174 protein-coding genes, 1 tRNA gene, 1 pseudogene and 1 riboswitch (2 of these 177 running past the window's edge) are annotated in these 230,686 nt (G+C 69.2%); of the genes and pseudogenes, 87 read left to right on the top strand and 89 right to left on the bottom strand.

Translation table 11 applies throughout. The annotated features are described in order from the left end of the window. The 4 genes from POL67_RS21225 to POL67_RS21210 form a co-directional block, all read left to right on the top strand. A protein-coding gene (locus POL67_RS21225) for a response regulator transcription factor (protein ID WP_271919816.1) crosses the window boundary here: on the top strand, positions 1-550 show its 3' portion. It extends 236 nt beyond the left edge of the window; the window shows 550 of its 786 coding nt (coding positions 237-786); its start codon lies beyond the left edge, outside the window; it ends in the stop codon at positions 548-550. Next, the gene (locus POL67_RS53680) at positions 547-1,932 is read left to right on the top strand and encodes a histidine kinase dimerization/phospho-acceptor domain-containing protein (protein ID WP_271919814.1); all 1,386 of its coding nucleotides are present in this window, start codon (positions 547-549) and stop codon (positions 1,930-1,932) included. The genes POL67_RS21225 and POL67_RS53680 overlap by 4 nt, the downstream gene beginning before the upstream one ends. A gap of 133 nt (positions 1,933-2,065) precedes the next feature. Beyond that, positions 2,066-2,806 (top strand): polyprenyl diphosphate synthase, encoded by a 741-nt coding sequence (uppS, locus tag POL67_RS21215; protein ID WP_271919812.1) that lies wholly within the window; start codon positions 2,066-2,068, stop codon positions 2,804-2,806. Between the two features lie 56 nt (positions 2,807-2,862). After that, a tRNA-Arg gene (locus tag POL67_RS21210) sits at positions 2,863-2,936 on the top strand. Between the two features lie 247 nt (positions 2,937-3,183). Here the strand turns inward: POL67_RS21210 and POL67_RS54265 are convergent. Next, positions 3,184-3,756, bottom strand: a pseudogene (locus POL67_RS54265) (tyrosine-type recombinase/integrase); the annotation flags it as partial. Between the two features lie 391 nt (positions 3,757-4,147). Then, positions 4,148-5,155, bottom strand: a complete 1,008-nt coding sequence (locus tag POL67_RS21205; RefSeq protein WP_271919810.1) for an aldo/keto reductase — start codon at positions 5,153-5,155, stop codon at positions 4,148-4,150. Positions 5,156-5,213: 58 nt separating this feature from the next. Here POL67_RS21205 and POL67_RS21200 point away from each other — a divergent pair, with 58 nt between their 5' ends. The 3 genes from POL67_RS21200 (at position 5,214) to POL67_RS21190 (ending at position 9,641) form a co-directional block, all read left to right on the top strand. Beyond that, positions 5,214-6,128 carry a LysR family transcriptional regulator gene (locus tag POL67_RS21200; protein WP_271919809.1) on the top strand — a complete coding sequence of 305 codons (915 nt, stop codon included), beginning with the start codon at positions 5,214-5,216 and terminating at the stop codon, positions 6,126-6,128. A gap of 358 nt (positions 6,129-6,486) precedes the next feature. Then, complete coding sequence (locus POL67_RS21195; RefSeq protein ID WP_271919807.1) at positions 6,487-7,716, top strand: hypothetical protein; 1,230 nt, start codon at positions 6,487-6,489, stop codon at positions 7,714-7,716. A 221-nt stretch (positions 7,717-7,937) separates the two neighbouring features. After that, complete coding sequence (locus tag POL67_RS21190) at positions 7,938-9,641, top strand: GMC family oxidoreductase (RefSeq protein ID WP_271919805.1); 1,704 nt, start codon at positions 7,938-7,940, stop codon at positions 9,639-9,641. Positions 9,642-9,770: 129 nt separating this feature from the next. Here POL67_RS21190 and POL67_RS21185 read toward each other — a convergent pair whose 3' ends face one another. The 6 genes from POL67_RS21185 to POL67_RS21160 form a co-directional block, all read right to left on the bottom strand. Beyond that, on the bottom strand, positions 9,771-10,853 hold the full coding sequence (locus POL67_RS21185) for a hypothetical protein (protein WP_271919803.1): 1,083 nt from the start codon (positions 10,851-10,853) through the stop codon (positions 9,771-9,773). A gap of 104 nt (positions 10,854-10,957) precedes the next feature. Then, positions 10,958-11,317 carry a hypothetical protein gene (locus POL67_RS21180; protein ID WP_271919801.1) on the bottom strand — a complete coding sequence of 120 codons (360 nt, stop codon included), beginning with the start codon at positions 11,315-11,317 and terminating at the stop codon, positions 10,958-10,960. Between the two features lie 91 nt (positions 11,318-11,408). Further along, on the bottom strand, positions 11,409-12,473 hold the full coding sequence (locus POL67_RS21175) for a cupin-like domain-containing protein (protein WP_271919799.1): 1,065 nt from the start codon (positions 12,471-12,473) through the stop codon (positions 11,409-11,411). A gap of 10 nt (positions 12,474-12,483) precedes the next feature. Beyond that, positions 12,484-12,876: a hypothetical protein gene (locus POL67_RS21170; RefSeq protein ID WP_271919797.1), complete on the bottom strand. Its 393-nt coding sequence runs from the start codon at positions 12,874-12,876 to the stop codon at positions 12,484-12,486. Positions 12,877-13,001: 125 nt separating this feature from the next. Continuing rightward, the gene (locus POL67_RS21165) at positions 13,002-13,883 is read right to left on the bottom strand and encodes a hypothetical protein (RefSeq protein WP_271919794.1); all 882 of its coding nucleotides are present in this window, start codon (positions 13,881-13,883) and stop codon (positions 13,002-13,004) included. Between the two features lie 116 nt (positions 13,884-13,999). Next, positions 14,000-14,671 carry a DNA alkylation repair protein gene (locus tag POL67_RS21160; RefSeq protein ID WP_271919791.1) on the bottom strand — a complete coding sequence of 224 codons (672 nt, stop codon included), beginning with the start codon at positions 14,669-14,671 and terminating at the stop codon, positions 14,000-14,002. A gap of 398 nt (positions 14,672-15,069) precedes the next feature. Here POL67_RS21160 and POL67_RS21155 point away from each other — a divergent pair, with 398 nt between their 5' ends. Continuing rightward, the gene (locus tag POL67_RS21155; protein WP_271919789.1) at positions 15,070-17,514 is read left to right on the top strand and encodes a glycosyl hydrolase family 28-related protein; all 2,445 of its coding nucleotides are present in this window, start codon (positions 15,070-15,072) and stop codon (positions 17,512-17,514) included. A gap of 640 nt (positions 17,515-18,154) precedes the next feature. On the opposite strand, the gene POL67_RS21150 is transcribed toward POL67_RS21155, so the two are convergent. Then, complete coding sequence (locus tag POL67_RS21150) at positions 18,155-18,652, bottom strand: hypothetical protein (protein WP_271919788.1); 498 nt, start codon at positions 18,650-18,652, stop codon at positions 18,155-18,157. Positions 18,653-18,733: 81 nt separating this feature from the next. On the opposite strand from POL67_RS21150, the gene POL67_RS21145 reads away from it, so the two are divergent. From POL67_RS21145 to POL67_RS21130, 4 genes are all read left to right on the top strand, one after another. Beyond that, complete coding sequence (locus POL67_RS21145) at positions 18,734-19,372, top strand: hypothetical protein (RefSeq protein ID WP_271919786.1); 639 nt, start codon at positions 18,734-18,736, stop codon at positions 19,370-19,372. A 55-nt stretch (positions 19,373-19,427) separates the two neighbouring features. Beyond that, complete coding sequence (locus POL67_RS53675) at positions 19,428-21,227, top strand: sensor histidine kinase (protein WP_271919783.1); 1,800 nt, start codon at positions 19,428-19,430, stop codon at positions 21,225-21,227. After that, positions 21,224-21,952 carry a response regulator transcription factor gene (locus POL67_RS21135; RefSeq protein ID WP_271919781.1) on the top strand — a complete coding sequence of 243 codons (729 nt, stop codon included), beginning with the start codon at positions 21,224-21,226 and terminating at the stop codon, positions 21,950-21,952. The genes POL67_RS53675 and POL67_RS21135 overlap by 4 nt, the downstream gene beginning before the upstream one ends. A gap of 162 nt (positions 21,953-22,114) precedes the next feature. Then, complete coding sequence (locus tag POL67_RS21130) at positions 22,115-23,359, top strand: AgmX/PglI C-terminal domain-containing protein (protein WP_271919779.1); 1,245 nt, start codon at positions 22,115-22,117, stop codon at positions 23,357-23,359. A gap of 9 nt (positions 23,360-23,368) precedes the next feature. Here the strand turns inward: POL67_RS21130 and POL67_RS21125 are convergent, their stop codons facing one another. Beyond that, complete coding sequence (locus tag POL67_RS21125; RefSeq protein WP_271919777.1) at positions 23,369-24,886, bottom strand: amidase; 1,518 nt, start codon at positions 24,884-24,886, stop codon at positions 23,369-23,371. A 210-nt stretch (positions 24,887-25,096) separates the two neighbouring features. Here POL67_RS21125 and POL67_RS21120 point away from each other — a divergent pair, with 210 nt between their 5' ends. Next, positions 25,097-25,540, top strand: coding sequence for a hypothetical protein (locus tag POL67_RS21120; RefSeq protein ID WP_271919775.1), 444 nt, complete (start codon positions 25,097-25,099; stop codon positions 25,538-25,540). Positions 25,541-25,543: 3 nt separating this feature from the next. Here POL67_RS21120 and POL67_RS21115 read toward each other — a convergent pair whose 3' ends face one another. Continuing rightward, the gene (locus POL67_RS21115) at positions 25,544-26,398 is read right to left on the bottom strand and encodes a hypothetical protein (protein ID WP_271919773.1); all 855 of its coding nucleotides are present in this window, start codon (positions 26,396-26,398) and stop codon (positions 25,544-25,546) included. 39 nt (positions 26,399-26,437) lie between these two features. Then, positions 26,438-27,448: a hypothetical protein gene (locus POL67_RS21110; RefSeq protein WP_271919771.1), complete on the bottom strand. Its 1,011-nt coding sequence runs from the start codon at positions 27,446-27,448 to the stop codon at positions 26,438-26,440. Between the two features lie 100 nt (positions 27,449-27,548). Here POL67_RS21110 and POL67_RS21105 point away from each other — a divergent pair, with 100 nt between their 5' ends. Beyond that, a complete protein-coding gene (locus POL67_RS21105) occupies positions 27,549-29,384 on the top strand; it encodes a DNA methyltransferase (protein ID WP_271919769.1) in 1,836 nt (611 codons plus the stop codon). Here the strand turns inward: POL67_RS21105 and POL67_RS21100 are convergent. Further along, the gene (locus tag POL67_RS21100) at positions 29,362-29,757 is read right to left on the bottom strand and encodes a DUF779 domain-containing protein (RefSeq protein WP_271919768.1); all 396 of its coding nucleotides are present in this window, start codon (positions 29,755-29,757) and stop codon (positions 29,362-29,364) included. The genes POL67_RS21105 and POL67_RS21100 overlap by 23 nt on opposite strands. Further along, a complete protein-coding gene (gene adh, locus POL67_RS21095; protein ID WP_271919765.1) occupies positions 29,757-31,277 on the bottom strand; it encodes an aldehyde dehydrogenase in 1,521 nt (506 codons plus the stop codon). The genes POL67_RS21100 and adh overlap by 1 nt, the downstream gene beginning before the upstream one ends. A gap of 159 nt (positions 31,278-31,436) precedes the next feature. Between adh and POL67_RS21090 the strand changes: the two genes are divergently transcribed. Then, positions 31,437-32,564: a hypothetical protein gene (locus POL67_RS21090; RefSeq protein ID WP_271919763.1), complete on the top strand. Its 1,128-nt coding sequence runs from the start codon at positions 31,437-31,439 to the stop codon at positions 32,562-32,564. Positions 32,565-32,698: 134 nt separating this feature from the next. Next, positions 32,699-32,965, top strand: coding sequence for a hypothetical protein (locus tag POL67_RS21085; protein WP_271919760.1), 267 nt, complete (start codon positions 32,699-32,701; stop codon positions 32,963-32,965). 155 nt (positions 32,966-33,120) lie between these two features. Here the strand turns inward: POL67_RS21085 and POL67_RS21080 are convergent, their stop codons facing one another. Further along, on the bottom strand, positions 33,121-33,462 hold the full coding sequence (locus tag POL67_RS21080) for a DUF3634 family protein (protein ID WP_271919759.1): 342 nt from the start codon (positions 33,460-33,462) through the stop codon (positions 33,121-33,123). Beyond that, the gene (locus tag POL67_RS21075; protein ID WP_271919757.1) at positions 33,414-34,994 is read right to left on the bottom strand and encodes a serine/threonine-protein kinase; all 1,581 of its coding nucleotides are present in this window, start codon (positions 34,992-34,994) and stop codon (positions 33,414-33,416) included. The genes POL67_RS21080 and POL67_RS21075 overlap by 49 nt, the downstream gene beginning before the upstream one ends. A 459-nt stretch (positions 34,995-35,453) precedes the next feature. Between POL67_RS21075 and POL67_RS21070 the strand changes: the two genes are divergently transcribed. Beyond that, complete coding sequence (locus POL67_RS21070; protein ID WP_271919755.1) at positions 35,454-35,840, top strand: hypothetical protein; 387 nt, start codon at positions 35,454-35,456, stop codon at positions 35,838-35,840. Between the two features lie 9 nt (positions 35,841-35,849). Here POL67_RS21070 and POL67_RS21065 read toward each other — a convergent pair whose 3' ends face one another. Next, positions 35,850-37,109 carry an MFS transporter gene (locus POL67_RS21065; RefSeq protein ID WP_271919753.1) on the bottom strand — a complete coding sequence of 420 codons (1,260 nt, stop codon included), beginning with the start codon at positions 37,107-37,109 and terminating at the stop codon, positions 35,850-35,852. Between the two features lie 186 nt (positions 37,110-37,295). Here POL67_RS21065 and POL67_RS21060 point away from each other — a divergent pair, with 186 nt between their 5' ends. Both POL67_RS21060 and POL67_RS21055 read left to right on the top strand, forming a co-directional pair. Then, positions 37,296-37,691 (top strand): c-type cytochrome, encoded by a 396-nt coding sequence (locus POL67_RS21060; RefSeq protein ID WP_271919752.1) that lies wholly within the window; start codon positions 37,296-37,298, stop codon positions 37,689-37,691. Between the two features lie 48 nt (positions 37,692-37,739). Then, a complete protein-coding gene (locus tag POL67_RS21055) occupies positions 37,740-38,774 on the top strand; it encodes an alpha/beta hydrolase family protein (RefSeq protein ID WP_271919750.1) in 1,035 nt (344 codons plus the stop codon). Here the strand turns inward: POL67_RS21055 and POL67_RS21050 are convergent. Continuing rightward, complete coding sequence (locus POL67_RS21050) at positions 38,716-39,702, bottom strand: DUF4846 domain-containing protein (RefSeq protein ID WP_271919748.1); 987 nt, start codon at positions 39,700-39,702, stop codon at positions 38,716-38,718. The two genes, POL67_RS21055 and POL67_RS21050, sit on opposite strands and share 59 nt — an antisense overlap. A 332-nt stretch (positions 39,703-40,034) precedes the next feature. On the opposite strand from POL67_RS21050, the gene POL67_RS21045 reads away from it, so the two are divergent. Then, the gene (locus POL67_RS21045; RefSeq protein WP_271919747.1) at positions 40,035-40,598 is read left to right on the top strand and encodes a GNAT family N-acetyltransferase; all 564 of its coding nucleotides are present in this window, start codon (positions 40,035-40,037) and stop codon (positions 40,596-40,598) included. 129 nt (positions 40,599-40,727) lie between these two features. Here the strand turns inward: POL67_RS21045 and POL67_RS21040 are convergent, their stop codons facing one another. Then, positions 40,728-43,643, bottom strand: coding sequence for a hypothetical protein (locus POL67_RS21040; protein WP_271919745.1), 2,916 nt, complete (start codon positions 43,641-43,643; stop codon positions 40,728-40,730). Between the two features lie 119 nt (positions 43,644-43,762). Continuing rightward, positions 43,763-45,055, bottom strand: a complete 1,293-nt coding sequence (locus tag POL67_RS21035) for a hypothetical protein (protein ID WP_271919743.1) — start codon at positions 45,053-45,055, stop codon at positions 43,763-43,765. Positions 45,056-45,216: 161 nt separating this feature from the next. Between POL67_RS21035 and POL67_RS21030 the strand changes: the two genes are divergently transcribed. Next, complete coding sequence (locus POL67_RS21030) at positions 45,217-47,958, top strand: PAS domain-containing hybrid sensor histidine kinase/response regulator (RefSeq protein WP_271919741.1); 2,742 nt, start codon at positions 45,217-45,219, stop codon at positions 47,956-47,958. 225 nt (positions 47,959-48,183) lie between these two features. On the opposite strand, the gene POL67_RS21025 is transcribed toward POL67_RS21030, so the two are convergent. The 3 genes from POL67_RS21025 to POL67_RS21015 are packed head-to-tail and all read right to left on the bottom strand — an operon-like array spanning position 48,184 to position 50,368. Beyond that, complete coding sequence (locus tag POL67_RS21025; RefSeq protein WP_271919739.1) at positions 48,184-48,894, bottom strand: hypothetical protein; 711 nt, start codon at positions 48,892-48,894, stop codon at positions 48,184-48,186. Further along, positions 48,891-49,790 (bottom strand): multinuclear nonheme iron-dependent oxidase, encoded by a 900-nt coding sequence (locus tag POL67_RS21020; RefSeq protein WP_271919737.1) that lies wholly within the window; start codon positions 49,788-49,790, stop codon positions 48,891-48,893. Before POL67_RS21020 ends, POL67_RS21025 begins: the two co-directional genes overlap by 4 nt. Positions 49,791-49,837: 47 nt before the next feature. Then, a complete protein-coding gene (locus tag POL67_RS21015) occupies positions 49,838-50,368 on the bottom strand; it encodes a hypothetical protein (RefSeq protein WP_271919735.1) in 531 nt (176 codons plus the stop codon). Between the two features lie 194 nt (positions 50,369-50,562). Between POL67_RS21015 and POL67_RS21010 the strand changes: the two genes are divergently transcribed. Continuing rightward, complete coding sequence (locus POL67_RS21010; RefSeq protein WP_271919733.1) at positions 50,563-53,016, top strand: thioredoxin domain-containing protein; 2,454 nt, start codon at positions 50,563-50,565, stop codon at positions 53,014-53,016. Positions 53,017-53,031: 15 nt separating this feature from the next. Here the strand turns inward: POL67_RS21010 and POL67_RS21005 are convergent, their stop codons facing one another. From POL67_RS21005 to POL67_RS20990, 4 genes are all read right to left on the bottom strand, one after another. Then, complete coding sequence (locus POL67_RS21005) at positions 53,032-53,829, bottom strand: hypothetical protein (RefSeq protein ID WP_271919731.1); 798 nt, start codon at positions 53,827-53,829, stop codon at positions 53,032-53,034. Positions 53,830-53,834: 5 nt separating this feature from the next. Beyond that, positions 53,835-55,280 (bottom strand): hypothetical protein, encoded by a 1,446-nt coding sequence (locus tag POL67_RS21000; protein ID WP_271919729.1) that lies wholly within the window; start codon positions 55,278-55,280, stop codon positions 53,835-53,837. A 75-nt stretch (positions 55,281-55,355) separates the two neighbouring features. Next, a complete protein-coding gene (locus POL67_RS20995; RefSeq protein ID WP_271919727.1) occupies positions 55,356-56,072 on the bottom strand; it encodes a hypothetical protein in 717 nt (238 codons plus the stop codon). A gap of 75 nt (positions 56,073-56,147) precedes the next feature. Then, positions 56,148-57,098, bottom strand: coding sequence for a hypothetical protein (locus tag POL67_RS20990; protein WP_271919725.1), 951 nt, complete (start codon positions 57,096-57,098; stop codon positions 56,148-56,150). Positions 57,099-57,217: 119 nt separating this feature from the next. Between POL67_RS20990 and POL67_RS20985 the strand changes: the two genes are divergently transcribed. Next, on the top strand, positions 57,218-58,447 hold the full coding sequence (locus POL67_RS20985; RefSeq protein ID WP_271919723.1) for a zinc-dependent alcohol dehydrogenase: 1,230 nt from the start codon (positions 57,218-57,220) through the stop codon (positions 58,445-58,447). Here POL67_RS20985 and POL67_RS20980 read toward each other — a convergent pair. The 3 genes from POL67_RS20980 to POL67_RS20970 form a co-directional block, all read right to left on the bottom strand. Further along, a complete protein-coding gene (locus POL67_RS20980) occupies positions 58,363-59,370 on the bottom strand; it encodes an HTTM domain-containing protein (RefSeq protein WP_271919721.1) in 1,008 nt (335 codons plus the stop codon). The genes POL67_RS20985 and POL67_RS20980 overlap by 85 nt on opposite strands. A gap of 14 nt (positions 59,371-59,384) precedes the next feature. Beyond that, positions 59,385-59,882 carry a hypothetical protein gene (locus POL67_RS20975; RefSeq protein ID WP_271919719.1) on the bottom strand — a complete coding sequence of 166 codons (498 nt, stop codon included), beginning with the start codon at positions 59,880-59,882 and terminating at the stop codon, positions 59,385-59,387. A gap of 89 nt (positions 59,883-59,971) precedes the next feature. Further along, entirely contained in the window at positions 59,972-60,409 is a 438-nt protein-coding gene (locus tag POL67_RS20970; protein WP_271919717.1) for a hypothetical protein, read from the bottom strand. Between the two features lie 114 nt (positions 60,410-60,523). Between POL67_RS20970 and dhaK the strand changes: the two genes are divergently transcribed. From dhaK to POL67_RS20945, 5 genes are all read left to right on the top strand, one after another. Beyond that, positions 60,524-61,525 carry a dihydroxyacetone kinase subunit DhaK gene (dhaK, locus tag POL67_RS20965; protein WP_271919715.1) on the top strand — a complete coding sequence of 334 codons (1,002 nt, stop codon included), beginning with the start codon at positions 60,524-60,526 and terminating at the stop codon, positions 61,523-61,525. A 1-nt stretch (position 61,526) separates the two neighbouring features. Beyond that, on the top strand, positions 61,527-62,162 hold the full coding sequence (gene dhaL, locus POL67_RS20960; RefSeq protein WP_271919713.1) for a dihydroxyacetone kinase subunit DhaL: 636 nt from the start codon (positions 61,527-61,529) through the stop codon (positions 62,160-62,162). Beyond that, positions 62,159-64,534, top strand: a complete 2,376-nt coding sequence (gene ptsP, locus POL67_RS20955) for a phosphoenolpyruvate--protein phosphotransferase (protein ID WP_271919711.1) — start codon at positions 62,159-62,161, stop codon at positions 64,532-64,534. The genes dhaL and ptsP overlap by 4 nt, the downstream gene beginning before the upstream one ends. A gap of 11 nt (positions 64,535-64,545) precedes the next feature. Further along, positions 64,546-65,640 carry a DUF4241 domain-containing protein gene (locus POL67_RS20950; protein WP_271919709.1) on the top strand — a complete coding sequence of 365 codons (1,095 nt, stop codon included), beginning with the start codon at positions 64,546-64,548 and terminating at the stop codon, positions 65,638-65,640. 261 nt (positions 65,641-65,901) lie between these two features. Beyond that, positions 65,902-66,420, top strand: coding sequence for a hypothetical protein (locus tag POL67_RS20945; protein ID WP_271919707.1), 519 nt, complete (start codon positions 65,902-65,904; stop codon positions 66,418-66,420). A gap of 21 nt (positions 66,421-66,441) precedes the next feature. Here POL67_RS20945 and POL67_RS20940 read toward each other — a convergent pair whose 3' ends face one another. Then, positions 66,442-68,010 carry an alpha/beta hydrolase gene (locus POL67_RS20940; RefSeq protein WP_271919705.1) on the bottom strand — a complete coding sequence of 523 codons (1,569 nt, stop codon included), beginning with the start codon at positions 68,008-68,010 and terminating at the stop codon, positions 66,442-66,444. Between the two features lie 108 nt (positions 68,011-68,118). Then, positions 68,119-68,355, bottom strand: a complete 237-nt coding sequence (locus POL67_RS20935) for a helix-turn-helix domain-containing protein (RefSeq protein WP_271919703.1) — start codon at positions 68,353-68,355, stop codon at positions 68,119-68,121. A gap of 43 nt (positions 68,356-68,398) precedes the next feature. Between POL67_RS20935 and POL67_RS20930 the strand changes: the two genes are divergently transcribed. The 4 genes from POL67_RS20930 to POL67_RS20915 all read left to right on the top strand — a co-directional run bounded on the left by POL67_RS20930 (position 68,399) and on the right by POL67_RS20915 (position 73,283). Continuing rightward, positions 68,399-69,736, top strand: a complete 1,338-nt coding sequence (locus POL67_RS20930) for a hypothetical protein (RefSeq protein ID WP_271919702.1) — start codon at positions 68,399-68,401, stop codon at positions 69,734-69,736. Between the two features lie 126 nt (positions 69,737-69,862). After that, positions 69,863-70,669, top strand: coding sequence for a hypothetical protein (locus POL67_RS20925; RefSeq protein WP_271919700.1), 807 nt, complete (start codon positions 69,863-69,865; stop codon positions 70,667-70,669). A 157-nt stretch (positions 70,670-70,826) separates the two neighbouring features. Continuing rightward, on the top strand, positions 70,827-71,507 hold the full coding sequence (locus POL67_RS20920) for a hypothetical protein (RefSeq protein WP_271919698.1): 681 nt from the start codon (positions 70,827-70,829) through the stop codon (positions 71,505-71,507). A gap of 471 nt (positions 71,508-71,978) precedes the next feature. Then, positions 71,979-73,283, top strand: coding sequence for a M1 family metallopeptidase (locus POL67_RS20915; RefSeq protein WP_271919696.1), 1,305 nt, complete (start codon positions 71,979-71,981; stop codon positions 73,281-73,283). Positions 73,284-73,286: 3 nt separating this feature from the next. On the opposite strand, the gene POL67_RS20910 is transcribed toward POL67_RS20915, so the two are convergent. Together POL67_RS20910 and POL67_RS20905 are read right to left on the bottom strand one after the other, a co-directional pair. After that, positions 73,287-73,793 (bottom strand): hypothetical protein, encoded by a 507-nt coding sequence (locus POL67_RS20910; protein ID WP_271919694.1) that lies wholly within the window; start codon positions 73,791-73,793, stop codon positions 73,287-73,289. A 25-nt stretch (positions 73,794-73,818) separates the two neighbouring features. Beyond that, positions 73,819-75,156 (bottom strand): DUF4403 family protein, encoded by a 1,338-nt coding sequence (locus POL67_RS20905; protein ID WP_271919692.1) that lies wholly within the window; start codon positions 75,154-75,156, stop codon positions 73,819-73,821. A gap of 114 nt (positions 75,157-75,270) precedes the next feature. Between POL67_RS20905 and POL67_RS20900 the strand changes: the two genes are divergently transcribed. The 3 genes from POL67_RS20900 (at position 75,271) to POL67_RS20890 (ending at position 79,000) form a co-directional block, all read left to right on the top strand. Further along, the gene (locus POL67_RS20900) at positions 75,271-75,978 is read left to right on the top strand and encodes an AgmX/PglI C-terminal domain-containing protein (protein WP_271919690.1); all 708 of its coding nucleotides are present in this window, start codon (positions 75,271-75,273) and stop codon (positions 75,976-75,978) included. 68 nt (positions 75,979-76,046) lie between these two features. Further along, positions 76,047-77,432 carry an adenylate/guanylate cyclase domain-containing protein gene (locus POL67_RS20895; protein WP_271919688.1) on the top strand — a complete coding sequence of 462 codons (1,386 nt, stop codon included), beginning with the start codon at positions 76,047-76,049 and terminating at the stop codon, positions 77,430-77,432. After that, positions 77,429-79,000 carry a POT-type proton-dependent oligopeptide transporter gene (locus tag POL67_RS20890; RefSeq protein WP_271919686.1) on the top strand — a complete coding sequence of 524 codons (1,572 nt, stop codon included), beginning with the start codon at positions 77,429-77,431 and terminating at the stop codon, positions 78,998-79,000. Before POL67_RS20895 ends, POL67_RS20890 begins: the two co-directional genes overlap by 4 nt. Here the strand turns inward: POL67_RS20890 and POL67_RS20885 are convergent. From POL67_RS20885 to POL67_RS20875, 3 genes are read right to left on the bottom strand one after another with little or no spacing between them, the layout of a single operon-like run. After that, entirely contained in the window at positions 78,985-79,785 is an 801-nt protein-coding gene (locus POL67_RS20885) for a ribonuclease H-like domain-containing protein (protein WP_271919685.1), read from the bottom strand. The genes POL67_RS20890 and POL67_RS20885 overlap by 16 nt on opposite strands. Then, positions 79,782-80,762, bottom strand: coding sequence for a serine/threonine protein kinase (locus POL67_RS20880; protein WP_271919683.1), 981 nt, complete (start codon positions 80,760-80,762; stop codon positions 79,782-79,784). Before POL67_RS20880 ends, POL67_RS20885 begins: the two co-directional genes overlap by 4 nt. Further along, positions 80,759-82,363 (bottom strand): PAS domain S-box protein, encoded by a 1,605-nt coding sequence (locus POL67_RS20875; protein WP_271919681.1) that lies wholly within the window; start codon positions 82,361-82,363, stop codon positions 80,759-80,761. The genes POL67_RS20880 and POL67_RS20875 overlap by 4 nt, the downstream gene beginning before the upstream one ends. Before the next feature lie 81 nt (positions 82,364-82,444). Between POL67_RS20875 and POL67_RS20870 the strand changes: the two genes are divergently transcribed. Beyond that, a complete protein-coding gene (locus POL67_RS20870; RefSeq protein WP_271919679.1) occupies positions 82,445-83,224 on the top strand; it encodes a chlorite dismutase family protein in 780 nt (259 codons plus the stop codon). A 407-nt stretch (positions 83,225-83,631) separates the two neighbouring features. Here the strand turns inward: POL67_RS20870 and POL67_RS20865 are convergent, their stop codons facing one another. Both POL67_RS20865 and POL67_RS20860 read right to left on the bottom strand, forming a co-directional pair. Then, on the bottom strand, positions 83,632-85,320 hold the full coding sequence (locus POL67_RS20865; protein ID WP_271919678.1) for a serine/threonine-protein kinase: 1,689 nt from the start codon (positions 85,318-85,320) through the stop codon (positions 83,632-83,634). 60 nt (positions 85,321-85,380) lie between these two features. Continuing rightward, a complete protein-coding gene (locus POL67_RS20860) occupies positions 85,381-85,626 on the bottom strand; it encodes a hypothetical protein (protein WP_271919676.1) in 246 nt (81 codons plus the stop codon). Between the two features lie 92 nt (positions 85,627-85,718). Here POL67_RS20860 and POL67_RS20855 point away from each other — a divergent pair, with 92 nt between their 5' ends. After that, entirely contained in the window at positions 85,719-86,687 is a 969-nt protein-coding gene (locus POL67_RS20855) for a hypothetical protein (RefSeq protein ID WP_271919675.1), read from the top strand. On the opposite strand, the gene POL67_RS20850 is transcribed toward POL67_RS20855, so the two are convergent. The 5 genes from POL67_RS20850 to grxD (POL67_RS52865) all read right to left on the bottom strand — a co-directional run bounded on the left by POL67_RS20850 (position 86,684) and on the right by grxD (POL67_RS52865) (position 91,615). Further along, complete coding sequence (locus POL67_RS20850) at positions 86,684-87,952, bottom strand: PAS domain-containing protein (RefSeq protein ID WP_271919673.1); 1,269 nt, start codon at positions 87,950-87,952, stop codon at positions 86,684-86,686. The two genes, POL67_RS20855 and POL67_RS20850, sit on opposite strands and share 4 nt — an antisense overlap. 109 nt (positions 87,953-88,061) lie before the next feature. Then, complete coding sequence (locus POL67_RS20845) at positions 88,062-88,337, bottom strand: N-ATPase subunit AtpR (protein WP_271919671.1); 276 nt, start codon at positions 88,335-88,337, stop codon at positions 88,062-88,064. Further along, a complete protein-coding gene (locus tag POL67_RS20840) occupies positions 88,334-90,034 on the bottom strand; it encodes an amidohydrolase (protein ID WP_271919669.1) in 1,701 nt (566 codons plus the stop codon). The genes POL67_RS20845 and POL67_RS20840 overlap by 4 nt, the downstream gene beginning before the upstream one ends. Before the next feature lie 363 nt (positions 90,035-90,397). Further along, on the bottom strand, positions 90,398-90,658 hold the full coding sequence (locus POL67_RS20835; protein WP_271919667.1) for a BolA/IbaG family iron-sulfur metabolism protein: 261 nt from the start codon (positions 90,656-90,658) through the stop codon (positions 90,398-90,400). A 21-nt stretch (positions 90,659-90,679) separates the two neighbouring features. Continuing rightward, positions 90,680-91,615, bottom strand: coding sequence for a Grx4 family monothiol glutaredoxin (grxD, locus tag POL67_RS52865; protein ID WP_276075846.1), 936 nt, complete (start codon positions 91,613-91,615; stop codon positions 90,680-90,682). Between the two features lie 191 nt (positions 91,616-91,806). Between grxD (POL67_RS52865) and POL67_RS20820 the strand changes: the two genes are divergently transcribed. From POL67_RS20820 to POL67_RS20810, 3 genes are read left to right on the top strand one after another with little or no spacing between them, the layout of a single operon-like run. Beyond that, a complete protein-coding gene (locus tag POL67_RS20820; protein ID WP_271919665.1) occupies positions 91,807-93,240 on the top strand; it encodes a vWA domain-containing protein in 1,434 nt (477 codons plus the stop codon). 30 nt (positions 93,241-93,270) lie between these two features. Next, positions 93,271-94,116 carry a hypothetical protein gene (locus POL67_RS20815; protein WP_271919662.1) on the top strand — a complete coding sequence of 282 codons (846 nt, stop codon included), beginning with the start codon at positions 93,271-93,273 and terminating at the stop codon, positions 94,114-94,116. Between the two features lie 58 nt (positions 94,117-94,174). Then, positions 94,175-96,865: an ion transporter gene (locus tag POL67_RS20810; RefSeq protein WP_271919660.1), complete on the top strand. Its 2,691-nt coding sequence runs from the start codon at positions 94,175-94,177 to the stop codon at positions 96,863-96,865. A gap of 3 nt (positions 96,866-96,868) precedes the next feature. Here POL67_RS20810 and POL67_RS20805 read toward each other — a convergent pair whose 3' ends face one another. From POL67_RS20805 to POL67_RS20780, 6 genes are all read right to left on the bottom strand, one after another. Next, entirely contained in the window at positions 96,869-97,672 is an 804-nt protein-coding gene (locus POL67_RS20805) for a hypothetical protein (protein ID WP_271919657.1), read from the bottom strand. Between the two features lie 23 nt (positions 97,673-97,695). After that, the gene (locus POL67_RS20800; protein WP_271919655.1) at positions 97,696-98,472 is read right to left on the bottom strand and encodes a hypothetical protein; all 777 of its coding nucleotides are present in this window, start codon (positions 98,470-98,472) and stop codon (positions 97,696-97,698) included. Then, positions 98,469-100,898: a TonB-dependent receptor gene (locus POL67_RS20795; protein WP_271919653.1), complete on the bottom strand. Its 2,430-nt coding sequence runs from the start codon at positions 100,896-100,898 to the stop codon at positions 98,469-98,471. Before POL67_RS20795 ends, POL67_RS20800 begins: the two co-directional genes overlap by 4 nt. A gap of 205 nt (positions 100,899-101,103) precedes the next feature. After that, positions 101,104-102,066: a hypothetical protein gene (locus tag POL67_RS20790; protein WP_271919651.1), complete on the bottom strand. Its 963-nt coding sequence runs from the start codon at positions 102,064-102,066 to the stop codon at positions 101,104-101,106. A gap of 171 nt (positions 102,067-102,237) precedes the next feature. Beyond that, positions 102,238-103,641: a sodium:solute symporter family protein gene (locus POL67_RS20785; RefSeq protein ID WP_271919649.1), complete on the bottom strand. Its 1,404-nt coding sequence runs from the start codon at positions 103,639-103,641 to the stop codon at positions 102,238-102,240. 535 nt (positions 103,642-104,176) lie between these two features. Then, on the bottom strand, positions 104,177-105,730 hold the full coding sequence (locus POL67_RS20780) for a serine/threonine protein kinase (RefSeq protein ID WP_271919647.1): 1,554 nt from the start codon (positions 105,728-105,730) through the stop codon (positions 104,177-104,179). Positions 105,731-105,812: 82 nt separating this feature from the next. Here POL67_RS20780 and cyaY point away from each other — a divergent pair, with 82 nt between their 5' ends. Both cyaY and POL67_RS20770 read left to right on the top strand, forming a co-directional pair. Continuing rightward, complete coding sequence (gene cyaY, locus POL67_RS20775) at positions 105,813-106,148, top strand: iron donor protein CyaY (protein WP_271919645.1); 336 nt, start codon at positions 105,813-105,815, stop codon at positions 106,146-106,148. Positions 106,149-106,165: 17 nt separating this feature from the next. Continuing rightward, positions 106,166-107,080 carry a matrixin family metalloprotease gene (locus POL67_RS20770; RefSeq protein WP_271919643.1) on the top strand — a complete coding sequence of 305 codons (915 nt, stop codon included), beginning with the start codon at positions 106,166-106,168 and terminating at the stop codon, positions 107,078-107,080. Here POL67_RS20770 and POL67_RS20765 read toward each other — a convergent pair. Further along, complete coding sequence (locus POL67_RS20765; protein ID WP_271919641.1) at positions 107,049-108,299, bottom strand: hypothetical protein; 1,251 nt, start codon at positions 108,297-108,299, stop codon at positions 107,049-107,051. The genes POL67_RS20770 and POL67_RS20765 overlap by 32 nt on opposite strands. A gap of 450 nt (positions 108,300-108,749) precedes the next feature. On the opposite strand from POL67_RS20765, the gene POL67_RS20760 reads away from it, so the two are divergent. The 7 genes from POL67_RS20760 to POL67_RS20730 all read left to right on the top strand — a co-directional run bounded on the left by POL67_RS20760 (position 108,750) and on the right by POL67_RS20730 (position 117,141). After that, complete coding sequence (locus POL67_RS20760) at positions 108,750-111,044, top strand: pseudouridine synthase (RefSeq protein WP_271919639.1); 2,295 nt, start codon at positions 108,750-108,752, stop codon at positions 111,042-111,044. Between the two features lie 53 nt (positions 111,045-111,097). After that, positions 111,098-112,588 carry an HD domain-containing phosphohydrolase gene (locus POL67_RS20755; RefSeq protein WP_271919637.1) on the top strand — a complete coding sequence of 497 codons (1,491 nt, stop codon included), beginning with the start codon at positions 111,098-111,100 and terminating at the stop codon, positions 112,586-112,588. Further along, the gene (gene lipB / locus POL67_RS20750; RefSeq protein ID WP_271919635.1) at positions 112,588-113,382 is read left to right on the top strand and encodes a lipoyl(octanoyl) transferase LipB; all 795 of its coding nucleotides are present in this window, start codon (positions 112,588-112,590) and stop codon (positions 113,380-113,382) included. Before POL67_RS20755 ends, lipB begins: the two co-directional genes overlap by 1 nt. A 322-nt stretch (positions 113,383-113,704) precedes the next feature. Further along, positions 113,705-114,325, top strand: a complete 621-nt coding sequence (locus tag POL67_RS20745; protein WP_271919633.1) for a hypothetical protein — start codon at positions 113,705-113,707, stop codon at positions 114,323-114,325. 81 nt (positions 114,326-114,406) lie between these two features. Beyond that, positions 114,407-115,147 (top strand): hypothetical protein, encoded by a 741-nt coding sequence (locus tag POL67_RS20740; protein ID WP_271919631.1) that lies wholly within the window; start codon positions 114,407-114,409, stop codon positions 115,145-115,147. Further along, the gene (locus POL67_RS20735) at positions 115,128-116,549 is read left to right on the top strand and encodes a hypothetical protein (protein ID WP_271919628.1); all 1,422 of its coding nucleotides are present in this window, start codon (positions 115,128-115,130) and stop codon (positions 116,547-116,549) included. Before POL67_RS20740 ends, POL67_RS20735 begins: the two co-directional genes overlap by 20 nt. Before the next feature lie 22 nt (positions 116,550-116,571). Beyond that, complete coding sequence (locus tag POL67_RS20730) at positions 116,572-117,141, top strand: hypothetical protein (protein ID WP_271919626.1); 570 nt, start codon at positions 116,572-116,574, stop codon at positions 117,139-117,141. Here POL67_RS20730 and POL67_RS20725 read toward each other — a convergent pair. Together POL67_RS20725 and POL67_RS20720 are read right to left on the bottom strand one after the other, a co-directional pair. After that, positions 117,135-118,967, bottom strand: a complete 1,833-nt coding sequence (locus tag POL67_RS20725; protein WP_271919624.1) for a GAF domain-containing sensor histidine kinase — start codon at positions 118,965-118,967, stop codon at positions 117,135-117,137. The genes POL67_RS20730 and POL67_RS20725 overlap by 7 nt on opposite strands. Positions 118,968-119,067: 100 nt before the next feature. Continuing rightward, positions 119,068-120,168: a hypothetical protein gene (locus POL67_RS20720; protein WP_271919623.1), complete on the bottom strand. Its 1,101-nt coding sequence runs from the start codon at positions 120,166-120,168 to the stop codon at positions 119,068-119,070. A 459-nt stretch (positions 120,169-120,627) separates the two neighbouring features. Here POL67_RS20720 and POL67_RS20715 point away from each other — a divergent pair, with 459 nt between their 5' ends. The 6 genes from POL67_RS20715 (at position 120,628) to POL67_RS20690 (ending at position 130,621) form a co-directional block, all read left to right on the top strand. Then, the gene (locus tag POL67_RS20715; protein WP_271919621.1) at positions 120,628-121,788 is read left to right on the top strand and encodes an ABC transporter ATP-binding protein; all 1,161 of its coding nucleotides are present in this window, start codon (positions 120,628-120,630) and stop codon (positions 121,786-121,788) included. 6 nt (positions 121,789-121,794) lie between these two features. Further along, positions 121,795-122,532 carry an ABC transporter permease gene (locus tag POL67_RS20710; RefSeq protein WP_136932552.1) on the top strand — a complete coding sequence of 246 codons (738 nt, stop codon included), beginning with the start codon at positions 121,795-121,797 and terminating at the stop codon, positions 122,530-122,532. A 10-nt stretch (positions 122,533-122,542) separates the two neighbouring features. Further along, positions 122,543-124,384 (top strand): GldG family protein, encoded by a 1,842-nt coding sequence (locus POL67_RS20705; protein ID WP_271919617.1) that lies wholly within the window; start codon positions 122,543-122,545, stop codon positions 124,382-124,384. Positions 124,385-124,405: 21 nt separating this feature from the next. Then, positions 124,406-125,485 carry a DUF4340 domain-containing protein gene (locus POL67_RS20700; protein ID WP_271919615.1) on the top strand — a complete coding sequence of 360 codons (1,080 nt, stop codon included), beginning with the start codon at positions 124,406-124,408 and terminating at the stop codon, positions 125,483-125,485. 126 nt (positions 125,486-125,611) lie between these two features. After that, complete coding sequence (gene pheT / locus POL67_RS20695) at positions 125,612-128,080, top strand: phenylalanine--tRNA ligase subunit beta (RefSeq protein WP_271919613.1); 2,469 nt, start codon at positions 125,612-125,614, stop codon at positions 128,078-128,080. Positions 128,081-128,338: 258 nt separating this feature from the next. Beyond that, positions 128,339-130,621, top strand: a complete 2,283-nt coding sequence (locus POL67_RS20690) for a CapA family protein (protein ID WP_271919611.1) — start codon at positions 128,339-128,341, stop codon at positions 130,619-130,621. On the opposite strand, the gene POL67_RS20685 is transcribed toward POL67_RS20690, so the two are convergent. The 4 genes from POL67_RS20685 to POL67_RS20670 form a co-directional block, all read right to left on the bottom strand. Continuing rightward, the gene (locus tag POL67_RS20685) at positions 130,618-132,711 is read right to left on the bottom strand and encodes an ATP-dependent DNA helicase (protein ID WP_271919609.1); all 2,094 of its coding nucleotides are present in this window, start codon (positions 132,709-132,711) and stop codon (positions 130,618-130,620) included. The genes POL67_RS20690 and POL67_RS20685 overlap by 4 nt on opposite strands. Continuing rightward, on the bottom strand, positions 132,711-133,136 hold the full coding sequence (locus tag POL67_RS20680; protein ID WP_271919607.1) for a hypothetical protein: 426 nt from the start codon (positions 133,134-133,136) through the stop codon (positions 132,711-132,713). The genes POL67_RS20685 and POL67_RS20680 overlap by 1 nt, the downstream gene beginning before the upstream one ends. A 26-nt stretch (positions 133,137-133,162) precedes the next feature. Next, positions 133,163-133,543 (bottom strand): PilZ domain-containing protein, encoded by a 381-nt coding sequence (locus POL67_RS20675; RefSeq protein ID WP_271919605.1) that lies wholly within the window; start codon positions 133,541-133,543, stop codon positions 133,163-133,165. Between the two features lie 75 nt (positions 133,544-133,618). After that, the gene (locus POL67_RS20670; RefSeq protein ID WP_136968478.1) at positions 133,619-134,125 is read right to left on the bottom strand and encodes a hypothetical protein; all 507 of its coding nucleotides are present in this window, start codon (positions 134,123-134,125) and stop codon (positions 133,619-133,621) included. Between the two features lie 168 nt (positions 134,126-134,293). Between POL67_RS20670 and POL67_RS20665 the strand changes: the two genes are divergently transcribed. The 6 genes from POL67_RS20665 (at position 134,294) to POL67_RS20640 (ending at position 143,033) form a co-directional block, all read left to right on the top strand. After that, entirely contained in the window at positions 134,294-136,075 is a 1,782-nt protein-coding gene (locus POL67_RS20665) for a peptidylprolyl isomerase (RefSeq protein ID WP_271919602.1), read from the top strand. A 35-nt stretch (positions 136,076-136,110) separates the two neighbouring features. After that, positions 136,111-137,394, top strand: a complete 1,284-nt coding sequence (locus POL67_RS20660) for a M16 family metallopeptidase (RefSeq protein ID WP_271919600.1) — start codon at positions 136,111-136,113, stop codon at positions 137,392-137,394. Between the two features lie 124 nt (positions 137,395-137,518). Continuing rightward, the gene (locus POL67_RS20655; RefSeq protein WP_271919598.1) at positions 137,519-138,568 is read left to right on the top strand and encodes a methyltransferase; all 1,050 of its coding nucleotides are present in this window, start codon (positions 137,519-137,521) and stop codon (positions 138,566-138,568) included. Beyond that, positions 138,565-139,875, top strand: a complete 1,311-nt coding sequence (ahcY, locus tag POL67_RS20650; RefSeq protein WP_271919596.1) for an adenosylhomocysteinase — start codon at positions 138,565-138,567, stop codon at positions 139,873-139,875. The genes POL67_RS20655 and ahcY overlap by 4 nt, the downstream gene beginning before the upstream one ends. Positions 139,876-139,994: 119 nt before the next feature. Then, complete coding sequence (locus POL67_RS20645) at positions 139,995-142,064, top strand: bifunctional aldolase/short-chain dehydrogenase (RefSeq protein WP_271919594.1); 2,070 nt, start codon at positions 139,995-139,997, stop codon at positions 142,062-142,064. A 42-nt stretch (positions 142,065-142,106) separates the two neighbouring features. Next, entirely contained in the window at positions 142,107-143,033 is a 927-nt protein-coding gene (locus POL67_RS20640; protein ID WP_271919592.1) for a TRAP transporter TatT component family protein, read from the top strand. A gap of 142 nt (positions 143,034-143,175) precedes the next feature. On the opposite strand, the gene POL67_RS20635 is transcribed toward POL67_RS20640, so the two are convergent. Together POL67_RS20635 and POL67_RS20630 are read right to left on the bottom strand one after the other, a co-directional pair. Beyond that, positions 143,176-144,837: a TRAP transporter large permease gene (locus POL67_RS20635; protein ID WP_271919590.1), complete on the bottom strand. Its 1,662-nt coding sequence runs from the start codon at positions 144,835-144,837 to the stop codon at positions 143,176-143,178. Next, the gene (locus tag POL67_RS20630) at positions 144,834-146,162 is read right to left on the bottom strand and encodes a TRAP transporter small permease (RefSeq protein WP_271919588.1); all 1,329 of its coding nucleotides are present in this window, start codon (positions 146,160-146,162) and stop codon (positions 144,834-144,836) included. The genes POL67_RS20635 and POL67_RS20630 overlap by 4 nt, the downstream gene beginning before the upstream one ends. Before the next feature lie 148 nt (positions 146,163-146,310). Here POL67_RS20630 and POL67_RS20625 point away from each other — a divergent pair, with 148 nt between their 5' ends. The 3 genes from POL67_RS20625 (at position 146,311) to POL67_RS20615 (ending at position 150,467) form a co-directional block, all read left to right on the top strand. Then, complete coding sequence (locus POL67_RS20625; protein ID WP_271919586.1) at positions 146,311-147,858, top strand: phytoene desaturase family protein; 1,548 nt, start codon at positions 146,311-146,313, stop codon at positions 147,856-147,858. Positions 147,859-147,867: 9 nt separating this feature from the next. Then, positions 147,868-148,260 (top strand): DUF3592 domain-containing protein, encoded by a 393-nt coding sequence (locus POL67_RS20620; RefSeq protein ID WP_271919583.1) that lies wholly within the window; start codon positions 147,868-147,870, stop codon positions 148,258-148,260. 74 nt (positions 148,261-148,334) lie between these two features. Then, the gene (locus POL67_RS20615; RefSeq protein ID WP_271919581.1) at positions 148,335-150,467 is read left to right on the top strand and encodes a serine/threonine-protein kinase; all 2,133 of its coding nucleotides are present in this window, start codon (positions 148,335-148,337) and stop codon (positions 150,465-150,467) included. Positions 150,468-150,476: 9 nt separating this feature from the next. Here the strand turns inward: POL67_RS20615 and POL67_RS20610 are convergent, their stop codons facing one another. The 9 genes from POL67_RS20610 to POL67_RS20570 form a co-directional block, all read right to left on the bottom strand. Continuing rightward, on the bottom strand, positions 150,477-151,442 hold the full coding sequence (locus POL67_RS20610; RefSeq protein ID WP_271919579.1) for a hypothetical protein: 966 nt from the start codon (positions 151,440-151,442) through the stop codon (positions 150,477-150,479). Positions 151,443-151,467: 25 nt separating this feature from the next. Further along, positions 151,468-153,018, bottom strand: a complete 1,551-nt coding sequence (locus POL67_RS20605; protein WP_271919577.1) for a serine/threonine-protein kinase — start codon at positions 153,016-153,018, stop codon at positions 151,468-151,470. A gap of 62 nt (positions 153,019-153,080) precedes the next feature. Next, on the bottom strand, positions 153,081-153,461 hold the full coding sequence (gene rbfA / locus POL67_RS20600; RefSeq protein WP_271919575.1) for a 30S ribosome-binding factor RbfA: 381 nt from the start codon (positions 153,459-153,461) through the stop codon (positions 153,081-153,083). Next, on the bottom strand, positions 153,458-153,820 hold the full coding sequence (locus POL67_RS20595; RefSeq protein ID WP_271919573.1) for a DUF503 domain-containing protein: 363 nt from the start codon (positions 153,818-153,820) through the stop codon (positions 153,458-153,460). The genes rbfA and POL67_RS20595 overlap by 4 nt, the downstream gene beginning before the upstream one ends. A gap of 56 nt (positions 153,821-153,876) precedes the next feature. Next, entirely contained in the window at positions 153,877-157,122 is a 3,246-nt protein-coding gene (gene infB, locus POL67_RS20590) for a translation initiation factor IF-2 (protein ID WP_271919571.1), read from the bottom strand. 30 nt (positions 157,123-157,152) lie between these two features. Beyond that, positions 157,153-157,989 (bottom strand): YlxR family protein, encoded by an 837-nt coding sequence (locus POL67_RS20585; RefSeq protein ID WP_271919569.1) that lies wholly within the window; start codon positions 157,987-157,989, stop codon positions 157,153-157,155. Positions 157,990-158,109: 120 nt separating this feature from the next. Next, entirely contained in the window at positions 158,110-159,762 is a 1,653-nt protein-coding gene (gene nusA / locus POL67_RS20580) for a transcription termination factor NusA (protein ID WP_271919567.1), read from the bottom strand. A 23-nt stretch (positions 159,763-159,785) separates the two neighbouring features. Further along, positions 159,786-160,373, bottom strand: coding sequence for a ribosome maturation factor RimP (rimP, locus tag POL67_RS20575; RefSeq protein WP_271919565.1), 588 nt, complete (start codon positions 160,371-160,373; stop codon positions 159,786-159,788). A gap of 265 nt (positions 160,374-160,638) precedes the next feature. Beyond that, a complete protein-coding gene (locus POL67_RS20570) occupies positions 160,639-161,847 on the bottom strand; it encodes a phosphoglycerate dehydrogenase (protein ID WP_271919563.1) in 1,209 nt (402 codons plus the stop codon). Positions 161,848-161,959: 112 nt separating this feature from the next. Here POL67_RS20570 and POL67_RS20565 point away from each other — a divergent pair, with 112 nt between their 5' ends. Beyond that, complete coding sequence (locus POL67_RS20565; protein ID WP_271919561.1) at positions 161,960-162,793, top strand: FG-GAP repeat domain-containing protein; 834 nt, start codon at positions 161,960-161,962, stop codon at positions 162,791-162,793. On the opposite strand, the gene POL67_RS54260 is transcribed toward POL67_RS20565, so the two are convergent. The 3 genes from POL67_RS54260 to POL67_RS20555 are packed head-to-tail and all read right to left on the bottom strand — an operon-like array spanning position 162,790 to position 166,924. Next, the gene (locus POL67_RS54260; protein WP_373372412.1) at positions 162,790-164,550 is read right to left on the bottom strand and encodes a BamA/TamA family outer membrane protein; all 1,761 of its coding nucleotides are present in this window, start codon (positions 164,548-164,550) and stop codon (positions 162,790-162,792) included. The two genes, POL67_RS20565 and POL67_RS54260, sit on opposite strands and share 4 nt — an antisense overlap. 11 nt (positions 164,551-164,561) lie before the next feature. Continuing rightward, the gene (locus tag POL67_RS20560; RefSeq protein WP_271919559.1) at positions 164,562-165,200 is read right to left on the bottom strand and encodes a hypothetical protein; all 639 of its coding nucleotides are present in this window, start codon (positions 165,198-165,200) and stop codon (positions 164,562-164,564) included. A 35-nt stretch (positions 165,201-165,235) separates the two neighbouring features. Beyond that, positions 165,236-166,924, bottom strand: a complete 1,689-nt coding sequence (locus tag POL67_RS20555; RefSeq protein ID WP_271919557.1) for an FHA domain-containing serine/threonine-protein kinase — start codon at positions 166,922-166,924, stop codon at positions 165,236-165,238. A gap of 434 nt (positions 166,925-167,358) precedes the next feature. Then, positions 167,359-167,514, top strand: a riboswitch (cobalamin riboswitch). 168 nt (positions 167,515-167,682) lie between these two features. Between POL67_RS20555 and POL67_RS20550 the strand changes: the two genes are divergently transcribed. The 5 genes from POL67_RS20550 (at position 167,683) to POL67_RS20530 (ending at position 175,638) form a co-directional block, all read left to right on the top strand. Further along, positions 167,683-168,885, top strand: a complete 1,203-nt coding sequence (locus POL67_RS20550) for a hypothetical protein (RefSeq protein WP_271919555.1) — start codon at positions 167,683-167,685, stop codon at positions 168,883-168,885. Positions 168,886-169,037: 152 nt separating this feature from the next. Next, complete coding sequence (locus POL67_RS20545) at positions 169,038-169,658, top strand: hypothetical protein (protein WP_271919553.1); 621 nt, start codon at positions 169,038-169,040, stop codon at positions 169,656-169,658. 128 nt (positions 169,659-169,786) lie between these two features. Then, positions 169,787-171,502, top strand: a complete 1,716-nt coding sequence (locus POL67_RS20540) for a serine/threonine protein kinase (RefSeq protein WP_271919551.1) — start codon at positions 169,787-169,789, stop codon at positions 171,500-171,502. 77 nt (positions 171,503-171,579) lie between these two features. Continuing rightward, on the top strand, positions 171,580-174,225 hold the full coding sequence (locus tag POL67_RS20535) for a TonB-dependent receptor domain-containing protein (protein WP_271919549.1): 2,646 nt from the start codon (positions 171,580-171,582) through the stop codon (positions 174,223-174,225). A 9-nt stretch (positions 174,226-174,234) separates the two neighbouring features. After that, the gene (locus POL67_RS20530) at positions 174,235-175,638 is read left to right on the top strand and encodes an MBL fold metallo-hydrolase (protein WP_271919547.1); all 1,404 of its coding nucleotides are present in this window, start codon (positions 174,235-174,237) and stop codon (positions 175,636-175,638) included. A 3-nt stretch (positions 175,639-175,641) separates the two neighbouring features. Here POL67_RS20530 and selA read toward each other — a convergent pair whose 3' ends face one another. Next, positions 175,642-177,045 (bottom strand): L-seryl-tRNA(Sec) selenium transferase, encoded by a 1,404-nt coding sequence (selA, locus tag POL67_RS20525; protein ID WP_271919545.1) that lies wholly within the window; start codon positions 177,043-177,045, stop codon positions 175,642-175,644. Positions 177,046-177,151: 106 nt separating this feature from the next. On the opposite strand from selA, the gene POL67_RS20520 reads away from it, so the two are divergent. Genes POL67_RS20520 through POL67_RS20510 form a run of 3 tightly spaced genes read left to right on the top strand, consistent with a single transcriptional unit; the run spans position 177,152 to position 182,696 of the window. Then, entirely contained in the window at positions 177,152-180,775 is a 3,624-nt protein-coding gene (locus POL67_RS20520) for a S8 family serine peptidase (protein ID WP_271919543.1), read from the top strand. Between the two features lie 14 nt (positions 180,776-180,789). Continuing rightward, positions 180,790-181,992, top strand: a complete 1,203-nt coding sequence (locus POL67_RS20515; protein ID WP_271919541.1) for an esterase/lipase family protein — start codon at positions 180,790-180,792, stop codon at positions 181,990-181,992. Then, positions 181,989-182,696 carry a uracil-DNA glycosylase gene (locus POL67_RS20510; RefSeq protein ID WP_271919539.1) on the top strand — a complete coding sequence of 236 codons (708 nt, stop codon included), beginning with the start codon at positions 181,989-181,991 and terminating at the stop codon, positions 182,694-182,696. The genes POL67_RS20515 and POL67_RS20510 overlap by 4 nt, the downstream gene beginning before the upstream one ends. A 1-nt stretch (position 182,697) precedes the next feature. On the opposite strand, the gene grxD (POL67_RS20505) is transcribed toward POL67_RS20510, so the two are convergent. Then, positions 182,698-183,012, bottom strand: coding sequence for a Grx4 family monothiol glutaredoxin (grxD, locus tag POL67_RS20505; RefSeq protein ID WP_271919536.1), 315 nt, complete (start codon positions 183,010-183,012; stop codon positions 182,698-182,700). 120 nt (positions 183,013-183,132) lie between these two features. Between grxD (POL67_RS20505) and POL67_RS20500 the strand changes: the two genes are divergently transcribed. Next, positions 183,133-183,423 carry a hypothetical protein gene (locus POL67_RS20500; protein WP_271919534.1) on the top strand — a complete coding sequence of 97 codons (291 nt, stop codon included), beginning with the start codon at positions 183,133-183,135 and terminating at the stop codon, positions 183,421-183,423. 72 nt (positions 183,424-183,495) lie between these two features. Here the strand turns inward: POL67_RS20500 and POL67_RS20495 are convergent, their stop codons facing one another. Together POL67_RS20495 and POL67_RS20490 are read right to left on the bottom strand one after the other, a co-directional pair. Further along, complete coding sequence (locus POL67_RS20495) at positions 183,496-184,140, bottom strand: Lcl C-terminal domain-containing protein (protein WP_271919532.1); 645 nt, start codon at positions 184,138-184,140, stop codon at positions 183,496-183,498. Positions 184,141-184,325: 185 nt separating this feature from the next. Then, on the bottom strand, positions 184,326-184,751 hold the full coding sequence (locus POL67_RS20490) for a toll/interleukin-1 receptor domain-containing protein (RefSeq protein ID WP_271919530.1): 426 nt from the start codon (positions 184,749-184,751) through the stop codon (positions 184,326-184,328). Positions 184,752-185,518: 767 nt separating this feature from the next. Between POL67_RS20490 and POL67_RS20485 the strand changes: the two genes are divergently transcribed. From POL67_RS20485 to POL67_RS20440, 10 genes are all read left to right on the top strand, one after another. After that, the gene (locus POL67_RS20485) at positions 185,519-189,709 is read left to right on the top strand and encodes a protein kinase domain-containing protein (RefSeq protein ID WP_271919528.1); all 4,191 of its coding nucleotides are present in this window, start codon (positions 185,519-185,521) and stop codon (positions 189,707-189,709) included. A 394-nt stretch (positions 189,710-190,103) separates the two neighbouring features. Continuing rightward, positions 190,104-190,703, top strand: a complete 600-nt coding sequence (locus tag POL67_RS20480) for a DUF6892 domain-containing protein (protein ID WP_271919526.1) — start codon at positions 190,104-190,106, stop codon at positions 190,701-190,703. Between the two features lie 26 nt (positions 190,704-190,729). Next, positions 190,730-191,515 carry a CPBP family intramembrane glutamic endopeptidase gene (locus POL67_RS20475; protein ID WP_271919524.1) on the top strand — a complete coding sequence of 262 codons (786 nt, stop codon included), beginning with the start codon at positions 190,730-190,732 and terminating at the stop codon, positions 191,513-191,515. A gap of 223 nt (positions 191,516-191,738) precedes the next feature. After that, on the top strand, positions 191,739-192,812 hold the full coding sequence (locus POL67_RS20470) for a hypothetical protein (protein WP_271919522.1): 1,074 nt from the start codon (positions 191,739-191,741) through the stop codon (positions 192,810-192,812). A 284-nt stretch (positions 192,813-193,096) separates the two neighbouring features. After that, entirely contained in the window at positions 193,097-193,741 is a 645-nt protein-coding gene (locus POL67_RS20465; RefSeq protein ID WP_271919521.1) for a hypothetical protein, read from the top strand. A 197-nt stretch (positions 193,742-193,938) separates the two neighbouring features. Further along, complete coding sequence (locus POL67_RS20460; protein ID WP_271919519.1) at positions 193,939-196,281, top strand: HAD family hydrolase; 2,343 nt, start codon at positions 193,939-193,941, stop codon at positions 196,279-196,281. A gap of 66 nt (positions 196,282-196,347) precedes the next feature. Then, entirely contained in the window at positions 196,348-197,994 is a 1,647-nt protein-coding gene (locus POL67_RS20455; RefSeq protein WP_271919517.1) for a hypothetical protein, read from the top strand. A gap of 56 nt (positions 197,995-198,050) precedes the next feature. Then, a complete protein-coding gene (locus POL67_RS20450) occupies positions 198,051-201,110 on the top strand; it encodes an alpha/beta hydrolase (RefSeq protein ID WP_271919514.1) in 3,060 nt (1,019 codons plus the stop codon). A 38-nt stretch (positions 201,111-201,148) separates the two neighbouring features. Then, entirely contained in the window at positions 201,149-202,054 is a 906-nt protein-coding gene (tsaA, locus tag POL67_RS20445; RefSeq protein WP_271919512.1) for a tRNA (N6-threonylcarbamoyladenosine(37)-N6)-methyltransferase TrmO, read from the top strand. 11 nt (positions 202,055-202,065) lie between these two features. Next, on the top strand, positions 202,066-202,842 hold the full coding sequence (locus POL67_RS20440; RefSeq protein ID WP_271919509.1) for a methyltransferase domain-containing protein: 777 nt from the start codon (positions 202,066-202,068) through the stop codon (positions 202,840-202,842). Here the strand turns inward: POL67_RS20440 and POL67_RS20435 are convergent, their stop codons facing one another. Beyond that, positions 202,843-205,971 carry a hypothetical protein gene (locus POL67_RS20435; RefSeq protein ID WP_271919507.1) on the bottom strand — a complete coding sequence of 1,043 codons (3,129 nt, stop codon included), beginning with the start codon at positions 205,969-205,971 and terminating at the stop codon, positions 202,843-202,845. A gap of 79 nt (positions 205,972-206,050) precedes the next feature. Between POL67_RS20435 and POL67_RS20430 the strand changes: the two genes are divergently transcribed. Both POL67_RS20430 and POL67_RS20425 read left to right on the top strand, forming a co-directional pair. After that, positions 206,051-207,055: an aspartate-semialdehyde dehydrogenase gene (locus POL67_RS20430; RefSeq protein ID WP_271919505.1), complete on the top strand. Its 1,005-nt coding sequence runs from the start codon at positions 206,051-206,053 to the stop codon at positions 207,053-207,055. Between the two features lie 587 nt (positions 207,056-207,642). Then, on the top strand, positions 207,643-211,584 hold the full coding sequence (locus POL67_RS20425) for an ATP-binding protein (RefSeq protein ID WP_271919503.1): 3,942 nt from the start codon (positions 207,643-207,645) through the stop codon (positions 211,582-211,584). 2 nt (positions 211,585-211,586) lie between these two features. Here the strand turns inward: POL67_RS20425 and POL67_RS20420 are convergent, their stop codons facing one another. From POL67_RS20420 to POL67_RS20400, 5 genes are all read right to left on the bottom strand, one after another. Further along, positions 211,587-213,023: a hypothetical protein gene (locus POL67_RS20420; RefSeq protein ID WP_271919501.1), complete on the bottom strand. Its 1,437-nt coding sequence runs from the start codon at positions 213,021-213,023 to the stop codon at positions 211,587-211,589. 143 nt (positions 213,024-213,166) lie between these two features. After that, complete coding sequence (locus POL67_RS20415) at positions 213,167-214,690, bottom strand: hypothetical protein (RefSeq protein WP_271919499.1); 1,524 nt, start codon at positions 214,688-214,690, stop codon at positions 213,167-213,169. 11 nt (positions 214,691-214,701) lie between these two features. Continuing rightward, entirely contained in the window at positions 214,702-215,535 is an 834-nt protein-coding gene (locus POL67_RS20410) for a hypothetical protein (protein WP_271919497.1), read from the bottom strand. A gap of 2 nt (positions 215,536-215,537) precedes the next feature. After that, positions 215,538-216,863 (bottom strand): hypothetical protein, encoded by a 1,326-nt coding sequence (locus tag POL67_RS20405; RefSeq protein WP_271919495.1) that lies wholly within the window; start codon positions 216,861-216,863, stop codon positions 215,538-215,540. After that, positions 216,860-218,089, bottom strand: a complete 1,230-nt coding sequence (locus POL67_RS20400) for a hypothetical protein (RefSeq protein WP_271919493.1) — start codon at positions 218,087-218,089, stop codon at positions 216,860-216,862. The genes POL67_RS20405 and POL67_RS20400 overlap by 4 nt, the downstream gene beginning before the upstream one ends. Before the next feature lie 232 nt (positions 218,090-218,321). Between POL67_RS20400 and POL67_RS20395 the strand changes: the two genes are divergently transcribed. After that, a complete protein-coding gene (locus tag POL67_RS20395; RefSeq protein ID WP_271919491.1) occupies positions 218,322-219,821 on the top strand; it encodes a Kelch repeat-containing protein in 1,500 nt (499 codons plus the stop codon). A 201-nt stretch (positions 219,822-220,022) separates the two neighbouring features. Here the strand turns inward: POL67_RS20395 and POL67_RS20390 are convergent, their stop codons facing one another. From POL67_RS20390 to POL67_RS53670, 8 genes are all read right to left on the bottom strand, one after another. Then, positions 220,023-221,510 (bottom strand): hypothetical protein, encoded by a 1,488-nt coding sequence (locus POL67_RS20390; RefSeq protein ID WP_271919489.1) that lies wholly within the window; start codon positions 221,508-221,510, stop codon positions 220,023-220,025. Continuing rightward, complete coding sequence (locus tag POL67_RS20385) at positions 221,507-222,994, bottom strand: di-heme oxidoredictase family protein (RefSeq protein WP_271919487.1); 1,488 nt, start codon at positions 222,992-222,994, stop codon at positions 221,507-221,509. The genes POL67_RS20390 and POL67_RS20385 overlap by 4 nt, the downstream gene beginning before the upstream one ends. Continuing rightward, positions 222,991-224,469, bottom strand: coding sequence for a di-heme oxidoredictase family protein (locus tag POL67_RS20380; RefSeq protein WP_271919485.1), 1,479 nt, complete (start codon positions 224,467-224,469; stop codon positions 222,991-222,993). Before POL67_RS20380 ends, POL67_RS20385 begins: the two co-directional genes overlap by 4 nt. 16 nt (positions 224,470-224,485) lie before the next feature. Then, positions 224,486-225,517 carry a hypothetical protein gene (locus tag POL67_RS20375; RefSeq protein ID WP_271919483.1) on the bottom strand — a complete coding sequence of 344 codons (1,032 nt, stop codon included), beginning with the start codon at positions 225,515-225,517 and terminating at the stop codon, positions 224,486-224,488. A 310-nt stretch (positions 225,518-225,827) separates the two neighbouring features. Beyond that, a complete protein-coding gene (locus POL67_RS20370) occupies positions 225,828-227,837 on the bottom strand; it encodes a serine/threonine protein kinase (RefSeq protein ID WP_271919481.1) in 2,010 nt (669 codons plus the stop codon). A gap of 96 nt (positions 227,838-227,933) precedes the next feature. Then, a complete protein-coding gene (locus POL67_RS20365) occupies positions 227,934-228,500 on the bottom strand; it encodes a hypothetical protein (RefSeq protein WP_271919479.1) in 567 nt (188 codons plus the stop codon). After that, a complete protein-coding gene (locus POL67_RS20360) occupies positions 228,497-229,060 on the bottom strand; it encodes a hypothetical protein (RefSeq protein WP_271919477.1) in 564 nt (187 codons plus the stop codon). The genes POL67_RS20365 and POL67_RS20360 overlap by 4 nt, the downstream gene beginning before the upstream one ends. After that, a protein-coding gene (locus POL67_RS53670; RefSeq protein ID WP_271919475.1) for a DUF3570 domain-containing protein crosses the window boundary here: on the bottom strand, positions 229,060-230,686 show its 3' portion. The gene runs 479 nt beyond the window's last position; the window shows 1,627 of its 2,106 coding nt (coding positions 480-2,106); the start codon falls outside the window, past its right edge — the gene reads right to left on this strand; it ends in the stop codon at positions 229,060-229,062. Before POL67_RS53670 ends, POL67_RS20360 begins: the two co-directional genes overlap by 1 nt.

The raw sequence follows: 230,686 nt of genomic DNA, 5'->3' as shown, positions 1-230,686 counted from the left end.
CCGCGACGACGAAGCCGACCGCGTCGCCGCCCTCGAAACCGGCGCCGACGACTACGTCACCAAACCCTTCTCCACCCGCGAAATCGTCGCCCGCGTCCGCGCCGTCCTCCGCCGCGTCGCCCCGCCCGCCCCCCTCAGCACCACGCCGCCTCCCGCCGCCGCGCCCACGCCCGCTCCCGCGCCCGTCACCACCAACGCTTCCGCTTCCGCTTCCGCCTCCGCGCCCCAGCCGCTCTCCGTCGACGAGGCCACCCGCAGGGCCTACGTCCACGACCGCGAGGTCGAGCTCACCCGCGTCGAGTTCGACCTCCTCGCTTGCTTGCTCGCGGCGCCCGGCCGTGTCTTCACCCGCGCGCAGCTCATCGACCGCGTGTGGGGCGACGGCTTCGCCATCTCCGACCGCACCATCGACTCGCACGTAAAAGGCCTTCGCCGCAAGGTCGAGTCGGCCGGCGGAAACCCGGCCTTCATCGAGACCGTGCGTGGCGTCGGCTACCGCGTCACCGACAGGCCCGCGGCGCCTCCGCCGGGCCCCCCGGATGCCCCGTGATTCGCCTCCTCGTCGCTTCTGCCTCGGCCGTTGGCCTCATCCTCCTCGTCGCCTACGTCGCCTCGCGCATTGCCCGCGCCCGCACCCGCGGCACGAGCATTCGCCTCCAGGTCTTCCTCGCCCTCGCCGGCATCGTCGGCGCGTTCGCGTTTGGCCTCGGCCTCCTCGTCCTCGATCGCATCGAGGCCCGCGCCACGCTCCTCGCCGAGGACGCCGCGCGTGACGAGGCCGCCGCGATCGCCGCCGTCGTGGGCGGCGAGCTCGATGCCCGCGGCGCTTCCCTCGGCGACGTCGGCGGCCGCATCGCCCGCTCCGCCGATCCCGACGCCCTCCACTTCTCCCTCCTCGATCCCGCGGGCCGCCCCGTCTTCCGCGCCGGCCCGGCCCGGGGCGAGCCCGGCACCGTCTTCGTCACGGCGCCCATCCTCGTGCAGAGCCACGTCGTCGGCCAGGTCGAGGTCGTCAAGCCGACCCTCGTCATCACCCGCACCCTCACCGACTTCGCGCCCACGGTCCTCGCGATCAGCCTCGTGCTCGGAGCCGCCGCCGCGGCGGCCGCCGTGCTCATTGGCCGCGCCATTGCCCGGCCCATCGAGGCCCTCACCGACTTTGCCGTCCGTGTCAGCGAGGGCGAGCGACGCGCGCCGCCGCCCCCGGCGTTCGGCCGCGAGGTGCAGCGCCTCTCGCGCGCCATCGATTCCATGCGCCGCCAGCTCGAAGGCCGCCCCTTCGTCGAGACCTTCGCCGCCGACCTCTCGCACGAGCTCAAGAACCCCGTCGCGGCCATCCGCGCGAGCGCCGAGGTCCTCGCCGACGGCGCGCTCGAGGAGCCGGAGGAGGCCGCGCGTTTCGTCGGCCGCATCCAGCAAGCGACGCAGCGCATCGAGGCCCTGCTCGGCGACCTCTTGAACCTCGCGCGGATCGAAGCACGCGGCGTCGAGGACGCCGCCGTCGTCGATCTCGACAAACTCGCCCGGGACGCCGCGGCGCAGGCCCGCGAGCGTGGCGCGATCGTGCACGTCTCCACCCATGGCGCCGTCACCGTCCGCGGCAGCGCCCTCTGGCTCTCCCGGGCCCTCGAGAACCTGCTCGACAACGCCGCCACGCACGGCGAGCCCAGCGAGGCGATCCACGTTTCGCTCCTACGCGAAGGCGACGAAGTGCGGTTCACCGTCCGGAGCCGCGGCCGCATCCATCCGCACGTCGCCGGCCGCCTGTTCCGCCGTTTCGTCACGACGCGCGTGGAGAACGGCGGCACGGGCCTCGGCCTCGCGATCGTGCGCGCCATCGCCGAGGCCCACAGCGGCTCCGCGGAGTGCGCCGAGAGCGGCCCGCCCGAGGTCTCCTTCCGGATCACGCTGCCCGCTGCGAAGATTCTGTAACACAATCCACACAATCCTCCGTTCGCGCGTGGGAGTTCTCCATGGAGGCTCCACGAATGCACCACGGCGGTTCCGTGGACGTGGGTGGTTGCATGGTGCATCCTCAGGCTGCACGGCTCGAAGGTATCCCCCCATGAACGAACGCTCGCTCCCTCAGCACATCGCGATCATCCTCGACGGCAACGGCCGCTGGGCCACGTCGCGCGGGCTTCCTCGCACGAAGGGACACGAGGCCGGCTCGCACAAGGTCCGCCTCGCGGTGCGCGCCTGCCACGAGCGGAAGATCCCGGTGCTCACGCTCTACGCATTCAGCGCGGCGAACTGGAGCCGCCCGGGCGAGGAGGTGGGGAACCTCATGCGCATCTGCCGCGACTTCGCCGAGGAAGCGCACGACGATCTCGTGGCGCGCGGGGTGCGCGTGGTCGTGGTGGGCGACATCGACGACGAGGTGCCGACGGCGACGCGGAAGGCGACGGAGCGGCTCATCGCGAACACGGCGGGCGGGACGTCGATGACGCTGGCGCTGGCGCTGAACTACGGCGGCCGTCGCGACATGGTGAGCGCGATGCGCGCGGTGGCGGCGCAGGCGCGCGCGGGGTTGCTCCTGCCCGAGGACATCGACGCGCAGTCGCTGCGGCGCTTTCTGAGCACGAGCGAGCTGCCGGACGCGGATCTCGTGATCCGGACGGGCGGCGAGCAACGGCTGAGTGATTTCCTGCCGTTCGAGGCCGCGTTTGCCGAGCTCTTCTTCACGGACACGCTCTGGCCGGACTTCTCGGAGGCGACGCTCGACGACGCGCTCGCGTTCTACACGCGCCGCCAGCGCCGCTTCGGTCGGACCGACGAACAGGTCCGGCGCTCGGCGGAGGTCTGAACGGTCTTTTCAGACGGCCCGCGACCGTTTATGCTCGCGTGCGAACGCGAAAGCGAGCGCCCGTAGCTCAGCTGGATAGAGCGGCGGCCTTCTAAGCCGCGGGTCGCAGGTTCGAGTCCTGCCGGGCGCGCATGCGAAATCCCTGAGGATTTCGTCCCCCCACCTCCAACCTGGTAGCCCACGTGTAGCCCACCGGAAGCTCCGCCGGAGGTGCCTCCCGTCGCCTTCGCCGCCGCCTTGAGAGCAGTCGCGCCGAGGTGGGCGTATCGCTGTGTGAGGGTGATCGAGGAGTGCCCGTGGAGCTCCTTGAGCTCCTCGAGCGTCCAGCGGCGGCCTCCTGGTACGGGCGTCCCGTCCTCCTGGAGGGGGTACCAGCCCGAGACGAGCGACGCGGCGCAGGTGTGCCGGAAGTCGTGCGCCGGCCTCGGCCGCCGGCCGTCGTGGCGCCTCTCGGGAACGATCCCCGCCGCGGCGAGGTAGCTGTCCCAGGGGTTGACCTTGACGGCCTTGCCGCCCTTGTGGGTCGAAAACTGAAACAGCACCCCGACGCCACGCCGAGCCCCTCGCAGACCAGGGAACGACAGCGAGAGCGCGTTCCGGGGGCACCACGAGGGCAGGAGGTCGAGCCACCGGCGCATGGCGGGGAGCGCCATCCCGAAGAGGGGCACGCGCCGGATCTTGCCGCTCTTCGTGGCGCCCTTGCTCGCGCGGCGGATCACGACGTGTGGGTTTTCGTCGTCCAGGTGCACATCGGCGAGTTTTAGCGCGTTGAACTCGCCGAGCCGGAGGCCGGTGCCGCACAGGAGCTGCATCCAGAGCCGGTGTTCTTCCGGGATCTTGGAGCAGGTGAAGAGAGCGTGCTGCTCCTCGGGGAGGAGGTAGGTCCAGGGCTCCTCGGTTTTGGCCTGCTTGCGGATCCTCACATCCACCGCTGGGTTCTGCAGGATCATCCCCTGGGCGACGGCATCCCGCAGGGCGAGCTTGACGAGGGAAAGGACCTTCGTGGCGGTCTCCCTCGAAATGCGGCCGATGCCCCGGCAGGCCATCGGGGACAAACGCGTCACCGTGAGCCAATCGACGAAGGCAATCACGTCCCGGGCCTGGATGTTGACGAGCGGCAAACGTGCGAGGTGGGACTTCGAGACGTGCCGACTCCAGCGGCGCCGCTCGTGCACGATCCAGCGGATCTGCTCGATCACCTCCCGCCGGTTGAGCCGATCCCCCGCCGAAGAGCGCGAAGCTCCCCGGCTTCCGGGCACAACGCGCGGTCGCTGCGGTGAACGAAGCACGGAAAGAAGCGGACCGGCTAGGCCGGGGCGATGGCATGACGCGAGCGACGACCTACTTCTCGCTGTCGAGCGTCGCCATCAAGGGCGCGGGGTAGCGGGTGCCGGCGATCTCCTCCGCGGGGACGGCGGCCTCGAGCTCGGCGATGTCGGAGGGCGCCAGCGCGATCTCGAGGCCGGCGAGGGCATCCTCGAGCTGCTTCCGCGTGCGCGCGCCCATCGTCGGGATCACCGTGACGCCCTGCGCGGCGCCCTTGGCGCGGACCCAGGCGATCGCGAGCTGCGCGGGGGTGACGCCCCGCCTCTGGGCGAGGCGAACGAGGGCGTCGACGAGAGCCTGGTTCTTCCGGGCGTTCTCGCCCGAGAAGCGCGGCATGTGGGCCCGCATGTCGCCCGCGCCGGCCGGCTTGCTCCCGGCCAGCAGGCCGCGCGAGAGCACGCCGTACGCGGTGACCGCGATGCCGAGCTCGGCGAGCGCGGGGAAGATCGTCGCCTCGGGGCCGCGGCTCACGAGCGAGTACTCGATCTGGAGGTCCACGATCGGGTGCACCTTCGCGGCGCGGCGGATCGTCTCCGCACCCACCTCGGAGAGGGCGATGTGGCGGACATGGCCTGCCTTCACCATGTCGGCGATGGCGCCGATCGTGTCCTCGATCGGGACCGCCGGGTCCAGGCGCGCGGGCCGGTAGACGTCGATGTAGTCGACGCCGAGGCGCGACAGGCTGTGGGCGAGGAAGCTCTTCGTCGCCATCGGACGGGTATCGAAACCGAGGAAGGTGCCGTCGGGCGCGCGCAGGCCGCCGTACTTCACGCTGAGCACGACCTTGTCGCGCCGGTCCTTGATCGCCCGGCCGACGAGCATCTCGTTCTTGCCCATGCCGTAGAAGTCGCCGGTGTCGAGGAGGCTCACGCCCCGATCGAGCGCCGCGTGGATGGTCGCGATGCTCTCCGCGTCGTCGCTCGCGCCGTACGGGCTGCCCGCGGCCATGCTCATGCAGCCGAGGGCGAGGGGGAAGACGGAGGGGCCAGTTTTGCCGAGCTTGGTGGAGTTCGTCGTCGTCATGCCCTCAACCCTAGGCACTCGCGTTCCATTGCTCCAATGAATAGTATGTATTCTCGACATGCCTGATGTTTATGGGAGGGACCTCGACCTGAACCTGCTCCGCGTCTTCGCCGTCGTCGCCGAGGCGGGCAGCGTCACGGAGGCGGCGAGCCGGCTGTACCTGACGCAGCCGGCGGTGAGCGCCGCGCTCCGGCGCCTGACCACGACGATCGGCGCGCCGCTCTTCGTGCGGAGCGGACGCGGGCTCGCGCTGACGAGCCGCGGCGAACGGCTGCGCGCGTCGCTGAAGCCGCACCTCGGCGCCCTGATCGAGGCCGCGCTGGCGCCGCCGACCTTCGACCCGAAGACGTGCGAGCGCACCCTCCGCCTCGGGCTCTCCGACACAGCCGAGGTGTGGCTGCTCCCGCCACTCTTGCGCGCGCTCGAGCGCGAGGCGCCGCGCATGCGCGTGGTCGCCGTGCCTGTGCAGTTCCGCACCGTGGGCGCGGCGCTCGCGGGCGGCGTCGTCGACGCGGCGATCACGGTCGCCGACGATCTACCTTCGAACGTTTGCCGGCAGCGGCTTTTGAAGACCGGCTACACCTGCCTCTACGACCCGCGCCATGCGCGCCTGCGCAGGCTGACGGAGGCCGATTACTTCGCGCACGATCACGTCATCGTCTCGTACAACGGGGACCTGCGCGGCTTCGTGGAGGACTCGTTGGGCAAGACGCGGAGCATCCGGTGCTCGATCGCGAGCTTCTCCAACCTGGGCGCGCTGATCGACGGCACCGCGATGCTGGCGACGGTGCCCGAGATCGTCGCCGCCGACATCCGCGCCGTCAGGCCGCACCTCCGGACCAAGCCCCTGCCGTTCAAGGTCCCGCGCGGGTACATGGAGCTGCTGTGGCCGGTCGCCACGGACGACGACGAGGCGTGCAGGTTCGCGCGGGAGAAGATCGTCCAGATCGCGCGGCCGCTGAGCAAGGACTGACGGGCGTGCCCTGAACGGCAGCCCGACGACGACGTCGAGGAGCCACGCCGCGCCCTCGTCGACGGCGACGCGGTGCTCTACGCGCACTGCGGGCACGCGCACGCTATCCGCTACGAGCTCGCGGCGGATGATGGCGTGTGGCATCGCCCGCGGCAGTACCTCAGCCGGAAAAGAAGACCGGCGCGGGTCCCGTGCTCCTCGCCAACCAACCCCGAGCCCGCGCCGGTCTCCTGGGTTGGGAGACCCGGGACAAACGACGAAGTTGCAAGACCGATGAACGTTTCACCGCGACCGGGAACAGATGGCAAGCGTCCTCTCGGACAACAATTCTTCGCGATCCGGGAGACCACGGACAGCCATGAATCTTCGCAACTTCTTATTCAAGATCGCCATCCCGTCCCTCCCCCTCGCCCTGCCGGCCCTCGTGGGCTGTGGCGACTCGGAGCCCGCGAAACCCGGGCAGCCTGGGCAGGAGCTACTCGCGCCCCCGGAAGCGGGCAAGGGCGTGCAGTTCAAGATGGTCACGAAGCTCGACCCCGGCACCGAGGGCGAGCATTGCATGTTCGTGAAGGCACCCGCGGAGGGGCTCTTCGTCAACCGTGACGAGGTGCGCTACTCGAAGGGTAGCCACCACTTCCTGCTCTTCGAGACGAGCTACGACGACATCCCGACCCAGAAAGAGGATGGGACGGTGGTCGACACGAGCGGCGTGTTCGACTGCTCCGACGGTGCGACCGATGGCTGGGAGGTGGAGAAGCTCGTCGCCGGCTCGCAGAACGCCGACGGCGACTCCATGCTGCGCTTCCCCGAGGGCGTGGCCATGAAGGTGCGCCCGGGCGCCGTGCTCCTCATGAACGCGCATTACATCAACGCCTCGATGAACGTCATCGAGCCCGAGGTCCGGGTGAACCTCTACACGGTCCCCGAGGCCGAGGTGAAGACGGAGGGCGACATCCTCTTCCTCTACAACCCCTTCATCCACGTCGGGGCGCAGTCCCAGGGCCGCGCGCGCATGCGTTGCCCCGTGCACAAGGACATCACGATCGCGAACGTGCAATCGCACATGCACGCGCGCGGCGTTGGTTATGCCGCGTCGATCGTCGGGCAGGCGGATCCGTTCTATACGAGCACCGAATGGGAGAACGTGACCGTCAAGGATTTTGGCGAGGGGCTCCAGGTCAAGGCAGGCGAGTGGTTCGATTACTGGTGTGACTACTCGAACGCGGAGGCAAGGGACGTCCTCGAGGGCCCGCGCTCGACGGACGAGATGTGCATGCTCCTCGGCTCGTATTACCCGGCCGATTCGGCGACGGCGCACTGCCGCGCCGAGCCCGACGTCCCCGGCCAGCCGAACTTCATCGGCGCCGAGTGGGTGGGCAATGGCAAGGCGACGTGCGCCGAGTCGTTCGCCTGCGTGCAGCAGGCCCTCAGCACGGGCAAGGAGATCACGCCCTGCGTGACGAGCTCCGACGCCGCGGTCTCACGGGAGTTCTCCGACGCCTTGCGTTGCTTCCTCAAGAAAGCCGGCCCGGGCCAGGATCCGGCGATGGTCTGCAAGACCGAGTTCGACGCCTGCCTCGCGAAGTGACCCTTTCCCGCCGGATCACGCTCGCCCGAGCGTGATCCGGCCCCTCCCCTCCATCGAGCGACCCGAGCCCGCGCCGCACCGCGGGCAGAATCGCGCCCATGTGCACGCCGTGGACAATCTGCCCGCGCTCGATCGCGGGCACGGGTTGCAGCGGGACCGCGCGGTGCAAGGGGGCGCCCCTGCCCCGTGCCAGCCGGTTCGCAAAATGATAAAATGGTGCGATGAAGCGACCTTCAAGGGCTCCTTGGTGTACGGATCTGCCCGCATTCGCCGAGCGCGCAGGCCTCTCGCGTCGAGATCTCCTCAAACTCATCGGCGCATCGTCGCTCTACGCGATCGGCGCGCGCTCTCTCGCCGGTTGCAGCGTGGACGAGACGATCTCGCCGCTCCCCGAGGTCTATGATTACGTCGTCGTCGGCGCCGGCTCTGCCGGGTGCCCGCTCGTCGCGCGCCTACTCTCGGAGCCGGGCGTCACGGTGCTGCTCGTCGAGGCAGGCGGCAGCAACGATCGCGAGGACATTCGCAATTTCACTCAATCGTGGAAGCTCACGCAGCCGGACTCCGGGGTCGATTGGGGTTATAAGTCCGAACCGCAGCCCGAGCTCTTGGACAGGGCGCAGTCCTACTCCGCGGGCAAGGTGCTCGGAGGATCGAGCTCGATCAACGGGATGGTCTGGGTGCGCGGCCATAAAGACGATTTCGATGGCTGGGCTGCCCAGGGGTGCACGGGCTGGGGCTATGAGAGCGTGCTGCCGTCGTTCATGACGCTGGAGACCTACCTGGCCGGCGATCCCGCCTACCACGGCACCATGGGCCCGATGGGCCCGACCGCGGAGTTTACCTCGAACAATGAGCTCTCCAAGGGCGTGCTCGATGCCGTCATGAAGTTGGGGTATCCGCTGAACCAGGATTACAACGGCGCCTCGCCCTACGGGGTCGGGTTTACGCAGCTCAACGTCGACGTAGAGACGGGGGCTCGGCAGGACGCGTTCACGAAGTTCGTAAAGCCGCTCCTCTCGAATCTCAACCTGACGATCAAGACGCTGGCGCGCGTCAAGCGCATCACATTCGATGCAAACCGGAAGGTCGACAAGGTCCTCATCGACGTGAATGGCGCCGAGATCGCCGTCCGGGCGAGGCGGGAAGTCGTGCTCTGCACGGGCACGGTCAATACGCCCCAGCTCCTCATGCTCTCTGGGATCGGGAGCGCCGCCGAGCTCGCAATGCTCGGGATCGAACACGTCGCCGACGTGCCCGGCGTCGGGCAGAACCTGCACGATCACCTGATCTCGGTGGTCGTCAAGAAGCTCAGGATGCCGAACGCGCCGAGCCACATCACGACCATGGACGTATCGATTTTCACGAACGGAGCGCCCGGCGCCGTGAACGGTCCGCCTCGGTTCGAGGTCCAGTCGTATTATATGCGCTACGGCTGGAGCGACTATCCATCGGAGGCGCTCGCGCTCGGCTGCATCAACCTTCACCCCACGAGCCGTGGCCACGTCAAGCTGCGCTCGGCCGATCCTCGCGAGGCGCCCATCATCGAGCCGAATTTCCTGGGCACAGCGGAGGACTGGGCCACGCAACTCGAGGGCTACAAGATGATCCGCCAGATCATCAATACCCCGGAGCTCCTGGCCTGGGTCGAGGACGCCGAGCACACGCCGGGGCCGACCGTGGTCACGGACGATCAGCTCAGGGAGGCATTGCGCAAATACTCCGAGGCCGATTTTCACCCGGTCGGCACGTGCAAGATGGGCGTCGATCCGAGCGCGGTGGTAGACCCGGAGCTCCGCGTGCGTGGCGTGACCGGCCTGCGCGTCGCGGGCGCGGCGATCATGCCGACCATCGTGTCCGGCAATACGAACGCGGCCTCGATGATGATCGGAGACCGCTGCGCGCGGCTGATGCTCGGCAAAGGGTAGGCGATCGGCCAGCGGCGCCCCGAGGACCCCGCTGCCTCGGCCGCGGCGTTTCGGAGGAGGTGGACGGCAACACGACGAGCGGCTCCAACCTGAGCGCCCCCCTCGACCACCTCGAACGCCCGCGCCGCCCTACGCGCCGCTCCTGCGCTTGGCCGGCGCCTTCTTCGCCGGCACCTTCTTCGCCGATGCGACCTTCTTCGCCGGCGCCTTCTTCTTCGCCGTCGCCCCGCCCCCGGCGAGCGCCTCCACCAGGAAGTCCCTCGCAAGCGCCGTGATCGCATCGGCAGGCACCTTCGGGCGCTTGCACTTCACATCGACCGACGTCGGGTCCAGCGCCCAGCCCTTGCCGTTGGCACCGAGGAGCTCGGTCACCTCTCGCAGCGTTTGGCACTGCGGCGGGTCGCTGTGGATCCTCGCCATCCAGAAGGGCTCGGAACTGCCCTCGAGAACGTCCACCGAGGCGGAGCGAATGGTCTTGCCGCGGACAAGATGGAACTGAATCGTGAGCGACGGCCGCTTCACGCTTGCCGCGAGGCGCTGCAAGAGCCGCGTCGCGGGCCCGAAGCTCCGGTCGTCGCCGGGAAACCCTGACGCCGGCACGCGCGCGACGAGCGCCTCGATCCCCTCCGGGGACCGGGGCTCGGCGACGGGGAGCTGGGTCGCAAGGCGCGCCGGCGACAAGCCTTTGAACAGGGTCGTGAGGGCAGACGGCTCCACGCTGAAGGCGGCCACGACGAGGCCATGCCGGCGATAGTGCCGCAGCTCGTTCGCGCCGAGATCGAAGTCGCTGGTCGCGTAGGAAAGGCCCATGTACTTGCGGAAATCACGCCCGGAGCCTTCGCCGTTGATGTGCAGACCGCTCCACTCGACGAGGTCGTCGAAGGCCTCCTCCGAGGGGGACGCGAGCACGAAGAACCAGGCCAGCGCGCGCGCCTCCGCGTTCCCAAGCACCCATCGGGTCCAGCGCCCCTCGGCGACCTCGGCTTCGTTCGAGAGCAGATCCCACAGATCGTTCAACGGATAGGGCAGCGCGTCGCGGCCCTTTTGAGGAGGCCCGTACTCGAACGGCTCGCCGCTGCCGTGCTTCTGGTCCCAGGCGGCATGCCAGCGCCGCCACGCCGGCTCGAACAACCCACGACGGTCGGGAGGCAGGATCTCCCAGCCGGCGGGCAGCTTCAGGGTCGCGCGATTCGAGAGATCAAGGATATTCACGAGGAGCCGTTCCTCCCGCACCGAGGCCGGTTGGGGACGGCGAGCCTAAAGGGCCAGCATCGGAATTTCCAGCTCGGCGTGAGACCAACGAACGCAGCCCAGCGTCAGCGATAGACAGCAGGTGCGTTCTCGTATTGCACGAGCAGGGTGGTCATCTGGTGCTCGTGCGTGAACGCGACGCGGCAATAGACGATGCGGCCGCGCAGCCTGGCGAGCGTGTGGAGATCGCCGCGCACCTCCAGCGACGCAGGATGTTCGCGATGAATCACGGAGCTCGCCTCTCGATAGAACAAGGCGTCCGAATAGATCACGCCGGTGTCGACCACTTGCAGCCAGGTGCCCTCGTAGTTGTTCGAGAACATGCCGCCCTTTTGCTGCGCGATCCATACGTCGACCAGGGTGCCGTTCGCGAGAGGGACGGCCCCACGCATATCGATACGCGTGACATTGTTCGACGTGCTCATTTGTCGACCTGTGCGCCGCCCAGGATCCCGTCGGCGAGCCGCTTGTGTTCGTCTTCGGTCATCATGCGTCGTGCCCGGGCGCTCGCCCGCCTCAAACGAGCGACTCGCGCTGGCGGAGCGGACGCCCTGGCCGGTAGTCATAACTGCTCGGCCATCGAAAGCCCACGACGGCGAGCGAGAGGCTCGGGGACAGGCTCCATACCTCGTGCCACCAGCCGACCGGAATGAACAATGCATCTCCCGGCGCGAGCTCCACTTCATGGACGAGCTCGGGGTGGGTTCGACGAACGTCTTCGCTCGTATGCGAGGCGTAAAAACCCGTGGCCGCGTCCGCCACCATCGTCGCGCTGGGCGGCACCAGGAGCACCCGCTTCTTGCCGAGGATCTGGCAAAAGAAGTTGTTGGTCCCGTCGTGGTGCAGATGCGTGTGCGTGCCCTCGGGCCCAAGCCAAAAGGACATGGCCCCGCGGCGCGGCGGCGGGAAGAGATCGGGGGGCAGCTCGATCTCGTCGAGCAATTGCCCGATCGCGGTGTCCTCGAAGGCGCGGTTGCGCGCGACGAGATAGACGTCGTTGCCGATCGCGCTCGTGACGAGATCGAGGTAGTCCCCGAACGGCATCTTCGCCCGCAGCTCCGTGAATTCGAGGTCGGGGCGCGTGTGCTTGGTTCGACCGCGGGCGACCTCGATCTCGACGTCGGCAAATCGTCGTCGGAGGTCCTCGAAACGAACGCGCGGTGGTCGCGGCCATTGCTCCACGTACCCTCGCACGACGAGCGGGGCATTGCCGAGCCAGTGCTGGCGATGGAACACGTCGGCGGGCGGGCACCACGAGACCTCCACGAGCGCGCATTCATCTCGCCCGACGAGCTGCGGGAGCCGACCTATCTCGCGGGCTCGGGCGCGCTCGTCGACCGCGCGGACATAGGCCGGCGTGATCTGCGAATGCTCGAGCTCGTCGAGCGCGCTCCTGACCGCTGCCACGGGAAGGCCTGCGCCGGAGAGCGTCGCGACAATCTCGCGGGGCGCCACGCCGCGCGCGAGGTTCAGCACGATCCAATCGAGCGCGTCGGCCGAGAGCCGGGTCGCTGCTCGGGCCCCCGCGGTCGCCTGTGGAGAACGGACGCTGCGCGTCCTGAACCGAGAGCTGCCGCCCATCGGCGATGGCTTATTTGAATTCCGGGGGTTGGGGTGGAATGGCGCCCCCGCCGGCCGGATTGGGTTGAGGCGGGATGGCGCCGCCCTCGCCACCTCCACCGCCGACGCCGCCCGCGCCTCCTCCCCCGCCGGGCCCAGGCTGCGGCGGGAGGACGCCGCCCTCGCCGCCTCCCCCGGGCCCAGGCTGCGGCGGGAGGAAGCCGCCCTCGCCGCCCGCGCCCCCTCCACCGCCCGGCCCCGTCGAGCTCGTCGTCGGATTCGGCGCCTGCGGCGGGATGTCGCCACCTCCGCCCGTCGTGTCACCCCCACACCCCGGCAAGAGCGCCGCGGTGAGCACCGCGGCTTGCCCGGCGCGGACGAGGAGGGAAGTGCGCGGGAGCGGGGTCGGCGTTACGGGTTTCATCTTCACGCCCAGCTAACAGCGAATCTGCAGGGCCGTCAACTGCTCGCTCGCGGAGACGATCGAATTCGGATCGAGGCGACCGAGGACGAACAAGACGACCCGAGAGCCTCGCTCCTCCGCTGCGATCAACTGCCCTTGCAGACGTCGGCGCAGGTGCTCGTCGCATCCACACACGCGGAAGACGCGCAGTCCGCGTCGGAGGAGCAGGGCGCGCCGGCGGTGCCGAGCGGCGCGCACGTGGCGCCAACACACATAGCGCCGACCGCGCAGTCTTCGTCCGACGTGCATGCACCGCCCACCTGCTCGCGCGCCTGGCATGTGCCGTCCTCGGCGCAGCGAAGCTCCTCTTGGCAGTCGACGCTCCCCTTGCACGACCCGCCGACGGCGAGCCGCGGCGCGCACGCCCCCGCGTCGCACCGGAGCGCCTCCTCGCAGTCGAACGTCGCCGTGCATGGCTCTCCGGCGACCGCCTTCGCTTTGCATGCCGACGTCGATTGCCCGCTCGAATCGACGTTGCGCACGCAGCGGTCCCGGGCGCAGTCCCAGTCCGTGCCGCAGGTCCCGCCCTCGGGCACGGAGCCGTCCCACGCATCGAGGCAGGACGGCGTGAACTTCTCGTCCACCCCCAAAAGCGCGCCCAGGATTTCAAGTTCGGCGCAAGGGGCGGCGCCCACCTCGGCGAGACACGCCTCCGCCTTTTCCGGGACGAAGGTGCCCTTCACCTCGCCTCCGCCGCCGATGGCAATGAAAATCGCTTTGAGGTCCGAGGCACACGCGTCGGCGGAGCTCGCGTCCAGGCCGCGCGCGGCCCGGGCCGCCGCGTCGCAGCACGCGAACGTGCGGTCGCAGACGGCCTTCACATACCTGGAGACGAAATCGCTCTCTGTCGGCTCCGGTCCTCCGCTGCTCGCCTGCGTCTTGTCATCCTCGCATCCAGGCGCGGCGAACATTGCGACGGCGATGGCCGAAAGGAGCGTCACGAGCATGACAGGTCGATGCGTGCGCATGAAAAACCTCCTGGGGTCCGATCTTATAGGGATCGCCGCGGCCAAGCCAGCGGTACAGACCGGCTACCTGAGTGACAGGTAGACCGGGAGGCTGGGTGACAGTTCCGTCCGATGGATCAACTTTGCCGACGCACCATTTCGTTGATCCAGAGGGGGGCGAACGGCGAGGTACACCCCTTGGACACCGGATAGTCGCGATAGATGCCCAATCTTTCGCCGATAGCAAGGGCGCGCTTCCGAAGCTTGGGGAAGTGAATGCCGATTCCTGCAAGACAGAAGTTCATCGTCCATTGCACTTCCGAAGCAGCATTCCCCATCTCAGCCTCGATACGGTCCAGAAGCGCTGGCAGATCGAGTCCGTCCGGACGTTTGGCGATGCGCTCTGACGTCAGGCTCCAGCCGGCGCGGGCGGCCCAGGGGTCATCGTCTTGCATCCATGATTGGCGAAGAGACTCCTTGTCGGGATGGTTCTTGACGACATTGGCATTCAGCCAGTCCGCGACTTGCACAAAGTCGACCGACCGCACCATCCGATCCATTTCGTCGCGAGACAGGTTTTGGGGCTTGAGCAGAAGGATTGCCAGGAGCCGGGCATCGATGTTCCCGGTGTCCCAGAGCGCGATGGCCAACGGCTGGTTGGTCTTGAACTTCGCGGCAAGCTTCCGGATGTCACCAAGACGGACGCCGAACTGATGGTCCCCCGCGCCATGTTTTTTGTTTTGCGCACGGACCTTCTCGTGACCGAGAGATTCCAGCTGCGCGAGGGCATCCTTGAGAGTCATTGTCATGCTTGTGGCGCTCCTTGCGTCGGAGAATGCGGGACAACGGTTTGATTAGCTCATGCCAGTCCTTGCGTTCGGCATCAAAGGCTGTGCTGGGACGCACGTCAAGAGGGATGTGCAGGGGCCGCCCGGATCCTCGGCCTACAAATCGCTGCCGCTCGCGGATGGTTCCGCATCCGGTGCTCCCTTCCCCGCCTCGTCCACCGCGCATCGGACTTGGTCGACATTGGCGTCTTCGGCACGACGAGCCCGCACGATGTGCAATGCAACGACGACAAATGCCGTGGCGATGCAACATTCCATTACGGATAGGACATTCTTCAACATAGTTCATTTGCCATTCAGGACGCGTGACGCGTCTAAGCGGACTTCAAGGCGACACGGTGCCGCCTCAGGAGGTCTGAATGACAACGACTGTGGTTCGCTTGGCTTCGACGGTTCACATTCCGGTGCCCGGTGCGCCGCCCTACCAGCTCGACGGCAAGAACCTGGTCCCGGGCGACCGCGCCCTGCTCCGCATCCAAAGCTCGTCGTCCGAGAATGGCGTCTATGTGTATGATGCGTCCACCCTCACCCTCATCCGCGACCCCGATTTCGACACGGCCGCAGAGCTGCTCGGGTTGCGGGTGTTCGTGTCGGAGGGCGATACGCTCGATAACACGCGCTGGCAATGCACGTCCGACGCGCCGACCCCGGGGAGCGGCGTGATCAGGTTCGAGCAAATCCCCAACCACACCGACAAATTCCGCATCGACCAGCTGCACGGCAACCTGCTGAGAAGCCCGGTGACGCTCACGCTCTCGGCGCTCAGCACGACGATCGACGTACTGGGAGGGAAGATCCGGCAGATACCGGCGCAAAGCCTCTCCGGCGATCGCAACCTCACGCTCTCCGCCTTCGGCGCGTTCCCCAGCGACACGATCACCCTCCTGCGCTCGGACATGTCCCAGTACCGCATCCGCATCCTGGACGCCGCCGGGCAGTTGCTCTTCGATCTCGGCGGCCCTGGAGTCGTCGTGGCGCGATTCGACGGCCTCGCGTGGCAGATCGTCGGCAGCACGCGGGAGAATGGCGTGCTCACGTTGAACGTGAGGGATTTCGGCGCCAGGGGTGATGGCGTGACGCGGGACGATGAAGCGATTCAGGCTGCGCTGAACGTGTTCTCGCCCGTTCAAGAGACCGATGTCACGGCAGGCGTGATCTTCTTCCCGAGAGGCGTCTACCCGATCGAGCAGACGCTCGTGTATCGAGGCGCTGCAGGCTGCGCCATCCACCTTCGCGGCGAGATTGGCTACACGCTCGGGATGGTCGGCACCGTCCTTCGATGGACAGGGTCGGCCGGCGGGAAGATCATTCACTTGATGGGCGCGAACGGAAGCGTCCTCGAAGACCTCGAATTCGACGGCATGGGCATCGCGAAATACTGCGTTCACCTGGACTATGCTGCCGAGGTGAAGAACGGCGCCGGTGAGGTCATCTACGGGGGCGTGGGCTCGTCCGGGTGGCGTATCTCCCGCTGCTCCATAGCCCACGCGGGCGGCGCCGATTCCGTATGCCTCGCGCTCGGGCCGGAGAGCGGACCGCAGACGCAGACCTCCGAGGTCCTGGTCGAGAGCTGCTTTCTCCAGGGGGCCAGCGACTCGAGCACGCTTGCTTGCATCAAGACGCTCAGCCCTGGCAACACCAAGAACATCACGATCCGCGACACCTCGATCAGTGGCTATTGCCACTATGGCGTCGACTGGGATCAAGCGAGCGGGATGCTCCTCGTCTCGGGCGTCAACACCGCAGGCACCACGATCGCCGATTACAGGATCGGCGGCGGTGAAGCCACGATCATCGAGCAGGCGACCGAGAACGTGAACATCGGCGCGAAGTTCATCACGTCGGATGGCGCCGTCACGGGCGCCGTGAAGGTCATCGGCGGAACCTGGGTCGGCACGGCCACGTCGAATAGCGTCGCCATCAAATACAGCGGAACACTCACGCTCATCGGCGTCAACCTCAAGCTCCACCAGCCGCTGCCTGCGCCGGGGGACCCTCCTCCCCCTCCGCTCAAGCTGCGTCCGATCATCCAGCTCGGCGACCCGCTCATCAATGGCAACGGGCCCTCTGGCCTGTTCTCCACGGGGTCCTTGTACTGGAATTGCGACGATTACATCGACGTCATCGACGGAAGCACGAACCCCATCGTGGCGAACGACCACGGCAACAACAGGCAGATCCGCGTCGTCTCGATCAACGACTACACCTACGACACGACCACGTCCAAGGCCAGGAAGCTGAAGGACTACCACGGCAACTACCACACGCTCGGGCCCGGCATCCTCTACGGGCACACCTACGCACCCGACCCGACGTACAAAGGCCCCGGCTTCTCGCGCGAGGTCCTGCACGAGCCGCGCTCCGGCTGGACGAAGCAAGTGTATACGTACGAGGCGTTCCTTGCGTCGACGCCCCCGCTGGGAGCGGATCAGCGCCGGCTCATCGTCGGCAAGGCGGCCCCGCGCGCCAAGCTCGTGGCTGCCTACCTCCATGTAACGACCCCATTCACCGGGACGAGCGGCGGGCAGCCGCTGCAAACCGAGATGCGCTTTGGCAACAGCATCGCTGCCGACGCGTACATCGCCGCGTTCAACGCGTCGAGCGCGCCCGTCACGAGGGGGCTCGACGATGCGGAGCTCGGTACACAGCTCAAGCGCTCTGCCGCCGTGCAGGGCGGCCACGTGCCAAACTGGTCGGGCTATTCCATTCTCTACCTCCACATGGTCGAGACCCAGGGCTTTAGCCTCGCCAACCTGACGGCCGGCTCCGTCGAGGTGATCATGAAATGGGAGGTCATCCCCTGATCCTCGCCCGCTGACGCCGAAAAGGGGGGGCATCATTCCGACGCATGCCGGATATGTTCTCGACGACATCAAAGGTCGTCGAGGCACGCATGGATGAACGGCTTTCCGTTGTAGCCGCAGCTCCTTGGCCACGTACCCGCCTTGCCGGACCGTGTCACCCAGGGTCCCAGTCTATGTGCCCAAGCCCCCGGTTTGCGCCGACCGAGGGGACGGCTCGACATCGCCAGCAGGGAGGAAGTGTCACCCGAGCTCCCGGTCTGAAGTCCCTCCGCGCGAGCGACTGTGCCCTCCGCGCGAGCGACTGTGCCCTCCGCGCGAGCGACTGTGCCCTCCGCGCGAGCGACTGTGCCCTCCGCGCGAGCGACTGTGCCCTCCGCGCGAGCGACTGTGTCCTCCGCGCGAGCGACTGTGCCCTCCGCGCGAGCGACTGTGTCCTCCGCGCGAGCGACTGTGCCCGCCGCGCGAGCGACTGTGTCCTCCGCGCGAGCGACTGTGCCCGCCGCGCGAGCGACTGTGCCCTCCGCGCGAGCGACTGTGCCCTCCGCGCGAGCGACTGTGCCCTCCGCGCGAGCGACTGTGCCCGCCGCGCGAGCGACTGTGCCCGCCGCGCGAGCGACTGTGTCCTCGGCGAAAACGCCGCTCAGCCCCGCAGCCGCATGGCGATTGTCTCACGGTCCGGCCCTTCGGGCGGCGGGAGCATCACCGTCAGCGCCTCGATCTCGGGCAGCGCGGCTCGGACCTTCGAGGCCACCGGAAACGGCGTGAACGGCCCGCTGAAGCAGAGCAGCAATACGTAAACACCGGCGAACGATTGCGCGTAGGCGAACGGCTCTTCGTCTACCAGCGCGACCGTGAAGCGCGCGCCGGGTTTCTCTTTCCCGGGCGGGCGGGCGCGCAGCACGCGCTCGAACATCTCGCCGATCGCGGGGAGCTCGCGCGCGAGCTGGGCCTGCGTTTCCCCCAGCGTGGCGGCCAGCCGCAAGGCAGGGATGCCCTCCCATCGCCTCGACAGACCACAACAGAAGATACTGCCCGAGAGGTCGCAGACCAGGGCGTTTGTGGCCCCCACGCCGTCCTGCAGGGACACGAGGCGGCGATGCAGCTTGAGCCACGCAGGGATCTCGTCGGCCGAGGCCATGGTCGCAGAGCCTACATCCCTGCCGCCCGAGGCACAAGACCCAGGCAGACTCTCGACCTCGTCCCATGTATCTTCCCCCGCATGGACGCCCAATCCTTCCTGGATCGACTCCGCAACGACGACGACGTCAACGAGAAAGAATTCGCGAAATCGGCCCTTGCGGACAATCCTGATCTCCCCGCGGAGCTGCTCGCCTGGGCCGCGCGGGCGATGAACGAGGAGGTCGTGATCGAGCGCGCGGATGCCTCCACGTTCCTCGTCGTATCCCTGGCCGTGACGGACCCCGCCCTGAAGGGACGCCTCCGCCTCGCCCAGGCCGAAATCATGGACGTATCGGGCGATTCCCATCAGTATGTGCTCGACGCCGCGATCGACGCCGTCGGCTGGGCTCCGGACCTCGCACGCGCCTACGAATTGACCTTCGACAAACTCCGCGGATCGTCCGATCTCGACTGGACCGAAGCATTCGAAAAGATCGGGGGACGGGGCCTCCCCAAGGACGCCCTCGCCCTCCTGCGCCACGTGATCGCGCGCGCCGAGGCGGGCGTCAAGACCGGAGACAAACCGTATTTCCTGAGGTTCGCCCCCACGGACGGGGCCACGCGCGCGGACGTCCAGGCGTTCCTCGAACAAGACCTCCTCGCCGAGGCCCTCGCGGCCCGCCGCGGCGCCGCGGGGGAGGATTTTCCCACGGCGCGGCGGGCCGTCTTCGGGGGATGAAGGACGGTCTCTCGCCGTGACACGGCCGTGACATTTCCATGCGAACCTCTGCCTCGTGCTCACCGAACGCGCCGCGCGGCTGCGGGATCTCCTCCTCTTCGTGACGCTCGCGCTCCTGCCGTCGATCGCCGTCGGCGTGCTCGGCCTCCGCGCGGTGGAGGGCGAGGAGGCGGCGCAGCGGCGCGAGGCGCAGAGCGCGCTCGACTTCAGCGCCGAGCGGCTCCGGCTCCGCGTCGAGCAGGCCCTCGCGGAGGCCGACGTGGCCCTCGCCGCCGCGCGCTTCGGCCCCGATCTCCAGGACGCCGAGCGCACCCTCGCCGGCATCGTCCCGCCCTTCGCGGCTCCCTTGCTCCTCGATCGCGACCGCGCCCTGGCCCTGCCGGCCGCGCCGCCCGCGAGCGCCGCCTCGCCGGCCTCGACCCCCCATTGCAACACCCTCGCCGCCACGTTCACCACCACGAAAAACCCGGGCGCGCGCAAGGCCGCCCGCAAGGAGCTGCTCGACCTTTGTCCGGACGTCCGTGGCGCCGGCGGCCGGTTCCTTTATCCCGTCGTCGCGCTCTCCAACCTTTCGGAGAGCGAGGCCCCGGCCCTCGTCGCCTGGATCGAGGGCCATGCGAGCTCCCTCGCGCCCGGGGAGCGCGAGGCCACGCGCGAAGAGATCACCACGGCGGCCGCCCTCGGAGAGGCCTTGCGCGCCCGCGCGCTCCTCGCATTGAAGGGTTCTCCCTCGACGCGCGGCCGGATCCTCGAAGCCTTGCGCAGCGAGGAGGCCGCGACGGCCCTCCGCGGCGGCCCCGATCGCGCCGGCATGCTGCGGTTTCGCGCCCCGGGCGCCATCTTCGTCCTCCGCGCGCTCGACGACGGCCGGCTCGCGGGCCTCGTCGTGCTCGGCGAATCCCTCGCCGCCTCCCTCGACGCGGGGTTTCCCGCGATGCAACCCGGCGAGCGCGCCCTCTTCGCCCCCACGGTGTCGTCGTTCGGCGATCTCCGCGGAACGACGCTCCTCTCGCCCGGCCTCGCCATGCACGTCGTCCCTGTCGATCGCACGGCGATCGATCGTCGCGCCGCGCGGAGCCGCCGTGTCCTCGCCGCCATCGGCGGGGGCGCCGTCGCCCTCTCGCTCGGCCTCCTCGCGTTGTTATGGGCGCGCATGCGCGCGGCGCGGCGCACGAGCGAGCTTCGGGTCGATTTCGTCTCCGCCGTCTCGCACGAGCTGCGCACGCCGGTCTCCTCCGTGCGAATGTTCGCCGAGCTGCTCGAAAGCGGGCGCGTCGAGCCCGAGGAGCAACACGAGGTCTTCGAGGCGCTCGCGCGTGAATCGAAGCGGCTCGGCGACACGGTCGAGCGCATGCTCTCGCTCGGCCGCATGGCCAAGGGCCGGCTCGCCGCGGTGCGCGCCGAGGCCGATCTCGCGACCGTCGCGGACGAGGCCCTCCTCGCCTTCGAGGAGCGATTCCCCGATGTCCCCGCGATCGAGCGCGCCATCGACGCCCCGGCCCCTGCGCACGTCGATCCGGGGCTCGTCCGCCTCGCCCTCGACAACCTGCTTGACAATGCGCGCAAATACGCACCCGACGGCGCGCCGTACCGGCTCGTCGTGCGGCGCGCGGACGAGGGCATCACGATCCGCGTCGAGGACCGGGGCCCCGGCATTTCGCGCCGGGATCAGAAGCGCATCTTCGAGCCTTTCGAGCGGCTCGATGATAAGTTGAGCCGGGAAACCGAGGGCAGCGGCCTCGGCCTCTCGCTCGTCCGGCACGTGATGCGCGCGCACGGCGGGACGGCGCGCGTCGAGAGCGAGCCCGGCCGCGGCGCGACGTTCCTTTTGATTTTTCCAGGGAGGAAGGGATGAGCACGAAGAGCCCCGCGGGGCGACAGGAGACCATTCTCCTCGTCGAGGACGACCTCGGCTTGCGCCTCGCCATGACGAAGACCCTGCGATCCGAGGGATTCCGGGTCGAGATCGCGGGCACCGGCAAGGATGGCCTCGAAGCCGCGCTCGCGCAAAAACCCGACCTCGTCCTGCTCGACGTGATGCTCCCCGGCATGAACGGCTTCGAGGTTTGCCAGCGGCTCCGCGAGGCGGACCCCGAGGTCCCCATTTTGATGGTCACAGCCAAAGGCGAGGAGCCCGACAAGGTCCGGGGTTTGCGGCTCGGCGCCGACGATTACATCGTAAAACCGTTCGGCGTGGCCGAGCTCTGCGCGCGCATCGACGCGGCCCTCCGGCGGCGCAGGCGCGCCGAGGTGGAGACCGAGGTCCTCCAGATCGGCGACATCACCGCCGACTTCCGCGCCCACACGCTGCGCCGCAAAGGCCAGCCGCTCGAGACGACCGCGCTCGAAATGCGCCTGCTCCGGTACTTCTTGCGCCACGAGGGCACGCTCCTGCCCCGCCAGCGTATCCTCGATGCCGTGTGGGGCGCCGACTACTTCGGCACGGATCGCACCGTCGACAACTTCATCAACCGCCTCCGCGCCAAGATCGAGGACGACCCGAAGAACCCCCGCCACCTCGTCACCGTGCGCGGCGCCGGCTACCGCTTCACGCGCGCCCCGAGCACGGGCGGCGACTGACCCGTGCCCGGTGACCGAACGGTGACATGGCAGAGAAACTTCGTACAGGAACGCGCCGCATAGTGGTCTCCAGACGGCGCCGCGATGGCAGCCATAGGGGGTTTGGGGCGTAGGACGCCGAAGGCGATCCGCAGCCCCAAGCGCCAACAGGAGGTCTCGATCATGATGAAGCAATTCGGCCGTGGTTTTGCACTGGTTTCCTTGGCTTCGACGTTCGTGCTCGGTTGCGCAGGGGAAGGCACCGAGGGGACCGAGGCGCCCGCCATTCAGGCGGCGCCGGCCGGTGAGACGTCGGTCGCGCTTCGTATCGAGCGGGTCGCGCGCGCGCTCGACCGGGGCGAGGATCCGAAGCAGGCGCTCGACGAGATCGTTCTCGCGCTCACGCATCCCGCCGCCACCGCGACCGAGCAGGACGAGGCGACGCTCGTGCAGAGCCGCGCCCTCGAAGCCAATGGCGACATGGAAGGCGCGATCAGCGCCGTCGAGGCCCTCCTCGCGCAGCACGCGGGCGACCGGGAATGGGCCTTCTCGTCCGAGGCCGAAAAACGCCTCCGCAAGCTGCTCACGGGCAGCGAGGACACGCCGAAGCGCCGCCTCACCCCGGCCGAGCCGCCGGTCTCGATCTTCGCGGCCGAGCTCGCGAAGTATTTCCCGGCCGACGCGGGCGGACGATATCGCGTGCGGGTGCTCGCGTTCGGCGGCGATCGCAATTTTTCGAGTGATCGGATCGGCACGTTCAACGTGGGCGGCGCGATCCGCGCCGAAAAAGAGAAAACGTGCCCGACGTGCGAGGTGAACGTCGACAGCAACACGAACCGCGAGACGTCGTGGATCGGCATCGTCCGCGCGCGCGCCGAGCTCGCCTCCTCGCTCGTCGTTTATTATTACGACCTCGAGGGCGGCGAGATCCCCGCGCGGTACGACGCCGAGCTGCCGCTGCCTTCGGCCGAGATCAAGGCGCGGCTCGCGAAGGGCAAAGGGCTCGTGGCCGCGAAGAAACGTGATGGCGCGCCGCCCGTGATCCTCATCGCGGCCCCGCGCTTCTCCCAGCTCGACAATGTCGAAAGCACGCTCGCCGGCATGGACGCTCTGCCCCTCGAAGCGACGAGCGTCGATGTGCCGGCGTCGCTCGAGGCCGAGGAGATCCAGGCCGTCGTCCGCGGATCCTTCAACTCGTTCCGCGTTTGTTACGAGACGGTCCTCCAGAGGAACCCGGCGGCGCAGGGAAGTATCTCGCTCGATTTCAAGATCGACGCCGACGGGCATGTGACGACCATGAAGGCCACCGCGGATTCGGCCTCGATCCAGTCGATGGAGACGTGCATGCGTGACGCCGCCCAGGCGCTCGTATTCCCGGCGGCGACGAAGGAGACCTGGGTCGTCTATCCGGTCCTCTTCACGCCCTGAGCGATTCCGTCACGCCAAACCCGCGGACGCGGCGGCGTGCACGGGCGCCCGCCGCGCCCGGAAGGACTGGACCTCCTCGATTTGCGCGCAGAGCCGGAAGAGACGCGCGTCCTCGCCGAAGCGCGCCGTGAGCATGGTCCCGATGGGCAAACCGTCGGCATTCCAGTGGAGCGGCACGCTCGCCGAAGGCTGGCCCGTCACGTTGAAGACCGGCGTGAACGGGGAAAACGCATACGCCCGGTCCACGGCCATGTCGAGCAGGCGCGGCAGCCGCAGGAGCTCGGGGCGATCGAGCCGCGCCACGAGCTCCTGCATGCCCTCCTCGAGGCCCTTCGCGAGCAGCGTCCCGTGGGGCACGGGCGGCCTGCCGATCGTCGGCGTGAGCAGGACATCGTAATCCTGGAAAAACCCGGCGATCGCGCGCTGCACCTCGAAGAGCTTGCGCCGGTAATACACGAACGTCCCCGCGTCCGTGCTCCGGCCGACGAGGTTCAGGAGCCACGTCGTCCGCTCGACGTCCTCGCGCTTCGCCGGACGGCCGAGGAAGGCCTCCGCCGCGCGGATCTCGGAAGCGACGAGCGCGCTGAAATGCAGGAAAAACCCCTTCGCGAAATCGCGCGCTTCGAAGCTCGGCCGCGCCGGCTCCACGTGATGGCCGAGCTTTTCGAGGAGCTTTGCCGTCTCCTCGACGGCGCGCCGGTTGTCCGGGTGGGGCTCGGCGCCGTGGAGGAGCGGATCACTCGTGAACGCAATCCGGAGTTTTTCGGGCGGCGTATCGAGCGCGGCCAGAAACCCCTGGTACGGCGCGGGCGCGTGGTACATCGCGGTCGCCTCGGGCCCGGCCGTCGCGTCGAGCGCGGCCGCGCTGTCGCGCACGGTGCGGGAGAGGACGTGCTCGGCGGCGAACCCGTAAAAACTCTCGCTCACGTCGGGGCCGACGGGGTTTCGTGCGCGCGTGGGCTTGAAGCCGAAGAGGCCACAACACGAGGCCGGGATGCGAATCGAGCCGCCGCCGTCGCCGCCGTGCGCCATGGGCACGATCCCCGCCGCGATCGCCGCCGCCGCGCCGCCGCTCGATCCGCCCGGCGAGTAGCCGAGGCGCCAGGGGTTGTGCGTGGGGCCATAAAGCTCGGGCTCCGTCGTCGGCAGGATGCCGAACTCGGGGGAGTTCGTCTTGCCGAATACGACGAGGCCGGCGCGCAGGAACCGCTCGGTGAGCTCGGCGTGGTGGGCCGGGACGTTGCCCCGAAAGAGGCGGCTCGCGGCCTGGAGCGGCACGCCGGCATACGCCGTGGCCATGTCCTTCATGAGAAAAGGCACGCCGCGGAAGGGGCCGTCGGGCAGCTCGCCGCGCGCCCGCTCGCGCGCGATGACGTGCATGCCGATCACGATCGCGTTGAGCCGCCCGTTCACGCGTTCGGCGCGCGTGATCGCCTCCTCGAGCAGCTCGGCGGGGCTCACCTCGCCCTTTTTCACGAGCGCGGCGAGGCCCAGGGCGTCGTGGTCGTCGTACTCCTTGAAGCTCACCCTCGTTTACCTACCAGATCGCGCGCGCCCGACTCAACGACGAAGGGCACGCCCGAGGCGCATCTCCTGCGCCGCCGCGCGCGTCTTGCGCGCCGCGCGGAGCCCGCACCGCTCACGAGGGGTGAAACACCGGCCTGGTTGGTGTATGTAGGGCGACGAGCGAGCCCGGCACGCCAAGTGCTTGGTCTTCGGTGCATCGAACGAGGCACGATGAAACACCAATTTCTCTTCGGTCTTCTCGCGGTGGGGGCCCTCGGCGCAGCCGGTTGTGGCACGGATTATTCGGGCACGTACAAGGGCGAAGCCACGGAGTCCGGCACGGTGAAGATCGCCGTGCCGCAGACGGCGGACGTCGCCAAGAACGAGTCGCCGCCGCGCAAGGTGCCCGACGCGACCGTGACGGTCTCGAAGGACGGCAGCGGCTACACCGTGAAATTCGCGTCCTGCGAGATGAAGGGCGAGGCGTCGACGCCGAAGCTCGTGGTCGTGAAAAACACGTGTGACGTCAAAGTGGCGAACTGGGAGGGCAAGTTGCCCCTCTCGGCGACGCTGAGCTTCGACGACACGGGCGCCCTCTCGATGGAGGTCACGGGCACCACGAAAAACGACGCGACCGTGGTTTCGTACGACTGGACGTTCAAGGGCAAGAAGTAACGTTCATTCGGGACAACCGATCGGCTGCGTGGCGAGGACGACGTCGTCGATCCAGATCGCGCGCGCCTCGTCGGGCAGATAGGACTCCCATCCGAGGTAGATCTCGGAGAAGAGCGGCGCCGTCCAGGGAGCCGCGGGGGTGTCCGGGTTCGTGCAGCCGTCCCCGGTCTCCTTCACGGAGAGGCCGGGGACGCCATATCCGTCGACGGAGAGCTGCATCGCGTTGTTTTGCCCGTCGAACTTCCATTCGAAGCACGCCCACCGCCCAACGGGCACGGCCACAGAGTGCGAGTGGGCCCAGCACGCCGTGTGAGGAGCGCTCATCGGATCGTCGTAATACTCGGGCGTGTCGTAAAACGCCGTGAGCTGGCTGCCGAGGAACGAGCCCGTCGCCTCGTCGAAGATCGGATGGTGCACGCCATACCGGTAATAGGCCTTGTAGGTCTGTCCGGGTACGCGCCCCTGCGCCGTCACGAGCCCGATCCCCCCCGCTTCCATGGGCACGGATTCGACGAACAGCATCGCCCGGCCATAAAGCACGTTGCCCTCCGGGGGGAGCACCGAGGTATCGTCGAGCGCGAGCATCACGGTGCGGAAATCGCCGCTCATCGCGGTCGCCGTGATCTTCACCGCGCGTGAGCCGCTCCGGGCGTTCTCCGAGGAGACGACGACGGACCCGCCCACCTCGACGGTGCGCCACTTGCCGCCGGGTTTGTCGCTGTCAGCGTACGATTCGAAGTCGTCGCAAAGAAGCGCCGTGTCGCAAATGCTCGCGAACTGTCGTTCCTCGGTCGTGCACGCGGCGGCGCCCAGGGCGGCCGTGAGGAGGATCGCTGAGAGTTTTCCGTCGTTTCGCATGCCGCTTTTTTATCACGGCGCTCGGCGAGACGGCAGGGGTCAGCGGCAGCCCTCGGCGCGGGACCAGTCGAACGTGTCGTCCTTGAACTCCCGGGTCGACTGCGATTTTCCGCCCATCGTCATGTCGATCGTCTGCTCGAACCGGACGTGGCGAGGGCGGAGCGTACGCGGGTCGGTCTCCGCTTCCGTGCGCGTGATACGGCGGATATTTTCAATGGGCATGTCTTGGGGGAAATGGGGCCCGGCGAGCTCGCGGAGGAGGTGGGCGAGTCCCTGCGCGGCTTCTCCGCCCGCGAGGGTCTGTGTGATCGACACGCGGACGAGCGCGTCGTCGTCCTGGACTTTGCCGTGATGCTCGAAGCGCATGCGCACGGGGACCCTCTCCGCGCCGACCGGGACCTCGTCGTCCACGTCGACGACCTCGCCCGGCGAATTCGAGAGCCCGATCCACGCGCCGACCCAGGCCTTCCAGGTGTCACCCACGGTCGCGGCGAGCTGCGCCTGCATCTGCGGCGAGCGGAGCGTTTGCGCCATGAACGCGGAGAGCTTCGGGTCCTTGGCGATCGCCGGCGCGGCCAGCAGACGCGCGATGACCTGATCGAGCTCGCGGGCTTCCAGGTACTCGCCCTCCGCCGAAATGATCATGGGCACGGGCATGCTGAGCAGCGGGAGCAGCGGGGCGAGCTTCTCCTGGGCCTCGGGGGTGGTGGCGTCTTCGCCGTCGATCTCGAGGAATTCGGTGCCCTCGATGCGGATCTCGATCCTGTCGTCCTTGGCGGGGCGGGCCGCGACGAAGAAGCGCATCTTCGCGCGCTTCCCTCGCTTCTCCGAGACGCGCAAGACGGGCACCCGGCAAGGCACTTTCCACCCGAAGGAGAGGACGTCTACGTTCGTCGCGGCAGGCTCCGCGGCCTCGTCGGTGCTCCCTGCGGACGAACCGGAGGCGGGCGTGGCTGGGTCTTTCGTGGCCTCGGACGAGGCGCCGCAGGCCGCGGTGAACAGGAGGAGCAGGAGGGGCAGTCGCGCGCGCAGCATGAGCGCGCGCAGCATCCATCCATTCGGCCCGCGCGATCCAGTGATTTTTTCCGCGGGGCCCCTCCCCCGCGTTGCGCCTTGACGCACGGGAGGACGGACGAACATCATGGGGCCCGTGACCGGAGCGCCCGAGCGCGTGGAGGAGACGATCAGCGCCGCCGAGCGCCGGCAGCTCGGCGTCCATTACACGAACGAGGCGTTCATCCTCCGCACGATCCGGCCGCTTTTCCTCGACGCGCTCGAAGCCTCGCTCGCCGCGGCGCGTACGGCCGCCGCGCTTCACGCGTTCGTCGAACGGCTCCTCGGCCTGCGTTTCCTCGATCCCTCGTGCGGCGCGGGAAATTTTCTCGTGGTTGCATACCGAGAAATACGCAGGCTCGAAATCGCGGCCCTCGTTCGCCTCCGCGCCCGGGGCACGAACCAGCCACGCCGGGTGCGGCTCGACCAGTTTTGCGGGATCGAGATCGACGCGCGCGCCGCGAACGCCGCGCGGCTCGCCCTGCGACGGGAAGCCGAGGCCGCGGAGCGCAAAGCGCACCGCCCCAAATTCGTGGGCCCGCGCGACGAAACGCCGCGCATCACGGTCGCCAATGCGCTGCGCATCGACTGGAACGACGTGTTGCCCGCCGAGCGCGCGCCGTTCGTCTTCGGAAACCCGCCATTCGTGGGCATGGCCTGGATGAGCCCCGAACAGCAGGAGGATCGCCGCCTTGCATTCGAACCACTCGACACGCGCGGGATCCACGCCGGCAGGCTCGATTATGCCGCGGCCTTCATCGCCCGCGCGATCACGTATGGCGCGAGCCACCCCGTCCGATGCGCGTTCGTCACCACGAACTCCCTGACCCAGGGCGAGCAGGCGCGGAGCCTCGGCCCGCTGCTCCGCCGGTGCGGGGTTCGGCTCGATTTCGCGCATCGGACGTTTCACTGGGCGAGCGCGTCGAAAGGGAAAGCCAACGTGCACGTGGTGGTGCTCGGGTTTTCCCGCGGGGACGCGGGGCCGCGCCGGATCTTCGATTACCCCGATCCGCGGGGCGAACCCGTGGAGCGGGCGGCGGCGAACATCAACGTGTATCTCGCCGACGGGCCGGACGTCGTGCCGCGGAAACGAAAAACCCCGCTCGGCGCCGGTTACCCTGCGGGCACGAAAGGCAGCCAGCCGACCGACGGCGGCCACCTCGTCGTCGAGCCCGCGGATCACGCCGCGGTGATGGCCGATCCCGTGGCCCGGCGTTACGTGCGGCGGTATCTCCAGGCGTCGGCGTTTCTCTGGGACGAGCCGCGCCATTGCCTCTGGCTCGAAGGCGTGCGCCCCGAGGAACTCGAGGCCTCCCCCATTCTGCAACGGCGTATCGAGGCGATTCGCCGTCTGCGCCTCGCGTCGCGCACGCCGTCCGTGCGGGATCTCGCGGACAAGCCGTGGCTGTTCACGCAGATCCGGCAGCCCTCCGTTCGTTACCTCGTGCTCCCGGAGGTCTCGTCCGAGAACCGCCGCGTGATCCCCGCAGCGTTCCTCGATCCGGAGGTGATCGCCGGCAACAAGCTCATCACGTTCCCGGGCGCGGACGACTGGCTCTTCGGGCTGCTGCAATCGAGCATGTTCATGGCCTGGGTGCGCGCCGTGGCCGGGCGCATGAAGAGCGACATCAGCATCGCGCCGCACCTCACGTATTGCACGTTCCCCTTCCCCGAACCCGACGCCGAAGGCCGCCGCCGCGTGGAGGAGGCGGCCCGCGCCGTGCTCGATGCGAGAAAGACGTTCCCGGGCAAGAGCCTGGGCGAGCTGTACGATCCGCGGGGAATGCCGAAGGAGCTGGCGAGGGCCCACGATGGGCTCGACAGGGCCGTGGAGGTGCTTTTCGAGGGGGGAACACCGATGCGCACGGAGGCGGACCGGCTGCGAGCGCTCTTCGAACGGTATGCCGCGCTCAGCCTTGCGGGCCGCGCCTGACGCCGACGGCGTCGAGCGCGCAGAGCTCGCCCTCGCCAAAGACATTCGATCGCGTGAGGAATCGCATGCCCTCGGGCGACTCGATCGAGAAGCCGGCCCCGCGGCCCGGGACGGCGTCAATCACGAGCTGCGTGTGTTTCCACAGCTCGAACTGCGCGCCGCCGATGTACACGGGGCAGCCCTCGATCTCGCCGAGCAACACGTCCCGCTCGCCCACCTTGAACTCACCACGCGGGTAACACATCGGGGCGCTGCCATCGCAGCAGCCCCCCGATTGGTGGAACATGAGCGGGCCGTGGCGCACCACGAGCCGCCGGATGAGGCCAATGGCCGCCTCCGTGGCCGTGACGCGCGGCGGGGCCGTGGCTTCCATCAGAAGAACCCCAGCGCCTTCGGGCTATAGCTGACGAGCAGGTTCTTCGTCTGCTGGTAATGCGAGAGCATCATCTTGTGCGTCTCGCGCCCGATGCCCGACTGCTTGTAGCCACCGAATGCGGCGTGCGCCGGATAGAGGTGGTAGCAGTTCGTCCACACGCGGCCCGCCTGGATCGCGCGGCCCATGCGATACGCCGTGTTGATGTCGCGCGTCCACACGCCGGCGCCGAGACCATAAAGCGTGTCGTTCGCGACCGCGAGCGCCTCGGCCTCGTCCTTGAACGACGTCACGCTCACGACCGGCCCGAAGATCTCCTCCTGGAAGATGCGCATCCGGTTCGTGCCCTCGAAGATCGTCGGCGCGACGTAATATCCATTCTCGAGATCGCCGCCGAGCCGCACGCGCTCGCCGCCGAGGAGGCACTTCGCGCCCTCCTTCTTGCCGATGTCGATGTAGGAGAGGATCTTCTCGAGCTGATCACTCGACGCCTGCGCGCCGATCATCGTCGTCGGATCGAGCGGGTTGCCCTGCTTGATCTTCTTCGTCCGCTCGACGGCCCGCTCGATGAACTGGCGGTAAATCTTCTCGGCCACGAGCGCGCGCGACGGGCAGGTGCAGACCTCGCCCTGGTTCAGCGCGAACATGGCGAACCCTTCGAGCGCCTTGTCGGCGAAATCGTCGTTCTGCGCGAAGACGTCCTCGAAAAACACGTTCGGCGACTTGCCGCCGAGCTCCAGCGTGACCGGAATCAGGTTCTCCGAGGCATATTGCATGATGAGGCGGCCCGTCGTGGTCTCGCCGGTGAAAGCGATCTTCGCGATGCGCGGGCTCGACGCGAGGGGCTTGCCGGCCTCGAAGCCGAAGCCGTTCACGATGTTGACGACGCCGGGCGGCAGGAGGTCGCCGACGAGCTCGGCCCAGAGCAGAATCGAGGCCGGCGTCTGCTCGGCGGGCTTGAGGACGACGCAGTTGCCGGCGGCGAGCGCGGGCGCGAGCTTCCACGCGGCCATGAGCAGCGGGAAGTTCCAGGGGATGATCTGGCCGATGACGCCGAGCGGCTCGGGGAAATGGTAGGCGACGGTGGTATCGTCGATCTGGCCGATCGTGCCCTCCGAGCCACGAATACAGCCTGCGAAATAACGGAAATGGTCGATGGCGAGCGGCAGGTCGGCCGCGAGCGTCTCGCGCACGGGCTTGCCGTTGTCCCACGTCTCCGCGACCGCGAGCTTTTCGAGGTTCTGCTCCATCCGGTCGGCGATCTTGTTCAGGATGTTCGCGCGATCCGTCGGCGAGGTGCGACCCCAGGCGGCACGCGCGGCGTGCGCGGCGTCGAGCGCCTTGTCGATGTCCTCCGCGGAGGAGCGCGGGATCTCGCAGAAAGGCCGGCCGGTCACGGGGGAGATGTCCTCGAAATGCTCCCCCTTCACCGGGGCGACCCACTCGCCGCCGATGTAGTTCCCATAGCGGGACTTGAACGAGACCTTCGAGCCTTCTTGGTTGGGCGGCACGTACACCATTGCGATTCCCTCCGCAGCGTGTCTCGCCCCCCGACGTGCCCCCCGCGGGCCGCCTCGGAGGCGAGCGAGGAGCAAACTCCCCGGGGTGGCCGGTGTCAAGGGGGTTTCCGGGCGCAGCAAGGCCGCGGCTCGGCTCGCGTGTGTGGTAGAGTCGCCGCCATGTCCGATCTCATGTCGGAGAACCACCTCGGCCCCCTGTTCTCGTCGTTCCTCGTGGACGGCGTGGGTACGCTGGGTTTCCTCGCGCTCTGCGGCGCCGCGCTCCTCGCGCGGGCCCGCAAGCGCGCGGAGGCGCGGGCCGCCGAGGCCTCGTTCGACGGCGAGAAGCAGCTCGTGGCCGGCGAGGCGGTGCTCTTCGGCAAGGTCGAGCGGGCCGAGCGGTCGGACACCACGGTGCGCGTCGAGGTGGATCAGGAGGGCGAGGAGTCCGAGAGCTCCGGCGTGTGGTCGCACAAGTGGACCGAAAAGAAGCGGCGGGTCTTCGTCGCGCCATTTTATCTGCGCCTCGCGTCCGGCGATCGCGTGCGAATCGAGCCGCGGGACGACGTCTTCCTCGTGGACGAGATGGACGGGCTCGTCCGCGTCGATCTGAAGGCCCGGATGCGGTACGCCGAGCTCACGCCCGGCGAGCGCGTGTATGCCGCGGGGGTGCTCTCGCGCGCGCCGGATCCGGAGGCGCAGCCGGCGGCGGGATATCGATCGGGGGGCGAGGGGTACGTGCTCCGGCCGCCGCGCAGCGGGCGCATGTTGCTCTCGTCGCAGCCGCTCGGCGAGCGTTTCCACGAGCGCGCCCGCTTTCACGGGCGCTGGGCGATGTGGATCGTGCTCACCGCGCTCGCGTTTCACGCCATGTTCCTCGGCTATCACATACGGCGCTGGGCCGGCAGGGCCACGACGGCCACCATCCACAAGCTCGACCATTACGTCACGGAGAGCGACGACACCATCACACACCATTATCGGGTATGGCTGTCGCCGCAGGACGGAATTTCGGTCAACGACGAGGTGGAGCCGGAAGACTTCGCGTGGATGCACGAGGGCCAGATCTTGCCGGTGCGGCTCGTCGAGGGGTCGCTCGCTTCAAACACGACGATCGGTGGTCACCTGACGGTCCACCACCTCGCCTGGAGCGTGGTGCCGCTGCTCCTCGGGGCGTGGATCATCTACCGCGTCCGCGAACGCTCGACGCGCCCCTGGTACGAGCGCGAGGTCGTGGATGAGGGCAAGGGGAAGCTCGAAGAGACGCTCGAGGCCGAGAAGAAGCGAAGCCGGCCGCCCCATACCTGACGCGTCTTATCGAGGCACTTCGATAAGTTAGCGAGGGAGTTCGGGCTGGATTTCGTCACGGGAACGGATTAGGGTCGCCACTGCCGTGAGGGGGAGTAGGCTCCGCGCGGCGCATAACCACAGGGGTATACGACATGGCAAAGCACAGTTTCTCGGTCAATTTCCCCGGCGCCGCGGTCGACATCATCGCGAAGGCGAAGGGCGCGATCGAGAAGGCGGGCGGCAAGTTCGGCGGTGACGAGAAGAAGGGTGACTTCTCGGTCCCCACGCCGGCCGGCACGGTCAAGGGCGTCTACACGATCACGGGCCAGGCGTTCGCCGTGGACATCACGGACAAGCCCTTCGTGGTGCCCGGCAGCGCGATCGAGTCGCAGGTCAAGAGCTTCCTCAGCAAGGCTTGAGCCCTTCGCCACGCCCGCGAGCGCCCGGATCGTGCCGGGCGCTTGCAACCCACGACGATTCGCCAAAGACGAGAATCTCCGCGCGCTCGGCGTTCGTCCCTCCCAATCGAAGATTCCGCATTGCAATGGTCGGGCCGACGACGCTTCGGGCCAGCCTACCTCGTCGCGCCACGCTCGACGCGCCGCGCTGTGCGCAGGCGGGCGACGGGGAAACGTCCGACCACGTTGCGGAGCCGCTGCGCCGTGGTCTCGTCGATCCCTTTTTCAGTGTGCACCACAACACGTCCGCCCTGAAGCCGTAGCACGATCGTCCCGGTCGCCCGGGATCGACCGAGGACGTCCTCGATGTCGGCGGCGAGCTCCGCCGGCGCCCGGCCCGAGAGCCGCGCGACCCTTCCCCCTTGTGCCTCGACGACGAGCAGCCGGCGCGTGCGCTCGACCGAGACGATCACGACCACGACGAACGCGACGAGCCCCAGGGCGACGAGCCAAGCCACGCCCCAGCATAGCAAGCTTCCGCGCGTATCGCCGCCCCCAGCCCGGAGGGCGCCGCGGCCCGCCGCGGCTTCACGCGGAGCAGGGCAAACCCCACGAGGGCGCCCACGAGGAGAACCACCAGGACCACGTAGATCCACGTCCGGGAAGGATCCGCGGCCCGCGCCTGGTTCAGATCGGCGGGCTTGCCCGGCTCTTGCTTCACGTTGCGGATCGTGGCCTCCTCGGGCTCGGGACCCGCGGCCGCCTCCTCCGTCTTCTTTTTCTGCGCCGCCGCGGCCGCCGCCGAGGCATTGAGCTCGGCCGTCGCCTTGGCGATCTCCTCCGAGATCGCGGCTTGATCCCCGAAATCGGCCGAGTCGAAGATCGACGCCAACCGCTGCCCACGCGACTCGGGCCCGACGAGCCCGCTCACGCTGCGCTTCAGCGTCATCGAGGGCGGCGCGCCGACGATCGTCGGCTCGCTGTCCGGCGAGACGAGCTTGGGGCTCAGCGCGGTCGTCGAAGGGAGACGTCGCCCAAGCGCGAGGTGCGGCATCCGCGAGAGGACCGCCGTGGGCTCGTCGTCGCTGCCGGTCTGCGTCGTCTCGTCCTCGTCGGTCGAAGGCACGCTCCGGGCCTCGTGGGGCGCCGTGGAGGTGAGGCTGCCGGTGAGCTCGTGGTAGACCTCGCGCACCGCGGCTTGCATCTCGCGCGCGGTCTGGAAGCGGTCCTTCCGATCGAAGGCGAGCGCGCGGTCGAGGAGCGCGACGAGGGCGCGGGGCGCGCCGGGCGAGACCGTCGCGAACGAGGGCGCGGGCGTCGTCACGGCGGCGACGAGGGACTCCTGGGGCGTGAGGTTGCCGTGGACGAGCTGCCCCGTGAGCAAGGTGAACAGGGTCGCGCCGACCGCGTAGAGATCGGAGCGCTCGTCGACGAGCTCCCACTGTCCGCGGGCCTGCTCGGGCGGCATGAAGGCGGGCGTGCCGATGACGATGCCGTTCACCGTCAACGCCTTGCCGCGGGGCGCCTCGCGGAGCTTGGCCACGCCGAAATCGAGCATCTTGATCTGGCCGGTGCGGAGGAGGAAGACGTTCTCGGGCTTGAGATCGCGGTGCACGACGCCCTTCTCGTGGGCCGCGGCGAGCACGTCGAGGATCGGATCGGCCATGGAGAGGACGTCCTCGAAGTCGAGGCTGCCGCCGCTTCGAAGGCGGCGCGCTTCGAGCGTCTCGCCGTCGAGCAGCTCCATGACGAGGAAGACGCAGCCGTCCTCGTCGACGTCGTCGTCGAGGATCGAGACCATGCCCGGGTGGGTCACGGCGTTGACGGCGTAGGCCTCGCGCAGGAAGCGGCTGCGCGCGTCGGCGATCGCGTTGAGCTCGGGGTGGATGATCTTGATGGCGACGCGTTTGCCCGTGCGGTGGGTCGCGGCGTACACCGCGCCGAACCCGCCCGTCCCGAGCACGCTGTCGAGGCGCCACTTGTCCAGAAGCACGCGTCCCACGCGCTGTCGCGCGATCTGGGACGCGATGCTCAGGGGGGCGCTGTCCATGCGGGCGCGGAGGGTACCAGAAGTCCTGCGAAAGGGGGAACCGACCTCGGCGCGGTGGGCACGAGCTGCGTGCCCGCGGCGCGAGGCGCGCGTGCCGGAGCCCCCGCGCCGGCTCCTGTCCACGCACCACCCGGGGCCAAGCTGTTCTTCGTGCCAAACACGTGGCCCGGCGCCCCCAGGTTTTTCCGCGGAACTGCAAAATCGCTCGAAGCCGTTCGAAAAAAAATCACGAAAGTACGCAACTGGGGTACACCTCCGGTCGATGGACGGGTGCGAGCCCCGAAAGCGCCGCGCGGCGCTTGCGAGGACCGTTCCAGAAAAACCCGTTCCCGGTAGACGAGCGCCATGAAACTTCCCCGTCCCCCCCGTCGTCCCCCGTTTCAAAACCACTCCCCCCGGGGTTCGTCCGGACGCCCCACTCCCCTCCACGCCCCCGATGTCGACGAGATCCGCGCCCTCGTGGCGAACGTGAAGGAGAAGCTCGTCCACACGGACGATTTCGGCGGGGTGATGGACGCGTTCTTCGATCAACTCGGCACGGATCTCCGCTTCCTGACCAACGGCGTCCGCATCGACGAGCGGCCGCTCGTCGGCTCGCTCGTGCCCATGGCGGAGCAGATGGCGGGCCGGCCGCTCCGCTTCAAGGAGATGAAGCTGCTCCGGCTGCACGAGCACCGCCTGACGCACGGAATGCTGTATTTCGCGGGCTGGCTCGGCGTCGTTCTCCTTTTCGAGGACATCGGCATGGGCGTGCTCGCCATGAGCGAGTCGGACATGCGCGGCCCGACACTTTATGGGCGATTCAGGTTCGTGGCGACGGAGCGGCCCGCAAAACCGCTGAACTGAGCGGCACGCTCATCCCCGCTCGAGGGCGGTTTTTTCCAGGGAAAGCGGGGCCTCCGTCCGCCGGAGCGAGAGTGCGATCCAGACGACGAGCCCCGCCCCCGCCCCCATCGCCCCGATCGCCTGGACCGAGAAGGAGGCCTGGTACAGGAACGCCGCGATCAGCGCGCCCACCACCATCGTCGTGGTGGTCGTGAGATCGTCGATGCTCGAAAGCCGGCCGATCATCGCGTCGGGCGCGAGGCGCTGGAGGGAGGCGCTCGTGAGCACCCAGTTGCTCCCGCCGCCCATCCCCCACACGAGCACGGCCACGAGCAAGAGCGCAGGCCAGGGCTGCACCAGCGAAAAGGCGACGATGCCCGCAAACGTGGTGAGCGTCGCCGCGTGCTCGAGCCCCCGCCCCGGATCGCGGCCGCGCGTGAGGAGCGAGATGCCGAGCGGGCCGAGCCCCGTCCCCGCCCCTCGCACGGATTGCAAGATGCCGAGCGAAAGGGCCGCCGCGCCGAACGGCGCCGCCTGATCCGCGACGAGGTTCAGCGTGACCCAGCCCATGCCCCCCGCGAGCGCCGCGGGCACCTTCGAGAAGACGGCCCGGAAGAGCGCCGGCCGCGCGCGTGCATGCCCGAGCGCAGCCCAGAGATCCCGCGGCACCGCCCGGACGAGTCCCCAGACGCCGGTGGCCTGCGGCGCCCCGGCCCCCTCGGGCTTCAAGGAAGGCAGCCCCGAGGCGAGCGCCGCGGCGAGGAAAAACGAGAGGCTGTCCACGAGGATCGCGGGCACGGGCCCGAGCGCGGCGAGCCATCCGCCAAGCGCCATGCCCGCGACGAACGTGATGCTCCACGTCCCCGAGACGATGGCGTTCGCCCGGAGGAGCTCCGGCGGCTCGACCGTGTGCCGGAGCGCCGCCGTCTCGGCCGGGACCATGAAGGCCGTGAACGCGGATCGCACGAGCACGAGCGCCTGCAGCGCCGCGAGCTCGCCCCGTGCGGCCGCGACCGCCATGGCGATCGTGAAGGCGGCCTGGACGAGCGGGATGCCGACGAGCAAGCGCTGCCGGTCGAACCGGTCGGCGACGAACCCCGCGATGGGCGACAGGCACGCATGCGGGAGCGAATGCGCCGCAAAGACACCCACGAGCGCGAGCGCGCCCCCGCCGTGGTCCAGCGCCAGCCGGCTCACGGCGACGAACGCGAGCCAGTCGCCGACGAGCGAGATGGTCCCAGCCGCCCAAAGGCGACGGAACGCAGGGCGGCGACGGAGCAGGTCGAACATGCGGCAAGCATGGCAGCTTTCTCCGCATCCGCGCGTTGGGCGGGCCAGCGGATTGGCAGATGCTCAATCGACCAGCACGGCCCGCCTTCCGTCCCAACCCCTTCGTGCTAGCTTGCCGGCCGTCCTCGGAGCCCCTATCGAGGGCGAGCCTTCCTGCGGATGCCCGGGGCAGGCACGGGAGATCTGGTGGTTTTGTCACGACGGTATCGGCCTTTCCTGCTCCTCCTCGCGCTCGCCGCGCCCGGGGCGCTCGCCGCGTGCAAGTCGAAGCCGGCGCCGCCGCGCGACGTGGCCGGCGGAGACGCGGAGCGGGGGCGCGAGGCGATCAAGAAGTACGCGTGTGGCGCCTGCCACCTCATCCCGGGCGTCGAAGGGGCGATCGGCAAGGAGTCGCATCCGCTGTTCGGCTTCGCGAACCGGGGCGACATCGCGCACGTCGCGCCCAACACGCCCGACAACCTCATCCGGTGGATCCGGCGCCCGACGGACCTCGATCCACGCACGAAGATGCCGACCCTCGGCGTGAGCGAGCAGGAAGCGAAGGACATCGCGGCCTACCTCTACACGCTGAACGGCGAGTGATCGCGGCGCCCAAGGAGACGCGCGGATCAGCTATCCTCGGCGGGCCGCATGACGAAGGCCCGCGCCCTCGCCGCCGCCACGCTCGCGATCGTCGCCCTCGCCGGGGGTGCGGCCGAGGCAACCCCGCGCCGCCGGGTGGGATATCCCTGCCCCGGCTGCCTCTTTGATCCGCCGCCCGAGGGCGCGACGAAGGCGCCGCTGCTCGTGGTGCTGCATGGCGATGCGCCCGGCGGCAAGACGCCGCTCGTGGAGCGGGACGCCTCGCCGTTCGTCGCGGCCGCCGCCGCGCGGGGCGTGGCGCTCTTTGCGCCGATGTGCCCGAAAGCCGAGGGATGCCGGGTCGGGAGCTTCTGGCAATGGTCCGAGGGCGATCCTCCCGGGTGGATCGAGGCGCAGATCGACGCGATCGGCCGTGAGTACGGGATCGACGCGGATCGGGTGTGGATTGCGGGTTGGTCGGGGGGCGCATCGTTCCTCGGGTGGAACTGGGCGCGGCTCGGGGCGCGGTATGCGGCGGTGGTGTTCGTCGGCGGGGGCATGCCCCCGCGGGACAACACGTGCGCGCCGGAGCCAAACCCGACGTGCGCGCCGCCGGCGTATTTCCTGGTCGGCGACCGAAACCCGCTCCACCACCTCGCCCGGGGGCTGCATGAGCGCGTCGCCGCCTGCACGCGCGACGTGACGTGGGACCTCTTGCCCGGCAAGGATCACGGCGGCGAGTGGCGGGCGCTCGGCGCGAGAGGGAAAGCCGACAGCCTGCTCGATTGGCTCGCCGCGCGGCCGCGGACCTGCAAAACCGAGCCCGCCGCGCCGGATCCTCCGCCTCCGCCTCCGCCCTTGCCGCTGCCGCCGCCTCCGCCTCCGCCGCCCCCTCCGCCGCAAACGAAGCCGCCCCCTCCGCCGCAAACGACGCCGGCGCCGGCTGCGCTTTGTGGATGCCGAATGGGCGAACGGCCCCCGGGTTCCGAAGGGGTTGCTTTTGCGGCGGCCCTGGCGCTCCTCGGGGGTCGCCTTCGGCGCCGGTTTACTCGGGCAAACGGCGGAGCGAATCGAACGGGAATGGGTCCCAAAACGGGGTCGTGAGCGCGCCCGCGGCCTCGTCGAGGACGAACCACGCGCTCGCGGGCTCGGGGCGGATCACGTGGACGTTCTGCGCGGGGACGAAGCTCTGGCCGAGCAGGACCGCGCGGCGCCCGGCCGCATCCTTTGCCATGTCGAGGACCAGGACCGTGTGGCCGAACGGCACGCCGGTCAGCACGAAAAAGTCCCCGGGGCGAAACGTGTCGAGGGCCACGCGCTCGCCGTCCCGCGCGAGGGCGCCCGTGTTGGTCCAGCCAAACACGTCGTCGAGCCAGGTCCGGAAGAGCGCGTGGGTCGCCTCGGCGCGCTTCGCCGATGGGACGAGCTCGAGCCGATTGCCAGAGGCGCGGATCCGCTGACCCGAGGCATAACGCTGGAATTCGAGCGTCGTGCCACTCGCCGTCCGGTAGGCGTGGTCGCGCTGCCCACGCGACCAGCGCCACTCCGCGTGCAGCCGGAGGATCGCGTCGGCGCATTGCTGCAGATCCGCCTTGCCGACGTCGATGGCCACGACGGCGGCGACGTTCGGGTGCCCGTCGGCGCGGATCGCGTCGCCGCGGTAAGACTTGACCGGCGTGCCCTTCGCGGCGAGCGGCAAGGTGCGCAGGAACGCGCCGAAGCCGTCCGGGGCGAGGGACACGCGTGAAAAGCCGGGCGGGGGTGGAAACCGCTTTTCGAGCGTGTCGACCGGCGCCGGCATGCCCACGGCTCCCCCTTCGAGCCACGGGTACCGCGCGAAAGCATCCGGCGCCGGCGGGGTCGCGGGGGACACGCTCGCCGGTCCGCTGCCTTTGGCGCTCGCGGCAGGAAGCGCGCGGGCGGGCTCGGGGCGCACGGCGGGGTCTTCCGCGTCGCGCCGAGGCTCCGTGCCCGGCGACCCGAGCGCCGTGCATGCCGAAAGCGAGCCGAGAAGCGCGAGGGTCCACCGCATGGTCATCTCCTTCCGATCCGATCGTGCCCTCCACGTATCGAACGGGCGCTCGGAAGTGTGACGTGCGCTCGCCCGCCCGGGCCTGCGCGCCACGTGACGGGGAGACAAAAAGCGAGCGCCTACTCTACGGCGGGGGGGGGCGGCCGGAGCAGGCGCTCTGCCCGTAGAGATTGCACGGTCCGGGCCAACGTCGTTCATGTGTCGATCCGGGCATTTGGCCATAGGTTCTTCCGGACCGACTTTCAATCGTGCAACCTCACGCGTCGCGATCGTGCAACGCGCCGCGGCGTCGTTGCTGGGGTCACGGAAAGGTGGGAGCCTCCCCGGCCCTCATGGTCTCGTTCACCCCGTTCCCGACGCTCGAAACACCCCACCTCGTCCTGCGTGAGCTCGTCCCGGCCGACGCAGAGGCGATCTTCCGCATCCAGTCGAACCCCGAGGTGGTCCGGTACTTCGGCCGACCTGCACACGGAACCCTCGCCGAAACCGAGAAGCTCCTCGGCATCGTGTTCGAATCGCAACGTGACGTCACGGGCATCCGGTGGGGCCTCTCGCTCAAGGACAGCGGCGAGCTCACCGGGACGTGCGGGTTCTGGCGCTGGAACAAGCCGCACCGCTACGCGGAGGTCGGCTACGAGCTCGCGCCCGCGTTCTGGGGCCGCGGCCTCATGGTCGAGGCGCTCCGGCCCATCCTCCGCTACGGCTTCACGGAAATGGAGCTGCACCGGGTCGAAGCGATCATCGACCCGGACAACCACGCCTCGCAACGCGTCCTGGAGAAGCTCGGCTTCAAGCGCGACGCCCTCATGCGCGAGAACTGGTTCTACAACGGCAAGTTCACGGACTCGGCCATCTACGGGCTGCTGGAGCAGGAGTTTCTGAACGAGGTGCGCTAGCAGCCTGTGGACTTATCTGCTGCGCGCCCCGAATCGTCGGTCGACATCGCTCGAAATCCTTCAGGATTCCTCGCTCCGTCGCCCTAGCTTCGGGGCGCTCGCGACGATAATTCTACAGGTTGCTAGAGGCTACGCCTCGTCGTCGTCCTCGTCGTCGTCCTCGTCCTCCTCCTCATCGTCGAGCTCGTCGTCCTGCGCGCCCTGCCTCCGCGCGTAGGCGCGCTCGTCCCGCTCGTCGAGCGCGGTGAGCAGGGCACGCGCGATCTTGGCTTGCGGGCCCCGCTGGTTCGCCTCGATCTCGGCGCGGATCTCCGGCCGTTCGAAGAGAGCCTGCGAGATCGCCGCGCGCGCCTCCGGCCGATCGGCGTAGAGCGCGAGCGCCATCCCGACCACCCGCGCCGACGCGAGCCGCGCGAGCTGGCTGCCCACCCACGCCGCGTCCGTCACCTGCGGGATCCGCGCCTCGTACTTCCCGAGCATCTCTTCGCCCGCGAGCGAGACCAGGAACACGTCGGGCGCGGATGCAGCCGTCTTGCGATCGAGGAGTTTGTCACGGACCCACGTCGGATCGTTGCCGGCGTGCGCGAGATCGAGCTCGCACCGCGCGCTGCGCTCGGCCCCGGCGCGGCCGTGGAGCACGAGGTCGAGCATGCGCGGCGCCTCGCCCGTTTGTCCCGGCCGCCACGACGCCGCGAGCCGATCGCGCAGCGGGCCCCGCGACCCTTCCACGCGACGCAGGACGAAGCCGAGCTCGAAGATCGCGCTCGCGAGCGCCGCCCTGTCGGACGCCCACGCCTCCGGCGAGAGCTTTCCGAGCGCGGCGACGAACGCCTCGACCGTCTCGCGCCCGCCGACGAGCGCCTCCAGCAAGAGCACGAACTCCGTGCCCACGTGCGCGGGCACGGCCCATGGCCGGAGGACGAAGGTCTCCACGAGCTTCCGCGCCTCGGCCGCGTAGAGCATGCGCTCGTTCTTCGCGGCCGCGAGCACGCCGCGATCCCCGGTCACCCACTTGCGCTCGGCCAGGCCCGCGACACGCGCCCACATGCACGCCGTCCGGCGCGGCCAGAACAGGCGCACGACGGGCGATGACGCGTTCGTGAGGTGCAGGATCGCCTGCTCCGCCTGCCCCTTCTTGTTCTGCGCCGCGCCGTGGAGGAGCCACACCCCGTGCGGAAAACCGCGCGCGATCGTGAGGCTCCAGTACGGCGTCACGCCGACGCCCTCGGCCGGCGTCTCCGGCTCGATCGGATCGTCGCCCTCGGCCCACGCGTCGCCGCCCGCGTAGCTGCGGAGCTCGGCCGCGCCGGGGATCCAGCACTCGGGCCGCGCGTTCGCCGCGCCGGGCAGGCGCGTGATCTTGCGCCGCGCGCGCAGCGCCTCGACCATCGCCACGAGATCCATCGATCGCGAGGCCGGTTCGCCCGCGGCGACGTACTGGAAATCGTCGAACGAGAAGAGCCGCGTCGCGCCTTGCGGGATCGCTGCGGCGACGCGCAGATCCCGATCGGCGGCGAAGATCACGTCGCGATGCCGGCGGCACAGATCCACGACGAGCGCCTCGACCGGCGTCACGAGGCGGAGGCTTCCGCGCGCGGACTCCGGCAGCGATGCGAACGCGCGCGGGAGGCGGTAGCTCGCGCGCAGCGGATCCCCCTTCTGCCGCACCGCGGCGCGCTTGACGTGCACGATCATGTCGTCCGACGGGAGCGGCAGCGGCACGATGCGCGGGCCGTCGGATCCCGCGGTGGGCCGGCCCTTCTCGTCGCGCTCGCCGAGCAGGACGATCTGGTTCGTGATGCCGTCGACGTAGTCGTCCGCGTCGATCTCCACGCTCTGGAGCTCGTCCCGCGCGGCGTCGATGAGCTCGTCGTCGCGCGTGGTTCGTTTGCCCGCGCCGGGCCCGTACGCCGAGAACTCCCAGCCCGCGAGCGTGCCGGAGCCCGGGTGGTGGAGGATCTGCTCGAGGACGAGCACGTCGCCCTTCTGCGACGCGTACCCCGTGATCCGCATCGCCGCGGTCGTGTAGTTCGCGTTGTCCCAAATCGGCAGATCAAACCTGCGCGCGGCCTCGTCGAGCTCGGCGATGCTCCAGAGCGGACCTCGGGGCTCGTCGATCGCCTCGGACTCGGCGAGCAGCCGCTCCACCTCCTCGGGCAAACGCGTCCGCGGTAGGTTGAACTGCTCGGCGATCCGCTTGGCTGCCTCGGCGCCGAGCGCCGCCTCGATCGCCTCGCGCACCACGCCGCCGAGCGCCGACGCGCGATCCCGCAAGAGCTCCGCCGCGCGCGTGTTGCCCTCGTCCGCGAGCGTCGCGAGCGCCCCGTATGCGTCCGGATGCCGCGTCATCCACCGCCGCGCCACGTCGAGACCGTCGTCCTCCGTGGCGCCGTCGGCGCGGGCGTGCTCGTCGTCCTCGTCGTCGTCCGCGCCCGGATCCTCGTCGTCCTCGTCGTCCTCGTCCTCGTCCTCGTCCCCGTCGTCGTCGTCGTCGTCGTCGGAAGACGCGGACGTGTCCTCCGCAAGATCAGACTCCTCGGCCTCGATCTCGCTGCCCTGGCCCGCGAGCTCCACGATCGATCGCGCGCGCAGCGCGACCTCGAGCGCCTCGCGCGACCCGATCGCGAGCAGGCACGGCACCACGCACCACGGCACGTTCACGAGCGTGCCGTCGCCTTCGAGGCGGCTCTCGATCCACGGCAGGATCCCGTCTCCGTAGCGATCGTGGAGCGCGGTGTTGTCGCGGCCGCGCACCTGGAACTCCCAGCGGATGCGCCGGCCGTGCTTCACGAACTCGGCCGCGTCCTCGAGCGACAAAAACGCCGCCCACACGCGGTCGCTCTCGAACACCATCGTCCCTGCGGCCGTACGGCCCTCCCCTTTGCGGAAGGCCTCGGTCGATTCGATGAGGCGCCGCGCCTCGCTGAGCGACATGAGCCCACGCCCGTCGCGGCGGGACACACGCGCGTCCCGCATGGCGATGCTCACCGGCGAGGATGCATCGAACCACCGGGGCGCTGTCTTCGTGACGTGTTCCTTCTTCATCAACTTGCTCTGCGCGGGCCGATGCTAGCGAGGGCCCAGCGATATGGCTACCCTCGCCCAACGGGCGGAGGCGGGAGCGGAAACGGAAGCGGGAGCGCCGGTGGTCTCGGCGCTTCGCCTCACCCTGGCATCGCGTGCGCCAGGAGCCTGGCGCCGTCCTTGAAAATCACTTCGATTTTCGCGCCGTCCACGCGACGCACGAGCCCGCGTCCGAACTTCGTGTGGTCGACGAGGTCTCCGGCGGCAAACCTCGCCGTCGTACGGTACGGCGCCGCTTTCTCTTCCATCCGCCCGCCGAGCGCCTCCTTCCAGGCGCGCTCCTTCTGCTCGGCCGCGGTCTCCACCGGCTTCGTCGGCGCGGGGTCGCGGAGCGGATCCCAGCCGTGCGCATACCGCAACATCGACGCGGCGAGCGCCGGATGCGCGGCGGCCCAGCGATCGTCGAACAGGATCCACTGCTCGTGGCCGAACGCGCTCGACGTGTGCGGGCAGAAGAGCGCCGCGTGCTTGCCCACCTGCACGATCGCCTGCGCGGGATCTCCGGTCCCCTCGAACGCCGTCCCCACCTTGTAAAACTCGCTCTCCGCGTTCTGGTGCGCGCCCACGCCGAGCAGCGTGTGGTTCGTCCCGGTGACGACCTCGCGCAGCGGATACGCCGCACATTTCGTGAGCGCCGGCGCGATCGAGATCTGGCCCGGCTCGATCATCGCCCGCAGGAGCCGGAGCTCCACCGGCCACGTCTCGAGCCACTCCTTCGACCAGGACGCCGGCTTCTTCGCCGGCACCACGGTGCGCAGGTGCGACGCGAGATCGGGCAGCCGCACGCCGGGGATGGCCACGGCGAGGCCCGGGATCGAGTCACCGTCGTACGACGTGAGCAGACAAGCGTACGTCGTCCCCTCGCCTTCGCCGCGCGGCAGGACGGGCTCCGGCTCGAAGGGCGGCGTGAACGAGCCGTCCGCGTCGCCCTCCGGCAGCTTCGGCTCCTCCTGGAGCAAAAAGGACACGCGCTCGGGCTGCTTGCGCACGACCTCGTCATCGAAAAAGAAGTACGCGAGCTCGACTTCGTCGTCGTCCGTCAGCACGCGGAGCGAGTGCTCGTCGATGCGAATGTGCCCCGCGTCGCCCTCGACGTAGAGGTGCTTGCGGAGGATCTTCTCGAGCTCGGCCGTCGACTTCGGCGCTATGAGCCCGTGTTCCTTGACGGCCTCGAACACCGTGCCGAACCCGTACACGTAGCCGCCGAGCTCGTCCTCATAAATGCGGCTCGGATCCTCGGCCTTCTTGGCATCGCTCATCTTCTGCGAGAACCACGCGAGGATCGAGGGCGCGTCGAGGCGCCGAACGAGGCGCGAGAGCGGCCCTTCGTAGTGCGATCGATACACGAACCAGATCCCAGGTGCCTCGCTCACGCGCCACCGCTCCTTCCTCGGCCTCCACAGAGACCGCGCAGTTTGCTCCGACGCGGGGCGAACGTGAAGAGGCAAGCCGGCCATGCCCGAGGCGCACGGGCAGCCGCTACGCCGCGCCAGCTTGCGATCGGGCCCGCACGGCACCACGTGCCGATGGACCCATGGCCGAGCCTCGTGCAGGTGCTGCCTTCGCGGAGGGCCGATGTCGACGGCTCCTCGACAGCTTGCCTGGGCTCGTCTGGGCGTGCCGGGCAGACGGCACATGCGACTTCGCAAGCGCCTCGTGGATCGCGTACACCGGCCTCCCCGCCGCGGAGCTTTACGGCCTCGGCTGGCAGCGCGTGCTGCACCCCCACGACCAAGCTTGCGCCGCTCGGGCGTGGAGACACGCGCTCGCCTCGGCCGAGCGGTTTGCGATCGACGCCCGCATCCGCCGGCACGACGGCGTGTACCGCTGGTTCTCGCTCCGCAGCGCGCCGATCCTCGACGACCGCGGCGCCGTCGTCGACTGGTCCGGCTTCGCCCTCGACATCCACGAGCAGCACGAGCACGCGCGCCACGACTCCGAGGATCTCGCGCGCGCCTTCGACGTGCTCGATCGCGGCGACGCCTGCTTCGTGCTCGATCAAGACTTCCGCTTCGTCTTCGTCAACCCGCGCCAGGAGCGCCTGAGCCTGAAGCCGCGCAGCGAGACGCTCGGCCGGAGCCTCTGGGAGGTCTACCCTTCCCTCGCGGGCCCGCACTCGCGTTACTTCCGCGAGTACAGCCGCGTCATGCGCGAGCGCGTGCCTGCTGAGTTCGACGAGTACTACGCGCCGCTCGATCTCTGGACACACGTGAACGTGTACCCGACGAAGGAGGGCGGCATCGCGGTCTTCTTCCGCGACGTCACGGCGCGCAAGCGGATCGAGGAGGAGCGCCGGCAGCTCGTCGAGGCGCTCCGCGAGACTGCGGCCCGCGCCGACCACAGCCGCGCGCAGCTCGAAGCCGTCTTCCAGGCGATCCCGGACGGCATCGTCGTCTTCGACATGGAGGGCAAGGTGGTCCTCGTGAACAGCGCGGAGGCGGTGAAGTACGCCTTCATGAACCGCAGGAAGATCTCCATCGCGGACTTCGCCGCGCTCTACGAGCTCACCGATCTCGACGGCCACGTGCTCGCCGTCGACGAATGGCCCGTATCCCGCGCGCTGCGGGGCGAGTCCTTCGCTGGCTGGCAGCTCCACACGAGGCGCCTCGACACGGGTCAGACGTGGATCTTCAACTTCAGCGGCGAGCCCGTGCGGGACGAGCAGGGCCAGCAGATCCTCGCGGTCGTGGTGAAGCGCGACATCACCGAGCACAGGCAAGCCGAGGAGGCGCTGCGGCAGAGCGAGGAGCAGTACCGCGCGTTCTTCGAGACGGCGATCGTCGGCATGGGCCAGGTGGATCCCGGGACGGGGCGGATCCTGCGCGTGAACGATCGGTATTGCGACATCACCGGCTACAGCCGCGAGGAGCTGCTCTCGGGCACGGTGCGTGACATGACGCACCCCGACGATCGCCAGGCGGACTGGGAGAAGTACAGCCGCATGGTGCGCGGCGAGGTTGACGAGTACTGCACGGAGAAGCGCTACGTCCGCAAGGACGGGCGGATCATCTGGGTGCACGCCGCGGCGCGGCTGATCCGCGACGCCGCGGGCGCGCCGGTCCGGAGCGTGGGCATCATGCAGGACATCACGCAGCGCAAGGAGGCCGAGCAAGCGCTGCGCGAGAGCGAGACCGCGCTGCGCGAGGCGGATCGGCGCAAAGACGAGTTCCTCGCGATGCTCTCGCACGAGCTCCGAAACCCGCTCGCGCCCATCCGCAACGGTCTCTACATCCTGGAGCGCGCCGCGCCGGGAGGGCCGCAGGCGCGGCGCGCGCACGCGGCGATCGAGCGACAGGTCACGCACATGACGCGGCTCATCGACGACCTGCTCGACGTCACGCGTATCTCGCGCGGCAAGATCCAGCTCCAGCGCGAGCGGGTCGAGCTCGGCGAGTTCGTGCATCGCCTCGCCGAGGATCTCGGGCCGAGCTTCGAGCTGGCGGGCGTGACGCTCGAGGTCGAGGTGGACCCGGCGTCGCTCCACGTCGACGGTGATCCGACGCGGCTCGCGCAGGTCGTGGGCAACCTGCTGACGAACGCGGCGAAGTTCACGCCGCGGGGCGGCCACGCGTTCCTGTCGGCGAAGCGCGAGGGGGGCGAGGCTGTGGTGTGCGTGCGGGACGACGGCGCGGGCATCCCGCCGAAGACGCTGCCGCACGTGTTCGAGCCGTTCGTGCAGGCGGATTGCACGCTCGATCGAAGCCGCGGAGGGCTCGGGCTCGGGCTCTCGCTGGTGAAGGGCCTCTGCGAGATGCACGGCGGGACGGTGACGGCCGCGAGCGCGGGGCTCGGACAAGGCGCGCGGTTCACGGTGCGGCTGCCGCTCGCCCCGGCCCTCGCGTGGAGCCGGGCTGCGGCGCCTGTGGCCACGCGGCGGGAGCCGGCGCGGCGGGTCCTCGTCATCGAGGACAACGTGGACGCGGCCGAGACGCTGCGCGACGCGCTGGGGATGGGCGACCACGTGGTCGAGGTCGCGTTCGCGGGGCCCGAGGGCATCGAGAAGGCGCGTCGCTTCGAGCCGGACGTGGTGCTCTGCGACATTGGCTTGCCGGGGATGGACGGGTATGGCGTGGCGCGGACGATACGCGCGGATCCGAAGCTGCGATCGGTCTACCTGGTGGCGCTGAGCGGGTATGCCTTGCAGGAGGACGTGGAGCGATCGAGGCAAGCCGGCTTCGACAGGCACATGGCGAAGCCGCCGAGCCTTCCGGCGCTGGAGAAGATGCTGGCCGAAGTGGGGAGCGGGAAGCTGAAGGAGGCCACGGGGACGGGATGACCGGGCGCGAGAGGCTGTGCCCTTGACGCGAGCGCCCCCGCCGTTGCGGAACACGCCCCCGCCGTTGCGGAACACGCCCCCGCCCTTGCGGAACACGACATCGCCCTTGCGGAACACGACATCGCCCTTGCGGAACACAACGCCGCCTTGCGGAACACGGCTCCGCCGTTGCGGAACACACCCCCGGCCTTGGCGCGAGCGACCTCGCCCTTGTGGAACCGCGGCTCAGCGGCCGAGCCCGAGCCCCGCGAGGTGATCGAGCGACGCTTGCAGCACGATGGTGGCGACGTGGTGTTTGCGCGCGATCTCGACCGGGCTGTCGTCCGACAGGAGCAGATCCGCGAGGAAGGGCGTGATCGGCCCGAGGACGAGCTTTCCGCGCACGGCGGCGTAGAGCGTGGGCCCGGCCCGCTCGCCCACCGCGAAAAACCCATCCGGGACGACACGAACCTCCGCCGGCAGGGTGAAATCCGGCAGCGGGCTCATCAGGAGCGCCTTCATCATCGCCGTGAGAAACTCTGCCTCCCGGATCGCGCCGTCGCCGATCCCGCGTGCATCGCAGAACCGAAAGAAGGCCTCTTCGAGGCAGACCCCGGGGCCCGCGTGGGAATGTGCGCGATACGCATCGAAGGCTGGGGATTCCAGGAACGACGCCAGCAACTCTTCGAGCTCGTGATCCTCGGGATGCGTGGCCCTCCACGCGTCCAGGGTGCGCGCGTATATCGTGAGGAGCCCGCCGCTCCCCCGATGTTTTCGCTGGATGACATCCGCGCGCACGCGCTCGACCGTCCTTCGGAGCTGCTCCGGGTCGATGGATTGGAGCGCGCGCAGATCGCCTTCCGACACGTCGAGCTCGGAAACGCGTCCCGCGAGAAAGGCTTCCCGGTACGAGCGATGATGCAAAAGCCGGTCGAGCGCCTGATCGAGCGAGATCATGAGAGCCAGAGGTCCACGGCGTCCCGGAGGCGCTCGAAGCTCGTGACGGTCTCGGGGGCGAGCCGCCCTTCGGCGTCGAGCCTCGGATCTTCGTAGGTGATCGCGGACAGGTTCGGACAAAGCGGAAGGAGGCGACGAAGGAGCTCGAGCTGCTCGTCGAGAAGCACGCCGTGGTGATGGTCCATGAAGGAATCACCGTCGATCGCGCATCCCGAGAGGTGAATCTCGAAGCAATGGTCGAGCGGCAATCGCTCGACCTCCCCGAACAGCGCCTCGCCCCGCTTGCCGAGCAGCCATTGATAGGAAAGGAGGTGCCCCACGTCGAGCGTGGCCGGCGACCGCGTCTCCTCCACGACCGTCCGGAAAAAATCATACGCGTGCATCTGGCCCATGAAAAAGCTCGTCCCGTCCGAGAATCCGGGGAACTCCACGAAGAGCGGCGCCAGAAGCTTCTCTTGCACCTCGGCCGTGTTCCGGATGGCGGCGTCGAGCCCCGCGGGCGTGAGATACGGCGGCAGCGGGTACGGCAAGGGCCTGCCGTGCAGCGACCAGAGGCCGAGATCCTCGTTCACCCACGCGAAGTGGTACCGGTCGACGAGCGCGTTCGTGAAATCGAGGATCCGCCCGCGATCATAGGCTTCGAGCGCGCCCAGGTTGAAGGTCGTCTGGTGGAGGGCGCGCACAGAGAACGCTGGAATGCGGGCAAACAGGTCGTCGTAGGCGTCGAAGTACTCGCGGGGATCGAGGCGATTTCGACTCCGGGGCTGGAAGGACGTGAACAGATACCGAAAGGCCCCGGCATGGGACGACAAGAACCGCACGACCGGATCCGTCACGTGATCCCCACGCCCGGAATCGTGCGTGAACCCGACCGGGGCGCCCCAGGGGAGATCCATTCCGACCCCCAGCCCGAGGCGCCCATTCACGTCGGGAAAACGGGCCCTCACAGATCCTTGGCCGCGTTCACGATGCTCGCGAGCTTCCCGGCGCGCTCGCAGGTGAGGGCCTTGGCATCCTGAACAACGGGCTCGCAGGGCTGGTAACAGTTGGCGCTGTTCTTGGGCTCGTCCTTGATCAGCCCCTCGACGTGCACGATATGGAGCGCGTTCAGCGCGGCGAGGTTCTTTTCGATGGTCGCCTCGGCGCAGGCGTCCGGGGCGGGGGTCTTCACGGCGGACTCGGCGACGTCGGCCAGTTTGTCCACGCGGAGCGCGGCGATCTGGCGATGCTTGCAGACCGAATAACAATTGGAAGAATGCCCGGGCATATCAAAGATGACATGATCGGCATCGAAGACCGCGAGCGCGCGCAGGCGGGCCATGTTCTCATTCAGCGACATGAGGGCGGCGTTGCCCGCGGCCGGGTCGGGCTCGGGTGTGGTGTCCGCCTGGCTGGGAGACGACCCGTCCGCGGCACCGGCACAACCGGCGAGGGCGCCAACGGCTCCAGCGACGAGGGCAATTTTCAATTCCACGGAAACTCCTTGATGGCGGGCGCTGCGCGCCCCGTTGGGATTGCAGCGTAGAACGTATCGCAGTTTCCGTCACCTGTTCTTGCGCCCTCGCGACCGCCTCCTGCTGCCGCCTCCTCGTTTGAACGCGACCATGGCCTTCCCCCTCCGGTCGTCGTGGCGTAGTCTCGGCGCGCCCCGATGGAGGAGGAGTTTCGATGAACCACGCACGTGGACGGCGCCGCGCGGCGTTCGTTTCGACGGCCCTGATCTTGCTCGCCGCTTGCGCCCCCCCGCCGCCCGTGCAGCCGGCGGTGGCGGTAAGCCAGGACGAACCGGGGCGCCGCCCCCTCGCCGTGCCCGAGGCGGCCAACGAGGGCGAGGGCGCGGCCGCGCTCCCCGATCCCGGGACGGCCATCCCCGTCGGTCCCGACGCCCCTGCCTGGGGAAACCCGCTCGCCCCGGTCACGATGGTCATCTGGGGCGATTTCGAGTGCCCCTTCACGTCGCGGCTCATGGCCACGCTGGCGCTCCTGCAGCAGCAGTACGGTCCCGACAAATTGCGGGTCGTCTGGAAACACAACCCGCTCCCGTTCCACAGGAATGCGCGCCCCGCCCACCTCGCGGCCGAGACGGTGCTGCGGCTCGGGGGCGCGAGCGCATTCTGGAAGTTTCACGCCCTCGCGTTCCGGAACCAGCGCTCCCTCGACGTCCCCTCCTTCAACGACTGGGCGGCCCAGAGCGGCATCGATCCTTGGGCGTTCCAGGCGGCGTTCGACCAGCAGCGCTTCGCCGCGAACGTGGACGCGGACCTCGCGTTCGCCAAGCAAGTCGGCGTCCGAGGGACGCCGGCCTCGTTCATCAATGGCATCTTCCTCGCCGGCGCTCAGCCCCTCACGAAGTTCCAGGAGGCCATTGACGCCGAGCTCGAAGAGGCCGCCGCGCTCCGGCGCAAGGGCGTTCCCCCCGAGCGCGTCTATGCCGAGCTCTCCGAGCAAAACTACAAAAACGCGCCGCCGCCCGTGCCGCCTCCCCCTCCGCCGTCGGACTCGGACACGGCCTGGAAGATCCCGCTCGACGGCTCGCCCGCGCGCGGCAAATCGACCGCGCTCGTGACCATGGTGATGTTCGGCGATTTCCAGTGCCCCTTCTGCAAGCGGTCGATCGCGACGCTCACCGAGCTCGAAGCCAAGTACGGCGACAAACTGCGCCTGGTGTTCAAGCACAACCCCCTGCCCATGCATTCGCGCGCCGAGGCGGCCGCCGAGCTCGCCATCGAGGCCGGCGTGCAAAAGGGAGAGGCCGCCTTCTGGAAGGCCTTCCAGGCACTCTTCGACACCCAGGATCGCCTCGCGGACCCCGAGCTCGAAAACCTCGCGATCGCCCTCGGCCTCGACGTGAAGCGCGTGAAAAAGGCAATCGCGTCGCACACGCATGCCGCGCGCATCGAGCGCGATCTGGATCTGGCGGACGATTTCAAGGTGATGGGCACGCCGCATTTCTTCGTCAATGGCAGGCGCCTCATCGGCGCGCAGCCCCGCGAGGCGTTCGAAGCCCTCATCGACGAGGAGATCAAGAAGGCCGAAAAGCTCATCGCCGCGGGGACGCCGGCCGCGAACATCTATGATGCACTCCAGAAAGACGCAAAGGGCCCCGAGCCCGTGGAGAGAATCCTCGCCCCCGCGCCCACGAAGGACCATCCGGCCAAAGGCGCGCCGGCCGGAGCGGCAGTGACCATTCAGATGTTCGCCGACTTTCAGTGCCCTTTCAGCAAGCGCGCGCAGCCGGTCATCGATGAGCTCATCGCCGCCTTCCCGGGCAAGGTCCGCGTCGTCTGGCGGCATTTTCCCCTCTCCTTCCACAAGCACGCGCAGCTCGCTGCCGAGGCCTCCGTCGAGGCCTTCCGGCAGAAAGGCGAGGCCGGCTTCTGGGCCTTCTCGGCGCGCCTGTGGGAGGATCAAACCGAGCAGGGCTTGAGCCGCCCGGCCATCGAGCGCAAAGCCGCCGAGGCGGGGCTCGACGTGGCGAAGCTCTCGGCAGCACTCGACGCGCGCACCCATTGGAAGGTGGTCCAGGCCGATCTGGAGCTCGCCGAGCGCCTGAAGATCACGGGCACGCCGGCCTTCGTCATCAACGATTATTTCGTAGGCAACGCGCAACCTCTTCGCAACTTCAAGCGGATCGTCACGAGGGCCCTGAAGCCGAACGAGCCCATTGCCTCCGGCACGCTGAAGGCCGACGCCCGGCAGCCCGTGCCCCTCGTGGCGACGTCCCCGCCGCCGCTGAGCCCGCCGCCGTCCCCGTCCCCGGCCCCGCCCGCGCCCGCGGCGTCGGCGGTGACGCCCGCGGGGCACCTGGGCGCAAAACACCTGATCGTGATGTATGCGGGCTCCAAACGCGCGCCTGCGACCATCACGCGCAGCCGGAGCGAGGCGCTGGCGCTCGCGCAGGACGCGCACAAGCGGCTGCAAGCGGGGGCGCGCTTCGACGATATCGTCGCACAATACAGCGACGAGCCGGGCGCCGCGCAACGCGGGGGCGACCTCGGCACGTTCCCGAAGGGCGCGATGGTCCGCGAATTCGAGGACGCCGTGCTCAACCTCGGCGTGGGCGAGACGAGCGGCATCGTGGAGTCGCCGTTCGGATTCCACATCATCGTGCGGACGCAGTAACCGCTCGTTTCGGTCTTACGTCCACACGCGGGAGATCGCCGTGCCGTTCACCCTGCCGGTGCGCGCGTCGACGCCCGCCTGGATGAACAGGCCGGTGATGCTGTCGAGAAGCGGATACTCGTGGAAGTACAGCCCCGTGCTCTGCGTCCACAAGAGCGGCTCGACGCGCAGGAGCTGGTGGCCCTTGATGTCGAGCGGGTAATCGCCCTCGCCGCGCAGGGCGTGGACACGGCTCCAGGCGTCGCTGTTCCACGTGTAATACCAGGTGAGACCACCGCTGTCCGGGATCGGGAAATCGATGTACCCTTCCTCGCGTTTGTCGATGGGGAAGTGCTGTTTCTTCGCGTAGCTCCGGATGAACGCCGAGCTGCCGAGCCAATGCAGCAGGGTCTCGTGCAGCGAATCGCCCACGAGCGGCAGCTCGAAGTGGTCGAACTCCGCATCCCCCTCGTCGCTCGGATTGCGCACGGTAAAACCGTGGCGCTGGAGGGCCCGAACGAGGTCGCTGAAGGACCGTATCTCCTGGTGAAACAAGGGCAGGATCGCCGAGGCCTTCACGATCTCGGCGGATGGGTACTTCGCGCGCGCCTTCTGCGGGGCCGCCTGCGCGCCGTGGAGGATGACGTCCGCCGTCGCCATCAACTTGTTGGTCACGCCCTTCGCGCCCAGCCCATACAGCATCGTGCGGTAGAGCTCGTAATCGTCGACGTCGGCCACGTACACGCTCTTGCCCGCCACGCCATTGGGGGTGTTCGCGACGGTTTCGCCGGGGCCTGCGTGCGCGCGGGTCGGATGTTTCTTCAGAGGAAGCATGGGCCTCACTTCCCGTCTTTGATCTCGATGACGCGCGGCTTGTCCGGTGCGTGGCAAATCAAGATCGGGTTCTCCTCGTTCATCGTGGCCTTCACGTGCGAGATGAGGGCCTCTCCCTGCGCCTGGCTCTTCACCTCGACGCCGAGCCGCCGCCCGCCTTCGAAAAACTCCACCAAGCGAATGTCGGCGACGCCGGGGAACGTGGCGAGGGCCTTGCGGGTCGAAGGAAACGTGAACTTGTTCGCGTTTCCGGGGTTCACGTCGTAGAGATACACGAGCGGCGTCTTGCACCCCTCCGCGAACGACCAGCCTTTCCCCTCGCGCACCCGGTACACCTTGCCCTCGGCGGACGCCCACATCGCGTCGCCGTCGAGGACCATCGAGCGGAAGATCATGGGCCAGGAGAGCTTTCCGATCTCCACCCATGTCCCGCCCTCCCATCGCGCGAGCGAGGGGCCCGCGACCACGTGCAAGACGCCGCTCGTCGAGACGAATGCGAGCGTCGGCGGCGCCTCGGTCCGGGGCAACGCCGTGAGCTCGCCGCCTTTGAGCTGGAGAATCGGATTGTTTTTCCCCGAATAAAGCCAGACCTCGTCCTTGCCGCCGAGGAGCTTCGGCCAAAAGCCGATGTCCTTCACGAGAGGCCGAACGTCGATGAACCGCGATTTCGTCGCGTTCTCGTCCCATACCTCCAGCGCCGGCCCCCGCGTGTGGCACATCTGGCCGACGGCGACGAGCACGCCCGATTTCGAGGCGGCGATCGTGTCCGCCCATATCGCGGGGCGGATCGGCATGAACTCGCTGGACTCGACCTCTCCCGGCTTGCACCCCGCCTCCGTGGGCATCTGCTGCTTCCGATCGAGCTTGGGCCCGCGCACGGTCGAGAAAAAGATCCCGTCCCCGTACGCGTACGACCATCCCAGGAGCAGGACCGATTCTCCGATCCGGGCGATGCCGTTGATCGCGGCCGGGCCACCGCCCCAGGCGAAGGATTTGCGGGTTCCCTTTCCGGTCAGCGGCATGTACGAGGGCACCGGCGCCCGCATGCTGTCGCTGCGATAGAGCACGTCGATCGCGTCGGGCCAAAGGCCTTGCACGGAGTCGATGACCGTCGCCTGCGGCCCGCCAATCTCGGGCGGGATCGTCTCCTTCAGCCATTCGACGCCGTCGCCCACGATCCGGCCGACGCGTTGCTTGTGCGTCACCACGACCGCGCCCTCGACGTCGAAGACGGCCTCCGGCTTGCTGCTGCCCGCGGGCGCGAATTCTTCGAGGACGAGCGTGGGCACGGCCTTCGGCCCCGCGGGCTCCGCCAAGGCCGCGCTCGCGCTCGGCGCGGCCTTCGGCGCGTCTTGCTGCGGCGGCGGGGGCTCGTTCTTCTTGCACGACGCGACGCAAGCGAGCATCACGACGAGCGGGAACATGAAAGGAAAATGGGCGGTCCTCTGCATGGGCCGCCCGGAACTATCGGCGATCGGTGCGCCCTTGTCCACCCACGACGCGCCCGCGTGGGGCCGCCGCCTCCCTCAATCGATGCAGACGAAGCCCGTGAATCGGTAGACCTGCTCCCGGTCTGCGACCCGCACCCGCCCGCTATTCGGCACGAAATAATCCACCGCCGACGTCGGGTGCAGCCCGCAACCACAAAGCTCCATGTCGAACAGCCGCACCCGGAATCCCCCCCGGACCTTCCGGACGTTCGTCGTCTCGATGCGATCCACCAGGAAATCGCGGCCGTCGTTGATCTCGATCGTGTACTCCGGGTTCGCCGTCGTGAGCGCGACCGCGAAGCCGAGCGCCTCCGCCTGCGAGGTCACCGGGGCGAAACGGTCGACGAACCCCGCGGCCGTGTCGATGAGCTCGAAGTGCCCGCCGCCCGTCGCCAGCAAATATCGCCGCTTCTGCGGCAACATGCAGCCGAGGTTGACGATCCCCACCGCCGAATCCTCGCGCGCGTCCGCATTGCATTCCGCGATGGCCACGCGCGGCGAAAGGCCGCCGAGCGCATCGTCGATGCGCAGGGTGTTTCCGAAACATCCGAATGGCTGGATCGTGGCGGAGGCCGAGCAATCCAGCGTGTCCTCGCTCCGGACGCAGCCCGCGGCGAGGAACGGCTCCACGTTGACCGCCGGCACGCGCGGCGGCGGATGCTGGATGATGACCGGATCCCGCGCCGACGCCTCCGCCGCGAAGCCCGTCACGAGACCGAGACCAAGCGCGAGAATCGGAAAAACGTGCTTCATGGTCATGCCCTCCCCGACGTACCTAAGCCCGTACGCCTGGGTGGCAAGCCGCCACGCGCCAGCCTCTTCTTCCCGTCAGAACCGCAAGACCCCATTCTCCAGCACGACGCCCGTATTCGCGCCCTGCGCCTTGACGAGCTCGATCCGCGTGCGGCCCTCCGACAGGAACATGGCCCCCCCGACGACCGACGCCGCGCCGAGGCCGAGCGTGATGAGGCCAATCGTGCGGACGGCCCGAACGCTCTTCATCGGATCCGTGTTGTCGGGTCTCGGGGTCGTGTCCATGGTGAAACTCGCAGCCGTGAACATGACGCCGCCGAGGCTGAGCACGCCGCCCATCGTCACGAGGAGGATGCCCGACGCGAACCGGGCCATGCTGGTGCCTTTGACGCGCGCCGTCACGTGGCCCGCCTGGGAATCGAGGCGGAAGGCCTCGGTCGGGAACATGCCGGGGGCGCTGATGAAGAACCGATGGCCGTCCCGCCCGTCGACGAGCCTGTCGCACGGCGCGCTGCACATGAACTTGGTGATCGTATTGGGTCCAGCGTACGCTTGCTGCTGGTAGCCGCCGCCGACCTCGCCGTCGATCCGTGCGAGCTCCACGTTGGGCCAATCCGATTCGATGTGGAGGAACGGCACGCCCTGCCCCGGCGCGAGCGGCGCGGCTGCGGCCGGCGCGGCGGCGGCCGGGGGCGCGGGGGCGGGGGCTTCCTGCGGGCCGCCCGCGATCTTGGCGATCTCGCTCCACGGGATGACGCTCTGCTCCCCCGCGACGATGACGATGACGCGTTGCCCCGGCTCGACGTTCACGAGGGTGCCGCGCATCGTGCTGCCATTCTTGAGCTGAATCTCGGCGGGCCCCGTGGTCACCGAGCCCGCGCCCGGGACCGAGACCGAGACCGGGGCCGCGGCCGGCGCTGCGGCAGGGCCCTCGTCCGGGACCGGGCCCTCGTCCGCCCGCGCCACACCTGCGGAAGAAGCGCCCACGAGCGCCACCACACCCACCCACCGTGCAACGAAGCTCATGGGTCCTTCATAGAGCAAACGAGCGCGCGGGTGAAGAGCGCACCGAGCAATCCGAGGCATGTTTCTTCCCTGGGCAACACGGGCCGCCGGCGTTAGGGCCCAGGCGAGGGGGTGGCTGCATGAAAGCCGTCGTGTTTCACGGGGTCGGCGACATCCGGCTGGATGACGTCCGCGAGCCGAAGATCAAAGAGCCGACGGACGCGATCGTGCGCCTGACGGCGAGCGCGATTTGCGGGACCGATCTGCACTTCGTCCGCGGGACCATGTCCGGGATGAAGCCGGGCACGATCCTCGGGCACGAGGGGGTCGGGGTCGTCGAGGAGCTCGGCAAGGACGTGCGCAACCTGCGGAAGGGCGACCGCGTCGTCGTCGCCTCGACCATCGCCTGCGGCACCTGCTCGTATTGCCGAGCCGGCTACCAGTCGCAGTGCGACAAGAACCCGAATGGCAAGCAGGCCGGGACGGCCTTCTTCGGCGGGCCCATCCAGACCGGCCCGTTCGACGGGCTCCAGGCCGAGTTTGCCCGCGTCCCCTTCGCGCACGTGGGCCTCGTCAAGCTGCCCGACGGCGTGAGCGACGATCAGGCGATCCTGCTCTCGGACATCTTCCCCACGGGGTATTTCGGGGCGGAGATCGCCGAGATCACGCCGGGCGACACCGTGGCCGTCTTCGGCTGCGGGCCCGTGGGCCTCTTCGCGATCGTGAGCGCGCAGATGCTCGGCGCGGACCGGGTCCTCGCGATCGACACCGTCCCCTCGCGCCTCGACATGGCGCGGGCGCTCGGCGCGGAGGTGATCGATTACAACGAGGAGGACCCGATCGAGACGATCCAGCGCCTCACCGACGGGATCGGCGTGGACCGCGCGATCGACGCCGTGGGCGTCGACGCGAACCGCCCGCACGCGGGGCCGGCGAAGGTCAGCCGCGAGGACAAGAAAGAAGCCGATCGAATGGTCGAGCAGGTGGCGCCGAGGACGAACGAGGACGGCGACAACTGGCACCCGGGGGATGCCCCGTCGCAGGCGCTCACCTGGGCCGTGGAGGCCCTCGCGAAGGCCGGGACGTTGTCCATCATCGGCGTCTATCCGCCGCAGATGAAATGGTTCCCGATCGGCATTGCCATGTCGCGCAACCTCACGGTGAACATGGGCAATTGCCCGCATCGCCGGTTCATCCCGAAGCTGCTCGATCTCGTCGCGAGCGGCGTCGTGGATCCCACGAAGATCCTGACGAACCGGGAGCCGCTCGTCTCCGTGATCGACGCCTACAAGGCATTCGATCGGCGCATGCCGGGCTGGGTCAAGGTCGAGCTCGCGCCGCCCTCCGCCCCTGCGAAGAAGGCGGCCTGATCGGGGCGCGGCTCGGCGGAGACGCCGAAGAGCGCGAAGTTCAGCACGAACATGATGGCGCCGAAGAAGTGGAGGCCGAGGAAGACGGCGATCCCGACGTGAAGCGAAAGGATCGCCGCGAGCCACAACCTCCGCGTGCGCTGCGGCCAGATGAACACGCAATACCCGAGCTCGACGGCGAGCGTGCCGAGGCAGGCGAGCTGCGCGATCGCGGGATAGGACGCGAGCCACGACATCTCGAATTGTTTGCAATCCGGGAACGAAAGGGCCCGGAAGAGGAGTTCTCCGTCCCACCAGTCGATCCCGGAGGCCTTCTCGAGGCCGCTGGCGAGGTACGAGATGGCCATGTGAATCTGCATCACGCGCAGCCCGAACCGCGCCGCGGACGCGGACGCGGACGACGGACGGAAGAGCATTTCATCGAGCGAGATCGCACGGCCGGCAGGGACCCAGATCAGATAAAACAGGAAAATGTGGGCGTACCGGTCCACCCCGTAGCCCAGCGGATCGGCGCTGAGCATGAAGGTCCAGTGGAGAAACCACGCGAGCAAGGCGGCGAGCCGCGTGCACAGGCCGACGGCGAGCAGGGCGAGGGCCACGACGTAGGCGGCGCCGAGGGCGCGAATGCCGCTCCCTTCGTCGAGCCCGAGTGAGGAGAGCCCTGCGAGGAGGTCGTGGACACGCGGCCCGAACGAGGCGCCCGAGGCGCCCGAGGCGCTGCCGAAGCCCTGGAACAGGCCGTCGCGCGAGAACCAATCGACGATCTCGGGGCGAAGCGTGGCGGCCTGCACGAGCAGCACGAGCGCGAGGCCGATACGCAAGACAGCGAGCGGCCGCGCCGTGGCCGGGGCGAACAAGAAGGCGTCGAGGGCGCTGCGCGCGCGTGCCTTCACAGCCAGCTCATCGAGGATCGACCGTTCCATGATGTCCCCCTGTCTCACCGGGATCCGCGCTTGAATTTCGCCTGGTAGATCGGCTTCATGCTCGGCGTGCGCCCGTTTCGGTGCTCCTCCATCGAGACCGATTCGAAGTCTTCGACGCGCACGACGACCTCGCGCGCCTCCGGGTTCCGTTTGAAAATCTTCGCCGCGAGCGCCGTGGCGAGGGTGCGCCGATGCTCGGGATCGTCGTACTGGAACTCGGCCGCGACATGGGAGAGGCGGAGGTCGACCTCGCGGCTCCCGCCCGTCTCGAGGGTGGTCGTCGTCCTGCGTTCCTCGTGATCGATCACGTCGAAATGGAGCATGAACTGGTCACGCGCCACGGGCGCGAAGAACCCGTACCCCGTTCCTGCGCCCGAGAGGTCGCTGTAGTGAGAAAGGACGCGCCCGATGGGCCCGACATGGCGCAACGGAACGTCCGAGGCTCCGAGCGTCACGAGGAGCAAATGAGCGGCGGCAAGCCCGATCAGCCATCGGCGCGGCACGGGGCGCATGATCGACTCCTTCCAACCAAACGCCGCCCACCGGATCCCCGGTGGGCGGCCTTCATGGACTGCTTGTTCGTCCGGGATCTGCGTCAATCTCAGCGATAACGGTCGTAGCGACGGTCGTAGCGACGGTCGTAGCGACGGTCGTAGCGACGGTCATAGCGACGGTCGTAGCGACGGTCGTAGCGATCGTCGTAGCGACGATCGTAACGACGATCGTAACGACGATCGTAGCGACGATCATAACGACGGTCGTAACGACGATCCCACGGTTGGGTGCTCAGGGCATCCTCGGATTCGTCTACGGCTTCGTCGGACTCGTTCAAGGCATCCTCGGACACGCCCACGTCCTCGTCGACGAGCTCCGGTGCCGGCGGCGGGATGTCCGCCCGGGCCACGGACGGCGCCGTGACCCCGGCGAGCCCCGCGCCAAAAACGCCTACCACGAGGAGAGTACGAATGAAATTCTTGACCATGAATCCCCCTTCCAGTCCGGAACGTGCGGTCGTCACACCGAACGGCAAGGGTCGCATGGGCGAAACGCTCGCATCGAGGCTTTGCCGTCTTGATTCTCCGCCCCCGCCTCTCTCCCAGCGCCTCCGTTTTCCGCTCGCGGGCCGCTCCCCTCTTTCGGTATCCTCCGCGCGATGAAGAAGCTCCTCAACGCGCCTTCCGATCTCGTGAAGGAGGCCCTCGCGGGCATGGCCCTCGCGCACCCGGACCTCCTCCGCGTCCACGTCGACCCGGCTTTCCTCGTGCGCGCCGACGCGCCCGTGCGGGGCAAGGTCGCGGTGCTCTCCGGCGGCGGCAGCGGGCACGAGCCTTTGCATGGGGGGTTCGTCGGGCGCGGCATGCTCGACGCCGCGTGTCCCGGCGCGGTGTTCACGAGCCCCACGCCGGATCAGATCCTCGAAGCCACGCGCGCCGTCGACGGCGGCGCGGGCGTCGTCCACATCGTCAAGAACTACACCGGCGACGTCATGAATTTCGAGATGGCCGGCGAGCTCGCGCGCGACCTCGGAATCACCACCGAGACCGTGCTCGTGAATGACGACGTGGCCGTGGAGAACAGCCTGTACACGGCGGGGCGCCGCGGTGTCGGGACGACGGTGCTCGTCGAGAAGATCTGCGGCGCCGCGGCCGAGGCGGGGCGAGCCTTGGCGGACGTCGCGGCCCTCGGCCGGCGCGTGAACGAGCACGGGCGCAGCATGGGGATCGCGCTCAGCCCGTGCACGGTGCCGCATGCGGGAAAACCCTCGTTCGAGCTCGGGCCGGACGAGATGGAGGTCGGGATCGGAATCCACGGCGAGCCTGGCCGAAGGCGCGCGAAGCTCGAATCCGCCGATCGAATCACGGAAATGTTGATGGAACCGATCCTCGACGATCTCCCGTTCCGGGCTGGAAAGGACGTGCTCCTCTTCGTCAATGGCCTCGGCGCCACGCCGCTCCTCGAGCTTTACGTCGTGTTCCGCAAGGCGCACGAGATCGCGACGGCGCGGGGCCTCCGTGTCGTGCGCAGCCTCGTCGGGCCGTACATCACCTCGCTCGAAATGGCGGGCGTATCCATCACCCTCCTCCAGGTCGACGAGGAGATGCTTCGGTCCTGGGACGCGCCCGTGCACACGGCGGCGCTGCGCTGGGGGGTGTGACGTGGAAAGCGGAATCTTGAACGGGGACACCGTGGTCCAGTGGATCGAGCGCGCGGCCGAGGTGATCGGGGAAAATGAGAAAACCTTGACCGAGCTCGATGCGGCCATCGGCGACAGTGATCACGGGGCGAACATGGCGCGCGGCTTTTCGGCCGTGCGCGGCAAGCTCGCGGAGCATTCCCGAGACGATGTCGGCGCGATCCTGAAGACCGTGGGCATGACGTTGCTCTCGACCGTCGGGGGCGCGAGCGGCCCGCTCTACGGGACCTTGTTCCTGGAAGCGGCGAAGGTAACGGCGGGAAAACCGGAGATCGATCGGGCGACGATCCTGCAATCGCTCGCGGCCGGGCTCGCGGGGATCCAGAAACGTGGGAAGGCCGAGCCGCTCGACAAGACGCTGGTCGACGCGCTGGGTCCTGCGATCCGGGCCTTCGAGGGCGCGGAGGGGGTTTCGCTCGCCGAAGCGCTCTCGCAGGCGGCCGAGGCGGCGCGGCAGGGAGCGGAGGCGACGATTCCGCTCGTGGCGCGCAAAGGACGGGCGAGTTATCTCGGGGAGCGGAGCGCGGGCCATCAGGATCCGGGCGCCACGTCGATGTGGCTCCTGCTCCAGAGCCTCGCCGAGGCAGCGGCAGAATGAGCCAAACGACGGTCGGGCTCGTCCTCGTCTCCCATAGCCGCGCGCTCGCCGAGGCCACGCGCGCGCTCGCGACGCAGATGACGGGCGACAGGGTGGTCATCGAATGCGCGGCCGGCGTCGGCGAGGCGGGCGAGGCGCTCGGCACCGATGCGACGGCCATCCTGGCGGCGCTCGAACGCGCGGCCGGCGAGAAAGGCGCGCTCGTCTTGATGGATCTCGGCAGCGCCCTTTTGAGCGCCGAGACCGCGCTCGATCTCGTGGATGCGTCGATCGCGGCGAAGACGCGGCTCTCCGCAGGGCCCTTCGTCGAAGGCGCCGTCGCCGCGGCCGTGCGCGCGGCGGGCGGTGGGACGCTCGACGAGGTCGCGGCCGAGGCGCGGCGGGGGCTCCTGGCCAAGGAGGAGCAGCTCGGGGAGGCCCCGCCCGCGCCCGCGCCCGCGTCGGTCGACGAGAGCACGGAAAACGTGTTTTTGGAGGACGCCGTCATCGGCGACGAGCACGGTCTGCATGCACGACCCGCGGCGCGGCTCGTGTCCTGTGCTTCCCAGTTCGACGCGAAGGTCGCGATCGAAAATCGAACGAATGGAAAAGGGCCGCGCGCGGCGGACAGCGTCGTCCTCCTCGCGGGGCTCCAGGCGCGGCGGGGGGATGTTCTACGCATCGCCGGTTCGGGGCGCCAGGCGGAGGCCGCCGTCCGCGCAATCGCAGCCCTCGTGCGCACGTTTGGCACGACGCCCGACGCGCCCCCGCCGCCGGCACCTGACAAGACCACGAACGACCGCGGGATCCCCATTGCGCCAGGTGTTGCCGTGGGACCGTGTGTCCGCCTGGAACGAGCCGAGATCCGTTTCTCGCATCCCTTCACCAAAAATCCCCCCGCGGAGCTCGATCGGCTCACGGCCGCGCTCGACGAGGTCGAGGCGGAGATCCGCGGCGCGTATGGTCGTGACGACATGGCGACCCTGCACGCCACGTTGCTCCGGGATCCCGTCATCCTGCAAACGGCCCGCGAGCGCATCACCAAACAACATCAGAATGCCGCTTCCGCCTTCCACGAGGGGATCGAACGCGCGGCCATGGCCCTCGCGAGCGCGGACGACCCTTACATGCGCGCTCGTATCGCTGACCTGCGCGACGTCGAGCTCGCCGTCTTGCGCGCGCTCGGCGCCGCGCCCGCGGCCGTCCTGCCCGAAGGCCCGCCGGCCCTTCTCCTCGCCGACGAGCTTTTGCCGAGCGAAGCCGCGCGCCTCGACCCCGCGCGCGTGCTCGGCGTCGTCGACCTGCGTGGCGGCCCGACCTCACACGCCGCGATCCTCCTGCGCGGCGCCGGCATTCCCGCCGTCTTCGGAGCCGCATCCCTTTTGAAGGATCTTCCCGCATCCCCTGCCCGCCTCGGCCTCGATGGATCGACCGGCGAGGTGTGGATCGATCCGGGTCCCGAGCGCACGGCCGACCTCGAACGCCGCCGCGCCGAAGAACGGGCCGCGCGGCTCTCCGCGGCGGCCTTTCACGGCAAGATCACCCTTCCCTCGGGCCCGACGGTCGAACTCTGGGCCAATGCCGCGAGCGCGCTGGAGGCGCGCGCCGCCAAGGAAGCAGGCGCCTTCGGGATCGGCCTTTTGCGCACGGAGATGTTTTTCCTCGACCGCGACGACGCGCCCGGTGAGGACGAACAAGCCGACCTTTATGCCGAGGTCCTCGCCGCCTTCCCCGGCGCGCCTGTCGTGATTCGTACGCTCGACGCGGGCGGCGACAAGCGATTGCCATGGCTGCACGTTCCCCCCGAGGAAAACCCTTACCTCGGCCTCCGCGGCATTCGCCTCTCCCTCGATCGGCCCGACCTGCTGGAGACGCAGCTCCGCGCAATCCTCCGCGCCGGGCGGGGCCGGGACGTGCGGATCATGATCCCGATGGTATCGACGGTGACCGAGATCGAAGCCACGAAAGCGGCCCTCGCGCGTGCCGCGCGCACGCTCGACGCCACGGGCAAACCGTATCTCTGGCCCGTTCCGCTCGGCATCATGGTGGAGGTGCCGGCAGCGGCGCTGCTCGCGGATCAGCTCGCCCCGCACGTCGATTTCTTCAGCATCGGGACGAACGATCTCACGCAATACACGCTCGCGGCCGAGCGAGGTCATCCGAAGCTCGCCGCGCTCGCGGACGCGGGACATCCGGCGGTGCTGGATCTCGTGAATCGGGTCTCCCAAGCGGGACGAGCCGCAGGGCGCGCCGTCTCCGTCTGCGGCGAGGCCGCGGCGGATCCAAAGCTCGCGGCGACGTTCGTCGGGCTCGGCATCACGCGGCTCAGCATGGGCCCGGCGGCCCTTGCCCGCGTCGCCGCGGCGCTCGTAGCGGGCGCCGAGATCGGATAACGTCTCGCGCGATGAACGCCCCCCGCTACGCGCTCCCCCGCTCGTTCCTTCCGATTCGCAACGCCCACCTCGCCGGCAAGAAGGCCGCTGGCGTGAAGGAGGTCCTTCCCGCCGGCGAAATCGTGATCACGACGGGGCGCCTCGTGGCCTGCGATCCGCTGATGCAGCCCGAGCGGCCCCCCTTCGAGCGCCTCCTCGCGCCGGGGAAATACCCCGTTCACCTCTTCGTCGCGAAGGAAGGCTCGGTGATCGGATTCGCCGAGATCCGATTGCGAAAGACGGCCATCGACCATTTCGAGCTCGCCACCCTCGCCGGGCAGGATGCAACGACGCTGGGCGAGGGGCGATTCTTCGGCTATCCGGTCGACGCGGGGCTCGGCTGCTTCGCCGACGAGGCCGCCCTGCGTCACCTCCGCAATGCGGACGCCGCGCGCCAGAAGGCGGAGGGGCCCTCGTATGGGAGCTACTACGACGTCGTGAGTCCCGAGCTCCGCGCGAATGGGGACCGGTGGGTCGATCATCGGCCCCAAGGGAGCACGAGCGAAAACGTGATGATCTTCCGCTCTGGCGACGGCGACGGGACCTATGCGACCTACTTCGGCCTCGATGCCGACGGCGAGGTGGCGTGTGTCGTCACGAGCTTCAACGTATTCGCGGAGCCCATCTCTCCGGAGCGCAAGCTGCGGGACCTCACCGAAGTCTTCGCGCCCTTCGTCACCGCCATCGAGCGGGACATCGGCGCCTTCCTGCAATCGAAGGGGTTTTCAGGGCCGAATACGGCCTACAAGGTGAAGTCGGACGGGGGCGAGCTCGATCTCACCTACACGCGCGACGGGCTCGCCTTCCAGGTGCGCACCACGGCGCTCTACCAGTCGGTATTGGACGCCCATTTCCGCTGGACGCGCGGGCGCGCCACGCTCGACGTGGGCAACGAGCACACCAAGGCGGGCGTCAAGCTCGGCCTGCCGAGCGCCTTCGCCGTCGGCAACGCAGCGTATACCTACGCCACGAAGATCGGGGCCTCGTACGGGGCGCACTGGGACGTGCTCGAACCAGCCGTGCTGGGATACCTGCCGATCAAGGCCCCAAAAGCAAGCAAGCGCTGACCACCAGGCTCGTCCTGATCCGGATCCTCTTGCAAGACGTTTGGGCATCCCCGCGGTGGTTTTTTTCACGCTCCGCCAGGAGACTTGAGCGAGGCGAGCCAGGCCGCTTGAAACCCCCGTCCCTCCGCGCGTTCGCGTCCGCTTCCGTGGGCGCACCTCCGCGTGAGGTCGCCTCCCCGCCCGGCCCCGCCGCCTCCCCCAACGGTCCCCTCGCCTTCCCGTTCGGTTTCCAGACGTCACACCGTGGGCTACGCTTCGCCCATGCCGTCGTACGCCCATCTCGTCGCGCGAGTGCGATGTCCTGGATGCAATGTCGAGATCACGAGGCGCCCCAAAGACCTGATCGCATTCCAGTGGGGCTACTGTCCCAGCCGTCAGCCCTGGGAGGATCTGTTTTATCACATCGGCGATGCGCTCCGCTGGAGGCTCGACGATGAGGGCCAGATCCGACCGTGGGTGTATTTCGAGGGCGCGCTCCAGGCGGGCAACCTCGGCGATCCCTTGTTGCGCGATCTCCTGGTACGGGGCCTCAACCTCAACGGGCTCGACATCGAATGCGCGGCGTGCGGCGCGAGCGGTGTCGCCATCCGCATCCGCGACGGCCGCATCGTCGGACTCGAGGCCGCACGCGCGGACTGCGACGTCGCGGTCATCGGCCGGGACGGGCAGATCCACCCGTGTCCGGACCTGGATGACCCCCCCATGCCGATCCTCCAGGTCCGGAGCCGGGTGCTGGCGACCTGCGAAGGTACGGTGATCCCTGGCATGCACGCCCCGTAGGCACGGGCCGGGCGCCGGGGCCTATTTGCGCCCCGCTCCCGCTTTCACGTCGCGCGCCGGGGGCGCAAACGGCGGCACCTCGAACTTGGGGAGCGGCAACGTCACTTCGGCGGGGAGTTCCTCCTTCTTGCCTGTTTTGAGGAATTCATACACCGCCTGCTTCACCGCCGGCTCCCCGCGAAGCTGATAAAACGTGCCGTCGTGGCCGGCGCGATGGACGACGATCGCATGGCCGTTCGGAAAGTAAGGCTTGAGGCCCAGGGTATTTTCGACCGGCGTCGAGGTATCCCAATCCCCATGCACGAACACGACCGGGATCGGGCTCTCGACCGGCTCACGTAGCGCGTCGCCCATGTCGCGGGTAGGCCAATCGGGCGCGGAAGCGATGTTCGATTCGAAGTTCCATGTGCCCAGCATCTCGACGGCCGGATCGGTCCGCAGCTCTCGTTCGCGCGCGGCCGTGACGCCCAGGCTGCTGTCGACCAGGGGTCCGATGAGCTTCGTCTTGCTCGCTTTTCGATCTTCGAAGACCTCGCGTGCCCAGGCCTCGTAGTGCCCGTGATAAAGCGACAAGATGAACGCAGGCCATTGCTCGCCTTCCTGCGTATGCGACTGCAGGGCGAGCTGCAGGTCTTCCGCCCCGAGAACCACCGTGTGCTCTCGACCGGCCTCGTCCTTGACCTGCAGGTGCACCGATTTCTCGGCGAAACGCCGACGCAGCACGCGCACGGCTTCCATGACGCCGCCCGCGGGTAGATAGGGGGCGAGCCCAGGATCCCGGTCGGCGTCGTTCGCGATACGCTGCAGCGCCGCGAACACGTGCGAGGGCATGTCATAGCCGTTGTTCAACGGCTCCACGCCCGAGAGCACCGCGCGCGCGACGATGTCGGGATGGAGTCGCATCACCGCGAAGCTCCACTGGGAGCCGAAGCTCCCTCCGAACAGGCTGATCTTGTCATACCCGAGCGCCCGGCGAAGATCGTCCACATCGGCGGCGAGCTCGCCGATGTCGTAGCCCGAAAGGTCCTTGTCGGGGTTCGCCGCAATCGCCGCCTTGGCCAAGGCCCGCATGGCCTCGGTATCCGCGCGCGCCGAACCGGGCTGATCCAAGGGCAAGCCTTCGCTCATCGCTTCGAGCATTTCGCCCCGGCGTGTATACCCGCGCTGCTCGATCACGACCAGGTCCCCCACGGCCCCGAAGGTCAGCCAGGATCGCAATCGGCTCTTCGCGGCCGCGTCGTCGTCGGTGAGCGCGCCGAGCACGCTCAGACCGGGGCCTCCCGGCAACCAGAAGACAGGCGGCGCGCCGGTGGAACGCGGCGCCTTGATGCGGGCAAACCCGACGCCAATCAAACGGCTGCCGGGGTTTCGCCTGTTCTCGGGCACGATCAACGTGCCGAGCTCGTACGGCACATCGGTGCCGTTCTCACTCTTGACGGTCCCCCGCTCCACGACGATCTCACGGGGCTTCGAGGGGACCGCCGCGGATACCGGCGCCGCGGCCGGCAAGGACGAGGATTGGGGCGTCTGGCTTGCGGAATGGCAGCCAGCCGTGAGCAGGGCGGCGGCGAGGACGAGGGAGCGGGCCATGAGGACACGCCCTACCACGCGTCCCCCGGGGCAGGCAATCGCCCCAGCGCGGAAATGGCGGTCAGCCGGTACCTGTGCTCCCCGCCCATCCGCGCAGGGACGGCGCGCTTACCTCCGATTCTGGATGCTCGAACCCTTCGGGATCATGTCCTCGACCCCGATCCCAAGACCCATGGCGATCCGGACGCATGTCGCGATCGTGACGTTGACGCGCCCATTCTCGATGCTGGACAGGGCGCCCTTTCCGACGCCGCTCGTCTCGGCCAGGTCGGCCAGCGACATCTTTCGGTCGAGGCGCAGCTCCCGCACGCGCGCGCCGAGGGCTGTGAGAAGCGGATGGGTCATTGAGCGGGCTCGAAAAACCGGTATCCTCGGCGCGAGAGGTCCCATGCGCCGTGGTGTCTTCACCTCGTCCCTGCTGCCACTGACCCTTCTCTTCTGCGCTTCGCCCGCGCGTGCGCTGGAGTTCCGCGTCTGCGTCAAGCCGCCGGACGTCCCGCCCGGCCTGACCCAGTGGGCCTATGAGCAGGGGTCGGCGAAGGTGTGGACCACGCGCAGCCGGATGGAGTTCGCGCGGAGGGTCGAGGGGCGCGCCACCTTCATCTTTGACCCCCATGCGCCGCCAGAGAGCGTTCGCATTTTGCCCATCCCGTACAACGCGCTGAAATGCCCGCCGCCTCCGAAACCGGCGCCGGCGAAGGAGCCGCCCAAAGAAGAGAAGAAAGCGGAGGACGGGAGCACGAGCAAAGCGCCTGGCAAGCGCGGCGGTGACGAGGAACGTAAAGGCGGCGACGACGAGGGCAGCGTCGAGAAGCGCGTCGAGAAACATCGCGTTCCGCAGCCGAAGGAGGGCCCGCCGCCTCCGCGTGCTTCGGCCCCGGCACAGCGGCAAGATCCTGTTTTGCCGCGACAAGGTGTCCTGTCGAGCGAGCCGATCCTCCCGCAGCGGGAGGCGAAGTGGGCGGACAAGGAGCACGGGCTCGTGGATCGAGGCGGCGCGCTCCCACAGCTCGTGGACACGGCGGACCGCAAGCCGTTGAACGTCACGTCGTGCGAACAGACGAAGGAGGGCTGCCCGGCGCGGAAGGAGAAGACGCGGCACGGGGCGATCCTGGAGCAGGTGGTGATCGCGGGGGCGATCTTCAACCTGCAAATGAACGAGGACCTCCATCGGCCCGACGGGAAGGAATACGGGATCGTCGGTGGAATGAACGCCGACGGTCCGAACGACCCGAGGCTCCAGGCGGCGGCCGCGGCGGTGATGTTCTCGCCGGTGGCGATGGCGCTCGGCAACAAGTTCATGAAGGCGGCGGCCGAGGCGAGCAAGGCGGGGGAGAAGCTCGTCCTCAAGGATCTGAGTGAGCTGTCGGAGGATGCGGCGGAGTACCTGGCGAAGGAGTATGGAGAGGAGCTGACGCAGGCGCTCGCGGAGGCGGGCGTGGTCGGGCCGTTTCGGGTGATGCAGAAGTTCACGCTGGGGTATGAACGGAAGTGGCAAGCGCACCATATCTACGAAACGGCGAGGATGATCGAGGCCGGCCTCGATGCCCTGGATGGACCGGCGGTGATCCTGTCGAATGAGGCGCACACGGTGATGACGAACAAGCTGCGCGACGCTACGACAGGCATCGGTCGCGACCAGCTACCGAGGCTCTGGAATGCATACAAGAAAGTCTACGCGGATTGTCCCCATTGGCTCAAGGCGATCAAGCATTACTTTGATTGACTGGTTGGGTGAACCGGACATCGAGCGATGAAAACCAAGGTAAAAATATCTTTCCATGGCCACCATGTCCCAGGGGGAGAGCGGACGATCCTCGTTCCGGCGGGCTGCGGGCCTGATGTCGTCACGGTGCACGATTACAAGGCTCTACGGCAGGTTCTCGTCGACGTCATCATGGACGTTGACGACGCTCGTCTGCCTCTCCTCCTCCAGCTCCTCCTCGCCTACAAGGTCGAATGGTTCGAGGATCGCTGGGACGAGTACACGGACGACGACTTCGAGTCCGCGCATTTGATCCTCGTGACCGATACCTTCGAAATCTGCGTTCTCGGAGGCCCGCGGTTCGGCACGGATTACGACCTGTCGAATGCGTGCCCCGCGTGCGGGGCGGGGATGCGGCAGACCTCGGCGTACGTGCTCGATGGTGCCGACGCCGAGAGCATGGGAAAGCTCGGAAAGTTTCGCGCCGTGGATAGCTACAGCGACATCCTGGTCGACCATCGGCTGGCAGAGACCCTCGAAGGCGCAGGCCTCTCGGGGCTCTCCTTCCGGAGCGTCTACACCCGGCAGAAAGACATGCGTCAGATCAAGCTGCCCTGGCGGCAGATGTGGGCGTCCCACATGCTGCCCCCCATGTCCCGGCGGTCGACGGGGGTCTCCTGGGACCGCGTGTGCAAGTCGTGCGGGCACAGCAAGGTAGAGATGACGCACCCAGGGCCCCTGCGCGTCGCCTACCGCGCCCAGGATCTCGCCGGGGCCCAGGACGTGAACCGGATGTGGGAGCACTTCGGTCTCGCGCGGTGGAACGGCGACCTGAAGACAGCCGTACTCTCGCAACCCAGGTTCCTCGTCACCCCCAAGGTCTGGCGTATCTTCCGCGACGCGGGCGTGAAGGGGTTCCAGTGGTTGCCCATCCGCGTCGTCGAGGACGAGTGACGGGTCGGCAGCGCAGGCAGCATTCCACGTCGCCCGTCGCATCTCCCTTGCCCCCTCCCTGCCAACCCCTGTAACCTCCCACCCCATGCGCCACATCTCTCTTGTCGCTCTATTCGTCGGATTAAACGATCTCCTCACAAATCGAAAAGCCGCTCTCGTGAGCTTCGCCTCCGGCGCCGCCAGCACCAAGCTCCTCACGGCCAAACACGACGCCCTCGCCAAGCTCCCCTCCGTCGCCGCGGGCCGGCCCCTCGTCGACGAGCTCGACGCTGCCGACATCCGCCATGATGCCCTCGGGTATGCCCTCTGGCACCTCCTCGAAGCGTACGACCGCCACCCTGACATCCCCGAGCACATTCGCGCAGCCGCCCGGAAAATCCGCGCCGCTTTTATTCCCACCCTCGAAGACCTCGGGGCCAGTTATCCGGCCGAAGCCAAGGCGGCCATGGACCGAAAGCCGGCGCTCGCGAGCCTGCAATCGGAGCTCGCGCTGTTCCCCGTCGCCGGCGGCGGCACCCTCCACGATTGGGCCGACAGTTTCCTGAATGCCGGCGTCGCCATCGATTCTCTCCTCAGCGCCCGCGCCGATCTCGAAACGAAGACCCGCAAAGACGCGACCCGCCTCCGCGGAGAGGTCATCGGCCTCCTGAATCGCACGCGGAAAAACCTCGCCCTGGAGCTCCAGGAGGATCCGAGCCTGCCCAAAGACATCGACGCGCGTGTCTTCGGTTACTTCGACCTCCTCGAAAAGAGCGCCGCTCAGGCGCAAAAGGGCAAGGCTTCGCCCGAGATTCCTCCCCCGCCCTCCGCCCCCGAGGCGACGGCCGCCACCCCGTAGCTCCTCGGACCTGCTCCCCTCCCTCGGCGCCGCGCCCGACGAGCTCCTCCGACCTGCCCCGATCCCCCTTCGCCGGCACGCGCGATGAGAGCCGAGCATGTCCCCGGCGCCGCCCCGCGCCCACACCGAGCTTCTCCGACCTGCTGACGTACCCCTTCACCGGCACGAGCGAGCTTCTCCGACCTGCCCGCGTACCCCTTCACCGGCATGAGCGAGCTTCTCCGACCTGCTCGGAGGGGATGGGCTCGGGTGCTCCGGGCAGGTCCGACCTGCTCGGAGGGGGGTCGTTCCGGGGGTTCGAGCAGGTCCAAGGAGGTGCCGATGGGGACCGCGTCGCTCGGCGGGCAGCTCGGATGAGCATCGGCCCCCCGCGCCTCGGTCGTCCGAGCAGGTCGAAGAAGCAATGCCCCGCCGAAATGCCCCGAGCCGGCGCCGTTGACCTCTGCGCCGCCCGGCTCGTACCCTGGCCGAATGAAGCACCTCTTCACGCTCGCTTGGGCCTCGCTCCCCCTGCTCCTCCTCGCCGGCTGCGGCGACGGCAGCGGAGAGGGGCCGGAGCCCGGTCCCATCCCCGTCGCGCCAACGCAAAACCTCGACCGCGATATCCTCTCGACCGCGCTCGCCCTCGACGTCACGGCGCTGACCGGCGAGGCCACGATCGTGCTCGCGCCCGCGGAAAAGCCGGGCGCCTCGTTCGAGGTGGACGGGCTCGTGATCCAAAGCGTCGAGGATACGAGCGGGCGGCTCGAATATGCGGTCCAGGAGGGAAGGCTCGACGTGGGCGTGAAGGCGAGCGCGGAGAACACCACGCTCCAGATCAAGTACGCATACACCACGCAGAAGAACTTCGACGGGTATCTCGCCGAGGGCGTGAGTTTCCTGTGGCCGCGCTTCTGCGGAAACCTCTTTCCGTGTAAATCCGTGCCCTCGGAGGGCGTGAGCTTCGAGATGGCGCTCGCGGGCGTGCCCTCGGGCAAGCAGGCCGTCTTCCCGGCCGAGATCCCGGCCGACGCGCCCACGTACATGCCAGCCTTCGCGCTCGGCGTATACACGTACGTCGCGCTCGGTACGACCACGGCAGGCACGAAGGTGGGCGTTTATCACCTGCCCGGGGAGGAGGCGGCCGCGACCGAAGGGACGAAGGATCTCGCGGCTGTCTTCGATTGGTTCGAGACGACCTATGGGGCGTATTCGTTCGGCGGCGCGGTCGCGTCGGTCTCGGCGGACTGGGGTCCGGGCGCCTACGGCGGCATGGAGCACCACCCGTACTGGCATGTCGCGCGCGACGCGATGAACGATCCGGAGGTGCACGCGCACGAGGCCGCGCACGGCTGGTTCGGCAATGGCGTGCGAATCTCTTGCTGGGAGGATTTCGTGCTCTCCGAGGGCACGGCCTCCTACCTCGCGGCGCGCGGGCTGGAGGCCGTGGGCGGGCAGGCCGTGGGCGAGAAGATCTGGAGCGATTACCAGACGAGGCTCGACGACGTGATCCAGGACGAGGACACGGTCCTCATGCTGGACACGTGCAATACGATCGACCTCATCGTGCATCCCTTGTGGTCGAACGTCACCTACATGAAAGGCGCGTTCTTCTACCGGGCCGTGGAAGCCCAGGTCGGCCGGGACAAGCTCGACGCGGCGCTCGCGAAGTTTTACGGGACGTTCAAGAACCGCGCGGCCCGCATGCAGGACATGATCGATACGATCGAGGCCGAGACGGGCGCGGACATCTCCGTGCACGTCGAAGGCTGGCTCAAGGGGCTCGGAAAGCCCTGACGATCATTGCTTCGGCTTCCACGCCGCAATCGCCCCGCGCCACGCCTCCGCGTCGCGCAGGGGCGATTGGTTCGTGAGCTCCGCAGTCATCTGGATCTGCATGAGTTGATTGTCCGTCGCGTACGCGAGGTGCACGACGCTCGTCTGCTCGGTGAACTGCCGGCACCAGACGCACGTCCCCTGCACCCACACGCGCTCGGACTCGATGAACACCTGCACCTTGCCCATCGAGCCTTCGAGCTTCTGCGCGCCCTCCGGCAAGCCCATGCGGCGACCCACGGTCACGATGCCGACATGGCCATCCTTCCCGCATCCAGCGTTCGGGCCCGCGTAATCCGCCTGGTCCGCCGCCGGGCAAGGTTGGCCGAGCTGCGCAAACTCCGGCGGCAGAGGCGCAAGGACCTGCGGCGTCTCGGCGGGCGGCTCGGGTCGAATGGAGCCGTCGTCCGCCGACGCGCAGGAAAACGAGAAACCAGCGAGAAGGAGGGGCACAAGGAAGGAGGCGCGCATGCACCTACCTACCACGCGGGGTGGGCTACGGACAGGGCATGTAGACCGACGCGATCGCGTTCGTGGTCACGTAGACGCGCATGTACGTGCCGTGCACGTGGACGCTGCTGACCTCGATCTTGTGCACCTGGGCCTTCATGCAGCCCTGGCCGCTCGCGAACGAGATGTCGTTCGAGAGCTTGTCGCGCACCGCCTTGAGGCGCTCGCCGATGTCGAGCCGCAGCGCATCACGCGCCTGATCGCGGATCTTGTCCCCGTCCATCGAGGCCTTGAGCTTGAAGAGGAAGCTCTTCGTCTCGATGGTCGGTTCGAGGTCCGGGATGCGCAGCTCGTTGTCCACGACCGTCGGGTGGCCGGTCATGAAGAGGTCGCCGTCGAGGTCCAGGCTGACGGGGTTGTCGACGTGCCCAGCGATGTGGAGCTTGAGCACGAGTTGATCCTTCGCGGCGTAGATCTCGGGCTTCTCCATGTAGAGCTTCGGGTGCTCCTTCGAGAAGAAGAACTTCCCGTCGGTGAACACGAGGCCCATCGCCTTCGCGAGCTCGTCGTACTTCGCGACGATCGGCACCGTCACCGTGAACGGGCCCGGCTGGAGCGTGGCGACGTTGGCGAGCGGCGGCAGCTTCGCGTCGGGGTTCGGCGGCGCGCAGGGGATCGTGACCGAAGGCGCGACGACGAGCGCGAGGTCTTTTTCGAAGCCACCCGCGAGGACCGTCGGCCCCGCCTCGACGGAGACGACCTGGAGCGCCGCGCAGCCGTTCGCGTCGCCGAGCGGAAGCTCGATGGGGCGCGACAGGCGGCCATGGGCCTCGGCGAGCGTCGGATAGAGGTCGTACTCGAACGCCTCGAGCTTCTCCTTCACCGCCGCCTTGACCTTGCCGAGGATGTCGGCCGCCGCGTCCGCGGCCTTGATCACGCGGTCGTCGCTCTTCACGGTGACCTCGAGGGATTGCAGCTTCGCCTTGTACTCGCTCGTGACCACAGGCTCGGCGAGGATCGAGAACTCGAGCGGGACGTCGAGGCTGCCAATGGGCATCTCCGCGTTCGCATCGACGTGCAGGTCGAGCGCGATGCGGCCCTGGTTGAAGCGCACCGTGATGCCCCCGCGGTTCCACGTGTACCTGCGCTCGTTGCCGAGCATCGGGAACGTGCCCTCCCCCGTGCGCGGGACGGCCGTTTCGAGCTCACGCTGGAGGTGGGCCCCCGTGATCGTCGCGTGCACGACGACACGCGAGGGGACGGGATCGGAGACGGGCTCGCCAGGCGTGGCCGGCGGGCGAGGCGGATACACCGGCGTGCCCGCGCCGCACCCGGCAGAGGCGACGACGGCGGCGACGAGGACGGCGAGCGAGGTTCGCGACATGGTGGGTGCAAAAGAAGACGGACGGGACGCGCGTGTCAACTCCATCGAGCGGCAGGAACGAACACCTCGCGGCGGGTATTTCCGGCCCGCGTCCGTCATGGTAGGGCCGATCGCGTGGCACCGTCGCGCCTCGCCTTCGCCGCCTCCGCTGCGCTCCTCGTCGCCTGCGCGGCCGAACCGCCTCCGCCCCCGAAGGCGGCCGCGCCCGTGGAGACGCGCGCCGAGGCGCCACGCCCCGCGGCGCAGGCGCAATCGGAGATCGGGGGCCTCAACGAGGAGGCCGTGGAGCGCTCGTTCGGCAAGATGCAGGACTCGATTCAGTCTTGTTTTGCCAAGGGCGCTGCGAAGGTGAGCGCGCTCGGCGGGCATTTCAAGATGAAGCTCCGCATCGATCCGCAGGGCGTGGTGAAGTGGGTGTACCTCGGCGAGACCACGCTCGGCGATCGGGACACCGAAAAATGCCTGCTCGACGCGGCCCGCGCGAAGAGCTGGCCCTTGCCCGTCGGCGGCGATGGGCTCGCGGAGAAATCGTTCGACCTCGATCCTTCCCAGGCGCCGAAGGATCTCGATCCGGCGAAGCACAAGATGGCCATCGCGCTCGCCGCCAAGGAGACCACGAAATGCCGCAAGCGTGGCACCTGGGGCACGGTCTTCGGGGTCACGACGTACCTGCGTGTCGATGGACGGCCGATCGCCGTGGGGATTGCCCCGCCAAACGAGAAAGGCGAGGAGGTCGTCGATTGCATGGTGAAGATCATCCAGAAGATCAAGTTCAGCGGGACGGGCCGAAAGATCGGAAAGCTCGTGTTCGACCTCCGCTGAGGCGGATGTAATTTTCTCCTGTACGAACGTCGTTGCGGAGGCGGCCTTCGGCTTGCTAGGGTCGAGGCATGGCGGGCGCGGAGAAAGCCCTCGTGTGGCTCTTCGGCGCGGGGGAGCGCCAGGGCGGCTACCCGGAGTCGTTCGACGCCGAGCTTGCCTTTCAGTCGTGGAAGATCCTGCGGGTCTCGGGGCTCATCTGCGCGCTCGCTTGGCTGCCGTACTTGCGGCTCGACGAGGCGCTCCACCCCGAGATCCCTTCGCTCTTCCTCCTGCGCCTCAGCCTCACCATGGCGGGGGCCCTGGCGATCCTCTTTTCGCTCTTCCCTTCGGCGCCGCGCCATGCGAGCCGCGCGCTCTTCGCGCTCTGCTTGAGCCTCGAGTGCGCGACGGGGCTCATCACGGGGCTGACCAGCGGCAAAAGCCCTTACCTCGGCGGGTTCTTGTTCGTCCTCATGCTCGTGCCGCTCGCGCCGCTGCGGCGACGGTATGCGTGGGGCATGCTCGGCGCGGCGATTCTCGTCTTCTGGGTGACGGGCAAACTCGCGGGCATGGACTTCGACGGGCCCGAGCGCAACTACGCGCTCCAGGACCTCAGCGCCGCGGTCCTCGTCTCCGGGGTCTTCGTGCACCTCAGCGACCGGCTGCGGCGGCAAGGCTGGACCAAGGGGAGCACGATCCAGCATCAATCCGAGGAGATCGCGCGGGACAAGGCGAAGATCGACTCGCTGCTCTGCAACATCCTGCCCGCGCCCATCGCCGGCGAGCTTGCGCGCGAGGGCTCGGTCAAGCCTGTCTTCCACGAGGAGGCGACCATCGTATTCGCCGATTTCGTGGGCTTCACGGCGAAGGCCGCGACGATGCCGCCCGAGGCGCTCGTCGCCACGCTCGACGCGTATTTCTGCCGCTTCGACGCGATCGCGGATCGCTCGGGCGTGGAGAAGCTGAAGACCATCGGCGACGCGTACATGGCCGCGGCGGGACTGCCGGCGCCGACACGAACGCACGCCGTTGATGCTTGCCTGTTTGCGCTCCGGATCCGGCGCGACGTCGAGGGTCATGACGCGTGTTTCCAGGGCGTGCGTATCGGCGTGCACTCGGGGCCGGTCATGGCTGGCATGGTCGGCTCGAAGAAGTTTGCCTACGACGTGTGGGGCGACACGGTGAACACGGCGAGCCGCATGGAGTCGTCGGGGGAGCTTTGGCGCATCAACGTCTCGCGCATGACGTACGACCGGGTGAAGGACTTTTTCGAGCTCACGGCGCGCGGGGCGGTGTCGGTCAAGGGCAAGGGCGAGCTCGACATGTATTTCCTGGAGCGCATCCTGCCGGCGCTCAGCCGGGACGAACAGGGCGTCGAGCCGAACGACGTGTTCTGGGAGCGCTACCGCGCGCTGCAATCGAATGTGCTTGTCTCGGGCGGCGATCCCCGGAAGGATGCACGCCGCGCACGATGACGACCGAAGTTTCGGAAGAGCCCCGGATCACCACCCAAAACGGCAAATACCCGAAGTCGATCCCGTCCATCATCGGAAATGAGGCGTGCGAGCGCTTCAGCTTCTACGGGATGCGGAACATCCTCACGGATTTCCTGATCGGGTATCTCTTGCTCGACCTCGTGGAGAAGGATCGGGCGGGGGCCGCGAAGGAGGTCTTCCACATCTTCGTGATGGGCGTCTATTTCTTCCCGCTGCTCGGCGGGTGGATCTCGGATCGCTTCCTCGGCAAATACCGCACGATTTTCTGGCTCTCGCTCCTCTACTGCGTGGGGCACGGCTGCCTCGCGGTCTTCGAGGGGAACAAGACGGGGTTTTACGCGGGCCTCTTCCTGATCGCGCTCGGCTCGGGCGGGATCAAGCCGTGCGTGTCGTCGTTCGTCGGCGACCAGTTCGACCAGTCGAACAAGCACCTGGCGCGCGTGGTGTTCGAGGCGTTTTACTGGGTGATCAACTTCGGCTCGTTTTTCGCATCGCAGCTCATGCCGAGGGCCCTCAAGCACTGGGGGCCGGCCATCGCGTTCGGGATCCCGGGCATCCTGATGTTCATCGCGACGCTCATCTTCTGGATGGGGCGCAAGAACTACGTCGTCGTCCCCCCCTCCCCCGCCGATCCCCATTCCTTCGGCAGCATCGCGTGGACGGCGCTGCAAAAGGGCCGCGGGGCGGGGCGCGTGCTCGCGGTCCTCGGCGCGCTCGGGTTCGTCGGCTCCTTCTTCCTCATTCCGACGCTCGGGTTCGTCGCTTCGTTTTGCCTCGCGCTCGTGGTCTTCCTCGTGCTCGCGGGCCCGGGCGTGATGCTCTCGCTCGAAGCGGCGCGCGGGACGCACCCGGACGAGGACGTCGAGGGCGTGCGCTCGGTGATGAAGGTGCTCGTGGTCTTCGCGCTGGTGACGCCGTTCTGGTCGCTCTTCGATCAAAAAGCCTCGACGTGGATCATCCAGGGCAAGGCGATGGTGCTGCCCGGGTGGAGCATTCTGGAGACGGCGTCGCAGATGCAGGCGGTGAACCCGCTGCTCGTGATGCTGCTCATTCCGTTCAACAATGCCGTCGTGTATCCGCTGCTCCGGAAGATCGGGGCGAATCCGACGCAGCTCCGGCGCATGACGGCGGGCATCGCGATCGCGGGCGTCTCGTGGATCGTGATCGGCGTGCTCCAGCGCTGGATCGACGCGGGGGAGAAGGTCTCGATCCTCTGGCAACTCGTGCCGTACACGATCCTCACGATCGGCGAGGTCCTCGTCTCGACGACGGGCCTCGAATTCGCTTATAGCCAGGCACCGGCGAAGATGAAGGGCACGCTGATGAGCTTCTGGTCGCTCTCGGTCACGGTCGGCGGGTTATGGGTGCTACTCGTGAACGCCGGCATGAAGAACGAGCGGCTCACGAGCGCCATCTCGGAAGCAACGGGTCTATCGACGACGGCGTTCCAGATGTTCTTCTTCGCGGGCTTCGCGTTCGTGTTCGCGTTCGCGTTCGGCGCGTATGCGATGCGGTACAAGAGCGTCGAGCATTATCGGAAGGCGTGAGCGGCCGGCTCGCCTTCCGGAGTCGGGCTCTCGCGCGGCCCCTCGCCTTCCGCAGCATCGGCGGCGGCAAGCAGGAAAATCTCACGGTTGATCGCGGGGCGCAGGACGGCGAGGCGTTCGTCCCCGTCGACGTGCGCGAGCAGCGCGCGGGCGGCGTCGCGGTATTCGTGGAGCGAGAGATCGCCACGGCAAACGAGGAGGCGCAAAAGGATCGCGGCCTCGGAGGCGACGTCGGCGAGGTTGTAGCGGCGCACGGCCTCGCGCCCCTCCTCGCCGCTCGCCCATAGGCCCTCGACGTCGGAGCCGTCGACGCCGATCTTGCCAGGCCAGCCGCAGAGGCACGCGAAGGAGGCCATGCGCGAGGCGCGGCCGGCGCCGCGCATGCTGACGGCGTCCTGGAGATCGAGGTGGTTTTGCCCGCGATAACGATCTTCAAAGTCGCGGTTCCAGAGCCAGGGCGCGACGACGCCGTGGCGGATCGCGCGGGCGAGGACGAGCGGCAGGTCGAAGCCGCGGCCATTCCACGAGACGAGCACGGGACGCTTGTCGCCGACACGTTTGACGAAATCACGGACGATCGCCGGTTCGTCGCCGCCATTCGGCCCGCCGAGCAGGCGCGGCGGGAAGACGCGGACCCCTTCGTCCTCGACGACGATGGCCAGGGTGGCGCCGGAGACGATCGCGAGGTGGGAGACAGCGGGTACACGATCCGGATCGGCGCCCTCGGGGAGCGGGTTGCCCGCGTCGAGGATGGCCTCGAAATCGAAGACGACGTACGTGGTCATGCCTCGAAGCCCCCGCGCTCCTGGGTGATCATTTGAACGATCTGCTCGAGATCCCGCGTCTCCTCCTCCCAGTACGCCTCGGTGCCGAAATGGGGGAACGTGCGCGGGAAGATGGGGTCGTGGAAGCGGCGGGCGATCCAGGCCGCATAATGGACGCGGCGCAGGCCACGGAGCGGCGTCGCGAGGCGCAAGCTCTTGCGATCAAATGCGCGGAGGACCTCGTACCCTTCGAGGAAGCTTTCGAGGGCGATGCGCGCCTCGACGCCCTCGCCGGGCAGGAGCAACCAGAGATCCTGCACGGCCGGGCCCACGACCATGTCGTCGAAATCGACGACGGAGAGCACGCCGTCGCGCAGGAGCAGGTTCCCGAGGTGCAGGTCGCCGTGAATGCGGTGGACGGCCGTGCCTTGGATGCCCTCGTCGACGAAGTCCGCGATCGTGCGCGCGGCGCGCTCGTACCGCGCGAGGAGGCGCGCCGGGATCGAGCCCTTGTCGCGGAGGAAGGCGACGTTCTGCCGGACGAACGCGTCCGCGTCGAGGCGGACGCGATGCGCAGCCGGCCGCGCAGCGCCGACGTTGTGGATCCGCGCGGCGAGCATGCCGAGGCGCTCGAGGAGGTCGGTGTCAGGTTCGTCCGGGGCGCGGCCGCCCATGCGCGGGAAGAGGCAATAGGAGATGCCGTCGATCGTGCCGAGGGTGCCGCCGCCGCGCAGCGTTCGAGGGAGGCACACCGGGACCTCGGCCTCGGCGAGATCCGCGAGGAAGAGGTGCTCTTCGAGGATCTGCTCGGGGCTCCAGCGGCCCGGCCGATAGAACTTCGCGACGAGCCGGGAGCGGTCTTCGAGCTCGACCTCGTAGACGCGGTTCTCGAACGAGTTCAGCGGGTAGCAGAGCGGGTTCACGGGGAAGCCCGCATCCTCGACGGCTTCGAGGACTTTGTGGGGTGTGAGCGAGAGGAAGAGGTCGGTCGTGTTCATAGGCGCCGCCGCGGCGAGTGCCGGAGGGCGTAGGTGATACCATCGCGGAGGGTGGCGCGCGTCGCCAGGCTGCCGAGATCGGCGCCGAGGTCGACGAGCGTGCGGGCGATCGAGGGCTGGATGCCCGTGATGACGACGTCGGCGCCGAGGAGGCGGATGGCCTGCGCGACCCGGACGAGCGCTTCGGCGACGGACACGTCGGCCTCGGGGACGCCCGTGACGTCCACGATGGCCACACGCGCGCCCTGGGCGACCACGCCCGCCGCGATCGTCTCCAGGATGCCCGCGGCGCGATCGCCCGTGATGCGGCCGATGAGCGGCGTGACGAGGATGCCTTCGCCGATGGGGATGAGCGGCGTGGAGAGCGCGCGGAGGGTCTCGTCCTGGGCCTGGATGAGGCGCGCCTGGGCCTCGTTCTGCCGCTGCACGTCCTCCGCGTGCTTGCGCGCCGTCACGTCGACGACCGCAATCTGCGTGGCCTCCTCGCCCTCGAAGAGGATGGGCCGCGCGGCGACGTCCGCGTAGATGACAGTGCCGTCCGCATGGAGGTACCGCTCTTCGATCGGCGGGAGCGCGATGCGGCCGTCTTTGCTCTTTCGCAGGCGATCGAGGAGGAGCGCGTGATCGTCGGGGTGCACGATGCGCATGACGTTCATCCCGACGAGCTCGTCGCGCGGCACGCCGAGGAGGCGCGAGAGGGCCTCGTTGACCCAAAGAAACACGCCGCCCTTGTGCACGGCGAGCGGGAGCGGAGCGAGCTCGGTGAGCCCACGCCATCGCTCCTCGCTCTCGCGCAGCGCCCGCATGGCCTGAACCTCGGCCGTGACGTCCTCGAAGACCGCGAGGATCTGCTGGATCTCGCCGCGCTCGTCGCGCACGACGACGCTCGACAGGCGGGCGTCGATGACCTCGCCCGTCTTCTTGACGAACTGGGCGTCGGCGCCGTCGACGCGCCCCTCGCGCCGGAGCCGCGGGAAGTGCTCGGCAAGGGCGCGCTTGCGCGTCTCCTCGGTGACAAACTCGATCGAGCGGCGGCCGAGGACCTCGTCGCGGGTGTAGCCGAGGAACTCGAGCCAGCGATCACTCACGGTCGTGAGGCGGCCCTCGTGATCAAGCGAGTGCATGAGGGCCGGGGTGCGCTGGTAGATGTCCTGGTAGCGCGCTTCGAGCGCCTCGAAGGCGCGGCGCTCGGTGGCGCGGCGCTTCTCGTAGACGGCGACGGCAGTGCGCACGAGCTCATCGGCGACCAGCTCGGCGCGCATGATGACCTCGCCGGCGAGCTCGGCTGTAGGGAGGCTGCGCAAGGCGATGCGGGACACGGTGCGGCGGCCGATGGAGATGCCGTGAAGGACCTCCAAGAGCGACGCGCCTTGCTCCTGCCTGCGCGTGAAGACTTCGAGCCCATAGGTGCGCAGCGCCTCGGGCTTCACCTCGTCGAGGGCGTCGAGGTAGAGGTCGATCAAGCGGGCGGCCATGGCGAGCTGCGCGCTTCGTGGAAACGCGCTGTAGAACGGGGCCACCTCGAGGATCTCGCCGATCAAGGTCTCGATGAGGTTCTCCCGCTCGGGGAGAAGTGCCGCCTTGAGCGTGCTCGTCTCCATATCTTCGGCTTCTAGCATGGTGCCGCCGCGGCGGCCGATCCGGCCTTGCAGCCTGCCACCGAGGCAGGTAGCCCTTGCAACATGAGCGAAGCGACTCCGGGCGGACGGCCCGCCGGACACGGCCATGGCCAGGGCAGCGAAGACCTCCCCTCGATCGACGTGAGCGAGCGCGGCGCACCGCGGGACGGGCAGCCGCAAACGATGGATCGGCGGCTGTTCATGCAGCTCCTGGTCTACCAGGTGCCGGGGCTCTCGAAGCTGTCCGAGCTGCGCACGCACGCGCAGGCAATCCGCAGCGCGATCAAGAGCAAGGGCGCGGGCGCAGTCGTCTACGAGGACGTGAACGATCCGCACAGCTTCGGGTTGCTGACGTGGAGCGAGGATCCCGGGGCGTTCGTGGAGGTGGTGCGGCCTGCGCTCGTGGAATCGGGGCCGGCAGTTTCGCTTCGCCCGGACATGACCATGCTCGGGCGCACGTATTCGACGGGCTACGAGCAGGATCTCGAATACTGGCTGCTCCGGCGTCCCGCGGAGACGGTGGCGAACCCGGCGTGGCCGTGGGCGGTGTGGTATCCGCTGCGCCGGAGCGGGGCGTTCGCGAAGCTCGAGCCGCGGGAGCAGGGCTCAATCCTGCGCGAGCACGGGACGATCGGAAAAGCCTACGGAGCAAAGGACCTGGCGCACGACATCCGGCTCGCCTGCCACGGGCTCGACGCGCGGGACAACGAATTCGTGATCGGCCTCGTGGGCAAGGAGCTGCACCCGCTCTCGCACATCGTACAGGGGATGCGAAAGACACGACAAACGAGCGAGTTCATCAGCCAGATGGGGCCGTTCTTCGTGGGAAGAGTGCTCGGCTGATCAAGCCGAGCCCTGAGCATGGGTCTCATCTTGGGGGCGCTGCGCTGGGGCGTTGCCCCAGGCCCCACCCGGGGCTGTCCGCCCCGGGACCCGGACCAGGGCCAGCCCTGGACCTTTGGTGGAAGAGCTGCGCTCCGCGCAGCTCTTCCAACGGGCCCGTGACAAGACCACGGACGTGCATGTCTAGCTGGTGACGGGGCGTTGCCGATCGAGCCGTCAGCGCTGCGGTCCTGGTGGGCAGGGTCGTGGCTGGTCTTGACTGCGGCTGTTCGATGAACTGCGCAGAGCGCAGTTCATCGACCCCGAGTCCAGCGCTTGCGCTGGTTCGGGTCGAGGGGCGAACAGCCCCCGCGGGGTCCGGGGCGGCGCCCCGGCGCGACGGCCCCCTGCTCAGCGCTCGCGGGACTTCAGTACGAGACGTCCATTTCGAGGATGACTGTCTGGATGCCCTCGATCACGCCGTCGCGGCGGGTCGGGTAGACGGTCACGGACGTGCGCTTGTGCGACACGAGGTCGACGAGCGTCGAGATGTAGCCTGATTGCAGCGGGGAGTACCAGGGAATGGCCCACGCTGGGATGCCCCGCTGCACGAACGTGATCGTGCCTGGCGAGAACGAGTTCGCCTCCCATTCGCCGAAATCGTAATACCGCTGGGCGATGAGGCGGAAGCGCGAGGGGAAATCGTCGATCGAGCGGCCCTGGACGAACGAACGATACGCGTGGTCCGCGTCGTACTTCGCCTGCGCGCGGCCCTGGCCTTGCGCGAAGATCTCGAGCTGCACGTTCGCGAGCGAGGCGCACCCGGCGCTCGCTGCGACGAGCGGGAAGAAATCGTAGAAGCTCGACGCGAGGAACGGCTGGGCGAGGTATTCGCGCAGGATCGGATCACGGAACGTATTCGTGAGCGACTGCATCCCGCCGTCGAGGCGCGTCGAGACATAATGGAGCATGCCCTTGTAGGCGATGCCCTTCACCCGGAACGGGCTCCGGCCTGCCGGGCGCGGCAGACGCTCGAACCAGCGACGATCACTCGCGGGAGAGACGCTCGGCGGCGGGAGATCGACCATGCGGCTCGATCGAGGCTCGGGCGGCGGCGACGAGGGGCGCTGGCTCGCGGACTCGGAGAGCTCGCGGAGCGAGGAGAGGCCGGGCATCGTCGCCGCCATGCCGAGCGTCGGGTCCGAGGAGGGCGGGGCCGAGGGTGGGATCGACGGGAAGACGTCCGCATACGTGCGGGAGCGGATGGAGGGCGGCGGGGGCTCGACGCTCTTCATGTTGGAAAGGGCGTCGAGCGCGGCGGCCACGGCGGCGCCGTCCGTGGGGCGTGCGCCGGGCTCCTTGGCGAGCATGCGGGCGACGAGGGCGTCGAGGGCCTCGGGGACGTCGTGCCGGCTCGACCGCAGCCGCGGCGCGTCCTCGGCGAGGAGCTTCGTGATGATGGCCATCGGGTGCGGGCCGTGGAAAGGCGGTTGGCCCGCCAAACATTCGTAGAGGAGGCAGCCGAGCGAGAAGACGTCGGCGCGGGCGTCGACGTACCGTTTGTCGCCGCGCGCTTGCTCGGGCGCCATGTACCCGGGGGTGCCGAGGACGTTGCCGGTGCGGGTGAGGCCGCTCGACGCGTCGTCGAGGCGAGCGATGCCGAAATCGAGGAGGCGGACCTTGTCGATTGCGCCGTCGACGAGGAAGACGTTGCTCGGCTTGACGTCGCGGTGGACGATGCCGCGCGCGTGGGCGGCGCCGAGGGCCACGGCGACACGACGCGCGAAGTCGAGGCTCTCTTCGAGGCGCAACGGCTCGCGGGCGAGGCGCCGATCGAGGCTCTCGCCTTCGAGCCACTCCATCACGAGGTAAGGCTCGCTTTCGGACGAGATGCCGTGCGTCACGTAGCGGACGACGTGCGGGTGCTCGAGCCCCGCGAGGGCCTTGGCCTCCTTGAGGAAGCGGGCCTGCGAGGTCATGTCCGGCGCGTGGAGGACCTTGATCGCGACGAGCTTCGTCGTCTGCCGATCGAGCGCTCGGTACACCGATCCCATGCCGCCGACGCCGGCGCGCTCCAGAATGGCGAAGCGTCCGTCAACGACGTCTCCCGTGCGCATGGGACCGGATGATGCCCGAAGGACATCCGCGGCATCAAGGTGCTCGTGCGCGCTTCGCGTTCAGGCGACCCGGATCACCTCGTCCGGTTTCTGGGTAGGCGCCGGAGGATCCCGGATGACGGGCGGCGCGGGCGGCGGCTCGCCGGGGACCGGGCTCGGCGCGGGTGGCTCCTCGATCGGGCCCTTGCGGATGCGGGGCTCCTCGATCGGCCCCTTGCGGATGCGGGGGTCTTCGGCCGGCGGCGGCGCCTCGGGTCGCTTGGACGGACCATGGGGCGATTTTTCCTCCGTTACGGTGATGGTCATGCCCCGACGAACGCAAGCCTGGTGCCCCGGGCGCGTGTGCCTCCTCGGTCGGGCGCTTTACCGGGCCGATAACGACGGGTATCCTGGCGGGCATGGACCTCGAACGGATGCTGGAGAACTGCCGGCGTGATCAGTGGCGCGTCGGCGACCTCGACTGGAGTCGGAAGGCCCGGGCCATGTCGCGGGAGGACGAGATCGCGATCGTGCAGCTCTTCACGGACATGTCGGGGATCGAGCGGCTCGCGGGCGCGCTCTTCCGCGAGCAGGAGCGACGCGTGGAGGATCCGACGCTGAAGGCGATCTTCCGGTCGTTCGTGGTCGACGAGGTGCGGCACGCGCACGCGGCGCAGATGCTCGCGGACTTTTATGACGTGCACCATTACAAGCTGTATCGACAGAGCCCGAGCCTGACCGCGTTCGCGCCTCATTTCGTGGACGCGATCCATTATCTGAGCGACGACGTGGCGAACGCGTACATCGTGGCCGGGGAGCTCATCCTGGACATCGCGCTGCTCCGGTCGATCAACGATTTCGTGCACGACGAGATGAGCCAGGCGGCGATGACGCTCATCAACCGCGACGAGTCGCGCCACATCGCGATCGACTACTACATGGCCGAGTATTACGGGTCCGAGGCGTACGAGCGGCGGATGGCCGAGCGCCAGACGAAGCTCTCGCTCGCGGAGCGGGCCCGGGGCGCGAAGGCGTTCGTGTTCATGCTGCATTCCGCGCATCCGTTCATCCGCGACGTGTTCCTCGATCCGATGAACTTCGTCGATCCCGAGGGCAAACGGCTGCGGGACGCGTTCAAGCGGATGCAGCTCCTCGGGCGGAAGGAGGAGACGCCGCGGCGGCCGTTCACGCGGTTCTTGCGGCTCTTGCAGGACGGGGTCGATCACCCGATCACGGGCAGGCTGCTCGGCGATCTGTTCGGCCGCGTCGGAGGCGTGGGCAAGGAGTTCATGGCCCGGCAATACGACGACAAGGAGCTCACGCGCGTCCGGCGCATGACGTACGAGGAAATGGCCAACGAGGCGCTCTCCGCGAAGGAGACGAACTAACGTTTGACGCGCATCGCGCCGCGGCCGAGCGCGAGGGCGATGCCGCCCTGGAGGGTGCTCCGGGTGCGCATGCGTCCGAGGTCGGCGCCGATCTCGACGAGGGTGCGAGCCATCGCCGGCTGAATGCCCGTCAAGACGATCTCGGCCCCGAGCAGCTCGACCGCGCGCGCGGCCTGCACGAGGACGCTGGCGACGTGCTCGTCGACGACGGGCACGCCCGTGACGTCGAGGATGACGATCGACGCCTGGTTCTCCGCGATGCCGGGGAGCAACGTCTCGAGCACCTGATCGGCGCGGCGGGCGTCGATGTTGCCGATGAGCGGCATCACCACGACGCCCTCGGCGATCGGCAGGAGCGGCGTCGAGAGGGCGCGGAGCGTGGCATCCTGAAGGTGCAGCATTTCCTCCTGGAGCTTTCGCGCGCACGCCTCGGCTTCCTTTTGCTCGCTGACGTCGACCGAGATGCTGCACACGGCCATGGGTTTGCCCTCGGCGTCCCGGAGGGGGAATTTCGTGGTGACGAACGTGGCGACGCCGTTTTCGAGGGGGATCACGTCGTCCCGCACGATCGCCTGGCCGGTCCGGAGCACCTCGGCATCCGAGGCCGTGTACTTCTGCGCGATCCCGGACGGAAAAAGCTCCGCGTCGGTCTTGCCGAGCAGATGCGCGCGGTCCATCCGGGCGAAACGCTCGACCTGGCCGTTGACGAGCACATAACGGCCCGCGAGATCCTTCGCGTACATGAGCGAGGGCGCGTTCTCGACGATCTCGAGCAAGAACCGCTGGCTCTCCTCCAGCGCGCGTTGCGCCCGGAGCCGCTCGGTCACGTCGAGGTTCACCTCGACCGTGTACCGCTTTCCGTGGACGTCGACGGGCTGGAACGAGGTCTGCGTCCAGACCTTCCGATCCTCGGTGCGCTCGATCCCCGCCTCCGCCGTATCGTACGAGGTGGGCGGCATGAGCACGGCCTCCCCACGCAGGGCCCGCTCGAGGTGCGCGGCATACCCCCGGGCCACGGCCTCCGGGTCCTGGAACAGGTTGTGTTTGCCGACGACGAGCTCACGCGAGGGGATGGCGAGCATTTCCCGATCGACTCGGTTGATCTCGACGAGCCACCCCTCGGCGTCATGGACGCCGGCCGGGACGGGCAAATGCTCGAAGAATGCCTGGTAGAGGTCCGCGCGGTGCTTCGCGGCCTCGAGCGCCGCCTCGAGCTCGGTCACGCGCGCGCGAAGCCGCTCGACCTCCTCTTGCAACCGCTGCATTTCCTGGACGTCCATTCTCCCCCATCGATGGATAGGACCCCTCCCCAGCGACCGTTCCTTAGAACGATCCGGGGCTGCCGTACAGAAGGATTCGATTGCGGCCGGCGTGTCAACTTTGTGGCAGCTTCACGCCACGGCGGCGTACGAGCCGCGCGACGACAAATCCGAGGAGGGAGGCGAGGAGCGGCATGGAGCCGGATTTTCCAATCAAGCCAAACCCGACGCAAAGGAGGACGAGGCGGAGGACGAAGATGATCGTGGGGCGCGCGCGCTCCCCCGTCTCGCGGTGAATTCGCTCGCCCTCGGCAATGGCCTTGGCATGCGCCCAGCCGAGCGCGAATCCGAGGGCGAGGAAGAGGAGCACGCGAAGGACGAGGTTCGTCACGGGGCCTCCGGTTTCGGGATCGCGGCGCCGAACGCCACCTTGCCGCCCAGGATCACGCGGTCGATCTTCGCGTCGAGCAGCGATCGATCCGCGGCGAGGGCCCCGGCAAAGACGGTCAGATCGGCGACGTAGCCGGGGGCGATGCGGCCGTGGGTGGCCTCGGTGAAGGAGGCGTAGGCCGGGCCCGCGGTAAAGGCGGCGAGCGCCTCGTCGAGGGTGATGCGTTGCTCGGGCAAGAAGCCGCCCGGCGGGGCGCCCGAGGGATCCTGGCGGCTGACGGCGGCCCACAGGCCGAGGAGGGGCGAGGGCTCTTCGACAGGGAAATCGGAGCCGAAGACGAGACGCGCCCCGCTGTCGAGCAGCGAGCGCCAGGCATACGCGCCGCGCAGACGGTCGGGGCCGAGGCGCGCCGGGGCCCAGGGCATGTCGCTCGTGGCGTGGGTCGGCTGCATGGAGGCGAGGACGCCGAGCGCGGCGAACCGCGGAAGATCCTCGGGCGCGAGGACCTGCGCATGCTCGATACGAAAACGAAGCGCGCGCGCCCGGCCCTCGCCGAGGGCGGCGAAGGCGTCGAGCACGTCGCGGTTGGCGCGGTCGCCGATGGCGTGCACCGCAAGCTGGAATCCCGCGTCGGCGATGATATGCGCCGATTCGGTGAGGGTTTTCCGGTCCGTGATCGAAATGCCCACGCTCTTCGGCTCGTCGGCGTAGGGCGCGAGGAGCGTGGCGCCGCGGGAGCCGAGGGCGCCGTCGGCGAAGAGCTTGACCCCGCGCAGGACGAACATGGACGTGCCTTGCGGGTCGATGTCGGGTTTTCGTTGCGACAAGGCGGAGAGGTTCGGCCCGCCCGCCAGATAGGCAACCACGCGGATCGGGAGCCGGCCCTCGGCCGCGAGCTTGCGGTAGACAGCGACGGTCGCGTCGTCGATGCCCATCTCGTGCACGCCCGTGAGCCCGAGCGAAAGAGCGCGTTCGGAGGCGCGCAGGATGCGGCGCTCGGTCACCTCGGGTGGTTCGCCGGGGATCTTCGCCGTGACGAGATCCATCGCATTGTCGATGAAGACGCCGGTGGGCGCGCCGGCCGCGTCACGTAGAATGCGGCCGCCCGGGGGATCGGTGGTCTTTTCATCGATGCCGGCGAGGCGCAGGGCCGCCGCGTTGGCCCATAGAGCGTGACCGTCGATGCGGGTGAGCGCGACGGGGTGATCGGGGACTGCGGCGTCGAGCGGGGCGTGCGTGGGAAACGCGGCGGGAGTGAAAAGATTTTGATCCCAGCCGCGGCCGGTGATCCATTCGCCCGAGGCGCGGCCTTTTGCCTCGGCCGCGACGAGCCGGGCGACGTCCTCGGGGCTCTTCTTGCCGCGCACGTCGAGGCTCTCGAGCGCGGCGCCGAGGCCGTGGAGGTGGCAATGGCCGTCGACGAGGCCGGGGATCACGGCGCGGCCGGAGAGCCGCTCCACGCGGGTCTCCGGCCCGATGAACGAGCCGACCTCGGCATCCGTGCCGACCGCGACGATTCGATCGCCCCGCACGGCGATCGCACTGGCCTCGGGGCGCGCCGGATCCATCGTGCGGACGGCGCCGCCCAGGAACACGAAATCCGCGGGAGGTCGTGATTGCGGGGCGGGCGCGGGGGAAGCCCCACAGCCGAGGGCCAGGGGCGCGAGGGTCGCCGCGAAGAAGGCGCTTCGGAACATCGCGCCCACTCTAGCAGCGCGGGGTCGCATGGGTCTCCTCGTGAAGCCGCCTCGCTGGGGCTTTGCCCCAGGCCCCAGCAGGGGCTGTCCGCCCCTGCACCCGGACCAGCCAGGGGCTGGACCCAAGCTCGATGAACTGCGCGATGCGCAGTTCATCGAACAGGCCCGGTCAAGATCGGCAGCGACCCTGCCAACCGAGACAGCCGCGCGGCTGGTTCGGCTGGCAACCTGGGTTCTTCGTCGGCCTGTTTGAAAAACTGCGCGGAGCGCAGTTTTTCAACCCTGGGTCCAGCGCCTCGCTGGTCCGGGGTCGAGGGGGCGGACAGCCCCCCGCGGGGTCCGGGGCAGCGCCCCGGCGCGGCGTCAGGAGGGGACGCGGGTATTCAGCTTGTCGACGGCGTGGACGGGGGCGTCGTTGCCTGCCATGAGGTGCGCGATCGCGCCGAGGACGAGGCGGTGCTTCTCCAGCGTGTTCTTGCCCGCGAAGACGACGCTGGTGACGGAGATCTCGAAATGCCCTCCCCCGCCCTGCACCTCCACCACGGCGTCGCTGATCTTTTCCTTGATGGCCTGCTCGATCGCCGCCGGGATCGAGCCCTGGAACGTGGTCATGTGGTAGGACACGCGCGCTTCCTCCGAAATTCGTCAATACCGCGGAACCGAGGGATCCACCGCGACCGACCAGGCGTCGATGCCCCCCTCGAGGTTGTATACCTTGGAAAAACCTCGCCCCACGAACGCCTCGGCCGCCGAGCGGCTGCGGCCGCCGTGGTGGCAATGGAAGACGATGGGCGTGTCCTTGGGCAGCGCTTCGAGACGCTCGAGCTCGGCCTGATCGAGGAGCTTCGCCTGCTCGATCCGCGCAATGGCGCGCTCTTTGTCGGTGCGGACGTCGACGAACTCGAAGCGCTCGCCCGCGTCGAGCATCTCCTTCAGCTTGCGCACGGAGAGCTGACGGACGCGCGGCGGCTCGTTCGGGTTCTCGATCCGGAAGCCGGCGCCCTCGGGGCCGTCCACGAAATCGATGGAGACGCCGTCGGCCCGGCGCGCGCTCGTCGGGTCGACGAGGACCGTGAGGCCCCCCGCGTCGACCTCGAGGTCGCCCTCGGCGCGCGGCCCGAAAAACAGCCCATACTCGAAGCGCGGGCTCACCTCGAAGCGGAGCAGCTCGCCCGGCGCGTCGGCCGCGGCCTCGGTGAACGCGCGCTTGGCCGCCTCGCTGATCGTGATCTTCGGCGCCTTGACCTCGCTGCCGCCGCCCGCAGACCCGCCGAGCTTCTGCGCGAGCTCGCCGCTCTCACGCATCTCCCGGATGATGTCGGCCCCGCCGACGAACTCGCCGTCGATGTAGAGCTGCGGGATCGTGGGCCAGCTCGCGTAGGCCTTGATGCCCTCGCGAATCTCGGGATCTTCGAGGACGTTCACGGTCGTGTAGCTGGGCAGCACCGCGTCCAGGATCTGCACGACGGCGCCGGAGAACCCGCATTGCGGAAATCGGCGAGAGCCCTTCATGAAGAGCACGACGCGGTCGGACCGGACGAGCGCCTCGATACGCTGCTTGAGCGGTTCACTGAGATTCATCTGTTTCCCTCGATCGGTCGGGACTGTCGCACGTCTCGAAACGTGACGCTACGTCATTTAGACCGAACGGTCTGCTCGTCCGTAGACGTGCGCCACTGACGTTCGTCGCCCCGCGCGCTCCCCCTCGCGAGCGCCCGAGGGGCGATGTTTCCACGCGCCGGGCGTCCGGCGCGTGCCGGGAGAAGTGTGTCATGACGAACCGATGGCTCCGTGTCCCCCGCACCCGCCGCGCGCTCGCCGCGAGCCTGCTCGCGCTGTGCGCAGGAGGGCTCATCCTGCACAGGGCGCCGCTCGGCACGCGGACGAATGTGGCGTTCGCGAGCCCGAGCGAAGGAGGCGCGGGCGCGACGTTCTCGGGGCCCGGCGCGCGCGGGTCGATCACGTTGACGCAATCGCGCGTGTTCGGCGGGAGCGAGGCGCGGATCTCGGCGGTGCTGCGGATCAAGGCCGACCCGGCAGACACGCGGGAGCGGGCGCCGCTCGCGCTCGCGATCGTGCTCGATACGTCGGGCTCGATGAAGACCGAGAGCAAGATGAAGCAGGCCAAGGAAGCCGTGGTCGAGCTCATCCGCGAGCTGCGCGACGACGATCAGATCACGTTCGTGCGGTACGCGTCGGACTACGAGGTGCTGCAGCCGCTCGCGCGCGTGGGCGACGTGCGCGAGCGGCTCCTCGCGGTCATCTCGGAGCTCTCCGCGAGCGGAGGGACGAACATCCCGCCGGCGCTGTCGCAAGGGATGGGGACCCTGGCGGACGCCTCGCCGGGGCGCGTGAAGCGGGTGGTCTTGGTGAGCGACGGGCTCGACAACGGGCGCATCGAGGCAACACGGATCGCGCGGGACGGCGTGGAGGATCGGGTGACGGTGTCGTCGCTCGGGATCGGGCTCGACTTCGATCCGGGGTACATGGGCGGGGTCGCGGAGGCAGGGCGCGGGAACTTCGCGTTCGTGAAGGACGGCGCGGCCCTCCGGACGTTCCTGCGCCGCGAGCTCGAAGAGACGGCCGCGACGACGGTCGAGGCGACGGAGGCGCGGCTCGTGCTGCCCGAGGGCGTGCGGTTCGTCCGGGCGATCGGCGCGGAGGCGCGGACGGAAGACGACGGGCGTGAGGTGAGGTTGCGGATCGGCTCGCTCTTCGCGGGCGACGAGCGGCGCGTGGTCGTGGAGCTCGCGGCGAACGCGGAGGCAGGGGAAAAGCTCTCGATCGGCGGCGAAGTGGGCTGGTCGCTCGTGGGCGGAGAGCGGACACGCGTGGCGCTGTCGCCGCTCGATCTGCAAGGGACGGCCGACGCGCGGGAGGCGGAGCGCAGCGTGGATCGGGCGACGTTCGCGGAGGCGACGAGCGCGCTCGCGTCGAGCCGGCAAATCGAGGCGGCCGCGGCGCTGGAGCAAGGGGACATGCAGGCGGCGCAGCGGATCGTCGAAGAGAACATCGGCGCGCTGAAGGCCGCAGCGGCGGCGGCGCCCGCGCCGGCCGCGACGGCGATCCAGGCGCAGGTGGACGCGTACGAGCGGGACAAGAAGGAGATCCACGCGGCGCCGCCGAAGAGCGCGGGCGCGAAGGCGGCGGCGCGGAGCATGGCCGACAAGGAGTTCTCGAACCTCGGCCGCGCGGCTTCGTACTGAACGACCAACCCGTTGGAGATGCAAGGAATCATGCGAAAGCTCGCCCTCCTCGTGGCCGCCGCGGCGGCGTTTGGTTTGTGGCCCTTCGCGGGCCGGCTCGGGCTCGTCACCGGATCGATCGCGCTGCTCGCGCTGGGCGTGCTGCTCTCGCTCGCGGCGAGCGCGACGATCGAGGGGCTCGCCGCGGCAGGCGGGGCGCTCGGCGCGCTCGCGGCGGCGCTCGTGGGACCGGCGTCACCGGCTGCGGCCGGCGCGGCGCTCGTGGCGCTCGCGTACGCGGAGCGGACGAGCCGGGTGAAGGCCGGGACGGCGCGGCTCGTGCACGTGGGCGGCGCGCTCGTCGCGGGCGCGCTCGCGGGGACGCTCACGGCGGCGTACGGGAGCGGCTCCTTGGCGATCCGCGTGGTCGCGTCGCTGGTCGCGGCCGTGCTCGCGGCGCTGCCGCTCTTCGTGGAGGCGGATGATCCCGTGGCGTACGCGCTCGACGGGCTCGCGGAGGATTGTGGCGAGGAGGCAGGCGCGTCCTTGCGGGAAGGCGCGGCGCTGCGGAGGCACGTGGACGAACGGCTGCTCGACGCGGCGGCGGCGCGCGAGGTGCGCGCGAGCTGGAAGGCGCTCGTGCGGCTCGGCGAGGCGCGGGCGCGGCTCGAACGAGCGCGCGCCGGTGGAAAGGGCGCGCTCGCGGACGCGCCCGCGGCGGTGGCGCGGCGCGTGGATCAACGCATCGGCGCGCACGTGGCGGCGCTCCGGCGCGCGTACCTGCTCGCGGACACGGCGCACGCGGCGGAGACGAGCGAGGACGTGCGGGCGCTCGAGGTCGTGGAGGCGACGGGGGAGAAACTCGAAGCGACGAGCGAAGCGTTGCTCTCGTCGTGACGGAGGCGCGCGAAGGCCGCTGGAAACACGGCCGTCCGGGGGTCTATGCTCGGGCGTGATGGCCCCTCGGGCACCGAGCCTCCCCCGCCGCGTCGCCGCGCTGCTCGACAAACGTCCGGTCAAGATCGCGCTCGCGATCTGCATCCTCGTCTCGCTCCTGCCCCTGCCCCGGCTGGAGAACGCGCTCCGGCCCGTCTTCCTCGTGGTCTTCACGATCGAGCTCGCGCTGCGCTGGATCGCCCTGCGCCGCCCCCGCGAGGAGATCAAGCGCTTCGAATGGTTTTTCCTCGTCGTCGATCTGCTCGCGCTCCTGAGCTTCGTGCCCTTCGAGCAGATCGGCGATCCCCGGTACGTGGCGCCGCTGCTCTCGCTCCGGCTCGCGCGGCTCTTGCTCCTCTTGCGGTTCGCCCGCGAGCTCGCGGCCGACGTGTACTCGATCGTGACGCGGCGCGAGCAGCTCCAGCAGTTCGGGCTCGTGACGGTCGCGGTCTGGTCGCTCGCGTTCGGCGCGGCCGTGGTGCTGGATCACCTGGCGATCCGCTACGATTACACGGGCGAGGGGATCGGGGCCGACGCTGATTTTTTCGATCGGGTGTGGTGGGCGTTCCGGCAGCTCGAGAGCGCGGACAACCTGGTCGGGTCGATCCGGGTGCCGGCGCCGATCGCGGTGCTCTCGCTGGGGCTCACGATCGTGGGCGTGTTCGTGGTGTCGTTCATCATCGGCATCGGCTCGAACATCGTCGATCAGGTGGTGCGGGCCGAGCGGCGGCGCACGGTCGATTACGACGAGCACTCGCTGGTGATCGGGCCGGTGCACGAGGCGGAGATGCTCGTGCGGGAGTTCGCGCGGCTCTACGAGCGGAACCGGATCCTGCGGAGCTTCTTCCGGCCGGTGGAGATCCTGCAATGGCTGCTCGGGCGCGGGGCGATGCCGCGCCGGCACGCCCTGCCGCGGATGGCGCTGCTCGGGACCACGGAGAATCCGCCCGGGTACCTCTACGAGCCGATGATGCGGTGGGTGATGTACCGCGAGGGCGACGGCTGGGATCCGGACGCGCTCGCGCGGGTGTCCGCGGCGACGGCGAAACGCGCGATCCTGCTGTCCCGCGCGGACGCGGGGCCCGACGCAGACGCGGTGACGACGATGACGCTCGCGTCGTTCCGCGCGCAGAACCACGACGCGCAGGTCTTCGTCGAGGTGGTGGAGAGCGAGAACCGCGCGCTCGTGATGGCGATCGGTGGACCTCATACGTTCCCGCTCGACATGCCGCGTTTCCTCGGTCTTTTTCTCTGCCAGCACCTCGTCACGCCGGGGGTCGAGGCGCTGTACACGGACCTCATGACGGCCGACGGGTCGGAGTTCTACACGCACATGTTCGTGGAGCCCGGCGAGGCGGAGGCGATCGAGGCGCTCGGCGGCGAGGACGGCTTTGTTCCTTTCGAACGGCTCGCGCGGGCGGCGTACGAGGAGCGCGGCGTGCTGCTCACCGGGGTTTTCCTGGGGGAGACGATGCCGCGGCGGACACGCGGGCTCGTGCCCGTGGCGAACCTGGAGCAATGGCTGAACCCGCTGCGTGATCCGGAGGTGGGCTCGGGCGCGTGGAAGCTCGGCGCGCGCGCGGGGCAGATCTCGACGAAGCTGCTGCGCGGGATCATCGGGGTCACGGCGACGTACGCGCCGCTGCGCAGGTACGGGCGGGATCTCGTGATGGGGCGCGGGATCACGCGGGCGGATCCACCGGAGGCGCCGCGGCCCGAGGTCCGCACGTGGGCCGAGGACACGCACATGGCGCGGGGGCTGCTCTCGCGCGTGCTCGTCGTGGGGTACAGCCCGGCGCTGCCGTCGATGGTGCAAGAGCTCGCGCGGTTCATGCCCGGCGTGGACGCGACGCTCGTGCTCGGCGAGCGCGGCGACGAGCGGATGCCGCTCGCGGCGCGCCTCGCGTCGCTCGGCATCGGCATCGAGCGGGACGTGCCGCCGCCGGGGCGCGAGGGCGTGACGATGCCGCTGGAGCACGGCGGGCGGGTGACCGTGTACACGCAACGCGGGCACGATCTCGCGTCGTTCGCGGTGGCGTGCGCGAAGAAGGGCGGGCCCGTGGGCGCGGTGATCTTCCTGAGCGAGCCCGACGCAGTGGATCGGGACGCGCGGACGACGCTGCGGCTGCTCCGGTTCGTGGCGGCGCTCGAGCGCGGCGAGCTCGCGCGGGGCGAGCGGCTGCACGTGCTCGCGGAGTTCGCCTCGGTGCAGAAGGGCGAGCACGCGCGGAGGCTCGTGGACGCGAAGAAATGCGGGTTCGCGTCGGCGGACAGGCTGCGGCTCTCGCTCGTGAGCACCGACCGGATCAAGAACTACTTCATGGTGCACAGCGCGTTCGTGCCCGGCGTGACCGCGCTTTACGACGAGATCCTCGGCGAGTACGGGCAGGAGATCGTGCGGCTGGAGCCGGGGGACCACGCGGCGGAGGCGAAGGGCGCGGTGCGGTTCGACGAGCTGCGGGAGGCGCTCGCGCCGCGGCAGGTGATTCCGATCGCGATCGAGCGGCGGACGGTGGACGAGCGCGCGCGGGAGCGGCTGGAGGTGCTGCTCAACCCGCCGCAGGACCGGAGGTTCGATCTGTCGGAGATCGTGGCGATCTACGCGCTCGCCGAGAGCCGTGATCTCGAAGAGCCGGCCGCGCGGGAGGCGCGGGAGCGAGCGCCCGCGGTGCGGACGGTGGGGCCGTTCGAGGCCTCTGCGGGCGCTTGAGGATCAGGGCGCGGCGCGCGGGGTCTCGTCGAGGACACAATAGAGCAGCGTGGGATCACATTTCACGCGGTAATCGGGGTTGATCCCGGAGGGCTGGACGCCCTCGGCGGCATTCCCTTTTGTAGCGCAGAGCGCGTCGTCCGGCTCGTCCGTGGGCTTGCCGTCGGCGTCCGCCTTCGCGCAATGGACCGCCGGGAAGAGCGCGACGAAGGTGTACGTCGCCGAGCAGCCCTCCATGAGGTCCTCGTACGTCATCGTGCCGACCATCTGCGTGCCCGGCGCGGCGGCGGTCACGTACACGGAGAGGTTCTCCCAGGTCTGTCGGAGCCGTTTGGCGGGCAACGTGACGGGGTTTCCCATGGCGTCCATGATCTCGGCCTGCGGGAGATCGAGCTCGGCGGCCGCGAGCGCGGCGGTGCCGGCCGCGCCCCCGGCAAAACAGAGATCCTTCTCGTCGGGGTTCGTCGTGTACGCACCGAGCGCATAAGGGATGTCATCCTCCCCTGCCCCGAGCCCCTCGCGCTCCCGGACGAGGCCGCCGAACGTGTCGGACTGGACGGCGATGCTGCGCTTGTCGTAATCGGCGAGGGTCCGATCTTCGTTGGGCGCGAGGAACGTGGAGACGCCGATCTCCTCGCCGACGAGGTCGGCGCATGAGCCCGTGCCCGAGACGAGCGTGTATTTCGCGATGAACGGCCCGTGCCCGACGACGCACTGGATCGGGGGCTGCGAGCACGAGGCGCCGCCGAACGAGCCGAGGCCGAGGCCGAGGGCCGCGACGGCGAGGAAGGAATGACGTTTCTTCATGGTTCGTCTCCTCGTCAGCGCGCTCAGAAGGTGACCCGCGCGTTGAAGCGGACCTGCCTCGGGAGCTGGAATCCGTTGGGGTTGCCGAAATTGGGGTTCTTGTCGACGTCGTCGAAGGGCTTGCCGTCCCAGTACACGAGCTTGCCCTTCGCCGCCGGGAGGTCGTCCATGGTGCCGCCGGCAATGGGGCGGACGTCGGCGAACGTGTAATTCGAATCGACGCCGGTCACGGCCTGGAAGTTGAAGATGTTGAAGATGTCGACGCCGAAGGTCACGCTCTTGTCCTTGCCGAGCTGGAAGCCGGCCGTGACGTTCGTGTCGATCGAATGGACCCACGGCGTCCTGCCGCCTTCGCCGCGCGGCAAGATGAAGACCTCGCCCGTGAGGTATTGCGGGTGCGCGCCGAGGACGTTGATGGGCGTGCCCGAGCGGGCGGTGTAGCTGCCGCCGACGCTGATGCTGACGTTGCCCGGCAGGATGAACTCCTTGGCGCCGAAGACCTTGATGGAGTGGGTGCGGTCGCCGGGGAGCGGGCCATTGCGGTTCGGCAGGAGCGAAATGAGATCGAAATCGGAGTTGATGTTCGGATCGAGCTGCTGCGTCTCGGGCCGGAAGAGGCCGGCGAGGTTGCCACGCAGGTACGCCGCGGTGTAGCTCGCCTGCGCGAGCCAGCGATTCGCGAATGCCTTCTCGAAGAAGATCATGAAGGAGTCGTAATCGCGGACGGCCTCGGGGAAGTCCTTGGCGATGCCGTGGCCGGGGTTTCCGATGAAGTAGGTGTTCGCCTCGTCCCGGCTCATGTCCTCGACGGCATGGTTGAGCGTTTGGTGGGTGTACGCGCCGCCGATGCGCGCGCCGGTGAAGATTTCGTATTCGCCGCCGAGGACGAGCTGGTCGGAGGACTGAGGCTTGATGTCCGGATCGACGGGACACGGTCGGAGCCGGTGGCGCCGAATTTCCGGGTGGGATCGGTGTTTCCGGTGATCGTGGTGAGGTTCTGCGGATCGTCACAAGCGCCGCGGACCTGCGCGGGATCCCGCGGATCGCAGACGTTGGATCCGCGCAGGGAGTAGACCTGGAGCTCGCCGGGGAAGGAGCGGTCGACGAGGTTCAGGGTGATGGCCTGGTAAAACCGCGCGAAATTGCCGAAGATCTTGGCCCGGCCTTTTCGGGTCGGATCCCAGATGACGCCGACGCGGGGCGACCACTGGTTCGGGAGCGTCATGCCAATGCGGCCGTCATTGCCCGTGACGACCTGCGCGTCGTAACGGACGCCGAGGTTCAGCGTGACACGCTCGAGGATGTTCCAGCTATCCTGGACGAACCCGCCCACGGTATAGGAGCGCGAGGTGGTGGAGAACGAGTTCAAGAAGACGGGGCGGTCGGGGCCTTCCATGAAGCCGAAACGGCGGGCGTCGAGGAAAAAGGCGCCGTCGGGGGTCTCGCGGAACGCATTGCCGCCGCTCACGCCGCGGGCGCTGGTGTAATCGAGGGCCTCGAAATCAATGCCGGCCTTGAGGATGTGCTGGCCGAGGAGGCTGCCGATCGCGGTGAAGATGGCCCGGCCCTGGATGCGGTTCTGAGAAGCCTCGCGCAAAAGGCCGGGGCCGCCCGTGGCGTAGTTGACGACGGGGCAATAGAGCGCGGCGATCTCCTGGCTGCCGCCGGGCGCGCACGCCTCGCGCGCGGCCGCCGGGAGGTTCTCGAATTCGGTGATCGGATACCGTCCGCCCGAGGACCTGCGCCACCCGACGTTCGGGATCCCCGCCATGGTGCCCGGCGAGCCGATGTCGGCGACGCCGCTGCCGTCGGCGGCGGCCTGGGTGACCGAACCGTAGACCCAGCCGATCGTCGTATCGAGCAGGTACTTTTTGTCCTTGAAGGACGAGGAGGTCTTCAGGACGACGTTGTTCGAGAACGATTCGTTGATCCCGCCGAACGCCGAGTACGGCCCTTGCAGGTTCGGCGCGGAGCCGCCGGTCTGGAGGTTGAACGGATAATCGCCGCTGCCGCCGGAGGTCTGCGGCACGCCGAAGACCGAGAGCGAGATGTTGTGGTCCTGGTTGGCCTTGAACGTGAGCTTTCCGATGTACTGGTACGTCCGGCTCGTGGCGTACTGGGTGGTCTTCGTCCCCGGCAGGAGCGAGGTCTGCTGAAACCCGGTCTCGGAATCGCGGATCGGAATGGGGTTCCCCATGGAGTCCACGGCGGGCGTGCCGTCCGGGTTTTCGACGTAGAGGAGCTTGTTCAGCGTGCGCTCGAGGCGCGTCTTCTGGATCGCGAGGCTCATGCCGGTGAAGAACCAGAGTCGATCACGCAGAAGGGGGCCGCCGAGCTCGAAGCCGATGTCCTGGATGGTCGCGAGGCTCGGGTTCGTCTGGATGGTGCTTCCCGCGCGTGGAATCCGGGTGCGCTCGCCCTCGAGCGCGCCGGGCGTGATGGCGCTGAAGAAGGAGCCGTGGAACGCGTTCGAGCCGCTCTTCGTGACGACATCCATGACGCCGCCGATCGAGCGGCCATATTCGGGCAAATAGCCGGCCGTGATGACGTTGACCTCGCGGACGAACTCGCTGGAGAGCGGCGTGCCGAGGATGCCGAACGCGGCGTCGTTCGCGGAGAGGCCGTCGATGACGAAGCCGTTCTCCGGGGAGGTCGTGCCATTGACGGAGACGCCGTAGGTGTCCGTGAAGGTGCCGGGGGCGATGGTGGCGAGGCCCTCGAAGGAGCGGGTCGCGCCGCCTTTGCCGGTGGGCGGGTTCGTCGGGACGCGCCGGGTGAACTCGGGGCCGACGCTGGTCTTGACGCCGGTCGTGTAATCGATCACGGGCGGCGTGGCTTCCACGAGGATCACGATGCCGGAATCGATGGTCTCGGGCAGGATCTGGATCTGGACGAGCGCCGTGCCGCCCGCGCGGAGCGTGAAGGGCTTGGAGGCAAAAGGCCGGAAGCCGCTGCCGCCGTCGGCGCGAATGACGTACGAGTCGCCTGGCGGCAAGCTCGGAATGCGGTAATTGCCTGCCCTGTCGGTCACGGCGATTTCCTCGCCCTGGAGCGCGGGCGAGGTGGCCGTGACGACGACGTCCGGGACCGGCTGGTTCGTCGCGGCATTGAGGACCTTGCCCTGCACGGTGGCACCGCCCTGCGCGAGCGCATCGCTGCCGAAGCAGACGATCGCCGTGGCGAGGGCCGGCGCGCAGAGGAGAAATACTCGATTCGGCCGTCTCACGTGGACCTCCCTCGAGCCCGCCCCGCGGGCTCGACGGCCCGAAGAGCAGCGACCGTGCCACACGGGCGCGGAGGGCATTCTCGCGAGAAACGAAGGCGATCATGAGCGGAGTGGGTTTCACGGCGCGCGATCTGCGCAAGAGGCCCTTGCACAGATCGCGCAAGGCCGTTCGATCAGGTTGCGCAAGCGGCGGGGCGCGGCGCCGTCATTGCTCGGTGTCGTCGCAGGGGTCGAGGCATTGTTCGTCGGCCGTGTCGGTCTTGCAGTCGCCGTCGTTGTCGACGCAATCCCCGCAGGCGTAGACCTCGCCCTGGCAGGTCGCGACCTTGCAGAAGTCGCCGCAGCCGCCCTGGCTCGGATCGCAGGTCTGGTTGCAGGGGCAGAGGGAAGGGTCCGGGATGCCTTTGCAGGTGTCGAGCAGCTCGTCGCAGACGTCGTTGGTGCAGGGGATGCCGTCATTGCACGTGACGGGCGTGCCCTCGATGCAGCCCTGGAGCGGATCGCAGACCTCGACGCCGTCGCAGAAGGTGCCGTCGTCGCAGAGGTTGTCCTGCGGGTAATGGACGCAGGTGCCGGTCGGGTCGTGGCAGAGGTCGTAGGTGCAGGGGATGCCGTCATCGCAATTCACGGGCGCGCCGCTGGTGCAGCCGAGCTGCGGGTCGCAGGTCTCCACGCCGTTGCAAATCTTTTCGTCGGCGCACTTCGCGCTGTCCGGACCATGGTTGCATTCGCCGGCGACGCATTTGTCGTGGGTGCAGTCGATGAAGTCATTGCAGTCGAGATCGGCAGAGCAGCCGGCCGATGCGCTGCCGAAACCGCCGCCGCCGGTGGGATCGATTCCGCCAGCGCCTCCGCCTCCGCCGGCGGCGACGCCTCCGCTTCCGCCGGCGCTTCCGCTTCCGCCTCCGCCGGCGCTTCCGCTTCCACCTTCACCGATGGAGCCGCCCGCGCCGGTTCCGCTCGTTTCGCCTCCCGCGCCGCCCATTTCACCGGCTCCGCCAGGTCCCACGGTCGCGGCGCCGACGCTGCCGCCGGTGCTCGTGGTGATCTCCTCCGACGCACCCCCGGGGCCCGTTCTCTGTTCGATCCTATCCGAGCCATGACACGCGGCGAGCGCACCCCATGCCACGAGCACGGCACCCGCCACGAATGCTCGATTCGTGTCCATGTAAGCCCCCCAGAAAGAAGTCAGGTGTTCCGGGGAAGAGTCTGACCCGCAAAAAATGGAAACTCCACGGCGGTTCTGCGGCTTTTCTCGCATTTCCGCGCGTGCTCTACGTCCGCGAAAAAGGGGGCTTCGTCCACGCGACGCGTCCATGCGTCGCGGCCGGAGGGCCCATCAGCCGGGAACGGAAGCGGAGACGCGGGGGCGACGGACCCAATGGACGGCGAGGGGCAAGGTCGCGAGGAGGAGGCCGACGAAAATGTCCTGGAGCCAGGGCGAACGGAGGCCGAACGCTCCCGGACCGAACTTGCCGGCGAGGGCTCCCACGAGGCCGAGCGTGAGGGAGACGAGCGCGACACGCGGGGGAATCGGCGGGCCGAAGAGGCCCACACAAAGGAGGGGCAGGAGCGAGGCGCCGAGGAGGGCGCCCGCGAGGGTCGAGAGGGAGACGATGTCGCCGAGGGGGCGGAAGGAGAGGAGGAGGACGAGGGTCGCGACGAGGAAGAGGATCACGCGGGTGCGGCGCTCGCTCGGCTCGCGTCGGACGAGCGGCGCGACGACGTGTTTTTCGAGGCACGAGGCGACGACGAGCAAAGCGGAGTCGAGCGAGGACATCGAGGCCGCGAGGAGCGCGACGAGGAAGATGGGGCCAAAGGCCGCGCCGAGGAGGCCCCGCTCGAAGACGAGGCGAGGGACGACCTCGTCGACGTCACGCACGAAGGGGACGAGCGAGCGCGCGAAGTAGCCGACGGGGAAGAGGCAGCCGAGGACGAGGAGGAGCAGGAGGGGCGCGAAGTGCCGGAAGCGGCGGGCCTGCGCGCCGTCGCCGAAGGCATAAAAGACCATGACCTGCTTGGGGTCGGCGACGAGTTTTACCGCGCCCGAGAGGCCAACGGCGACGAGCTGCGCGATGGAGAGGGGGCGAATCGGCGGAGGCGCGGGCGCCGAGGGCTCGGGCGAGGCGGAGAGGACCGCGACGAAGAGCAGGACCGCGCCGCCGAGGAGGACGACCGATTGCACGACGTCCGTGAGCACATCCGCCCATAAGCCGCCGAGCAGGCAATAGACGATCGTGACGAAGTACACGACGAGCAGGGCCGCGGAATACGAGAGGCCGAGGCCCGACGCGACGACGAGGGCCGTGCCTCGCAAGACGGCGAGGACGTACAGCAGGGTCGTGACCACGACGATCCACTGGACGAAGACCGCGAGGGGGCGGGATCCGAAGCGGCGTTCGAAAAAGTCCGGGAGCGTGAGGGCGCCGTTCGTCCGGGCGAATTCGGCGAAGCGCGGGGCGAAGAGGTGGAAGGAGAGCACGCAGGCGACGACGAGGAAGCCGCCGACGACACACCAGCCGAGGCCGACCTCGAAGCTCTTGCCCGCATGGCCGACGAAGGAGTTCGAACTGACGAAGTTCGCCATGAAGGAGAGGGCAAGCATCCACGCGGGGATCTTGCCGCCGCCTGTGACGTAATCGGAAAAGCCCTTCGATCGCCGGGTGACGTAGGCGCCGGCGAGGATCAGCGCGAGGAGGTAGCCAGCGACGACGAGGAGGGTGACGAGGCGATCGGTGCTCAACGGAAACGAGTCCTAGAGCATGGGCCGGTTCGATGCTTGGAAGATCGCTCCCGAGAGGGTCGCCTCGTGTCGACACCCGCCGGTCCTCGTGCACCACGGCGGTCGCTTCGTGTCGACACCCGCCGGTCCTCGTGCACCGCGGCGGTCGCTTCGTGTCGACACCCGCCGGTCCTCGTGCACCGCGGCGGTCGCTTCGCGTCGACACCCGCTGGTCATCCTACGCCGAGGGGGTCGCTTCGTGTCGACCCCCGCTGGTCATCGTGCACCGAGGGGGTCGCTTCGTGTCGACCCCTGCTGGTCATCGTGCACCGAGGGGGTCGCTTCGTGTCGACCCCCTCCGCTCATCGCGCACGCCGTGCACGCCGCCCGCTTGAGACCCACCTCCATGGTCTTGCCACGGGCCCGCTGGAAGAACTGCGCACCGCGCAGTTCTTCCACCCTCGGTCCAGGCCGTGCCTGGTTCGGGTCGAGGGGCGAACAGCCCCCGCGGGGACCGGGGCAGCGCCCCGGCGCGACGTCCCAACCCAAACCGCGACTAATGACGACCGGAGAGTGGATCCTTGCGGGGCACGGTGCCCCGAGGAAGGACGCTGGGCGCGGCCGAGGCGGAGGGGGCTGGCGCGACCGAGGAGGCCGGAAGGACGGTCGATCGAGAGGGCGAAGGCGGGGGCGTGACGCCTGCGCGGGCAGACGACGGGAGGCCCGAGGCTGCGGGCGCGGCGCTCGTCGTGGCGCGGGGGTCGTCGGTGCTGCTCGATCCGACGAAGCCGAGGCCGATCACGAGGCCCGCCGCGAGCGCCGCAGCGATGGCGAGGCCGACGAAGAGCGCGCCGCGCGAGGCGCGAGGTGCGGGTGGGATGTCGAGGGTCGGCCGCGCCACGACGTCGGCGGAGGTCGTGACGGCGGTCGTGCTCGGGGGCGGGCGCAGGTGCGCGGGCAGCTCGGGATCCGAGAGCGTGGCGGGGAGCTTGGGGACGGGCGGTGGCTTGATTGCGGGGAATGCGCCCGTGCTCGCGGGCACGGATGGAGCGGGCGGGCCCTTGGACTCGAGGGCGTCGAGGAGGATGTCGATGGAGTCACGCCCCGACGAGGGCGGCGCGCGCATGGTCTCGCTGTACGCCATGCCGCCGAGCGCGCGTCGTGAGGAGATGACGGCGTCGATGAGCGCGTCGCCCTCCTCGACGCCGAGCGCTGCGGCGAGTGCGGTGACGGCCTCGCCTGCCGAGCGGAAGCGCTTTCCGATCTCGCGGTGGCAGCAGCGGAGGAACCAGGCGTCGTAGGCCGGCCCGAGCACGGTCCCGAGCTCGCTCGGGGGACGGATGGGGTCGTATGCGATCTTGCCGATGAGCTCGGCGACGGTGTCGGACTCGAAGTGATCACGGCCGGTGAGGAGACGGTTCGCGACGAGGCCGAGGGCCCACACGTCCGTCGCGGCGCCGACGAGCGAGACGCGGCCTGTGGCTTGCTCGGGCGACATGAAGAGCGGCGTGCCGAAGATGCGGCCGGTCTGCGTGCGCGAGACGATCTGCGCGATCGTTGCTGCGTCCCCCGTGAGCTTGGCGATGCCGAAGTCGACGAGCTTGATGCAAGGGACGCCGTCGTCGCGCTCGATCAGGATGAGATTTTCCGGCTTGAGATCGCGATGGACGATGCCGAGGGCGTGCGCCTTGTCGAGCGCGCGTGCAGCCTGGCGCATGTAGAGCACGACCTCGGGGGCGGGGAGCGGGCCGCGCATGTCGAGCTCGGCGCCGAGGTCGCGGCCGCGCAGGTACTCCATCACGAAGAAGGGCGCGCCGTTGAGCTCGGGCGCGACGTCGGCGTCCGTGATACGCACCACGTGGTCGCTGTCGATCCGCGCCGGCGCGCGCGCTTCCACGCGGAAGCGGGCGATCTTTTCGGGGCTCGCCGCGGCCGGGTCGTGCAGCAGTTTGAGGGCAAACTGTTCGTCCGTGTGGACGTGCTGCACGAGGTGCACGGAGCCGACCGCGCCGCGGCCGATCTCCCGGATCACACTATACCGGCCGGCAATGACCAGGCCGGGGGTGATCTTCTTCTTCTCCGGCATGCGCGCGGCGTCCTCGGGTGGCACGCCATCCTAGTCAATCCGGACGCCAAACGAAAGCGGGGCGCGGCGGCTTGGCGGTCGCCTTGGGCCGAGGTAGGTTCGACCCATGAGCACCGAGGGCATCTCGGAACGGGACTTCGAACGGGCCGCGGACGACACGCTGCGCAAGCTCGAACGGGCGCTCGGCGACCTGGACGGGATCGAGGTGGATCTGCAGATGGGGGTCCTCACGGTCGAGTTCCAGGACGGAACGCGGTACGTCATCAACAGCCACCGCGCGGCGCGGCAAATCTGGATGGCCGCCGAGCGGAACGCCTGGCACTTCGACCCGCGCGCCGGCGGCGCGAGCTGGCACGCCTCGAAGGACGGCGCCGAGTTCTGGGCGACCGTGCAGGCCGTGCTTTCGCGCAAGCTCGGTAGGACGATCGAGCTCGCCCCCTGAGCGCGGGAGGTGCCTCCATGCGCTCGACGCCTCGCTTCGCCGTCGCGATCGGGATGGCGCTCGTGATGAGCGCCGCTTCGGACGCATACGCTTATTGCCGCGCCTCGACGTGCGCCGAGGGCCAGCTCTGCGGGCCGCCGCCGTGGGACGATCCGGCCTGCAAGCCGCTCCTCTGGAAGCGGCCTTGCGTGGGCGTGAGCCTGCAGGTGGAGGCCTCCGAGGAGGTGCCGTACCCGCTGGCCGTGGCGGTCGTCGAGGAGTCGTTCCGGGCGTGGGAGCAGCCGGTCTGCGAGACGGCGCTGCCCGGCCCGCCGAACATCCACGTGCAGAACCTCGGGCCCATCTTGTGCAACCGCGTCGAGTACAACTCGAACGCAGGCAACGCGAACATGGTGGTGTTCCGCGACGCGACGTGGACACACCCGGATGGGCCGCACAACATCGCGCTGACGACCGTGACGTTCGATACGCGGACGGGCGAGATCTACGACGCGGACATCGAGGTCAACACGCACGGCTTCCCGTTCACGACGTCGGACAACCTCGAGGAGGTGCAGACCGATCTGCTCTCCGTGATGACGCACGAAGCCGGGCACTTCCTCGGGCTCGCGCATGCCGAGGACGCGAACGCGACGATGTGGCCGAACTACACGTCGGGTAGCCTGCTGCCGCGCACGCTCGCGGCGGACGACATCGCGGCGATCTGCGAGGCGTATCCGCCCGCGGAGGAGCTGGTCGACACGGCGCGCTGCAATCCCCTGCCCCGCCACGGCTTCTCGCCGGAATGCGCGGCGAAGCAGACGGAGGGCGACTGCAGCGTGGGACGCGGGCCGGGCGCGAACGAGGCGGGACACGCGACGCTCGCGCTCGTGGCGCTCGGGTTCGTTGGGGCTCGAAGGATCAGAGCCCGAAGCGCACGCCGAGGCCGGTGAGGATCCCCGAGAGGGTCGGCGCGACGTCGAGATCGATCGAGACGCGCGGCGTGGGACGGAACGAGAGGCCGAGCAGGGGCAAGACGACCCACGGGTAGACGAGGGGCCGCACGCCGCCGGAGAACCAGCTCGGCTCTTCGTACCCGCCGTAATGGTCGACGTCCTTGTCGAGCTGGTTGCAGTACCGGAAGCTGCCCGGCGGATCGTTCGGCGCCGTGCAAGGACGGTACGTGTACGGATCCGCGGGCAAAAAGCCGGGCGGATACGCCTGCGTGCGGTAGAGGCCGCCGAGGAAGGTGTAGCCGACGCCGAGGCCCCCGCCGATGCGGAAGCGGACGCGCTGCTGGCGATCGAGCGGGACATTCCATACGAGCTCGAACGACGCCTGGAGGGAGGAGAGATCGGCAGAGACGATCTCGTACTCGGTGTCGGGCGTGCCGCGCGGCTTGAAGGGCGTGGGCGGCAGGAAGAAGGCCGCGTACCCGAGGGTGAACGTGATGTCGAGGTTGCCCGAGGGGCGAACGAGGCTCACCGCGCCGCCCGGCGCGATCACGGTGCGGCCGCCGTCGCCGAAGATGTTCATGGCGAAACGCGGGATGACGTAGCCGCGGTACGCCGCGCCGAGCCAGAGGCGTGGCTCCTTCGAAGGGACCACGGGCCCGGGCGTGGCGGAGGATCCGAGCGGCGCGAGGTCGAGCGTGACGACGCGGCGCTCGCGCTCTTCGAGGGTGATCGTCTCCTTGCGCTCCTTGCGGCCCTTGGCCTTCATCACGACCGCGAGCTCGTCGCCGGGATCGACCTTCTGCGGCTCGGTCGGCTGTTCGAGGGGCTCGCCGTCGATCGTGACGACGACGCCCTCGTAGCCTTTGGGGATCACGAAGGTGAGCGTGGGGATGCGGTCCTCGATCTCGCGCAGCTTGCGCTTGGCCATCTGGATGGCCGCGCGGTCGCCGCGGGTGTGGGTCCGATCGGGCGGCTCCTCGGCGACGACGCCGTAGAGGGCGCTCGCCTGGAGGAGCTCGGCCGCCATCTCGTAACAGCTCGCGAGCGCGACCGCGGTCTCGGGCCGGTGGCGGAGGCCCTCGGCCTCTTCGAGCAGCGGGACGGCGTCCCCGCACTCCCCCTTCCGGGCGAGCGCGATCCCCTTCTGCGCCTGCGCATCCCCGGGCGCGGCGCGCGCGGGCGCGGCGAAACTCCCCGCGGCGGCGGCGAGACCCACCCCGAGGAGGCGGCGGATCCACGTTGGCCCAGGACGATCCGGGCCTGTTCGTCGGTCGCGACCTGCGGCGCTGGGACGCCTCTTCGGCATGGCTCGGTCGATCGCGCGGGCGGCTAGAACCCTCGCCGGTCGGCATCCTACGCGGCCCCGAGCAGCGCGTGCCGACAAAGTTACCACCGCCCTCGTCCGGCGGTTGCCGAGGCCGACCCCGGGTCCGGCCCCGACCGGCCGGTGGTGAGATTCCCCGCTCGAAGAAGAAAACGATGGGCCGCGACTTTTCCTGCTTCGACGTCCCCGAGCGACGCTTGTAATCTACCGCTGATGGACCCAGGCGCAGGGAAAAACGGGCCGAATGGTCCCGATGGCACCCCCGGGGCCGCAGGTACCGGGCGGGGTATTCTTTCGAATCCCACGCGTCGGACCCTACGAGCCGGCGAGATCCCGTCGACCATGATCGAGTGCGTGCACGCCGAGCAATGCGGCGGCTGTCCGCTCATCGGGATGGATTACGCCCAGCAGCTCACGACGAAGCGCGCGCGCGTGGTGAGCGCGATCGTGCACTACCCGGCGCTCGAGCTTCTGTACACGCGCCAGGTCGTGCCCGGCGACCAGATCGTGGGCTACCGCGGCCGCGCGAAGCTCATCGTGTCGCCGACGGGCGGGATCGGGCTCTACGGTCGCTCCGGCAACCACGACGTGATCGACATCCCGAACTGTCGCGTGCTCGCGCCCGCGCTCGCCGAGGTGACGACGATCCTGCGCGGGCTCATCACGTCGCCGCCGCCCGAGGCCCGCGGGCTGCTCTTGCCGTACGATCCGCACGGCGGTGGTGTGCTCCGCGCGATCGATCTGCGCGAGGTGCACATGCCCGGCACGACGTCGCTGCCCGAGACGACGACGACCGCACAAGGCAACCGCGTCGGCGTGCTGCTCACGTTCGTGCTGCAACGTGATCGTGTCCCCTCCCGCGAGGAGCTCAAGGAGGCGGGGCGCGCGCTCCGGGCGCTCTTGCCGCGCGTCGTGGGGATCGCGGCGAACCTGCACGAGGCGGACGCGCCGCAGATCCTCGGGCCGGAGACGATGGTGCTCGACGGCGTGCCGCACGCCGAGGATCGCATCGGGCCGACGTACCACGTGGCCTCGTTTGGTTCGTTCGTGCAGGTGCACCGCGGCCAGGCGTCGCGCGTGCACGCGCTCATCACGCGCGAGATCGCCTCGCTCGACATGCAGCTCCTGATCGACGAGACGGGCACGAACCGGCGGCAGCCGAAGGTGCTCGATCTCTACGGCGGCTCGGGCGCGATCTCGATCGCGCTGTCGCACGCGAAGAACATCGTGACGATGGTGGAGTCGTTCGCGCCGGCGGTGCAGAACGCGCGCTCGGCGGCCGAAGCGCAAGGGCTCGGCAAGCTCGACGCGCGCGTCGGCGACGCGGCCGACGTGGTGAACTCGCTGCTCGCGAACAACGAGAAGTTCGACGCCGTGGTGATGAACCCGCCGCGACGCGGGGTTTCACCCGCGGCGCGCGAGGCCATCGCCCGCCTCGGCGCGCCGCTCTGCATCTACGTCTCGTGTGATCCCGATACGCTCGCGCGCGACCTCGATCACTTCAGCCGGCTCGGCTACACGTCGAGCGAACTCATCCCGATTGACATGATCCCCCTCACGGAAGAGGTCGAGACGGTCGCGGTGCTCAAGCGCGCGCCGCCTGCGCAGCCGCGCGTGATCTACGAGGACGACGACGTCATCGTGGTCGAGAAGGGCCCGCACGAGCCGGTCGAGAACCAGCCGGAGTACCTCGGCTCGCTGATGCAGCGCTGTCTGCGCTTGCCCGGCGTGTCGAACCTCAAGGTGGTGAACAAGCTCGACACCGGCACGAGCGGCCTCTGCATCTTCGCGCGGAACGAGGTGGCGCGGCAGCTCTGGACGACGGCGCTCGCCACGAGCGGTCGGCTCATCTACCTCGTCGCCGCGAAGGGCGTCACGCCGACGAAGGGCGCCATCGCGCGCGACCTGCGCGAGGGCGGCCGCAGCTACATGGCGCGGACGCGCTACCGTCGCCTCGCCGTGGCCTCGGGTCACTCGATCCTGCGCGTGATCCCCGACGGGCACAGGCCGCACCAGATCCGCCGCCACCTCGCGGCGATCGGGCACCCGGTGCTCGGCGACGAGCGGTACGGCCACGTGCCGACAAACCGCTACTTCGAGGAGAAGCACGGCCTCGATCGCTCGTTCGTGCACCTCATCCGCATCGAGATCGTGCATCCACGCACGGGCGCGAAGCTGCTCATCGAGTCGACGCTGCCGGGGGATCTGCGCGCGTCGCTCGAGCGCGCGACGGGCTCGTCCGTGATCAAGTTCCTCGAGCAGAAGCACGCGCTCGGCGAGAACCGGGCCTCGTCGATGCTCCCCGGCGAACCGGCGAGCGCGCCCCTGCCGCCGCCACGGCCGCTCGATCGCGGCGGCTCGCAGCCCGCGATCGGCCCGATGCCGACCGATCTCTCGCCGCCGCCGCCTTCGTATCCGCCGGACTCGCTCGCCGAGCCGATGTCGTACGCGTCGCCCGACTCGTTCGCGTCGCCGCCGTCGTACGCCTCGCCGACCTCCTACGCGCAGCCGCCCTCGTACGCGCCGCCCGGCGGCCTCCCTTCGCCGACCATCACGGAGGCGCCGACCGAGCACGTCCCCGAGCTCGACGAGTCGCCCCGCACGATCCGCCACGCGATCGTCTCCGACGACGACTGACGGCGCGGTTCATCTCGCCCGAAAAGTTGCAAGACATCTGGTAGGCTCGGCCCGTGCCGTCTCAACTCACGGAAGAGCGCCCGCGTATCCTCGTGGTCGACGACGAGAAGGTCATCCGCGACATGCTGGCGGATTTCCTGGGCATGGAAGGCTACATCGTCCGCACCGCGGAGGATGGCTCCGTCGCACTCGGGGAGCTCACGAAGTCGCACTACGACCTCATCATCAGCGACCTGAAGATGCCGAAGATGGGCGGCATCGCGCTGCTCGACGAGATCGGCAAGACCGCGCCCGACGCGCTGACCGTGATCATGACGGGGTTCGGCACGGTCGAGACCGCGATCGACGCGATGAAGCGCGGCGCGTACGACTACGTGCTCAAGCCCTTCAAGCTCGACGAGGTGATCCACGTCGTGCAACGCGGCCTCGAGAAGCAGCGCATGGCGGCGGAGAACCTGCGCCTGCGCGAGGCGCTCGGCCTGTACAAAGTCAGCGAGGCCATCCAGGCGAGCCTCTCGCTCGATCAGGTGCTCGAGACCGTGGCCGAGAGTTGCCTCTCGGAGGTGCGCAGCGATCTCGTGTCGACGTGGCTCGACGACGGTGAGGGCGGGCTCTTCGAGCGGCAACACATCCGCGGATCGACGCTGCCCGAGGACGCGGCGATCGGCGTGCTCGATCACGACAAGATCGCCGCGCACCTGCGCGCGGAGACGACGCTGCTCGAACAAGGGCCGCGCGGGCTCAAGTTCTTCTCGGCGCCGCCCGAGGTGCCGCTTTACTCGCTCGTCGCGGTGCCGCTGCGCATCGGCCAGCGGTTCATGGGCTTCATCGCGCTCGGCTCGTTCTCGAAGGGCCGCCGCTTCGAGGAGGGGCAACGGAAGCTCCTCAGCATCATCGCCTCGCGCGCCGCCGCCGCGATCGAGAACGCGCGCCTCTACCAGGATCTGCAGGCCACGTTCCAGCAGACGATCCAGGGCCTCGCGAAGGCGATCGACAAGATGGATCGCTACACCTCGGGCCACTCGGATCGCGTCGCGTTCTACGCCGTCTTCCTCGCGAGGCAGCTCGGCCTGTCCGCGTACGAGGTCGAGATCGTCCGGCAGAGCGCGCTCATGCACGACATCGGCAAGATCGGCTGCGTCCTGAACCTCAACAAGCCCGGCAAGCTCACGCAGGACGAGTACGAGGTCTTCAAGAAGCACCCGGTCTTCGGGCGCGACATCCTCGATCCCATCAAGTTCTTGCACCCGCTCATCCCGGGCGTGCACCTGCACCACGAGCGGTGGGACGGGCGCGGGTATCCGCTCAAGCTGAAGGGCAACGAGATCCCGATCATCGCGCGCATCATCGCCGTGGCCGACACGTACGACGCCATGACGAGTGACAGATCCTATCGCCGCGCGCTGCCGCACGAGGTCGCCGTGGCCGAGATCGAGCGCTGCTCCGGCTCGCAGTTCGATCCCGAGGTCGCCGCGAACTTCACGGACAACATCGAGGGCTACCGCGACGAGCGGCGCAGCGCCGGAGACAAGGTACCGGAGTAATGGGCGCGCGACAGGCGAAGGCGTATTTCCTCGGTCGACGGCGCTACGAGCCGATCCACGCGCTGCAGGAGCACCTCGTCTCGCTCCGCGCGGACGGGCACATCGAGGACCTGATCCTGCTCGTCGAGCACGAGCCCGTCGTCACGCTCGGCCGCGCCGCCGACGCGGGCAACGTGCTGCTCGGCCAGGAGCTGCTCGCCGAGCGCGGCGTCGATCTCGTCCAGACGGGCCGCGGCGGCGACGTGACCTACCACGGGCCCGGACAACTCGTGTGTTACCCGATCCTCGATCTCAAGCCGGATCGATGCGACGTTCGCCGCTACGTCCGTTCCCTCGCGGAGGTGATGATCCTGCTCGCGCGCGAGCTCGGGGTCGAGTCGGGCGTCGTCGACGGGCTCATCGGCGTGTGGGCCGATCGCGCCAAACCCGCGGAGTGGGCAGGCGCGCCCTGGGCCAGCGAGATCGCGAAGCTCGGCGCGATCGGCGTGCGCCTCTCGCGCTGGGTCACGATGCACGGCTTCGCATTGAACCTGTCCGTGGACCTCCCTTCGTTCGGGATGATCGTGCCGTGCGGGATCCGCGACCACGGCGTCACGTCGATCGAAGAGCTCGTCGGCCGCGCGCCCGCCGTGCGTGATCTCGCGCTCGGCTCTCACGAGATCCTTTCGCGCGGGCTCGAACTTTCCGTCCCGCGCGTCGAAGACATCGCCCACGTGTCCGATCTCGAAGCCGCGCTCGCGGAGGACCCCGTCTCTTCCGGCCTCGCAAAGCAAGAAAAACCCGCCGCCGGCTGATTCCGCATGCGGTCGCTTCGTGCGATCCTCGCGATCCGTGGGGTCTGCTTCTTCGCCTCCGCCTCCCCAGATCTCCGTCGCGCAGGCGGCAGCGGACCTGTCGCCGGTCGATCGCTGCCCGCGTTGCGGCGGCCGGGCGATGCCTGTACGGCGACGGAACAACCCCTTCCTCGACGGACTCGACATTGCGGTCGTCTGCGAGGACTGCGGGCTGTCGTTCCCAGCCAAACCGCCCCCGCCTCCGCCCTCGGGTCGGCCGCCCTGGTGATCCGCGCCCAACACGCGTGACACAGCCGGTATGCGCTGTGCTACGGTGCGGGCCATGTCCGTCGTGGCGGCGAGCGTCCTCGGCCTTGGTCTCGGGCTCAAGCATGCCTTCGAGGCAGATCACGTCGCAGCCGTGTGCACCTTCGTGGCGCGCGGCGGGACAGTCGCGCGGGCGGCCTGGTCCGGTGCGCTGTGGGGGCTCGGGCACGGGGCCGTGATGGTCCTCGCCGGCGGCGCGCTCGTGGCCTCCGGTGCGACTGTTCCCCCCTCGATCGCCCTCGCCCTCGACGTCGCCGTCGCCGTGATGCTGGTCGGGCTCGGGATCGGCGCGCTCGTGTCGCGCCGGCAGAAGCCCACGGAGGACAGCGCGGAGGACAACACGCCTCCGAAGACGGTCAAGCGGCCCCTGCTGGTCGGGCTCGTGCACGGCGCCTCGGGGACGGCGGCGCTCACGCTGCTCGTCGCGAGCACGATGCAGGCGCGCACGGCGGCGCTGGTCTTCGTGGGCGTCTTCGGGCTCGCGTCGGTGGTCGGCATGGCGCTCATCGCCGCACTCGTGGCCTGGCCGATGCGCTCGCTCACCCGCGTCGCCCCTTCCCTCGGCCCGCGCCTGCAAGCACTCGCCGGCCTCGGCTCGATCGCGGCCGGGATCGCCGTGGCAACGACGGTGATCTGACGCGCACACGGCGTGGAAGAAGCCTCGGACGGAGCGCTCCCCCGTGCAGCGGCGACCGAAAATCAGCTAAGAAGGGCGCCCATGGGCGCGACGCGGCAAAAGCAGCTCGGCAAGGCGCAAAAGGTCGCGCTCGCCAGCGTCGCCGTCCTGGCCACGGGCGCGGCCTCCTTCGTGACCGTGCCCGAGATCATGCTCGCGCACGGGACGCGGGAGGCGAAGCGGTGCCTCGTGTCGTACGAGTCCCCCGCGCCGCCGGAGGTCCTGACCTGCCGCGAGCCGATGGAGTGGATGCTCCTACCGGCGCGCCTGCCATGGACCGCGAACCGCGCGCGCTACCGGGCCGAGGAGCTCAACGCGCGGGTCGCGGTCGCGAACTACGTCGAGGCAGCCGTCGGCGCGCCCTCGGCGGAGCGCCTGGCCAAGGCGGCAGACGCGCTCGAGCTCGAAGCCGAGGTGGTGAAAAAGGGCTCGCAGCGGCTCGCGTTCGACGAGCTCGGTCCCTCGGTCGGCGCGCCGGATCTCGGGCGGGAAGCGGACGCGGTGGGGGATCGTCGCACGCTGCTCGCGCGGGGTGACATGTGGCTCGACTTCCGCGTGCGGATCGCGGCGATGCGCGCGGCCCTGCTCGAAGCCGATCCGAAACGCGCCGAGGCCCTCGCGCGGAGATACGCCGACTACGATCCGCGGGATCACGACCACCGCACGGCGATCGCCGCGGTGCTCTGCATGGGCGAGGACACGACGCGCGGCTTCGAGATGCTGCCGTTCGTGCAGGATGATCGGGCCGCGAAGGTACGAGGGCATGTCGCGGGATTTCGGTGAGATCCGCGCGCTGCTCGTCGCGTGCGCGGCGCGCGCGGGAAAATCGCCGCCGCCGATGCCGGAGACCCCGAAGGCGGGAGGCGCGGATGCGGTGGAGCAACGCGCGCTCCTCCGGCTGCGCCTCGCCACGGCCCGGGCGAACGGCGAGGCGACCGAGCCCGTGCAGGCGGCCATCGCGGCTGCGAGGTCGCTCCTGGAAAACGGGCCGCGTGGGCCGGGCGCGCGGGTCGCGCTCCTCGCGTCGATGCTCGCGGCGGGCGCGGATCTCGACGCGGCCGAGGTCGCTCGGCTGTCCCGCGCGCGCGACGACGAGGATCCGCTCGCCGCGCCGCTCGCGTGGACCGCGACCGAGTGGCTCGCCGAGCGGCGGCCGGTGCTCGGCGATGCGGAGCCTGCGCCGGTGGTCCCGGGGGCGACGTTCGTGGCGGCAGCGCGCGGGGTGCTCGGCGTCGAAGCGAAGCTCCGCGCGCCCAAGGAGGGGCCGCGCAGCGGGACAGCGGAGGCGCTCGTCGCAGCGAGGGGCGCGCTCTGGCTGGAAGCGGCGGCGGCGCTCGCGCGGGAGGGCGACGCGGCCTCCGGGGCGAACGCCGCGGACGAGGCCGCGACCGCGCTTGGCCTCGGGCCTCACGGCCGCGCGCTCGTGCGGTCGAACGTGTTCCGGCTCGCCGGGGATCGGGAGAAGGCGTTCGCGGAGCTCGCCGTGGACGACGCGCCGGCGAAGGACGAGCTCACGGGCAAGGCCGCCTCGGATCCGCGGGTCCCGGCGGCGGTCGCGCTCCAGCGTGCCGAGCTCGCCATGGCGCTCGGCAAGCGTGACGAGGCGCGGGCGTCGGCCGAACGCGCGGAGGCGCGGGCCACGGCCTGCCACGACGTGCTCCTCGCGGCGCGGGCGCGCTGGCAGCTCGGCGCGCTCGGCGCGCGGACGGCGCCGCCCCCTCCGTGGGCGGACGTCGAGGCGGGCACGGCGCTCTCGTGGATCGGCTTCGGCAACCCGCTCGAGCCGTTCCGGGCCGGCGACGCGACCTCGCAATCGGCGCGGGTCACGCGCGCGCTCGACGGCTGGGTCGGCCTTGCGGGCGCGGATCCTTCGCTCCGCCATGCGGCGCGCTGGGCGGCGCTCCGGGATCGCGGCGACGCGCCGCCCTGGCTCGGCGTGCACCTCGCGCTCGCGGGGCGCTTGATCGCGCCTTCCGAGGGGGACGTGGAGCTCTGGCTCGACGCGGCCTCGGCCTTCGACTTGCGCCGCTTCTCGCTCCGCTCCTATGCCTTCGCGCGGGCCGACGCGGCGCGCTTCCGTGGCGATGCCGAGGCCGCGACGCGCTGGGAGGCGCGTTATCGATTCTTGCGCGGCGTCGCTACGGATCCGACGCGGATCGAGCTCGCGCGGCACCTCGACCTGTAAAAGGTGCTATCGCATCTGTCCGATGCGACGGTCCCGCGCGCCCTTGCTCCTTGCTTCGATCCTCTCGATGCTGGCCTTTACGCCTGCGGCCGAGGCCTACGAGCGGCAGTGGCACGTCGGCGGCGGGCTCGGGTATTCGCTCGTCCTGCCCGGCGGGAGCATTCCCACCACGGCGACCTCGCTCCACGGCGTCGGCGCCACGCTCCACGGCACGTACGGCCTCACGGACACGTTCAACCTCCTCGTCCAAGTCGACGGCAGCTTCGCCCCCAGCGCGCCGCCTGTCCTCCTCGCCGGCGGCGGCGTGGGCGTTGGATACGTCCTCGATGTCCTGCGCTGGGTCCCGTGGGTCGGCGTCATGGCCGGCGGATATGCGGTCTCGGCCCTCGACCCGTGCGGCGCGGCCGGCGAGACGGGCTGCACGAGCGGCCGCCTCGGCCTCTCCGTTCCGCTCGGCCTCGATTACCAGGTCACGAGGAGTTTTACGCTCGGCGTCTCGGGCCGCTACGGCGTGCTCCTCCTCGGCCCGAAGGGCGGCGTCGACCAGATGATCGGCGCCTTCCTCCGCGCCGAATACGTCTGGGGTTATTGAGGCGATTCTTTCGACCGCCGGGATCGCGGCGCCCTTTTCGGCGCTTCGGGCACCCGCGCGGTCGGCACCACGCTCCCGCCCGGCGTCGTGCTCGACCGGGGCGCCTTCGGTTGGATCTTCTGCGTCGCGATCTGCGACGAATCATACCCTCTCGGCGACGACACGATGTCCACGCGGGGCGCCGTCCTCGACCGGTGCGACATCACCACCGCCGGGACCTTCGGCGTCTGCGCGGCATGCCCTCCGGACGGCGTCCGTGGCACCCGCTGCGTGGGTGCGCACACATCCGTATCCGCGGCGACCACGAGCGCATTCCCGACCGGGAGGGGCGCGCGGACGGGCTTTCGTGACGTCTTTTGCTCGATGGCCCTGGGGGCGGAGGTCCAGCCGTCGCGGGCCGTGGACGGGCCGGCGGGAAGCGACGAAAGCGACCCCAAAGGCTTGCGCCGGGAGGGCGGCGGCGGATGGTTCCGCGCTACCGACACGCCCGCCGGCGCGGCTGGCAGCACGGCCTTGAGGAGCGCGCCGCCGAGATCCGATCGATCGAGCTCCAACGTTCCCCCGTGCGCCACCGCGATCTGCCGCGCGAGCGTGAGACCGAGCCCGAGGGATTCTTTTTTCGTCGTGAAAAACGCGTCGAAGATCCGGGCTCGCACGTCGGGCGGGACACCCGGTCCCGCGTCCTCGACGCGCACGGCGACCTGCTCCTTGTCGCGCGTCACGGTCACGCACACGAGCGGCTTTTGCGGCTCCTCACCGACCTTCGCGCCCGCCTCCGCGGCGACCGCGCAGGCCTCGACGCCATTCGTGAGCAGGGCGAGCAGGAGTTGACCGAGATCACTCCGCTTCCCGACGACGACCGGCGACGACCCGTGCACGGCCGTCACCAGCAGATCGACGTTGCGCGCGCGCGCCGTGGGCTCGACGAGGGCCGCGGCTTCGTGCGCGAGATCCTCGAGATCCACAGGCTCCGCGCGCGAATCCTCCAGCGCCGAGAGCAGCCTCGTCCCTGCCGTCCGGGCGAACTTGAGCGCCGTCGTGGCTTCGTCCTGAATTCGCGCGAGATCGTCGAGCGCCGAGGCCACGCCGGGGAACCGCACGCGCAGGTGGCCGATGAGCTTCTCTTGCTCCTCGAGCTGCGTGCCGAGCGACGACAGCGGCCAGCGCATCTCGTCGGCGAACCCCGCCGCGAGCGAGCCCAGGATGGCCAGCCGCGCGAGCTTCGTGTCCGTGCCCCGCCGTTCGTGCGCGGCCGCCGCGGGCTTCACCTCCTCGGTCGTGAGGGCTGCGGCGCGCCCCCGCGCCTTTTCGTGCGCCATCGAGAGCGCGAGCATGTTCGCCGCCGTCTCCAGCACGAACGGCGCCTCGGGCGACAGCATCTCCGCCGACGGCGTAGCGACGACCAGCGTGCCGAGCACGTCCCTGCCGATCAGGATGGGCGCGGCGAGGATCGTGCCCCAGCCTGCGCTGTTCACGAGCTCCCGATCGATCCGCCCCGCCAACGCCGTGACGGCATCCATCTCCGTCGTGACGCGCCTCTTCTTGGCGGCCGTCTGTGCTGGAAACCAGGGCACCTCGGCGCTCGCGAACGTGCCGATGTAGGCGCGCAGCGTCGCGGGCAGCCCCACGTCGGCCTTCAGCTCGAGTCCGTCCTCGGTGGCCTCGTAGGCGGCGCCGCGCTGCGCGCCCACGCCTTCGAGGACGAGCGCGAGGGCCTCGGAGAGCAGGCCGCCGGTTTTTCCGCGCGCGAGCAGCCCCGAAAGGCCGAGGAGCGCCTGGAGCGAGGGGCTCGGCCTTGTCGTGGCGGTCGTACGGCGGGCGGCCATGATGCTCCGAGCGTACTCGGAATCGGGGCGTGGGCGAAAGAGATACGCGCCGGCCCTCAGCGACGCGCGCGCGCCGAGGGCCGCTCGGGGCGACGCCCGACTACGGGCAGGTCAAGCCGCCGCAGTCCTCGCTCTTCGGATCAAAATCGCTGCATTTGCCGTTCGGCTGCAGGCCCCAGGTGCAATAGCTGAGGTAGTGGAAGCCGTCGATCGCATTGAACGTCATATTGACGTCCGAGAACACCGGCGCCCCGTAGCAGGCGTTTTTATCGTAGCCGCGGTAATAGATCTTGTCGCCGATCTCGACGTTCGAGTCCTGGAGCTTGATCACGCCGAAATCGCCGACCACGACCTCGCCCATCCCCATCGGCGCCGGGTTCGGCTGGGGCACGGGTTTGGCGTTCGAAACCCGCACCTTCACGCCGCCCCACGCGTTGTGGAAGTCCGCGTCCGTCGTCGAGCCGAGCTTCGCCACCTCCGCCGCGTCCGTGAACGCGTGCGGCGTCGGCACCGGCGCCGTCCCCGTCCGCGTCACGGCGCACGTGAAGGCGATCTGCGTCTGCGGCACCTTGCTCCCGTTCATCTCGTTCGCGCAGGCCGCGAGCAGGAACGAATCGGCCACGCCCGTGATGTCGAGCGTGTCGCCCGGCTTCACGTCGTCCGGGATCGCGTCGCCCGGCAGCGGATCGCCCTCGTAGTAGTTCGACAGCTTCGGGCAGTACGCCTTGTTGCCGCCGGGCGGGATCACCGCGGGCACGCCGTAGCTCAGCACCATCACCCCGGAGTACTCCTTCGTCTCCGTCAGGCCGGGCGCCGACACGAACACGCCCCACAGGCAGTTGCCCGCGTTGCTCTGCGAGACGAGGAACTTGTGGCTCATGGCCACGGCGCCCTTCACCCGCACGGGTGTCCCCTTCCCGACCGCGCCGGCGGCCTTGGCGTTCGTGATCTGCTCGATCGTCACCTCCTTGCCGTCGCACGTCGCGCCCCCGGCGCCGCCGTCGCCGCCGTCGCCGCCCGCGCCGCCTGTGCCGCCTGTGCCGCCTGTGCCGCCTGTGCCGCCGGTCGCCCCGCCGCCCGCCGGCCCCCCCGCTGGCTGGGCGATCCCGTCGCCCCGACACGCCGTCGAGAGAAGGACACAAAGCCCGAACGCGCACGCCGCGCTCGTACCCAGAACAGACCACTGCTTACGAAGGGACATGAAGGACCTCCTGCTCGCCGCTCGCCGCGCCGAAGAAAGATGCCCCGAGGCTACCACCGCCCCCTCCGCCCCGCCCGTCGGTCCGAACGTCCTGGCTCCCTCCGCCCTCCTCGCCGCTTCCGCGCCGCCCGCGTCTTCCCGCCCCGCCGCCCCTTTCCCGCACCTCGTCCCTTCCGCGTCTGCTGCCCACATCGAGTACGCCGGACTACACAACCTGGGACATGGGACCGGGAATAAAGCCGTTCGATGGGGGTTTGGGCCGCGCGATCGACGTCACCATGGCGTTGACACGGATCCGCCCACCGCTAGGATGCGCGCCGTTCGCTCGGGCCAGATCGTCAAGATCGCGAGATCCCGAGCCGAGGGGGCGCCGCCGTGCGGCTCTGGCGGACCCTCACCTGGTTTTACCGTGCAGCGACAAAGGGCGCTCAGGTGCGCGCTCTACCGAAGGAGGTCGGATTGTCTACCGACGTGATGATCGAGGCCAATGGGCTCACCAAGCGATACGGGGCGTTTCGCGCGCTCGACAAGGTGAGCTTCGAGGTCCACCGCGGGGAGGTGGTGGGCTTTCTCGGCCCGAACGGCGCCGGCAAGTCCACGACGATGCGTATTCTCACCTGCTTCATTTCCGCCACCGGCGGGACGGCGCGGGTGCATGGCTACGACGTATTCGACGATCCCCTCGAGGTCCGGAAGAAGATCGGCTACCTGCCCCAGCGCGCGCCCCTCTACGGGGAAATGAGCGTCTGGGAGTACCTGACCTTCGTCGCGGACATGCGTGGGCTCGAGACGTCCACGTTCAAGAAGCGCATGAAGAACATCGTCGAGGTCTGTGGCCTCGCGACGAGCCTCGGCAAGGACATCCGCGACCTGTCGCACGGCTACCGGCAGCGCGTCGGCCTCGCCCAGGCGCTCGTGCACGACCCGCCCATTCTCATCCTCGACGAGCCGACGAGCGACCTCGACCCGAACGAGAAGGCCGAGGTCATCAAGTACATCCAGGAGATCGGCAAGGAGCGCACGATCCTCCTCTCGACCCACAACCTGTCCGAGGTCGAGCAGGCGTGCGCGCGCGCGATCATCGTCTCGAAGGGGCGCATCGTCGCCGACGGGCCGCTCGAGGAGATCCGCGCGAAGAGCGGCCGCGTCCGCTACGTGGTCCAGGTGCACGAGAAGCGCGTCTTCGAGGGAGGCCCCGCGAAGAAGGCGCCGAGCGCCGAGGAAGTGCAAGCGGCCCTCGAGAAGCTGCCCGGCGTGACGAGCGTCGTGGAGCTGCCGACGGACGATCGCGCGCACAGCTTCCAGCTCGCGGGCGCGCAGGACGGCGACATCCGCGCAGAGATCTTCCAGCTCATCGTCTCGAAGGGCTGGCTCATGCTCGAGATGCGTCGGGAGGCGCAGAAGCTCGAGGACGTGTTCAAGGCGCTCACGAAGAACGACGAGCGCCGTGATCGCGGCCGTCCCGTCGTCGAAGACGACGAGGACGAGGCCGAGGCGTCCGCCGAAGACGAGGACGAGGACGAGGACACGTCCGCCGAAGACGAGTCCGACGAGGATGAGTCCGACGAGGACGAGGACGAAGACGAGTCCGACGAGGACGACAAGAAGAAGAAGGGCTGAACGCCGATGGGCACCACATTCATCATCGCGAAGCGCGAGTTCCGCTCGAACTTCGACTCGACGCTGGCCTACGTCGTGATCTGCCTCGGGCTGATCCTTCTGGGCTTCGTGTTCTTCGAGTTCGGGGGCGGCTTCTGGCAGCAGGACCGGGCCTCGCTCGTGCAGATCTTCGCGCAGGCGCCGCGGGGTTTGTCGTTCCTGATCATCCCCGTCGTGACGATGCGCCTCCTCGCGGAGGAGAAGCGCTCGGGCACGCTCGAGATGCTGATCACCCTGCCCGTGAAGGATCACGAGGTGATCCTGGGCAAATTCCTCGGGGCGTGGGGGCTCGTGCTCCTGCTCGTCGCCTCGACGCTGCTCTACCCGCTGCTCATGTTCTTCAAGCCCTGGGATCTCGGGCCGCTCGACATGGGCCCGGTCTACTCGGGGTACCTCGGCCTGCTGCTCTACAGCGCGGCGGCCGTCTCGATCGGCCTTCTGATCTCGGCGCTCGCGGAGAGCCAGACGGTCGCGTTCTTCATCACCTTCGTGGTGCTCTTCGCGCTTCACATGGTCGGCAGCGTGGCGGACAAGATGCCGACGCCCTGGCTGCGCGAGGCGATCTCGTTCATCAGCTTCGACACCCGCCTCGTGCCCTTCGCGAAGGGCATGATCAACACCCGTGACATCGTTTACTTCGCCTCGATCGCGGTGGGCTGCCTGATGGCGGCGTTCCGCGCGCTCGAGCGCCGGAAGTGGGCGTAGGAGGAAGGCCATGGAACGCAAGACCAAGGCCAGAGCGGCTACCGGCGTCTATCTCGTCCTCGTCGCGGCGATCCTCGTCGTCGTGAACGTCATCGCGTTCATCCAGAACAAGCGCATCGACGTGACGAAGAACGAGCGGTTCACCCTGTCGAAGGGATCGGCGCGCCTCGTCTCCGAGGGCCTCAAGCAAGACCTGCAGGTCGACGTCTACGTGACGCGCGGCGGTCCCAAGCAGGAGGCCTTCATCCAGGACCTCGTCGACCTGATGAACGAGTACGAGCGCGGCTCGAACGGCAAGTTCAAGTACACGCTCGTCGAGCCGAAGACCGAGGAGCAACGCACGGCCGCAAAGGAAGCGGGCCTGCAGGAAGCCGCCTTCGGTGAGGGCAGCGAGACGGGCCAGGATCAGGCCACGATCACGCGCGGCTTCATGGGCATCGCCTTCAAGTACGGCAGCGAAAAAGAGGCTATCCCGATCCTGTCCGCGGACCAGTCGCAGGGCCTCGAATTCTGGATCACCAACAAGATCCGGGAGCTCCGCGACCGCGCCGACAACGTCTACCAGAAGTACGGCGTCATCACGGGCAAGGACGAGATGAAGCTGACCGACACGAACCTCGTGGCGGCGCAGCCCGGCCGTGGCGGCGGTCCCTCGATGAAGGGGATCCTCGACCAGGCGCTGCCCTTCTACAAGATCGAGGAGGTCGACCTGCAGAACGGCGACGCCGAGATCAACAAGGAGCTCGCCGGCATCATCATCACGCAGCCCGGCAAGGACTACACGGAGAAGGAGCTCCGCCGCATCGATCAGTTCCTCATGGAGGGGAACAAGTCGGTCGTGGTGGTCGCGGGCGCCGTGAACCTCAAGGCCTCCGACGCGGCGATGAAGGCCGAGCTGAACCTCCACGGCCTGGACAAACTGCTCGACGGCTACGGCGTCGAGATGAAGAAGGAAGCGATCATGGACTGGGGTCGCCCCGTCCGGATCGCGGTCCCGACGCAGACCGGCCAGGTCATCGGCATCATCGGCTACGGCATGGCGCACGCGCAGCACGTCGACGGCCTCGACGAGAAGGAGCAGACGCTCGACTCGTCGTTCGCCGGCTTCTTCCGCATCGAGGAGCTCGCGTTCCCCTTCCCGTCGACGCTCGTCCCGCACCCGGAGAAGCAGCCGGGCGCGCAGATGAAGGTGGTCGCTCGCTCGACGCCGCGCAGCACGATCGACACCTCCGACGCGATCGACCTCAAGTTCTCCGCGCAGGCCAAGCCGAAGGGCGAGTACGGCCAGCGCGCGATGGCCGTCGCGCTCGAGGGCAAGATCAAGAGCGCGTTCGGCGGCGCGGGTGAAGGCATCGAGACGGCGGCCGAGTCGAAGGACAAGAGCCGTCTGCTCGTGATCAGCGCCTCGCAGTTCCTCGCGAACCCCTACGCGCGTTCGGGCAACGCGCCCCCGATGCCGCCGCAGATGATGATGATGGGCGGCATGGGCGGCGACGAGGATCTGCAGATGCTCTCGATGCCGTACGCCCAGAACTACCTGACGGCGACGATCCTCGCGTTCAAGAACGTCCTCGACTGGATGAGCGGCGACTCGGACCTCATCGCGACGAGCGCGAAGCTCCTTCAGGAGCCCAAGCTCACGTACGCGAACATCGAAGCGCCGAAGATCGACGCGACCGACGACGAGTCGACGGCGACGAAGAAGGCCGAGGAGTACCGCCTCGAGCGCAAGAAGACGCAGACGCGGGTGCAGTGGTCGCTCACGCTCTTCGGCCCCTTGCTCTTCGCGGCGTTCGGCCTCTTCCGCTGGTGGCGGCGTGAGAACGCGCGGGAATCCATCCGACTCGACTGACGACGAAGACGAAGGAAACCCATGAAGACCGAATACAAGATCTACGTGGCGATCGGCGTCCTCGCGGCCCTCGGCGGCGGCCTCTACGCCACGAGGCAGACGAAGCAGAAGGAGATGTCGGCCCACTCCGCGACCGCGGCGACGGCCGACTTCCCGGCGCTCGCGCCCTCGAAGGAGGACGTCGAGGCGATCACCAAGATCGAGATCAAGAACGCCGACAAATCGAGCGTCACGCTGGAGAAGAAGGGCGACGCATGGGAGCTCGTGGCTCCCGTGTCCGCCAAGGCGAACGCGTCGAACGTGCGGTCGCTCCTCGACAACTTGAAGGAGATCAAGGTCAAGGAGAGCATCGACCGCGGCACGGGCACCTACAAGCAGTACGAGCTCGACGACGAGAAGGGCGTCCACGTCCTCGCCTACAAGGGCGACGGCAAGATCTTCGACGCCTACTTCGGCAAGAGCGGCTCTCGTGGCCAGCTCGCGCGTGTCGGCGGCAAGGACGGCGTGTGGGTGGTCGGCGGCTACTCGAACTTCCTCTACACGCGTGAGGTCAAGAACTGGCGCGAGACGTCGATCCTCAAGTTCGAGGACGCGAACGTGATCCAGGTGTCCGTGACCAACACGAACGGCCAGTTCAGCTTCTCGAAGAACGACGAGAAGTGGGCGGGCTCGTACGCGAAGCGCGACAAGGACAAGAAGCTCGAGAAGCCCGAGAAGAAGTGGGAGAAGTTCGACGAGGCCAAGGTCAAGGACATGCTGCGCGCCTTCAAGTCCCTGACCGCCGAGGATTTCGGTGACGAGAAATCGGACGCCGGGATCGACGCGGCCGAGGCGAACGGCGGCGTGGTCCAGATCAAGCTCAAGGACAACGCCGGCGACATCACGGTCAAGGTCGGCAAGACGAGCAAGGGATCGAGCCGCTTCGCCCAGAAGGATGGCGGGGACGGCACGGTCTACGTGATCTCGTCGTGGTCGGGCGACTGGGCCACGGCGGATCGCGCCAAGTTCGAGAAGTCCGACGACAAGAAGAAGGACGAAAAGAAGGACGAACACGGCGCGGACGACGGCCACGGCCACGACGCGCCTCCCGAGCTCGAATAAACCGAGCCCGGTAGGTTCCGGACAGACGAAGGCTCCTTTTCGACCCGAGAAGGAGCCTTCGCCGTTTTGTGGCCCCGGTCGAGAAAGCTTGACCGGACGTTTCATGCGTTTTAGGCCGCAGAGGTCATGAAGGCCTCTTACCGCTGGATTCGCGAGCTCATCCCCGGTCTCGATGCTTCTCCCGAGGAGATCGGGCGGCGTCTCACGCACGCCGGGATCGAGGTCGAGGCGATCACCGAATTCGGCGAGGGCACGAAGACGCTCGTCGTGGCCGAGGTGAAGGCCTACGAACCGCACCCATCGCGAGCGAAGCTCAAGCTCGTCACGATCAACCGAGGCGGCGCCGAGCAGCGCATCGTCTGCGGCGCGCCGAACGTGCCCGAGCCGGGCGGCCTCGTGGCGTTTGCGCCCCTCGGCGCGCACCTGCCGGCCGTGAACATGACGCTCACGCCGCGCGAAATCGGCGGGGTCGTCAGCGAGGGCATGCTCTGCTCCGAGCGCGAGCTCGGCCTCTCCGCGGTCGCGAGCAAGGACGAGGACGCGGGGATCCTGATCCTGCCGAAGGGCCTCGCCGCGCCGGGCACGCCGCTCCGCGAGGCCATGCCCGAGGTGCACGACTACATCCTCCACCTTGGTTTGACCCCCAACCGTCCGGACGCGCTCGGCCACATCGGCCTCGCCCGCGAGATCGCGGCGCTCTTCAACCTGCCGTGGAAAAAGCCCACGCCGAAGGCGCCCGCGCGCTTCGCCGAGGGCGAGACCGTGTCGCGCCACGTGTCCGTGCGGATCGACGACACCGAGCGTTGCCCGCGGTACGGCGCGGGCCTCGTGCTCGGCGTGACGATCGGCCCCTCGCCCACGTGGCTGCGCTACCGACTCGAGAGCCTCGGCGTTCGTTCGATCTCGAACGTCGTCGACGTGACGAACCTCGTGCTGCTCGAGTACGGGCAGCCGATGCACGCGTTTGATCTGAACGACGTGCGCGGCAGCCAGATCCTCGTGCGCCGCGCCACGCCGGGCGAACCCCTGAAGACGCTCGACGGCGAGGATCGCAAGCTCGACGTGGATGATCTCGTGATCGCGGACGCCGAGGGGCCCACCGCGCTCGCGGGCATCATGGGCGGCGCGAACAGCGAGATCCACGCCAGCACCACGCGCGTGCTCCTCGAATGCGCCTACTTCGCGCCGCGCAGCGTGCGGCGCACCGCGCGCAGGCACGGCATGCACACCGAGTCGAGCCACCGCTTCGAGCGCGGCGTCGATCACGGCTCGCTCGAAGACGCGCTCGCCTACGCGACCACGCTGCTCACGGAGCTCGCGGGCGGCGCAGCAGCGCGCGAGCCGATCCTCGCGGGCGCGAAGATCCCGGCCCGCGAGCCCGTGCGCCTGCGCGCCGCGCGTATGAATGCGCTCCTCGGCACGGACGTCCCGCTCCCCGAGGCGACCGACATCCTCACGCGCCTCGGCTTCGAGGTCCGCGGCACGCACGGCGAAGGCGAACAAGCGTATGCCGACGTCATCCCGCCCTCGCACCGGCCCGACATCGCCGGCGAGGCGGATCTCGTCGAGGAGGTCGTCCGCGTGCGTGGCCTCGGCACCGTGCCGACGGTGCTCCCGGCCCTGCGGCCGCAGCCCCCGCGCCACGCGTTCGACCTCTCGCTCCGCGTGCGCGGCGCGGCCGTCTCCGTGGGGCTCTCGGAGGCGATCACGTACGGCTTCGTCTCGCCCGAGGAGATCGAAGCGCTCGGCCTGCCGCCAGCGCCGTTCCGCCTCTTGAACCCGCTCACGCAGGACCGCTCCGTGATGCGCACGTCGTTGCTCCCGGGCCTGCTCGAAGCTGTGCGGCGCGCTCGCAGGCATGGCGTCCCCGACATCCGTCTCTTCACAGTTGGCGCGCGGTTCCTCGCCGATCCCACGCGCGCGCCGCTCGCCGACGAAGCCCCCTCGTTCGCCGCGGTGCTCGCCGGTTACCGTCGCTCGCCGCTGCAAAAGCCGGTCGAGGTCGACGTGTACGACGCGAAGGGCGTGGCCCTCGAGATCGTCGAGCGCGTCACCCACGAAAAGGCCGACGTCGCGCACCAGCCCGAGGCGACACGCGCGCCGTACCTGCACCCGCGCGCGGCGGGGCAGATCCTCGTGAAGGGGCGCGTCGTCGGCGCGTTCGGCGTCCTGCATCCCGACGTCGTCGACAAGCTCGACCTCGATGGCTCCGCGGTCATCGTGGAGCTCGATCTCCGCGCCCTCGCCGAGGTCGGCGCGGCGCGCCCGCAGTACCGCCCGATCCCGACCCTGCCCGCCGCGACGCGCGACATCGCGCTCGTCGTCTCGGACGAGGTCGAGGCGGGCGCGGTCGGCACGGCCATCCGCGAGGCCGGCGGTGAGCTCTGCGAGTCCGTGGAGGTCTTCGACCTCTTCCGCGGCGGCAGCATCCCCGCGGGCCACCGCTCCCTCGCCTTCCACGTCGTCTATCGCGACCCGCGCGCCGCGACCGCCCCCGAGCAGGCGCGCACCCTCACGGACGAGGAAGTCGACCGGCGACACAAGTCCGTCGTCGAGACCGTCCACGCCCGCTTCGGCGCCACGCTCCGCGCCTGAGCTCCGTCCCTCCTCCTTGCAGCACGTCCACAAAATTCCTACCGCGTTGCGCGGACGGACGCCTTTTCGCGTGCGGCCGTAGCGTGGGCGGCCCCTGAACGAGAGTTCTCGCCGGCAACGATTGACGGGCTCGGTCCACCCGGAAAACACTGAAATTTGCTATCGGGGCCCGCGAGCGCTCGCGGCGAACCTGGCCCTTCCCTCCTCGCGAGCGCTCTCTGGTCCCCTGTCGACCCCTCAAGGACGGGACGGAGGACCATGGCGGAGACCCACATCACTGGGAAACACCTTCGGGCAGGGCTCGTGTGGCTCGGCCTCACGAGCGCCTTCGCGCCGGCGATCGCGCACGCGCAGCCCTACCAGTTCGACACGAGCGAAGCGACGTTCGACACGACGTACGCGCAGACCACCATCAGCCTGAGCGGCACGATCAAGAACCGCGCGGGCCAGGCGATCACGGGCGCCACGGTGACCGTCCTCGCCTGGGGCGACGGCGTGACGAACGCGGGCAAGACGGCGACGACGAACGCGTCCGGCGGCTTCACGATCACGGGCCTCAAGCGCCGGAACGTGCTGCTCAAGATCACCGCCTCCGGCCACTACAGCGAGATCATCCCCGTCGACCTGCACCGGCCGACGAGCGAGACGATCACGAGCACGGGCACGATCTCCATGAACCCGACGAAGGCGGGCCGCGTGCGCCTGATCTTCGGCGGCGACACCATGCTCGGCCGCCGCTTCACCGACCTCGACGCCGACGGCATCGAAGGCGAGGCGGGCGACCTCATCCGCCCTGCGAGCCGCGCCGCCGACGCGCAGGCGATCTTCTCCTACGTGCGCGACGCCCTCTCGTCCGCGGACTACACGGTCGTCAACCTCGAGTCCCCGATCACCTCGGACACGAGCACGCCGCATCCGTACAAGGACTACACGTTCTTCTCGTACCCCGAGACGCTCGCAGGTCTCACGTACGCGGGCATCGACGGCGTCGACCTCGCGAACAACCACATCTTCGACTACCTCACGACCGGCGTGACCGACTCGATGCTCCACGTCTCGAACGCGGGGCTCGACTGGTGTGGCGTGGGCTCGAACGATACGAACGCCGAGGGCACCACGATCTTCCGCACGCTGAACAACGTGCCGCTCTCGCTGCTCGGCTTCAGCGAGCTCGTCTCCGACGGCTCGACGGAGCTCGACTACCTGCTCGTCGCCCGTGATCCGGACAAGGCGGGCGCGCTCGAGGCGTCGAACGCGAACATGAACGCGTTCATCGACGCCGAGACACCCGAGCGCTTCGCGATCCCCATGATCCACGGCGGCGTGGAGTACAGCGAGTTCCCTTCGAACTCGATGCGCTCGAAGTTCATCTCGCTCGCGAACCGGGGAGCCGGGATCGTCGTCGCCCACCACACGCACACCGCGCAGGGCATCGGCCTCGTGAACGTGGGCGGGACGCCGCGCTTCGTGCTGATGTCCCTCGGCAACTTCGTCTTCGATCAGGACGTCCACGAGACCTTCCAGTCGATCCTCGCGATCGCGGACGTCGACGTGCTCGCGGGCGGCGGCTTCGACGTCGCGCGGCTGGATCTCATCCCGATCAGCATCGAGGGCTACGTACCGAAGCTCCTCGCGGGCGACGGGCTCGCGCGCACGGGGCGGCATTTCGGGCACCTCTCGACGCACCTACCGAAGAACCCGGCCGGCCAGAACATCGCGGACGGGCTCTCTGGCGCCGTCGTGTTCCCCACGGGGCACCGCATCGTCGCGCTCCGCTCGACCTCGCAGTACACGACGTCGACGACGAACCAGTCGCTGAACGCGCCCGTCACGAGCCAGACGACCGGGCCCATCGCGTTCACGCGGAACGCGCCTTCGGACTCGCTCTCGTACGTGAAGTCGAGCGCGAGCGCGACGGTCGAGTGGGGCCGCGAGCTGCTCATCAACGGGGACTTCGAGGATTCCGACGTCGACGGCGATTTCAGCGAAGGGAGGGCGTGGGACCAGAGCACGGTCCGCTACGTGGAGAACAGCGTCGTGCGCAGCGGCATGGGCGCCCTCGTGATGCTGCGGAACGCGTCGAACTCGACGGAGATCACGGTCTTCAACAACAACCGCGTGTCCTTCCCCGGCGGCTCGAAGCTCACGATCACGGGCTGGATCCGCGGCGACAACGCAGGCCCCTTCGCGCTCACGACGCGCATGTACAGCGACAGCGGCACGACGCTGAGCACGACCGACTCGTACACGAAGACCGCGAGCACGTACGGCTGGACGCAGTTCATCGTGAACGTCACGGCCGCCTCGAACGCGACGAGCGCGCGCTTCTACTTCAGGACCTCGCCCCCGGCGACGGGCGAGGCGCGCATCTTCATCGACGACTTCAGCCTCATCCGCTGGGAGAAGAGCTCGATCTACGCCTTGAACGGCTTCGAGATCCCCGCGCCGAACAACTGGAGCCACGTGCGCTTCACCAACGTGGCCTCGGGCGTCTCCTCGCTCGGCGTCACGCTCGGGCACCGCACGTTCACCGCGCTCTAGGCGGAATCCTCCGCCAGAAGCCTCGACCAAAAAGCCTTCACCTCATCGATGCGCTCGGTGCGCGCGGCCGGCGGTAACCCGTCGAGCAGGAGCGCGCCGTAGCCGCGCGTCCGCACCCGCCTATCGAGGATCGCCACGATCCCCCGATCCTGCCGCGTTCGGATCAGCCGGCCGAACCCTTGCTTCAGCGTGATCGCCGCTTGCGGCACGGTGTACGTCGCGAACGGGGAATGCCCCGCCTGCTCGATCGCCTGGGAGCGCGCGACGACCACGGGATCCGTGGGCACGGCGAACGGGATCTTGTCGATCACCACGAGCCGGAGCGCGTCGCCTGGCACATCCACGCCCTCCCAAAAGCTCATCGTGGCCACGAGGACCGCGTGGTGCGCGGCGCGGAACTTCGAGAGCAGCATCCGCTTCGGCGCCTGCCCCTGCACCATGAGCGGCCCCGGCACCCGGCCCGCGAGCGCACGGCCGAGCGCGACCATGGAACGGTTGGAGGTGCAAAGAACGAACGCGCCGCCGCCCACGATGTCGACGAGCTCCACGATCCGATCCGCCGACGCCGCGAGGAACGAGGGATCCGAGGCCTCCGGCAGATCCCGCGGCGTGTAGAGCAGCGCGCGCGACGCGTAGTCGAACGGCGACGGTACGACGAGCTCGTCGACCGGCACCGTGAGGCGCTCGTCGAGGCCGAGGCGCGTGCGCAAGAACCGGAAGTCGTCCGACGCTCGGGGGCTACGCTCGGACGGGCCGAGCTTCGCCCCCGAACCCCCCGCTTTTGCGGTCATCGTCGCGCTCGTCAGCACCACGCCGCCGATCCGCTCGAAGACGCCTTCGCGGAAGAGCCAGCCGACGTCCACCGCCGACGCGCCCACCGACACGGAGCGCGCGCGCACCTCGACCCACGTCACCTGGTTCGACTTGCCATCCACGATCTTCGCCGCGTCCGTGCGGAGCGTCTCCGCGCGCGTGCCCACGAGCCCGACCGCCTCCGTGATCGCGTGCGCCGACGCGTACCCCGCGAGCGCTTCAAGCGCCTCGTCGAAGTGGTGATACGCATCCACGAGCTCACCCGCCCACACCTCGCGCTTCAGCTCCACGCGCCCCTCGCGCGCCGCCTCGCCGGCGACACGCGCGACCGCCGCGAAAAATCGGTCCGCTGCTTCGCGCACGAGCGCCACGATCGCGGTCCCCTCCCCTCGCCCGAGGATCCGATCGGCGAGCCCGCTCGCGATGAAGGCGCGATCGGCGTCCCGCAGCATCGAGTCGACGCGTGATCCCGAGATGCGCGTCCCGAAGAACTCGGTCGCGATGTCCTCGAGCTCGTGCGCCTCGTCGAAGATCACCGCGTCGTACGGAGGCAACGCGCCCGCGCCGGGGACGTTGCCGCGGCCGAGCTTCAGCGAGAGATCCGCGAAGAAGAGGTGATGGTTCACCACGAGCACGCGCGCTTCCTCGGCCTCACGTTTCATGCGCGTGACGAAGCATTTTTCGAAGAACGGGCACGCCGATCCGATGCGCGTCTCGCTCGACGAGCATACCTCGCGCCGGATCGGATCCGACTCGGCGAGCGTGACGAGCTCCGAGAGATCACCGACCTCCGTCTCGCGCGCCCACGCCTCCACGACCGGCAACGAGCGCATCACGCCCGCTTCGTGGTGCGCCTCGGGGCTCGTCCGAAGCTCGTCGAAGCGCCGCAGGCAGAGGTAGTTCCCGAGCCCCTTCACGAGCGCGGCCGAGACGTGCAGGCCGAGGTACTCGGCCACGAGCGGCAGGTCCTTGGCAAAGATCTGCTCTTCGAGCGCCTTCGTCGCCGTGGAGATCACGACCTTGCGCCCGCTCAGGATCGCCGGGACGAGGTACGCGAGCGTCTTGCCCGTGCCCGTGCCCGCCTCGCAGAGCAGCACGCGATCCTCGTCGAGCGCGCGCTCCACCGCGTCGGCCATCGCGAGCTGCCCCTCGCGATCCTCGTAGCCCTCGAACGCCCGCGCGAGCGGCCCGCTCGGTCCGAGCAGCCGCCGCGCACGCCCTTCCCTTGCTGGCTCTTCTTGCCCCGCGTCGGCCTCGACGTCGTCGTCGTAGCTCACTACGACCGCGACGCCGCCTTCTCGAGCGAGAGCGCGAAGCCGACCTCGATCATCGCCTCGTCGAGCCCCGCCACGCGCTTCTCGAAGGAAACCTCGAACCAGCTATCGAGCGTGCGCTCTTCGTCACTCGGATCCGGCAGGCGCGTGACCTGCGTCCCGACCTCGTGATACCCGCGTTCCCGCGCGGCGACGCCAAGCGCGCGCGCGCGCTCGAACATGTCGTCGTCAGGGTCGTGCGGGAAATCGGTGCGCTGCGCGCGGAGCACGAGGGCCACCGCGACCTCGCCGGCGTGCACGCGCACGCCCGAGTCCATGATGAGGTTTTCCCGCGCGCGTTCGGCGACGTGCACGACGTCACCGCGCGTGCGGTACACCTCGAACCCTGCGGCGATCAAAGCTTTTTTGACTTCGGCCGGCGTCGGCATCGTCCGATCGTTCCGGGCCCCCCAGATTATTTGGACCGGGCCCAAGGCTCGCAACTTCGTGAAGAAACGTCAAGAGGTGGCTCGGCCTCGCGCGCCACGGTCGCCGCGTCGAGAAACGCGACGCCCACGATCGCGCCGCCGAGCTCCACCTGGATCCAGACGACCCGTCCCGATCGCGAGCCCTCGTCGCCGAGACTCACGTCGAAGCAGTCGCCGAGCCCCACGGGCTCGTCGAGGATCGCGCGCAACCCACCCAGGCTGATGTTGAGCGCGAAGCCGTGCACCTCCCGCTCTCCGCGACGAAACACGACCCGTTCGGTGAATGGACGGCGCGTCGAGGCGCGACGCCCGAGCTTGGCCAGGGTGGGAGGAGCGCACGTGGTCGGCGTCAAAGAGCGGCGTTTCACGAGGCTCGGGAGCGTAGCAGCGAGCCTCGTGTTGTCAGCCGACGTACGGCTTTTCCGGTCAGGTCCGCCCGGGGCTCAATGCGTGGCGTTCGGGGCGTGGCCGCTCGAACCGTCGTCGGGCTCCTGGAACACGGGGGCGGGCTCGAGGACGTTGAGCTGATCACGCTTCAGCTTGAGGCCTTTGTCCGAGAAGAAGAGGTCGTTCTCGTCGAGGCGCGATCGCACGCGGCCGATGAACAGGATCGGGTCGCCCTCGCGGGTGTAGCCGAGCTGGACGATCGCGCCCTTCGGCCAGGATCCGCCTTCGAACGTGAGCTCCCGACGCAGCGTGTAAAACCCTTCGGGCGTGAGCTTCTTCAACGTGCCCGCCCAGTTCAGCCCGCGGAACTCGATGCCCGGGCCGTGGAAATGCCAGCGGTTGTGGATGTTGTGGTCGGGCGCGATGACCTGAGGAAGGCCGCTGTCCGAGTGATTGTGGAAATACACGATCGTGTTGGCAGGGACCTTCTGCTCGTTGCCCGGAAGCGGCTGCGACGTCAGGTAGAGCCCGCAATCCGGCAGCATGTTTTTCGGTGTGGCCATGGGACCCGGAGCTTACTCATCACGCGCCGGGCGGTCGAGCCGTTCGACGAGGCCCACGGAAGCCTTCTCCCCCAGCGCCTCCCTCTTGAAGTCGTGCTATGCCGGGGCCTCGGTTGATCCCCTGCGAGGCATCTGACCCTCGCCACGCCGGATGCGGAGCTCGAGCACGTGAACAAGTTGACAAGCATCCTGGGCGGCTTCGCCGTCATCGCCATCGCCCTCGTCTTCATCGTCCAGTTCCGGCCGAACGCAGGGCAGCAGATGGTCGAGTCTGCGAGGTGCGCCGTGGAGATCCGCGGGAGCTGCATCTCCTCGGGCCATTTCTGGGCCTCGTATCGCATGCTCGCCCCGCGCGGCGCCGATCAGGAGTGGATGCGGCAGCGCAACCTCCGCAAGATCACGGCCGAAGGCCTGGTCGAGCGGCAGCTCCTCAACGAGGACGCGAAGCGGCTCGGGATCACGATCTCGGAGGACGAGCTCAACGCTGAGCTCACCTCGGGCCGGATGCACGTCTCGATGCCGCTCTCGCCCGTCATGATGCCCGACGGCCGCGTCGTCGATCCGCGCGGCGCCGCGTACATGGGTCTCGGCGGCCCGATGGTCCGCTACCTGAACGTCAAGAATCGGCAGACCGGAAAGTTCGACCTCAAAGCATATGAGCGCGAGGTCCGCATGGTCGCCAAGATGAGCCCGCAGGAGTTCCGCGAGTACCAGAAGGAAGAGATCATCGCGGCGCGCATGCGTGAGCTCGTGCGCTCGCGCGCGGTCGTGGGCGACGCCGAGGCGTTCGCGCGGTACAACCAGGACAAGTCGACGGCCTCCGTCTCCTATGTCCGCCTCGACAAACGTTTCTTCGCGGATCTCGTGGCCGACAAGTCGCAGAAGGCGATCGACGCGTGGGTCGCGCTGAACAAGGAGGAGGAGGAGCGCGCGTGGAACTCGCGCAAGTCCTCGTACCTGCCCGAGTGTCGCGTGACCCGCCACATCCTCGCGAAGATCGATCAGGACAACGCCGATCCCGCGGACGCCAAGGCGAAGGCCAAGGAGAAGATCGAGCAGGCGAAGGCGCGGCTCGACAAGGGCGAGAGTTTTGCCGATGTGGCGCGCGCGATGAGCGAGGACGGCAGCGCCGAGCGCGGCGGCCTTCTCGGCTGCGTGACGAAGGGCAGGATGGTGAAGCCCTTCGAAGACGCGATGCTCAAGGCCGAGCCCGGCAAGGTGACGGACATCGTCGAGAGCGAGTTCGGGTATCACCTCGTGCTCGTCGACAAGGTCGCGAAGGATCTCGAAGCCGAGGCCGTGGGCCGCGCCGAGGTCGACGAGGACCTCTACCTCAAGTTCGAGACCGAGCGCCTGACGGCCGAGGCCGCGAAGACGATCCTCGCCGCGGTGAAGGGCGGCAAGACGCTCGACCAGGCCGTCGAGACCTACCTCTCCGAGCTCGAGGCGAAGCTCGCCAAAAAGGACGAGAAGAAGGACGACAAGGCGAAGAAGGGCGACAAGAAAGACGAGAAGAAGGACGAGGCGAAGAAGGACGAGGCCGCGGCCGAGTCGCCCGTGCGCAAGCACCCGCAGCGCCCCGTCGTGGAGTCGAGCCTCCCCTTCAACACCTCGGGTAGCCCGATCCCCGGCATGATGCCGGGCTCGAACGCCGCGACGCAGGCCTTCAAGCTGGAGAAGCCGGGCGACGCCGCGGACGAGATCATCCAGCTGTTCAACGGCTACGCCGTGATGGTCCTGAAGGAGAAAAAGCCCGCCTCGAAGGAGGAGTGGGAGAAGGACCGCCCGACGTTCATGGCCCAGTTCCGCGACGAGAAGCAGGAGGACGCGCTCGTCGCCTACATCTCGCGCCTGCGCAACACGCTCGGAACGGAGATCAAGTTCGGGGGCGCGGAGTTCACGACGGAAGCAAAGCCGCCCAAGGAAGGCGGCGAGGACCTGGGAGAGTAGCGGAACGGCTCCGAATGCATCATTCGTGAGGGCGGATGCTGCTCCACCACGACCTCGTCCTCCCGAACGGACTTCCTCTCGTCATCGTCCCGCAGCCGAGCGTGCACCGCGCGGTTGCGGCGCTCTTCCTGCGCACGGGCTCCCGCTTCGAAACCTCCAAGACGAACGGGCTCTCGCACTTCCTGGAGCACATGGTCTTCCGGGGGACGAAGGATCTCCCCTCGGCCCACGCGCAGGCCCTCGCGTTCGAGCGGCTCGGCGGCACGCTCTACGCCGCGACGTACGTGGATCACGGCGTGATGAGCATCTCCGTGCCGCCGCGGAACTTCGAGCAGGTGATCTCTCTGCTCGGTGAGGTGACGACGGATCCGCGTTTTTCCGATCTCGAGATCGAGCGCGGGATCGTGCGCGAGGAGATCCTCGAGGATCTCGACGACGACGGTCGGATCATCGACGCCGACAACCTCGCGCGCGCCTTGATGTACCAGGATCACCCGCTCGGCTACACGATCACGGGCGGGCTCGACACGCTCGCGCTCTTCGACGCATCGATGCTGCGCACCCACCACGCGCGGCACTACACGACGTCGAACGCGGTCCTCTGCCTCTCGGGCAACCTCGATCCGGACCGCGTGATCAAGGCGGCCGAACGCGCCTTCGCCACGATGCCCAAGGGCAGCCGCATCGGCGCGGTCCCGCCGCCGAACGGCCAGAAGAAGCCGCGCTTCTCGTTCATCGAGAACCAGTCGAGCCAGACGGAACTTCGCGTCGCGTTCCGCGCGGTGAGCGAAAAAGACAAGCTCGAGCCGAGCGTGGAGATGCTCCTGCGCGTGCTCGACGACGGCATGTCGACGCGCCTCTACGAGCGCATCTGCGACCGGCTCGGCCTCTGTTACGACGTCTCGGGCATGTTCGAGGCGTACGAGGACGACGGCGTCGTCGACATCGCCGCGGGCGCGGCGCACGAGCGCGCGACCGTGGTGCTGAAGGAGATCTACGCGCTCGTCCACGAGCTCGCGTCGCACGGGCCCACGCCCGAGGAGCTCGACAAGGCGAAGAACCGTCACCTCTGGTCCGTCGAGGCGATGCTCGACGACGCCGAGGCCGTGGCGAGCTTCTACGGCCTCGCCGCCTTCGCGAGCATCGCGCGGACGCCGATGGCCCGGCACGAGGAGCTCGCCAGCGTCACGATCGCCGACGTGCGGGATGCCGCGCAGCGCGTGTTCCGTCCCGAGCGGATGAGCACGGTCGCGGTGGGCCTGCTCAGCCGCGCGGAAGAGGGGCGGATGGAGCGGGCCGTCAAGGGATTTGGGGGATAACGCACCCCAACGGAGGCACGACAGGGGCGGATACGGGCCTTGTTATTGAAGTGATTATCAAAGTAGAGGTCGGGACATAACCTTCTTGCATGCATGCGCATGAACGCATATAGCAAGAAACGTGATGCACGACCCGACGGGCCCGAGCGGGCGTCTGCCTGCGGACGCTGCGAGCCGGTGGGAGCTCTACCGGCTCCTCGCGGATCCGGTGCGCCCGCGGCTGCTCGCGCTGGCGGCAGCCGAGGAGCTCGGCGTCGGGGAGCTGTCGGAGCTGCTCCGGGAAGGCCAGCCGAAGATCTCGCGCCACGCAGCGGCACTCCGGGACGCAGGGCTGCTCCTCGCGCGCAAGCAAGGCACGTGGACCTTGCTCCGGCTCTCGCCCGGGGCCGCGACGGATCCGGTCGTGGCCGACGCCGTGCGGGCCGGAACCGCGGCCTGCGAGGCCGACGGGACGATGGTGCGGATCGGCGAGGTGATCGCCGGGCGCGACGCAGCGACCCGGGAGTTTTTCGCGCGCGCAGGTAGGCCGTTAAGGCCGGGGCCGCCGCTCGAGCTGGGCGCGTATCTCACCGCGCTCGCGCCGCTCCTGCCGCATCGCGCGCTCGCGGTCGACGTGGGCACGGGCGACGGCGCGCTGCTCGAAGTGCTCTCGCCGCTCTTCGCGCACGTCATCGCGGTGGATCGCGCCGAAGCGCAGCTCGCGCTCGCGGAGGAGCGCATCCGGCGGCGCGAGCTCGCGAACGTGGAGCTCGTGCAGGGCGAGTACGACGCGCCGGATCTGCGCGAGCGGGTCGTGTCGCGGGCCGGTGAGGCCGGCGGCGCGGACGTGGTCTTCGCCGCGCGCGTGTTGCATCACGCGCCCAAGCCCGCACGCGCGATGGCCGCGCTCATGCACCTCGCGCGGCCGAGCGGCGGCGCGGTCTGCGTCCTCGACTACGAGGCGCACGATGATCAGGCCCTCTGCGAGCAGGAGGCCGATCTCTGGCAAGGCTTCGATCCCGAGACGCTGCGGCGGATGGCCGTCGATGCGGGTCTCGTGGACGTGACGATTCGCCGTCTCCCCCGCGCCTGGCAGGGGGACGGCCCGGACAGGCACCTCGTCTGGCAGCTACTGGTCGGTCGGCACAGCGAGGGAACGCAAGGGACCGCCGAGAACAGCAAGAGGACACGATGAGCGAAAAACCCCGCTTCAAGGTCGCCGATCTCAGCCTCGCCGACTGGGGCCGCAAGGAGATCCGCATCGCCGAAAAGGAGATGCCCGGCCTCATGGCGCTGCGCGCCGAGTACGGCAAGCAGAAGCCCCTCGCCGGCGCCCGCATCGCAGGCTGCCTGCACATGACCATCCAGACCGCGGTCCTGATCGAGACCTTGCGCGAGCTCGGCGCCGAGGTGACCTGGACGAGCTGCAACATCTACTCGACGCAGGATCACGCGGCCGCGGCGATCGCGGCGACGGGCGTGCCCGTCTACGCCTGGAAGGGCGAGACGCTCGAAGAGTACGACTGGTGCATCGAGCAGCAGCTCTTCGCGTTCGAGGGCGGCAAAGGCCCGAACATGATCCTCGACGACGGCGGCGACCTCACGACGATGGTCCACGAGAAGTATCCGCAGCTCTTCGAGGGCGCGGATCCGGTCCGCGGCATCAGCGAGGAGACCACGACGGGCGTGAACCGGCTCTACGACATGCACCGCAAGGGCCTGCTCCGCGTGCCTTCGTTCAACGTGAACAACTCCGTCACGAAGTCGAAGTTCGACAACCTCTACGGCTGCCGCGAGTCGCTCGGCGACGGGATCAAGCGCGCGACGGACGTGATGTTCGCGGGCAAGGTCGCAGTCGTCTGCGGCTACGGCGACGTGGGCAAGGGCTGCGCACAGTCGCTGCGCGGGCTCGGCGCGCGCGTGATCGTGACGGAGATCGACCCGATCTGCGCGCTCCAGGCCGCGATGGAGGGCTACGAGGTGCGCACGCTCGACGCGGTCGCGCACGTCGGTGACATCTTCGTGACGGCAACGGGCTGCAAGGACGTCGTCCGCGGCGAGCACATGCTGCGGATGAAGGACGAGGCGATCCTCTGCAACATCGGCCACTTCGACTCCGAGATCCAGATCGCCTGGCTGGAGACGAACCCCGAGATCAAAGAGGAGAACATCAAGCCGCAGGTCGACCACTTCGTCTTCCCCGACGGCAAGCGCCTCATCGTGCTCGCCCGCGGCCGGCTCGTGAACCTCGGCTGCGCCACGGGCCACCCGTCGTTCGTGATGTCGACCTCGTTCTCGAACCAGGTCCTCGCCCAGATCGCGCTCTGGACCGAGAAGTATCCGCTCGGCGTGCACCTCCTGCCGAAGAAGCTCGACGAGAAGGTGGCCGCGCTGCACCTCGCCAAGCTCGGCGTCGAGCTGACGCAGCTCACGAAGGACCAAGCCGACTACATCGGCGTGCCCGTCGAGGGCCCCTTCAAGCCCGAGAACTACCGGTACTGACGGAGCCCGCCGCGGCGCGCCATTCCCGAGGCGCGCCGCGGTTTGTCCGTTCGATCGGGCCCGGCTCTTCGGGCCCCGACCTCGTTCGTCCCGCCTCTCTCCCGTGGTATGAACGCGCCGTGGAATCACGGTATCGCGCCGCAGACGCTGCCCAGTTCGTCGAGACGTACGGCCCTCGCTGGGGCGAGGATCTCGCCTTGCGCGTCTACACATCGCGCCTGCTCGGCCAGGAGCCCGACCTCGTCCTGCACGGCGGCGGCAACACGTCCGTCAAGACGCGGGTGACCGAGCTCGTCGGCGACACGACCGACGTGCTCTACGTGAAAGGCAGCGGCTGGGATCTCGGCGCGATCGAGCCCGAGGGCTTCCCCGCCTGCCGCCTCGCGCAGCTCCGCCGTCTCTGCGAGCTGCCGAGCATGACCGACGAGCAGATGGTCTCGCTCCTCCGCTCGCACATGCTCGAGCCGAGCGCGCCGACGCCCTCGGTCGAGGCGCTGCTCCACGCGTACCTGCCGTTCAAGTACATCGACCACACGCACGCCGACGCCGTGCTCGCCATCGTCGATCAGCCGGGCTCGAAGCAACTCGTGCGTGAGGTCTTCGGCGACCGCGTGCTCTTCATCCCCTACGTGATGCCCGGCTTCGCGCTGGCGAAGAAGGTCGCAGATCTCTTCCGCGCGCTCACCCGCGCGGGCCGCGAGCCGAACGTGATGGTCCTCGACAAGCACGGGATCTTCACGTGGGGCGAGAACGCGATGGAGAGCTACGAGCGCATGATCGCGAACGTGACGCGCGCCGAGCGCTGGCTCGAAGAGGCCAAGCCGATCTCGCGACGCACGATCTCGAGCCCCTCGCCCGACGCCTGCGCGCTCCTCGCGCCGATGATCCGCGGCGCCCTCGCCCGCGCCTCTGGCCAGCGCTGGATCTGCTCGTTCCGCATGAGCCCGCAGATGGTCTCGTTCTGCGATCGCGACGATCTCGAAGAGATCACGCAGAAGGGCCCGGCCACGCCCGACCACGTGCTTCGCACGAAGCCGAAGCCGCTGCTCTTGCCGCCGCTCTCGCCCGAGGATCGGCACAAGACGACGGCCACGCTCGACGACGCGATCACGGCATACGCCGAGGCGTACAAGGACTACTTCCGCCGCTGCGCAGCCGTGCGCCCCGGCGACAGGCGCGAGCTCGATCCGTGGCCGCGTGTCCTGCTCATCGAGGGCCTCGGCGCGTTCACCGTGGGCAAGACGCGCAAGGACGCCGAGATCGCGGCCGACATCTACGAGCACACGACAGGCGTGATCGAGCAAGCGACGGCGAACGCCGGCTACGAGCCCGCGAGCGAGCTCGACATCTTCGACGTGGAGTACTGGAGCCTGGAGCAGGCGAAGCTGAAGAAGAGCGCGGGCCCGGGCAAACCGCTCGATCGGCACGTCGCGTTCGTGACGGGCGCGGCCTCCGGAATCGGCTTCGCCACAGCACGCGCGCTGCTCGCTGCGGGCGCACACGTGACGCTCACGGACCGAGACGAGGCAGCCCTCGAGCGCGCCGCGAAGCCGCTCGTCGACGCCCACGACGATCGGGTGTTCCTGCTGCCCTGCGACGTGACCTCGAAGGACGACGTGCGCGTGGCGATCCGCAAGGCAACGCTGCGCTTCGGCGGGCTCGACGTGGTCGTTTCGAACGCGGGCACGGCGTTCGAAGGGTCGATCCACGGGGAACAAGGCGACAGCGCGCTGCGCGCCTCGCTGGAGGTCAACCTGCTCGGCCACCAGAACGTGGCGCGGTTCGCCGCCGACGTCCTGATCCAGCAAGGCGCCGGCGGCGTCCTGCTCTTCAACGCGTCGAAGAGCGCATTCAACCAGGGCCCGGATTTCGGTCCTTACGCCATCCCCAAAGCCGCCCTCGTCGCGCTCACGCGCCAGTACGCCGTGGATCTCGCGCCCTACAACATCCGCGCGAACGCAGTGAACGCCGATCGAATCCGCACGGGCATCTTCGGCGGCGGCATGCTCGAAGCCCGCGCGCGGGCCCGTGGTGTCGGCGTGGATGAATATTTCCGGGCAAACCTGCTCCGGCGCGAAACCACCGCAGCCGACGTGGCGCAGGCGTTCCTGTATCTCGCCACAGCCGAGGCGACGACAGGCTGCGTCATCACGGTCGACGGCGGAAATGCAGCGGCGTTCCCGCGGTAGTTCAATTGAACCGAGCCGGGAGGACGACGTACCATCCGCGTCGTGCGTCTCCTCCAAACCCTCTCCGTTCTCGCGCTCTCCGCCCTCTCCCTCGCCAGCACGGGGTGCATCAAAAAGATGTTCCTCGAAGGCCAGATCGAAGCCACGGCCACGGCCTCGGCCGCGATCGACACGCTGACCGACTACGAGGTCGCGAAGGTCGTCGCGTTCAACGGCATCGGCCAGTTCGAGGGCATGCATTACCTCGCACCGGACAACGAGGACGCGCTCTTCGCGCTCGCCAAGACCTGGACGAGCGCCACGTTCGCCTTCACCGAGGACGAGCTCGAAGACGCCGAAGACGCCGAAGGCCTCGAAGGTCCGCGGTATCTGTACCTGAAAAACCGCGCAGCCGCGGCCTACGACCGGGGCCTCCAGTACGCGCTCCAGCTCCTCGAAATTTATCACCCAGGCTTCGAGGCAGCGCGCAAGAACGACGACGCGATGCGCGCCTACACCGCGCAGTTCACGGACGCCGAGCGCGACGCCCCCGCCCTTTTCTGGGCCGGTTACGCATGGATCAGCAAGACGAACATCCTGAAAGACGACGCAGCCGCCGTCGGCGATCTATGGATCGGCGTCGCACTCATGGAACGCTCCGTCGCGCTCGATCCCAAGTTCATGCACGGCAGCGGTCACACGATCCTCGGCGCCTACCACGCGCGCACCGCGATGGCCGAGCTCGACGACGCGAAGAAGCACTTCGACCAGGCGCTCGCGATCCACGGCGGCAAGATGCTCCTGACGCAGGTGCAGTACGCCGGGAAATACCATTGCCTGAAGGGCGACAAGGACAGCTACGTAAAAGCGCTGACCGCGGTCGTCGAAGCCGGCGACGTGCTCCCCGAGCAACGCCTGGCAAACGTGGTCGCGAAGCGTCGCGCCGCGCGCTACCTGGGCAAAGTCCGCATGCGCGAGTGTGGGTTCTGAGAGAGTAGCGCCGGGGTTTCACCCCGGGCCCCGACCAGGGGTTGTCCACCCCTGGACCCGGACCAGGGCCAGCCCTGGACCTTTGGTGCATCGACCGCGATGCGGTCGATGCACAGGGCCATGTGTCACGCGCTGAGGAGGCTCAGCCGCCGTCCTTCCCCGCTTCGAGCATCTCCTTCAGTAGATCGTCCATCGGATCCGCAGCCTTCGGCGCCTCCGCGTCGGCCGCGCCCGCGTCCGTGTCGCCACCGCCAAGCATCTGCTTCAGGAGATCATCCATCTCATCCGTGCCCGCATCCGCACCCGCGTCCGCGCCGCTGTCCATCGCAGGCACGACGTCGCCCGTGGGCTTCGGCTTCTCACCTTCCTTCGTCGCAATCCCCTGCCCGTCCGGGCCCCACTTCGTGATGTCTTCCTTGGAGCAGGGCTTGAGGTTGTTCGTGTCCTCCTGCACGCACTCGAGCAGCCACGCCTCGCGCGGCGCGACCCCATCCTGCGCGGCCTGGGCCCGCGCCTTCGCGACGTCGCCCGCAATCGTGAAGCTCGACATGGACGGCATGACGATCACGATGCCGAGGCCGACCGCCAGCACCGCGACGAAAGGCAGGACGACGCGGTAGACGTCGACGATCGGGCGCGAGAAGCGGAAGCTCGCGATGAAGAGGTTCAACCCCATCGGCGGCGTCACGTACGCGATCTCGAGGTTCAAGAGGAACATGACCGCGAGGTGGAACGGGTTGATGTGGAACGTCGCCGCGAGCGGGATGAGCAGCGGTATCGCCACGAGAAGCGCGCCAAACGGTTCCATCAGCATGGCGAGCACGAAGACGAAGAGGTTCAATACCAGGATGAACTGCCACGCGGCGTTCATGCCCCGCTCCATGAAGAACTCGAGGATCGCCTGCGGGATGCCAGCCTGGATGATGTAGTTCGTCATGGCCGTGGCCATGGCGAGGATGAGGATGATCGCCCCGGAGAGCATCATCGCGTCCTTCGCCACCCGCACGACCTTGCGCAGACTGAGATCCTTGTAGACGAAGACCTCGACGATCAGCGTGTAGAGCGCGGCCGCGCCGGCGCTCTCGTCGAGCTCCATGAGCCCCGTCGTCAAGCCGAGGGCGACGAGCAGCGGGGTCGCGATCTCCCACTTCACGTGCCAAATCGCGGAGCCTGCTTCTTTGAGGTCAAACTTCGCTCGCGGGATGCGCGAGCGTTTGCCTTCGTAGAACGCGTAGCCGCAGAGCAGCACCATCAAAAGGAGGCCCGGAGGCAGCGTCGCCTTGTAGGCGCGCGTGACGTCCACGCCCGCGATGAAGGCGTAGATCATGACGAGCGGGCTCGGGAAGAAGAGCAGGCCCATCGCCCCCGCCGTCGTGACGAGGCCGAGCGTGAACTTCTCCGAATACCCCTGCCGGCGAAGCGCCGGATAGAGCAGGCCGCCGATCGCGACGATGGTGACGCCGCTGCCGCCCGTGAGCGTCGCGAAAAACGCGCTCGCCACAGTACACACGATCGCGAGGCCCCCAGGCATCCAACCGAGCACCGCCGAGGCAGCGCGGACGATGCGATCGGGCGTCTTCGACTCGGCCATCAAGTAGCCGACGAACGTGAAGAGCGGGATCGTGGCGAGGATGGGCGTGCTCGAAAACCTCTCCTCGAGCACGTTCGCCGCGATGAACCGGACGAACTGCTGCTCGCTGTTCGTGGAGCCGAGCCACGACAGGATCGAGATGCCGCACATCACGGCGAAGATGGGCATGCCGACGACGGCGAGGAGCGCGATGACGATCAGCCAGAGTTTCATCGGGCGCCCTCCTCGGCGACGGGGCCGCGAGGCTCGTCTGTGTCTTCGTCTGGCTCATCGGCGTCCTGCTCGACCGAGGCGTGGCCCGCGATGACGAGCACCACGCGCAACAGCACGCGCAGGCCGATGACGAAGAGCCCGAACGTCCACATGAGGTTCATGTCTGTGAGGAGCAGACCTCGGACGTTCTCACTCGGGAGCACGACCACCGGCACGCGCGGCGCTTCCTCGCTGCCCTTGGGCGCGCGCATCAGCTCGACCTCTTCGGCCGTGAACTTCTCGCTGAAGCCCGACTCGTCGATCCACGTGTTCCACGCCCGACCGTTCATCCGTGAAGGATCGTCCCACCGAACGCCGCTGAAGATGACGCTGGGTGCGGCACGCAGGTCGAGGCCGATCTGCTTACGCAAGAGGAAGAAGTGTCGGGACGAACCCTCGCGGACGCCGACGAACTTCGCGGAGGCGGAGAGATCATTGCGTTGGCCGAAGCCCTCGATCGAGATGTAGTCGAAAAAGCCCCAGGACGCGGCGAAGCAGACGGTCGCGGTCACGAGCGCGCCGAGGACGTGCACGGGCTTGCGCAGGGACGGGGGCATGAAGCGCAGGACGACGTCGATGTTGATGTGCTTGGAGCGCGCGGCGGCGAGGGAGGAGCCGATGAGCGCGGCGAGCAACGTGAGGCGCGTGGCGACGCCACGCAGGCCACCAAAGAGCGTGAGCGCCGAGCCCTCTTGCAACCAGTTCAGGATCGCGTCGAAGTGATCGACGCCGACCTTGCGCCACGCCGGCGCAACCGCGGCGCCGATGGCCATCGCGACGATCGTCACGATCGCGCGCTTCGTCTCGTCGTGGATCTTCGCGCGCGTGGTCCCGAACCGCGCCAGCGCGCCGAGGACCGTGGCGCCGAGCAGCCCACGAAACACCGTCCCGGCCGCGTTGTCCGCTTGCACGGGCGAGGCCAGGCCGCGCAGCGAGATCCAAATGACGAGCGAGAGCACGAGCGCGAGCAGGACCACGAAGAGCACGCGGCTTTCGAACCACGTGAGCGCTCGCTCGATCCGCACGAACGGAAGCGCCCACGCGGCGCCCACGCGCGGCGGCTCCGCGCTCGTCTTCGCGCCTTCGTCCTGCGCCGACGTCTCGCCCGCATCGCCGTCCTTCGTGCCTTCCGAAGCGTCGGTCTGCGCCGATGGCTGCGCCGACGTCTCGCCCGCGTCGCCGTCCTTCGTGCCTTCCGAAGCGTCGGTCTCGCTGGGCTCTTTGCTCGCGGCCGGGTCCTGCGTCTTTTCGTCGCCCTGGCCTTCGTCGTCGGGTTCGCCTGCCATGGCGCGACATTAACGGTTTCATGAAGCCCCGGTAAACGGCGGCGAACGCTTCGACGCTGTGCGTAAGATAGTTTCCCTGGCTGGATCCAGGGCTCCGCGGCCCCGTGATGCGTGGACAAACGGGAGCACGCGGGCTAACGAGATCCCCATGGAACAGCGCGCCGACGTCGTGATCGTGGGGGCCGGGCACAACGGCCTCGCGGCGGCCATCCTGCTCGCCCGGAAGAACCTCCAGGTTCTGGTCCTGGAAGAAAAACCCACCCTCGGCGGCGCGACGAAAACCGAGTTCCCGTTTTCCCGCGCCCCGAAGCTCGGCATCTCGACCGGCGCGTACCTGCTCGGCCTGATCCCGCCGGAGCTCGTCGCCAAACTCGGCGTCGATCTGCCCATGAAACGGCGTGATCCGCACTACTTCCTTCCGACGAGGGGCCAACGATCCCTGCTCTTCGGATCCGACACGACGTCGATGCGCCGGCAAATCACGGAGTTTTTCTCGGAAGCGGACTGGAACGCGAACGTCGCGCTGAACGAGGAGCTCTCGGCGATGCGCGACGACATCGCGCCGACGTGGCTCGAAGAGCCGCTCTCGCTGGAGCAGACGGCCGAGCGGTACGTGCGGCCCGCGCTGCGCAAGGCGTTCGTCGATCTCTGCCGCGGCCCCGTGAGCGACTACCTCGATCGCTTCGGGTTCCGGAGTGATCTCATCAAGGCGATGTACGCCGTGACCGACGGTTTTTCCGGGCTCTCGGGCGGCTATGACTCGCCCGGCACGGGCATGAATTTTCTCGTCCACAACATGTGTCGCCTGCCCGGCGCCGACGGGACGTGGATGGTCGTCGAAGGCGGCATGGGCACGGTGTCGCAGAGGCTCGCGGCGAAGGCGCGGGCCGAAGGCGCGACGATCCGCGAAGGCGCGAAGGTCGCGTCGATCGAGGTGACGGACGGCGCGGTGAGCGGCGTGCTCCTGGAGGATGGCTCGCGGATCGCGACGAAGGTCGTCGTGTCGAACGCGGATCCCTACCGGACGCGCGGGCTCGTCGGGAAAGATCGTTTCCCGGCGACGCTGTCGCAGCGCCTCGACGAGGTGCAACGGCCGGGCACGACGATGAAGGTGAACATGGCGCTGCGGAAGCTGCCGACGTTCACGTGTTTGCCCGAGGATCGTGGACAATACGGCGCGACGATCCACCTCCTGCCCGACGAGCACGAGGTGCTCGCGTCGCTCCGCAAAGCGCACGCGGACGCGATGGCGGGCCGCCTGCCCGAGTTCCCGTCGATGGAGTGGTACATCCACACGGCCGTCGACGGCTCGCTGCGCGACGCGGAGGGCCGCCACAACGCCGCGCTCTTCGTGCAATGGGTGCCCTACGAGCTCGAAGGCGGCCGCTCCTGGGACGACGCGCTCCCGGGCTACGTGAAGCAGCTCCTCTCGATCTGCGATCGCTTCGCGCCCGGCACGACCGATCTCGTGGAGGACACGTTCGCGCTGTCGCCGAGGGGAATCGAGCGACACTTCGGAATCACGTACGGCCACATCCACCACGTGGACAACAGCTACGGCTTCGACAAACGCATGCCGTATCGCTTCGGCGTCCCCGGTCTGTACCTCGCGAGCGCAGGCGCGCACCCGGCCGGCGCGGTGATCGGCGCTGCGGGGCACAACGCGGCCGAGGCCGTGATCAAGGACCTCGGCTAAGCTCGCGTCGTGTTCTCGCCCGTCGGCATCTCCGTCGCCGCAGGGATCTCCGCGCTCGCAGGTCTCGTCGAGATCGTGCGCGCCGCTCGTCTCGTGCGCGTGGGCAAGATCGCGACGGCGCGCGTCGTCGCGAACACATCCTCCGAGCTGGACGACGACGATCCACCACCGAAGCTCCGTTTCCGGACGGAGGACGGGCTCGACATCGAGGTCGTCGAGCGGACGCGGAACGCCGACGACGACGCGCGCATCGGCGCGGAGGTGCCCGTGCTCTACGACCCGCGTGATCCCCAGCGCGCGCGGCGAAACGCGTCCGCGCAGATCTGGGGCCCGGGGCTCGTGTGGATCGCGTTCGCCGCGCTGCTCGGCGTCGCCGCGGCCGTCCAGGCGCTCGTGACCTAGACGTCCCCATCACAAAACAAGCACGGACTCTCCCCACCCGCGCGGACAAGAACGAAGTAGTATCCCCCGAGACCGTGACCTCGGCCCAGAACCCCATCGGCCCGTCGGATCCTTCGGCCGCTTCCCAGGGCTACAAACCCACGCTGCTCGACGGAACGCCGTACCGCTTCCTCGCGCCGCTCGGCCGCGGAGGCATGGGCGACGTGGTGGAGGCCGAGCACGTCGCGCTCGGCAAACGCGTGGTCGTGAAGCTCCTACAAGAGCGCCACGCGAGCCGCCCCGACTTCGTGGACCGGATGCGGATCGAGGCGCAAGCGCTCGCGAAGATCACGCACTCGAACCTGGTGCAGGTGACCGACTTCGGGCAGACGGCCGAAGGACGGACGTTCCTCGTGATGGAGCGTCTCCACGGGCGGAACCTGCGCGAGGAGCTCGAGCAGCGGAAATTCTTCCCCGTCGCCGAGGCGATCGACGTCACGCGTCAAGCGCTCGCAGGCCTCGCCGCCGCGCACGACGCGGGCGTCGTGCATCGCGACGTGAAGCTCGACAACCTGTTCCTGTGCGACGCGCCCGACGGAGGGCGCCGCCTGGTGAAGGTGCTCGACTTCGGCGTCGCCAAGGTGATCAACGTGACGGGGGACAACACGCCCCTGCCGCTCGCGTTCCCTACGGCCGAAGGCGTCGCGATGGGCACGCCGCGTTTCTTCTCGCCCGAACAAGCGCGAGGTCGGCCCGTCGACGGGCGCGCGGATCTCTACGCCGTGGGCATGGTGCTCTACACGCTGCTCGCAGGGCGCGGGCCCTTCGATCACATCACGACGCTGCTCGAGTTAACGCGCGCGCACGCATTCCAGGTACCGGAGCCGCCGTCACGATTCGCGACGCAAGCGCTGCCGGCCGGGCTCGATGCGATCGTGATGAAGGCGCTTGCGAAAGAGCCCGCAGATCGTTTCGCCACCGCACGGACGTTCGCCGCGGAGCTCGAGCGCGTCGCGGACGGCCTGTCCGCGAGCAACATCCGCCCGCGCTGGGACGCAACGGACGTGATGCCGACGGTGCCGATGATGCAGAAGGCGCCGCAGCCAGTCGTGGACGACGAGCCGGCGACGATGCGCGTAGACGCGTTCCCGAAGAGCGCGCTGCCGAAGGCGATGCCGGACGACGACGACGAAGCGCCCGACACGCCGACGCGTCGCCTGGAGCGGCCGATGGCGTTCATGCGCGCGCAGCGGAAAAGCGCCGTGCCGCCGCTGCCGCTGCCCGAAGCAGCACCAGCGATCGCGCCCGCGCCTGCACCTGCGCCCGCGTGGCAAGCCAAGCTGCCCACGACCATCAGCGAGCCGCCGAAGACGCTGGAGAACATCCCGCTGCCCTTCTCGGAGCCGCGGAGCGACGCGGCCACCTCGCAGCCCGCGAAGCCCCAAGAGGTGTCCTCGTTCCCGCCGGATCCGATCCTCGACGCGACGTTGACCTCGGCGATGCGCGCGCCGAAGCCACCGAGCGACACGTCCGCGCTGCCGCCGGATCCGATCCTCGACGCGACGTTCCCCTCGGGCCCGCGCGCCGAAGAGCCCACCGCTGCGCGCATCCCGTCCGAGCATCCTGCCGCGAACCGTGTCCCCTCGGAGCATCCGTCTGCCCCGACGCGCATGACCTCCGAGCGACCAACCTCGTCCGGCGGAACCGGGCGATCCGATCGGATCTCCGCCCTGCCCGGCCGAAACCCCGATCGACCGTCGATCGTCCCCGGGCGTGAAGGTCGTGTCTCCGTCCTGCCCGGCCGCACGGATCGCACGTCGGCCCTACCGACGCGCCCCGATCGCATCTCCGCCCTGCCCGCTCGCCCGGAGCACACCTCGAACGTCCCGCCGCGCGCCGCCGAGCCCGTTGCAGTGCCCGAGCGACCGGAGCGACGAAGCAACCTGCCTGCCGCCGCGCCGATGCACCCGCCTGCGCCGCTGCCCGAGGAGCGCATCTCGGTGCCTCCGCCCGGCCCTGGCGGCGTACGCCCGCTGCGTGCGCCCGTGCCCTGGCGTAGGCGCCCGGCTGCAGGCTCGACGAGCGGCGCGGCCCGTGGCGCAGCGACGGCGACGCAGAGCAAGCTCGTCGAGGTCGAGAACGGCAAGCGACAGATGGCGATGCTCGCGATCATCGCCGTCGTCGCCGTCGCCGTCGCCGGCGTGTTGCTCGCGCTTCGTTTCCGCTGAAGGCGGCGCTCAGAACCGGCCGACGAGCCCGATCCCGGTCGGCCCGAACTGGAGGCGCACCGAGGTGGTCTCCGGGCTCTTCTTGGGCTCGCCGCCCGAAAGAAAAATCCCCGCCACGCCGACCCCCACGCCGACGACGGCGAGCGCGAACGCGACGTTGGAGACGTTGGCCAGCGTCTTCGCGGAATCGTTCACGGGCGTAGCTTCGTCGAGCGCGGCCTGCGTCGGGCACGTGCCCGCGGGGCAGAGATCCTTCACGGTGCCCGCGCGCGAGAGCGAGAGGGCACCGGTCACCGCCCCCGCGATGAGCCCCGCGCCGCCGACGCCGAAGCCCACGTACACGAGCGGTGAGAGTCGCCGGCCGGGATTGTCACTGCCATCGTCCGACGCCGCTGCATCGCCAAGCGCGAGCGTGACCTGGAGCCGCTGCGCCTCCGCGATCTCGATCTCCTTCGATACGGGAGGCAGCCCCGTCGCCGCCGCCGAGACCTCGTGCTTGCCTGGATTCACCGGCTGCGCTGCGCGCGCGGCCTCGCTCGGCAAGAGAGCGCCGTCGATCTTCACCTCGACAGGCGCGCTCTCGGGCACGCCTCGCACGACGACGGTGAGCCTCGGGATGCGCGATTCGATCTGCACCGCGAGTTGCTTCGCGGCCTCGCGCGCCTCGGTGAACGGCTTCGGCTCGCCGGGCTTCACGGGTATGTTCGCGACCTCGAGCGCGGCCTTGTGCGCTTCGACGAGGTGCCCGAGCTTCTCCTCGGTGCGCGCGACCTCGATCCCGGTCGAGGGCACGCCCATGATCGCGTGCGCGGCGCGGTAGGCGCGCAGCGCGCCGGCGAAATCCTTCTTCTCGACCTTGGCGTCGCCCTCGTCCATGAGCGCGCGCGCCATGTCGCGCTCCGTCTTCGATTGCGCGTGCGCGACGGCGTCTGCCGCCACGATCGTCGTGACACCGAGGAGACACGCGACGAGCATCCTCCGCGCTCGCCCTCGTGCCCTTTCAGAACCCACGATCACGTTTCGTTTTCCCCGTGGAGGTGGAGGTCGACGTCGAGGCAGGCTTGACGGGCGCCGCAGACGCCTTCGCGGACGCGGCCTGTGGCGTCGCGACGGTCTCCGTCGGCGTCGCAGCAGGTGTCGCAGCAGGCGTCGCGACGGGCTCCGGCGTGGGCGTCGGAGGCGCGGCTTGCGCGGCCGCCTTCGTCGTCCCCTCGGCCGGGAGCACGGCCGCCGTGTTTTCCCCTTCGGTCCCGTCCCCCTTCGTGAGCACGACGATCACGATCAGGATGAGCACGACGACCCCGAGCGCGCCCGACACGACCGTGACGAGCGCACGTCGCCGCGACGAGCTCTTCCACTCGGCATGCGTGACCGAGGAGCCGTGAAACGTCTGCAGCGGCGGCGGCGCGGCTGCAGCGCCGCTCGCGGCCCACGGTGGCTCGATCGACGAAGGATAGCGTCCCGAGCCCGTGGGCAACGCCGGCTCCGCGAGCTGCCCCGGCGGAGGCGTGGCGGCCGAAGGACCGGTGCCCATCATCGGCGGCGGCGTCGCGCCCGAGACCCACGCAGCGGCCGAGGAAGAAGCGCCACTGCCCGGCAGCGGCGTCATGCTGCCCGGCGGCTGCGCCGTCGGCGCGGAGCGAGGCGCCGCGGTCGTCTCCATCCGGAACGGCGACGCAGGCGGCGCATACCCGCCCGCCGCGAGCGCCGACAGGAACGCATCCGCGAGCTCCTTGGCCGACTGGTACCGCTGCGCCGGATCCCGCGCGAGCGCCCGCAAAAACCAGGCATCGAGCGTCGGCATGAGCCCAGGCCGCCGCTGGCTCGGCGGCAGGAAGCTCCCGCGCTCGATCGCGATGCACACGGCGCCGAGCGTCTCGCCCTGGAAAGGCACCTGCCCCGTGAGCGCGCGGTACAAGACGACGCCCACCGACCACAGATCCGCCCGATGATCCACGCGCCGCGCGCTCAGGATCTGCTCGGGGCTCATGTAGTGCGGCGTGCCCACCATCGCGCCCGTCCCCGTCATGCCGTCGAGGCCTTCGCTCTCGGGCGTCGCGTGCTTGGCGATCCCGAAGTCGAGGACCTTCACGAAGAGCTCGCCGTCCTGATCACACAGGAAGACGTTGTCGGGCTTCATGTCCCGATGAACGATGCCGAGCGCGTGCGCCTTCGAGAGAGCGCGCGCGACGTGCACGATGATCGTGGCCGCCTCGTCGAGCCCGATCGTGCCGATCTTCGAGAGCCGCATGCGAAGGTCCTCGCCTTCGAGCAGCTCCATCACGATGTACGGGGTGCTGTCGGGCGTGATGCCGTGATCGAAGACCTGAACGACGTTCGGGCTCTTGATCTGCGCGCTCGCCATGGCCTCGCGGGTGAAGCGAGCCACGTACTCCTGGTCCTGCGCGAGGCGCTCGGACATGAACTTCACAGCGACCTGCGTGCGCAGCGTCAGGTGCTCTGCGAGCCACACGCTGCCCATACCGCCGCGCTTGAGCGGACGAAGCAGACGCACGTTGGTACCGACGATCGCGCCGGCCGAAAGGCTCACGGCGCGGAGAATACCACGGCATCCGCTGTGGTGAGCTTCATTCGACGGTCAAAGACGCCGTGTCAGCCCTTGTGCCGCCCCTCGTCGTCCATCCGGATCTCGTGCAGGAGCTCCTCGACGCGATACGCGCTGTCCTGGCCCGTGTCGTAGATGAACTTGAGCTCCGGCGCCCGGCGAAGCTGGACCGCCTTGCCGACATCACGCCGGAGCCGTCCCCCGGCCGCTTCGAGCCCCTTCAGCATCGACCGACGCTCCTGTTCGCCCTGCGCCGCGCCGAGCTCGTGCCGCACGAAGATCCGCGCCGTCTGCAGATCGTCGGTCATCTCCACGCGCGAGATGAGCACCCCGAGGAGGCGCGGATCCGCCATGTCGCGCAAGAGCGTCGCGAGCTCCTCGCGGACCCGCGCTGCCACCCGAGCCGACCGCAATCCCTGTCCACTCACGCGGAATTCCCCTCGTCGTCGTCGTCGTTGTCGAGATCCCCGAGCATCTGCTCGATCCCGCCCACGACCCCTCGACCGCCTTCGCCGAAGCTTACGATCTCGCTCGCCCGATCGGCGAGCAACGCATCCGGCAGCGTGGAGGCCATGCTCACCACGCTCGAGATCATCTGATCACAGACCGTGTGCGAGTTCGACACGACCGCGACCCCGAGGGTGGCGTGCCGCGGATCGTCGAGAACCCCGACCTCCGCGACCGCCACCTTCAGCCGTCCTTGCACCCGCTCCTTGAACGAGCGGACGACGCTCCGTTTGTCCTTGAGCGACCGCGCCCCGGGCACATCCAACCTCAGCCTCAACACACCAACAAACATCGTCGTTCGCCGGCGCTACCCGGGTCCGCGGTCACCCCCGAAGCTCAGGTGAGCTTCGTCTTGACCTCTTCGATCTCGAAGCACTCGATGACGTCGCTTTCCTTGATGTCCTGGTAGTTCTCGAGCGAGATACCGCACTCGAACCCCTCGGTCACCTCTTTCGCGTCGTCCTTGAAGCGGCGCAGGCCCGAGAGCTTGCCCGTCCACACGACGACGTTGTCGCGGATGAGCCGCGCCTCCGCCGTCCGCTTCACGAGGCCGCTCGTCACCATACAGCCGGCGACCGTGCCGATCTTCGCCACGCGGAAGACCTGACGAACCTCCGCCCGGCCGAGCTGCTTCTCGACCTTGGTGGCAGGCAAGAGGCCTTCCATCGCGGACCGGATGTCGTCGACCGCGTTGTAGATGATGTTGTAGAGCCGGATCTCGACGCCCTCGGTCTCGGCATGGCTGGCGGCCTTGCCCGCAGGACGGACGTTGAACCCGACGATGATCGCCTTCGATGCGACCGCCAGGTTCACGTCGCCCTCGGTGATGCCACCGACGCCCGCGTGGACGATCGTGACCTTCACCTTCTGCGTCGAGAGCTTGGAGAGCGCATGGCAGATGGCCTCGACCGAGCCCTGCACATCGCCCTTCACGATGAGCTTCAGCTCGAGCTGATCGCTCTCCGCGAGGCGCGAGGTGAGCGTCTCCAGCGAGACGCGCGAGTCCTGCGGGATGAGCGACTTCGACGCCTTCTTGCGACGCGTCTCCGCGATCTCCTCCGCCGTCTTCGCGTCCTTGACCGCGTGCACCGGATCACCCGCGCTCGGCACCTCGTTCAAGCCGAGCACCTCGACTGGCGTCGCGGGGCCCGCATGCGCCACCGTCCGGCCGAGCTCGTCCGTCATCGCGCGGACTTTGCCCCACACGCTGCCGGCGATGATGATGTCGCCGGTGCGCAGGGTGCCGTCCTGGATCATGACGCGCGCGACCGGGCCGCGGCCACGATCGAGCAACGCCTCGATGACCGTCGCGCTCGCGCGGCGCTTGGCGTAGGCCTTGAGCTCCAGGATCTCGGCCTGCAGGATGATCGACTCGAGGAGCTGGTCGATGTTCTGCCCGGTCTTCGCCGACACGTGCATGAACATCGTCTGGCCACCCCACTCCTCCGGCTGGAGCCCGAGGTTCGCGAGGTCGCGCTTGATTTTGTCGGGATCCGCGCCCGGCTTGTCGATCTTGTTCACCGCGACGATGATCGGCACCTTCGCGGCCTGCGCGTGCGAGATCGCCTCCTTGGTCTGCGGCATGACGCCGTCGTCCGCCGCAACCACGAGCACGACGATGTCCGTAAGCGAAGCGCCGCGGGCGCGCATCGCCGTGAACGCCTCGTGACCCGGCGTGTCGAGGAACGCGATCGTCCCGCGCGGCGTCTCGACGCGGTACGCGCCGATGTGCTGCGTGATGCCGCCTGCCTCGCCCTCGGCCACGCTGGCCTTGCGGATCCGGTCGAGCAGCGACGTCTTGCCGTGGTCGACGTGACCCATGACCGTGACGATCGGCGGACGGAGCTCGAAGTCCATATCCGCCTCGGACTCGACGCGCGTCGCGTCCTCGAGCGTCTGGGTCTCGCTGACCGCGACGTCCTCGACGTTCCAGCCGAACTCGCTCGCGACGATCTTCGCGGTGTCGGCGTCGAGCGTCGAGTTGATGTTCACGCCCGTCATCCCCATGCTGAGGAGCTTCAGGAGAACATCGGTCGACTTCACGCTCATCTTGCCGGCGAGCGCCTGCAGGCTGACCTGCTCCTCGATTTTGACGACCTTCTTGTGGGAGGCCATCTCCTGCGTGGAGACCTGCGCAGGGCCGCGTCGCTGCTGGATCGGAGGCCCGCCCGGACGACCACGGAAGCCGCCCATGCCCGGGCGTTGCGGGCCGCTGCGCGGGCCGCCCGGCTGTCCCGGACGACCCGTCTGCGGGCCGAAGCCCGTGCCAGGCCGACCCGGCTGCGGCGCCTGGGCGCGCGGATCGTACGTCGTGCGGCGCGGCGTGCTCGTACGCTGCGCGGCCGGCATCGGGACGCCGGGGCGGCCCTGCCACACGTCGATGCCCGTCTTCGGCGGGGACGACGGACGCGGCGGGACCGAGGACGGCGTGTCCGAAGGCTTGCGCGGCGGCGGCACCGACGACGCAGGCGCTGTGCGAGCCGGCGGCGCGCTCGGCGGCGGCATACGACCCGGGCCCGGCGCGGGCGAGCGCGTCGTGGCCGGAGGCGGCGTCGTGGGCTTGGACGGCCCCTGCGCCGACCCACCAGCGGTCCGCTGCGGCTGCTGCGACGGCGGAGCCGTGGCCGGCTTCGGCGCCTCGGAAGGCGCAGGCTTTACCGGCTCCTCGGCCTTCTTCGGCGGCTCGGCAGCCACCTTCGGCGCAGGCGCAGGCTCCGCCGCCTTCGGCGCAGGCGTCGTCGCCGGAGCGGCCGGCGGCGCAGGCGGGGCCTTCGGGGCCTCGGCAGGCGCTGCGACCTGCTTGGCAGGCTCCTCGGCCTTCGGCGCCTCGGCTGCCTTCGGCGCAGGCGCGGGCTCGGCCGCCTTCGGGGCGGACGCGGGCTCGGCCGGAGCGGCCTTCGGGGCCTCGGCGGCGACCGCAGGCGCAGGCGCGGGCTTCGGAGCCTCGACCGGCGGCGGGGGTGCCGCCTCCACGGGCTTCGGCGCGGGCGCCTCCGGGGCCTTCTCGACAGCGACGGGCTTCGCGGGCTCCGCCGCCGCGACCGGGGCCGGAGCGGGGGGCGGCGCAGGCGGAGCAACCTCGCGCGCCTCCTTCGCTTCACCTTCCACCGGCTGGGCGGGCGCCGTCTGCGTCGCTGCGGGCTTCTCGGGAGCGGGCGCGGGAGCAGGCTTCGCGGCCTCGACGACCGGCGCCGGTGCTTGCGCGGTCCTCGGCGCGGCGGGCGTTGCCGCCGCCGACGTCGGGCTCGTCGGGGCGGGAGCGGCGGACGGAGCAGAAGCGCGCGCGGGCGGGACGGCTGGAGCGGAGGCACGTGCGGGGGCCGTCGTCGGCTCGGGGCCGGAGGTCTCACCTTCGGCGCCCCGCGCGCGACGCTTCACGACCGTCGGACGGATCCGTTCCTCGACCACCTCGGGCGCCTTTTGCCGCTCCAGATGGCGCTTTACGCGCTCCACCACATCGCTCTCGACCGCGCTCATGTGGTTGCGCACGTCGCCGATACCCATGGACTGGAAGAGCGCGACCAGCGTCTTCTGATCCATGTTGAGCTGTTTAGCGACCTCGTACACCCGAACTTTGCTCATGCACCTCGCTCCAATAACGACAAACCCGACTCACCCGTCCGCACGACGATCCTGACCGGACCGCGCCCCATCTCTATCGATCCCGCCGCCCGCATCCTTCGGCGTGGACCTTTCCGAGGACTGCTGCCCGGAACCACCGGGGCGCCTCGCATCATGGCGCTTGCGGCCCGCCGCCGCACCTTCCAATGGTGGCGCGGCGAGCGCGGAGGCCGTTTGCACGGCCTCCTGGAGCGCCGCCGCGATCCGATCATCCGTGATCGCCACGACGGCGAGCCCTTCCGCGCGCTTCGATGACGCAGCGGCAGAGCACAACGTAGCCAATACCATCTTCGTCCCCCAGGCGACCGCGCGCCCCTCGGAGACCGCGCGACGCACGGCCGAGAGCTCCGATCCCGCGGCCGCGTCGGTCGCGACCACGATGAGCTCCGCCTCGCCTCGCCCGTCGGCGCCCGTCACCGCGTCCGCCCCGAGCGCGACCTTGCGCGCACGAGCCGCCGCGACCACGAGCCCCTGCACCCGCCGATCCAGCGCGCGCACGATCGCCCGGGAAAGCGAGCTCGCATCGAGCGGGACGAGCTTGCCCGACGACGCCGTCCCCGACGACGCCGTCTCCTCGCCCGGCTGCTCGGGCGCCTCGTCCCAGAGCAAGCTCACCTTGCCCTTGGCCGCCCGCGCGAGCCCCCGCTGCGCCGCCTTCTCGACGCAGGACGGCCTCGGGTGCACGTGCGCGCCGCGGCCGAAGCCGCCGCCCGCCGCGTCCACCGCGACCTCGCCGCCGGGGCCCAGCACGAGACGGACGAGCACGGACAGCGCCGCCCCAGAGCGCGGGATTTCCACCCGCTCTCCGCAGCCGACACACGTGCGCACCCGCGACGAACCTTCTCGGTCCGCCTGCGGCGTCGCTCGTTCTGTGTCTGTCCGTGCTTCCACTATCGTCCGTTTCGTTCTCGGAATTTGGCTCGTCCACGAGAAACGAGCCGCGCCCTCTTACGCCTGCTTTGTCGAAGCCGCCACTGCTGCGCGCCTCGCATCGGCGCGGCCCGCCTCAAGCACCTTCTGCTCGCTCTCCACGAAGTCCCGCGCCCCCTGTCGGATGGCCCGGGCTTTCTTGATGCCGAGGCCGGTCCGAATCGCCAGCCGGTCCTCGTCTTCGCGGAGAATGTCCTCCACGGTCTTGTAGCCCGCCTCTTCGAGGAGGCCCACGGTCCGATCGCCGACGCCACGAATGAACATCAAGCGCTCGCGATCCGTGAGCGGCTCGGTCCGCATGCTCGCGGCCCGGATGCGCTCCTGACGCAGCCGCTCCATGGTCGTATCGGCCTGCGCCTTGATCCGCTCGGCCACCTCGGCGCCGCCGAGCCCGGGGATCGCCGCGAGTTCCTCGGCGGCCGCCTCGCTGACCTCCTCGAGCGCCCGGAAGCCGAGCCGATACATCGACTTCGCGATCGACTCCGACACGCCGTCGATCTGCTGGAGCGCGTGGATCGCCTCCTCCTCCATCTGCTTGAACTTGGACTCGCTGATGATGTCGAGCTTCCAGTTCGTGAGCTGCGCGGCGAGCCGGACGTTCTGGCCCTTCCTGCCGATCGCGAGGGAGAGCTTCTCGTCCGGCACGACGAGCTCCATGCGCCCGTCCGCCTCGTCGACGATGACCTTGTGCACCTCGGCCGGCTGGATCGCGGCGATGACGTAGCGCGCCGGATCCCGATCGAACGGCACGATGTCGATCTTCTCGCCGCGTAGCTCCTGCACGACCGCCTGCACGCGCGAGCCCTTCATGCCGACACACGCGCCCACCGGATCGACGTCCGCGTCGCGCGAGGTCACCGCGATCTTCGAACGAGCCCCCGGCTCGCGAGCGACCGAGACGATTCGCACGATGCCCTCGTAGATCTCGGGCACCTCGGCCTCGAAGAGTTTTTCCACGAGGCGCGGATCGGACCGAGACAAGATCACCTGCGGCCCGCGCGCCTCGCGATCGATGTCCTTCACATAGGCGACGATGCGATCGCCCGGCCGGTACGTCTCGCGCGGCGTCTGCTCGCGGAACGGCAGGATCCCTTCGGTCTTGCCGATGTCGACGATGATGTTGTTGCCCTTCTCGAAGCGCCGAACGATGCCCCGGATGAGCTCGCCCTTCCGGTCCTTGTACTCGTTGAAGATGAGGTCGCGCTCGGCGTCGCGGACGCGCTGCAGGAGCACCTGCTTCGCCGTCTGCGCGGCGATGCGGCCGAACGTCGTGCGCCCGGCCTTGAGCTTCAGGATGTCGCCGAACTCCTTGTCCTGCTCGCGCGCCTTCTCGGCATCCTCGGGACGCCAGAAGACCTGGAAGCCGAGCTCCTCGCCGAGCGTCGCGTCGAGCTTGTGCTTCTCCACGTCGGCGAGCGAAATCTCGCGCTCGGGCTCGGCCACGTCCTCGACGACGGTCATGTACTGGAAGAGGTCGACCTGGCCGCTGTCCTCGTTGAACCGCGCCTCGAGCTCGCGCGTCGGTCCGAAGACGCTCTGGGCCGCCTTCAAGATCGCCGCCTCGATCGTCTCGACGAGGATCTTCCGGTCGATGCCCTTCTCCTTCGCGACCTGCTCGAGGATCGCCCCGAGGCTCGTATCCACGGTGGGCGTCGCTCCCATCGTTGCCATGGCTGCTCGCTCTCCTGATCTCACTACCGGTTACCGCTTTGCTTCGCCTTGCCCGCGCGCGTGCTCTTCTTCTGCTTCTTCGGCTGCGTCACGAGCTCGAACACGAGACGCGCCTCCACGACATCCGCGAAAGGCGCTTCGATCCGCTTGCCGTCGACGACGACGGCGATCTTGTCGTCCGGCGCCTCCGCGATCTCGCCGCGTAGAAGGCTCTGGCCGTCGGGCACCGGCCGGGCGAGCTTCACACGCGCCAGTTTGCCGCGGAACCGCCGGAAATCCGGAAGGTCCTTCAAGCGCCGCTCGAGCCCGGGCGAAGACACTTCGAGGCTGTAGTGATGCGGGATCACGTCATCCTCCGCATCGAGGGCCGTCGAGGCGTCCCGCGAGACGTCGGCGCAGTCGTCAAGCGACACGCCCCCAGCCGGATCCGACGAGTCCTGCAAGCCCTCGCGCTCGATCGTCAGGCGCAAGACCCACGTCCCCTGGTCGGTGAACCACTCGACATCCACGAGCACCACGCCGTGCGTCTCCAGCACGGGGCCCACGGCCGCGCGGATGCGGTCGAAATCGATGGTCTTCTTGCTGGTTTGCTCGTTCGACGCTTGCTGCATGCCTGAGAGGACGGGCGCGAGGCCCCGCGCGGCGAAAAACCGTCTTCGCCAAGGGCGCCCGCCGCGCGAGGGCCCAAGCGAAAAAAAAAAGAGCCGATTCCCAAACTTGGGAATCCGGCTCCGCGGATCCGCCTAGTTTTGTCGGGGTGACTCTAAACGAACCTGGGCGGATGCGCAAGGGGGCATGGACGCCCACCGCGCACGAGCGAAAAGCCCAGGAAAATCCGCAGTGAAGCGGTCTCCGGGGCGGGCAGGCGTGACCTCGCTAGGCGAGGTTCGGCAACGATACCACGTCCACGTGCAGGACCTCGTCGAACGCCGCGATTTCTTTCATGCAGGCGTCGCTCGGCCGTCCAGAGACGCGCATCTTCGTACACGTCGCGAGCGCGCCGTCGAAGACGGTGTTCGAAATCTCCTCGATGTTGATGCCGTGACGCTTGAGCACGCTCAGCGTGTTCGCCAAGACGCCCACCTTGTCGAGCATGCGAATCACGACGACGTACCGAGCGGGCGAGGTGGCGCAGATGTTCACCACGTTCGGCACGGTCTCCTCGGTCATGAAGGCGCGAATGATGCGCGCAGTCTCCATGGCGATCGCCCGCTGCGCTTGCTCGGTCGACGCGCCGATGTGCGGCGTCCCGTACACGATGCCCCGGCCGAAAATGCGCGGCTCGATCGTGCCCGTGCCGCGATCCGGCTCGTTCGGAAACACGTCGAGGCCGACACGCAATCCCTTCTTCGCGATCACGTCCTCGAGCGCCTCGTAGTCCATCACCTCGCTGCGCGCGGTGTTCACCACGATGGCCCCGTCCGGCAGTGCTTCGAGCACCTTGCGACCCACGATGCCGCGCGTCCGGCTGTCGAGCGGGAGGTGAATCGTGAGCACGTGCGAACGTGACGCGAGCTCTTCGAGGCTACGAGCGAAGCCGACGTCGAGCCGCTGCGCTTTGTTCTGCGAGAGCGAGCGCGACCAGGCATGCGGCTCGAGGCCGAAGCCACGCGCGCGGTTCAAGACCTCGCGGCCGACGGCGCCGAGGCCCGCGACGCCGATGCGAAGGCCGTAGAGCCCCTCCGCCTGCGCATACCGGGTCTTCTCCCACTTTCCTGCGCGTAGATCGGTGGTCGCATCGACGATGCGGCGATCGAGCGCGACCACGAGGCCCATCGTCAACTCGGCGACGGCGATCGCGTTCTTGCCAGGGCAGTTCGCGACGTACACGCCACGCGCACTCGCAGCGGCGACGTCGATCGTGTTCACACCGGCGCCCGCGCGCACGATGAGGTTGAGCTGGCGGCCCGCTTCGATGGCGCGTGCCGTCACCTCGGTCGAACGGACGACGAGGATCCCGATGCCGTCGAGGGCCGCGGGCAACGTCTCCTTGGTAAGCTCCGGGCGGGAAATGATCTCGACACCCAGGATGCGGAGCTCCTCGAGCGCCTGGGTGTCCATCTTGTCGGCGATCAAGAGGCGCATGCGAGGGCGAACGGTAGCAGAAAAGGCAGCGCGGTTGTTCGTCCTCGTGGCGTCGATCGGTTTCTCGGGGTGCACCTCGGATCATCGGGTCTCGCCCTGGGGAGGCGGAGAAATGCCCCCCATCACGGCGTTCGCCGCGCCGCCCGACATCGAGGCGCAGCTCTCCACGATCGACGCGGAGACGGCGCCCCTCGGCTTACAGAAGACGTCGGAGATCCGCGCCAAGCTGCCGCGTGGGGGCGGCGCCGTGGTCGTCCGCGGATACGAAGGCGTCGACATCCTCGGAAGAAAGACCTTCGCGGTACGAGCAGCCACGGTGCACGGCGTGGTGCTGGCCGTGGGCCCACGCGACGCGGGGGAACACGCGACGGAGCTCGTCCCCGCGCTCGTCCCCGGCACGAGCGGCGGCTACGAGGACGGCGCGTTTCGCGCGCTCACGGATCTCAACGGCGATGGAACACTCGACGTGGTGCTGCGAGGGAGTGGCGGCGTGCTCGAGGTGCATCAGCTCCTCCCGACGGGATCGGCGCAGTACGAGGTCGAGATGAAGCTCGTGCCGACGGAGGTCGCTGACGTCGACGAGGACGGACACCTCGATCTCCTCGGGCGCGTGGCCGTACCGGCCGACGATCCGATCCGGCCCGCATTCCTCACCGTCGCGACGTTCGAGGCCGGGCGATACCGCGCGCGCTCGGAGGCCGCGCTCGCGTTTCACACGCGCCGCGCTGACGCGCCGCTCCGGACGCCGAAGGACAAGGACACGCCGATGGACGACGTGACGCGCGTCCGGCGCGCGCTCGAGCAGGCATGGCACGCGATCCACACAGGCCGCGAACGCACGGCCACGCTGGAGGCGCTGCAGAAGGAGCCGGTACCGGGTTCGCTGCGTGCGTCGTTCGACGCGCATGTCGCGCGGATCCGATCGGCGCAGACCACGCAGCGCTAGAAGTCGGTCGCGCGTAGCGGGACCTGAGGCATCTGGAATGCCTGCTGGAACGTGACGACGAACTGACCCGGGAACGGGCCCTCGGGGGCGAACGTGCGCGTCAAAGGAAACCCCCAGTCGAGACGCATGACGGAGCGATCGAGCTGCGGGAAGACAGCGCGGAGCCCCACGCCGACCGAGTGCTTCATGCGCATCTCCTCGAAACCGTCGAAGGCGTCGCCGGCATCGAAGAACGCGACGGGGCCGAGCTGAAAGGAGAAGATCTGGAAGGGGCGCGCGCGGTACTCGAGGTTGTACGAGAGCACGTCGGAGCCGATGTACGCGAGCGTCGTGTAGCCCCGGAGCCGCGTGTCGCCGCCGAGCACGGTGCGCCGGTTCATGTAGTTGCGGAAGCGTCGGAGGAGGCGAGCGTCGAGGACGAGGCGTCCGATGCCCGTGCGCGGGGTCTGGATCCGCACGCCGGCTTCGAGCGAGGCGTCGGCGATGCGATCCGGCTCTGCCTCGATGATCCCCTCGGCGAAGACGCGCGCGATGCCGTCGCCCATCGGCGCCGTGTAGCTCGCCGAAGCCATGGTGCCGAGGAAGTCGCGGCTCGATCCGATCCCGGCGAAGACGGGGTAGACGCGCAGGATGAGGTCGTGGCCGAGCCGAATGTCTTCCTGCAAGCCGAGCGTGTTGAAGTCGAGCACGCGCATGAAGCGCGTGGAGTAAGCGCGCACCTGGGCGAAGGGTCCGATGCGTGTGTCGCTGCGCGGCACGGCGAAGTCGACGAACTCGCGCGCAGCATCGGGCGCGTAGCGAGAGAGGTCGTCCTGGCGATAGACGCGGCGGCTCACATCGAGGCCGACGCTGTAGTCGTGTTTGTTGCGCCGGCCGAAGGATCGCGTGAGCGTGTACATGCCCGCGAGCACGTCGGCGCGGTAGCGGAAGGGGATCGCGTCGTCCTGCTCCGTGGACTTCGCGTCGAAGGTGGCGAGCTGGCCGCCGACGTAACGACGATCGATCTCGTAGCGCCACATGATCTGCGCGAGGTACGACCAGTCGGCGCGGGTGGAGTAGAGGGGCTGGCCGTAGGTGAACGCGCCGAAGGAGCCCTCGGGGTTGCCGCTCTCGCGGTTCCAGACGACGTTGCCCTCGGCTCGGAGGAGGATGCGGCTGCCGCCGACGCGTGGGATCGAGTAGCGCGCGCCGAGCGCGTACGTCTCGGGCTGGAAGTACGCCTGCACGAGCGCGGAGTGGTGCGTGCCGAAGAGGTTCTCTTCGCTCGGCTGGACGAGCAGGTACTCGAGGCGGCCGGAGGCGAAGCGGTAGCCCAGGCCGACGCGCAGGCTCCAGACGTCCTTCGTGACGACGAGGAGCCGCACGCGATCGGACTTGCTGCCGCGCACCGCGAACACGAGCACGAGTGAGAACTGCGGGATGTTGCGGAGGTTTCGGCCCGTCTCGTCGGCGAGCTCCTGCTTGTACGGTTGCCCCGGCTCGAGGAGGACCTCGCGGCGGACGATGTACTTGCGCGTCGTGGCGTGGAAGATATTGACGAAGTTCGGGACCGGATCGCGCTGCTCGATGACGTCGAGCGTGATGACGTCGATGGCCTCGATGGTCTTGCCTTCGGGCGACTCGTCGATCGTCTTGCCCTGCGCCGTGAGGACCGCCTTGATGGTCTCGCGCTCGTACGGCGAGTACGCGGGCGGCGGCGCTTCGTCGCTCTCCTCGGCCGCCCCCGCGAGGGACGAGGAGAACGACGAAACGAGCAGGGTCGCGAGGACTAGAGCGAGAGCTTGTTGTCGGCCGGCGGATACGTCGCGACGACGTTCACCTTGTAGCGGACGTACTGGTGCGGGATCGTGGGCCAGTCGGGCTTCGGCATCGCGCGCTTGACGCAGCGGAGGAGTTCCTTCGCTTTGTCGCGCTTGATGCTCGACGACTTGCCGACGAAGAGGTTCGTCTTCTTCGTGCGGAAGTCCATCTCCAGCACGAAGCTCACGGTGGTTTGCGACTTTCCGGTGGGCGCGCACGCTGTGTTCTCGCGGATGGCACGGGCGAGGCCGTCCTCGAAGAAGGTAACGTGATCGCACCGCTCCGGTGGGGTCTTCCCGGGCCCCGGGTTCTCGCAACGAATCGTGGTGAACGAGGAGAGGGTGACCGGCGGCGGGCCCGCATCGACCACGAAGACCGGCGCACTCGCGTCCGTCGTGCCGGCGTCCGTGACGGCCGCGTCGGCCGAGGGGATCGAGTCGGGCCGCGGCCCGCGCCAGAGGTACAGAGGAACGGCGACGAGAATCATCCCCGCGACGAGCGCGAAGATGATCTGCATACGCACGGGCCGCTCGCCCCCGCCGCGACCGAGATAGCGGTACGGGGAGGGCTGCGACGGCGGGCTCGACGACAGCGGGGGCCTGATCATCGTCGGCCGAAGCTCTTCACCGGGAGATCACGGGGTTAGTCGAGGAGGGTCCGGGCCGGTCGACCCGGCTCGCCCTTGACGATGGTGGCGGTGAGCTCGAGCGAGTCTGGCAGCGTGCCTTGCACCTGGGAGAGGACTTGCTCGACGACGTGGCGGGCCTCTTCGAGCGAATGGCCGACCATCGACACCACGAACTTGAGCGGCCCGGTGCGGCCGGCGACGACGGGCGTGAGGCTCAGCATGAGCATCTCCGTCAGGTCGACGACGCGCTGGGCCGCCTTGCGCAGCGCGAGCATCTCGAGGATCGTCGGCCTCTCGCTCACCTGCCGGTTCGGGCCGCGCAGCTCGTAGCGCGCGACCTGCACGTTCACCTCGGCCCACTCAGCGAAGAGCCCGTCCTCGTCGATGGCCTTCATGAGGTGGTCGCGTACGAGCAGGCCCGTGAGGCCGTCACGCTTCGCGAGGTACTGGCGCGCGCGCTTGTGCGAGGGCGACTCGGGGCCGAAGCTGACGAGCTTCAGGCGGCACTCGCCGACCTGGACCTCGCCGTTGTGCATGAAGGTGATCTGGCTCTTGCGCTCGAAGCCGAACTCCGCGTAGCTGCCATTCGTGCTGCCGAGGTCCTCGATCGTCCACGAGCCCGACTGGCAACGGAGCAACGCGTGCTGGCCGCTCACCGTGGCCTCGGGGATCACGAGGTCCTGATCGGCGCGACGGCCGAGCGTCATGATCGGTTTGTCGAGGGGCAGGATCTGCCCGACGATCTCCGGCGCGTTGGTCGCGTACGTGATGAGTAGCGACTGCGCGCCGGGCGTGAACGCGGCGGTCTGGGCGCGGCCCGGCGGAGGCCCGGGTTCGAGGCGCTCGCGCGGGAGCTGGATCGGGCTCGTCGTGAGCTGCGTCGGGTTGAAGAACCGGAGGTGACGCGCCTGGGGGCGCATCGTCGGGTCTTCGTTCATGCCGCGGAAGATCTGCTTGACCTCGTCGGTCGCCAGGCCCGCGGGCACGTCGAACATGATCTGCTGGCGCATGGGCCGCGCGCGCGGCTTGTAACCAGGCTCGGGGACGCGGCAGGTCCACATCTCCCAGAGCGTGAGCACCATGGCGTAGACGTCGTCGTCGACGCTGGCGCCGCCGTTGCGCAGGCGCTCGGGCGACATGTAGTTCGGCGTGCCGCCGTCCGGCGGCGCCCCGGGGCGGCGCGCCGAGGCGCGGGCGCGCTCCTGCGCGAAGCCGAAGTCGAGGATGACGGTGCGGCCTTCGCTCACCATCACGTTGCCCGGCTTGAGATCGCCGTGCACGAGGCCTTGCGCGTGGATCGCCGCGAGGCCGCTGCACACCTCCGCCGCGATCTTCCGGAACTCGTCGGCGGTGTAGCCGCCTTGCGCTTTTTTCTTCCGGATGTGCGTGTGGAGGGTTTGTCCGGCGATCTTCTCCATCACGAGGATGGGCCCCCATAGGCTCGGGGCGAGATCGAAGACCTTGCAAACGTTGGGGTGGGCGACCGATCGCGCGAGCAAGAGCTCTTGCCGCAGCGCCTCGTCGTCGCCGGGCATGCGCGATTCCTCGCGCACGACCTTCAGCGCGACCTCTTGCTGCGTCGATCGGTCGAATGCGAGGAAGACCTCGCCCATGCCACCCTTGCCGAGGCTTAGTCGGATTTCATAGCGGTCGTTGATGACCGTTCCGGGAGTGATCGGGGGGGGAGGAGTTCTGTTGGTCACGACGAGAAGAGGGTCAGCCGCCTCGTTGCCCAGTGGGTCGGGACGGTGCTGGTTTCCCACAAGCGTCGTCCATCTCGGGCGAGAGCGCAACGAGTCCTTTTCAACAACGAGTACCTTCCCACGCGGACAAGCGTTTTCCGGGGTTTCGGGGTCGGTCCGGGCCCACCCCGCGGTCCGGGTGGCCCGTGGCCCCTCTCGTACGTACCCCCCTCCCCTCTCCTTTGTAGCCCCCCCGTGGCCGCCTCCCCACGCTCCCGAGGCCGTCGAGTGAGCGAGCGCTCCGGTCGATGAACCTCTTCTTGACTGCACGCTCGTTCATCGCCTACGCCGCCCCGTGCGGACCCCGGGATGCAAGTCGAGGGGCCCGCCGATCTCGAGCAGTGGGCGCGCGCGTGCGCCGAGCGAAGGCTCGCCGCACGCGCGCGCCGGACAACAGGGAAGCCGGTCCCATGCCGGCGCGGCCCCCGCCACTGTAACCGGGGACGAAGGCGGAAGAGCCACTGCGCGGAGAGCGCCTCGTCGGTGCGAGCCGAGGAGACGCGAACGCGTGGGAAGGTCCGCCCGAGGACGATCCGGGAGCCAGGAAACCTGCTGCGTCGAGGCCCGATCGCGGTCTCCGGGGTGGAGCATGCGGCGGGGGGGCCCTCGCGTCCGTGTCTCTCCGTCCATGCCCACGCCGGCGCCGCTCTTCGGCGGGATCGTTCGATCCCGCCCACGAGACCCGAGGGCGCGGGTGTGTCGCCCATGCGGAGACGAACATGAACGACGAATCGAAACGCTGGCAGAGCTCGCGGCTCGCGCTCGCCCTCGCGCTCGGCGCGAGCTTGATGATGGTCGCGTGCGGCGACGACGGCAACGGCAGCGGCGGCAACGGTGGCAACGGTGGCAGCGGCGGCGCGGGTGGGAACGGCGGCGCGGGTGGTGGTGGTGGCAGCGCGTGCCTCGACCCTTCGACGTACGCGGATCTTTTCACCGTGAAGGACGCAGGGTTCTGCGTCGTCGGGTTGTACGAGTCCGACGCGGTCGTCGGCGCGCCCTCGACGTGGGGGCGCCACGGCGGCCCGGTCGCGGTGAGCCCCGCGCCCGCGCCCGGCTCCGTGACGATCGAGCGCCTCACGCCGCCCGGCGGAGCGACGGGCAAGCTCACGATCACGACGAGCGACGTCGACACGAAGATCCCGGCGATGACGTTCCTTGGAGCTCAAGCGATCGATCTGCCGTTCTTCGACTGGACGGTCGTCTCGTACACGGCCTCCGATCTCACGGGCGAGATCGTCCTGCTCGACGGCACGACCGTCGCAGCGCGTTACCCGGTAAACGGGTTCTACGCGGGCGTCGGCGTGGGCGATGGGACGCTCGGGCGGCTGCTCTACACGGGGATCTCGCCCGTGAACGACGCCGCGACGAAGACGAACGCGCTCTACGCGGCGGACGCCTGCGGCACGGCAGCGTCGATGCCCCGGCTCGTGCCCGACGGCGACATGACGTGCGCCGCGCCGCTCGCGGTCGACACATTCGGCGTCGCGTCCGGCCCCATCGCCGCGGATCACGCGGGCAACGTTTTCGTGATCATGTCGGAGGCGAACGGCGATCAAGACGCGCGCGGGTACGCGGCGGAGAAGGTCGCGCGGGGCACGGGGCCCGCTGCCGGCGCGTCGCTCTTCACGCTGCCGGGATACGCGGGCAGCCTCGCTGCGATCGCGCCCGGCTCGGGTGACACCGGCGTGCTCGCGTTCCAGCCCGTCGATGGCACGACGTTCGACGCGCTCGACGTCGTCGCGCAGCGCTACCGTGTGGAGAACGGCGCCGTCGTCGCCGAGGGCACGCCCGGCGTGTTCCTCTCAGCGGCCACGCCCGGCGCGTCGCTCCCCTTCTTCACGGACGACCAGGATCGGCTGTGGGTGGCCGGGCAACGCGGCATGGACACCACGGTCCTCGCCGTCGTGGCCCGCGTTCCCTGATCCCCTGCGAATCCCGCGCAATGTGGTAGCCCGGGAGACCATGCGGCCGAACGCCGGCCGGGTGGTCTCTCGGCATCCGCACGTCGGGGGATGTATCTCCGCGACAGGGCGTGATAATCGAGGCATGACGGGGTGCCCCTATGGGAGGCGTCATGAACTTCCTCGAGCCCGACAGCGATCGCGTCGTCCGCGTGAGCACCGACGCCTTCCTCGAGGGAAGGCTACGCCCGGACGTGGCCGGTGATCGTGTCTTCGAGACGAAGAACAGCCGATATCGCATGGTCTCGGGCAAGCTCGTGGCCGCAACGTCGTCGCAGCTCGTGGGCTCGGAGCTCGTTGGGTGGCTCGTCGACGAGGAGTCCGACAAGGCGCGTGTCCTGCCGCGATGGTCGCCCGGCGCGCGCGCAGTCCTGCTCGTCAAGCGCCTCGGCCGGCACATCGTGGTCACCTCCGCGACGCTCATGATGGAGGTCGACGGCGTGCTCGTGGAGGGCTCGGATACGCGTCCGCTGGCCTCGGGCAAGGTGAGCACGCCTGCGATGCTCGCCGTGACTCCGCCTTCCGTGCAGGTTCCGGTGATCCCCAAGGCTGCGCCTATGCCGCGCGGGGTCGGGATGGAAATCACCATCCCCGACGCCGTCATGGCGGACGCGCCGCCCTCGGCGCCGCGGGCGCCCATCAACCCCTCGACGCCGCCGCCGGGCCCGGGCCCTGCGTCGGGGCAGGTCGTTCCCTCGACCCCCACGCCCCCCGGACGAACCTCGCTCGGCTGACCCACCGCGCCCCCTCTCACGGGGGGGCAAGTGGTCAGCGGAATTGACACAAGAGCGCGGCACCGGCAGACTTTCAGCGCACCCGAGCGTGCCTTTGGGGGCCGCCGCTCGCCGAGGATCCAAACCCGATGGCCCAGGTTCCACATATGGGCGCGTCCCGACAAGACCAGCAGGCGGAGGGCGTCGATGACCCGAAGGGGGCCGCGCCGGATCCCCTCATCGGGATGGCCATCGGCGGTCGCTTCAAGATCGTCGGCGTCATCGCCCGCGGCGGCATGGGCAAGGTGTACAGGGCCGAGCAAGCGCCGCTCGGACGCATCTGCGCCTTGAAGGTCCTCTCCCCGAAGTACGAGGGCGACCGCGATCCGGAGTTCCACAAGCGCTTCTTCCTCGAAGCGTCGATCGCCGCAAAGCTCACGCACCCGAACACCGTCACCGTGTTCGATTACGGGCAGAGCGACGACATCTATTACATCGCGATGGAGTTCGTCGACGGCAAGACGCTCCACCGCGTGCTGCGCGAGGAAGGCCCGTTCAGCGAGGGCCGCACCTGCCACATCGCCCGGCAGATCTGCCGCTCGCTGCGCGAGGCGCACCAGATCGGCGTCGTGCACCGGGATCTCAAGCCGGGCAACGTGCTCCTGGCGCAACACGGCGACGAACGGGACAACGTCAAGGTCCTCGACTTCGGCCTCGTCAAGGACGTGACCGGCGAGGCGGAGGATCTCACGCAGCAAGGCCTGTTCATGGGCTCGCCGAAGTACATGGCGCCCGAGCAGATCGTGGGCGCGGAGGTCTCGGCGCGCACCGACATCTACTCGCTCGGCGTGATGCTCTACGAGATGCTCTGCGGCAAGGTGCCCTTCGACAAGGGCCCCGGCGTCGGCACGCTGATGGCGCACGTGAACGACCTGCCGCCGCCGATGATCCATTACAACCCGAACCTCGTGATCTCCGAGGAGATGGAGGCGATCGTCCTCCGCTGTCTCGAGAAGGATCCGCAGCGTCGCTTCGGGAGCATGGACGAGCTGCTCTCTGCGCTGAAGCGTTGCGGCGGCGGCGCCGAGGAGATGATGACGGGGCCGTACCAGCCCTACGCGCACACGGGCGCATTCCGCGCGCGGCACCTCGACAGCCTCCCACCTGGCGACACGACGGGCCTCTCGGGCCCGATGCGCCGGCCCTCGGGTCCGCCCGGGGACAGCGGCCCTTCGACGTCGCTCTCGTCGCTCTCGCTCTCCGGCGCGCGCCCTGCGGCGCTTGGCTTCAGCAGCCCGAGCACGCTCGCCGATCCGCTCACGGCCTCGCAGCCGATGTCCCTGCCCGACCCCGACGCGCTCGGCGGCCAGAGCGGCAAGCGGCGCTTCATGTTGATCACGGGCGTGCTCGTGCTCGGCTTCGTGGGCATCATCATCACGCTCACGCAGACGCGCAGCTCCGGCGAGACGACGGCGGGGAGCGCCTCGCCCGCGACGACGCCGCCGCCCACGCCCACGCAGGCCGCGCCGCAGACGCCCGCGCGTCCCGGGGATCGCGTGGTGCACATCGAGAGTGATCCTTCCGGCGCGAGCGTCATGGAGGGGAACGAGACGCTCTGCGGGGGCACGCCTTGCGACGTGACGTTCCGCGGCGCCGGCGCTGCGGCCGACGTCGTGCACAGCCTCACGCTGTCGAAGAAGGGCTACCAGTCGAAGACCATCAAGGTCACGGTCGTCGAGGAGAAGGTAAAGGTCACGCTCGACGCCGCCGCGGGCACCGTGCGCACCGCGCCCGCCACGACGAAGACCGGCGGGAACAAGGATCCGAACTACAAGCCGGACCCTTACAAAGGCAATCCTTACTGACGCGCGCGCTCCGCCGAAATGGCGATGAGGGCGGGTGAATGCTCGTGTAGAGTGCGGTTTGCCCCCGAGGAACCGCCATGTCGTCCGAGCCCTCATCCGCCCACCGTGACGCGCCCTCTGCCTCCAAGGAACCACGACGCTCGCGCCCCACGCGCGTGCTCGTCGCGCTCGCCCTCGCCTGCGCCACGGCCCTCGCCGCGGGCCCCGCGATGGCCGACGCGCGCACCGAGGCGCGACGGCACTTCCGCGCGGGCATGGAGCTCATCAGCAAGGGCAACTACCCCGAGGGCATCAAGGAGCTCGAGCGTGCGCAGGAAATCCTCCCGCACCCGAACGTCCTCTTCAACATCGCGCGCGCGCACGCCGAGGCCGGCAACCTCGAGCAGGCCATCAACGCGTACAAGCAGTACGTCGCGTCCGATCCGCCCGACCGCGCCGAGTCCGCGCAGGTCCTGAAGCAGCTCGAAGAGAAGCTCGCCCTGCAGCGCGCCGAGCAATCCAAGACCACCGAGCCGCCGAAGACGAACGAGGGCGACACCAAACCCGGCGACACCAAGCCTGGCGAAGACAAGCCCGGCGATACCAAACCCGGCGACACCAAACCCGGCGATACCAAGCCCGGCGATACCAAGCCCGGCGACACCCCTGGTGATACGAAGCCCGGTGGCACCAAGCCCGGCGACGCGCAGGCGCAGGCCGACGTGAACAAGATCGTCGGCAAGGCGCGCGACGAGGACGTCTACCGCGAGACGGTCATCACGGCCTCGCGTGGCGCCCAGAGCCCGCTCGACTCGCCGAACTCCACGACCATCATCACGCGGCAGGACATCCGCCTCTCGGGCATCACGCGCATCCCCGAGCTCTTGCGTCGCGTGCCCGGCATGGACGTCATGCAAATCACGGGCGGCGACACGAACGTCTCGATGCGCGGCTTCAACAGCCGCCTCGCGAACAAGCTGCTCGTGCTCATCAACGGGCAGCGGCCCGCGTACCTCGACATCCTCGGCTCGACGTTCTGGGAGACGCTCTCGATCGACGTCGACCAGATCGAGCGCATCGAGGTCGTGCGGGGTCCGGGCTCCGCGCTCTACGGCGCCAACGCGTTCGCCGGCGTCGTCAACATCATCACGATCGCGCCGGGCGAGGGCCGCACGGGCTTCCGCGTGGGCTACGGCGACACGGGGCAGGGCTACGGCTCGGCGTGGGCCACGGGGCGCGACGGCGACCTCGGGTACCGCGCGTCGGTCGGCTACACGCGTTACCCGCGGTGGACGCGCGAGGTGCAGAACGGGCGCCAGGACATCCAGGTCTTCGATCCGAACCAGAACCTCGGCGCGGAGAACCTGCGCGTCGACATCCGCCTCGCGCAGCGCTTCAAGAACAACCGCGAGCTCCAGGTCGGCGGCGGCTTCGCGCGCAGCGACCTCGACGTCTACGGCATCGGCCCGTTCAACGACTACCGCGCCCGCTTCGACAACGCCGACATCACGGCGCTCTTCAAGACCGAAAACTTTTCCGCGCGCGTCTTTTACGCGCGGGTCGCCGCGCAGACGTCGTCGAACCACGACTACTACGGCCACACGCTCTTCCCGAGCCAGGCGAACCAGAACGTCGTCGACGCCGAGCTCAACTTCTTCAAGGACGTCACGTGGCCGAAGTCCGTCGAGCACAGCCTCCGCGGCGGCGCTGCGTACCGCATGAAGTCGATCACCTGGACGTACCTCCAGGACGAGACGCCGATCGAGAACTGGGGCTCGCTCTTCCTCCAGGACACGCTGCACTTCGGCAAGTCCGTGCAGCTCGTCGTCTCGGGCCGCGCCGACTACGTGCCCTACCTCCAGAGCGTGAAGGTCTCGCCGCGCGGCTCGGTCATCATCAAGCCGACCGACCTCCAGTCGATCCGCGTGAGCGGCTCGACCGCCTTCCGCAACACGACCTTCCTCGAGTCGTACCTCGACCTGCCGATCCAGCTCCAGCTCCCGGGCGCCGAGCTCATCTCGGCATCGCAGCGCTACGAAGACACGGCCTTCCGCCTCCGGCCCGAGAGCATCATCACGGCCGAGGCGAGCTACCTGAACCAGATGAGCGATCGCTTCGAGTTCGAAGCGACCGCCTACTACAACCGCGTCACGGACCTGATCGCGCTCGCCGGCGAGCGGCCGCTCACGCTGGCGAACCGCGCTGACGGGCTCGGCGGGCTCAACCCGGAGACGGGACGTTACACGGTCGGCTTCGGCGGGTGGCTCAACCGCTGCGACATCCAGAACGTCTTCGGCGGCGAGGTCGGCACGCGCGTCTACCCGATCGAGGGCCTCGACATCTTCGCGAACTACGCGCTGAACGTCTCGTCGCAGGAGCTGCCGGACGGCTGTTCGGCGCCGACGGATCAGCGCACGAGCCGGCACAAGATCAACGCCGGCGTCCAGCTCCGCACGAAGCCCGGCATCGACGGCGAGATCACCTTCCACTACCAGTCGGCGCAGACCTGGGCCGAGCAGGTCGCCACGCTCTCGGGCATCCAGGTGCAGACCTTCGACATCCCCGGCTACGCGCTCCTGAACGGGCGCATCGGGTGGCGTTTCCCGATCGCCAGCACGACCGGCGAGGTCTCGCTCGTCGTCTACAACGCGCTCTCGGGCGTCGTCGACGAAGCACCGCAGATGCACCCCTTCGGCAACCGCGTCGGTCGCCGCATCATGGGCTTCTTCCAGCACACGCTGTAGAGGTTTCGCGTGGACATCCAGTTCGTCGGCGCGGCGCAGACCGTCACCGGATCGATGCACGTCGTCCGCACGGAGCACGCCACCGTGCTGCTCGATTGCGGCCTGTTCCAGGGGCGGCGGCGCGAGTCCTTCGAGTACAACCGCCGCCTGCGCGTGCCCGCGCGCGAGGTCTCGGCCGTGGTGCTCTCCCACGCGCACATCGATCACTCGGGCGCGCTGCCCATGCTCGCGAAAAACGGCTTCGACGGCCTCGTCTACGCGACGCCGGCGACGCGTGATCTCGCGGCGCTCATGCTCCGCGACGCAGCGGCGATCCAGCAGGCCGACGCGAGGTATCTGAACAAGCAATCCGTGCGCGAGGGCAGCGAGGACGAGCTCGTCGAGCCGATCTACGGCGAGGAGGACGTGCTCGACGCGATCTCGCGGTTCGTCTCGGTCCCTTACCACCGCTCGATCCCCATCGCCGACGGCGTGCGCCTGACCTTCTTCGACGCCGGGCACGTGCTCGGCAGCGCGATCACGGTGCTCGACCTCGAGGAGCGCGGGAAGAAGCGGCGCCTCGTCTTCACCGGGGATCTCGGCCGCGCCGGGCGGCCCATCCTGCGTGATCCCGAGGTCCCCGAGGGCGCCGACGTCCTCATCACGGAGAGCACCTACGGCGATCGCCTGCACGACGGCGTCGACAAGATGGAGGACGATCTCGCGCGTGTCGTCACGCGGACCGTCGCGCGCGGCGGCAAGGTCTTCATCCCCTCGTTCGCGCTCGAGCGCGCGCAGGAGGTGATCTTCGCGCTGAAGAAACTCCGCAAGGCCGGCCAGATCCCGCGTGTCCCGGTCTACGTCGACTCGCCGCTCACGGTCCGCATCACGGACGTCTTCAAGCTCCACCCCGAGTGTTACGACGCCGAGGCGCGCGCGCTGCTCCGCGGCACGGACACGCCCTTCGACTTCGAGGACCTCGAGTACATCGAGGACAAGGAGCGCAGCAAGGAGCTCGGCGGCGAAGGCAGCGCGATCGTCATCTCGGCGAGCGGCATGTGCGAGGCCGGCCGGATCCTCCATCACCTGAAGAACGGCGTGGAGGATCCGCGGAACACCGTGCTGATCGTCGGCTACCAGGCCCAACACACGCTCGGCCGCAGGCTCGTGGAGAGACGCGCGCGGGTCCGCATCTTCGGGGTCGAGCGCGAGCGCCGCGCGGACGTCGTGGTCCTGAACGGCTTCAGCGCGCACGCCGATCAGCGGGATCTCGTGGCCTACGCGGATGCTTGCCGCGCGCGAGGCCCGGCCGGGACGATCGCGCTCGTGCACGGCGAGCCCCAGCCGCAACGCGTGCTCGCGGACAAGATGCGCGAGCGGGGGCACAACTCGATCGTCATCCCGGCGCCGAACGACAAGCTCGAGATCGGCTGACGCTCAGCCTTTCACGGCGTTCACGATCGCCGCGGTGAGCGGCGCGTCCTCGCCGTCGAGCAACGTGCGCACGTCGAAGAAGATGCGGCCCTCCTGCACGCGCGGCAGGACCGACGGCTCCCCCACGCGGAGACGCTCCGCGATCGTCGCGAGCTCTCCGCCCGCCGCTTCGAGCGCCACACCAAACGAGGGCAGCGGCTCCTCGGCGCACGCGCCTCCCCCCACGGCGCCGCCGAGCTCCACGACGGACGACGTCACGCCCTGGCGCGCGAGCTCGCCCTGGATCCGCTCGGCCCGCGCGCGCACGGCGGAGAGCGGCGCGCGTAGCGCGGCCAGCGTCGGGATCGCGTCGAGGTCCCCTTCGAGGTACGCGGCGAGCGTCGCTTCGAGCGCGACGAGCGGGAGGCGACCGAGACGCAGGGCTCGCGCCAACGGATCTTTCCGGCACGCCGCCACGAGATCGGCGCGCCCCACGATCGCCCCGCCCTGCGGCCCGCCCAGCACTTTGTCGGTGCTGAAACAAACCACGTCGGATCCCGCCTCGACCGAGCTCCGCACGCTCGGCTCGCCCGAGAGCCCGAGCGGCTCGAGATCCACGATCGCGCCGCCGCCCAGGTCCTCCAGCAAGAGCACCTTCCGCTCGTGCGCGAGCGCCGCGAGCGCCCGATGCTCCGGCCGCTCGACAAAACCCACCTGCCGGAAGTTGCCTTGGTGCACGCGCAGGATCGCCGCGGCGTCGGGTGCGGCGTCGAGCGCGCGCGCGTAGTCCGCGATCCGCGTCTTGTTCGTCGTGCCCACCTCGACGAGCCGCGCGCCTGATCGCGCCATCACCTCGGGCACCCGAAACCCTCCGCCGATCTCCACGAGCTCGCCCCGCGACACCACCACGGGCCGGCCCGCCGCGAGCGCGCCGAGCATCAGGAGCACGGCCGCGGCGTTGTTGTTCACGACGAGCGCCGCCTCCGCGCCCGACAGCTCGCACAGCGCATCCTCCGCGAACGCGCCGCGACGCCCGCGCCGGCCTGTCGCGAGATCGATCTCGATCGACGTGTACCCAGCCGCCGAGCTCGCGAGCGCCTCGGCCACGCGCGCGCCGAGCGGCGCACGACCGAGGTTCGTGTGCAGCACGACGCCCGTCGCGTTGATCACCCGCCGCGCGCGCGTCCGGAGCGTTCGCTCTGCGTGCGCTGCGACGCGAAGCGCCACGTCCTCCACAGAGGGACACGGCCCGCCGCCGCGCACGGCGTCGCGTGCTTCATCGAGGGCTCGCCGCACGAGGCGCGTCAAGGCAGCGACGCCGAGCCTCTGCTTCACCTGTGTGAGGGACGGACTCGCGAGGACACGGTCCACCCGTGGGATGCCCCGCAGATCCGCGCCCCCTGTCCCTCGCGTTTCCTCCTCGCCCATCGGCTGCTACATCTAGCTGCTCTCCGCTCCTTCTCCGTACTTTTTACGCACACACACTTACGCGGCCTCGCCCGAAACCGCGCCGCGCGGGGCCGATGAGGAGACGATGCGAACGTACCGCCCCTCGTGGCGCGGCGGCTTGCTCGCCGCCCTGGCCCTCGCGAGCGCCCTCGCGCCCCACTCCGCGTCCGCCAAGTGGCCCCCGTCGTCCGACGCGAACATGGCCGATCCCGCGAACTGGCCGAACGATCCGGGCTACGCGTACGCCGAGGATCGCGACGGGCAGTGGAACTACTACTCGTTCCTGCCGCCTGCCGCGCCGGGCGTCGTCCGCCGCGCGGACGAGGTCGCCTCCGGCATGAGCATCGACCTCGCGTGGCGCATCTCCATCGGCGATCCGCGCGTCGTCATCGCCGTGACCGACAGCGGCATCTTCTGGGAGAAACCCGATCTCCTCGACAAGGCGTACCTGAACCGCCGCGAGCTCCTCACGCACAAGCCCTTCCAGGCGGGCGGCGCCCCCTGCGGCGGCGCCGGGGATCTCGCCGGCTTCGACTGCAACGACGACGGCGTCTTCTCGGTCTCGGACTACGCGACCTCGATGCCGCTGCCCGCGTCCGATCGCAACGCCAACGGCGTGCTCGACGCCGGTGATCTGATCCTCGCCTTCTCCGATGGCATCGATGACGACGGCAACGGCTACATCGACGACATCTCGGGCTGGGACTTCATGAAGAACGACAACGACCCGTACGACGACACGCGCTACGGGCACGGCACGGGCGAGGCCGAAGACTCGTCGTCCCAGGCCGACAACGGCATCGGCCTCGCGGGCGGCTGCCCGCGCTGCATGTTCCTCCCGCTCCGCGTCGGCGACAGCTTCATCGGCGACGTGCAGGCCTTCGGCGAGTCCGTCGTCTACGCGACCGACAGCGGCGCGAAGGTCGTGCAGTGCGCGCTCGGCACGCTGAACATGACGCGCTTCGCGCAGGCCGCGCTCGACTACGCGTACGAGAACAAAGTCCTCGTCGTGACCTCGATGGCCGACGAGAACTCGCGCCACCACAACATGCCGGCCGCGAGCAACCACACGCTACCCGTGCACGCGATCCAGTACGACGGCGCGAGCGCCCGCGCCTCGCGGAGCTTCGTCGACTTCCACCCCTGCTCGAACTACGGCGGCCAGAACTTGCTCTCGGCCTCGGGCACCTCGTGCTCCAGCGAGGCCACGGGTCAGCTCAGCGGCATCGCGGGCCTGCTCTATTCCGCGGCGCTCAAGTACAACACCGTCCCGCAGCTCTCGCCGGGTGAAGCGCAGTCGATCTTCTTCTTCACGGCCGACGACATCGACGTGCCCGAGTCCCGCGAGCTCGGCTCGATCTACCGCTTCTCGCAGTCCGGCTTCGATCAACGCTTCGGTTACGGCCGCGTCAACGCGAGCCGCGCGCTCGAGGCCATCCGCGACGGCCGCATCCCGCCCTCGGTCGACATCGTCTCGCCGCGCTGGTTCGAGGTCCTCTACAAGGATCGCGTCGACGGCCCGATCCAGATCCGCGGCACCATCTCCGCGCCGCGGGCGAACGCCTACGACTACGTCGTCGAGTGGGCGAGCGGCGTGCAGCCGCTCGAAGAGGATTTTCAGAAGCACGTCCTCGATCGACGCCTGAACCTCGATCCCACCTTCATCGCCGGCACGGCCGAGCCCCTCGCGCTCCTCGACGTGCGCAACGTCACGGTGAGCCACCCGCGCGACATCGACAGCCCCTTCGGCGAGAACGACCACACCATCACCGTGCGTGTCCGCGCCGTCGCGCATTACGGCGGCGCCGTCGGCGACGTGGCCGGCGAGATGCGCCGCACCTACTACGTGCACAGCGATCCCGACCTCGCGCGCGGGTTTCCCGTGTGGCTCGGCGACAGCCTCGAAGCGAGCCCCAAGATGGCCGATCTCGACGGCGACGGCGTGCGCGAGCTCATCGTCCCCACGGGCGGCGGCGCGATCCACGTCCTCACGCTCACGAAGGCCGGCCCCGTCCCCTTCCCCGGCTTCCCCTTCTCGACGACCCCCATCGACGGCCTCACCGCCCCGCTCGAGAGCGAAACGCCGAGCCACATCACCGCGCCGGGCTACGCGTCGGGCAAGGTCGATCCGAACCTCGCGCGCGAAGGCTTCATGAACGCGCCCGCCATCGCCGACCTCGACGGGGATGGCACGGTCGAGATCGTCGCCACCACCTATGCCGGCACGATCTACGTCCTCGAAGCCGACGGCTCCGTCCGCCCGGGTTTTCCCCGCCGCCTCCCGCGCATCCCCTCCTGCCCGCGTGGCGTCGACCTGCCTCCGCCCGCGAGCCCCTGCATGAACGAGGACCAGCGCATCACGCGGGGCGCCTTCGCATCACCTGTGCTCGTCGATCTCGATCAAGACGGCCACCTCGACATCGTGCAGGCCGCGTTCGACGGCAAGGTCCACGCCTTCGACGCGGGCGGCGCGCCCCTGCCCGGCTTCCCTGTCGAGATCCGCATCGACCCCGAGAACAACCCCAAGGCGAAGAGCCGCATCCTCACGACGCCCGCGGTCGCCGACTTCAACGCCGACGGCGTGATGGACCTCGTCCTCGGCTCGAACGAGCGGCTCGGCGCGAGTGGCCAGTTCGGCGCGATCACCGTCGTCGATGGCCGCGGCACGAAGGCCCCCGACGGCCCGATCCTCGCCGGCTGGCCCGTCTCGCTCAGCTCCTTCGAACTCTTCCCGCTCGTCGCCGAGGGCATCCCGAACTCCGCGGCCGTCGCGCGCTTCGAGGGCAAGCTCGCTGCCGTCGCGCACGGCAACGTGAGCCTGCCGTTCGTCGTCCCCACCGATCCCGGCGGCCAGACCTCGCTCGGCGCGCCGCCCGCGAACGCCCTCCCCGTCCGCCCCGATCCCACGGATCCCACGAAGGAGCTCCGCGGCCTCGAACCCTCCAGCATCTTCGGCCCGCTCACGCGCGCTTCGCAGCCGAACACGATGCTCCCGCTCTTCTCGAGCCCCTCCGTCGGCGACCTCGATCAGGACGGCGTGCCCGACGTCGTCGCCTCGGGCGGCTCCCTCTCGCTCACGCAGGCGCTCCAGGGCGGCGGCACCGGCGCGGGCGAGCACCTGCTCGCGGTCTGGAGCGGCAAAACCGGCGCGATGCTCCCCGGCTCGCCCTTCCTCCTCGAAGACTTCACCTTCTTCAACAACCACGCCATCGCCGACCTCGACGGCGACGACTACCCCGAGGTCATCACTGGCTCGGGCGGGTATTTCCTCCACGCCTACGACGGCTGCGGCCGCGAGCCCGCGGGTTTTCCCAAGTTCACGGGCCAGTGGATCGCCTCCACCGCCGCCGTCGGCGACCTCGACGGCGACGGCACGCTCGAAGTCGCGGCCGGCACGCGCAGCGGCTTTTTGCACGTCTGGCACACGCGCGGCCGGACCGACGGCGTCATCGCGTGGGAGAGCTACCACCACGACAACCGCAACACGGGCAGCGTCGAAACCCGCCTCGATCAGGGCGCGCTCCTCAAGGCGAAGGCCCCGCTCACGGCCGACGTCTGCGAGGCCGCTCGCCTCCCCCGGCCCCTCGAAGCGGCCGGCGGCTGCGATTGTCGGGCTGCCGGCCAGGGCCGCGGCGATGGGCGGACGGCGGGCCTCCTCGCCGTGGGCCTCGCGCTCGTGCTGGCGAGGCGGCGACCTGCGCGCAGCTAGGCTACCCTCTCGGGGTGTCGCCTCCCGTTCGAATCTACCTCTCTCCCGGCATGTTCGGCTTCGCGCGGCTCGCGTCGTTCGAGTACTTCGAGCACCTCGTCGTCGCCCTCGAAGATCGCTTCCGCCAGCGCGGCCGCGTCGCCAAGGTCCTGGTCTGCGACGTCCACCCCACGGCCAGCGTCTGCCGCCGCGCGGCCAAGCTCGCGCACATGATCGCCGCCACGGCCGGCGACGACGACGGCCCCATCCACGTGGTCGGCCACTCGACGGGCGGCCTCGACGCGCGCCTCGTCGCCTCTCCGACCGCGCGCCTGCCCGGCGTCGCCCGCAAAGAGCTCGCGTGGCTGCCGCGCCTCTCGTCGATCACGACGATGAACACGCCGCACTACGGCACGCCCCTCGCGGCCTTCTTCGCGACCGTCAGCGGCCAGCGCATGCTCTACGCGATCTCCGCGCTCACCGTGACTGCGCTCAAGCTCGGCGCGCCTCCGCTCGCCGCGACCTCGGCGCTCGTCGCCGCGTTCGGCCGCCTGTCGATCGGCAACTTCGAGCTCGAGATCATCAACCGCGCCGTCGACGCCGTGGCCAAGGTCCTCGACGAAGCGTCGAGCCGCGAGCTGCGCACCTGGCTCGATCTCTTGCGCGGCGACCAGGGCGCGATCGTGCAGCTCATGCCCGAGGCGATGGACCTCTTCCAGGCCGGCGTCGAGGATCGCCCCGGCGTGCGCTACCAGTGTGTCGCGACGTATGCGCCCTCGAACGCGGTGCGCGACTGGATCGCGGCCTTGCGCTCGCCGTGGAGCGCGATGAGCGCGACGATCTTCACGGCGCTCTACAACCTGACGAGCCGCCTCGACGAGCGGTACCCGTGCGCGGCGGCCGACGGTGCGGCCCAGGCGAAGCTCAAGGCGATGCTCGGCGAGGCCCTCCCTCCGACGGCGAACGACGGCGTCGTGCCCTTGACCTCGCAGATCTGGGGCGACCTCGTGTGGGTGGGCAAAGCGGACCACCTCGACATCGTCGGCCACTTCCCGGGCGCGGGCGGCCACACCGACTGGCTCGCGAGTGGCGCGCGGTTCCAGCGCGTGCGATTCGACGTCGTGATGGATCGGATCGTGTCCGGCATGATCGTCGGCGAAGAGCTCCGCGACGCGCGTAGCCCCGCGTCCGAGCGCGCGCCGAAGAGCGCACCGCCGAGCGTGCGCGGGGTGTCGTGACGAGCAAGCGGCGCTCGCTCGAGCTCTTGCAGGAAGCGCTCGTCGCGTGCCGCCGTTGTGATCGCCTCGTCGCGTGGCGGGAAGAGGTCGCCCGCGTCAAACGCCGCGCCTACCGGGACGAGACCTACTGGGGCCGCCCGATCCCTGGCTTTGGCGACCCCGACGCCACGCTGATCCTCATGGGCCTCGCGCCGGCCGCGCACGGCGGCAACCGCACGGGCCGGATGTTCACGGGGGATCGCTCGGGCGACTTCCTCTACGCCGCGCTGCACCGAGCGGGCGTCGCGTCCCAGCCGACGAGCGTACACCGCGGCGACGGCCTCACGCTCACGGGCGCGTTCATCGTGGCCCCGTGCCGCTGCGCGCCGCCCGAGAACAAGCCCACGCCGGCGGAGCTCGCGGCTTGCCGGCCGTGGCTCGAAGCCGAGCTCGCGCTGCTCGACCGGGCGCACACGTACCTCGCGCTCGGGAAGACCGGCTACGACGCGGTCCTCACGCTCGCGAAGAAACACGGAGACGTCTCGGGGGCGCCCGCGTTCGCGCACGGGGCGCGCGGAGAAATCCCGGATCCGCGGGGCGGCGGTGGACGGGCGTGGCTCTTCGGGAGCTACCACGTGAGCCAGCAGAACACGCAGACGGGCCGGCTCACGGCGGCGATGTTTGATGAGGTGCTGGGGGCGGCGCTCGAACGAGCGCGCAGGTAGGTCAGTTCTTCGGCGCGAGGATCTGCGACAGCTCGCCCGACTGCTGCATCTCGGAGAGGATGTCGCTGCCGCCGACGAACTTCCCGTCGATGTACACCTGCGGGATCGTCGGCCAGTTCGAGAACTCCTTGATCCCCTGGCGGATGTCGGGGTCCTTCAGGACGTTCACGTCCACGAACTCGGCCCCGGCCGACTTGAGGATCTGCACGGCGCGCTGCGAGAACCCGCACTGCGGGAAGCTCTTTGTCCCCTTCATGAAGAGGACCACGCGGTTCTGATCGATGATCTCCTGGATCCGTTGACGCACGTCGCTCATGGCGGCGACAACGTAGCGTAAGGGGAGGAGCGGGGCGAGGGTCGGGCGCTTGGCGCCTTCGCGGGCAAGCGACCGAGGTGCCGCCCGTGCTCGAAGGTGCCAGGTTGCTCCTCGACGACGATGCACCGGTTCTTGCTCTACCCCGGCCTGCTCCTTTGCGTCCTCGGCGGGTACGTCATCCTCATGAATGCTGCTTCCGTCGTCGTCAATACGCGCAATCGACGCCGCGGGATCGACCGGTTCATTTCAATGGTGCCCCTCGTGGGACCCCTCCTCGCTTGTGCGGGGCTCTTCCTTGCCTCGGCGCCGCTCTGGGGTTTGGCCGTTCCCTGGGTGCTCGACATTGCGACGTGGTCCTTGCTCGCGGCATTGCCGACGCTCGTCCGTGAAATGCGACAGCATCGGAAGTGAGACGCTGGTCTTCTGGACGAGGAAAAACGCGCTCTTGAATCCGCACGGGCACGACAGCCCACGGGCGCCTTTTCAAGGCTCCTCCAGACTGTGCTCCTTCACGCACAGCACCATCGGCGAAGCGGGACCGTCGTACGAGTCGAATACCCCGGAGGCAGAGATGGACACGCGATCGTCTGGCGTCGCCCAGAATACACCCGTCGGATACTCAGGGAATAACATCTCGTTGATACGACCGTCTTTCGTGAACCACCTGAATTCCCGCACGCTGGGCAACCGCCAGCCCGTCGGACGCTGCGCGCAGGCGGCCTCCGCAAGCTCGAGCGTGGCGTATTTGGCTGGTTTGCCCGTGCGCGGCTCCTTGAGGGGCACTCGCGTCCAGAGCAAGGTGCCAGAGAACCAGGTCGGATCGCGGTCCTCAGCCATTTCGTCAATCGCTGCATGGCTCGAAGCCCCGTCGGCTCCCGCATCCTCGCTCCCTCTCTTCTGCGCGGATTTGCTGTCGAGCGGCTCTCCCTGCGGCGCTGCGTCGGCAAGGAAAGAGCGGCCATCCGGACGGTTGCTGCGAGCCTCCCCTTTCTCGTCCTTGAACTCCTCGACCGCGGCTTTCAGCTTCTCCTCCGGGTCCGACCCCTGCGTACGGGCCGCCATCATGATGAGACAGGTGCTCCCGGCGAGCGCGAAGATCCCGCATCCGGCGAAGAGGCCGACCGGCACGAACCAAAGGGAGGGACCTTTGGGCTTCGGGGGCGGTAGGTAAATGGGTGGCGGCCCGGGATACGTCGGGACATAGGGCGGCGCGCTCGGGCTCACCGGGACATAGGGCGGCGCGCTCGGGCTCACCGGGACGTAGGGCGTCCGGCTTGGGCTCTCCGGGGCGGCACCGGCCCCCGGAGAGCCGATCAGGGGGGGGCGGGGGCCCGCGCCGTATACCCTTCGATGGAGCGCAGCAGAGCCTCCATCCCCCGCTGGAACGCATCGTCGTCGGGGAACAGGTCGACATACTTGGCATGCGCGATGATCGTCGGCGGCGCGACGTCTTCGAGACGGATCGGAAGCACGCGGGTCATCTTCGAACGGAACGGCTTCATCACCGAGCCATCCAATTCGCTCCTGACCCACCCGCTTGCTATCGCGGCGCGGGAAAGGCAAACGAGGACGAAGTCCGTGGTCTCGAGCCCACGCTCGATGGCGCCGGGAATCGACTCCCCCACGAGGATCTCTTGCTCGTCGATCCACGGCTCGTGCCCCGCTTCCCGCAAGGCATCGACAATCCGACGGACCGCTGGCTTGTCCACGTGGGCGTGCGACAGGAAGACTTTTGCCACGGGCGGAGTGTCGCACGGTCGTGGGCTTTGAATCCACCACCTCGTGGACGCTCGCTCACCGTCGCCGCCCCCGACCCCCCGAGGTCGCACAGGGCGGCTCCCGCCGCCGCGCGCCGCTTCCGATTCGCGCCCGCCCCCGGCATCCACCGCTGCTCCTGCGTCTCCAAACGTCCCGACACCCACGCGTCACGGTGACGCGCCCCTGTTCGAACGTTCGAACACCCACGCGTCACGTTCTCCTCCGGGTCTCCGAAGCTTCGAACACCCTCGCGTCACGCTCACCAGCGCCCGCTCGAACGACCGATCCCCCGCGCGTCACCGTCTCCAGCGGCTCTCCAAACGTCCGATCACCGACGCGTCACCGTGACGCGCGGCGGATCGAACGTTCGAACACCCACGCGTCACCGTCTCCCGCGACCCCTCGAACGTCCCAAGACCCTCGCGCGCCAGAAACCTGCTCGGCCACGTCGCCCCTGCGCGCGAACGCGAAGGTGTGCGCAGGGGCCCCCTGAGCCCTGCCTCACGACCACCCAGCCTCCGGCTCGACTTCCGAAAGAATGGGCCGGGCGCAAGGTCACCCTATTCGTCCGAGGCGCGGCAGACCGATTCTCGTGCCAAAGCAAGCCCATCGAGGACGTGAACCCGGAAACAGGCGCAATCGAGCCGGAGCCGCGCACGCAGGGTGAGGCGCCCGCCAAGGCCTGATTTCGACGCGGTTCGCCGCTGTTTCGCCTTGCCGCCCACGCACGCTCGCCTACCATCGCGGCGTGTTCGAATCGGGCCGCTCCCCCCCGCCGCCGGCTTCCACCGCCCTCCGGTCCCTCACGGAGTTCGACGGCTATCGCCTCCTCGAGCGGCTCGGCGAAGGCGCGATGGGCGAGGTTTGGCGCGCCCTCGATCTCACGATCGATCGCCACGTCGCGATCAAAATGATCCGCAGTGCTTATCCGGCGGAGCGCGACCGCGAGCGCTTCCGCCTCGAAGCCCTCGCGCTCGGGCGGATCGAGCATCCGAACGTCGTCGCCGTCTACCGCAGCGGGGAAACGCTCGGGCAGCCTTACATCGTGTACGAGCTCGTCGCCGGGCAGAGCGTCGATACGCTCGTCGGCACGCTCGAGTGGCAGGAGGTCCTCGCGCTCGGCGTCGACGTCGCGCGGGGGCTCGCGGCGGCCCATCACGCCTCCGTCCTGCACCGCGACCTCAAGCCGGCGAATGTCATGCGCACCCGCACGGGCGCCGGCAAGCTCATTGATTTCGGCGTCGCCAAGGTGCCGGCGCGGCCCGCGTTCCTCGAAGAGGCGGGCCCCGAGAGCATCGCGCGCTTCGTGGCGAATGGAGGCCTGCCCGCCGACGTGACGCGGAAAGGCGACATTCTCGGCACGCCCCGCTACCTCGCGCCCGAACTGTGGAAAGGCGCGCCCGCGACCGCCGCGAGCGACATCTATGCGCTCGGCCTCGTCCTGTGGGAGCTGCTCGCCGGCATCCCGCCCTATGGGCCCAAGCGGCCTCTGATGCAGCTCGTCGACGCGATCCTCAAAGAGCCCCTGCCGAGCATCGCCTCGCTCCGGCCCGACATCCCCTTCGAGCTCTCCGCGAGCGTCGACCGCGCGGTGCAAAAGGACCCGGCCAAACGCTTCGCCTCGGCGGACGCCCTCGCCGCCGCGCTCGAAGGCGTGGTCGCGACGATGCGCGCGCTCGGCCTGCTCCCCGAGGCCGCGGCCTCGCCCTCGGAGCGGCAGGCCGAGCTCGTGCGGATGATGTTCAAGCGGGCGGTCTCGCGATCGAGCTTCCCGCAGCGATTCTATGAGCGCTTGTTCGCGCGGCACCCCGAGATGCGCCATTTGTTCCCGCACGATCTCACGGGCCAGGGGCGCAAGCTCGTCACCGCGCTGACCGCGAGCGTCGCCTGCCTGCGTGATCCCCACGGGCTCTACGCGATGCTCGAAGAGCTCGGCGCGCGGCACGTGCTTTACGGCGTCCGCGAGGCGCACGTCGATTCCTTTGGCGAGGCGCTCCGCGCGGAGCTCGATCTCACCGAGGGCGGCCGCATGGACGACGAGCTCGCCGAGGCGTGGGGCCAGGCATGGGAGCAGCTCGCGAGCGCCGTACGCCGCGGGATCCAGCGCGCCTCGCTTCCCGAGGGGGAAGCCAAAGCAGACTCCGGCATCACCCCGCGGACGGCGAGGGACCCGAGCACGATCGGCGCGTTGCTCGGCGCCACGGCGCTCTTTTCGGATCTCGACGCCGACGAGCGCCGCGACCTCGCCGCCCGGATGCGGCCCTTCCACGCCGAGCCCGGCGAGGTCCTCTGCACACAAGGCGCGCCGGCCGACCAGCTTTACCTCGTCGAGGACGGCCTGCTCGCGGTCTCGATCCGGACGCCCGGGGACGATCGTATCTTCGTCGGCGAGAGCGGCCCGGGGGGCGTGCTCGGGGAGCACGCCTTGAACCAGCCCATGCTCCGCGCGGCCACCGTCACCACGGTCCGGCGCGCGTCGGGGTATACGCTGGAGATCGCCGATTTCGAGCACCTCAGGCGTGTGCACAACCCCGCCGCGCTGAAGGTCCTGCGCCGGCTCTCGCTCCACCTTTGCAGCGAGCTGCGCGGCGTCACCCGCGAATTGATGGGGCCGGCGCCTCCCGCCGCAAGCACGTCGGCCTCGGACCTCGGCGAGGGCCACCCCCTCACGCCGCCCATCGCGTCCTCCCTCCGGAGCCTGCCCTTTTTCGAATCGTTCAGCGACGAACGATTGGCCGTCATCGCGGGCGTCCTCGTCGAGCGCGAGGTGCCGCGCGGGCGCATGATCTTTGCCGAAGGCGCGAGCCGGGGCTCGGCCTTCCTCCTCGCGCGTGGCACCGTCGAAATCACCGTCCGCGCAGGCCACCGGCACATGCACCTCGCCGTCCTCGGGCCCGGCAAGACCATGGGCATGGAAGCGCTGCTCGACCACGGCCCGCAGCGGGTCACGTGCACTGCACGGGAGAACGTGGTGCTCCTCGAGCTCGCGCCCGAGCCCCTCGCGCGCCTCTTCGCGTCGAGCCCGGCGATGGCCTTCGAGCTGGTCGAGGCCATCAATCGCGACCTCATCGACGCCCTCCGGCAGACCGACGCCGGCATCGTCCGGCGCGCGGCGCAGGCGCTCGTCGTCGGCACGCACGGCGATCGCGCGATGGGCACGAAGACGCTGATGCGCATGACCCTGGCCAGCACGACGCGGGCCGGCACAGAAGACCTCGTCGAGCAGACCCTGCGCGGATTCGTCGACGGCCTCGGGACGCTGCTCGACATTCCCCACGCCCTGCACGAAGCGGCGAACACGACCCGCCTGCATGCGTCCCCGGACGACGCATCTTCCGACAAGGAGGCGCTCCTCGGAAAAGTGCGCGCCTCGATCCTCGGCGACGACGTGGTCCTTCACGGGCCCTTCGGACCACGGCGCCTGGTCCAGGCGGACGATACGGCCTCGGGCCGCTCCTTGAGCTTCCTCGAAGAATTCCTGCGAAGCGAGGTGATGCCGCTCTCCTCGGGCACCGGCGCGCAGACGTCGCGGTTATGCGAGGAGGCGGGGGACCTCCTCCACGAGAGCGTGGGCGGCGGGAGCGACGACGTCGTCCTTTTTTGCGGCTCGGACGCGACAGCGGCGGTCGAGGAGATGGTCCGGGCGCTCGGGCTCGCGTTATCGCCGGAGCTCGACGAACGATATCACCTGCGCGAGCGGATCCCGGAGAACGAGCGCCCCGTCGTGTTCCTCGGGCCCCACGAGGCCCCTTCGAACGAGCTCCCGTGGCGCGCCTCCATCGCCGACGTCGTGACGATCGACGCGGACGCCGAAGGTCGCATCGATCTCCACGCGCTCGAAGCGGCGCTCGTTCGACACGCGAACCGCCCGCTCAAGATCGGGAGTTTTTCCCTGGCGTCCCAGGTGACGGGCATCGTCGCGGACGACGTCGCCATCACGACCCTCCTGCACCGGCACGGGGCGCTCTCCTTTTGGGATTCCACCACCGCCGGGCCTTCGCTCGACATTCGAATGAACCCCGAGGGCTCCGGCGCCCTCGCGTCGAAGGACGCCGTCTTCCTTTCGCCGCACGAATGCATCGGCGGCCTGGGCACGCCCGGCGTGCTCGTCGCCAAGCGCGCGCTCGTCGCGCGCCGCAAGGAGGCAGGCCCGCCGGCCCTGCTCGACTCCATCCGCGCAGGCCTCGTCTTCCAGCTCAAAGCGGCGATCGGCACAGACACGATCCGCGCCCGCGAGGACGACTTCATCAAGCGCGCCCTCGCGTCGTTCCGAACGAACGAAAAGATCTGGGTGCTCGGCCCTCCAGAGCACGAACGATTGTCCATCGTGTCGCTCGTGATTCGCCACGGCCGTGATCAATTCCTCCACTGGAACTTCGTCGTCGCCCTGCTGAACGATCTCTTCGGCATCCAGGCGCGAGGCGGAGGCCCCTCGGCAGGCCCGTACGGTCACCTCATCCTCGGCATCGACCCCGAGCCCTCCGCGGCCTTCGCCGAAGCGGTGGAAGCCGGCTGCGGCGTGCTCCAGCTCGGCTGGGTCCGCGTCCATTTCAATGCCTTCATGACAGAGACCGTGTTCCTCTACATCGTCGCCGCGATTCACATGATCGCCCACGACGGGTGGAAGCTGCTCCCGATGTACCGGTGTGACGCCGCGACCGGGCGCTGGACGCACGTGGCCGGGCGTCCGCGGCCCGCGCTGCGTTTGAAGGACCTTTCGTACCGCGGGGGCGAGCTCGAATATCGATCGATGCGCACGAGCGAGCCAGAAAGCGCGCTCGCCACCTACCTCGACGAAGCACGGGCCATCCTCGCCAGCGCCGCCGTCGAGGGGCCGCCAGATCCGCAGAACGAGCCCGACATCCCGGAGGCCTTCCAGCACCTGCGCTGGTTCCCGACGCCGCTGGAAGCCTGGCGCGCGCATCGCGCTGGCCGGTGAGCGTGGGTCTCTCGTTTTGAGGCCGCTGCGCTGGGGCTTTGCCCCAGACCCCACCGGGGCTGTCCGCCCCTGGACCCGGACCAGCGCAAGCGCTGGACTCGGGGTCGATGAACTGCGCTCCGCGCAGTTCATCGAACAGCCGCAATCAAGACCGGCGACGCCCCTGCCAACCAAGACAGCAGGGCTGACGGTGCAACCGGCAACGTGCCGCTGCATGCGACGACCTCCATGGTCTTGCCACCGGCCCGTTGGAAGAACTGCGCGGAGCGCAGTTCTTCCATCACCGGTCCAGGCCGTGCCTGGTCCGGGTCGAGGGGCGGACAGCCCCCGCGGGGTCCGGGGCAGCGCCCCGGCGCGGCGGCCCCAACGAACCCCAACAAGAAAGAACACTGGAATGAGCACGAAAAAGACCACGACGAAAAAGACCGCGACGGAGGAGACCCGCATTGTTTTCCCGGATCCTGGGCTGCACATCGCTGTGCTTGGTGCGTTGATGGAGGCCGAGGCTGTGAGTTCGGAGCGGGTCGAGGCCAAGCTCGAAGGGATTGAGGGCGACGACGATATGGTTCGGCTCCGGGCGGCCATGGCTCGGCTGCATTCGATCAAGCTTGATCGCAAGAAGGTTGCGCGGCTCGATCGGCTCGATTTCGATGGCGGGAACGAGATCTACATGATGATGGAAAGCGGCGCTGGCGTCTATACCGGCGGCGAGGACGACACCTATTCGCTCCGCTCGCTTGTAGGCATCGGCGCGCTCGAGGCCCTCGAGACGCTTGACCTCGACGGCCATGGCTTTTTCGACGACCTCCGTGATCTCCGCCCCCTCGAAGGATTGGCCAAGCTCACGCATCTCACCTTGACCGGCGATTGGACGCACGCGGCGAGCCTGGAAATGCTCCCCAAACTCGAGCATCTCGAGGTGAACCTCGGCTCGGTCGACGACCCCGCGGTCCTCGATCGCCTCGCGGCGCGTGGGGTTGAAGTCTTGCGCTGAACGCCTGCTCGCCCCAAAAGGGCGAGATGGCAGCGCAACCGCGTTTGTGGCGGAAGTTTGGCGTGCTCTTCGGCATGGGCGTCGTGGGCAACCTCAGCTTGCTGCCCATTGCGATTCCACAGATACGGCAGATCGTGGAGCATACGGACGCGGCCTTGCCGTCGCTGCCCGTGCTCGTGATTGCGTCGCAGATTCAGCCCCTTCTCCTCCTGGGCTTGGCCGTCGCGGCGGGCGTCCGCCTCGCGCCCTCGTTGCACCTGCGATCTCACATCGCTGCATGGGCCGGGGGCGAGCCGCAACCTGAGCCGCGGTTCCGAAGCCAACTGCGGATCGCGGTTGGCCTGGGGATCCTTGCCGCGCTCGTGGTCCTGGCCCTCGACCATTTCCTGCGCCCCACCCTGGCCGAAACCGGTGGGAAGGACCTCCGCATTCTCCAGAAACAACCCGCGTGGGCCACGATCGCGGCCGTCCTTTATGGCGGCATGAACGAAGAGCTCCTGACGCGCTGGGGCCTCGCGACGTTCCTCGCCTGGGCCATCGGAAAGATCCGCAAAGCGCCGGGAAGCCCTACCAGGGGCGTGATGTGGACGGCCGTCGTGCTCGCCGCCCTCGTGTTCGCGGCGGGCCACCTGCCCGCCGTGATCGCGATGGGCATCCCGCTTTCGGGCCCCATGATCGCCCGCACCCTCGTCTTGAATGCATTCGCGGGCGTCATCTTCGGTTGGCTCTATTTCCGCCGAAGCCTGGAATCGGCGATGCTCGCGCACGGGACGGTCCACATCACCTGGGCCGTCCTCTCGCACCTCGTCTGAGATCCTGCGTGATCCGTCGTCGGACGAATCCCGACTGACGACAAGGCCTGGTCACGCGTGCAACCACCCACGTCCGCCGTCGCTGATGAAGTGCGGTGTTTCCGCGATCTTCCTCGTGGCGAGGGGCTGGCGCGCCTCGTGCATTCCGGCTGCACGACGTTCGTCCGTGGACACGGCCCGGGGAAACTGCCCTGGAGCCGAGCTTCCGCCAAGGAGACTTTACATGCCGTCCTTTTCCAAGAGCGCAATCGTCTTGCTCCTCGCGAGCCCCCTCGTCGCATCCGTGATTGCCGTGGGTTGTAGTGATGAGCCCCAGGTCCAAACCAGTGGCTCTGGCGCGAGCGGCTCCGGCGCGAGCGGCGGCATCGGCGGCGCGGGCGGCATCGGCGGAAGCACGGGTGGCGCGGGCGGCATCGGCGGCAGCACGGGCGGCGCGGGCGGCACGGGCAACATCCCGGACGCGGGCCCGGATGGCTGGGTGGGCCCGGACGGTGGGTTCGTCATGGCCGCGTGCGTGAACCAGGTCTACCAGTGTGGCGACACGATCGACAACGACGGCGACGGCCTCATCGACTGGCAGGATCCGGAATGCCTCGGCCCCTGCGACAACAGCGAGACCGGCCTCGGCGTCAGCATCCCCGGCGGCGCCGGCGCGGCGTGCATCACGGACTGCTTCTGGGACTCGAACTCCGGAACGGGCAATGACGAGTGCTACTGGAACCACCAGTGCGACCCGCTCTCCACGGCACCCGACTATTACCCGGAGTGGTGGAACGGCAACAAGTGCACCTATAACGCGAATGCGAACACGCCTGGCACGAACCTGAGCTGCGACGAGTTGCTCAACAACCAGCCGGAGACCTGCAAGCAGGTCTGTCCGGAGCTCACGCCGAACGGCTGCGATTGCTTCGGCTGCTGCGTCATCTACAAGGACGGACAAAAGCACGGCCCGGTTTGGCTCGGCACCGAGAACGGCCTGGGCAGCTTCTCCTGCGATCTCGAGCACCTCGACGATCCGAAGAGCTGCGCCCCGTGCACGCAGGTGAAGGGCGCCTGCTACAACGAATGCGGCACGTGCGAGCTCTGCATCGGCAAGGACACCCTGCCGCCCGAGTGCTTCCCGCCGCCCCCGGACGCGGGCGTCGACGGCGGCGGCGGCATGGGCGGCACGGACGCCGGCACCCCGCCGCCCGAGCAGTGCCCCGACGGCCTACAGCCCTGCGGCCTGCCCGGCCAGGACCCCTGCGGCGCCGGCTTCTACTGCATCACGGGCTGCTGCATCGAGCAGCCCAAGTGAAACACGCTCCACGCTCGGGGGCTACGCTCGGACAAGCCGAGCGACGCCCCCAAACCCCCGGGGCCTGGCCCCAAGCACGGTTCTGCGACGAACGGTGGCCCCAAACCCCCTCCCCTCACAGCACGAATCCGGTGTAAGTAGCGGACGCCTGGGCCCGTCTTACAGCCCAAGCATCGGTGAGCCGTAGCGTCGGCCCCGAGCGTCTTCCGAGGTGCGGCGACGCCGCCGCGCTCCCGAACCACGGCAGCATAGATTTCCAGCATAGATTTCCAAGGAGCCAACCCATGCGCCTCTCGATGATCGTCCCCGTGGCCCTGCTGGGCCTCTTCGCCGTCGGCTGCGGCGGCAGCGACACCCCGGACCCGAACGACCCGTCGCAGCAGAACCAGTACGCGAACGGGCAGCAGCCGGGCGCGTACAACCCGAACCAGTACCAGCAGCCCGCCCCCACCGCGGTGACGCCCACCCCGGCCCCCACCACGGTGACGCCCGCCCCGACGACGGGCGCCTCGGGCGGCAGCCCGGCCACGCCGATCGCCCCCGCCGCCGCCCAGGTCGCCACGCTCGCGCTCCAGGGCCTCGCCGCCTCCGAGGCGCCCGGCATGCAGGCCGACGGCGCGCCCTTCGCCGCGCAGTTCCAGGAGGGCCAGGTCCTCGAGCAGGCGATCAACATCGAGGCCGGCAAGTGCTACTCGGTCATCGCCTCCGGCGTCGGCGTCCAGCAGCTCGACGTGCAGCTCGTCCTGCACGCCGCCCCCCTGCCGCCCCAGGTCCTCGCCCAGAGCAACGGCCAGGGCGCCACGGCCATCCTCGGCGGCAAGGCCAACGGTTGCTTCAAGAACCCGCTGCCCATCGGCGGCCCCGGCAAGGTCATCGTGAAGGCCACGCGTGGCGCCGGCCTCGCCGCCGCCCAGATCTACAAGAAGTAACGATCCGCCAAGGTCGGATCCCCCCGCCCCCGCCGCCGATCGTCCCGGCGGCCCTCCACGTTCTCCCTTTCCCCCGCGATTTTCCGCAAACACGAGGTGTTACCGCCTCGTCCGCGTGCACGACTTGCCCGAGCTGGTCGTGATCGCCCGCGGCCCGAAGTTCGCTAGCGCACCCAGCAACTTCGGTCGCGGCGACGATGCATCAATCTTTCCCCACTGCGCTGGTCGATGGAGACGCCCGCCCTGGGCGCGAGGGCGGCCGCGGGCGACCCGCGTTCGAGCACGAGGCGACCTTCCATGTCGAAGGCCTCTCGTGCCGGAGCTGCGCCCGCCGCGCGGAGCAAGCCTTGCGCACCCTGCCCGGCGTCCGCGCGGGGTCCGTCGGGTTCTTCGGCGAGATCGCCCAGGCCATCTACGACGTGCGGGTCACGAGCGAGCGCGAGATCGCCTCCGCCATGGCCCAGCGCGGCTTCACGTTCACGGCCGCCGTGGGCGCACCGCCGAGCGAACGAGCGCGGCTCGACGCGGGACGGTTCGGCCTCGTCGTCGCGCTCCTCGGCAACCTCGTCGCCCTCGCCTCGTGGCGGCCCGCGCGCACCCCCGAGCGGGAGATCGCCTGGGTCGAGCTCGGCTTCACGCTGTTGCTCTTCGCCGTGGCCGGCCCGCCCCTCCTCCACCGCGCCCGCGCCCTCGCGCGCCGCGGCGTCCTCGGCACCGAGGTCGTGACGCTTTCCTGCGCCACGCTCGCGCTCGCCCTGGGCGTCGTCGCGATGGTGTTCGATCCGAGCCGCGCCGGAACCATCCTGGAGAAGCTCACGCGGCTCGGGCTTTCGCTCGACGGCCTCTCGCTCGCCGCGTTCGAGGCCTCCGGCGCGATCCTCGGCTGCTCGATCCTCGGGCTCTACGCGCACACGGCCTTGCTCACGCGCGCCTACCGGAGCGTCACGCGCGCCGCGCTGGCCCGCGAGGCCCGCGTGCGCCGCGTGGGCGGCAGCGGCGTCGACGAGCGCGTCGCGTGCGCCATGCTCGCGCCCGGCGACCGCGTGCGCCTCGGCGAAGGCGACATCACGCCCGTGGACATCGTCCTCGAGAGCGCGGCGCGCGTGTCCCTGCCGGATGGCCGCGCCGTGGATCGGGCCGGCGGGCAGATCGTCGAGACCGGCGCGCGGCTGCTCTCCGGCGAGGTCACAGGGCGCGTGGCGCGGGCGCCCTGCTCCGAGCTCGCCGCCGCGGCCGACGCCGAGGTGCATCGCGCCGCCCTGCGGATCGAGCGGGACGCGCGGCAGCACACGGGAAAGTCGTTCGCGCACGTCGCGTCGCTCGCCCTGTCGGTCGCGTCCGTCTCGTTCGCCGGCTTCGCGTTCGTCGTGCACGCGCTGCTCGGCCGTGGCCCGTTCCATCCGGACGGGTATCTCACCGCGATCGCCGTGCTCATCGGCGCCTCGCCCGCGGCCTTCGTGATCGCGCTCCCGGCCGCGCGGACCATCGCCGTCCTGCGGGCGCGCGCGGCGGGCGTGGTCGTCAAGGATCCGGCGGCCCTCGAAGCGCTCGCCACGGCCACCGTCGCCTGCTTCGACAAGACGGGCACGGTGACCCTCGGCACGCCGCGGGTCACGCGCCTTTCGTGGCGCGAGTTCCCGGACATCTCGATCCTCGAGGACGTGGCCGCGCTCGAAGCGAGCGCGACGCACCGCGCGGGCCGCGCCATCGCGCATCACCTCGCCGTGGCCGGCGTGCGTCCCGGCGCGCTCGACGAGGCGGCCGACGTGCGCCCCGACGGCGTGGTGGGCCGGTCGCGCGGCGCGCTCGTGGAGGTCTCGGCCGCGCGCCCGGGAGATCCTCTGCCTCCGGACGCGCGAGAGGGCGCGAGCCTCGTCTGCGTCCGTCGCAACGGCACCGTCGAGGCCTGGTTCGAGCTCTGGGATCCGCCGCGGCTCGGCTCGGAGAAGGCGTTCCGTGCGCTCTTCCAGCGGGGGCTCGGCTGCCGGCTCCTGAGCGGCGACGGCCCGGACGCGACGCTCGCGCTCGCGCATCGGCTCGGCGTGCCGGCGCGCGGCGGCCTCGGCCCGGCGGAAAAAGCCCTGCACGTCCGTGACCTTCAGCAAGCCGGCGCGCGTGTCCTCCACATCAGCGACGGCCAGGAGGACCGCGCGAACAGGGGCCCGGCGGACGTCTCGCTCGCCGTCGCGCCCGGCGCGTTGCCCGTGGCCGTGCCGGCGCCCCTCGTGCTCTGCGACGACCGCCTGGAGACCATCGCTTGGCTCGTCGACCTCGCCCGCGCCTTGCGGGCCACGGTCAGGCAAAGCCTCCTCGTCTCCGTCGTCTACAATGCGGCCGTCATTCCGCTCTGCGCGGCGGGCTTTTTGAGCCCGCTCGTGGCGGCGGGGCTCGCCCTCGGCGAAGCGCTGCTCCTCTGCGGGAACGCGGCGCGCCTCCTGGTTTCGCCCGGGCTACCTGGCAAGGCCGCCGCGCCTCCGGGTTTGCCCGCTGCGGGCGCTCTCGCGCACGTCCGGACAGACCGGGTGCCCCTTCCGCCCTGAAAAACCTCCCCGCACGTGCGCGAGAGAGGTCGCCGCCGGCCTGGTTCCAGGGTAAACTCGCCCTCGATGCGCTTTCCTTATCGACGTTCATGGTTTGTCCTCCTCGCCACGGCGGGGCCGCCGCTCCTCGGCTGCGCCCCGAGTGACGACATGACCGTGGAGACGCCCTGGTCGCCGCCCGTGGAGACGGCCCCCAAGACGCAGCTCATCTTCACGAACGAGGGGCCGCTTTCGCTCGGCATGCGGGAGCAGGCCACGATCACGGTGCGCACGGACCCGCCCTCGTCGGACGAGGTCTGGTTCGTCCTGCTCGGCGATTCACTCGACGCGACGCTCGATCGCGTGGCCGCGCCGATGGATGCAGAGGGCGCGGCGACCGTGACGATGCGCGCGCCGAACAAGGCGACGGCGTACCGCCTGCGCGCATGGATCAAGGACGGCCCCGCGGCCGAGCTGCCGGTGACGGTGAACGGCGACGGCTTCGCGACGCTGCAGGTCCTGCCCCAGTACAAGGGCAAACGTGAGGTCACGACGTGGACGGTCAGCGTCCTGCCGCGCTCGACGTGTGAGGCGGTCGCGCCGCTCCTGCCGGAGGACGCCCCGGCCGACATCGTCAAGAGCGCGCCGGTCGACGCGCCGCTGCTCGTGGAGAAGGCGCCCGTCGGCCCGACGCTCGCGGTCTCGGTGCGCGCCGGCCATTACGCCTGGGGCTGCGCCACCGCGAGTGGCCTCATCGCCGGGACGACGCACACGCTCAAGGTCAACATCATCGACAAACCCGTCGTCGTCGGCAAGACCGACCTCGACGTCACGCTCGACTTCGTGCCCGCGCAGGCGCCGTTCCTCTCGATGATGACCGCCGCGGGCAAGAGCTTGCTCGACAGGTTCGCGCCGAAGGACGTCGAGATGGCGGCGGTGCTGCTCGACGAGATGGCCGCGCGCGTGCCCGCGCCCGATGCAGCGCTCTTCGCCGAGGCCCGCGCGGCAAGCGGCTGGGATACGATCACGAAGGATCACCTCGCCGCGCAGCCGATGTCGCTGCGCAACGCGATCGAAGGCTTCCTGCAGAAGGGCACGGCCGCGCCGCCGACCCAGCTCGCCGGGCGTTTGACCGCGCTCACGGCCGTCCCCGGGTTCGGCATGTTCTCGCCGAGCCGCTTTGGGGTCGTCCCGGCCGACGAGGCCGGCATGCCGGGCGCGCACCTCGTGAAGATCGCGTCCGAGCCGGGGGACAACGTCTCCACGAGCGGCGAGATCTTCTGGCTGCCCACGCGGTACGTGGGCGGCGCGTGCAAGAGCGTCGCGCTCGAAGGCGCGCCCGAAGGCACGACGATGGGCGACGCGCTCGCGACGATCGCGGGCTGCACGGCGCTCGGCGAGGCCCTCGTCAGCTTCGGCACCTGCGACGCCGCTTGCCTCGCCAGCCTCTGCCAGGAGGCGCTCACCACGCGGTGGGACGCCGCCCAGGATGGTTCTGCCATCGAGGGAAAAATCGGCCTGATCCAGATCTTCGCGGCAGCCGGCGCGACGGTGGACGACATCGCGGTCCCTGTCTCGCTGCAAGGCTCGTGGCTCGGCAGCGTGACCGACGGCGTGATCGTCGCGCCGGTCGAAAAAGCGCCGATCACGGGCGTGCTCCCCGGGCTCGGCGAGACGATGCCCGCCGAGCCGCCGCCGGAGCCGACGCCCGACCCCGAACCGCCCTCGCCCTGAGAGGGTGAATGACGGGCGTCGCGAGCGGCGCGCGGCTTCGGTATTCTCCCGACCCCATGACATCCGCTCGCCTACGGGGCTTTTCTTCCACACGCACACGCGCGGCTTTCGTCCTCGCGCTGCTCGGCGCGATCGGCGCCGTCGCCGCGCCGAGCTGCACCACCGAAACCACGCCGGGGACGAGCTCCGGCGGCACGGAGCCGACGCTCCGGCCCGGTGATTTCTGCTCTGCGCCGTCGCCCGACGTCGTCAAGCTGCGCTTCGAGCCGAGCCGCGTGTTCCTCGCGAAATGCGCGGACGGGAGCGCGACGTGCGCGTCGCGATCGGTCCGCCTCGTCGCCGAGCCCGACTTCTGCACGAAGACCCCCATCCGCTTCGAGACCTCGAGCGCGGACATCACGCCCGCGCCGAAGGGCGACACGCTCGACCTGTACAAGGCCGGGTTCGACGTCGCGGTCGTCGCCGGCAAGACCTCTGGCAGCGCCTCGGTAAAGGCCTTCCTGCCCCGCGGCGACGGCACCGACGCGGAGGCCACGCTCGAAGTCGAGGTCCTCGACACGGCGGGCACCGCGGATCTCACCTGCGCGGCCGGAGACGGCGCGGCGGGCGTTGTCGAGGGCGGCAAGACGATCACCGCGAAGGGCAGCCTCGCCGCGGCGAGCCTCGGCCTGCCCGAGCGCGCGAGCGATCCGAACAAGGGCAGCTTCCTCTGGAGCGTCCCCAAGTTCGACGCGACGATCGGCTGCGGCGACGCGAAGCCCCCGTCGGGCTACGACCCGCTCGGCCCCGCGGTCACGTTCGGCCCCATCGCCTCGAAGTTCCAGCGGGACGTGCCGATGACGATCCCGATCAACCCCGCGCGCATGCCGGAGAAGGCGCGCCTGCGGCACCTCGCCGTCTCGTATTCGGGCCCGGCCTTCAAGGAGCCGCGTGTCGTCCCGGTCGCGGATGCTCGCATCGTGAAGATGGGCGACGGCTGGGCGCTTTCGTTCAAGGCGCCGCGGCTCGGCACCTACCAGGCCGTCGTGGAGAAGGACGCGGGCACGGACGCCTTCCCGCGCAGGCTCACGCACCGCGCGATCCTCGGCGTCTCGATGGGCGGCGGCGGCACGGCCATGTTCGGCATGCGTCACCATCACCTCTTCGACGCCCTCGCGCCGCTCGGCGGACCGGTCGACTGGACGTGGATGCTCGACGCGGTCAAGCGCCACTACGTCGGCGGATTCCGGCCGATCCAGAAGGGCACGGTCCTCGGCGACATCAACCTCGATCCCACGCTCTGCCAGACGAACGCCGAGTGTGCGCAGGACGAGACGTGCATCGGCGTGATCGACGGATCGCCCGGCAAGTGCGCGTGGATGCTGCCGCCGCGCGACCCGTACGAGCACACGCAGGTCTTCAACCAGTGGTGGTTCGAGTACCCGCGGGAGGGCACGGGCGGCAGCTTCAGCCGCGAGGCGTACGTGCAGATCTTCCGCGATCTCGCCGCGATGTTCGGCAACCCGAACGGCGAGAACCTCACGCCCGGCGCGGAGAACCTGCCCGCGGGCGTTCGTCCGGACGACGCGAGCCAGACCGGTGGTCGGCCGACGGACGAGTGTGCGATGTGGGTCGATCCGCTCGACGGGCCGGACAAGGACAAACAGGAAGAGCTCGCGCAGAAATGCCCAGTGGAGCGCTGCGCGAACACGCTCACGCTCACGAACTACTTCGACGACGAGTTCAACCCCGACGGCACCTTCCCGGTGATCACGGTCTGCGACGGCTCGCCGCAGAAGGAGGAGCGCACGCCCTACGCGAACTGGTGGACCCCCGAGGGCAACACCTACCCGCTCGAGCTCGCGCTCGCGGTCGACTACAACGGCAACGGCAAGCGCGACGAGCTCGAGCCGATCATCCGCGCCGGCCACGAGCCCTGGGACGACGTCGGCAAGGACGGGATCCCGAGCAACATGGAGCCCGGCTACATGCCCGGCGTGAACGAGGATCCGGCCGGCGACGACTACGACGCGCAGTACAACCCGGGCGGCACCGAGCGCAACATGCGCTTCGACGACGGCGAGCCGTGGAAGGACGTGGGCCTCGACGGCGTGGCCGGCACAAAGCAGCAGCCGCCCGGCGGATGGCAAAAAGCGGGCGACGGCTACGACGTGGGCGAGGGCGACGGGAAGTTCACGGTCGCGAGCGGGCTCGACCGGTTCTGGGAGCGCGACGCGCACTCGATCGTGCATCGCATCACGCGCGAGGCGCCGCCCGGTGGCGAGCTCGACGACGCGGCGCTGCGTCGCATCGACGTGTGGACCGACGGCGGCACGCGCGACCTCTTCAACTTCGCGGTGAGCGCGCAGCACCTCACGGGCGCGTTCGGCGCGCGCAAGCGGAACGTCACGTACTTCTCGGACTTCACGCAGCAGCCCGAGCTCGTGCCAGGCAACTTGAACGGCTACGCGCCTTCGCGCGTGCCCTACGAGGATCTGCCCGGCATCGTGCTCCAGCGGTACGGCAAGCTCGATCCGACGGCCGACGACATCGAGAACGGCAGCGGCCAGCACGTGGGCACGGCGAACGAGCTCGTCGCCCGCTTGCAGGGCGCGCTCTACTTCATCAGCTCGCGCTGGCCCGATCAGGACCTGCGCACGCTCGTGCTGGAGAGCAACGACGACGCGGATCCGGAGGCCGAAGCGTGCGAGGTCCAGGGCGCCTGCTCGTTCGAGTTCAAATCGACGCTCGGCCGCGTCGGCCCGGTCAGCGTCGCGCTGCCGCCCGGCTACGCACACAAGACGCAGAAGGAGCGGCGCTACCCGGTCGTCTACGCGCTCCACGGCTACGGCCAGGAGCCGAAGGATCTCGTCGCGGCGGCGACCTTGATCAAGACGTTCATGAACGCGCCGACGGACAGCGTGGAGAGCCGCTTGCCGAAGATGATCCTCGTCTTCGTCGACGGCCGCTGCCGCGTCGGGCCGGACGGCAAGGCCGAGTGCATCCGCGGCACATTCTTCGGCGAGAGCCCGCTCCAGAGCGGCGCGAAGCTCGAGTCGTGGTGGCTCGAGCTCATGAACCACATCGACGCGAACTACCGGACGATGGGCGAGTCCGAGTCGATGTGGACCGAGTGAATTGACATCCGGCGCTCCGCATCCCAAATGCGGAGCGCTTGTCCCCCGACGATCCCCGTCTCCAGCCGTTCTCGCTCACGCCGATCGGGATCCTGCGCACGCCCTTCCCCGATCGCGTGAGCACGCCACGCCAGCCGCACGCCTCGGAAGGCGCCGAGGGCCGCATCGAGCTCGCGGCCGGCCTCGGACTCGAACACGCGGTGAGTGACCTCGAAGGCTGGGAGTACCTCTGGGTCATCTTCTGCTTCCACCTCAACGCGGGGGTCCGGGGGCAGAGTTCGGCTCCGACGAGCGGAGCCCCCGGCACGTACCACTGGAGGCCCAAGGTGTTGCCCCCGCGCAGCGCCGGCAAACGCCGCGGCGTGCTCGCCACGCGATCGCCGCATCGGCCGAACCCCATCGGCCTCTCGCTCGTGCGGCTCGTCTCGGTCGAGGGGCTCGTGATCCACGTGCGCGACGTCGACATGATCGACGAGAGCCCGGTGCTCGACATCAAGCCCTACATCCCCTACGCGGAGGCGCGCCCCGGCGCGCGCACGGGCTGGCTCGAATCGCTCGCCGGGGAGAACGAGAGCGCGGGCGAGGCCCCCGCGGATCCGGAGCCGGGTTTTTCCGTCACGTGGAGCCCGCACGCCGCGGCGCAGGCCGCATACCTGAAGGACGAACACGGGGTCGACCTCGTCACGCCCGTCACGCGCACGCTGCGCCTCGGCCCGCAGCCGCACCCCTACCGCCGCATCCGCGCGTTGCCCGACGGGACCTTGCGCCTCGCGCACAAGGACTTCCGCGTCAGCTTCCGGGTCGAGCGGCGCGACGTGACGGTCCTGTCGATCGGGACCGGTTACCGCGAGCGGGATCTCGCGCTCTCCGACGATCCGGCGGTCGCCATCCACCGCGCCTTCAACGCCCGCTTTCCTCCGGGCGGGGAACCGGCGGCGTGCTAACGCATCGTCCGATGCGGCCCTACGCTTGTCTCCTCCTGCTCCCCGTCATCGCCTGCGCGAGCGAACCTCCCCCGAAGCCCGTGTACAGCACGGCGGAGACCATGCCGCATGACGAGCTCGTCGCGAGGATGCCCCCCAACCAACCGCATCACGGGCACGGCGGCGGCCATCACGGGCATGGCGGCGGCCATCACGGGCACGGCGGTCCGCTCGTGCATCGCTTCGAGAAGGCCGAGGACTGGGCCAAGGAGTTCGACGATCCGGCGCGCGACGCGTGGCAGAAGCCGGCCGAGGTCGTCGCCGCGATGCGCCTGTCGCCGGGGCTCGTCGTCGCGGACATCGGCGCGGGCACGGGGTACTTCGAGCCGCACCTCTCGCGCGCCGTCGGGCCGAGCGGCAAGGTGTTCGCCCTCGACGTCGAGGCCGACATGGTGCGCTACCTGCGCGAGCGCGTGGGGAAGGAGAAGCTCGACAACGTGGAGGCGCGTCAGGTCGGGCTTTCGGATCCGGGGCTTGGACAGGGCACGGTCGATCGCGTGCTCATCGTCGACACGTGGCACCACATCGATGGCCGAAAGGACTACGCCGCGAAGATCAAGGACGGCCTCAAGCCTGGCGGACTCCTCGTCATCGTCGACTTCACGATGGAGGCCCCGAAGGGCCCGCCGAAGGAGCACCGCATCACGCCGGAGGCGATGATCGCCGAGCTCGAGGCCGCAGGGTTGAAGGGCGAGGTCCTCCAGGAGACCTTGCCCGACCAGTACATCGTGGTCGCGAAAAAGCCCTGACTAGCGCCGACTGCAGGCGAACGTCCACCGCCGCCCCGTCGATCGCTCCGTCGCTGCGAGGGGCACCGTGCCAGCCGGCGACGGTTTGTCTGCGGCGGGCTGCGCCTTCGTTTCCTTGTCGGGCACGAACGTCCCGTCGAGGCGCGCGGCGATTCCCTCCACGCAGGCGGCTCCTGGATCGATGCGCAGCCGCATCTCGATCGAGTCGAGCGCGGCCCGACCGCCGGGGATCTCCACGGCAGGTGACGCGTCGAGCGACGTGTCCATGAGCCAGCCGTCCTGACCTTCCGCGCAGCGCGGCGGCAGCACGCCGCCGAGATCCCGCTTGCCGAGCGCGATCGGCTCGCCCACGGCGCCCGTCTCCGGATCGACCGGGTGCACGTACATCCCGCCGAAGCGATCGCCCGGCTCCGGGATGCTCGTCACGAGCAACCCGAGCCCCGTCCCGAGCGCGCGACGCACGAGCCGCGGCGGCTCCGGCATGGCGTACCGCGAGGGGCTCGGCCGGTAGAACGACGTGACGAGACGCAGGACGCCGAGATCCACGCGGTAGAGCGCGACCGTGTCGTAGGACGCGCCCTGCACGAGCAGGAACCAGCTCTCGCCGAGGCGCACCGCGCCTTGCGGCAGCGGCCTTGCAAACCCCGCCGTGCGCCCCGCCGCGTCTCGCAACAGCAGCACCGGTTGCCCCTCGCTCGCCGCGAGCAACGAGCAGCTCGTGCCCCGGCACACGTGCGCCAGCGCGTGGCGGCCGGTCGGATCGAGGAACGATCCCCACGACGCGAGCGGATACGAGCCGACGCCCATGCCTTCGGCGGTCGAGGTCTCGTCGGGCCAGGGCGGCGCGCTCGTCGCCGTGGATCGAACGCCGCCCGCGGGATCGAAGCGATCGTCGAACCGCACCAGGAAGTGCCCCGTGCGCGCCCAGTCCGAGCCCTTCTTGCCCCAGGCGTACGCGCGCAGGCTCACGAGGTCGTAGGGCGCGCCGTTGTCGATCCCGACCTCGTCCTTCTCCAGCGCAGGCGCGGGTAGGTTGCGGAACGTGCTCCAGGGCGTCTTCTGCGGCTGCGGCGGCGGCCGGCCGAAGCCGCCGAAGCCACCCCCACCAAACCCCCCAAACACGGGCGGCACCGGCGCGGGCGCGGCCTCCTTCTTCGCAGGCTTGTCCGGGAGCGGCTCGGTGACGGGTTTGCCCACGGGCGCGCACGAGACCCGCACCGTCGGCGTCGTCTTCATCGGCACGTAGAGCGCAGGCGGCGCCTCGGCAGCGCCGAGATCCCCCGAGATCGCGGGTTTGCCCCAGCCCACGCGGACCCAGCCCGCGAGCACGCACCCGACGGGCCCGCAGGCGCGCGTCGCGGCGTCGCCCGGCTCGACGTCGTGCTCGGGCAGGTCGAAGACCTTCCACGTCATGCCCCCGTCGATCGACTCCGCCGCGCGCCCGCCCTCGCCCGGCGACAACGCGAACTTGCCCGAGATCACGACGCCGTTCTCGTTGTCGCGCGCCTCGCCCGCGGTCACCGTGCCGTCGAGTTTCACGCGCACGCCGATCACCGGCCCACCCGACTCGACCCAGCCGCCGAGCACGCCGGGCTCGCGCTCCTCGAACCCTTCGAGCCACATCCCGCGCCGGAGCTCGCGCGCCACGCTGCGGGGCTTTTGCGGCAGCACGAGCGGCACGTTCGTCATCTCCGCGCCCTTCAGGATCGTGAGCTGCCCCGTGCTGCCCGTGCGCGGCGGCACGAGGATCGCGACCCGCTCGTCCGAGAGCGCCACGACCCGCTCGACGCCGAGATCGCCCTTCACCCGCACCTCGCGCGTCGCCCCGCTCGCCGCGCGTACGCAGTACACGCGCGTGCCCGCGTCACTCGCCGCGCTCGCGCCGGGAGCGCGCGCCTTCGCGCCTGGCCCTCGTGCCTCGCCTTCGCCGTCCTCGCACGTCCCGCGCACCACGAGCGCGCCCGCGCCGTTCGCCGAGACGAAGCGCGGGCCCTTGAACGAAAGGACCTTCTGCATCGCGAGCGGCGGGACGAACGCGTAGATGTTCGTCGGCCCTTCGCGCTCGCCGCAAACGAACCCGTACGAGGCGCCAAGGCGCACGGCGTGGCAATTCGCTTCGCGCTCGGGGAACGCGGCGAGGTTCAGATCGACGATCGCGGCCGTGTCGAGCGAGACCCGCGCGAGCGCCCCGGCCCGCGCGACGACGGCCGTGCGTGGCGTGTCGGGAAAGCCGTCCTCCACGGCCGCGCGCAGCACCTTCTTCCCGAACGGGCCTTTCGGCGCGCCCGGCGTGGTCGGGTCTCCCTCGTCGTCGGTCGCGACCTGGTTCGCGCGGTACGTCAGGTTGCCGCGCGCATCGAGCACGTACCTGCCGCCCGCGACGAACATCGTCGGCTCGTCGCCCACGACCGAGATCGCCGCGGGGCGCTCCGGGAGCTGCAGCGGCCTCCACGTCGCGCCCGCGTCGAAGGTCGCGAGCACGCCGCGCAGATCCGCGTCGACGACGCCGGTGAACCCGTCGGCGAACGCGAGCCCGCCGTACGCCGCGGCGGGCGGCAGCGGCGCGAGGGATCGCACCTCGCCCGACTCGGCGTCGACCGCGACGAGCTTTCCGTTCGAAGAGAGCCGCAGGTAGAGCCTGTCGAACCCCGGCACGACGTCGCTCGTCGTCGAGGAGAACTGCACGAGCGGCCGGAGCTTTCCGAGCCAGGACGAGGCCCGCCAGAGCTGCGTGCCGCCGCCCGACGTCGCGTGGAAGACGAACCCACCGCCGAGCCGGCTCGGCAGCGCGACGGCGTTCACGTGACCGAGCGGCAAGAGCTCGTTCGCCCGCTCCGTCGTGCCGTCCTCGTGCACGAGGAGCCGCATGCGATCGAGGAGCACGCGCCGCGCGCCGGCCTCGTACGCGACGACCCCGCGCTCGCCGCGCACGTCGGGCAAGAGCCGCGAGGGCGACACCATCGACACGAGTTTTTCCGGGACGGCCGCAGCATTCGTTGCGGGCGCCGTGGCCCCCTGGGCAGCGCTGCCCGAGGCGCCCGATTTGCAGCCTGTCACGGAGAGCGACGTGAGCGGCGCGAGCGCGAGGAGCGCGAGGATGCAACTCGAAGCGCGGGAGGGGCCTCGCATCAAGGACGCATGCTAGCGCGCAGCCCGCCGAGGCGCAGCGTTCTTGCGCGGACCGCGGACCGGGCGCTATAGCGGGCCCATGTCGTGCGTCGTTGCTGTCGTGGGCGCCACGGGCGTGGTGGGGCGGGAGATGTTGCGGACCCTGGAGCTTCGGCGCTTTCCGGCGACCGAAGTGCGCGTCCTCGCCTCGGCGCGCTCCGCAGGAAGCCGCGTCCCCTTCCAGGGCGGCGAGCTCGAAATCCAGGTCGCCCGCGCGGAGGCCTTCGACGGCGTGGACATCGCGCTCTTCAGCGCCGGCGCCGCCGCCTCGCGCGAGCTCGCCCCACTCGCGGCCGCGCGCGGCGCGGTGGTCATCGACAACTCGAGCGCGTGGCGCGCCGATCCCGACTGCCCCCTCGTCGTGCCCGAAGTGAACATGGACGCCGCGAAGAACCGCCCGAAGGGCATCATCGCGAACCCGAACTGCAGCACGATCCAGATGGTCGTCGCGCTCGGGCCGCTCCACGCCGCGGCGAGGCTCAAGCACGTCGTCGTCTCCACGTACCAGGCCGCGAGCGGCAAGGGCCACGCGGCGATGGACGAGCTCATCACGCAAACGCGCGAGCTCGCGGCCGGCGCCGAGCCCACGGCGAGCGTCTTCCCCGGCTCGCTCGCGGGCAACCTCCTCATGGACTGGAAGCCGGGGAGCCTGCCCGACTGGTCCGAGGAGGAGCTCAAAATGGTGCACGAGACGCGCAAGATCCTGGGCGACGCGGAGATCGGCGTGACGCCGACGACGGTGCGCGTGCCGGTCGTCACGAGCCACAGCGAGGCCGTGCACGCGCAGTTCCACCGCCCGATGACGGCGGCCGAGGCGCGCGAATTGCTCCGCGGCGCCCCGGGCGTCCGCCTCTTCGACGAGCCCTACGCGCCGGGCAAGCACCCGCAGCCGCGCGCGGCGACCGGCACGGACGACGTGTTCGTTGGCCGCGTGCGCGACGACCTCGCGGTGCCGGGGGCGCTGAATCTGTGGATCGTCGCGGACAATCTGCGGAAGGGCGCGGCGCTGAACGCGGTGCAGATCGCGGAGCGGCTGCTCGGCTGAGGCGGTGCCCCGCCGCAGCGTAGCGCCGGGGTTTCACCCCGGGCCCGACCAGGGGTTGTCCACCCCTGGACCCGGGACCAGGGCCAGCCCTGGACCGCGGGTGCATCGACCGCAATGCGGTCGATGCAAAGGCGCATCGCGTCGGGGAGCACCCGCCGAAGCGGGTCGTTCCCACCGACGTGCCGTTCGTTCCAACACGCGCGACATCGCTTCCCGCATCCTGAGGTAAAGAAAGCTACAACACACGCCTTCCTTCCTACGGAAGTGCGATTCGCTCCCACGGAAGTGCGGTTCGCTCCTGCGGAAGTGCGATTCGCTCCCACGGAAGTGCGATTCGCTCCTGCGGAAAAGGGATCCGCTCGTGGACCACGCGCGCTTTCTTCCGACACGTCCGCTTTTTCTTCCCGCGAAGCGGCGTGACCTTCCCGCGCGCCTGCCCTCGCTTCCGGCGCGTCTTCCGCGCTCGGGGGAGCGTTTTTCGCGCGGGAGGGCTCGTTCCACGGGCGAGGTGAGCCCCCGCCCCTTGACACCACACCCCGTACAGCCTTCCGATCGCCCAACCGCACGCCGCCAGGCCTCCCCCGCGTATGGCCAAAGACAAGAAGACCCGACACAGCTCGCTCGACCCGGAGGACGTCCTCACAGGTCGCTCACGTCCAGAGGCGCGGGATCTCGTCACGCTCATCCGCGAAGTGAACCCCACCGACCGCGGGCTCGATCGGCGCGAGACGGCGCGGCGTTACGCCCTGAAGAACCGCCTCCAGAGCATGCTCGTCACGCGCTTCCGCGAGGCGATCGAGATCCGCCCCGAGCCCGGCCAGCCCGGCGTCGTCCTCCTCCACCATCGCCCCTCGGGCCTCGACGCCTGCCACGCCGTCATCGCGGAGCTCGACGACGACGCGAGGTCCTTCGTCCAGCACGTGGTCGATACGGCAGCCTCCCCCGCGCCCCTGGCCCCCGAAGCACCACGGAAGACCACGCCGCGACCAAGCGAAGGCAGCCGCCCGAGCGGCGCCCTCCCGGACCTCCTCCGTGCGGCCGAGGAGGCGCTCGCAGAGTACGACTACGAGCTCGCCCGGACACACCTCGAAGAAGCGCTCGCCCAAAGCGGCGGCGACACGCAAGCCGCGATCGCGCTCCTCTCGCTCCTCGTGGCCACGCTCGGCATCGACGCAGAGGCGCTCGCCCTGGAGGCCACGCTCCCCGCGGAGACGCTCACGGATGTCCACGTGCGTCTCCTCCTCGCGCTCGCCGCCGCGAGGCTCGACGAGCGCGCGCGTGCGCTTCGCCTGCTCCCTGCCGCGAACGCAAAGGCCCCCCCGGCGCGCGTCGCCGAGGTCTTCGTGGCACTCGCGAGAAGCGCGCTCACAACGGGAGACCTCGCCTCTGCCGCCGACGACATCACGCGGGCGCGAGCCCTCGACGTGACCCATCCGGAGCTCGTGGGCCTCGCAGACGCGCTCGCGAAGGCGCGCGCCACGACGCGAGGCCCCGCGGAAGCGGAAGCGTCACGGCTCTTCGCGGAGGGGGATCTCCACGGCGCAGAAGAACGCGCCCGCGAGATCCTCGCGCATCACCCGGAGAGCGAGGTCGCCCGGAGGATCCTTCGCGCCGTCGAGGAGCAAAAGAAGCGGGACGAGGCGCGGCGAAAGCTCGACGACGCATGCGACGCGCTCGATCGCGGCGCGCCCCAGCAAGCCGTCGCGCTGCTCGAAGCCGCGAAGGGCCTCGGACTCCCGGAGCATGAAGCGGCGACCGTCGAGCAACGGATCGCCGTGATGCTCGCGGCAGCGCGCGCGCAGGAAGAAGAAGCGCACGCCGCGACGATCGCACGAGCGATCGGCACAGGCGCGATCGCCGAGGGTCTCGCCGCGTACCTCACGTTGCCCGCCCCGGGACGCGGCCGGGTGAAGGCGCTCGCAGGCTCGAAGCTCCTCCCGTGGATGGATGTCGTCGCGCCGCCCGGCGAGGGCGCGAAGGGGAAGCCGGCGGTGGCCGCGATCGTCGCGCTCCACCGCGCCACAGAGCTCGCCGAACGCTCGCCGGAGATGGCGATCGAGCTGCTCGACGCGCACGGAAAAGTTCTGCAGGGCTTCGCACCCGCAGAGGATGTGCGAAAGCGCGCGCAGGCCGCGCTCGCGGACGAACGCCGGCGGGTCGCCACGGGGCGGATCGAGGCGGCTCGGCGGGTGATGGAGGAAGGCGACGTCGCGCAGGCGAACAAGCTCCTCGGCGAGGTGCAACGAAAGGATCTGCCGGAGGACGAGGCCTCGGCCTTCGATCGGTTTCGCGCAGAGGTGCAGCGGAAGCTCGAACGGCAAACCCTCGCCGCCTCGCTCGCGGAGCTCCGGCGCGAGGGGGATGCCCTGCGCGCGCTCGCCGTGTGCGAGGAGCTCGCGGCGCGCGTGGAGGGCGAGGACGTGGCGCGGATCGCGGCCCTGCGCGGGGAGATCCGCGCGGAGGTGCGGCGCCAATTCTCGGTGCAGGTGAAGACGTTCGAGGGAGGCCAAGGACCCGCGGCGGCGCTCCACGACGCACGCATCATCCCTCGGTGGAAGTGGGAGACGATGCTCGTGCGGACGCGTGACGGGCGCGAGGAGGTCGTCCTCATCGTCCCCCAGACGAGAGGCGCGTGGGTCTTCCTCCGCGTGATCGACGCAGCGACGGGCAAGCTCCGGGCGCGCATCACCTTGCGCTCGCCGGATCCGATCGAGCTGTTGGCCGCGGCGCTGCGCGACAGACGCCTGATCCTCGTCGGGCGGCGCGCGAGCCTCCTCGAGATCGACACGGACGACTGGACGGTGGAGCGCTGGTGCCGGAACGTCCTCTGCAACGGCACCGCGGTGACGTTCCAGCAAGACAACATCCTCGAGCTCACCTTGCCCCAGGTGCACGTCGAGGAGGCGCTCATCACCCCGGAGGGTCGCTGGCTCTGGATCAACACGATGGCGAGCGGCAGCATTCGCCGGATCCTCTCGGTGTTCGACCTCGAGGATCTGCGGCTCGTGCGCGAGATCCGCGAGCATCGTTCCGAGCGCGTCTCCTCTGGCGGCATCCCCGGTCTGAAGACGCCGCGCGTGGTCGTCTCCGAGAGCAGCGAGAAGGAGGACAAGGGCCGGACGTGCTTCTACAGCTCCCGCGGGGCGCCGTCCGGCGACCCCACGTTCCCGACCGACGCGCTCTCCGCCAGGGCGGTCGTCGCCTGCCCGGACGGTGAGCGGATCCTGGGCATCACCAGCGACCCCGAGGGCCCGATGGATCCTCACGCCGCGTGGTGGGGGTTCGTCGAGATCGACGCGCGAGGCGTGCGGCCCCTGCGCCTCTTCGAAGGCGTGACGGCCGTCTACGAGGTGACGGCGATCGGGAGCCTCGACGCGAAGATGTGTTTCGTGCTCTTCGATCTCAAAGACGACGGCCCCCTGCTCTTTGGCCTCCGCGACGAAGAAGAGGGACTCGCGATCACGTACCGCGTACGCGTGCCTCGGCGCTCGCTCCTCGCGGGGACCGCGGACGGTCGCCGCGCGGCGCTCGTCGTGCTGCACGACGGCCACCACGAGATCGTGCCGCTCGGCCCGGAGCCGCCGAGGGCGGCCGAGGGCCCTATCGTCGCGCCGTTCACGATCCCGACCTTGCCGAGGGGCTCCTTGCACACGCGGCACCTCGACTGCCACCAGCCCGCGGGGGAAAACCTCACGGCCGCGATCAAGGAAGAGCGCGTGCTCCGGCGGGAGGGGAGACAAGGGCTCAAGCGGCGCCTGGAGTGGGCGCGGCGAAAGGCGGGCCCGGACGAGATCCTCGCGTTCGAGCACGCGCTCAAGCGGCTCCATGACATGGAGACGGCCGGGTACGTGAACAAGATCGCGTGCGAACGGTTCCCCGATCATCCGAGGATCCGGCTTTCGTATACCCGCACGCTCGGCTCCCTGGGGCAGTGGCGCGAGATCGTGGAGCACCTCGCGGACATCGATCCCTCGCGGCTCCGCGAGCCCTCGGACGTAAAGCACTTCCACCACATGCGCGGGATCGCGCTGATGATGCTGGACAAGCCCGAGGCGGCGCTCGTCGAGCTCGAGCGCTCAGCCGCTTGCAAGGAAGGCGCGTGCGAGCCTGAAGAGATCCTTCCCCTCTGCGTGCCGCTCTCGGACGAAGAAAGGTCGTGGACGCCCGAGCAAGCCGTAAAGCGGGACTACCTGCGTATCGTCGTCACCGCGGACGAGGCGCTCGCGCGAGGGGACGCAGCCGCGGCGCAGCGGATCCTCGACGTTCCCCTCCTATGGGAAGCCAACGAGATCCAGAGCATGGCGCGGCTGTCGGAGGCGTGTCTACGGGCGGAGGAGGGCCAAACGCCCATGGTTCGGTTCCGCAAGGCCCTCGCGCTGCTGTCCTTCTGCGAGCTGTTCGACGCGCGCGGCACCCTGAACCGCCGCGAGATGCCGCTGCCGCGCGCGACGTGGGACGCCGAGCGCCTGTCAGCCCTCGCGGCGAAGGCGCGCGCGTGGGTGGAAGAAGCGCTCCGGCTGCCGGCCTGAGATCACCACGGGAACCACTCCCCCGGGATCGTCTGCCACGCCGTCGGCCGCCGCGGATCTCCCTCCGGCATCACGAGCGATCCGACGAAGTCCGCATGCTCGTACACGCTCCCGATCGACCGGGAGATCCCGTCGAGATCCGCCTCGTCCACGACGCCGTTGCTCGTGGCCTTGTAGAACTGCACCGTCACCCGGATCGGGAACTTGGGGTCCCGCACGAGCCGGAGGTTGTGCCCCTCGTTGTAGGGTCCGAGGTTCGGGCCGTGGCCGAGCACCGCCTGCTCCACGTCGCTGTCCTCTTCGACCGCGGCGTCGAGGGCCTTCTTCGACGGCTTGGTCGTGGCCATGGGCATCGGCGCCCCGCCGCTCTTCGGCGTCGGCATCGTCGGCACCGAGCCGCCGAGCACCCCGCGCTGCGCGTGCACGAGCGGCACCTGCACGAGGAAGAGCACGTCCGCTCCCTTCGCGAGCGCGCTCTGGTCCGCCTCGGTCTTCGGCCCGCCTTGCGCCTCGATGCGCGCCTTCACGTCGCTGCGCCGCTCGGCCGTGAACGAGGCGCGCTGGCCCTTGTTGTTGAAATAAAGCTCCTGCCCCATCCCGCGGATGCCCATGTCCTCCCGGCGGTTCTCGATCACGCTGATGCTCGTGCCCTCGCGCGTCACCAGGAGCGTCAGCACGGCGGGTGATTTCGGGGCCGACTGGTAATTGAAGATGACCGGGTTGAACTCGGCCTTGCCCGTTTTCGGAATCGGCAAGAACACGGCCTGCGCGCTCACCAGGAAATGCGAGTCCCGCGGCGCGAGCAGGTTGCCGTTGCCGAGGATCGAGCTCGGCACGCTGGCGAACGCGCGAATGTCCTTGAGCACGTCCTTGAGCGGCACCGACTCGATCGACCCGCCGCCCGCCTTCTGGTTGCCGACGCGCACGAAAAACCGGTCCGCCGGGATGTCGCCCGTGCGATCCGTGAAATTCGGAAAGCGGATCACGGGCATCAGCGCCGTTCGAAAAGAGTCGCCGCGTTCGTCGTGGAACCGCACCTGCAGCGTCAAATCCGAGATGTTCGGTCCGAGCGAAGACCCCTGGGCCCGGCCCGTATCCTCCCACATCACGTTCATGACCGACAAACCGCGGCGCTGCGTCGCCGCCACGACATTGCGGTCGCGGATCATCGACTCGACCCGCGCGACGACGCTCGGGTAATCCACGGTCGGCACGGGCGCCGGCCCCACGATCCCCCATTCGGTCGGCCCCGTCGCCACCTCGGGCGCCGTGCCGGTCGTGATGCCCGTGGGCTCGGTCTTCCCCTGCTTCTCCTGCGACGGGAGCGGCTCGGCGGCCTGATCACTGCTCTGCACGACCACGGGCCCGCTCGCGCACCCGACCGCGAGCCCGACCCCCACGGCGAACCCCGCCGCCATCACCACCATGCTCCGCTTCATTCGCTCCTCCTCGCCTCCCCACAACGTTCGGGCCGAAAAAGACCTTACACGTCTTCGTCAGCGCGTCCTTCGACGTACGTGCCCCACAAAAGACTTCGGCCGCGGATCCCTCCGCGGCCGAAGTCACCGGACGCCCGGCTCGGTCACACCTTGTTGACGAGCGCGGTGATGGCGTTGCCCTTATAGAAATCCGTCACCTTCTTCATGTCGCCGTTCGCGATCGCGTAGAGGATCGCGGCGCTCGCGGCGTGCACGGACTTCATCCCGTTGTAAGCGGTGCTCAGGCCCGTCGTCGGGTCGATGCCCAATGCCGTGTTGTTGGTCTTCGGATGACCATGCCAACCGGCCGGGAGGTACCCATTGCCCATCACGTAGATCCAGTTCGCGCCGCCCGGCGTCGAGTCGGGCCACGCATTCCGCGTGAGCGGGTCGTGCGGGTGATCGCCGTGGACCGTGGTGATGACGGTCTTGTCGAGGTTCTTCGCAGTGCAGGCCGGATCCGGCGCCTTCGCGAGGTCCTGGTAGAACCGGTCGAGGAACATGCCGTAATACTTGATCACGTTCCGCGCGCCGGGGAGCTGCGCGAAGGTCTCGTGCGGATCGGTGAAAATGCCGCCGCCCGTCTCGGCGACGACGCCGATGATCACCTGGTTCGTCAATCCGAGCGCGAACGCCTTCTTCGTGATGATGAGGGACTTCGCCAGATTGAGGAGCCTGTCCTTGCCATTCTGACCGCCGAAGAACTCGCTCGCCGCCATGCCCTGGACCGCGGTGGCGCCGTAAAAGTCGAGGTCCTCGGTCTCCGGCCGGAGCTGATCGGCGAGGTTTCTGCCGATCAGGTTCGACGCCTTCTTGGCAATATCGAGCTCGCGCGCCCAGGTCGGGCGCCCGGCAGCCTCGCGCAGGCCGAGGATCGCCTTGTAATAGGTCTCGAACATCGACTTGTCCTCCTGCGCGAGCAGGATCGCCTTCGACGCGGCGCTGTTGAACAGGTCGACCATCGAGTCCGCGCTCGGCACGACCGAGAGCGTGGGCGCGCCCGGCGCAGAGCCAATCGAGGCAGGCGCGACGCCAATCGACGGAAGGATCGAGGTCGTCGTGCGTTGCAATGCGCCGATCGCGGCGAAAAGCGTGACGCTGCTGCCGACGACGCCGTCGCCGCTGTTGTTCGTGTTGCCCGGGAGCGCGCCGTCGATCGTGATCTGGCGGAGCGGCTTCCGGTGATGCACGGCCGTGTCCGCGACGAGGTACGCGCTCATCGGCCGGTGCACGGTCTGCGACGCCTGGTCGACGAACGGCGCATCCGGGCCGTAATACATCGGCCGGTCGGCGGCGCCGTTCTTGAAATACGAGTTCTCGTCGACGTAGTTCGTCATGAAGCCCTGGCCGACCGCGTCGTACGCGAAGGCAGGGTTCATCGACGCGGCGACGTCGGGCAGCGGCCAGATGAGCTGCCAGAGGCAGAAATTGCCGCCGCCGGAGACGATACCGACGTGGCGGTTCGTCTCGCCGCACGCCTCGGCGGCGAGCGCGGTGCCGCCCTCGTCGGCGATGAAATTGAGGAGCCGCGAGCGCTCGAGCGCGAAGCCCGCGCCCGCCGCGGCCATCAGCCGGAGAAAGTTCCGGCGCTGGGGGCCGCGCAAATCCTTGAGTTTGTAGTTTGCCATGGCCCGTTCTCCTACTCGCAGGTATGCGCCGCGCTCAGGAACGCAGCAACGGTGAGCGCGCGCTTGTTCGCGAGATCCTTGGGATCCGCCTTGTTCGCCTGCTCGATCATCAGGTTGCAGAGGTCCATGTCATCCTCGGTCGCCGGCCGGCCCATGATGCAGCTCAACGAGTTGTAGACGCACCTGCCCGTGGCAGCATCGAACATGGGATTGCCCACGCCGTTGATCTTGCACTCCTCGGCGTTCTCGATGTTCTGGATGATCTCGGGCGCGGCCTGCATGAAGATGTCGAGCACCTTCGCGGCCGCCGAGATCGTATAGAAATACGACTCGCCCATGCGCGCGTCGAAGTTCGCCACGCCGAGCGAATCCTTCGTCGCCGCCGACTTGTAGAGCTGGCCCGCCGTCGGAGGCTGGCCCGCCGCGGCCGTCTTGTTCAGATCCACGCCGCGCGTCGTGAGCAGATCGCCCAGCGCCGCATACGTGAGCTTGCTGCAGGAGTGCAGCCGCGTGCGGATCTCCGGGGGACCTTCCGCCGCGCGCTTCTTCAGGATCTCGAACGGATCGTCCTGGCCCGCTTGCGTGGGGTCCATCGGATGATGGAAGTTGTTGCTGCCATTCTCGCTCGTCTCGGGATCGCCGGCCGATTGCGCGCCCGCGCCGGCCGAGCCGCCGCCCGCGCCGCCCGTACCGCCCGTGCCGCCATTGCCGCCCGCTCCGGGGCCCGACGTGGTCGGCTCGCAGTCCTCGCCCATCGGATCCGCGCTGCCGAGGCATGCCGCGAATCCGAAGCCGATCGTGAAGAACAGGCCAGGCAGCGCCCAGCCGAGGAAGCTCCGCGCCATGATCAATACCTCACGAAGTCGTCGTGGACGAACGCGGCGCGGATGGTCTCGCGCAGGTTGTAGTTGGTCTTGAATTGCTTGACGAACGGGTCGATGACGCTGTCGGGCACGTCGGCCAGATCGTAGACCGCGTCGCCCTTCGACATCGCGTAGTTCCAGACGCGGACGACCGCGCAGCGCGCGACCTCGTCGTCGGCGGCCATGCGCTGGCCGTACTCGAGGAGGTTCGCCGCGGGCTGGCCAAACTTGAACGCCGTCGTCTCGCCGGGGGGCAGGTAATCGCTCTGCTTGACCTTCGGATTGCCGTCGATGGGCACCGTGGCCGAGAACTCGAGAATGCCGTCCATGCCGGCGGCGGGCTCGATGTACTTGCCGCTGTCGTCGTACGCCGCGAAGAGCGGGGCGCGGTGGTTCATCGAGCCGTGGCAGTTCGCGCAGATCGTCGACGAATCATCGAGGAAGTCGACACGACCACCGTTCGCCGCGCCGGCGATCGATTCGAAGGGCCAGGGCGACGTATAGAAGCCGCCGCCTCTCGGCTCGGGCGTGCCTCGGTATTCGGCCGGCATCTTGCGACAGGAGAACGTCTCCTGGATGAACCGCACGCGCCGGAACGCGAGCGCGCTCGCATACTGGGCCATGAGGCCCGCGTCCGTGAGCACGCCGGCCGCGGGCGCGGCAGCGGGGCCATTCGCGCAATCGGCGGCCGTGAACGTGCCGGCCGCCGGGTCGAACGTGGGACAGGTGCCGCTCGTCGCCGTGAAGAGCTGCCGGTAATCGCCGCCCTCGACGGTGACCTTCGCCGCAAAGAGCGGCGCGTTGTTGCGGTTCGGCGCCTCGTTCGGGGCCATGGCGCCCGAGCGGAACGTGTTCTTCCAGTAATCGAGCATCATCGCGGCGAAGCGCGGCGACGCCATGTACTGGTCGACGAACGTCTCGTAGACCTTCTTGGGATCCGCGGCGCTCCGAATGCCCTCGATTTCATCGTTCTTCGGCAGCTTGCCCACGAGCTTGAGGCTCGCGGTGCGCAGCGCCTCGCTGTACGAGACGACGCGCTCGTCGAGCACGGTCTTCACGCCGCCGCCCGAGCCAGTCGTCCCGCCGCCGCTCGTCGTCGTCGGCTCGCCGCCCGATCCGCCATTCCCGACGGTGGTCGACGCTGTGGATCCGCCCTCTCCGCCCGCGGAAGGCGGACAGGGCTTGCCCCCATTGGCGGGCGGCCCGCCGAGGAGCTGGTTGGGATCATCGGGATTGCACGCAGAAAGGACCAAAGAAAGTCCGATCAGCGCGGTCCCGGTCCACGCTCTCTTGCCCCATTTCATTGTCATTGCTGCTCCGCCATGATCCAAGGCTCCACCTTGGTCTTGAAAGCGTTGTATGCGTTCAGATCACCGTCGAACTTGTACATGTGCACGATCGGCTGCACCGGATCCGTCACCTGCAGGATCTGGCTCGCGGCGGAATCGCCCGGCTTGATGCGCGCCCGTACCTCCTGGCAAGCCGCTGAGGGCATCATCACATTGAGCTCCGACAGATCCATCGTGCCCTTGGCCTGCGGGTTTGCCCCGCCATGACACTTCATCATGCACGTCTGCATGGCCGGCACGACGTTCTGCTGGAACGTCACGAGATCATTGCAGCCCGTCCCCGGGCCCGCGTTGCCCCCGTAGACCTCGATGAGCTCGAACGCGATCCCGAGGTACGCCCCCTTCTGCCAGTTCGTCAGGACGACCTCGCCGGTCCCGAGCGTGTTGTTCCCGCCGAGCGTGAACGTCTGGTCGAGGTTCGAGAAGCTGTCGACCGGATCCGGATCGCCCGGTTGTCCCGGCACGTACACCGTGAAGACCGGGTGCACGATGTGCAGCGGCTTGTTGATGACGGGGTGCACCGTGATGTTCGTCAGGCGAAGCATCGTGGGCGCGTCGCTCGTGCCGCCGAGCGCCTCCGCGAAGAACGCGATCGACATGTACTCGAAATCAGCGCCGAGCGCGTCGAGGTAGACCGTGTTCAGCGCGCCGCCCGGCAAAGGCCGGAACGGACGCACGCTCGGCCCGATGTCCCCATTGCCATCCGGCAGCCCCTCGGCCTCCGCCGTGAGCCACGTGAGCACGCCAGGCTTGACGTTGTCCGGGATCCTCGGCGCCTCGCCGCCGCCATGGTTCGCCGACTCCGGGTGCGTGAGCAGAATGCTCTGCTCGGGCGCGTGGACCACGATCCCCGGCCAGAACGTAATCGTCTGGTACCGCTCCTCGGGCGTCGTCCCCGCGAGGAACGGCGCCGGCGCCGAGCCGCCCTTCTTGTGGCAAATGTTGCAATTCGTGACGAGGTCCGGCTCGATTTTCAGGAAAAGCTCGTAAGGCGTCGGCCCCGCAGGCCCACCCCCGCCCCCGCCTCCGCCCCCGCCCCCGCCGGTCGCCCCGGTCCCCTCTGACGAGCCCTCCGAGTTATTGCTCGAACACGCGCTCATCCCCGCGATCGCGACCACAACGCCGAGCGACAGGAGCAGTCCCAGAATGGGGCGGCCCGCGGATCCGATTTCACGAGAAGTTTTCACTGCCATAACAAGGATCGAGGGTGATCCGGGTGGATCGATGCATGCCCACCCGGGGGAGGCCCGGGAACCCGAGGGCGCGCGCCTGTTCCGGCATCGATCCGCGCACCCTCGCCTCGATTCGCCTCGTCTCGAGGATCGAGGACGAGGGAGATCAGATCCGGATTATGCGCCCCTATTCCCGCCATGGGAAGGAGTTCTTGATGCTCGAAGGCATCCTTGGTACCGAAAAAGGATGTCTCAACGCCGCGCGTCGCTCGCCCTCGCGAGCACGCTCCTCGCCGCGCTCGCCGTGTCGTCGGTCACGAGCTGCGTGCTCATCGCCGAGATCGATTACGATCTCATCCCCGAAGACACGGATGCCCCGGACGCAGGCACCGGCGGCAGCGCGCCCGACAGCGGCAGCGACGCAGGCTGCACCGCGGACACCGCCTGCGACGACCAGAACCCCTGCACAGCCGACGCCTGCACCGACGGCGCGTGTGTCTCCACGCCCCTCGCGATAGGCACCACGTGCGGCACGCCCGCCCCCTGCGTCGAGGACCTCACCTGCGACGCAGCAGGCGCATGCGTGCCGAAGCCCGTCACGACAGACGACGGCGATCCCTGCACGACCGACGCCTGCGACCCGCAAACGGGCGCGATCTCGCACACGGCGGTCGGCGGCGCCTGCCTCACGTGGGTCCCGTTGTCCCAGCAGAACGCGCCGTCGCCGCGCTTCAACCACACCGCGATCTGGACCGGCAAGCACATGATCATCTGGGGCGGCGAGCGCGGCGGCCTCGATCCGCTGCTCGGCGACGGCGCCCTCTACGATCCGATGTCGAAGACATGGACGCCGATGAGCAGCGTCAACGCCCCCTCCCCGCGCTTCGGACACACAGCCATCTGGACGGGCACCGTCATGATGGTGTGGGGCGGCTATTCGACGAACGGGACGGTCGGCGCAGGCGCATTCTACCACCCCGACACGGATACCTGGACCGCGATCCCAACGATGAACGAGCCCACGCCGCGCATCCGGCACTCGGCCGTCGCAACAGGCTCGTACATGATCGTCTGGGGAGGCACCTCGGGGAGCAACCAGCCGCTGCTCTCCGGCGGCCGCTACCACATCGCCACGAAGACCTGGTCCCCAACGACCACGATGGGCGCGCCGAGCCCGCGCACGCAGCACTCCGCGACCTGGGCCGGCGATCGCATGGTCGTATGGGGCGGCATGGACTTCTTCGATTGGCTCGGCGACGGCGCGATGTACTCGCCGAGCGACAACGCATGGACGGCAAAGACCTCCATGACGAACGCAGCGTCGTTCCGCGAATCCCACACAGCCGTATGGACCGGCTCGGAGATCTACATCTGGGGCGGCTGGAACGGCGGGCCCTACCTCGACACAGGCGCCATCTTCGCGCCCCTGACCGGCGCGCAAGGCACATGGACGCCCATGACCACCACAGGCGCGCCAAGCCCGCGCCGCTCGCACGTCGCCGTCTGGACCGGGTCGTCGATGATCGTCTGGGGCGGCTGCGGAGATCTCGTCTGCACCGGGAGCCTCGGCGACGGCGGGCGATACACGCCCGGCATGAACGGCGGGACCTGGGAGCCCATCCCCGAAGTGCCCGCCCTGAGCTCACGCCGCGACGCAACCGCCGTATGGACAGGCTCGCGCATCCTCGTGTGGGGCGGTCGCGACACCAAAGGCGCACTCGGCACCGGCGCCGAGGCGCAGCCCTGAATGCAGCGTAGCGCCGGGTTTCACCCCGGACCCGTCTGATCAACGATGGGGCTACGCTCGGCAAGCCGAGCTACGCCCCAAACCCCAGGGTTGTCCACCCCTCGACCCGGACCAGGGCCAGCCCTGGACCTCGGGTGCATCGACCGCGATGCGGTCGATGCAAAGGCGCATGAGTTGTGGCAGCGCCCGCTGGCGAACGGCTCAGAGGGCGAGCGTCGCGAAGAGGACACGGCCGACGGTGGGTTCGCCGTGGATCCAAGCGACCACGGCGCGATCGCCCGGGCCGCCGACGGCCACGTGCGGCGTGAGCGCGTGATCCCCCGCAGGCGAGAGGACCTCGAGGAGCCCAAAACCCGCCGCGCTCCCCCGCCGCGCCGCAACACGGAAGTGGTCGCCCACCTCCTCGCTCCACACCACGATCACGCCGCCATCCCGGCCAACGGCAAGCACCGGCGTGATCGCCTGCGTCGCGCCTTCCGTCGAAAGCACGAGAGGTCGATCCCCCGGGTGGATCCAAGCGCCATCCGGCGCGCGCTGCGCAAGGTGCACGACCGGCCCCGTCCCCGTGTCCTCGGACCAGGTGACGTACAAATGGCCAAGCCCATCAAACGCCGCCCGCGCGTCCCGGCATTTGCCCGCGGGCCGTGAGAACGTATCCGCGAGGTCCGCGGGCCGCGTCCACGTGCCGCTCGCATCCCGCGAGGCGAGGTACACCGCGACGCCCCCTTGCCCCGTCTCCTGCGTCCACACCACGACGCCACGGCCGTCCTCGGCGAGGGCAGGCTTCGGGTTGCAAACGGGATCGTTGTCGACTGGCGCGCCCGGGGCCGAGAGATACGCATCCACGCCGGGCCGTGAAAACGCGCCCTCGGCGCCGAGGCGCTCGCTCATGAACGCCATGAGCTGGCTGCCGGCCGACTGGTACCAGGACACGAGCGCATCACCGCGGCTGTTCACCGTGACCTGCGGCGCGTTCGAGAAAAACGAGACCGGCGAGAGCACGTCGTCCTCGGCCGAAGGCCCCTCCCACGCCTCGCCCGGGCCTCTCCGGCGCGCGATCGCGACGCCAAAATGGGAACCGTCGAACCACTGGTTCCACACCTGCAGCATCTCGCCCGAAGGCCGCGTCGCGAGCCGCGGCTCGTACGCTCGTACGCCGAACGAGACCCGATCCGCGGGCGACATCGGGTCCGTCCACGTCCCGTCGGGCGCGCGTTCGCTCCGATGGACGTCGCCCTCGCCGCCCGTGATCGACTGGCGCCACGACACGACCGCGTCCCCCGCCTCGCCGCCGAGGACGACGCCCATGCCAGCAAACCCGGGCAGCACGGCGCTCGGCTTGCGCAGGGACAAACCCGCGTCCGTCTCTTCCGCCACGACGATCACGTCGGCGCCGGGCGTGGTCGCCTCGTCCCACACGAAAAGCCCGCGGCCGCGCCCGTCGATCGACGCGGACACGCGGCGCGCCCCGGGGCCGCTGATCGCTTGAGACGGCGCGGGGTAGATCCACGTGCGGGCGCGACAAACCTCCCCGTCGGCCACGGTCCACGCGGGACAGCAGCCGCCCTGGGGCAAGGCGCGCGTGGGGCCGCAGGTGCAGGCGGCAGGGTCGTCACAAGCGATCTCGACCTCGCCGCATCCGAGCGCGCCGAGGCCGAGGAGGAGCAAAGATGCGCGGAGACGTTTCATGGAACGGAGAGCCGGCGAGCCCGGGTGAGCGAGGTGAGGAAGACGCGAAGATCGGCGCGCTCGGACTCCGAGAGCGCGGCAAACGCGTCACGCGCGGCCTGCGCCTCGCCGCCGTGGAGCAGGATCGCATCCTCGAGGGTCGGCGCGCGGGCGTCGTGCAGATACGGGCGGCTCCGCGCGACGCCCCAAAGCGGGCGCGTGAGAAACGTGCCCGGACGAACCCCCCGATCCGCCTGCTTCTCCGCGAGCCCGGGCCCCATGTCGTGCCGCTTGAGATCGCTGTAGAGGTAGACCCGCAGCGGGCCTCCGTCGAAGGGCGGCGTGATCCGCGGGGCCGCGGCGTCCGCGGCGAGATCGACGCGGACCGGCGTGCCGCCCTCGCGGCTCGGGAGCGAATACACGGCGCTGTCGAGCGAGAGCGCGGGGATGTGGCAGTTCGCGCAGCCGAGCGCCTGAAAACGCGCTTCGCCCGCGCCGAGGCGCACGATGTGATCCTGATCCTCCGGCGGATCCGCGACGGGCACCTCCTGCATGGCGAGGAAGAGTGCGAGCGCGGTCACCTGGCCCTCGCGGATCTCGTCCGTGACGCCGTCGCCATCGGGGTCCGTCCCGCCAAACGCGCCGATCCGCGCAGGATCGCCGTGCGCGACGAGCCACGTCGATTGCATGCCGTGGTGGATGTTGAGCTCGTCCTCGACGGCGTCGCGCAGCGAGGCGAAATGCCCCTTCCAGCCGAAAGGTTTGACCACGAGGTCGGTGTCGACGCCGAGGAGGCTCGTGCCGTCGAGGGCGCCGTCGGGCCGGGCTTCGAGCTCGCCGAACACGACGCCCTTGGCCACGAGCGGGCCGCGCGCGGGTTTGCCCTCGGCCTTCGCCTTCACGACGAGCGCGTCGCGCGCGCGGGCGAGCTCGGCGCTCATCTCGCGGGCGACGAGCTCGACGAGGCCCGCGCCCACGAGCGAGGGCGGGTTCCGGGCGAGCGCGCTCGATTGCCGATCCCCGTCGCCGGCGAGATAAGCGTTGTCCGCAGCGTCGCCCGCGCCGCCGGGGCCGCCGCGCCAGTGGCACGAATCGCACCGCATGGCGTCCGGTCCGCCGCGGCGACCTTCGTGAAACCGCGCGAGGTGCGGCCGATCCTTGCCGCCGTACCCCATCGTGGGCGTGAAGGTGGCGTGGAAGATCTGCGCGCCGAGCTGGAAGATCGCCTCGGGCGAATGGACGCCGGCTTCGAGATCGGCCTGCTCGACGCGGATCGAACGGGCGAGGTGGCCGGGATCGGCCGCGTCGAGGAAACGATGCTCGCGCCTGCGCGCGTCGCGCGCGAGCGCGTCGTACGCTTGGCGTTCGAGGTCCGGTTCGAGGTCTGTCGTGTACACCCCGAGCGCGCGCGCCGAACCTTTCTGTGCCGTGGGCACGGGCGTCGGATCGAGCGCGCACGCCGCGAGCGTGGTGGCCACGAGCGAGAGGACGAGCGCGCGCCTCATTGCAGCACGTGGACCTTCGGCTCCCGCGTGAGCGAGAGCAAAAAGACGTGGAGGTCCTTCTGATCCTCGGGATCAAGCGCGCGGAAGGCGTCACGCGCGGCCGCGGCCTCGCCGCCGTGCGCGTCGATGGCCTCGGGGATCGTCGCGGCGCGGCCGTCGTGCAGGTACGGCGCAGTCTCGGCGAGGCCCCATAACGGGCGCGTGAGGAACACGCTGCGCGGGACGTCCCCGGTGCTGTCGTGGGGATCGGCGAGCCCTTCGCCCATGTCGTGCCGCTTCAGATCGCTGTAGAGCCTGACGAGGCTCGTGCCCCGCGGCTTTTCGCCGTCACGCATGAGGTTCAGCTCGACCGGGGGGCCGCCGGTCGTATCGGGCCACTCGTCCCACCGCACGTTCATGAGCGGCAGCTCCGGGCTGTGGCAGCTCGCGCAGCCGGCCTCCTCGAACACGGCCATGCCGTTCGACCAGCGCGTGCGCAGCGCCGGATCGTGCGGCGGCAAGATCACCGGCGTCTCCAGCATCGCCATGTACACCGCGGTCGCCGTCAAAATCCCCTCCTCGATCTCGCGTTGCACGCCGTCGTTATCGGGATCCCACCAGTTCGGCCCCGCGCCGAGCCGCGGCACGTCAGGCTCCACTTGCCACTGGAGCGCGAGCACGTGCGACTGAACGCCGAAATGGATCCGCGCCGCATCCTCGGTGAAGCGCCGCAGCCGCGCGATGTCGCCCTTCCAGCCGAAGGGTTTGACCACGAGATCCCGATCCACGCCGACGATCGCCGACGTATCGAGCGAGCCATCCGGGTGCGCCGTGAGGCTGCCGAACGAGACGCCCTTCGATTCGAGCGAGACGGTCACGTCGGTCCCGGTCTCCGCGGCCTTGGCGAGCGCGGCGCTCCGCGTTTGTCCGAGGTCGAAGGTCATCTCGGCGCCGAGCGCCTGGACGAACCCGAGGCCGAGCACGTGCGGCGCGTTTCGCTGGTTCGCCGACGAGGCGCGATCGCCGTCGCCGAGGAGAAATGCGTTCTGCGTCGGCGCGCCCGCGCCGTCGGGCCCGCCGACGGAGTGGCAACCCGCGCACGAATACGTGTCGAGCCCGCCGCGCACGCCCGAATGCACGCGCGAGAGCCCAGGCAAAGGTCGATCCCCAAAACCGTCCTCGCCGCGGAACTCGTGCGCGAAGAGCGCGTCTCCGAAGGCGAAGAGCCGTTCGAGATCGTAGGCGCCGAGATCGATGTTCGGCTGCAGCGCGAAGATGTGCTCGCGATCCTCGCCCTTCTCGGCCGCCTCGAGGAACTCCTCGACGCGCTCGCGGGCGGCGAGCTCGATCGCGGCGCCGATGGCCTCGTCGAGCTCGATGGAGGAAGGGGCGTCTCCGTGGGGCCAAGGAATGGGCTCCTCGCCCCCGGCGGCGACCAGGAGGCCGGCCGCCAGGGGGAGGAGGAGCGCGAATCCGAAGCGGCGGAAGGCGCTCATGACCCAAAACCTCGCGTCAGGGGCTCTGGCAGACGGGGAAGCAGCACGGGATGTAGCGCTGCACGCTGCCGCAGTCGAGGCCCGGACCGGCGCAGCCATCGGCCGGATTGCCGGTGAAGCACGCGTTCGCGTCGAGCGTGAACGCACCCGCGATCGCGCCGGCCGTGTTCGTGATGGTCACGAACTCGCCGTCGTCGATGTGGTTCGTCATGTACGTCCAGTTGTTGCAGCGGCCGCCCGCGCCCACCGCATAGTTCGTGCCGCCGATGGTCGCCATCGTGGTGCGATTGACCCACGCCGTGATCATGCCACCGGCCGGGACGCTCGTGGTGATCTTCGCGACGTCGACCGGGTGCGCGGCCTGGTTGTTGAAAATCTCGGCGAGCTGCTCGTAGTCGCACACGCCCGCCGCGCCGATCGCCTGGCACATCTTCGTGCCGGCCTCGTAGCCGAGGCTGCCCATGTAGCTCCACTGCGAGGCCTGCGGCGCCGCCGTGAAGCCGCTGAAGATGAGCTTGCCGGCGCAGGGATCGACCGGGGCGTCCGGGCCGCCGTCGTTCGGGATCTGGCAGTCGTCGGGACACATGTCGCCGACCTCGTTCTGGCCGTCGTCGCAGTCCTCGCCCGCCTGGACGATCTTGTCGCCGCAGTACGGGTTCTTGCACTTGTCCGAGCACTCGTCGTCGGGGACGCAGTTGCCGTCGTCGCACTCCTCGCCCGGATCGAGCGTGCCATTGCCGCAGACGACCGCCGTGGAGCCGCCTTCCACGCACGTGACGGGGCCGCCGCCGCCGCTGCCACCGCTGCCGCCGCTGCCGCTGCCGCCGCAATCACAGGCCTCGTATCCATTGCCGGCCGCGTTGCAGACCTGCACGCCCTCGCGCCCGCCGCCGCAGATGCACGCGGCGGTCGATCCGGGAATACAGCCGGCGGGGCCGCCCGAGCCCGAGTTCGTGTTGTCTCCTCCGCTGCATGCCTGCGCAAAAAACGCCGCCAAGCCAAGCGCAGTCAACGGAACGAGAATCGATTTGATAAAGCTATTACGCATGCTCCACTCCCGATGCTTTCCCCACGACGCCGTACGCGATGGACCAGCTTGTTATTTAAACAAGGGCGCGTCGGTGGGTCAACACATAAATGTCGCGAAAAGCCCGTCCCATAGGCCTCGCCGAAGGGGATCGCGTAAATTCATTCGCAGTCAAACCGACGCGTGATCACGCGTCACGCAACGCGCGACACGTGGCACGAGTATGGATCTACCGCAATGCGTCGTGAGGCAGCCGACGCGCCGGGGCTCGTGTTCGCGCGTTTGGTGAAATGGGCGGGCCGCGCGTCAATCGCGGCGGACCTTCCCGCCTTTACTGGAGCTTGAACATCGCCATCGCGGTCTCGCCGCTCTTGATGGCCACGCTCCTCGATTTCGTGGCGCCGCTCGCAGGCTTGCAGCTCACCGAATAAGTGCCCGGCGAGAGCGAGAGCTTGAGCGTCGACGTGGTGCCCTTGGAGGCGCCGTTCACCGAAAATGCACACGTCCCGCCGACCGCGACCGCGACGAGCGTGCCGTTGCCGCCGCCCGCCGCAGGCGCAGCTGTCGGCGTCGCCGTTGCCGTGGGAGGCGCCTTCGCCGTGCTCGTGGCCGTCGCCGTGGCTTTCGTGGTCGCGCCGCCGCTCGGCGCCGTGCCCGCGGGCGCGCTGCCGCCCCCCGCATTGCCGCCGGCCGCCGGCTTGCCGGTATTCGGTTCCCCGGCCGGAGGCGTGTTCACCGCGACGGGATCCCCCGCCGGCGGAGGCGTGGTCTCGGTCGTGGCCGGGGGCGGCGCCGTGGCCGCCGGCTCGGCCGTCGTCGACTGCGGCGGCGCGACGGCCACGGGCCCCGCGCTGTCGGCCGTCGTCCCCTCGCCGCCCTTCTTGTCGCCCCCGACGAGCAGGATCACGAGGATCACGGGCACGAGCACGGCCGCCGCCGCGAGCCCCCCGAAGAGGATTCGTCGATCCTTCTTCGGCGCGAATGGGTTTGGCTCGACGATCCCGCCGGCCGGGCCCGTGCCGGGCGGCGAGATCACGGCGCCCGACGGCGTCGCCGGATCCGGGCGCCCCGGGGCCCACGCGCTTTGCGGCGAGAGCGGCCCCCCTTCGGGAGCCCCCGAAGGCCCGAGCACCGAAGGCCCCATCCCGCTCGCCGCGCCCCCGAACACGGGACCACCACCGGCCCCCGGGAACGGGACCGTCCCCGGCGTCCCTGCTTTCGCGTCCTTGGGCGGCCCGGGCGGCTGCGGGACGAAATCGCCGGCGAGGAACATCGTCCGCTCCATCTCGCCAAGCGCCGCCGCGGAGCTCTGGATCCGCGTGACGGACTCCTCGTCCTCGATGTCCGCCGCCTGGCCGCCCGCGGAGCCGCGCGGCGGCGGCGTGGGCGCGGGCAAGGGCGGCGGCGGCACGGAGCCGGTCTTCTTACGTTGCTTGGCCGCGTGCGTGATCGCGCCGATGCGATCGATGATCACCTGCCCCTCGGCCGTCACGTACGGCCGGAGCGCATGCGCGAAGCCGTGCACGTTGGCGAAGCGGCCGTCGACGTCCTTGGCCATCGCCCAGCCGAAGATCTGGTCGATCTCGGGCGGCAAATCGCGGCGGACCTGCGTCGCGGGGCGCGGCTCCTCCTTCGTGATCTGCAGCATCAGCATCGCCATCTCGCCCTCGAAAGGCGGACGCGCCGTGAGCAGGTAGTAGAGGATCGCGCCGAGCGACCACACGTCGGCCCGCACGTCGATGCTCTTCGCCTTGCGCACGATCTCGGGCGACGAGTAGGGCGAGAGGCCGAGCATCGTGGTGGCCGTCATCTCGCCCGCCATCGGCGCGGCGACGTCGCGCATGAGCTTCGCGGTGCCGAAGTCGATGACCTTGAGGAAAGGCGCGCCGCCGACGCGCGTCGTCACGAAGAGGTGCTGCGGCTGGAGCTCGCGGAAGATGATGCCGTGCCCGTGCGTCTCGGCGACGGCCTCCGCCGCCTGCAGGACGAGCAAGCAGGCCTCCTGCAAGGGCAAGGGGCCGCGGGTCTTGACGTGCGTGGCGAGGTCGGTGCCTTCGAGGAACTGACGGACGAGGTAAAACGTGCCGTCCTGCTGGGTGCCGACGTCGATGATACGCGCGACGTGCTCGGATTCGAGCTTGGCGAGCGTGCGCGCCTCGCGCCGGAAGCGCTCGAGCTCTTTGTCGTCGGTCTGGCCCGCGAGCAGGAGGCGGATCGCGACCCGCTGATCGAACTCGGTGTTGAAGGCCTCGACGAGGACCCCGTGCCCCCGGCCGAGAATGGTCCGGATGCGGTACTTCCCGGCCACGAGGCCGCCCGGGCGAATTTCGTCAGGTCGCATGTTTCGGATCGTGGCGGCGTCGAGGAAAGCCGCGGGGCCATTCTGGCATGTCTCGGGTCTCGGTGGGTACTTCCCGCGATCGCTTCGCAGGGTCCCCTACTTGAGGGGCTCGATCGCCGCGGTGCAAGAGGCCGCCACGGAGGCGGCATCCTTGAAGCCGAGCCAACCGAGGATGCACAGATCCCCGGGATCCTGCTCGTTCACGATCTTGCCGCCCTTGTGCCGTTCGAGCCCCCGCGCCTTGTTGACGAGCAGGAGCTTGTCGGCCGTGGATCCGAGATCGTCGACGACCTGCTGCATCGCCGCGGGATCGAGGTTGCACACGGCCGCGTAGTTCGCTTCGAGCTCGAGCTGCGTCGTCGAAACGCCGCCGGAGACGTTGTTCTCCGCCGGGTGGCGCAGGCCGAGCTGGCCGTAGATGCGCATGGGGCGCGTCATCTGGCCGTGGCAGTCGAGGGTACCGCAACGGCGTTCGAGGTACGGCGAGACGCTCGCCGTGAAGACGGCCGGGTTCGGACACCCGTACGCTTCGAGCCCCGCCTCGCCCACGCAGCTCGAAGCCCCGAAGCCGAGGCCGAAGAGCCCCGCCGCGAGGACGCCGAGCGCCGCGAGCGAGCGCCGGCCGAGCGCCTTCCGGAGCCGTTCACGCACGTTCCGCCTCACGGCGCACCTCCACCACAAATCGGATCCGTGTCTCCGTCATCGACGAGCACCACGCCGGCCGAGTCATGTCCGGCGCCGTTCCCCGGCCTGTCGTCCGAGGGCAGCTTGTGGCACGAGGCGCACGAGCCCTCGCGGCCGATGATCGAGTTCATGCTGCGCTGTCCGGCCCTCACCTTCAGCGGGAAGGTGAGATCGGCCCATTTGTCCTTCTCGATGTAGAAGTTGCCGGCCGCGTTCGTGCACGCGAAGCGCGAGGGCCCCGCCGAGTCGAAGATCTCGACCTTCACGTTGGGCGCGGCCGCGAGCGCGCCCATCGCGTTCTCCTTGTATACGGTGCCGGCGATCGCGAACGCGGGCGCGGCGGCGCCGTACGTGGAGTGGCAGGACAAACACGGCTGACCGGGCCGGTGCAGCGCGCTCGGCGACCCCTGCTCCGCGGGCAAATCGTCGAGGACCTCCTGCGGGACGGGATCGTTGCCGTTGCAACCAAAGGCGCCCACGCCGAGGACGAAGGCGAACGAGAGCACGGCGAACCTTCGCCCGTGCGACACGGGGACCATCAATCGACCTCCAGCTCCAGGGTCACGGCGGTGAACAAGCCGAACCGGTTGAAGACGTAGATGTGGTCGAAGTACTGGTTGTAGAGGCCCTCGACCTGGAGCTGCGCCGAGAGCACCCGGGCGAGCGCGTACCGCGCGTTCGCGCCGAGCGTGAAGCCCATGAGCGCCCCGAGCTCGCGATCACTCGTGCGGAACTCGGGCACGTTCCACCCCGTCGCGCTCTGCGTGGCGACATAGGCGCGTTTCCAGAAGTCGACCGACGACTGGATGTTGAAGCGCAGGTGGCTGCCGAGGCGCAGGTCGTCGTTGACGTCGAGGAAGAAGCGCGCGTCCGTGGTGCTCGCCATCTGCCCCCACGTATCGACGTAGACCCGCTCGTCGCCGCGGATCGTGGTCTTCTCGAAGCGCTTGGCCGCGCGCCCGACGAGCGCGAAGCGGCTGCGCTCCGTGGGGAGCTGCTCGAGCGGCGCGAACGGCAAGCGGTTCTGGCTGACGACCTGGCGCGTCGCGCCGAGCGGGACGCGATCGGCCGTCGCCTGCGTGAACATCGGGATGTGGCGGTACGGCTTCGAGGTGTCGCCGAAGACGAGCTCGGCCGTGCCACCCACGACGACGATCATGCTCGGATCGATCACGAGCGAGACGCCCGCGTCGATCGTGTGCCGCATGATGTCCTCGCGAAACACCTCGAAGGGCGTGCCCGCGCGGCTGAGCACGTCGAAGCCGAGGTTGTACGCGAGGGTCGGCGTGACCATCTTGCTCTTGAGGTCCGTGCTCACCGCGACGCCGACGGCGCGCGCGAGGTAATCCGGCTCGACCGAGACCGCGCCGTTCAAGCCGATCTTCGCGGGGCCGACCTTGAAGTCACCGGAGAGCGATCCCGCGAAACGCCGCTCGTTCCACCGCCGCGACGCCGTGGCCACGATGTCGGGCGACGCCGTGCTGACGACGTCGACGATGAAGCTGCCGCCGATCTGCCAGCCCGCGGTCGGGTTCTCGCCGGAGATGTAGGCGGCGGGCGACACGACCGTGGTGCTCAGCGTGTCGGTGTAGAACATCGTCTCGAGGCCGGCCTTCAGCGTGAAGCCGCGGCCCTTGCCGCCCGTGTCGATGCAGCGCTGCATGTCGGCCGGCGTGCGCGCGGCCTGCATACACTGGAAAACGGCGCTGTTGTTGCCGCCCGCGCCGCCCTGATCGACGTTCACGGTGATCTGCTCGCCGCGATCGAAGGCCTCGGTCGACTTGTACTGCGCGGGGAACTTGCCGCGTTTGCCCTTGGCCTCGATCGTGGCCTTGCCCGGGTTGTGCGGGATCGGCTGCTTGACCTTGTCGGCCGGGACGACGACGCCGTCGATCTTGACCTCGACCTCGCTCCACGCGCTCGGGATCTGCAGCGTGATCGTGGGCGTGTCGATCTGGAGCTTTTCGATGAGCTCCTTCGCCTCGCCCGCCACGGCCGCGTTGTTCTCTTCCTCGGCGAACTTCGCCGCGATCTGCGCGTCGGCGGCGGCTTCCAGCAGCAGGCCGCCGGCGTCCTGACACTTCGCGAGCATCAGTTTGCCCGCGGCGAACTCGCTCGACGTCGCCATCTCGGCGATGAGCGTCTGCATGCACCCGCTCCAGTCC

Origin of the sequence: Polyangium mundeleinium, from assembly GCF_028369105.1 — a bacterium.
GTDB lineage: Bacteria > Myxococcota_A > Polyangia > Polyangiales > Polyangiaceae > Polyangium > Polyangium mundeleinium.
This window is presented reverse-complemented; position numbering and strand designations above follow the sequence as displayed.

Coding starts and splice junctions, on each gene's coding strand:
- uppS (WP_271919812.1), top strand. CDS start 2,066: ATGAACGAACGCTCGCTCCCTCAGCACATCGCGATCATCCTCGACGGC.
- POL67_RS21205 (WP_271919810.1), bottom strand. CDS start 5,155: ATGACGACGACGAACTCCACCAAGCTCGGCAAAACTGGCCCCTCCGTC.
- POL67_RS21200 (WP_271919809.1), top strand. CDS start 5,214: ATGCCTGATGTTTATGGGAGGGACCTCGACCTGAACCTGCTCCGCGTC.
- POL67_RS21195 (WP_271919807.1), top strand. CDS start 6,487: ATGAATCTTCGCAACTTCTTATTCAAGATCGCCATCCCGTCCCTCCCC.
- POL67_RS21190 (WP_271919805.1), top strand. CDS start 7,938: ATGAAGCGACCTTCAAGGGCTCCTTGGTGTACGGATCTGCCCGCATTC.
- POL67_RS21180 (WP_271919801.1), bottom strand. CDS start 11,317: ATGAGCACGTCGAACAATGTCACGCGTATCGATATGCGTGGGGCCGTC.
- POL67_RS21175 (WP_271919799.1), bottom strand. CDS start 12,473: ATGGGCGGCAGCTCTCGGTTCAGGACGCGCAGCGTCCGTTCTCCACAG.
- POL67_RS21170 (WP_271919797.1), bottom strand. CDS start 12,876: ATGAAACCCGTAACGCCGACCCCGCTCCCGCGCACTTCCCTCCTCGTC.
- POL67_RS21165 (WP_271919794.1), bottom strand. CDS start 13,883: ATGCGCACGCATCGACCTGTCATGCTCGTGACGCTCCTTTCGGCCATC.
- POL67_RS21160 (WP_271919791.1), bottom strand. CDS start 14,671: ATGACAATGACTCTCAAGGATGCCCTCGCGCAGCTGGAATCTCTCGGT.
- POL67_RS21155 (WP_271919789.1), top strand. CDS start 15,070: ATGACAACGACTGTGGTTCGCTTGGCTTCGACGGTTCACATTCCGGTG.
- POL67_RS21150 (WP_271919788.1), bottom strand. CDS start 18,652: ATGGCCTCGGCCGACGAGATCCCTGCGTGGCTCAAGCTGCATCGCCGC.
- POL67_RS21145 (WP_271919786.1), top strand. CDS start 18,734: ATGGACGCCCAATCCTTCCTGGATCGACTCCGCAACGACGACGACGTC.
- POL67_RS21135 (WP_271919781.1), top strand. CDS start 21,224: ATGAGCACGAAGAGCCCCGCGGGGCGACAGGAGACCATTCTCCTCGTC.
- POL67_RS21130 (WP_271919779.1), top strand. CDS start 22,115: ATGATGAAGCAATTCGGCCGTGGTTTTGCACTGGTTTCCTTGGCTTCG.
- POL67_RS21120 (WP_271919775.1), top strand. CDS start 25,097: ATGAAACACCAATTTCTCTTCGGTCTTCTCGCGGTGGGGGCCCTCGGC.
- POL67_RS21115 (WP_271919773.1), bottom strand. CDS start 26,398: ATGCGAAACGACGGAAAACTCTCAGCGATCCTCCTCACGGCCGCCCTG.
- POL67_RS21110 (WP_271919771.1), bottom strand. CDS start 27,448: ATGCTGCGCGCGCTCATGCTGCGCGCGCGACTGCCCCTCCTGCTCCTC.
- POL67_RS21100 (WP_271919768.1), bottom strand. CDS start 29,757: ATGGAAGCCACGGCCCCGCCGCGCGTCACGGCCACGGAGGCGGCCATT.
- adh (WP_271919765.1), bottom strand. CDS start 31,277: ATGGTGTACGTGCCGCCCAACCAAGAAGGCTCGAAGGTCTCGTTCAAG.
- POL67_RS21090 (WP_271919763.1), top strand. CDS start 31,437: ATGTCCGATCTCATGTCGGAGAACCACCTCGGCCCCCTGTTCTCGTCG.
- POL67_RS21085 (WP_271919760.1), top strand. CDS start 32,699: ATGGCAAAGCACAGTTTCTCGGTCAATTTCCCCGGCGCCGCGGTCGAC.
- POL67_RS21075 (WP_271919757.1), bottom strand. CDS start 34,994: ATGGACAGCGCCCCCCTGAGCATCGCGTCCCAGATCGCGCGACAGCGC.
- POL67_RS21065 (WP_271919753.1), bottom strand. CDS start 37,109: ATGTTCGACCTGCTCCGTCGCCGCCCTGCGTTCCGTCGCCTTTGGGCG.
- POL67_RS21055 (WP_271919750.1), top strand. CDS start 37,740: ATGACGAAGGCCCGCGCCCTCGCCGCCGCCACGCTCGCGATCGTCGCC.
- POL67_RS21050 (WP_271919748.1), bottom strand. CDS start 39,702: ATGCGGTGGACCCTCGCGCTTCTCGGCTCGCTTTCGGCATGCACGGCG.
- POL67_RS21045 (WP_271919747.1), top strand. CDS start 40,035: ATGGTCTCGTTCACCCCGTTCCCGACGCTCGAAACACCCCACCTCGTC.
- POL67_RS21040 (WP_271919745.1), bottom strand. CDS start 43,643: ATGAAGAAGGAACACGTCACGAAGACAGCGCCCCGGTGGTTCGATGCA.
- POL67_RS21030 (WP_271919741.1), top strand. CDS start 45,217: ATGGCCGAGCCTCGTGCAGGTGCTGCCTTCGCGGAGGGCCGATGTCGA.
- POL67_RS21025 (WP_271919739.1), bottom strand. CDS start 48,894: ATGATCTCGCTCGATCAGGCGCTCGACCGGCTTTTGCATCATCGCTCG.
- POL67_RS21020 (WP_271919737.1), bottom strand. CDS start 49,790: ATGGATCTCCCCTGGGGCGCCCCGGTCGGGTTCACGCACGATTCCGGG.
- POL67_RS21010 (WP_271919733.1), top strand. CDS start 50,563: ATGAACCACGCACGTGGACGGCGCCGCGCGGCGTTCGTTTCGACGGCC.
- POL67_RS21005 (WP_271919731.1), bottom strand. CDS start 53,829: ATGCTTCCTCTGAAGAAACATCCGACCCGCGCGCACGCAGGCCCCGGC.
- POL67_RS21000 (WP_271919729.1), bottom strand. CDS start 55,280: ATGCAGAGGACCGCCCATTTTCCTTTCATGTTCCCGCTCGTCGTGATG.
- POL67_RS20995 (WP_271919727.1), bottom strand. CDS start 56,072: ATGAAGCACGTTTTTCCGATTCTCGCGCTTGGTCTCGGTCTCGTGACG.
- POL67_RS20990 (WP_271919725.1), bottom strand. CDS start 57,098: ATGAGCTTCGTTGCACGGTGGGTGGGTGTGGTGGCGCTCGTGGGCGCT.
- POL67_RS20985 (WP_271919723.1), top strand. CDS start 57,218: ATGAAAGCCGTCGTGTTTCACGGGGTCGGCGACATCCGGCTGGATGAC.
- POL67_RS20980 (WP_271919721.1), bottom strand. CDS start 59,370: ATGGAACGGTCGATCCTCGATGAGCTGGCTGTGAAGGCACGCGCGCGC.
- POL67_RS20975 (WP_271919719.1), bottom strand. CDS start 59,882: ATGCGCCCCGTGCCGCGCCGATGGCTGATCGGGCTTGCCGCCGCTCAT.
- POL67_RS20970 (WP_271919717.1), bottom strand. CDS start 60,409: ATGCGACCCTTGCCGTTCGGTGTGACGACCGCACGTTCCGGACTGGAA.
- dhaK (WP_271919715.1), top strand. CDS start 60,524: ATGAAGAAGCTCCTCAACGCGCCTTCCGATCTCGTGAAGGAGGCCCTC.
- ptsP (WP_271919711.1), top strand. CDS start 62,159: ATGAGCCAAACGACGGTCGGGCTCGTCCTCGTCTCCCATAGCCGCGCG.
- POL67_RS20950 (WP_271919709.1), top strand. CDS start 64,546: ATGAACGCCCCCCGCTACGCGCTCCCCCGCTCGTTCCTTCCGATTCGC.
- POL67_RS20945 (WP_271919707.1), top strand. CDS start 65,902: ATGCCGTCGTACGCCCATCTCGTCGCGCGAGTGCGATGTCCTGGATGC.
- POL67_RS20940 (WP_271919705.1), bottom strand. CDS start 68,010: ATGGCCCGCTCCCTCGTCCTCGCCGCCGCCCTGCTCACGGCTGGCTGC.
- POL67_RS20935 (WP_271919703.1), bottom strand. CDS start 68,355: ATGACCCATCCGCTTCTCACAGCCCTCGGCGCGCGCGTGCGGGAGCTG.
- POL67_RS20930 (WP_271919702.1), top strand. CDS start 68,399: ATGCGCCGTGGTGTCTTCACCTCGTCCCTGCTGCCACTGACCCTTCTC.
- POL67_RS20915 (WP_271919696.1), top strand. CDS start 71,979: ATGAAGCACCTCTTCACGCTCGCTTGGGCCTCGCTCCCCCTGCTCCTC.
- POL67_RS20910 (WP_271919694.1), bottom strand. CDS start 73,793: ATGCGCGCCTCCTTCCTTGTGCCCCTCCTTCTCGCTGGTTTCTCGTTT.
- POL67_RS20905 (WP_271919692.1), bottom strand. CDS start 75,156: ATGTCGCGAACCTCGCTCGCCGTCCTCGTCGCCGCCGTCGTCGCCTCT.
- POL67_RS20895 (WP_271919688.1), top strand. CDS start 76,047: ATGGCGGGCGCGGAGAAAGCCCTCGTGTGGCTCTTCGGCGCGGGGGAG.
- POL67_RS20890 (WP_271919686.1), top strand. CDS start 77,429: ATGACGACCGAAGTTTCGGAAGAGCCCCGGATCACCACCCAAAACGGC.
- POL67_RS20885 (WP_271919685.1), bottom strand. CDS start 79,785: ATGACCACGTACGTCGTCTTCGATTTCGAGGCCATCCTCGACGCGGGC.
- POL67_RS20880 (WP_271919683.1), bottom strand. CDS start 80,762: ATGAACACGACCGACCTCTTCCTCTCGCTCACACCCCACAAAGTCCTC.
- POL67_RS20875 (WP_271919681.1), bottom strand. CDS start 82,363: ATGGAGACGAGCACGCTCAAGGCGGCACTTCTCCCCGAGCGGGAGAAC.
- POL67_RS20870 (WP_271919679.1), top strand. CDS start 82,445: ATGAGCGAAGCGACTCCGGGCGGACGGCCCGCCGGACACGGCCATGGC.
- POL67_RS20865 (WP_271919678.1), bottom strand. CDS start 85,320: ATGCGCACGGGAGACGTCGTTGACGGACGCTTCGCCATTCTGGAGCGC.
- POL67_RS20860 (WP_271919676.1), bottom strand. CDS start 85,626: ATGACCATCACCGTAACGGAGGAAAAATCGCCCCATGGTCCGTCCAAG.
- POL67_RS20855 (WP_271919675.1), top strand. CDS start 85,719: ATGGACCTCGAACGGATGCTGGAGAACTGCCGGCGTGATCAGTGGCGC.
- POL67_RS20850 (WP_271919673.1), bottom strand. CDS start 87,952: ATGCAGCGGTTGCAAGAGGAGGTCGAGCGGCTTCGCGCGCGCGTGACC.
- POL67_RS20840 (WP_271919669.1), bottom strand. CDS start 90,034: ATGTTCCGAAGCGCCTTCTTCGCGGCGACCCTCGCGCCCCTGGCCCTC.
- grxD (WP_276075846.1), bottom strand. CDS start 91,615: ATGAATCTCAGTGAACCGCTCAAGCAGCGTATCGAGGCGCTCGTCCGG.
- POL67_RS20820 (WP_271919665.1), top strand. CDS start 91,807: ATGACGAACCGATGGCTCCGTGTCCCCCGCACCCGCCGCGCGCTCGCC.
- POL67_RS20815 (WP_271919662.1), top strand. CDS start 93,271: ATGCGAAAGCTCGCCCTCCTCGTGGCCGCCGCGGCGGCGTTTGGTTTG.
- POL67_RS20810 (WP_271919660.1), top strand. CDS start 94,175: ATGGCCCCTCGGGCACCGAGCCTCCCCCGCCGCGTCGCCGCGCTGCTC.
- POL67_RS20805 (WP_271919657.1), bottom strand. CDS start 97,672: ATGAAGAAACGTCATTCCTTCCTCGCCGTCGCGGCCCTCGGCCTCGGC.
- POL67_RS20800 (WP_271919655.1), bottom strand. CDS start 98,472: ATGAGCCGGGACGAGGCGAACACCTACTTCATCGGAAACCCCGGCCAC.
- POL67_RS20790 (WP_271919651.1), bottom strand. CDS start 102,066: ATGGACACGAATCGAGCATTCGTGGCGGGTGCCGTGCTCGTGGCATGG.
- cyaY (WP_271919645.1), top strand. CDS start 105,813: ATGAGCACCGAGGGCATCTCGGAACGGGACTTCGAACGGGCCGCGGAC.
- POL67_RS20770 (WP_271919643.1), top strand. CDS start 106,166: ATGCGCTCGACGCCTCGCTTCGCCGTCGCGATCGGGATGGCGCTCGTG.
- POL67_RS20760 (WP_271919639.1), top strand. CDS start 108,750: ATGATCGAGTGCGTGCACGCCGAGCAATGCGGCGGCTGTCCGCTCATC.
- lipB (WP_271919635.1), top strand. CDS start 112,588: ATGGGCGCGCGACAGGCGAAGGCGTATTTCCTCGGTCGACGGCGCTAC.
- POL67_RS20745 (WP_271919633.1), top strand. CDS start 113,705: ATGTCCGTCGTGGCGGCGAGCGTCCTCGGCCTTGGTCTCGGGCTCAAG.
- POL67_RS20740 (WP_271919631.1), top strand. CDS start 114,407: ATGGGCGCGACGCGGCAAAAGCAGCTCGGCAAGGCGCAAAAGGTCGCG.
- POL67_RS20735 (WP_271919628.1), top strand. CDS start 115,128: ATGTCGCGGGATTTCGGTGAGATCCGCGCGCTGCTCGTCGCGTGCGCG.
- POL67_RS20730 (WP_271919626.1), top strand. CDS start 116,572: ATGCGACGGTCCCGCGCGCCCTTGCTCCTTGCTTCGATCCTCTCGATG.
- POL67_RS20725 (WP_271919624.1), bottom strand. CDS start 118,967: ATGGCCGCCCGCCGTACGACCGCCACGACAAGGCCGAGCCCCTCGCTC.
- POL67_RS20720 (WP_271919623.1), bottom strand. CDS start 120,168: ATGTCCCTTCGTAAGCAGTGGTCTGTTCTGGGTACGAGCGCGGCGTGC.
- POL67_RS20710 (WP_136932552.1), top strand. CDS start 121,795: ATGGGCACCACATTCATCATCGCGAAGCGCGAGTTCCGCTCGAACTTC.
- POL67_RS20705 (WP_271919617.1), top strand. CDS start 122,543: ATGGAACGCAAGACCAAGGCCAGAGCGGCTACCGGCGTCTATCTCGTC.
- POL67_RS20700 (WP_271919615.1), top strand. CDS start 124,406: ATGAAGACCGAATACAAGATCTACGTGGCGATCGGCGTCCTCGCGGCC.
- pheT (WP_271919613.1), top strand. CDS start 125,612: ATGAAGGCCTCTTACCGCTGGATTCGCGAGCTCATCCCCGGTCTCGAT.
- POL67_RS20690 (WP_271919611.1), top strand. CDS start 128,339: ATGGCGGAGACCCACATCACTGGGAAACACCTTCGGGCAGGGCTCGTG.
- POL67_RS20680 (WP_271919607.1), bottom strand. CDS start 133,136: ATGCCGACGCCGGCCGAAGTCAAAAAAGCTTTGATCGCCGCAGGGTTC.
- POL67_RS20670 (WP_136968478.1), bottom strand. CDS start 134,125: ATGGCCACACCGAAAAACATGCTGCCGGATTGCGGGCTCTACCTGACG.
- POL67_RS20660 (WP_271919600.1), top strand. CDS start 136,111: ATGCTGCTCCACCACGACCTCGTCCTCCCGAACGGACTTCCTCTCGTC.
- POL67_RS20655 (WP_271919598.1), top strand. CDS start 137,519: ATGCACGACCCGACGGGCCCGAGCGGGCGTCTGCCTGCGGACGCTGCG.
- ahcY (WP_271919596.1), top strand. CDS start 138,565: ATGAGCGAAAAACCCCGCTTCAAGGTCGCCGATCTCAGCCTCGCCGAC.
- POL67_RS20635 (WP_271919590.1), bottom strand. CDS start 144,837: ATGAAACTCTGGCTGATCGTCATCGCGCTCCTCGCCGTCGTCGGCATG.
- POL67_RS20630 (WP_271919588.1), bottom strand. CDS start 146,162: ATGGCAGGCGAACCCGACGACGAAGGCCAGGGCGACGAAAAGACGCAG.
- POL67_RS20625 (WP_271919586.1), top strand. CDS start 146,311: ATGGAACAGCGCGCCGACGTCGTGATCGTGGGGGCCGGGCACAACGGC.
- POL67_RS20610 (WP_271919579.1), bottom strand. CDS start 151,442: ATGCTCGTCGCGTGTCTCCTCGGTGTCACGACGATCGTGGCGGCAGAC.
- infB (WP_271919571.1), bottom strand. CDS start 157,122: ATGAGCAAAGTTCGGGTGTACGAGGTCGCTAAACAGCTCAACATGGAT.
- nusA (WP_271919567.1), bottom strand. CDS start 159,762: ATGGCAACGATGGGAGCGACGCCCACCGTGGATACGAGCCTCGGGGCG.
- rimP (WP_271919565.1), bottom strand. CDS start 160,373: ATGCAGCAAGCGTCGAACGAGCAAACCAGCAAGAAGACCATCGATTTC.
- POL67_RS20570 (WP_271919563.1), bottom strand. CDS start 161,847: ATGCGCCTCTTGATCGCCGACAAGATGGACACCCAGGCGCTCGAGGAG.
- POL67_RS20565 (WP_271919561.1), top strand. CDS start 161,960: ATGCCCCCCATCACGGCGTTCGCCGCGCCGCCCGACATCGAGGCGCAG.
- POL67_RS20560 (WP_271919559.1), bottom strand. CDS start 165,200: ATGATCAGGCCCCCGCTGTCGTCGAGCCCGCCGTCGCAGCCCTCCCCG.
- POL67_RS20550 (WP_271919555.1), top strand. CDS start 167,683: ATGAACGACGAATCGAAACGCTGGCAGAGCTCGCGGCTCGCGCTCGCC.
- POL67_RS20545 (WP_271919553.1), top strand. CDS start 169,038: ATGAACTTCCTCGAGCCCGACAGCGATCGCGTCGTCCGCGTGAGCACC.
- POL67_RS20540 (WP_271919551.1), top strand. CDS start 169,787: ATGGCCCAGGTTCCACATATGGGCGCGTCCCGACAAGACCAGCAGGCG.
- POL67_RS20535 (WP_271919549.1), top strand. CDS start 171,580: ATGTCGTCCGAGCCCTCATCCGCCCACCGTGACGCGCCCTCTGCCTCC.
- selA (WP_271919545.1), bottom strand. CDS start 177,045: ATGGGCGAGGAGGAAACGCGAGGGACAGGGGGCGCGGATCTGCGGGGC.
- POL67_RS20520 (WP_271919543.1), top strand. CDS start 177,152: ATGCGAACGTACCGCCCCTCGTGGCGCGGCGGCTTGCTCGCCGCCCTG.
- grxD (WP_271919536.1), bottom strand. CDS start 183,012: ATGAGCGACGTGCGTCAACGGATCCAGGAGATCATCGATCAGAACCGC.
- POL67_RS20500 (WP_271919534.1), top strand. CDS start 183,133: ATGCACCGGTTCTTGCTCTACCCCGGCCTGCTCCTTTGCGTCCTCGGC.
- POL67_RS20480 (WP_271919526.1), top strand. CDS start 190,104: ATGAGCACGAAAAAGACCACGACGAAAAAGACCGCGACGGAGGAGACC.
- POL67_RS20475 (WP_271919524.1), top strand. CDS start 190,730: ATGGCAGCGCAACCGCGTTTGTGGCGGAAGTTTGGCGTGCTCTTCGGC.
- POL67_RS20470 (WP_271919522.1), top strand. CDS start 191,739: ATGCCGTCCTTTTCCAAGAGCGCAATCGTCTTGCTCCTCGCGAGCCCC.
- POL67_RS20465 (WP_271919521.1), top strand. CDS start 193,097: ATGCGCCTCTCGATGATCGTCCCCGTGGCCCTGCTGGGCCTCTTCGCC.
- POL67_RS20460 (WP_271919519.1), top strand. CDS start 193,939: ATGCATCAATCTTTCCCCACTGCGCTGGTCGATGGAGACGCCCGCCCT.
- POL67_RS20455 (WP_271919517.1), top strand. CDS start 196,348: ATGCGCTTTCCTTATCGACGTTCATGGTTTGTCCTCCTCGCCACGGCG.
- POL67_RS20450 (WP_271919514.1), top strand. CDS start 198,051: ATGACATCCGCTCGCCTACGGGGCTTTTCTTCCACACGCACACGCGCG.
- POL67_RS20440 (WP_271919509.1), top strand. CDS start 202,066: ATGCGGCCCTACGCTTGTCTCCTCCTGCTCCCCGTCATCGCCTGCGCG.
- POL67_RS20435 (WP_271919507.1), bottom strand. CDS start 205,971: ATGCGAGGCCCCTCCCGCGCTTCGAGTTGCATCCTCGCGCTCCTCGCG.
- POL67_RS20430 (WP_271919505.1), top strand. CDS start 206,051: ATGTCGTGCGTCGTTGCTGTCGTGGGCGCCACGGGCGTGGTGGGGCGG.
- POL67_RS20425 (WP_271919503.1), top strand. CDS start 207,643: ATGGCCAAAGACAAGAAGACCCGACACAGCTCGCTCGACCCGGAGGAC.
- POL67_RS20420 (WP_271919501.1), bottom strand. CDS start 213,023: ATGAAGCGGAGCATGGTGGTGATGGCGGCGGGGTTCGCCGTGGGGGTC.
- POL67_RS20415 (WP_271919499.1), bottom strand. CDS start 214,690: ATGGCAAACTACAAACTCAAGGATTTGCGCGGCCCCCAGCGCCGGAAC.
- POL67_RS20410 (WP_271919497.1), bottom strand. CDS start 215,535: ATGGCGCGGAGCTTCCTCGGCTGGGCGCTGCCTGGCCTGTTCTTCACG.
- POL67_RS20405 (WP_271919495.1), bottom strand. CDS start 216,863: ATGACAATGAAATGGGGCAAGAGAGCGTGGACCGGGACCGCGCTGATC.
- POL67_RS20395 (WP_271919491.1), top strand. CDS start 218,322: ATGTCTCAACGCCGCGCGTCGCTCGCCCTCGCGAGCACGCTCCTCGCC.
- POL67_RS20390 (WP_271919489.1), bottom strand. CDS start 221,510: ATGAAACGTCTCCGCGCATCTTTGCTCCTCCTCGGCCTCGGCGCGCTC.
- POL67_RS20385 (WP_271919487.1), bottom strand. CDS start 222,994: ATGAGGCGCGCGCTCGTCCTCTCGCTCGTGGCCACCACGCTCGCGGCG.
- POL67_RS20380 (WP_271919485.1), bottom strand. CDS start 224,469: ATGAGCGCCTTCCGCCGCTTCGGATTCGCGCTCCTCCTCCCCCTGGCG.
- POL67_RS20375 (WP_271919483.1), bottom strand. CDS start 225,517: ATGCGTAATAGCTTTATCAAATCGATTCTCGTTCCGTTGACTGCGCTT.
- POL67_RS20370 (WP_271919481.1), bottom strand. CDS start 227,837: ATGCGACCTGACGAAATTCGCCCGGGCGGCCTCGTGGCCGGGAAGTAC.
- POL67_RS20360 (WP_271919477.1), bottom strand. CDS start 229,060: ATGGTCCCCGTGTCGCACGGGCGAAGGTTCGCCGTGCTCTCGTTCGCC.